Source organism: Candidimonas nitroreducens (assembly GCF_002209565.1).
Classification (GTDB): domain Bacteria; phylum Pseudomonadota; class Gammaproteobacteria; order Burkholderiales; family Burkholderiaceae_B; genus Candidimonas; species Candidimonas nitroreducens.
In genome coordinates this window covers 57,053-287,738 of the sequence record NZ_NJIH01000009.1, presented here as the reverse complement: position 1 = coordinate 287,738, position 230,686 = coordinate 57,053, and the positions used below count along the sequence as shown (strand labels likewise).

The following is a 230,686-nucleotide window of genomic DNA, read 5'->3' as shown; positions in this document are numbered from 1 at the left end:
GATGACAGGCTTCGCCCTGAGCGGCGCGCAAATGGCCGTGATCGCGCTGGGCGCCATGCTGGCGCTGCACGGTACGGTCTCCAGTGGCGTGGTGGTCGCCTACATAGGACTGCTGCTGGAACTGGGCTCCGCCGCCAACGGCATCGCCGAACAATTGTCCGGCCTGATCCACGCGCTGAGCTGCTGGCAGCGCATCGAATCGCTGCTGCAAGGCCCGATAGACTCGAGCACAGACGCGCCCGCGCTGCCCAAACCGGTGGGCGAGCCCATATCCCGGGTCAGCCTCAGCGACGTCTCGTTCAGCTATGCCGGCGACCGGCTCGACCTCGACGGGGTAAGCCTGGAAACTCCCCTGCCCCGGCGGATCGCGCTGGTGGGGCCCTCGGGCTCGGGCAAGAGCACCGTCCTGAACCTGATGTCGCGCACCTACGACGCCATCTCGGGCGGCATCGCATTCGACGGCATCGACATCCGCGACCTCGACTCCCGTGCCCTGAAATCGGCCATCGCCATGGTGAACCAGGACAACACATTGTTCGACGGATCGATCCGCTACAACATCCGCCTGGGCAGGCTCAGCGCCGGCGATACCGAGGTCGAACAGGCGGCGCGCACCGCCGAAATCCACGACTTCATCCTATCCTTGCCGCAGGGCTACGACACCGAAGTGGGAGAAGGCGGCAGGCTGCTTTCAGGCGGACAGCGCCAGCGCATCGTCATTGCCAGGGCGATCCTGCGCGATCCCCAGATTCTGCTGCTCGACGAAGCCACAGCCTCGCTGGATGCCGAGGCCGAAGTCGCCATCAGCCGGACGCTGGCGCACATCGGCGCCCGGCGCACCGTCCTGTCGGTCACACATCGGCTGGCCTCCTGCCCCGCCATGGATCTGATATGCGTATTCCGCAACGGCCGGCTGGCCGAGACCGGCACGCACGATGAATTGCTGCAGCGCCGCGGCACCTATCACGACCTGTGGGAGAAGCAATCACAGATCGAAATCGCCGAATCCGGCAAAGGCGCCGACATCACGCTGCAGGGCCTGCGCCGCATACCGCTATTCGCCGCGACGCCGGCCGAGGATCTGGAACGCATACAGGGCAGGCTGCGGGTCGTGGAGGTGCAGGCCGGCAGCGTGCTGATCGAGGAAGGCTCCCGCGCCGGCAACTTCTACATCATTGCCCGCGGCGAAGTGGAAAGCAGCGTACGCACCTCCACGGGCGCGGCCGGCGTCATGGAGATACTGGAAATCGGCGACTTCTTCGGCGAATTCGCGCTGCTCGAAGATGTTCCACACCCCACGACCTGCCGGGCGCGGCTGCCGTGCCTGCTGCTGTCCATCAGCCGCGAGGATCTGCAGGACGTCGCCAGCCTGGATCACAGTAGCGCCGAGCAGTCGGCCATGGAGCGCGCGATTGCCGCCACCCTGGATCGCCGCCTCGACGCCAAGCTGGCGCGCACCCTGGAAGAACGTGGACGCGGCTCGGCGCGCATGCCTAGGGGCCCGGCCGGATAACATTCGGCCAGGACGCATGAGGCCCCATCGAAGAGGCTGTAATGGACGCACTCGCCCGCCAGGCGCCAGATGTGCCGCTACTTGCCGCTGCGCTGCAGGTCTTGCGAATAGGGGTTTTTCCTTGGCCTCGAGTTCGGCGGCCTGTGCCGCGTGCATATCACGGGGGAATGCTCACAGCCTCGCGTATATGGAACAACATGTCTATTTCCTGTTGAACTACTTGGGCACACTGATCATTCTGTGCAGGCCGTCGCGCCGGAAGAAGCACACGCGGTCTTCATCCAGGGAAACTCCCAGGCCGGCCCGTCGGGCACGGTCAAGAGGAAGTTGCTGTCATCCAACGGCCGGGCCACCGACAAGTGCTCGCGGCGCCACCAGGAGTGCAAGGCACCACCCAATGGACGGGGTCGCTGGGGTAGCTGGCGGCAACGCGCGGATATGGCGATTCATCTGATGTCTCCTGGCTAAGGCCTGCGCATTACGAGGTGCCACCTTGTCCCGTTTCCAAGACTTTATAGGTCAGGCTTTAATACCGTACGGGTATAGTCGGCATCGATCCGCCTGCCGCGGAATCCTTGACTCATGCGCATGCGGCCGCGGCTCCCACGCGGCCCTGCTCAACTCAGCGCCCGCACTGCACGTGCACTACAATTCCCACGCACGCACAGCCTCGAACCACGGGTGCACAGCCCGAACCGCCTCCATCACCGATCGGCGCCATGTCCACCTCTTCCATTGAACTCCCCAGCTCCGGCCCGCGCAACGAAGCCCTAACTCCCATGCCCGCGCAGGACCGCGCATTCGGCTGGAGCGCCCATGCCTCACTGTGGTTCAGCCTGGGCGTGGGACTGCTGGTGATGCAGGTGGGCGCCTATCTGGCGCCCTCGGTGGGCACGCCGCAGGCGCTGCTGGCGGTAGTGGCGGGCTCCGTGATCGGCTCGGGGCTGCTCGCCTGGGTCGCCAGGCTGGGCTGCGCCAGCGGCCTGTCCAGCGCCGGCCTCATGCACCTGACCTACGGCCGGCATTTCGCGCGGCTGCCGGTGTTCATGAACATCGTGCAGTTGCTGGGCTGGACCACCTTCGAGATCGTCATCATGCGCGAAGGCACGCTGGCCATAGCGCGGCAGGCCTTCGGCGCGGTGCTCGACGGCCCGTGGGCGGCCGTGCTCTACACGGTGTTCTGGGGGGCAGTGCTCACCGCTCTGCTGGCCGGTTCGATGATCACGCTGGTGCGGCGCTATGTCAGCCGGCTCGGCCTGCCATTGGTGATCCTGTCGCTGCTATGGCTGAGCTGGCAGTTCGCCGGCCGGCTGCAGGCCACGGGCCTGCAGGCACTGTGGCAGCGCGGCGGCGACGGCAGCATGGGCCTGTTCGCGGCCCTGGATCTGGTGATCGCCATGCCGGTGTCCTGGCTGCCGCTGGTGGCCGACTATGCGCGCTACGGCCGCGGGCCAGGCGCGGCGCTGGGCGGCACCTGGATCGGCTACACCGTGGCCAATGTCTGGTGCTACGGTCTGGGCGTGCTGGTGGCCAGTGTCTCGGCGCCCGGTGCGGATCTGGTCGGCGCGCTGCTGCTGGCTCAGGGCGGGCTGGTGGCGCTGGGCCTGATACTCATAGACGAACTCGACAATGCCTATGGCGACCTGTATTCGGGCGCGGTGTCGGCGCACAGCCTGAAGCCGGCGTGGCCGGTGCGGCGCTGGGCCATGCTGCTGTCGGTCGGCGGCACCCTGCTGGCGCTGGTGCTGCCCATGCACAGCCTCGAACCCTTTCTATTGACGCTGAGTTCGGTATTCGTACCGCTGTACGGCGTGATCCTGGGGCGCCTGGGCTGGGGCCGGCAATCCTGGGCCGCCCCACGGCGCAATATCGACGCCGGCGCGGCGGCGCTGTGGGTGGCGGGCATCATCTGCTACCAGGTGCTGGCCCTGCGCGCGCCGCAACTGGGCTCGGCCCTGCCCACCCTGGTTCTGACCTTCGTGCTGGCGGCGCTGACGCGCACACGGCCAGACCACAGCGCAACCACGGCGGCCCAGGCCGGGGAATAAGCGCGGGCCCTAACGAGAATGGCAGTTGCGGCCACCCCCGAGGACGAAAGAGGCTTCTTTCACATTAATCTATGTCTCGATCAGCCCATCGGGTCTATTGGTTCTGCACGCCCGCAGCACGCAACATCCGCTCCAGGTCTTCAGGCCGATCCACGTCCCAGACGCAGCCGGGGTCGTCCACGGGCAGCAAGAAAGGCTCGCCGGCCTCCAGTATGGCGCGCGCGCCGCGGTCGCCGCTCAGTGCGAGCAGCTGCGGCAGATAGCGCCGCGCGAACCAGACCGGATGGCCGCGCCGACCCTGGTAGGCCGGGGCCGCCAGCTCATGTTCGGCGGCAGCGCGGGCCAGCGCGTCCAGCGTTGCAGGCCGTATGAAAGGCATGTCCGCCGGCATCACGAACCAGCCCGCGGCCTCGCGGCGCTGTGCCACCCCGCAGGCCAGGCTGTGCCCCATGCCCTGCGCGGCCTGCGGGCAATGAACGGAATCCACGCCATGCTCGGCCAGCAGCCGCGCCTGCGACTCGTCTTCAGGGCCCAGCACCACCAGTGTGTCGGCAACATGCTGCAGCAGCAATGCCGCATGCAGGAACATGGGCATGGCGCCGACCGGCTCGAGCCGCTTGTCGCGCCCATAGCGCCGCGCGCGGCCGGCCGCCAGCACGATCGCCGCGGCACCTGCCGGTGCGGTAGCGGATTGCCGCTCGGCCTGCGGCCGGCCGGGTGCTTGGCGTTCGGCGGTGCTCATGGCCGCAGCCGCCCTTTGTTGCCGGCGCGGCTCATGGCTGCACCGACCCCTTGCCGCGCAGCGCCCGCACGTCGGCGGCCTGGATATCGGCCTTCTGGCCGCCCCAGGTCAGGCGCAGGTAATTGGCCAGATCGGCCAGGCCGGCGTCGTCCAGCCTGCTGGCGAAGCCCGGCATGGACTGCATCGCGTCATGGCCCGTGAAGGACTGCGCGTCCAGGCCGTCCAGCATCACCACCAGCAGGTTGTGCGGGTCGGCGTTGCGCACGGTGGTGTTGCCCTGCATGGCTACCGCCACGTCGGGCTTGCCGGCGCCATCGACCGCGTGGCAGCCGGCGCACAGCGCCAGATAATGCTGCCTGCCCGCCATGACGCTCTGGCCCTGCTCGCCGCCGGCCGCGGGGGGCGGCGCCAGGGGCTGGGGCGCCGGCGGCGCGTCGCCCAGCAGGTACGCCACCATGGCCTGGTTGTCGGCCGAATTCAGGAAGCGCAGGCTGTGGTGGAAGGCTTCGTACATCTCGCCGTACACCGAACCCTGCGGCGCATAGCCGCGGGCCAGGAAGGTCTGCAGGTCTTGCGGCGTCCAGCCGCGCGCGGCCAGGCCGGCGGGCGTGATGTCGGGCGCGTGCAGGCGCCCCAGCGCGCCGCCGCCCAGCGTGCTGCCCAGTTGCAGCTGGCCCAGCGCGCCGCGCGGCGTGTGGCATTCGGTGCAATGCCCGAGCGCGTTGCTCAGGTAGCGTCCGCGCGTCCACTGCTGCGAGCTGCCGGCCGAGACATCGGGCAGCGTATTCTTCAGGAACAGCAGATTCCAGCCGCGCATCAGCAGGCGCAGGTTGAAGGGAAAGGCGAAGTCATTGCCCTTGTCGGGCTGCGCCACGGGCTTGAGGCTATGCAGATAGGCATAGATGGCGTCGCTGTCGGCGCGGGTTATGCCCCGGTACGAGGTATAGGGCATGGCCGGATACAGCGGATGATCGGGCCCCAGGCCATCGTGCAGCGCCCGATAGAAATCGGCGGAACTCCACTTGCCTATGCCGTAGCGCTTGTCGGGCGTAATGTTCGATCCGTGGATGGTACCGAAGGGCGTGGCCAGCGCATCGCCGCCCGCGTAGGGCGCCCCGCCCCGAGCGGTATGGCAGGCGGCGCAGTCGGCCGCGGCCGCCAGGTACTTGCCGCGAGCTACAAGCTGCGCGTCCGCCGGGTTGCGATCCACGTCCGAGGCCGGGTACGAAGGATCGAAGGCCCCCGCCAGCAGCGCCGCGGCGCCGATCAGCAGCACCACGATCACCACCCCTGCGATGCGCACCGTGCGGCGTGTCTTGCCGCGGCTGCCGCGGCGCGCGGCCTTGTTGCCGCCCGTGCCCGCGTTATTTGCCATGGCCGCTCTCCTTGGACTCTACCGCAACGTCTTGCTTGAGCTTGTCTTGGCCACCGTCCTTGGTCAGGCCGGGAGTCGACAGCACCAGGTCGCGCACCGCCCGGTGATAGCGCACATAGCCGGTGCAGCGGCAGATGTGGCTGTCCAGCGCCTGGGTCACGACGCTTTCCACCTGGTCTTTTGCGATCGGCTGGCGCGCTAGGCGCTCCAGCAGCACCGTGGCCGCGTTCACGAAGCCCGGCGTACAGTAGCCGCACTGGAAGCTGTAGAACTCGAGGAATTTCTGCTGCACCGGCGATAGCGCAGTGACTTCGCCCGCGGCATTGCGCTGCGCATGGCCTTCTATGGTGCGGATCTTCTTGCCCTGGAAATACGCCGCGCCGGTGATGCAGCTGCGCATCTCTACGCTGGTGCCGTCGGGCTGATCCAGGATCACCACACAGGCATGGCAGATGCCCTGTCCGCAGCCCAGGCGCGAACCGGTCAGGCCCGCGTACTCGTGCAGGTAGTCGATCAGCATCAGGGTTTCGGGAACCTGGAACGGGCCCACCGCCTGGCCATTGATCGTCATGGAAACGGCGCGGCTCGGAGCCGCGGCGACGGCGGGCGCGGCGCCCTGCGTTGCGGTAGCCGTCGCGGGAGCGGTTGCAGAAGCCGTTGTGGAAGCTGCTGCAGAAGCGGTTGTGGAAGCCGCGGCGGCCGCCGATGTCACGGACGTGCTCATCTCGGACGTACTCATGCCAGCGCCTCCATAATTTGATCGGCCGTGACCGGCAGGCTGGTGTAGCGGCGGCCGACGGCGTGCGCCAGGCCGTTGACGATGGCGCCGACGATCGGGATCATGGCCACTTCGGCCATACCCTTGGGCGGATCGGTATCCGATAGCGGCGGCAGGATCTCGTGGGTTTGCGACCACAGCGCGACCTCGGAGGCTCGCGGCACGTGATAGCGATTGAAATTCCAGGTGCCGTTGCCCGGCCCGTCTTCATACAGCGGCAGGTACTCATACAGCGCGTGGCCTATGCCCATGGCGATGCCGCCCTCGATCTGGCCGGCCACCAGGTCGCGCGACAGCAAGTTGCCGCACTCGATGACCGAATGGTGGGTCAGCAGCTCGACCTTGCCGCTGGCAGTATCCACCGCCAGCTCGGCCAGCGAACCCATGGCGCTGTAATACGTGACCCCGGCGTTATTGCGCTGCACTGGCGGATAATGCGCGGCATCGCGGCCGATGCAGCGATAGCCGCCCGGCCCGGAGGCCTGCGGCGGCCCAGCGTTCGCGGCGGGCTGCCCCATCTGGCCGTCTGCTACACCGGCTGCTATACCGGCTGCTATACCGGCTGTCGCCTCGGCGGTTGCGGGCGCGGCGGGCGTCACCGTGGCGCCCTTCGACCGTCCCTGATGCGCCGCCGCCCCGCCCGACCCATGGCGCAGCGCGATGCCGTCGGCCGGCAGGCGCTCGGCCCGCCCGTCTATCGTGAAATCCGCCTGCGCCCATTCCCAGCGATTGAAGACATGCACCACCGCGCCGGTCACAGCGCCCATCTCGTGGGCCTTGCGCGCCAGCTGCTGCAGACTCAGGCCAGGCATGCCGTTGGCCGTAAGCAGGCCCTGCTCCCAGCGCGCGTCTTCTTCGCGCACCGCGTACGGGGCAGCGGCGCCGCCCCCCACGCCGCGGCTCCAGAGCGCCATGGCGGCCGGCCACAGGCCGTGGCGGAAGATCAGCCTACAGGCCTCGCGCGTGCTGTGCGTGTAATAGAACGCCGAATTGGAGGCGCTGGCCGGCGAGGCGATGGCCGGCGTCCAGAGCGGGTCGGCCTGCGCCTTGTCCTGCTCGGCCTGGCTCATTAGATACGGGTCGCCGCTGGTCTTCATGGGCAGCTCGGGCCACTGCGTAATGGCATAGCCCAGGTCGGTGGCGGGTGAGCCCAGCCAGCGCACACAGGCAATGGCCTGCGAGGTGCTCATGCCGGTGCCGATCTCGGTGCCGCTATGGCGCAGCAGCACCTTGCCGTCGGGCGCAATCTCTACCTTGGCGAAAGACGACTCGGCGCCGGTGCCGAAGTCCTTCTGCACACAGGCAAAACCCACGCCGTACAAGCGCCCGGGGTGGGCGGCCTCGTACTCTTGCTTGCGCTGCTCGCGCCCCGTCCATAGCGGATGCGCACGCGCCTGGCGCAACACCTCGTCGGCGCGCACCGCGCCGGCGGGGATGGCCCCCTGGGTGTTCTTCATGCCGGTCTTGAGCACATTCTTCAGACGCAGCTCGATCGCATCCATGCCCAGCTGCTGCGCCAGCTCATCGACCATCAACTCGGTGGCGACCATGGACTGCAGCGTGCCGTAGCCGCGCGCCGAGCCCGCGTCCACGGCCCGGCTGGCGTCGGCGCGCGCGGTCAGATCCGACTTGGGCAGATAGTAGATGGACTGGGCCGCGGTCGCGCCGACCATCGCCACCGAGGGCGAGAAATTGCAGCGGCCGCCGCCATTGGCCACCAGGTCGGCCGCGAAAGACTGGAACAGGCCGGTCTTGCGATCCACCGCCAGCCGATAGCGCATGTCGAAGGCGTGGCGCTTGAGCGCCGTCTGGAACTGCTCGTAGCGGTCGTTGGCCAGCCGCACCGGCCGACCGTCGCCGTACAGCGCACAGGCCAGGCCATAGAACGGCATATTGCAATGATCCTTCGAGCCATAGCCCACGGTATAGCAAGGATGAAGGAAGATGCTGCGCACCGGAAAGCGGGTCTTGGCCATCATGGCCGCCGCGGTCTCGGCCACCTCGGTGGGCGACTGCGTGGGCACCACCATGTGCAGCGCCTGGCCCTGGGCGTCGTACCAGCAATTGGCATTGTCGGGTTCCAGCGCCGCCGTATCGACCGACTGGGTCTGGTAGCGGCGCGCCATCACCAGCCAGTCCGCGGGCGGGCGATCGAGCTCGTCGCGGATGCGCTGCGCGTAGTACATGCCCTGCTCATCGAGCTTGCCGTGGTTCTTGCCGTCGGGCCATACCGGTAGGTGCTTGCGCATCTGGCTGGGAAACACCGGCGCGTCCCGCAAGCTGGAATACACATCGTCGGCATCGGGCGTGGCGCCGCCCACGCGCACGAAGCGGAACACGCCCCACGGGTCGCGCTGCAGCGGGCCGGTGTGCGCGCCGTAGCGCAGCACGTCATTCTGGAACTGCAAGGCGCTGCGCGCCTGGCTGTAGCGCCCGAAGTCGTGGTAGATCAGTATGGCCACCGCATGCCCCAGGTACGCCGGCGTCTTGCCGGGCGGCAGCAGCATGTCCTCGCCATAGAAGTCGGTGAAGGCCACGCCATCGCGTTTCAGGTCGTCGGCGGTAACGACACGATCCGGTTTCAAGGCGCCGTCCAGGCGGCCCAGGTCGAAACCCTGGTAAAGCGCGTCGGCATGCGTGGCGCGCAGAAAAAACGCATGGCTCTGCTGTTGCGGCCAGTGCGGCATGTCGCGCGCGCGGATGTCGCGCGCGAAGATCTTGGAGCCGGTTACCTTGGCCATGCCGTCGACACGGAAGCGCGCACGCTGGGCGGCCGGATCCCATGCGACGGGCGTCAGCAGCTTTTCCTCGAACAAGGCGGCATAGGCCTGCGAACCGAACGGCGCGATGTAGGCGGTGACCCCGGCGATGACGGTAGTCTTCAAGAACCTGCGGCGCGAAGCATCGAGATGATCCATGTGCATTTCTTCCGTGTGTGTTGCGGCGGCGGGGGCTCGGGAACACGGGGCCGCAAGGTCGGTGATGGCGGTTCACCCCGGTTTGCGATCAAAACGGCAACCGCACTGAGAGAACAAGGCGCGAAGCCGGGGAACAGTGCAAGCCGTAAGGCAAGGCGCAGCAGCACCGTTATCTCGTTGATCGCAAACCCGTATCAGCCGGCGAAACCTCCAGACTCCAAATAGCGCTGCTCGGCCGGTGTGGTGCTGCGGCCCAGTTCGCGGTTGCGGTGCGGGAAACGCCCGAACTTGTCGATGATGTCGCAGTGTTCCAGCGCAAAATCCAGGTTTTGCGGGCAATGCGCGCGATACAGCTCCAGGCTGTAGTGCTGGTCGTGCAGCAGCTCGGAATGCATGAAGGGCAGGAACAGGAAAGGCCGCAGGTCTGCGTCGACCGCCGGCACGGCGCCGGCCACGATCGCCGCTCGCGCGTAGCGGCGCGCCAGCGGATCGGTGGCATACATATGGCCGGTGCCGCGAAAGGCATTGCGTGGAAACTGATCCAGCAGCAAGACCAGCGCCAGGCCGCCATAGGCGCTGTCCAGCCACTGCTCGCGCTCGCAGCGCGCAACCGACCAATGCAGATCAAGAAAGCGTTCACGCAGCGTGGCGTCGAAATCGGAATTCTTGGTGAACCAGGCCGCCGGGCCCGCATAGCGCCAGAATTCGATGAAACCGTCGGCCTCGGGGTGGCCCGAGCCAGACAGGCCAGCCTGGCTTGAGGCTGGCGGATTCTTGGCGGATACCGCTGGCTTGCTGCGCGTCATTCCGAGCTCCGGCGTAGGACACAGGGATGGCGGCGCAGGCGCCGCGACACAGCGTAGCCACGCACCGTCCTGGCTATTCTACTGTATGGTTTCAAGCCGTATGGCCCGCAGCCATGGGTTCGCAGCCGCAAGCCCATGGCAAGCCTGCAGCGGCGCTGCGAGATGCCCAGCAACGGCGCACCTCCGATGTCCCCCCAAACGCAGCGGGGCGCATCTTGCGATGCGCCCCGCTGCAGGCACGACTACTGCGAAGACGCTTAGAAATGCATCTTCAGGTACAAGCTGCCGGCACTGTCGGCATTGCCCGCACCGTACTGGCCGCTATAGGACAAGCCCATGGCGGCGCGCTTGCCGACCGCCATTTCGGCACCCAGGTCGACCACGGCGGCGTCCTTGGCTATGGGCGCACCGGCCACGCTGAAGCTGGTGCCCGAGCCCTGGATGAACGACAGGCTGGTCTTGGGGTTCACATCGCCGCCGGCATGGCGCCAGCCCAGGCCGCCCGTCAGGCGGGCGGCATGCGCGCCCACGGCAAGCTCGGTCGCACCGCGCAGGCCCAAGGTCAGCGTGGTCAGGTTGTCGGTGCTGCTGTCGCCATGCAGCGCGGCAGGGCCGCCCGACTCGTCGAAGCTTTGGGTACGCTGGTTGATCCAGGCCAGGCGCGCATAGGGTTCTATGCTAGCGCTGCGGCTCATTGGCATCGCATAACCCAATTCAGTGAACAACTGCGCGGAATCGGCGTGGTAAGAAGCCTTCAGCGCCTGATTGCCTCCCACGTTGACGTTGCGGCGGCTGTCGACGTTATTGCGGGTGTAAGCGGCACCGGCCAGGAAATTGACGTGCCCCTTGCCTGCTTCCCAGCTCTTGCCGCCATAGATCGACGCGGTGTAGCTGTCGAGGTCGCTGCGCGAATCGCGATCGTCCACGTTCAGGCGGCCATTGGTGTACCCCAGGGCCGCGCCGACACGCCAGCCACTGGTGCCGACCTGCGTATCACCGCCCAGGTACAGGCCAGCCAGCGAGAGCTTGCTGTTCGCCGCACCGTCGCTGCCGCCCTTTAAGCTCTGCCAATCGCCCACTACCTGGGCCCACAACGGCAGCGCCGAAGAACGCGGCATTGCGCCGGACGGCAGTTCGCCCGCGGCGGCCACCGGCGCCCCCGCAACCATGGGAGCCCCGAGGTTGGCCCGCATGCGGTCGGTCAGCGTGCGCACCAGCAGATCGCCCGTGCTCAACAGTGCCGCCTGCGTACTGGCATGCACTTCGCCGGACAGCTGGTTCAGCACCCCGCCCGTATCCGTGGACTGCAGCGCCGCATCGGCCGCCGCGTTTTGCCCGGCTACCGACAGTACGCCATCGAGCGTGGCGTTCTGATTCTTGCTCAGGCCCGCGCGCTTGTTGTCGACGGCCGAATTGTCCACCGACAGCGTCACCTGCACGTCCTGCGGGTCGTAGATGATCGGATCCAGTTTGACCAGCGTGCCGTCGAAGCTGGAATCCAGGCCGGTGCTGGCGAACTTGTTCACCACCGACCCGCCCGGGGTCTGGATGATGGTGTAGCGATGGTTCAGCACGTAGCCGCCGTTGCGGTTTTCCTGGCCGACGGTCAGACCGATGCCCGACAGGTCGAAGTTGCCCGAGCGGATGATCAGCAAGTCGGACTTGCCCGCCGCGTTCACTTCGGCAAAGTAATTGCCCGTAAAGCCCGCGCTGCTCGCATAGCTTTGCACGCCCACCGAATTGCCCGGCCCAACCGTGCCGCCGGAGCCGCCCAAGGAGCCGTTGGACATGATGTTGCCGCCCAGCAGGGCTCCGTTGCCCACATTCACGTCACCCTGCACGATGATGGGGTTGTCGGTCGTGCCGCCGTGCGTGCTGGTGCCATTGCCGCTGAGGCTGATCGAGCCGCCGATGTTGGTGCTGCCGCCCTTGCTGAAGTTGATCTGCGTACCCTGGTTGCCCGACACATCGCCCTGGATGTTGGTCGACGAGCCCGTGAAGCTGATGCTAGAGCCCGAACCGCCCGTGACCGAACCGATATTGGCCGAGTCGGTGAAGTTTGTCGTCGAGCCTGGCGCACCGATCAGGTTGCCGGCAATGTCGGTGGGGCCCGAGAACGTCGTGCTGCCGCCCGTCGCGCCCGAGAAATCGCCGCCCACGCTGGTCGTGCCGGTAAAGTCCACCGGCGTAGTACTGCCGATGATGACATTGCCGTCGCTGCTGAAGCCGGTCTGCGTGGGGTTGCTGTCAGGGTCGACCGTCTGCGTGCTGGAATCCACCACCAGGCCAGCCCAGTGCGCATCGGCCCCCTTGGTGACCGTGACCTTACCTGCAGCGGTCGGGTCGTACACATTGCCCTGGGCAAACGAGCCGTCTTGCAGAGCCAGGGTAATCGTGCCGTCCGCGCCGTCGCCGGTGCGCGTCACGCCGAGCAGCGTGCCGTTGTTGTTGACCGCGCTGGTACCATTACCCAGCGTAATACTCTGCGCCTGGCCCGCTTGGGCAAACGTTGAAGTGAACGTTGCACCGGCAGAATTCAGGGTGGTGCCCGAGAAGCTCGCCGTGGCGCTATCCAGAAGGGTCACCGCCGCCGTGTCGGCACCAGTTGTGTTGATGCTGCCGCCCGACATGGAGAACGTTGCGGCAACACTGGAAGCCCTTGTCGGATGATACCGGGATCCCAAGGTATTGAGCGCGACCCCACTTGCGCCTACGCCCGAAGTATTGATGGTGACATCCGTCAACGAGGCATCCGCGCCGCCATATACCGCTACGCCGTATGCATCCTTCCCGCTGGTCGTGATGGTGAGAGGCGTGACAGAGGAGTTCGTCGGATCGGTATACGAGCCAGCCACGATGTGGGAGCCCATATCCTGGGCCCAAAGCCCGTAGCTCTCGACACCGCTGGTGGTAATGGAACCACCATTGATGTACGCGGTCTGAGACGCGGTCGTTCCAATTGGAATTTCGGATGCCTTTTCATACGCACTGTAGGCACGTACTCCTACACCGGTATCCCCAGTTGTAGAAATAGCGACATTGTTGGCGGTCGCCGTACTGTTGGTGGCGACAAAAATGCCTGTGGTGAAATTGGCTCCGGTCGTCTTGATGCTGCCATCTGTGACTGTGGCCGTGGCGCCATTGGTGAGGTCGATCGCATGAGTGACGTCGCCTCGATTATCAATTGAGCCTGCGGCACTTATGGCTACATTGCTTGCACTGAACGACGAACTGCTTCCATCAACCATGACAGCATGCTGTTCATCCCCAGTCGACGCAATCGAGCCGCCAGCCATTGCGACGCTAGCGCCGTCCTTAACAACTACCCCGTGCCTTGCCGCAAGAATATTCGTGTTGTTGATAAGGGCGTTTGAACCCGAACCCACGTAAATGCCATTGGCCTTCTCCGACGTCACACTGCTATCGCTCAAGGTGAGCGTGCTCCCGTAGTTGGGAGTGGGCACGTGTCCCGGTGATTGGGCTCCAAGTAATTCGTTAATGGCTATGCCATCGGCACCCGAGCCACTAGTCGTCACAGAAACCCCGGCCAAATTCAACGCCCCGCCGTTATAAGCAACAGCGCCGAACGAGTTGGCGCCTGTGGTTGTAACGATGGTGTTGCCAGTCGCGGAAATAGTCGAACCCTTATTCTGAGCGAACAGGCCATAGCTATTGGCGCCAGTCGTACTTACCGTAGCACCGTTCAACGTAATGGATGGCGTGTCGGGGGTAGTGTCAGCAAGATCCTGTCGCCCACTATATGCATGCACGGCATTGGACAACGTGCCGATCGTGGAAATATCTACATCGTTGGCGGTGACGCTTGCGCCAGCGCTGGCGAGAATGCCGCGGCCAAAGGTGGAACCCTCGGACACCACGCTGCCGCCATTCAACGTGACTGTGGCCTGGGAAGCAGCAGACACGACATTAGAAAGGTCACCGGTACCGCCGCCGGCTGCCGCATTTGTCAAGGCAACGTCCTGCGTGGTTACTGAAGTCCCCGCGCCATTCGCATAGATGGTCATCTTGTCACCGAGCGTGCCGGCATTGGTTACCGAGCCGCCACTTAAACTAACCTGCCCACCGTTTTCCGCTAGAACCCCATATGACCCGTTCGCCGTTTCAACTGTGGTGTTGTTCGCGGTAATGCTGGAGCCAGCCCCACTAGCATAAAGTCCATAGCCGAGACCAGCACTTAGCGTATCTCCGTCTAGAGTAATGGAAGATCCGTTCAAAGCCTCTGCTGCATGAGCGCCACTGCCGGACGTCGTAATCGTGGAGCCTGTGCTGTGCACCTCGCCATAATTGGCTTGGATGCCAGTTGAATTTTTCCCCGTGGTATTAATTGTGACGTTAGTTGCATTAATAATACCGGCGGTAGGTTCGTCTGAATCACCGGCAAGCAGGCCAGAGGCGCTTTCGCCACTGGTATTAATTGTTGTACCGTCAAGCGTTACAACCCCGGCCCCTAGCGTGGCACCGGAGCCTGTATAGGTTCGCACGCCCGACGCCAACTTACCTGATGTCGTTATGGTTCCGCCAGTAAGACTGATAGTCCCGCCGTCGAAAGCCTCGATGCCATAGCTGCCAGAACCCGACGTCGAAATTGTATTGCCTGCACCCGTTACCGCACCACCTTCACTAGCTTGAATACCCTCGCTGTATACCGCAACAGCCCTAGTTCCTGGGCCATTAGTCGTAATGCTGCTGTCGTTGATAGTAACAACACTGCCAGCCCCCACAGCCTGGACACCATGAGCCCCCCAACCCGCGCTAGCGTCGTAAGCAGTAGGGTTGGTTTCTACCTCTACCCCGTTCATAAGTATCTGGGAAGCTCCTGTCGCGAGTACACCGCGCAGTCTTGCGCCCGTCGCAGTCACAGTTCCGCCGTCAAGCGTGAAATTTGCTCCCGAACTTCCGTATACCACCCAATCGTTACTACTGTCAGCGGCATTACTGGTTGACGTCTTGCTGTAGTCTGCCCCCGAAGTCGGATCAGCTGGCACACACACTGGTGTGCAACGCAGCGTTACATCGGCGGCCCCAGCCGTACCATACGCCCCCATCAGCGCCGTTGCCAGCAGGGTCGCCTGCAGGGCGCGCGCGCCGTTGCCTTGTGGCTTAAAAGTTGCGGCCCTGGCCCCATTCGTTGCATGGCGTGTCGCCGTATTCCGCCTTGCTGTCCCGCGATTCGATACCGTGTGCATTGCTGCTCCTTGCGTCAAGATCGGTGCGCTACGACGACTTGCCCTGCGCACCACTGCTGCCGTGATCCGCGGCGGAACTTTATGTGAAACAGACGTGCGTATGCGCGCTGCCCTTCCGCCGCGGTAAAAACAAGATGCTCTGGAGGTAGGGGGTTCGGATTTACTACTTTTATGCGTGTACCGCCCCACTCGGCCCGCGCCGCCAAAACCCCTATATACGCGCCGTTACCAGCGTATTCGTAATCAGAACTTTGGAAACGCTCTCTTTTCGTTTGGAATCATATCTATTGATTAAATTTTTGTAAATTTCATTACCAAACACGTAGCATATTTAGGGGTAAACCCTAATAATTTTGACTAATTTAGGCAACATTCAGCTATTTCTATTGTAACAATAGAAACATAACATTTCTTCAATCATCATCCAATATGAGCATTCGATCCTATTTGTAGCTCTTCCTGTGCAAAAAACTTTCCACCAGATACTTTGTAGGTGTCTTCACTGGCAAAATCAGCCTGCCATCGAGGCCTATGTAACTTCTTGATTTATGTACTTAAAGGTTTAAGTAGCCTCAAGACCCTTCGATGCTCGTAGGCTTTGGATTCGTGCGTGCTGAAGATCGATCGGCCTCTTGAATTCTTCTTGTGTAGTCGAGGCGTACGCTGGAAGCGCGATGAAGGCAGGTGCGGCAGGCACGAGCAGCAGCCAGGCGCGACTTCCTGGCTACCACGGGCCTACCGGTGCAAGCCGCAGCGACGCGGCGATCCGGCTTAGCGGCCAGCTTGTTTGGCGGTGATGCCGCCCGCCATGCCCATATTGGTCTTGGGAAAATCGCTTAGCCGTACGCGAATGTCCTGTTCGGACAGGCCCGTGACTTCATGGGCCGTCTTGCTCAGGGCGGAGATCAAGGCCGACTTGAGCTCTTCGGTGCGGCCCTCGATGAAGTCGACCTCGTACATCACGGTCTTGTGGCCGTACTGGCCGCCATCCAGGTAATTCTCTTTCGGCATTTCATGCAGCATGGCGCGCACGCTTTTCAGCGGCGCGCCGATGCTGCTTACCACGGCATTGCTGGAACGCTCGAGCAGTTGCTTTTTCTGGTCGGCGGACAGGCCTTCGGTGGCATTGATAATAAGGTAAGGCATATAGAAGTCTCGTAGATTAAGGTAGGGGAACGATCGAGCCGAAGATCGGACGCCAATACACGACCAACCTCGAAATGTGTCGGGCCGTCTTCTGCCCCGACTCGCTCCATCATAATCCCCCGACTCTGGCGCAGGCACTGCGACCCCGCATTTCGGCGCTTGCTCACATAAGCAATCGGCAGCGGACGTCCCTCCAAAATTTACATAGCCCTCCACATGGCGCAAATCAAGGGTAAATACCTATTATGGAATTAATTTCCATATTGGAAAATACTTCCAATTCAAAGGCGACACAGGGGTTAAACGTGTCGCTAGCCCATTTCTAGCACCGGAAACCTTGACCGATGAGCAACATCATTGAGCGCAGCTTCAGCATATTGGAAGAACTGTCCTACCACGCGGGCTACAGGACTTTGTCCGAGATCGTGGAAAAAGTGGATATTCCACTTAGCACAGCACATCGGCTGTTGAACGATCTGGTAGCAGCGGGATATGTCCGCAAAGGCGAGCGTGACGGCGAATTCATGCTGACGATGCGAATTGCCTCGCTCGCCCTGCGACACCTGAGTGCGGGGGGCATCGTCGACGTAGCTCAGCCCATTCTGGAACGCCTGGCCGCCAGAAGCAAAGAACTGGTTCGGCTGGCAGTCGTGGACGGCGACCAGCTCATATACGTAGCCAAAGCGCAAGGTGCTACACACGGGCTTCGCTACGACCCTGAAATGGGACAGGCTGTCACGCTTTCATGCAGCGCTGCAGGGCTGGCCTGGCTTGCCACTAAAAGTGAAGAGGAAGCGTTGCGTCTGGTTGCGCAGCAGGGGCTGGGCGACCCTAAGGACTACGGGCCCGATGCGCCAGCGACACTCAAAGAATTCATGGCGCGGGTGCAAGCCACACAACAGCAAGAGTATGCATTTACGGTCAACGTCTTCCTGCCGGGGATGAACTCCATGGCAACACCGGTATTCAATGCTGGAAGAGAGGTCGTCGCCATTCTGATTGTTGCCGGGCCAATGAATCGGCTGACGGTGGATTACATGGAATCACTCAGCGGCATCGTGCTCGATACGGCGGGAGAACTATCGACCGCCAGCGCCGTGTCGCCTATTTTTCAGCGCCGCCCCAACCAGGCCCTCCCCTCCTGAAAAGCCGCCTCGGCTTCCCACAAGTTTCTTCCCCCCAATCAATACTCATATCAGAGAGACAAGTCATGACCACAACAACCAGCCGCCGAGCCTTTCTAACCTCAGTCGCCGCCGCCCCGCTCGCAAGCATTCCTTTCATCTCGCACGCCAAGCCGGCCGAACGCATCTTTAAGCTCGCGCACCCTCTTGCGGCTGATCACCCCACGAATATCCGCCTGCAACAAGCGGCTGACAGAATCGCCAAGCAAAGCGATGGTCGTTTACAGCTGCGTCTGTTTCCCAATAACCAGCTGGGCGGCGAGGTTGACCTACTGAACCAAGTCCGATCAGGCGCCGTCGAGATGTTCGTCGTCGGAGGATTGATCGCTTCCAGCGTGGTGCCCATGGCCGCGCTGGACGGCGTCGGCTTCGCCTTCAAAGACTCGGCCTCGGTCATGAAAGGCATGGACGGTGCGCTCGGAACCCTTATCCGTAGCGCGCTAACCCGAGCAAATCTCTATGCCCCATCCGTCATTTGGGATTATGGATTCCGAGAAATCACCTCGTCCTCGCGGGTCATCAAAACGGTCGCCGACATCTCGGGAATGAAAATACGCGTGCCCGGAGCGGCGGCATATGTCGACCTGTTCAAGGCACTTGGAGCCGCACCTACCAGCATTCAATTCAACGAGGTCTATCCTGCACTGCAGACCAAGATCGTCGACGGCCAGGAAAACCCGCTCGGGGTGATCGTGACCTCTAAGTTCTATGAAGTGCAAAGCTTCTGCGCATTAAGCAACCACATCTGGCAGGGGAATTGGGTGCTTATAAACGGCCGCGCCTGGCGCGGCCTTTCCGCCGATCTGCAAGAGATCATGGAAAAAAACCTCAACGAATCGGGGTTGGCGCAGCGTCAAGATCTGTCCAAGCTGGAGCAATCGTACAAAGACACGATCGTCAAAGGCGGGGTGAAGATCAATGACATCGATACCGACTCTTTCCGCAAGAAGTTGAGCTCATCAGGCTACTACAAGAATGCGCGAGCCAAGTTTGGCGACGCCGCCTGGAAGGTGCTTGAGCAGGCCGCGGGCCGAGAACTTGCATGAGCTCCTTGCCAGGTCGACCGGCCGAACCCGCCAGGGCCACCGCTTCGTGGCCGGACAAAGCCGATGCCTGGCTGGGGCGCGCAGTAGAGTTGATCGCTGCCGTGTTGATCGTGGCCGAAGTATGTCTGCTGTTCGCCGGTGTGGTCGCGCGCTATGCCCTGCATAGCCCTATCGTGTGGTCCGATGAGCTGGCTGGCGGCATGTTTCTTTGGCTTGGAATGCTCGGCGCCGTAATCGCATTACGTAGAAACGAACATTTGGCGTTCAGTGCTTTATCGCGCAATGCCGCCCCGGAAACCCGGGCCTGGCTTCAAGCGGCAATCACAGCGGTGGTACTGGTCACTTTATGCCTGATGCTGCGGCCCGCGATCGACTATGTGGAAGATGAGTCCTTTGCGACGCTGCCAAACCTGGGCGTGCCATCGAGCTGGCGAGCGTTCGGTGTGGAACTCTGCGTCGTTCTAATGCTGCTGACGATCCTATTGCAGACGGCTCGATCGGGCCGCCTGCTAGCCACCCTGATAGCCATTGTCGCACTGACCATTCTCGGTGCTGGCCTCTGGGCGCTTACGCCGTGGCTCGTACATATCGGCAACTTTAATTTGCTCATCTTCTTCGTACTGATCGTAGGAGTTGCGATTCTCATCGGGGTTCCTATCGGCTTTGCATTCGGCTTTGCGACATTGGGCTACCTTGCGCTGACCACAACAACGCCGCTGAGCGTAGTCATCAACCGCCTGGATCAGGGAATGTCGCAGCCATTGCTGCTGGCGATACCTTTGTTCGTCTTTCTGGGCTTGTTGATCGATTTCACCGGCTTTGCCAAGATGATCATCGCATTCCTGGCGGCCCTGCTCGGATTCGTTCGTGGAGGTTTGTACTACGTGCTGCTGGTGGCCATGCTCCTGGTGTCGGGGATCTCCGGCTCAAAGGTGGCAGATATGGCGGCAATCGCCCCCGGGCTTTTCCCCGAAATGCGCAAGCATGGCGCAAACGACGGCGATCTCGTCGCCTTGCTGGCCGGCTCGGCCGCCATGGCCGACACCATTCCTCCGAGTATCGTGCTTATCACCCTGGGCTCGGTGACAGGGATCTCGATCGCCAGCTTGTTCGCAGCCGGCTTGCTGCCGGCCTTGATACTCGCGTTGTTCCTGGCCATTACCATATTCGTTCGCTCACGCTCGGAACCGCCCCCACCAGAGACACGCCCGGACTGGGCACGCGTTCGCAAAACATTCATTACCGCATTGCCCGCGATGGCGCTGCCATTCGTGATCCGCTGGGCCGTCGTGGAAGGCGTGGCCACTGCTACGGAAGTCTCCACCATAGGCATTGTCTACGCGATGCTGGTCAGCGTCTTGATCTACCGACCGGTGCAATGGTCGCGCTTCTACCCCGTGCTGGTCGAGACTGCCGCGTTGTCGGGTGCAATTCTGTTCGTCATTGGCACTGCGACGGGCATGGCCTGGGCGCTTACCCAATCGGGGTTTTCTAACGACCTGGCCCATACGATGACGGCGGTTTCGGGCGGCCCGTATGGGTTTCTCGCCATTACGATCATCGTCTTTCTGCTGCTGGGCAATATCTTGGAGGGTATTCCCGCGATCCTGCTCTTCGCACCATTATTGCTTCCGGTATCTCATGCCTTTGGAATCAACGATGTGCATTACGCGCTGGTTGTCGTGATCGCGATGAGCATCGGCCTGTTTGCACCGCCTTTTGGTATCGGATTTTTTGCGGCTTGTGCAATCGGCAAGGTTGCTCCTGATGCAGCGATCAAACATGTTTGGAGATATCTGGCGATCCTGATACTTGGCCTGGTTTTCATTGCGGCTGTGGAGCCGATCTCCACGATCTTTATCAGGTGAACCTTTCGTATGGCTCTTTTAGGACAAGCGGCGCTCGCCATGTGGTGGGATATGGGCGCAGGAATGAAGCCCGAATTTGAGGACTGGCACTCGCACGAGCATTTTCCAGAGCGCCTGGGAATACCCGGCTTTCTGCGCAGTTCGCGCTGGTGCGACGCAAGCGGCGGCACTGGAGTGTTTGTTCTGTATGAACTCGAAAACCACGCCGTTTTGTCATCACCTGCATATCTCCAGCGGCTGAACAACCCCACCCCCTGGTCGCGCAAACTGATGCCACATCACAAAAACATGATGCGCAGCCAGTCGCACGTGCTGGCATCATGGGGCGGCCTGACGGCAAAGTACGCAACAACGCTCAGATTCGTGCCCGGGGCGATAGGAGACGTAACCCGTTTCTGTTCCGCGGCTCGGGCCGTACTGGAAGGGCTCGCAGCCCGTCCAGGCGTGGCCGGGGCGCACTTTCTCAAGCATGAAGCACCACCTATTGAACAAACGATCGAGCAAAAAATCCGGGGCGTTCCCGATCAGTGCGCCGAGTTCGTGCTGCTGGTAACCGCCTATGATGAGACGGCTCTGAGCGACATAACCGCCACGGATCTGAGCAGTGCCGCCCTCCGCGCACTCGGTGCCAGGGAATTACCCGCCAATGGCTATTTCGCGCTTTCGCATAGCGCACTACCCGCGGACGTCCGGTAATAACGCAAGCCCGTATGCCGACAGAAGCGGCTGACGGCAGTTCTCTCTCCCTCTTTACCGGGCGCTTGAAAATCACCACATAACGTATACTTTGGGCGCCCGCCAACCACGAAGAGGCATGGGGAACCTATGGCGCCCGGGCCGGTCAACAAAACATCGGCCGCGGACGACCGAAAAGGGGCTCCGCATGCCCTGTGGCCAGCGTTGGCAAAGCATGTAATTCGAAATGGAATAAACCTCACACCCGATACCTCCCACGGGATGGATCGCATTGCCCAACGCCGTCCCATTACGGAGCTTGAATGGACTGGAATCACGAACTGCTGCTCAGCGCCCTGTGGATACTGAAGGCCTACGCGATTACCGTGGTGCTGGCGATTGCGGCGATCTGGGGCCTGGCCCGCTACACGGTGTGGGGGCGGCAGTTCTGGAACTTGTCCGGCGCCTATTTCTCGACGCGGCGCGCCTGGCGGCCGCTGGTGGTGCTGGCGTTCATTTTGCTGCTGACCCTGGGCGCCGTACGCCTGGATGTGCTGTTCTCGTCCTGGTACAACAGCATGTACACATCGCTGCAGAAGCTCGACGAGGCCGGTTTCTGGTTCGCCATGGTGCTGTTCGCCATACTGGCCACGGTGCACGTGGTGCGCTCGCTGATCGAGTTCTATGTGCAGCAGGCCTTCACCATCCACTGGCGGGTATGGCTCAACGAGCGCATGCTGTCGCGCTGGATCGACGGCCAGACATACTACAAGACGCAGTACCTGGATCGCCCCGTCGACAACCCGGACCAGCGTATCCAGCAAGACGTGAATGTCTTCGTCACCAGCTCGCTGACCCTGTCCATGGGCGTGATCAACGCCCTGGTCTCGACTTTCGCCTTCACACTGATACTGTGGAATTTGTCCGGCCCGCTGGCAGTGCTGGGCGTGGAGGTGCCGCGCGCCATGGTGTTCCTGGTGTTCGTGTACGTGATCGTGGCCACGGTGCTGGCCATACGCATCGGCCGCCCGCTGATCAGCTTGAACTTCCTGACCGAACGCTTCAACGCCGACTATCGTTATGCATTGGTGCGGCTGCGCGAATACGCCGAGAGCGTGGCCTTCTACGCCGGCGAGAAGGTCGAGGGCGCGCTGCTGCGCAGCCGCTTCGCGCAAGTCATCGCCAACTCGTGGGCGATCGTGTACCGATCCCTGAAGTTCCTGGGCTTCAACTTCACCGTGACCCAGGCCGCGGTGGTGTTTCCCTTCATCATCCAGGCGCAGCGCTTCTTCACCAAGCAGATCAGCCTGGGCGACCTGATCCAGACCGCGCAGGCTTTCGGCCGCCTGCAGGACAATCTGTCGTTCTTCCGCAATGCGTACGACAGCTTCGCCGCGTACCGGGCCACGCTCGATCGTCTGACGGGCTTCACCACCGCCATCAGCCTTGCGCACCAACTGCCCACCCCCGACGTGCGCACCGACGGCGGGCGCGTGGCGCTGGATCTGCTGACAGTGCGCCGCCCCGACCGCCAGCCGCTGCTCGAGCGCGTCTCGCTGGAAGTCGAGCCCCACGCGCCGCTGTTGATCCGCGGCCCTTCCGGCTCGGGCAAGACCACGCTGCTGCGCGCCATCGCCGGCCTCTGGCCGTATTGCGAAGGCGGCATCATCCGGCCTGCGGACAATGTGCTGTTCCTGTCGCAGAAGCCCTACCTGCCGCTGGGTAGCCTGCGCGAGGCGCTTTACTACCCGGGGCATCCGCCCTATCTGGCCGGCCCGACCGTGCTGGACGTGGACAGCTCGAAACGCCTGCAGGAAGCCACGGTGACGCGCACACGCAACGCCGGACAGGATCTGGACGCACTGCTGGCGGCCGCCGGCCGCAGCGATGCGATCGCCCCAAGCAGCCCCTCGGGCGACGACGCGGCGCGCCAGGTGCTGCGCCAGGTGCACCTGGGCCATCTGGTCGACCAGCTCGACCAGTCGGCCGACTGGGGCCGCATCCTGTCGCTGGGCGAGCAGCAGCGCCTGGCCTTCGGCCGGCTGCTGCTGGCCCGCCCGGTGGCCGCGTTCCTGGACGAGGCCACCTCGGCCCTGGACGAAGGGCTGGAAGAATCCATGTACCATCTGGCGCGCGAACAGCTGCCCGACACCATACTGGTCAGCGTCGGCCACCGCAGCACGCTGCTGGCCTTCCACCCGCGCTGCCTCAGCATCAAGGGCGGCGGCGCCTGGGAACTGACTTAGGCCGTAGCTGACGCAGCCGGAAAACGCACGGCTGCGATATTGCCATAATGTAGCTTCGGCCCGCTGCGACAATGCGCGCCAGCGGCAAGAAGCGACTGGCTGCGGCAATGCGCTGCCGCATCAGGAAATGAACCACAGCAATAAGCGACAAGCCATTGCACCAGGAAACAAACGACTGAAATGACTTATCTGGCGATCAAACACCTGCACATCACCGCAGCCACCCTGAGCATCCTGTTCTTCGCGCTGCGCGCCTATTGGTCGGTGACCGGTTCGGCCCGGCTGCGGCTGCCCGTGGTGAAGATACTGCCGCACATCATCGATACCGTGCTGCTGGTCTGCGGCATCGCGCTGACGGTAATGCTGGGCGGCCTGCAATCGTGGATCGTCGCCAAGCTGGTGGCGCTGGTGCTGTACATAGGCATAGGCACCGTCGCGATCAAGCGCGGCAAGACCGCCGGCACGCGCGGCCTGGCGGCGCTGCTGGCGATCGCGGTGTTCTTCTATATAGTAGGCGTGGCGCTGCGCCACAACCCCATGTCGTGGCTGAGCTGAGCCTAGCCTCACTTACCACTGCCCGTAGAACACGCCTGCTTTCTTGTAGGCGTCAGTGCCCTTTTCCACTGCCGCATCGGTCACGGTGGTGCGCCGCTTCAGGCGCGTGAACCAATCGAACAGCCGCGCCCGCAGCTCGGCGCGCACGGCGGCATGCGTGGCCTCGCGGCCCAGATCCTGGAACTGGTCGGGGTCGGCCTGCAGGTCGTAGAGCTGCTCGGGCTCGTCCATCCAGTACACATAGCGCCAGCGTTCGGTGCGCACCGACCAGGCGCGCGCCGTCTGCGGCGTCTTGTGCACCAGCAGGCGCGCGCGCCGGTAGCTGTAGTCCAGCTCGGAAAACACACAGTCGCGCCAGGTGCCGGTTGCGCCGCGCAATAGCGGCAGCAGGCTGCGCCCCTCCAGCCGATGGCTGGCCTGCGGCAGGCCCAGCGCGTCCAGGAAGGTGGGCAGCACGTCGACCGATTCCATCATGCGGGCCTCGGCACTGCCGCGCGTGGCGTCGGCCTCGGTCGAGGGGTCGACCATGATGAAGGGCACGCGCTGGATGGTTTCGTAGAACAGCTCTTTCTCGCCCAGCCAGTGGTCGCCCAGGAAATCGCCGTGGTCGGCCGTCAGCACGATCAGCGTGTCGCGCATCAGGCCCGCGCCTTCCATGTATTCGAACAGCCGGCCCAGATGGTCGTCCAGCTGCGTGATCAGGCCCTGGTAGGCGGGGCGCACGGTGCGCACGCACTCGTCCGTGGCGAAACTCTGGCTTTCTTCCTGCTGGCGATAAGCTGCCACCACCGGATGCGCATCGCGCTTCTCGGCCTCGTTGCGCACCACCGGCAGGCACTGGTCGATGCCGTACATATTGTGATAGGGGGCCGGCGCAATATACGGCCAGTGTGGCTTGACGTAGCTAAGATGCAGCACCCAGGGCTCGTCGCCCATCTTGCGCATGAAGCCCAGGGCCTGATCGGTCATGTAGGCCGTTTCGGAATGCGGCTCGGCGACCAGCGCCGGATAGCGCGCATTGCGCATGTGCCAGCCGCTGACCGCCTGCCCGTGCTCGTCGCGCGCCGAGATCACGAAGTCGGTCCAAGGGTCGTTGGACACGTAGCCGTGGCGCCGCAGGTAGGCGGGGTAGCCGCTTTCCTCGCCCGGCTCGTGGTGGCCGTCGTAGCGGTCGATTTCTTCAAAGCCGCCGCTGTACAACAGGCACCCCAGTTCGGTGCCGCCGTCGATCGCCAGGCGCCGCAGCCCATCATGGTCGGGCATGACATGCGTCTTGCCCGCCAGCACCAGCTTGCGGCCCTGCTCGCGCAGGTACTCGCCCATGGTTACTTCGCCGATGGACAACGGCACGCGGTTCCAGGTGGCGCCGTGCGTGGACGGGTAACGCCCGGTGTAATAGCTCATGCGCGACGGGCCGCACACGCCCGAATTCACGAAGGCACGCGTAAAGCGTACGCCGCGTGCCGCCAGCGCGTCGATATTGGGCGTGCGGATGTACGGATGCCCGTAGCAGCCCAGATGATCGGCCCGCAGCTGATCGGCCATGATGAACAGGATGTTGCGTATGCGGCCCATCTACGATCCTTGCATATATACAGTGGGCCTCTATTTTTCCACAACGTAGCCCGAATTCTTGACTACCGGCACCCACTGGGCGCGGAAGGCCTGCAGCAACTGGGCGGTTTTGGCCGCATCGGCCACCACCGGGATCAAATTGCTTTGCTCGATCTGCTTGCTGACCGCGGGCGTGGCGACGGATGCCGCAATGGCCTTGCCCAGCATCTGCACCGTGGCGTCGGGCATGCTGGCCGGTGCGAAGAAGCCGCCCCAGCCGTAGGCTTGCAGCTTGACGCCGGCCTCGGTGAAGGTGGGCACGTTCGGGGTCAGGGTTTCGCGCTTGGGGCCCGAGGTTGCCAGGATGCGGATCTTGCCGCCCAGATGCTGCGGCGCCTGCACATCGTACGTATCGATGGCCACCGGCACGGAATTGCCGATCAGGTCGGTCAACAGCGGTGTCGAGCCGCGATAGCCGATCACCTGGCCCTTGATGCCGATCTTGCTGGCCAGCATCAGGGCGAAGAAATGCGGCAGGCTGCCGGTGGCCGGCACGCCCACATTGAATTGCTCGGGATGCGCCTTGCCCCAGGCGATGAGCCCGGCCAGATCCTTGATCGGGCTGCTGGCCGAGACCGCCACGCCGAAACGGTATTCGGTCACCATGGACACGGGCTTGAAGTCTTTCTGCGGGTCGTAGCCGATGTTCTTGTAGATTAGCGGCGCGCTCATCATCAGCGTGGGGTTGCCCAGCAGCAGCACGTTCTTGCCCTTGGGGGTGGACTTGACATAGTTGGCCGCGATGCGCCCGCCCGCCCCCGTCTTGTTCTCGACGATGATGTTGACGCCCAGCCGGTGCTGCAGCTCGTGGGCGACGATGCGGGCGGCGCGATCCGAGGCGCCACCCGGGGCGTAGCCGACGACCACGGTCAGCGGCCCGTCGAGCTTGGCCGTGGCGGCCTGCGCGGTGCCCACCGCAGCGCCCAATGCCAGCGCAGCCGCCAATGTTTTACAGAGTGTTCTTATAGCCTGCATGATTGTCTCCGGTACGGATAAAAGTCCCGCAGAGCTTAACAAGCGTCTTTTTAATTGATCTAATCAAGTATCGGATAAGCAAGGGAAATCACCAATATGAGCGAGGCCAGGCCAGACCGAACCGCACAGCGCTGCGCCCAGGGCAAGCCGCGGCGCGACGGCTCGCAGCCCGATACGCCGACTTCCTTGCGCGATATGGTGGTGTTCCGCATCTACCGTGCCTGGTCGGCCGCCAATCCGATTTTTACGCGCCTGTGCGAAGGCCGCTACCACATCACCCGCAGGGAATGGCGCATACTGGCCACCTCGGTGGTGCACGGCCGGCTCGGCTCGGCCGCCCTGGCCGAAGCCGCCATGCTCGATTCGGTGCGCACCTCGCGCACCATCACGGCTCTGTGCGAAAAAGGCTGGCTGCAGCGCCAGCGCGACACGCGCGATGCGCGCAATATTTATATAGAGGCCAGCCCGGCGGGGCTGGAGCTGTACCAGCGCATCATGCCAATCGTCGTCGAATTGAACGAGCAGATTGCCCAGGATCTGAGCGCCGAAGAGCGGCGGGTGCTGGATGTTGCGCTGGACAAGATCATGCGCCGCTCGCAATGCCTGCTGGAAGCAGAGGTCATCAAAGACCGCACGCATCGGAGCCAGGGCGGCACACGCCGTCCATAGGGTCGCCGCTGATCTGCCGGCCCGCCGATCCCTGATCTCCGATCCCAGAGCACCTGTCCCAGGGCACCTATCCCAGAGTACCTACCCCAGTGCACCGATCGCCGGCCGCGAATCTCTCACCACGTCCCCATCAGATGCTGCACCAGCAGGCTGCTGAGCGCCACCGCCATCCATACCCCGAAGCCCAGCATTACTGGCCGCAGGCCCGCCTTGGCCATGCGCCGCAGATCCGAAGACAGGCCTATGGCGGTAAGCGCGACGATGATGAGGAATTCGGCCATGAAGTGGACGATCCCGTTCAGGGATTCCGGCACCAGGCCCAGCGAACGCACGCCCGAGGCCACCAGGAACCACAGGATGAACCAGGGGAAGATGCGCGCCAGGCTGAAGTCGCCCGCGCCCTGCTTCTTGTGGCGCCAGGCCTGATACAGCGCCAGCACCAGGCACACCGGAATGATCAGCGTGGCCCGCGTCAGCTTGACGATGGTGGCGTAATCGCCCGCGGCGTGGCTGTAGCTGTAGCCGGCGGCCACCACCGAAGAGGTATCGTTGATGGCCGTACCCGCCCACAGGCCGAAGCCGGCATCGCTCATGTGCAGCCAGTGGCCCAACAGCGGGAAGCTGAGCACGGCGATGATATTGAAGATGAATATCGTGGAGATAGCGAAGGCCGTTTCGTGATCGTCGGGCTTGATGATGGGCGTGACCGCGGCAATGGCCGAGCCGCCGCAGATGGCCGTGCCCACACCGATCAGCGTCTTGAGCCGGGACGCAATGCCCAGCCAGCGGCCCAGCAGCCACGCCGACACGAAGGCAGTGGTCATGGTTACGGCCGTGACCACCAGCGACTGCGCGCCGGTGTGCGCCACTTGGCCTATGCTCAGGCCGAAGCCCAGGGCAATAATCGACCACTGCAGTATCTGCTTCGAGGCAAAGGCCAGCCCCGGCTTGAACAGCGGCGCCACCCCGAGGGCATTGCGGATGACGATGCCCAGCACGATGCCGAACACAGGCCCGCCGATAATGGGCATCTTGCGCCCCAGGAACAGGGCCGCCAGCCCCACCAGTACTGCCAGCAGCAGTCCGTAGACGCGAGGCGGATCCAGCGGCGCGCCCGAACTGCTGTGCGCGCGCCGCCGCGGCGCACGCGAGGCGCCCGACGCGATGACATGGCCGGCCGAGGCCATGACACCGGCGCCCTGCCCGCCGGCGGCGGCGCTCGCAGGCACCTCGCGCGAGGCGGCAGCCTCTATGAAAGAACAGCGGCTAGCGCCCCTTAAACAGCGTGCAAAATCCAGAAACCCTAATGACAACATAATTATTACTACTCATTTGTATATGACTCATAGTGATTTTAGGGTTCTCATCAGTATAAAAAAATTCATAAATATTTATTTGTGGAATAAAATAAATTGATGATTGCGATCACCCTCAAGCAGCTCGAAACCTTCATCGCCATCGAAGCCAACGGCAGCGTGCGGGCCGCCGCACAGCAGTTGTTTCTGACCCAGCCGGCGGTCAGCATGGCGCTGGCGGAACTCGAGCGCCATATCGACGCGCCGCTGTTCGACCGCGAACGCGGGCGGCTGCGCCTGAGCGCCCGCGGCAAAGAGCTGCTGCCCGTGGCGCGGGAAATCATCGAGCGCGTGCACGAAATGCTGCGCCCGCCAGGCAGCGAGCCCGCCGCCCTGAGCGGCCAGCTGCGGGTGGGCGCCAGCAATACCGTGGGCAATTACCTGGTGGGCGAACTGCTCGGCCCATACATGGCCGCCCACCCCGCGGTCGCGCTGACGCTCAGCGTCGAAAACACCGACACCATTGTTTCGGGGCTGCTGGAGCACCGGCTGGACGTGGGCTGCGTCGAAGGCCCGGTGCATCACCCGCAGCTGGATGTGCTGCCCTGGCGCGAAGACAATATGGTGGTCTGCGCCGCGCACAATCACCCTCTTAGCAGCCTGCCGCGGCTTGCACCGCGCCACTTCAAGGGCGCCAACTGGATACTGCGCGAGCCGGGATCGGCGATGCGGGCGCTGGCCGAACAGGCCATGAATTCGCTGCCGCCGGGCCGCATCGTGCTGGAACTGGGCCAGGTCGAGGCCATCAAACAAGCGGTGATCGCCGGCATGGGCATCGCCTGCCTGCCCTCGGAAGCCACCGTCGACGCGGCGGCGGCGGGGCGCCTGAAGATTCTGGAAACTCCGTTTCTGGATCTGCGCCGGCGCCTGTCGCTGCTGCTGCACAAGTCCCGCTACCGCGGCATGCTGATCGAAGCCTTCGCCACCAGCCTGGGCATAGGCGCGGCGGCACCCGACGAACATACCCCACCCGAAGCCGGCTAAGACAAATTGAGGCAGGCCAAGGCCCAGGCATAGTTTCCGGCCGAGTGCCGCGGCGCGGTTGATGCAGGCATCGTGGGCTACACTGACAGGCTCTCGGGCGCCACCGTGCAGGCGGCGCCCGCAACCGTCTGCATCCGCACCATGAACCAGCTCGAACTTTTCCCGGCCCCGGACGCCACCCTGGCAAACAAGCGCAGCGCAGCCCGCAAGACAGCCGCCGCCGCGCGCCGCAAGACCGCCGCGCAGGCTCGCCCGCGTACCGGGCAGGCCGAGGCCGAGGCTGCGACAGTGGCAGCCGCAGCCGGTTCAAAACGGCCGGCGCGCAAGCGCCCGGCAGGCCAGGTTCAAGACGCAGTCAAGGCCGCGGCACTGGCCATGGCCAAGGCCGAAGCGCTTGCGCAAGAGCAGGCCGCGGCGTCGGCATCGGCCCCGCCCGTCTACGAAACCGTAGCGCTGGTGCTGCAGGGCGGCGGCGCGCTGGGCGCCTACCAGGCGGGCGTCTTCCAGGGGATGGCCGAGGCGGGCATCATGCCCAACCGGCTGTCCGGCATTTCCATCGGCGCGCTCAACACCGCCATCATCGCCGGCAACCCGCCCGGACAGCGCGTCGAAAGGCTGCATGAGTTCTGGGAAACCATCTGCCGCCCGAATCTGGGTACGGCCTACCCCTTCATCGAACAAAGCCTGTTCAACCTGAACGACACCGTGCGCCAGGGCATGAGCGCCCTGCACGCACTGAGCGCCGTGGTCGACGGCCAGAGCGGATTCTTCCGGCCGCGCTTTCCGCCGCCCGCGTTCGCGCTGGCCAGCGATCCCACCCAGGCCAGCTATTACGACACCACGCCGCTGCGCGACACACTGTTGCGCCTGTGCGACTTCGACCGCATCAATTCCGGCGAAATACACGTGTCGGTGGGTGCGGTCAATATACGTACCGGCAACTTCAAATATTTCGACAATACCCGCGAAAAGCTGCGGCCCGAGCACTTCATGGCCTCGGGCGCCCTGCCGCCCGCCTTCCCGGCAGTGGAAATCGACGGCGAATTCTATTGGGACGGCGGCATGGTGTCGAACACCCCGCTGGCCGACATCCTGAACACGCGACCGCGCACCGACACGCTGGTATTCCAGGTCGACCTCTGGAGCGCCCGCGGCCGGCTGCCCGCCAATATGGGCGAGGTGACCGACCGCATGAAGGACATCCAGTATTCCAGCCGCACCCGGCTGATCACCGAACACATGCGCTGGACCCAGCACCTGCGCCACATGCTGCGCAACGTACTGGAACACGTGCCGCCCGAGGCCCGGCAAAACGACCCCTACTGCAGGCTTGCCGAACAATTCTCGTCCAGCAAGCGCTACAACGTGCTGCACCTGATCTACCGCGACCAGCCCTACGACCAGCATTACAAAGACTATCAATTCGGCCTGCCGACGATGCGCCAGCGCTGGGACGCCGGACTGCAGGACATCCGCCAGACGCTGGCCCGGCCCGGCTTCCTGGACATGCCCGACAACGACTCCGGGTTCATCACCCACGACGTGCATCGCGAAGAGATCGAGCAATCGATGCTCGACAACAGCGTCGGCTGATGCTCCCGGCCATCTGCGCCCCTGCATTGAGATAAGGCATCGGAGTACCACGGCCCTTGCGTTGCCGCAGCGCAACATCAAAGCTGCCTGGTCTCTATCTGCATGGCTAGATAATGCCTCCGCAGTAGTTGCCTAGTCAATTAGTTCGCGCTAGAATTCAGTTCATGGCACAGAACACCCTTCCCCCCTTTCCCGCGCAGCCGCCGGGCGACGGCGCCGTCGCGGCCGACAAGGCCGCGGCGTCCGCCGGCTGCCGTTTCTATCATCCCGACGGCTACACCCTGTGCCAGCAGGACAACATCGGCTACATCCTCAAAACGGTCTACGCATCCATCAACCGCATGATCGACCAGGGCGTGGCGCCGCTGGGCCTGACCGCCATGCAATGGAAGCCCATGGTGCTGATCAGCAGCCGCAAGATCGACACGCCCGCCGAACTGGCGCGCGCCGTCAATGTCGACACGGGCGCCATGACGCGCACGCTAGACCGTCTGGAAGCCAAGGGCTTTCTTACGCGCCATCGCAGCCAGACCGACCGGCGCGTGGTCAAGCTGGAACTCACCCGCAGCGGCCACGACGTGGTGGCGGGCATACTTCCGGCGGTCGCGCATACCCTGAACACCCATCTTTGCGACTTTTCCCGACTAGAGGTCGATACCCTCATCAGCCTGCTGCGGCGCATGGAAGCCAACGGCGCCTGTGGCAACCCGCAGCCGGAACCGGAACGCGACGCGCCCCACTGACACAGAGCCGCCCTTTCCAAGCCAGGCCGCATACGACAAGACAAGCGTGGCAGGCACAAGCTCCCGCCAATCATTGCCTAGTCAGATACGAACTTAACAATTACTTTCAGCTAAATGTCAGCATGAAACCCCTGCTATCAATATCCGCCATAGTGCTGCTTACCGCGCTTACCGGTTGTGCGACCATCAATCCGGGCAATCCGGCGCTCAATGAAATCCAGGGCGCCAAGATCGGGTTGCAAGACACGGCCATCGCCTGGCCCACCGAGCAATGGTGGCACCGCTACCAGGATCCGCAGCTGAACCAGCTGATCGACGAAAGCCTGCGCAACAGCCCCACGCTGGCCGCGGCCACGGCCCGGCTGGCCGTCGCCAATGCCGCGGTCAGCAGCGCGCGCGCAGTGCGCCTGCCGCAGCTGGACGCCACCTACAACAACACGCGCGAGCGCTTCTCGGAAAACTACATCTACCCGCCCCCCTACGGCGGCGCCATGTACACCGACAACAGCCTGGAGCTGAAGCTCGGCTTCGACCTGGATTTATGGGGCAAGAACCGGGCGCGCTATGCCGCCGCCCTGTCGCGCGCCCAGGCCAGCCAGGCCGATGCGCAGATGGCCCGCAATACGCTGATCAGCGCGATCACGCAAAGCTATTTCAACCTGCAGGACGCGCTGGCGCAGCATGAAGTGATCGCGCGCATGGTCAAGCAACTGCAGGACGTGGCCAAGATCACGCAGCAGCGCGTGCAGGCCGGCCTGGACACCGAGGTCGAACTGAAGCAGGCCGAATCGGCGGTATCGGCGGCCAAGGTGCAACTGAGCCAAGCCGACACCAACGCCGATCTGCTGCGCCACCAGTTGGCCGCGCTGGCCGGCCAGGGGCCCGAACGCGGCACGAGCATTCATCGCGCCAAGCTGGCCGCCGTGCCCCAGGGCGTTCCGGCCGAGCTGCCGCTCAGCCTGTTGGGCCGCCGGCCCGATGTGGTCGCCGCAAAACTGCTGGCTCAGGCCAGCGGCAGCGAAGTCTCGGCAGCCAAGGCCGAGTTCTACCCCGACGTGAACCTGTCGGCCTTTGCCGGCTTCTGGTCGCTGGGCATGGGCTCGCTGCTGAAGGATGGCAGCAAGGTCTATGGCGCCGGCCCGGCCATCACGCTGCCCATTTTCCACGGCGGTGCGCTGAACGCTCAACTGAACGCCAAGCGCTCGGAGCGCGACGTGGCCGTCGCCAATTACAACCAGACCGTGCTGACCGCGGTGCGCGAAGTGGCCGATGCCAGCACGTCCATACGCGCTTTGCAGCAACAGATCGCCGACCAGCATGCCAGCTACCAGTCGATCTCGGCCGCCTACGATATCGCCGTGCAGCGCTACCGCTCGGGCCTGGGCAACTACGTGCAGGTACTGCTGGCACAGAACGAAGTGCTCAAGCAGGCCATACTCGATACCGACCTGAAAGCGCGCGCCTACAACCTGGACGCCCAGCTCGCCACCGCGCTGGGCGGCGGCTACGCGGCTGCCGGCAATGACGCCGCCGCGGGCCACGCGGCCGCCAAGGGCGCCGCGCCTGCCCCCGCGCCCGCCGGCATACCTGCCGGCACAAGCGCTGCGACCGTCGGCAAGGCCGACGCCGCCGCCCGCGCCCACGCCACCAAAGACTGAAGCAACACGACTCACGGAAACACGAGATAGTCATGACTACCGAAAGCAAACCAGCTCCCAAACGCAAACGGCTGCTGCTCACCGCGGCCCTGATCTTCATCGCCATCGGCATCTGCTACGCCATCTATTGGTTCGTGGTGGCCTCGCACTACGAATCCACCGACGATGCCTACGTGCACGGCAACCTGGTTCAAGTCACCTCGCAGATCGCCGGCACCGTGGTGGCCATCGACGCCGACAACACCCAGACCGTCAAGCGCGGCCAAACGCTGGTCAAGCTCGACCCGATCGACTCCCGCGTCGCGCTCAAGCAGGCCGAGGCCGCGCTGGCGCAGACGGTGCGGCGCACGCGTACCCTGTTCGTGCAGAACGACGCGCTGAAAGCCGACATCGCCATGCGCCAGGCCGACGTAGAGCGCGCCCAGGTCGACCTGAGCAAAGCCCAGAGCGACTTGAAGCGGCGCCAGATGCTGGCCAAGTCGGGCGGCGTCAGTGGCGAAGAAATCCTGCACGCAGCCACCGCCGTCAAGACCGCCGAATCGGCCCTGGCGCAGACCAAGGCCGCCCTGGCCGCCTCGAAAGCCAAGCTGGAAACCAATCTGGCGCTGACCGCCGGCACCACCATCGCCCAGCACCCGGACGTGCGCCAGGCCGCTGACCGCGTGCGCGACGCCTGGCTGGACAATGCCCGCACGGTACTGCCCGCCCCCACCGATGGCTCCGTGGCGCAGCGCTCGGTGCAGGTCGGCCAGCACGTCGCCCCCGGCACGCCGCTGATGACCGTCATCCCCTTGCAGCAAGTATGGGTCGAGGCCAACTTCAAGGAAGGGCAGATCACCAAGATGAAGCCGGGCCAGGAAGTCAAGCTGACCGCCGATGTCTACGGCAGCGACGTCACCTACCATGGCCATATCGAGGGCATCGCCGCCGGCACCGGCAGCGCTTTCGCGCTGCTGCCCGCCCAGAACGCCAGCGGCAACTGGATCAAGGTGGTACAGCGGGTGCCGGTGCGCATTGCGCTCGATCCCAAGGAGCTGGCCGCGCACCCGCTGCGCGTAGGCCTGTCCATGGTGGCCGAAGTGCATCTGGTCGAGCCCGACCAAAAGCCCGCCGCCCAGAACGCCGACACATCGAAGTTTGAAACCGACGTCTTCGCCAAGAACACGCAAGGCGTCGACGCCCTGATCGACAAGATCATCAAAGAAAACCTGGGATCATGAGCGCTGACGACTCCCGAGCCGCCAAACCCGCGGCGCGCCCGCCCGCCGCGGGCCATGCGCCCCTGACCGGCAATGCGCGGGTGTTCGGCACCATCGCCCTGTCGGCCGCGGTGTTCATGAACGTACTGGACTCTTCGATCGCCAATGTGTCGATACCGACCATCGCCGGCGACCTGGGCGTCAGCGCCACCCAGGGCACCTGGGTGATCACCTCGTTCGCCGTGGCCAACGCGATCACCGTGCCCCTGACCGGCTGGCTGACCCAACGCTTCGGCCAGGTGCGCCTGTTCGTGCTGTCGACCCTGCTGTTCGTGCTGGCCTCCTGGCTGTGCGGCTTTTCGTGGTCGCTGGAATCGCTGGTGGCCTTCCGCGTCATCCAGGGCGCGGTGGCCGGCCCGATGATTCCGCTGTCGCAGACGCTGATGCTGGGCAGCTACCCCAAAGAAAAAGCCGGCATGGCGCTCGCCCTATGGTCCATGACCGTGCTGGTCGGGCCGGTGGCCGGGCCGCTGCTGGGAGGCATGATCTCCGACAACTACAGCTGGCCCTGGATCTTCTACATCAACGTGCCGGTAGGCCTGATCGCCGGCTGGGCCTCGTGGCAGATCTACAAGTCGCGCGACTCGGTGCGCGTCAAGCGCCCCATAGACAGCATCGGCCTGACCCTGCTGGTCGTGTGGGTCGCCGCGCTGCAGCTGATGCTCGACAAGGGCAAGGAACTGGACTGGTTCGCCAGCAACACCATCGTCATCCTCGCCGTCGTTGCCGTGATTGCATTCGTGTTCTTCGTGATATGGGAACTGACCGCCGTACACCCCGTGGTGGATCTGACACTGTTCACGAACCGCAACTTCACCTCCGGCACGGTGACCATCTCGGTGGCCTATGGCGTGTTCTTCGGCACCGTGGTGCTGCTGCCCTTGTGGCTGCAGGCCACGCTGGGCTATACCGCCACCGATGCCGGCATCGCCTCGGCGCCGGTGGGCATATTGGCCATCGTCTTCTCGCCCATCGTCGGCAAGATGCTCGCCAAGCACGACCCGCGCTATATCGTCACCACGTCGTTCCTGATCTTCGCGCTGGTCAGCTACATGCGCGCCGACTTCAACACCGAAGTCGACATCTACACGGTGATGGTGCCCACCTTCATCCAGGGTGCGGCCATGGCCATGTTCTTCATCCCGCTGACCACCATCACGCTCTCGGGCCTGGATCCGCACCGCGTGCCGGCGGCCGCGGGCCTGACGAACTTCGTGCGGCTCATCTTCGGCGCCTTCGGCACGTCGATTACCACCACCCTGTGGGAAAACCGCGCCGCCCTGCACCACGCGCAGCTGACGGAAATCGCCCGTCCCGGCAAACCCGCCTTCGACGCGGCCATGTCGGGCCTGGGCGGCAAAGGCCTGGATCAGGCACAGTCGGCCTCGCTGATCAACGGCCTGATCGACCAACAGGCCTTCACCATCTCTGCCACTGACATCTTCTACGCATCGGCCATCATCTTCCTGGCTCTGATCGTCCTGGTCTGGTTCGCCCGCCCGAAGAGAATGAGCGGCGGCGGGGAAACAGCGGCGGCGGCGCACTGAGGGCCGAAGCCCCGGCGGGAGCACGGCGGCTTGCGCAGCGCAGCCCGCCTGGGGTAGTTCGCGCAGGATGGTTTGCGCCTAGCGTGACCCGCGCGTGGCGGCCTGCATGAAGGGCGTGCATGAAGGGCCTGCATGAAGGGCCTGCGGTATGGGGCGCCCCGATGGGCGCCCCGCTTCATTATCGGCCCTGCGCCTTCAGCTTCGCGTCCAGGCGCGGATAGACCCGCCGGGCGTTGCCTTCGAAGATCTGGAAACACGCTTCGGGCGACAGGCCCGAGGCCTCGACGTAATGCCTGGTGTCGTCGAAGTTGCGCCCCGTGTCCGGATCGATGCCGCGCACGGCGCCGATCATTTCACTGGCGAACAAGATGTTGTCGATGGGGATGACATGCGTCAGCAAATCGATGCCCGGCTGGTGATACACGCAGGTATCGAAAAACACGTTCTTCAGCAAATGCTCTTGCAGCCGCGGCTTGCGCAATGCCTGCGCCAGGCCTCTGAAGCGCCCCCAATGATAGGGCACGGCACCGCCGCCGTGAGGAATCACGAAGCGCAGCGTCGGAAAATCGCGGAACAGTTCCGAATCCAGGCACTGCATGAAGGCAGTCGTATCGCCGTTCAGATAATGCGCGCCGGTGGTGTGGAAGCAGGCATTGCAGCTCTGGCTAACGTGTATCATGGCCGGCACGTCGTACTCCACCAAGGCCTCGTACAAGGGATACCAATAGCGATCGCTCAAGGGCGGGCTGGCCCAATGGCCGCCCGAAGGATCCGGATTCAGATTCACCGCGACATTGCCGTATTCCTCGACGCAGCGCCGCAGCTCGGCGATGCAGCTAGAAGTCTCGACCCCCGGGCTCTGCGGCAACATGGCCGCGGGCGCAAAATGCTGCGGGAACAACGACGACACCCGAAAGCACATCTCGTTGCAGATAGCCGCCCAGGTGGACGACACCGCATAGTCGCCGATGTGATGCGCCATGAAAATGGCGCGCGGGCTGAAGATCGTCAGATCGTGCCCGCGCTCGCGCATAACGCGCAATTGATTGCTTTCGATCGCCTCGCGGATCTCGTCGTCGCTGATGCGCAATTCCGAGGCCCTGGGCATGGGCGCCGCGCCGCGCACCGCGTCTATCTGGCGCATGCGCCATTGTTCCAGCGCCGCAGGGGCGGTGGTGAAATGTCCGTGACAATCAATAATCATGCTCAAGATCCTTACGTCCTGTTTCTACAAAGCCGAGGCGCTGAAGCGTACGCGGGCGCATGCGCCCCCCGGGCGGCCCCCTTGCGGGAAGCCGCCCCCATGCGCAGCTCCGTGCGCAATGCGTGGTGTCAGTTTGCCGTGATGCCGGCGCTGTGTATGACGTCGCCCCAGCGACGCGTTTCCTCTTGCAGGAACTTCTTGAACTGTTCGGGGCTTTGCGGCTCGACAACCGCACCCAGCCTGGCCAGACGCTGCCGTACCGTAGCGTCGTCAAGCACCTTCAGAATGTCGCGGCTAAGCAGCGAAACCACCGGTGCGGGGGTTTTGGCCGGCACCAGGAATCCCCACCACACCGTTACCTCGAAGCCCTTCAGGCCCGCCTGTGTAAACGTGGGCACCTCGGGCAGCGAGGCAATGCGCGCCGGCGCGGCAACCGCCAATGCCCGCAGCTTGCCGGCCTTCACATGCGGGGCCGCCTCCAGAGGATTGATCATCATGAAATCCAGGCGGCCGCCGATCAGATCCGTAAGCGCCGGGGCGCCGCCCTTATAAGGAACGTGCTGCGCCTGGAAGCCCGCGTCGCGCTTGAGCAGCTCGCCCGCCAGGTGGCCCGAACCGCCCACCGCCGCCGAGCCGTAATTCATGGCCCCCTTCTTGCTCTTGGCCCCTTGTATGAACTGGCTCAAAGTCTTATACGGAGACGCGGCGGGCACCACCAGCACCAGCGGCGCATAGCCCACCTTCGCCACCGGGGCCAGATCCCGCAAGGGCGCGAACGGCAGCTTCTTGTTCAGCCACGGGTTGGTCGTCAAGCCGTTCGCCCCCAGCAGCAAGGTGTAGCCGTCGGCCGGCGCGCGCACCACCTCGTACGTGCCGATGTTCGCCTGATCGCCCGGCTTGTTGCTGACCAGCACCGGCTGCCCAAGCAGCTTCGACAGCGGATCCGCCACGACACGGGCCACGCTGTCCACCGCGCCGCCCGCCGTGAACGGCACCACAATCGTAAGCGGCCGCGATGGAAAAGTATCCGCCTGCGCCTGAGCGCCCACCATGAACATCGCGCATGCCGACGCGGCAAGCCGCGGGATCACGGCTCGCCAGATAGCGCCGCGCCGAATAGGTTCAAGTACCGTTCCATTAGTCATCGCTGTCTCCTTTCCTGTCGTATGTCCCGTGTCGATGAGGGCGGTACCTTGCGCAACCCCCATTCCCGACGGTTATACTGAGCCGCGAAGCCGCTGGTCAAATATATATTTCCGGAGGGTTTTCATATAAAAATCGAATACATAGGCCTGCGCCAGCTGCGCTACTTCGTGGCCGTCGCCGAAGAACGGAACTTCACGGCAGCCGCGCAACGCCTGAACATCAGCCAGCCACCGCTGAGCATGCAGATCAAGGCCCTGGAAGAAGCGCTGGGCGTGCACCTGTTCGATCGCACGCACCGCCGCGTCCGGCTCACCGAGGCCGGAGCAGTATTCCTGGAACAGGCACGCCTGACCCTGGGCCAGTTGGACAGCGCCGTACAGCTCACCAAACTGGCCGTCCAAGGAGGAACCGGGCTGCTGCGCGTCGCCTTCACCGGATCCGTCCCGCTGGTTCCCGGCTTCGCGACACTGGTTCGAACTTTCCGCGAAGGATTCCCGCACGCGCGCCTGCACATCGAGCACATGCCCACCGGGCCGCAGCTGCAGGCCCTGGAAGAACGCCACATCGACGTCGGGCTGCTGCGCCCCGCGCCGCAGTTCCAGCCTCCGCCCCACCTGCAACTCACCCCATTCTGGCGGGACGAATTGCGCGTCGTCGTCCCCACCGACCACTTCCTGGCGAAACGCAAAGGCAGAATCGCGATCGAAGATCTTGCCGCAGAGCCCCTGATCCTGTTTCCGCGCGACATCAGCTGCGGGCTCCATGACCAGACCATGCAATTGTTCAACAAGGCCGGACTGGTGCCGAGAATTGGCCAGGTGGCGCGCGAAGGCACCGCCATCGTAGGCCTGGTGGCAGCCGGAGTGGGCATCTCGCTGCTGCCCGACGCCTACGCACGGCTACGCACCGAGGGGGTGCTCTACAAGCGGCTGCAGGCCGATGCGACCAACTGCCCCCTGTTCCTCGCCCACCGCCGCGACCAGCCCGGCAGCCTGACCCAACGTTTCATAAAATTGGCGCAATCCCTGATCGCGGGCAAAGCCGCGCGGCGCTGAGATGGCGATGCATGTGGCCGCCTTGCCGAAGGGAAACGGCGCTCTGAAACGGCAGTGAGTTGTGCGGCTGCCCGAGAGCCCGTCGAGCTACGCCTGTAGCGGCGCGCAGCACAGTCCCGCCACCCAGGGGCTGCGTTTGCACGGCCCCTGAATTCTTGCTATAGTTTCGCTTCTTTAATTCCCCGATAGCTCAGTCGGTAGAGCGACGGACTGTTAATCCGCAGGTCACTGGTTCGAACCCAGTTCGGGGAGCCAAATAAATCAAACACTTAAGCCAATTCTTCGGAGTTGGCTTTTTGTTTCTTGGCGCTGTGTACCCTCTGTGTACCCCTGAAAGTTCAATTTCGGTTGGCTAGAAAACCACACCCGCGAACATTTTTCGGGCTCTACCCCATTAACAATGGGATGGACGCCCCTACCTGAAGCCGCACGGCATCGAGCTGCCCTAAAGTGAGGGTGTCAACACTCACTGCATCTCAGGGGGGCGTCCACCATGAAGATTACGACGGTCGGCATCGACACCTTGCAAAGAACGTATTCCAGGTTCACGGCGCGGATGCGCGGGGCAAGGTGGTTCTACGCAAGCAACTGCGACGTGATCAGATAACGGCGTTCTTTGCCAATCTGGAGCCGTGTCTCATTGGCATGGAAGCTTGCGGCAGCGCCCACCACTGGGCCCGTCAGTTGCAGGCTTTGGGACATACGGTCAAGCTGATCGCACCACAATTCGTCAAACCCTACGTCAAGAGCGATAAAAATGACGTCGCCGATGCCCAGGCGATCTGTGAAGCGGTCGGTCGGCCCACGATGCGGTTTGTACCTATCAAGAGCATTGATCAGCAGGCCGTGTTGTCGCTACACCGGGCACGTCAGGGATTCATCAAGGCGCGAACCGCCCAGGCCAACCAAATCCGGGGCCTACTGGCAGAGTATGATCTGGTTGTGCCTCAAGGCATTAGCTACATCCGGCAACGAGTGCCCGCGCTGATTGAGGATGCAGCCAGTGAGGTGCCAGGTATGTTTCGGGCGCTCGTGGAACGGCTGCTGGAGCACTTGAGGCTGCTGGATCGGCAGGTCGACAAGATTGAGATTCAGATCAAGGCCTGGCACCGAAGTGACCAGGCGAGCCAGCGGCTTGAGCAGATTCCGGGCATTGGGCCATTGACCGCCACAGCAATGGTGGCCACAGTGGGAGATGCTCGCAACTTCAAGAGCGGACGGGAGCTTGCCGCATGGCTTGGGCTGGTGCCCAGGCAACACTCCAGCGGCGGCAAGCCTACGTTACTTAGTATCAACAAGCGGGGCGACGTCTACCTGCGAACGTTGCTGATTCACGGGGCCCGATCACTTGCCTATAGCATTGGCAGAAAGGCGCCTCCCGAACACTGGCTCTGTAAGCTGATCCATCGACGGGGCACGAACATCGCCGTGGTAGCCCAAGCGAACAAGACGGCCAGGATAGTCTGAGCGGTGCTGTTTTATAACCGCCGCTTCCAGCCCGACCATGTGGTCGGTGCAGCGAACGTGTAGCCTGACCCGCTCACCCTATATACATCATCAACACGCAGCAGATTTCACCTCACCGATTGCTCAGGCGATCACGACATTGATGGCAAGACAGGTTAGATCGTGGTTGGTAAAGCCCGTTTCCCCCGATGCGACAACGATTCGCGTGTTAACGATGGGGGCGCCAGCCAGCAGATTCCATCAGGGACAGTGGAGAAATACCACACCGAAAGTCCGAATGTACGGCTGCAATCTCTTCCTTCGACCCATCATCGAAATGAAAGCTTGGCAAACCGGGGGCGTCCATGTACGGCGACCGGGATTCCGCCCTCACCTTCTTTGAGCACCGCAACAATCTGGCTTTCGGTAAATCTGCTTTTCTTCAAGGGAGTCTCCGACTCTAGGAGGCTCCGAAATTCTACTGGCTATCGTCTACTACTCTCTGGGGGAGCTTACGGCACCCACTAAGCGCGTCAGTTCTTCGAACTCATGCGCCAGATCGACAAAGCGACCGACGCTGCGATGAATCTACATGTCATCCTCGACAATAGTTCCACGCACAAGACCGCCAAAGTGAAAGCCTGGCTTGCCAAGCACCAGCGCGTCAAGCTGCACTGCACGTCGACGAGCGCCTTGTGGCTGAATGCTGTCGAGCGATGGTTCGCAAGCCTCGAGCGCAGAGCGCTGTATCGGGGCGTCTTCGGCAGCGTGCAGGGATCGCGCGAGTCGATTCGACAGTTTATTGATGCTCATAATGCATATGGGGCAAAGCCATTCCGTTGGACAAAGCATGCCGAGGTCATTTTGGCCAAGTTTGAGCGGGTCAAACAGAGCATCGCTCGTAAGAATCTAAACTAATCAAACACGACACTAGCTGCGGCTTTTTTATGCATGGATCATGGCGATGGAACGCGCGCCGATAAAGATTATCGGCAGAAACTTCATTTCAGGCTATCGATCAGCAGTCTCGGTGAGCTTAGACTCGTAAACGCGCCAACCGGCATGTATGCCTGAAAACTGGGTTATTCAGCACCAACTACGTATTTCTACGCGTGCGCGTAGCTGCCAACCCCACACGTTCGCTATCCCACACCTCACCCTGCATAAGCTGTTCCGAAAGCCCAGCCTTGGCGATTTTCCCAGTCGTGGTCTCGGGCAGACTGTCGACAAAGGCGATGTATCTGGGCACCATGAAATGCGGCAGATTCTCATCTGCGTGCTTGAAAACTTCCTCTTCAGTAGCGGTCGACCCCGGAGCGCGAACCACTGCCGCCAAAATCTCGTCTTCCGACAATTCGGATAGTGCAGCGACTACTGCTGCAAGCAGCACACCTGGATGAGACATCAACGCGCGCTCAACCTCGAAAGCAGATACGTTCTCTCCCCGGCGCCGCAGTGCGTCTTTTTTGCGGCCGGCAAAATAGACGAAACCGTCGGTATCCTGCCAAGCGAGATCACCCGTGCACCACCATCCATTACGCACCATGGCAAGTGTTGCTTCCGGCTTATTCAGATAACCTAACGTTATAATGCCTGGCTCTTTAGGGCGATAAACCATCTCACCGATCACACCCGGCGACACACGCCATCCATTCTCATCGTGAATTTCGACAATGCTGGTCGGCGTGGGATAACCCGCCGAGGCAAGCTTCCGATGATAGTGACGATTGCTGAGGATTCGCTTCGTTTCGGTATTGCCGTAGGTCTCCAACAAATGCACGCCGAACCTGCGCTCGAAGGCAATCATCACATCAGGTGGGCAAGGTACCGAGTTCCCGATCCGGACGCGATGAGCACGATCGGCATCAGACGGTGGTTGCGCGACCAGCATATGCAGCATCGTTCCTAGTAAGGCGACCTGTGTCGCGCCCAACTCCGCCGCATCCTTCCAAAACCTACGGGCCGAAAAACGGCGAGACAGCGCAACCTTTGCTCCCGATTGCAACGCAGCCAGCACCGTCGACCATGCCGCGTTCGCGTGAAAGAGCGGCAAACACGTAAACATCACGTCATCGGATTGAATGCCGTAAGCTTCTGCTGCTTCCCTACCCTGCGTGATCGCGTGTTTATCGCACACCATTACGCCTTTTGAAACCCCCGTCGTCCCCGAGGTAAGCATCACCGCACCGAGCTCGTAGGCCGAGCGCTGGTACTCTGGCATTTGAACGCCTATGCCCCCCTCCAAAAAAATCTCCCAAGAAAGCGCACGCCAGCTTTCACTATTGGGCAGCGCCTGCGAGGGATCGTGATCCATAATCACTAGAAGTTCGATCTTGTGATCGGTGCCGTCCATTGCGGACAGGAGATTCGGCAACAGATGTGACTCGACGACAACATAACGCGCGGCGATGTCCACTAATACCTGACGCAGAATTTCCCCTCGGTACTCTGGATTCAACGGGACATGTACCCCTGCTGCCAACGCCGTTCCGAACCACGCCGCAAAGAACTCGAGCCGATTCTCGACCATCATTGCAACGCGATCGGCGATCTGGCCACCAACCACGGACAATGCACGGGCAAATGTGCGCGAATGCTCCAGCGTTTGCGAGTATGTCCATTCCTGGCCCTCAAAAGCGACAAATGGAAGCGACCCAAGGGCCTCGGCACGCGCTGTCAGGAGCCCTGCGATCGTGCAGTTCTCATCGAAGGGAGTCTGGGGGAGGTGTTGCATGAATATTTCTCGGGTACAAATATTTAGATATGCGATTCAATCGTGAAAAAAAATGGGGAGCTGGAGCCCTTCCGGCATCTTCTGAAAACGCAATGCTACCGTTTTCCCAATCAATGGCGGCGCCTTGGCGTCATCAAATAGGGACAGAATGCGAGTTCCTTCATCTAGCTCCACCATGCATAAGATGTACGGAATCCAGGACTGCACGGCGGCGTGCACTGCGTGCTGAACCTTCGTGTAGCTATAGAGAACTCCTTTTCCAGAGGCAGGAACCCAGTCAATATTCATAGACTGGCACTTGCCACACACATCGGAAGGCGGATGCCATATATGTCCGCAGTGTTGGCAACGCTGCACTAGCAGTTTCCCGCTGGCGGCTCCCTGCCAAAACATTTGAACGGCACCACTCGCCTCTGGCAGGATGACGCTTTTGGCGGATACGCTCTCATCAGCGGGCAGCATTTTAGATTCACGCATCGGCGTCTCCCAATAGCACGGAACCATTACCCACCGTGTAAAAGCCGACCTGGGCACCAGCGACCTGGTTGACAGATTCGCCTCTCATTTGACGCACCACCTCAAGCAGATTGTTGATGCCGTGCAAATAGCCCTCCGATAGCAGGCCGCCGTGAGGATTGGTGGGCAGTTTCCCCTGGATCCCCAGTTGTCCCGTCCTTGCGAACTCAATGGCTTCTCCTCGACCGCAAAAGCCATAATCCTCGAGTGCCATCAACACCATGACACTGGTCGCATCATAAATAGCAGCGACATCTACGTCCTCTGGACTGACATCGGCCAATGAAAAAATTCGGCGGGCACGTTCCGAAACCAGGCGATCCATCCGTTCGTGGTAAAGCGTAGGGGTATCGCCGCCTCGCTCAAGATTGCGATCTACGGCGAGGACGGGGACAAGCTTACGTACCCTGCCCCTAGCCCAATCTGGATCCGCAACGAGAATCGCCGCGCCGCCATCCACTTCAAGACAAAAATCAGGCAGACGCAGCGGCTCGGCAATCATGCGGCTCGACTGATAATCCTCAAGCGACAATGGCCGATCGCGAAGCATCGCATGAGGATTGTTTGCCGCGTAGGCGCGCTGAGTCATCGCGACAGCAGCCAACCCACCCGACAAGGTCTCGTCATCAAAACCGAATTCGTAAGCGTAGCGTCGTGCCCACAGTCCCATAAGTTGGCTAGGCGACAACAACCCAAATGGGCCAGTCAAGGCACTGCCAAACGTACGGCTGCCATCCGCGATTGCGATATCGTCACTCTTAGATTTCAGCATACGCTCGCCTCGACCGTATCGCATGCCGGATCGACCGTTCATTGCCCGATAGCACACTACGCATCGTGCTTGGCCCGAGGCAATCGCAGCTTGGGCCAGCGCAATCACGCCAACAGTTGCCGTACCCCCATAGCCTACCTCGGCAAAAAAACGGGCATTGGACAATCCGAGCATATCAACCAAGGTACTTTCCTTGGTCGAATCCGCCGAATACTTCACAATGCCATCGATAGACTGCAGATCCAGCCCACTATCTTCAACTGCCGTGAGAATAGCCTCGACAGCCAACTGCTGCTCTGTCTTGCCGGATTCCTTCGATAGTTTCGTCATCCCGATACCTGCAATCGCCACACGTTGCGCGGCGAATCGGCTACGAAATTTGTTCGTTTCTTTCTCGCCCATGTCCGTGCTGGATATCATTCCGCCGGTTGCTGGCCCAGTGGGCCCCGCGGTCGATCGCCCAAGATCGTCATCCGATACATCTCACGCTCAGCCATGCCGTAATCATGGATCGCATAATGCATAGTGCACCGGTTGTCCCACAGGACGACATCGCCCAGTCTCCACTGATGACGATAAACATTGTCCGGCTCATGCGTCTGCGCATGCAGATGCCGAATGAGTGGCTGGCTTTCTTCCTCAGTCATCCCGACAAACTGTACGCAGGTTTCCGGATGCCCAATATTGAGCGATAGGCGGCCTGTTTCCGGATGCTTGCGAATGGCAGGCTGCGTGGCTGACATCAGCTCGTTGTTGTATTTCCGACTGGAACGATGCGAGACACATTCCGTCCAGAGGCCGGAAAGCAGTTTCTTCATACCATCTGACAGCCGTTCATACGTGACATACTGGTTGGACCACATAGTATCGCCGCCGATGGCAGGAATTTTTTGTGGCGCCAGAATGCCCGCGGCGGGCGGCATGTCATAGTACGTACCATCAAAGTGCCAATGTTCCGTGATGGTCTTTTCTTTCCCGTCGTTTGCAAAACGGAACATGCCGGTAGGCAGATCATCAAATGGCTTATAGCCCCCATACACCATCACGTCACCCATGCTTTTCGCAAAATTCACATGTTGCTCGGGACTCAGAAATTGATCGCGAAAAACGATAACACCATGCTCTAAAAAGGCCTTCCTTATTTGATCTATTTGAAATTTTTCAAAAACCCTCAAATCGATCCCCTTAATTTCAGCCGCTATATTGGGAGTGAGTTGAATAACCTCGATACTCATAAAACCACCTTCACATAATGCAAATTCGATTAATTAAGAACAATACCGAGCGACCGAATCACAGGAGACCAGCGGTCGGTTTCCTCTTTCAGAAACTCGGCGAACGCTTCCGGGCTAGCATCACTTTCTGGCTGTGCTCCAGAGGTTTCATAGTTTTTGACGAGAGAAGGATTTTTCACGGCTTCAACGATAACCCGATTCAATTTCTTAATAATTTCTGGCGGCGTCCCCGCAGGAGCGACTAGGCCACTCCATACATTCATTTCAGCCTCTGGATAACCCACCTCTTTAAACGTCGGTGTATCCGGTAATAACGGGTGTCGCCTAGCTGAAGAAATAGCGAGCGGGCGCAATTTTCCACTCTGGATGAACGGCATGGTAATATTCAAATTCCCCCACACCATATCGACACGACCAGCGACCACTTCTCTAACCGCTGAGATTGTTCCTTGATAGGGAACATTTAATAGATCAGCCCCGATCATCTTCTGAAACTGTGCGCCAGCGATATGCGATGTCGTTCCATTCCCACCGGTTCCGAATGACAGGGACTTATTTCCGGTTCGGGACTTCGCGAGAGCAACTAAATCAGCAAGATTCTTGATAGGTTGATTTGCGTTCACCACCAGCACGTTTGGGTAAGAAACGTATCTGGAAATTGGAGTAAAATCTTTAAATGGGTCATAATTGACCTTTTTATAAATAATAGGATTGATATACTGGGTACCGTTAGCAGCAGCAAATAGCGTGTATCCGTCGGGTTTGGCCCGTGCTGCATCTACTGTTGCAATGAGTCCTCCTGCGCCTGGCTTATTGATTACCACGACAGACTGCTTTAGAATCGCCGCCATATGAGTGGCCAACTCTCTTGTCGTCACATCACTGGATGTTCCCGCCGGGTACGGGCAGATAATTTCAATTGGACGTTCTGGATATGTGCCAGCAAAAACGGAGCTGGAGAGTGCCACAACACAGAATAAGCCAACTCTTAACGCCGCAATGCTAATAATTTTTTGAACCATTATAACTATCTCCATTAATCTAAATGAAACGATCCATTTTCACCAAATCGCATTGATATCCTCTTACGTATCAGTATGCGTTAAGCGAGCAGGCGGCGTCCATACGTATTTTCAGCACATTTATTTTTGATTTTCAGAAATATATTTTCCAGAAAAATCAATCCGACACATCTTTCGGAAGCCCACACGTATGCATCCTGTCGATCTCGTTCAATTAAGAACCTTCATCGCCACAGCGGAGGAACAGAATTTGACAAAGGCAGCTGAAAGGCTGCACTTGAGCCTTTCAGCTGCCAGTGCCCATATCAAAGCGGTAGAGCAGAATCTAGGGGTTCAATTATTCAACCGCATAAACCGAAGCTTGGAACTTAGCCCACATGGTGAGGTGCTGCTTAGCAGGGCCAAAGCTCTACTCAACGATGCATCGACCTTTTCATCTTATGCAAGATCGCTGAGTGATCGGGTCTGTGGTCGCGTGGCAGTATCGTCTATCGCTGACCCAGCGGACAGCCGTATTGGGGCTATTGCGGCAACTGTTTTGAAACAGCACCCTCTTGTTAAAATGACTGTGCATATCCGCCACGCCATGGGCACAACGGAAGGGCTGAAGACTGGTGAACTAGATCTTGGCATGACGCTCGGCGAAGCAATTGATCCAGCGTTGTCCTACATTCACCTCACTACTTTTCGATATCGTGTCGTCGGCCCGATTACATGGAGAGACCGGGTCGAGGACGCCGAATTGGCGTCGCTCGCCATGGCCCCATGGATCGCCTTTACCGATAAACATCTCGCATATCCGAAAATTCTTGAGCGCTTGTTTTCCGGCCATGAATTCGAAAATAATGTGGTCGCTAGAACAGACAATCATATGCTAGCACGTGCCATGGCAGAGTCTGGCATTGGCTTAACGTTGCTGCCTGAGCCGCGAGCATTCGATAGCGAGCGCGCAGGCTTGTTATGCATATCTAGAAAAGCCATTGCTGAATATGATTTCTTTGTAGCTTACCTTCGGAACCGTGAAAACGACCCGCTGATCGGAGCAGTGATCGGTGCGATCAAGAAAATCTGGCCTACTGCTAGGCCAACCCGCCGGCTTGATACTGAGTAACTGCTATAGCTCGAACGCACACAGCGCCATCTATGCTGAAAGTCACTATTTCCCCAAGAAGTTTGGCGCGCGTTTTTCCAGGAAATGAGCAACACCTTCTCGGAAATCGTCACTCTGTAGGCTCGTAAACATTTCGGTATTTGCCAACGTGATTGCTTCCCCTAGAGATTGATAAGGAGATTCCCATAACTGCCGCTTCATCACTTTGACGGAGCGCGGCGATACTATTGCGGAGAGCTCAGTCGCGAGCGTCATCGCAGCAGATAGCAGTTGCTCTGGAGGCAAAACCCTGCTGACCAACCCCATTGCTTTCGCTTCTTCAGCAGTCACCTTTCGAGAGGTCAGCAAAAGATCCATGGCGTTCGCATGGCCGACTATTCTCGGGAGAATCCAAGCGATACCATGTTCGGCGATCAGCCCCCGTTTCGCGAAAGCGGTAGAGAAAACGGCTTTTTCTGACGCCAAGCGGAAGTCACTGTACAAGGCTAATACCATTCCCAGCCCTGCCGCCGCACCGTTAACGGCACTAATAACCGGCTTTGGGACAGCCGGGAAATACGAATAACGGGTCTGATAATCCGCCCGTCGATTCATGTCATACGGACGCATCCAATTTTCGGCCCGAATATCGTCGGGAGGCAGCACCTCCAATTCCTCCATATCCATACCGGCACAAAAGGCCCTGCCCTCGCCCGTTAAAACAATCGCCCTCACGTTGTCATCGCGCGCGGCCCGTTCTGTTGCGTCCCTCAACTCACTTTCCAGCACCTTGGTCAGAGCATTCATTCTATTCGGGCGTGACAGCGTAATCACAGCAACATACCCCTCAACTGCGTAGGAAATCTGTTCAAAACTCATAACGTCTCAACATATGAAGGAGGAAGTTGAATGGAAACTGGTTCGAGAAACTCTTCTAGACCGTACTGACCGTTTTCACGACCAATCCCCGACTGTTTAAAGCCACCAAATGGCGCCGCTGGATTAAATGGTGCGCCGTTGACATCGACTTGGCCTGCGCGCAGGCGGCGAGCCAGTGCTAACCCCTCTTCGGGCGTCCGTGCCCAAACCGTCGCGGCTAGGCCATATTTTGTCCCGTTGGCGACGCGCACGGCGTCTTCGACATCCCTGTATGTCATGACTGTCAATACCGGGCCAAAGACCTCTTCGTTCGCGATTGGCATATCCCGCTCCACGTTACCGAGCACAATGGGCGGAACGAAAAATCCTTGTTCCGGCGTCGCTGCAGGAGAAACCAGATACTCCGCGCCACTGGCCCGAGCGGCATCCACCATCTGAAGGGCCTTTTGCTTCTGAGCTTCACTTACCAGCGGCCCTAGGCGCGTAGCCGGATCAGCAGGATCCCCCATACGCCAACCAGGCATCATTTCAGTGACGAGTGACGCCACCTTATGATACGAATCTTCGTGCACTAGCAAGCGCGTTGTCGCGGAGCAGGTTTGCCCAGAATTCAAGAGACAACTACCCAGAGTCGCCTTCACAGCCGCCGCAGTATCAGCACCCGGGAGCATGACAGCTGCAGATTTTCCGCCCATTTCAAGCGCAACACGCTTCGTCGTTGCCGCACAAATTTGCGCAATATGCTGCCCGGCTCGCGTTGAGCCCGTGAACGAAACCATATCAATATCTGGATGGGCAACGAGAGCTGAGCCGGCGACCGAACCAGTCCCATGAACCAGATTAAATACCCCTTTCGGCAGTTGCACCTCTTCAATAACCTCGGCAAGAATCGCCGCTGATGGGCGCAAGCTCGGAGGGTTTGAGTACCACAGTGCACCCAGCCAATAGCGCCGGCGCGATCTTTCCCGTTATTTGATGTAATGGATAATTCCAGGGTGTGATGCAACCAACAACCCCCACAGGGACTTGAACAACCACGGAGTGCCCCAGTCGCTGCTCCCACTCGAAGCTTTCCGCGATATCCGCATACGTACTCCATGCGGCGACTGGTGCATCAGCCTGAATACGTTTCGACAACTTGGCGGGCATCCCGACTTCTATCGAAATGATGGCAGCGATTTCAGCGGATCTGTTTCGCAGCCCATCAGCGATCTTGCGTACGCACGAAACCCGGTCTGTCAGAGGCGAGGTCGACCACTGTGGGAAAGCCACAACCGCCGCGCCCACAGCCCTGTCGACATCCGCCGCAGAGGCGCTTTTGAATTTCGCAAACGGCTCGCCCGTATAGCTATCAACAATTTCGGGTAACAGTGGGCCAGAGGCTGCTTGCCATTGGCCATCAATGAAAAGATCGCAATTTATACTCGACGCCATAAAACTCCGCGGGACGAGAGACATCCAAAGCACATCGCGCACGCGCAGCACAATCCTCTCCCTGGAAGCTCTTAAAAGATACCAATGAATGAAAAGCGAAATTCGGTAATCGATGCCTCATGTATTCTGACAACGTCATTCAGAGTTTGTCCATGCGGTTTTTCAAAAGAATCTCTTTCAAAACTCCGTACGGGTGATCTCATATCACAAAACCATCTCACACGGATTTTTCTTTGTCGGGATGCGCGGCCGCCCGAATAGCAGCCATCACCGATGCGCCATTTTCCTTTTCAATATTGCGTACGATACGCACAATATCGTCCCGTTGCACTTGAGGAACAGCAGGCTCAAGCAAGCGGTGGAACTTATGGGTCGTAGCGTCCCAATCCATCGGGTTCGCGGGATCTCCCTTGGGGTGCGATACCTCGCAGGTTTCAATACGCCCATCGTTGAATCGGATTGTCACCCCGCTCGCCCAATGTGAAAGGGAATCATCTCGCTGAAACGTGATGGCCGGCAATAATCGTCGAATCAACGGGTTCCAAAGATCCTTTTCAGTGACGTCCCCGACGACCACGTCACCACGAACCAAAACAAGCCCGACATTGAATTGCATGCTTAAGCGCGCGGCCAAAAGCGTCTGTGGATCCGGATCATTGACTTCTTCCATCACGACATGATGGCAACGAATCGCCACCCCGGTAATACCATCTACTCGGTAACGGGGCACCCGATCAACGATCGCTTTGGTAGCACTAGAGGCTGCGACCGTGTATGTACAGCCGTAGAACGGCCGGAATGACGTATCGTCAATCTCGTAGAACTCACCGAGGCGGCCAGTCAATGCGCTTGGATCGGAGTCATCGGACGTGGCAGACAAGAATCCGCCATGAGGATCCTCAAATACGGTTTTCGGACCATCCAGCCCTTCTCGTGCAAGCAGGCATGCCTCGACACCATTCTGCGCCGAGCGCCCCGCATGAAAAATCATCGTGAGTGCCCCATCCGTCTGAAAGCTCAAGAGCCCCGCAGCCTGGCTTCCCGCAATACCGAACGCGGACGCCATGGTTTCCACGTCTAGCCCCAGCAGTCGGCCAGTTGCCGCGGTCGCTCCAAATGTTCCGTAAGTGCCTGTAGCGTGAAAACCTCTGGCGCGATGACTAGGCATCGTCGCACGACCCAAGCGGCCGATCACATCATATGACGCAATCATTGCCGAAATCATGTCGGCACCTGAAGACTGGAGCCACTCTCCGACAGCAAGCACCGTAGGGATAGTACATCCCCCTGGATGAGAGCAAGAAGCTTTGTGTATGTCGTTGACACCGACACTGTATAACGTTACACCGTTAACAAATGCTGCATCACGAGCGGACGCACGTTCATTCGATATCACTATCGTGCTCTGCGTCCCGCGATTCCCCTCCAGCGCAACAACCATATTGGCTACCATTCGCGCCGGGGTTCCTTGTATCCCCGCGATCAAACAACCCACACCATCAAGAAACAGACGTTTAGCCGCCTCTCGTGTAGCGACTGGAATCATCTCTAAATTGAGCGTGGTGACGTATTTAGAAAGGGCTCTAGTAGTCATAGTCTCTTCTCTTTGTGTCCTACCCGCTAGCGGCGGGCCGACGCGTCAAACGATTTCGGGATAAACGCCACCAGAATGCCGGCCAAGAATAAGCAAGCGCCTAGTACATAAGTTCCATTATTGATGTTTCCCATGAGTTCCTTCGTGAAGGCGGTGATCATCGGCCCAATGGTACCTGCCAAATTTCCTACAGAGTTGATAATACCTAGCCCAGTGGCGACGGCGGCCCCCTTGAGAATTTGGCCTGGCCAAGTCCAGAATAATGCAATTAGCCCCAAAATCCCCGAAACAGAAACGGTAAAAAATATAGAGAGTGGAACATTGGTATAGAACATCGCACTTAGTATGAGCCCTCAGCCAGCCGCACAGGCAGCTGAAATACCACAGCGACGACGCCTTCCCGTCCTGTTTGTATAGCCCCAATCGACACCATCGTAATCACGGCAACCAGATAAGGAATCGCTGCCAAAAAACCTATATCCAGTGGATTCTGGACGCCCGATGCCTTGATGATCGACGGAAGCCAAAACACAAGCCCATAGAATCCCGTACTAAAAGCCAGCTCGATACCTGATAGAAGCCATACATAGGGATTTCGTATAGCGTCGCGTATACGGCCCTTCTTCTTGTGATTTTCGCTATCCAGGTTGTCCCTCAACAGCACACGCTCATCGGGTGACAGCCATTTTGCGGAATCAATACCGTCATTCAGCCATAGATACACGACCAATCCGAGTACAACAGCAGGCAACCCCTCAATTAGCAGCATCCACTGCCAGCCATTGAAGCCCATGGCGCCATGAGTAATTTCCATGAGCCAGCCGGAAAGGATGCTGCCAAATGATAAGCTCAATGGAATGCCAATTACAAACAAAGACATGGGTAAGCTTTGCCGGTGGGATGGGAGCCAAAAATTAAAGTATAGAATCACTCCCGGAAAGAATCCTGCCTCACAAATTCCCAGCAAGAACCGGAGAATGTAAAACATCGTTGAAGTCTCTACATGCGCAAAAGCTGCAAGGGGAGCCACAAATGCAATTGCGCACGACACGATTCCCCAGGTTGCCATAATTCTGGCAACCCAAAAACGGGCACCGAATCGAATCAGTAAAAGGTTACTCGGAATTTCGAATAGAAAGTACCCCCCAATCAAACATTACTGCGCCTAGCGCGTAAACTGTATCGCTTAATGCTAGATCGCAAGCATCTCCAGCTTCGCAAAGCCCACATTCACACCATCGAGCTGTGCGACAACATAGGCCAACAAAAGTAGCGGCACGATACGCACCAGTACTTTCCTATACAAACGATTCCCCCACCTCTTGACCTACGGCCTTAGACGTCGGGTCATTAATTAAAATGAGTTCCAATATGTTCTCCTGAGTATTCGTTCTTATCTTTCGGAGCCATCAAGGCTACCTGCATAAGGAAAGTGTGATCGAGCGCCGCAATGCTATGCGCACCCAACCGGCAACAACCGATATCCATCTCCCCACCGTTTTATTCTTCCAACCGAAGGAGACGGGAGATGGGCTGTACAGCACAATGTGGGCGTGTCGCAAAAATGCTCAAGGAACGACCGTCGAGTGAGCGCAGATTGAACTGAATCTTTATCTCGTGAGAAAGAGAGCTCCGGATAACGGATCTGGAGTGGCACATGCAGAAGATCGCCGGTCATTACCGCGGCATCGACACTCTTTCCAAAGCAGAACGCAACATGCCCGTCTGTGTGACCTGGCGTGGGCAGCAATCGGACATAATCTCCGATCTGATAATCGTCTTCTACAATGTCGGCACGCCCAGCCTCCAAGATAGGCAAGACACCATTGGCATAAGACGGGTAGCCGCCTTTCGCATACCTCGTTTTAGCTGACTCAAGCTCACGTCGACCGAAAATGTATCTCGCGTTTGGGAAAGTGGGTACCCATCTTCCATCAACCAAACGGGTATTCCAGCCGGCGTGATCTACATGCAGATGGGTACACATCACATAATCAATGTCTTCCAGCGTAACATCCACAGCAGCCAAGCCTCGAACGAAGTTGTCGTCCGTTTTCATATTCCACTCTGGCTCTAGCCTTGGTTTGTCATTTCCGAGGCAACTGTCAACCAAAATAGTGTGATGCGGAGTACGAACGATGTATGACTGATAGGTCAAGGAGAAGATGTCATTAGGCCCTAACGAGTGAGGCTGTAACCAATGTCGATTCTCCTCTAAGCACTCCCTCGTCAACGACGGCAACATCTCAAATGCCGACCGCAGGGGAGCTACAAGCTCAACGACGCGATAAACCGTAAAACCCCCAATTCTGTAGACAGCATCCATTAACATCTCTCCATCCGTGCGAAAGAACAGCTCCGACAAACTTTGGAAGATTCGCAGCGCCATCAATAGGGGATGGAGTGTACATAGGAAGCATACGCGCGGATAGAGTACATTCACACAAAGGGCTTTCACGAAATGTGAAACCGGTGAGCATTATCGAAGAATGTTCTTAATGCAGTCGCCCATTTTCAAACGTGAACTGTACTGCCCACCGCGTGCTGGGCCGGCCTGATCACGTCACAGCCGGGGCCGGCCCCCTTGCGTGCTTCTCGCGCGCAGCGCTATTTCGTCGAGTCATGAGTTACCGCAACAGGCCGGCCGTAAAACGGATGATTGGGATCGTTATAACCCTGTGTCGAAGCATGGCCTGGCGCTACCCATGCATCGACCATGGTTTCTTCTTCTGGTGTGATCCGCACGTCCAGCGCCGGGTAATAATCCTGCATTTGCGCCAACGTGCGCGGCCCGGCGATCACGGAGGAAACCAAGGGATTGGCCAACACCCATGCCGTAGCAAAATGGCCGGGCTTGATGCCACGCCCGTCGCTATAAGCAGTCAACTTGGCGGCGATTTTCAGCGATTCCTCACGGAACTCCGGCGTCATAATGCGCTTGTCGCCACGGCCCGCGCGCGTATCCGATGCAGGCTGCTGGCCTAGCGTGTACTTGCCGGTTAGCACGCCGCGGGCAATCGGGCTATAAGGTACCACCCCCAGGCCATAGTGGCTGCAGGCCGACAGGATCTCGACCTCGGGGCCGCGATTGAGCATGTTGTAATAGGGCTGACAGACAACCGGCTGCGGCACGTTCAGTTCACGGCACAAACGGATCACCTCAGCAATTCGCCAGCCTCGGAAATTCGACAATCCGAAACTACGCAGTTTCCCCGCGCAGATCAGATCGCCCAACGCACGAATCGCCTTTTCGAGGTTTTCATTTTCGAAATCGCGATGCATATACACAATATCGATATAGTCCGTCGCTAGACGCGCAAGGCTTAGGTCTACCCCATGCACGATCCATTGGCGGGAGTAATGTGACCAGTTTGGCTTTTTGAAGACAGCATTTCCGAGCTTAGTCGCCAACACCCAATCGTACCGCTGCCCGTTCAGTAGCTTACCTACGGCTTCTTCTGAGTGCCTCCCCGTTATACACGTCAGCGGTATCAATGAAATTGATGCCAACCTCGCGAGCTGACGCAACGATACGTTCGGCCTCGTCAAACGTGGTCTGCTCACCGAACATCATCGTCCCCAAACATAAAGAAGAAACACGCAAATTGCTGGCACCTAGGCGGCGATATTCCATTGAAAGGCCTTTTCCTTGTATAAGCGCAAGAGAATAAAAAATGATCTGCATGAACCTCGTGACAGCGTACCCATGCTACCGACATTCTCCCAGTCAGTTGCAATGACGCATACTTCACGATAAATGAAACCCTTATGAGTCTCCTTTTTTCCCGTGCACCTAATGCAAAGAAATTCAAGATCAGAGAGCATTTTTGTGACCTGCATCAAATGAGGTTTCACAAACCGTGAAACGTCCTTCACTAAACACCATCTAGTCCTCTTCGGCCCGCGCACTCACAATTTGCACAAGAATTTGAAAGGCGTCTCAAAAAAGCGCCACCGACATACCGAAACAACATAAGGTACAGAAATGGATACTGCGGCAGGAAAGCCGATAAAGGCGGGGTTTATCGGTCTAGGAAACATGGGAGCTGCCATGTCGCAGAACCTTATTCGGGCCGGATTCGCATTATGGATACACGACATCAAGCGTAGCTCCGCACAAAGTCTCGAAAAGCAAGGTGCAGTGTGGGTTGCCTCACCTCGCGAATTGGCTGGACGCGTCGATGTGGTCTTCACCTGCCTACCGGATTTCGACGCCATCCGTTCGGTCGCCATCGGCGGCGAAGGAATATTGGCCGGAATACAGCCGGGAACCGCCTATTTCGACCTGTCCACGAGCATGCCAGAGCTTGTCCAAGAGTTGAACACCCGATTCCTGCAAAAAGGCATTCACATGCTGGACGCTCCCGTCAGCGGAGGTGCCATTGGAGCACGGCGCGGACGATTGTCGGTCTGGGTGGGCGGAGATAAACCCACCTATGACAAATATGTGAAGGTTTTGCGGGCAATGGCGGATAAACCCGTCTATGTGGGCTCTGTCGGGGCCGGGACAGTGACAAAGCTAGTCAACAACTGTGCCGCTCAATCGACTCAAGCAGCCATTGCTGAAATTTTCGTACTGGGCGTGAAAGCAGGCGTGGAGCCTGTGGCACTATGGGAAGCGCTTCGTCAAGGCGCCGCCGGGCGCAGGCGCACCTTTGATGGTTTGATCGATGAATTCCTTCCCGGCAACTTCGACCCACCAAAATCAACGCTACGTATTGTCCATAAAGACTTGCTCAGCGCGACCAATCTCGCCCGGCAACTCAATGTACCAACCCGATTTGCAAGCTTGGCTTTGGCGGACATCCAGGAAGCAATGCTGCGCGGATGGGCGGATAGGGACAGCCGATCAGTCATGCTGCTGCCGCAAGAGCGCGTAGGCGTGTCCATACGAGAAAGCAAAGATGCCTTGGAAGATGTACTCCAGCGCGACCCTGCCGCCCCCTCAGATAGCAAACGGGGCACTCAATAACGGCTGCATTTTGAGCCAAACAATTAGTGGCATCACATATCGAGGCAAAAATTCTCCATGAACATTCTCAAATTTTCATCCAAACTCCTGGCAATCGCCCTCTTCACTTCATTTTCCACTGCATACGCAGGCCCAATCGGTGGCAATGCTAGTACGCCAATCTCTTTTGTTGTACCTAGCTCGCCCGGTGCATCATCCGATGTCATTGCTCGTATCCTTGGAAAGGCGGTGACCAAAACCGCAGGGAATCCGGTCATAGTAGAAAATCATCCGGGCGCCAACGGTATTGTCGGCACACAGTATGTTCTGAACCGAAAAGCGGATGGGCTAACGTTGCTCACTACCACAAGCTCTGTCATTGTTTTCAACAAATTCGTATTCAAAAAGCTTCCGTATGACCCACAGATGGACTTCGAACCATTGATGGTTTTCGCACGGGGAACCATGATGTTGGGTATCAGCCCCAAGCTCCCCTATTCGACTCTGCCCAAGCTTATCGAAGACGCCAAAAAGCATCCTACCAAGCTGAACTTCGGGTACGCCACAGCAACGCAACAGCTAGTAGGGGAAATCTTCCAGACCATCAGTAACACGAAGTTCACGTTCATTGCATACAAAACCAACGCAGCAATGCTGCAAGCCGTCATTACGGGAGAGATTGACGCCGCGGTCAGCGACCCCGCAGGATTCGCCTCATTTATCAAAAGCAAAAAGGTTAACGCCGTCGCTGTCACAGCTCCAAAACGTTTGACTGGCTACCCTGACACGCCGACGATGACCGAACAAGGTATTGATTTCAGTATGCAAACTATTAATGGCGTGTTTGCGAAAAAGGGGACTCCCAGAACAACCCGCGGAGCTCTGATCAATGTGCTGAAAAAATCAGTCACCGCGCCTGAATTACGCGCCTACGATGAGAGCAATGCGATGGATGACTTCGCCATATTCGGTGATGAGGCCCAACACTATGTAGAAAAAATGGTAAATACTACAGCACATCTCGTCAAAAAATCAGGGTTCCAACCCACCATGTAGAAAAATAGCAAACACCGCAGCACAGCTCGTCGAAAAATCGAGATTCCAACCTAAATAGATAATCTTTATTATTGAAGTAGAAACAAGTATGAACAATCAATCTTCCCCCTCTGCGGCGCAGACAATTGACCGCGCTTCGACGGTCATTGATCCGCACATCAAAGTGGTGGACAGTCACCATCATCTGTGGCTTAAAGCGCATCAGCGCTATCTGATCGAAGATTTCGAGGCGGATTTGAGCCAAAATGGCCACGTGATTTCCGGAACGGTCTACGTTGAGTGTCACTCCGGATATCGTCAAGGTGGCGATCCAGCTAAACGTTCCGTTGGAGAGGCACAGTTTTATGCATGGGAGAAAGCACGAGGACAGATACTAAAAGACCGCAAAACCGATGGTTTCGTTGGCGCAGTCGACCTGACCATTGAAGAGCGCGTTGAAGAAGTGTTGGACGAGATGAATGAAGAATGCGGCGGCAAACTCAAGGGTATCCGCGGCGCTGTTTATTGGAATCCGGATCCGAGCCTGAATCTTGGCCTGCGCCCCTACTCGCCTAAGGGGCTTCTACTAGACGCGGCGTTTCGGCGCGGCTTCTCATACTTGGCAAAAACGGGGCTGGTTTATGACGCGTGGCAATATGAGCCGCAGCTCCCCGAGCTTTGTGATCTTGCGGATCATTTTGGCGAAGCCGTCATTGTCGTCAACCACTGCGGTGGCCCTCTAGGCATCAATGCCTATGCCACGTCGGATCGCTTCTCGCGCTGGCGTTCGGCCATTGAACAGGTCGCCGCCCGCCCCAATACATTCATGAAACTCAGCGGCCTCACAGCACCCCGAATCGGTATTGATCTCCCCTCTGGCCGTCCTGACGCGGAAACACTTGCCACACGCTGGAAGCCCTACATTGACGCATGCATTGAGGCGTTCAGCCCCTCGCGATGCTTGTTCGGCAGCAATTTCCCTGTCGACCTGGCCGTGTGCAGTTACCGGGATTTAATCAATGTCTATAAGCTGGCAACCGCGTCATACTCCAATGAAGAACGGAATGCGATTTTTTCCGGCACAGCCAATCGCGTTTACAACCTTGGGGCCTGATGCCCCACTTTGCGGCGATGACAATCAGGAGAATTGAATGGAGCAGACTCTGCCTATCGACGGCATTTGGCGATTGGTGTCCTCGCAAGCTCGAGATGAACATGGAAACGCGATTCAGGCGCCCTATGGCACGAACCCAATTGGCATAATTACGTTCTCTCAGGGCCGCATGCTAGCGGCGATCTCGGGTCGTGAAAAACCGTCGGGCGACGCCATTGGGCCGGAATACTCTTCATATGGAGGGGTATTCGAGTTCGATGGCGCGGTGCTACGCGTCCACGTGGATGCTGCTTCAGACAAAAGCAGATTGGGCGGCGAACAGGTACGTGACGTCACGTTCGAAACGGGGCACATGGTGCTGACACCCCCGCTGAGAAAATATGGTAATCGACTGGAGCAGCGAACGCTGATCTGGGCAAAAATTTCTTAATTTCCCGTGCATCAGCACACCACTCGGCAATCTCAAATATCGAAAGTAAAAGATCATGTTAGAAAATCTAAAGCCCTACACCGGCCCGAAATCACAGCATAGTCTTCCTGAGTTGTTCGTCCCCAACGTGCTGTCTCAAGATGATGATCGTCTGTGGGTACCTAACGGCCCCAACCGGTGGTCCCGGCCTCTCTGTTTGAATGTCTCGCAAGGCTACTGGGTACATCTGACGAAGTTCAAAGGCAAAGGTTTTTTGTCTCGGCACAAACACCCTGCTCCCGTCCACGCCTATGTGCTTAAGGGCACTTGGCGATATCTGGAACGAGAATGGGTTGCGACGCCAGGCTCATACTTGTACGAAACGCCGGGAGATATCCATACGCTGGTTGTCGACCAAGAACAAGACGAAATGATCACCATGTTCCAGAATCATGGCGCTATCACCTATTTCGACGAAAACAACCAAATTGAAAAGATCATTGATGTCTTTCACTACGTGAAGTTGGCATCCGAACATTTCGAGAAAATCGGCCTCGGCACCGACTACGTCAAGAAATTCTTGCGTTAGCGATACGCTCCTGCACTTATGCAAACGCCCCCGTCACACCACATGAATCGCCAGCTACGGGGACGGTGTGTCATCCTGGTGAGTGAAGTTAGGGCCATCTAGTTCGCGAAAACACTCGATAAGGGATAGGCGCGCACCCAGCGCCGCCATCGACAGTTCTTCTTGGCTCAAACAGCACAACGAGTTGCTACGAGTCACGCCTTCCACTTCAACCATTCGATAGAGTTCGATATTATTTGGAACGCTGGCGATTGCCGACCATGCATGCAGCGTCGGCCCAATACCTTCCAGAATAGCATTGCGCAACACTCCCAGCGCATCAATTTCAATCACCGTATTCGGTTGCATGCTGAGGTACGAAAAAGAGGCATTGAGCATCCTGCGTAAACCGTTGTTCGCACTGGGCAATATCAACGGGATGCCCTCCAGTTGCTCTAGTGAGATCCGATTTTTGTCTCCAAATGTCGGCGTACTACGGAGACTTTCGATAAAGTAGATTTTCTCACTGCCCAATAGCTTGGAGTCCCAACGCTGTCCTTCTTCAACGTCGAACAAAATTGCAAGATCAAGCTTCCTGCTATTGAGCATCTGAGATAGCTGGCCGGTGGGACACTCCATCAGATTGATATGCAGCAAAGGATAACGCTCCCGCAACCGCCTCAATAATGACATCCCAACCATGTCTGCCGTCGTGGGCGCAAGGCCGATGCTCACGCGGCCGCCCGCCCTTGCTCCTTGCGCCACCGTAGCGGCGTGGTCGACATGACGCAGCGCCAATTGCACCTCTCGATAGAACTCCACCCCAGCCGCGGTGGGAGTAACCCCTCGAGCGCTACGAGCTAACAGCCTAGTAGAAACCGAATTTTCCATGCGGCTGATCTGCTGGCTAAGTGTGGAGGGCACGGTTCCGAGTTCGGCTGCGGCACGGCTCAAACTACCAAGCTCAACAGCCCTGACAAAATAACGAAGCTGCCGAAGTTCTAATTTATTCCTTATCATCCGCCACTCCGTCACACAAATGCATCTTATTTTAATGCTGATATCAAGCGAACCCGTAACTTACCTCATTACAGTGTTAGGAGTTCATGAAATGTCCGGATCTGTAGCACGTAAATTGTCCAGTTTTGGGGTGAGGTATGAGCGCAGCTCGCCAAGGCCGGGCGAAGTGGTTACAGGAGACCCGGATGTTGAGATTCGAAGAAGCGTTGGAAGGCTGGCGCAGTGGCCGGCTGAGCCAGAACGAGGCGGCGTTGCTACTGGGTGTGTGCGATCGCACTTTCCGTCGCCAGATGGCGCGGTATGAGTCCGAGGGGCTCGATGAGCTGATCGACAAGCGGATCAGCCAGGTGTCGCACCGCCGGGCGCCGGTCGACGAAGTGGTGCGGATTGTGGAGTTGTACCAGCGCGACTACAAGGGGTGGAACGTCAAGCACTTCCACGGCTGGTATGCACGGGAGCACGGCGGCGAGCGCAGCTACACATGGGTGAAGAAGACGCTGCAGGAGCGAGGCGTGGTGGCCCGAGCCAACCAGTACTTGCAGCAACAGCACATGCCTCGGCATAACCAGGAGTTCACCGTCGCCTCGGCGCAGCCCGGCAGCGCCTTCGTGCCGTACATCGGTACGCAGTTGCCCGAGATTCTGTGCGAGCAGTTCGAGCGCACCGTGGGCAATGACAACTGCGTCAGCTTCGAGGGGTTGACGTTGCAGATACCGCCCGACGACTTGTTACCACTACGTCAAACGCCGGGTGCGCGTGCATCGCTACGTGGACGGCACGCTGGCGGTCTTTTATGACCCGTGCTGTCTGGCTCGCTATGATGAGCACGGCGCCTGGTTCGAGCCCTTACGTCAATGGGCTGCCTGACCCGTCCAACAGGCGGCGCGCGCGGTGGCCAGGCCGTTTCGGGTTACGCCCTACACGGCCTGGCCACCCCGCAGGCAAGCGGACATTTCACGAGCTATAAAACCGGACATCTCTATTTGCTCCCGACACTCAGAATAGATGTTGACGTGCAGGACGATGTGGATGCGCTGTCCGAGGAGGCCGAATGGTTACGCACATCTGCCTAACCATCCGCCTTTCGAAATTAGTTCACAAGTCCCTGAAACGGTGAGCTTAATGGATTTTGCGGCAAGAAATAGCCCAAAATGCAATTGGTGTTTCGCACCGCGATTTGAACGTGCGAGTATTCATGGAAAAACGACGTGTCAGCCAAAGGCTTGCCTTGAGAGAACGGGCACCTGACAGAATCGTACGGAGATAGCGCCGCCCCTTTTCGCAGAACGTGGAGATAGTTCACAATGGCTCGGTCGAGATTGCGAACGATGATGTCATCGTCCTCGTCATTGGCGCGCTTGTTGACAGGCAGGGGCTTGTCTCCACGAGAAATTTTTAATGCTTCGAGCGCATCGGCAGCTTCGCGGATACCCTGTTGGTGAGATAAGTCCAAGCAGTTGCGTAGGTCTATGACCGCGCCTATGACAAAGGGCGCCTCTATTCGCCCTTTGGTAAGTTGCCGCTCCGGATGCTCGGCCGCGGTGACAGCAAAGTGCAGAGCACGCTCCGGATCGTTCTCAAAAAAATAGATGCCATCCCCAAGCCAGTCATACGGATTCTTACTGGGTTTCAGGTGAGTAACTTCACCGGCAATCAGTTGCCGACCGATCGACTCATCACATCCGTGGAATCCTAGCACCAGAGAACGCGAATAGCGGTGGTCTGCGCTCATGGGCAGCTATCGCTTATAGGCTTTGGCGAGCTGGCCAGTTTTTGTCGTGATGCCTGCTTTTGTCGCCGCCTTTCGGCCGAGGGAGGGATTTTCCTTGATCTGACGCACGACTTCGGTAAGCGGACTCCAATTGCTCGCCCGCCCCGATTTAGGTTGACTGGGCTTGGAGGAAATCCGCATGGCACCGCCCGCCACCGAAACCGCAATGCCATCTTTGACACCCCAACGAGCCGTGCTTGTCTCCTTGGCGGGCGCTGCTTTGGATTGTTTGATAGCCATGATGATTTCCTATAACAAAAAGCGAACAGCCGCTGAAACTGGATATGCCTCAGTTTAGGGGCTGGGCACCTGCCGCGCGGCTATTTCAGCGATTCGAGCATTTCCCGCCGCAGAATCGCATTGATGCGGGATTGATAGCCTTTGCCCTGCGACCGCAGCCATGCCAGGACGTCCGAGTCGATGCGCACGGTGGTTGAGGTCTTGGTCGGTTTATAGAACTTACCACGTTCGGCGTTCTTCCAGAACTCCGCCGTCAGCGCAGGGATATCGCTGTAATCGATATCCTCATCGGCACGCGCCGCCAGCGCGGCCAACTCGGTTTTTTGCTTGTCACTCAGGGGAGGTAGATTCGCCAAATCCACCTCATGCTTAACGGATTTCTTGCTCATAACGTCGCCTTTCCTTCCGTCGCCTTTCCTTCCGTCGCCTTTCCTTCCCGTCGGCCCGCCTGGCTGAGATGACACGGAGACCTCAACGATTCGATTGTCCGCCTTCAGTTCCAGAACGGTATGAGCCACTAGAAGCAAGAGATACCCATCTACCATGCCAAGCGTCTGCCAGCGTTGTTCGCCACGCTCCACACGTTCCGGCCCGGTCAGCGCGAAGGGGTCGGCAAATGCCCGCACCGCGACCTCGAAGCTCACACCATGTTTACGCAGGTTCGTCGCCGCCTTTGCGGCGTCCCATTCAAACCTCGTCAACATACAAAAACGTTACTACAAAATCGCATTTCATGCAATAGCCCCTTCCAGCTCATCGAGTTGAAGCACCTCATTCCGCGCAGCATCGCTTCTCGGGTCTTCATGGTTCTGGATTTGCCCCCGCATTTCTGGACACCAGATCACCCTTGGGTTAATAATTCCTGGTGCTGTCTGAAATCCCTGAGGGATCGGTATTTCAGCGCGCTATGGGGATGCTGCTCGTTGTAATGCTCGAAGGCAATGGCCAGATTCTGCAGTGCTGCAGGCACGTCAGGCTTGGGCATGAAGGCGACGTAATCACGCTTGATCGTCTTCACGAAGCTCTCAGCCATGCCATTGCTCTGGGGACTGCGTATTGGCGTGGTGACCGGTTTCAGGCCGATCTGCTGGGCAAACGCCCGCGTTTTGCCAGCGATGTAGGCCGACCCGTTATCGGTCAGCCACTCGACCTCCGCAGGTGCATGGTCGGCGCCGCCGAACCGGTGTTCTAGCGCGGCCAGCATTACATCGCGCGCCACATCGCCACTGTGACCGGCAGTGATTGCCGCCCAGCTTATCGCCTCGCGGTCGCAGCAATCCAGGGCAAAGGTCACCCTCAAGGGGCTGCCATCATCACAGCGGAACTCAAACCCGTCAGCACACCAGCGCTGGTTGCTGCGCCGGACAGCCACTTGACCATCGTGGCGGCGTGCCGGCATTTGCGGCTGCCTGCGGCGCGATAACAGCAAGCCGTGGTCTCGCATCACTCGGTAGACCCGCTTGACGTTGAAGGGCGGCTCATCGTGCCACATCCAGTCTCGACTCACCAACGCCCAGACTCGACGATAGCCGTAGCTGGGAAGCTGACCGATATGCCGTTGGATTTCCTCAACCAGTCCACTGTCCTGGGGCGTGTAGGCCTTGCGGCCATCACGCCAATCCTGCGACCTAGCCAAACGTACTGCCATATTTGAGCGCGCCACGCCGAGGACTTCACAGACCCGTTTCACTGGTCTTCCCCTGGCAACGAGGGCGAGCGCGCAACCCATTTTTTTGAGCGGCCATACTCCACCGCTTCGCGCAGAATCTCGTTCTCCATGGTCTTCTTGCCCAGCATCCGTTGCCGCTCCCGGATCTGCTTGAGCGCGTCGGCCAGTTCCGAGGCTGCTACCACCTGCTCACCGGCACCGACGGCCGACAAACCGCCGTCCTGGTACAGTTTGCGCCAGTGGAACAGTTGATTCGGATTGACGCCATGCTGGCGTGCCACCATCGACACCGTCTTGCCAGGTTCGTTGCTCTCTCGAACCATGGTCAGCTTCTCTTGCACCGACCAGCGGCGCCGACGCTCCGGCTGGGTCAGTAATTCCATCACTTCCTGCTTGCTGTTGGTCATAAACACAGTCGTATGCCTACCTGCTATTTTTAGCGGGTGACTGTGTCCGGTGTTTCAAGGGGCTGATCCAATCAACACGTCGACCAGGCCGGCCTGGTCGTTGCGCTGGCTTTCGATAGATTAGCCTTATCACCCTTGGATTCGGTAATGCCATGCACAGCGTGGAGCATGATCCATTGGATTAGTTTTGACGACGCGTATCCCTACAAACATAAAAAGAACCGCCGGCCCTTCGTGAAAAACTGGTGATTTAGCCATGAGTCGTAGACCATTTGGCTGATGCCGGTAGACGACACGACTTACTAGGATATGGGGGACAAATCACTCACCCAAGCAAAAAGGAGCCGGCGATGGGTCAATCATCCCTTTTTTCTAGTACCGCTGGATCCGATCTATTGGCCACGGTCGCGCGCAAGCTCCATGAGCTAGGGCTAAAAGTGCCTCAACGACTATTCGACGAAACTGACGAAGGCATGGCACGAAGAATCGTGGCAATCTACCCGGAGGTCGCAGACGACTGCGTACAGCAATTATCAATGCAAGCACTCGAACAGCCGAATCATGCGGCCTATCCGCCGCACACAGCCTGGTAATCGCTTGCGCATGCCAGGCCATCGCGGTGTCAACCCGGACTCCGTCGACACCGGCCGCCGGCTCGGGAAAATCGAGCTGGCAATGGCCGGCGGTCATAAACCGCCGTCAAGTTGCCGCAGAAATTGATAGGACGCCTGAATATCCGGAGTAAGCGGGCGATCGCGGTCGAGGAAGGGAACCCGCTGTCGAAAGCCCTGCAACAGCGCGCCGGTTCCCTTGCCGAGTGCAAGGCCGGGGCTGGCTCGAAGGCGCAGGGAGACGGCCTGCGCGGCATGCATCAGCTCCAGCCCGGTCACATAGTACAAATTGTCGACGAGCCGAAGGACGCGCTCAGCGGCAAACGCGGAACCCGTCCCCATGTCCTCGATATCGCCGGCTATGGGTATCGGATTGCGCAAAACCGGCTGGCTCAGCTCTTGATTCTCCAGGTCGAGTTCGTCGCTGACCTTCTGGACGGCCGAGTAGGCCAAAGTGGTGTCGTCAGGAGAGAGAAAGCGGGAGAGGTGTGTGAATTCCGGCGTTCCGAGGCGCACGGTTCGCGCCACGGAAGCCGCGGACACGCGGCCAAGCGCGATGCCCAAGGACGCCAGCGGCATGACCCACGGCAGCGGCTCGAAATTGGCGGTGGGGATGACTGCCCCGCGCACCGGGCCGCTGGTCACATAATAAAAGCGCACCTGATCCGGCGCACCGGGCAAAGGCGCGATGCCTGGGATGGATGCGGGGTTGTCGTCCGAGGAGTTGATCTGGATCTCGAGCAGCTTCTTCAGCCGGCCGACTTCTTTCTCGGCTGTGCCCAGGACGTAGCTTGCGGTGCGAAAGCTTAGGGGATCCTGCAGCGCCCGCTGCTCGGAGGGCTGCCACAGATAGCTGCCCTTGAGCTCGGCCAGCATGCCGGCCGCCGCTCGCCCCGTGGCGGCATATGGCCGAATCTGATTGACGGCCGGCAGATAGGGGGCAATATTGCCATTGAGGCCTTCCAGGCTCAGCGCCACGACCTTGCGGCTTACTGCCAGCAAATGCTCCGCGTCATGAACCGCGAAGGCGGCAAGGGCCGCCGCGTAGGCGTTCGAGCTCATGATGACGAGCGAGTCTTTGGCGAACGGCACCAGCGGTTTGAGGCCCGCGTCCTTCAGCGCTGCACTGGCGGGCATGCGCCGTCCGTTGTAGATCACGTTCCCCTCGCCCATCATGGCCAGCCCGATATGCGCGAGTAGCGTGATGTCCGCCTCGCCCACGGACGCTCTGGTGGGCATTACCGGGTAGATGCGCAGATTGAGGAAGTCGCGGTAGCGTTCGGCAACCTCCGGCCGCGCGCCGCTGTCGCCCACCAGAATCGTGTTCAGGCGTATGACCATGAGGGCACGAACGAGATCTTGTGGGGCCTCGGGCCCGGCGCCCGCGCTCGTGGCGCGGAGATTGTTGGCGTTGAATTTCTCGGACAATTGGCGGGCCTCGGGAGTAATCGCCCCGCTAAAGATCGTCTTGTCTTTGTTTTCCCCGACGCCGCGATTGAGCCCATAGACGGGTATGCCTTGCTGGGCCGCAGCCAGGAGCAGATCGAACGACTGCTGAACGCGCTTCATCGCTGCCGGGTCGAGGGTCACCGGAATGTTCCCGCGCGCGACCGCTATGATTTCTGGGACGGTCAGGCCGCTTCCATCGAGGGTGAGCGTATCGGCAGTCTCGGATCGCTGGCCCGTTTGCGGCGAAACGCCGACGGCTTCCCCTACTCCGCCAGAGCGCGTGGACGCACGGGCCGTGCTTTCGCTGGCATTGCCGCTGGCCATGGTGTTGGCAGCGCCCATTGCAGCCGTGTGGTCGTCGAGCGCGATGGAATAACCGAACCCGCGGTTCGCCGCCCCGTCAGCCAAGACAGCCGCTGGCCTTTGCGCCGGCGGCAGGTCTTCGCTTCGAGCGTTACTCGCACACGCGGCGAAAAATAATACAGCCCAGAGTGCCGCGTATTTCATGAAAATCTCCGCTATCAGTTAACGCTTGAGCTCAGCCGCGCCGCAACGGCCACCGCGTTCGTTACGCTTCAAGCCAGTACAAGCTGCGCCTGGCTCGTGGCTTCGCCGTATACCATCAGGTAATAGCGATTTGCCGCGGAAAACGTGGCGCTGCCCGGCCCTTCGACGAACTGGACGACCTTCCATTGGTCGTCGTACAGCCGCCAGGCGCGGGCACCGGAAACCGTGACTGCGCTGCAATGCTCCAGCAGCAGGCATTCGGAATTTCCCTCTGCGTCGAACTGCACGGCCCGCGTGCCCGCCGATACCGAAGGAATGGAAGAAAGCGGCCGGTACAGATATCCGCCAAACCACAGCCATTCTGCCGCGCCATCCGGCTGTCGCACGACCAGCTCGTACAAGTCGCGCCCCATAATCACAGGAATCTTCAGGAACTGGCGCGTACGCAGGTCGGTATCCGGCAGCAAGGGCTGGCGGCCATCGATCTGCACGTAACCGGGCAGATCCGGGATTTCGGAAAGCGTCACACGCGGGGAATCGGAGACAAGCGAGGTAGAAGACTCATGCTCGTTGACCAATACCCAGCTTTGCCCGATGCGCGCCCGCCACGCTGGCGAAATGGGGGATTCGGCCTGGATGCGCTCGCCGTACGGCAGGCCGCCCAAATAATGGCCATAGCCGGTGACGAAACGCGAGCTCAGGTAGCGATAAGAACCTATGTCTTCGATACGGAAGGATCGAGGCGATTGATCCGACGCGAACCAGCCGTCGGTGCGCAGCTGCAGGCCGCTGGCGACCATCGTCCAGGCGCCATTGACATACCGCAGCAGATCGACCGCATCGCTACCGTTGGGCACGACCTTGCTGACGCCCTCGAAGCTGCCGTAATAGCCTTGTATCCCGCTTAAATCGGCGCTGCCGTCCGGCGCAACCGGCGGCGGCGTGGCGGACAATTTCTGCGGCATGCCAGCCAACCGGTGCTTGTCGACCAGCGCGTGCAGCAGTATGCGCTCTGCCAATACGGCCGAACCGTAGCTTAGAGACGTGCCCGTGATCATCAGGGCAAGCCCCACTTCGGGCAAAACAAAAAAATCGCTGCCGAAATAGGCGGTGCCCCCATTCTTCTGCCAGCAGGTAAAGCCCACACTGCGCAGGCCCGGATGATCGACCTGATCCCATCCCAGCCCCCACTTCCAGACCGGCGTGGGGTTCAGGGCGAGCCCCGTCGTTTGATCGGTGCCCATTTGCTGAACCGCGGCGCGCGAAAGAATGCGACGCCCCTTGTACTCGCCCTGATTCATGAACATCATGGCCAGGTTCATCATCTCGGTGGGCGTGCTGCTCAATCCTCCCGAGCCATATACATTGACGAACTCCTGGCCCAGTTCCTTGCCGTCGGCATACGGATGGGCAAAGCTGCCCGCGGGGTAATGGCTCAAGGGGTAGCGGGTCAAGGTCATGGACAGGGGCCCGAGGATTTCCTGCTGCACGAATGCGGCGTAGGACTTGCCGCTGACTTCCTCGACCACGCGCTCGGCCATGGTGAAGCCGTCGTTGCAATACACAGCCAGCTCGCCCGGTTCGTGCTTGAGATGCTCGTCCGCAAGCACGGACTGGGTGCGCCGCGCATAGCCGGGCACGGGCTGAAAGGTGAAACTGTTGTTGTAGTTGGAGCCCGGGAAGCCCGAGCTATGGCTGAGCAGCATGCGCACGGTTATGCGCGCATAGCCGGGCGACAGCATGTGGAAATCGTGCACATAGCTGGCAGCCGGGGCGTCGAGATCGACCTGCCCGCGATCGACCAGCAGCATGATGGCGGCGGTCGCGAACACTTTGCTGACCGACCCGATGTTGTACAGCGTATTGACGTCGGCGGGCTTCCCACCGGCCTGGTCGGCCATGCCGAATGCCTGCTGCCAGACCATGCGATCGCCGTCGACCAGCGCCACCGATACGGAAGAGGTCTTTGATTCATCCATGGCCCGCTGGATGGCGGCCCGGCCATCCTGGATGGTGGCGGAATAATCGACCGAGCCCGAGTCATCGTCTCCGCCGCAGGCGGCGAGCGACATGCCGAGGGTTCCCGCCAGGGCCGACTGCAGCAGCCTGCGGCGCCCCGGCGATGCCGGCATGTGAGTATGGTTTTTGGCACCCATGGCAATCTCCCTGTTGTATTTTGAAACACAATTTACAGCAAGAAGATGGTGTTCAACAAGCCGCGGCCCGTTCGGCAAGCGCCCTTTACGCTATAGCGGCCATGAAAGGAATGTCCTCGCCAGGAAAGCCTGCAATGAAGACATTGCGTTTCACTGACCGCCGAAGTGTGGTCAGTCGAGTTGAATATTGGAGTCGGCAGCCACTCTCTTCCACTTGGCAATATCGTCAACAATCACTTTACGGAACTGTTCAGGAGTGCTGGCAACCACCGTACCGCCGAGTTGCGCCAGCTTGCGAGCCATGTCGGGATCTTTTAGCGCTTGGACGGATGCTTCATGCAGTTTTTTCACGACGCCAGCCGGCATGTTCTTGGGCCCGAGCAGGCCATTCCACGCTTGAGCGTTGTAGTTGGCGATGCCCGCCTCTTCAAAGGTCGGCACATCCGGCAGTTCGCCGGAACGCTCCCGGGCTGCGATGGCAATAGGCTTGAGCTGGCCATTTCGAATGAACGGCAGTTCCGCGGTAATCGGCTCCCATATCATCTGCACCTGTCCGCTGATCACATCGGTAAAAGCCGGGCCAGCCCCTTTATACGGGACGTGCATGATATTCACACCTGCGATCGACTTGAATAACTCCATGGCAAGATTGCCCAATCCCCCCTTCCCCGAGGACGCATAGCTATACGCATCCGGTTTGGCCTTGAGCTCTTTGATCAAGCCTGCCATATCGCCAGCCGGAAAGGACTTCGTCACGCTCAACACGCCCGGTACGGTTTCAATCAAGGTGATGGGAGTGAAGTCGTCAACCGGATCGTAGGTAAGTTTTTTGTAGACCGCCGCGTTCGACCCCTGGGTGCTGGACGATGAGAGCAGCAGCGTATATCCGTCAGGCGCAGAGTCGGCAACGAAGCGCGCACCGATGGAGCCGCCCGCGCCTGGCTTGTTTTCGACGACGATGCTCTGCCCCAGCTCTTTGCCGAGCTGGCTGGCAAACAGGCGGCCGATGATGTCAGCGGTGCCGCCGGGAGCAAAAGGCACGATCATGTGGATCGGCTTGTCGGGATAAGCCGCCGCTGATGCGCCCGGCACGGAGAGAGCCAGCGCGCCAATGCAGCCGAACACAAGAGTGGAAATGGATTTTGACAACATACTGAGCTCCTTTAGTTGGTATGGGCTTTGATACTGCATTGCAACCACTTGGCCACGAGCACGGCAATGTCTCGGCTATTGCGGTCAAGCATCATAAAGTGAGAGTTCCCGCTGATTCCCAAGCCGGGCAGATCGATTTGTGACGCTTGCAGATGCGTCGCCAACTCGGAATAAAAGGCCTGGGCGGTACTACGGTATGCGCGCCACAGGTCGCTATAGGAGAAATGATCGGCCCACAGAAACAGGTGCGGCGCCGCTGAGCGGCGTGCATCATCGGGCATGCCTGTGGGCTCCAGAGCCACCACGGCTTGAACCTGGCTCGTGCATTTCTGGGCCACGCGCAATGCGTAGCCTCCGCCCTGGCTGTGTCCGACGAGAATGCAGGGGCCCAGTTGCTGTACCAAAGCCGTGTAGCCATCCAACTCCAGATCCGTATGGCCCACCCAGCGCGGCACGAACTGCTTGGCGAATGCATCGAACGCGCCAATCGGAAACCGCTGGCCGCTATAGGGTTTGCGTGCAGAAGGATCGTCTGTGTAGCCTTCGGGCGCGCCTATCCTGAATACCGACCATGCTTCTTTACGGCTGCGGTAAACAGGAAAGTCGCTCTCGCTGTGGGCATTCATCATCAGCCACGGCGAGCGTCCCCGTTCGGGGGCGTCGGACACCAGAACGTCAAAGCCCATGCTTAAAAATTCCCAAAGCCAGCCAGCACGCCCATCCGGCGTTGATTCCCACTGGCTTCCACACATTCCACCGCCATGCCACAGCAATACAGGAAAGGGAAAACGCGGCTGCGCAAGCCGATACTCCTGCACGTACAGTTGTCCGACCGCATAGCTTCCATTCATATCCACATCACGTGTTGCGGACGCCGGCACGATTTGCCGATTCAGCACAGGTAGTCCGCTAATAGTGATGTCGGTGCCGCCCACGTAATAACTCCGAACCGAACGTAGAGTCACTGTTTCTGTATACGCTATTTCCACGGATTCCTGCATCAATACCGATCGTATTGAGCGAGATGTTATGGCGCCGCAAGAGTCTGAATGTGCATTCTTCTACCAGGCTGTGCCAAAATGGCACATCACGAGTGCGCAAGGCAGTTCACCATGCAAATCAAATGGCTGGAAGATTTCGTCGCTTTGGCCAAGTCCCCCTCGCTCGTCCACGCAGCGCATGAACGCAACGTGACTCATCCCGCTTTCGGGAGGCGAATTCGTGCGCTTGAAAGCTGGGCGGGCGTGCCGCTGATTGAACGCGGGCCCAACGGCATAGCGCTGACTGCGGCCGGCCGCACCCTTCTGGCGTCTGCGTCGGAAGTGCTGGACATATTGCGCGAAACCCACAAAACGCTTCAGTTGCCCGGATACGAGCGCCTGCACAAGGTACGTTTCGCGGCGGGCCGTACCTTATCCCACTCGGTATTGCCGCGCCTTCTAACACGTTTGCGCGGCGTGGCGCCGGCCTTTCAGTCACAGGTCACAACGACTAGCCTGCAATACGGTATTGAAATGCTCATGGACGAAGAGGTGGATTTCCTTCTTTGCCATACACATGAATCCCTGCCTGGAAAGGCCGACAGCAAAGACTATATGCACTTGGTGGTCGGGCGCGACAAGTTGGTAGCCGTCAGTGCGCCTTTGTCTACACGGCATCCACGCTATCGAGTTCCACGGACTGCAGCTGACACCGCAGTGCCTTTTCTGGACTTTGCGTCCTCGATGTCATTGGGACTCATCCTGCGAAGCAGGCTATACACAATTTGTACCGCCGACAAACTGAATGTGGTGTATGAATCCGATTTGTCCGAGGCCATCCGCGCAATGGTGCTCGAAGGCGCCGGACTGGCGTGGCTGCCGCTGTCGCTTGTGCGCGGAGACCTGGAACAAGGCAATATGGCGCGCGCCGACTCGACGGCCACTGATATTGATATGGATATCTGCCTGTACCGTTCCAGGCACAATCCAAAACCTATCGTGCGTAGTATTTGGACGGGGCTGCAATGACCTGTTGTTCTCGGCCTTGCGCCAGTTCATTGATAAAACGCACAGCGCCCAATCGCATCTTGCCGGCACCCGTAAACCAGAGGCCATAGTATCCGCCCCACTGTCACGGCAAATGCGACTATTCTGATTGTTCTAAACTGGGTAGCGCATGGGCTTTCCGCAAGCCCGCAGGGTTTCTGCTAGGCCGTGAACGGAAGACTGCCCATATTGGCCGAAGATGGCCGCGTGGTTACAGGATGCTGCGCAAAAAAATGGCGGCGTCAGCCCAGCAGTGCAGACACGATACAGCCAGGAGCAAAAACATGAGTGATCAAGCAGAAACCGGCGGCCCGGATCTGGCCTCAGGCATAGCACAAAGCGACTTGCAGGAAGGCGGCATGATCGCCGGCCATGTCGGCGACCAAAGCGTGCTGCTGGCGCGCCATGAGGGAAAACTTTACGCGCTGGATGCGAAATGCACCCACTACGGTGCCCCGCTCGCCGACGGCGCGATCATCGACTGCACCCTGCGCTGCCCCTGGCATCACGCCCGCTTCGACCTGAGCACGGGCGCTGCGGTGGGCGCGCCGGCGCTGCAGGCGCTGTCCTGTTGGAAGGTCGAAATCAGCGGCGACAAAATGTTCGTGCGCGAACGTGTGCAGCCGCCCGAGGCGCCGCGGCGCACGGAAAATGTACCCACGTCTGTGGTCATCGTGGGCGGCGGCGCCGCGGGCGAGGCGGCGGCGGAAATGCTGCGCCACGAAGGCTATGGCGGCCCGGTCACCATCCTGAGCGACGACAGCGCGCCGCCCTGTGACCGGCCCAATCTTTCCAAGGATTATCTTGCCGGCACCGCGCAAGCCGACTGGATCCCGCTGCGCGACGCAGACTTCTACCGCGAGCACGAGATCGAATTGCGGCTCAAGACCCAGGTGACGGCAATCGAGCCGGCGGCATCGCAACTGCGGCTGGCCGACGGCAGCACCCTGGGGTATGGCGCCCTGCTGCTGGCCACCGGTGCGGAGCCGGTGCGCCTGAAACTGCCCGGCGCCGACCTGCCGCACATCCATTACCTGCGCACCCAGGCCGATTGCGAGGCCATCATCGCCGGCATCGAGGCCGGAGCCAAGCGCGCCGTGGTCGTCGGCGCCAGCTTCATCGGCCTGGAAGTTGCGGCGGCGCTGCGCCAGCGCGACATCGAAACCCACGTCGTCGCGCCCGATGCGCGCCCGCTGGAACGGGTCATGGGCCCGGAGCTGGGCGACTTCATCCGCGCGCTGCACGAATCCAAGGGCGTCGTGTTCCACCTGCAGCAAAGCGTCACCGGCTTCGAAGCCGACGCGGTCGTCCTGCAGAGCGGCGAGCGGCTGGCCTGCGACATAGTCGTCGTCGGCGTCGGGGTTCGTGCACGCACGGCGCTGGCCGAGGCGGCCGGCCTGGATGTCGACCATGGCGTCATGGTGAATGAATACCTGCAGACCAGTGTCGCCAATATCTATGCGGCCGGCGACATCGCGCGCTGGCCGGATCCCTACAGCGGCGAACGCATGCGCGTGGAGCACTGGGCCGTGGCGCAGCGCCAGGGCCAGGCCGCCGCCCGCAACATGCTGGGTGCAAAACAGGCGTTCACGCAAGCGCCCTTCTTCTGGAGCCAGCACTACGACGCGGCAATCAATTATGTGGGCCATGCCGCCCATTGGGATCGCATCGAGACCGACGGCGACGCATCGAAATACGATTTCTCGGCCCGCTACATCGATGCCGGCCGCACGGCCGCGCTGGCGACAATCTATCGGGACATCGAAAGCCTGAAAGAGGAAGCCGCCATGGAGGCGCAGGCGGGCCGTTGAGCCTGGGCCGGCCACCGGCTCAGACCATTAGGGCCTGTTCACCCTGAGAGGGAAGTCCTTTCTCAGCGTGAACCGGCTCCTAGAACAAGTTTGGCTCAAGTGTTTACCGGGCTTTCGTGGCGCTTGCCTAACGAGGATGGCAGTTGCGGCCACCCCCGAAGATGAAAGAGGCTTCTTTCACATTAATGCAATGCTTCGAAGCATGTAAATACCTGAACTGAAAATGCCCTAGTCGGCAAGCAGGCGCGTGACGTCTTTTTCCGACCACTCCAGGCCCAGGCCGGGACGCTCGGCGGGTGCGATGGCTCCGTCGCGCACGGCCAGGGGCTCCTGCAGTATGGCATCGGCCCAGCTGACGTACTCCAGCCAATGGGCATTGGGGGTGGCGGCCAGCAAATGGACGCTGATTTCGGGAAAGAGATGCGACGAGACCGGAATATTGCGCGCCGCTGCGATGGCTGCGCCGCGCAGCCAGCCGCTGACACCCCCGATGCGGGCGGCGTCCAGCATCAGATAGTCGGCCGCATTCCCGGCCAGCGCCCGGTGCACGGACTCCGGGCCGTCCAGGTTCTCGCCAATCTGGACAGGGGTGTCCAGGCTTTGTGCAATCTGTGCGTAGCCGGCAAGGTCGCTGTGGTGGATCTGTTCTTCCAGCCAATAAATATTCAGTTCCTGCAGATCGTGCGCGCGCCGGACCGCCTCGGGAACCGTAAGCGCCTGATTGTAGTCGACCATTAGCACGACGTCGTCTCCGATGGCGCGCCGCACCGCGCGTGCCACCTCCAGGTCGGTGCGCGCCTCGGGATGGCCCAGGCGCAGCTTCACGGCACGAAAGCCGGGTTCGAGCAGCTTCACGGCCTCATCGGCGGCCGCCCGCGCCGGCATCAGGCCCAGTCCATCGCTGTTATAGGCCGGCACAGGGTGTGCCGACGCCCCCAGCAGTCTTGCCAGCGGCATGCCGGCGGCAACGGCCAAGGCATCCCATAAAGCGATGTCGAGCGCGGCCAGCGCCATACGGACGAGACCTGCCACGCCCAGCAAGGCATAGCGCCTGGCAAGCAGCTCGGCCACTTGCAGGGGTGCCACGGCGTGGCCCTGGATCAGCCCGATGGCTTCGTGCAGTACAGCCGCGATGGCCTTGGCCCCGCTGTCGCGGTAGCAGAACAAGTAGCTGCGGCCAATGACGCCTTCCTGCGTCTGCAGGTCGACGAGCAATAAGGGCGCCGAGGTGACGGTGGCCGCGCTCGTGCCCAGGGGAAAGCGCATGGGCACCTTTACGAAGCGCGTCCGCACGCCGGCAATATGCAGGCTGGAAACGGCGCCAGTGGTGGAAGGCTCTTGCATGTATGGCCTCGCGATGAAATGACGCTGACATAGTAGGCCAATTCAGCCTGATTCCTCAAAAATATCTTACAATGGTTAACCAATTATGAACTGCTCGGGTAGCTTCCGGGCAAACATGCCCAACAACACTAGCCTGGCTGCGGAGGCGGCATGATCAACGAAGCAAACTTGCGGGCCGTGCGGCGTTTCCTGCTGGGCTCGGGCGCCAGGGAAGGCGCCAAGCTGCCTACGGAACGGGCCATGGCCGAGGCGCTGGGGCTTAGCCGCGGCGTCATACGGGGCGCCCTCGCCGTCATGGAGTCCGAAGGCCGGCTCGTGCGCAAAGTAGGCAGCGGCACCTACCTGGCCTCCAAGCGGGCGGACAGCACATCGGCGGCACCCGGCTTGCTCGACGCCACCCCGCGGCAGATCGTCGAGGCGCGTTTTGCCTTCGAGCCCCAGATCGCCGGGATGGCGGCGATGAACGCCGGCAAGCAAGACATGGAATACCTCGCGCAGTGCGCAGACGCGTACCACCACGCCGACGATTTCGACGCTTACGAAATTGCGGACGAAAATTTCCACGCCGCAATCGCCGCGGCGACCCACAACCCGGTGGTGATCCGCGCCTACCAGACATTCAATGCGGCGCACGCCGCGGTCGAATGGGGCGGACTGCGGCTACGCTTCCTGACCGCCGAGCGCCGCGCCGCATCGCGCCGCGAACACGACCGCATCCTGGGCGCCATCCGCAGCCGCGACGCCGACGCGGCTGCCGGCGCCGCGCGGCAGCATCTGCAATACATCGCTGCCGCACTTCTGCGCCAATAAGTACCCCGAAAAACCCCGAAAGGTCGAATGGCTGGGCATACCCGCAGGCGCCCTATTCCGGCCCGCACCCGCCGGGCGGGCCAAGCGCAGCGCTTGACAGCCACATTTGGTTTTCCAATAATAATAAAATTAAATTATTGGTTCACCAATTGAGGCACACATGAAAATTGCTGTCATCGGCTCGGGTGGCGTCGGCGGCTTCTACGGGCTGAAGCTGGCGCGGGCGGGCCACGACGTCACGTTCGTCGCGCGTGGCGCGCATTTGAAGGCCATGCGCGAATCAGGGCTGCACATCGAAAACGAGTCGGGCATTGTCGAATCCCTGTCCAACGTAAAGGCCACGGACGACATCCTCGGCCTGGCCCAGCCCGAACTCATCATCATCGCCGTGAAGATGTGGGATCTGGAAGAAATCACCGCCAAATTGAAGCAGATCGCCGGCCCGCATACGGCGGTGCTGTCCCTGCAAAATGGCGTCATCAAAGACATTATGCTCAAGCGCGCCTTCGGCGAAGCCGCCGTGATGGGCGGCGTGGCCTATGTGGCGACATCCATAGGCCGCCCGGGCGTGATCAAGCAAGTCGGCCCCATGCAGCGCATCAAGCTGGGGGAATACGACGGGCGCCAGACCGAACGCTGCAAGGAACTGGTACAGGCCTTCGCCGCCATGGGCGTGGACGCCACCCTGGCCGACGACATCGAGCGCGTGCTCTGGGAAAAATATTCATTCCTGGTCGGCCTGTCTTCGATGACCTGCCTTACGCACCTGACCATCGGGCCGGTGCGCGAGCACGAAGGCAGCCGCGCGCTCTTGCAAAGCATCTTCGACGAGGTGGTTGCGCTTGCACAGGCACGCAATGTGGGCTTGCCGCCAGACTACGCAAGCCAATGCATGCAGCTGGCGGACGACGTGGCGTATTCGATGACCTCGTCCATGTTCCACGACCTGGAAAAAGGCAACCGCCTCGAACTGCCCTGGCTCAGCGGCGGTGTCGTATCGCTGGCCCGGGAAGCCGGCGTGCCAGTGCCCGCCAACACCTTTGCCACGCAGGCCCTGGCTCCGTATGTGAACGGCCGGGCGCAGGCCTGAGCCACTCTGCAGCCAGGCCGCTTGCGCGCCGCGCCGCGAGGAGTGGCCGGCGCGCAAGTGGTGATGCCGTTATCGCTGCACGGCATCCAGTTGCAATTGACGAGGCTTGCGGCGCGTTTCCTCCAGGAAGCAGACGACCACCAGCCCGATCACCAGCGCGGCAATCGCCACATACATCGAATACTGGATGCCGAAATGCTTCGCGACGTAGCCCGCGATCGCCGGCGCAACGCCGCCGCCGAAGAATTCGCCCAATCCGATCACCAGCCCCGAAGCCGTCGACATCAATGTGGCGGGCACGGATTCGGCGCTGATCGGCCCCACCGTGAGGGCAATCATTCCGAAGATGCAGAACAGCGTCAGGAACAGGAAGGCAAAAATATTGAACGGAACCGGCCCGCAGTTCTTCAGCGCCCAGATGAACACAATGGCTCCGAGCACCGACAGCAGCATGGTGGGTTTGCGGCCTATCCAGTCTGAAATCGCCGGGATGACGATGGTGCCGGCCGTGCTGCCGAACCCGATCGCCGACATGACGAAGCCCATGGATTGCAGGGAAAGGTGCTTGTAGTCCACCAGGTAGCTCGGGAAAAACGCGCTCAGCACCACGAGCACCGTCAGCCAGCAAAACATTCCGCAGATATTGAGCGGAATATTCCGGTAGCGGAATACGTCGCTCCATTTATGCCGGGCAACATCATGAACCGCCGTATGGGCTTCCGCCGCCGTGGCTTTCGTGTCGCGTACGACCTTGTAGACCAGGAACGCAACGATAAGGCCCGGGATCGACACCAGCGCAAAGATCCAATGCCAGGGCACGACCTTGAGCAGCTGGGTGACGACGATGGGTGCGACGGCCAGGCCCAGCAAGGGGTTCAGGCACTGCTGCAAGCCGACATTGCGGCCATGCCTGGTGGGCTTGGAGGCATCGATCGTGGCAATGATGCTCGCCGGGGTAAACGCGCCTTCCGACAAGCCCATGACCAGGCGTATCAGGCACAAAGAGGCCACCCCTACCGCCAGGCCGCTGAGCCCCGCCAACAGCGAAAATATCAAGATGGCCGGAATCAGCACTTTCCGGTGGCCGATGCGGTCGGACAGATTCCCCATGAATATCGCCGCCGCGCCCCAGCCCAGCGACAGCGCGCCCGTGATGTATCCGAGATCCTGGTAGTCGAGCCCGAGATCCTTCATGATTACCGGGAACAAGGGCATGATCATGAATCGGTCGATACCGACCAGGCCGAATCCCAACGCCATGATGGTGACCACTTTCCATTCGTAAGCGGTATTCCATTCCGTTTTGTTTTCCATGGAAGAACGTCTCCTGAAAGCCTTTGAAAAAATCAGTCGATTATTTTTATTGTCGAAAAAAGCCAAAAATCAATTGGCCGCCGCGTCCGCCGAACTATGTGCCGAGGCCTGAACGCCCGCGCCCTTCCTGGATCGGAGTGCAAAGCGGCGGCAGGCCGGCGGCACAAATAGTCTCTCCGAACTCGGGGGCAAGACAAGACTTGTGGCCCGCTAAATCCAAAGCGTCCGACAGGCGGACAGCCGCATCGGACTTGCATGAACTACGCGTTGTCCGCCTGTCGGACACCTTGGGAATTATTGATTCAACGCCCGGCAAGTTGATCCAAAATCCCATCGTGACGAAGAAAGGCTCGCGAGGCCGGGCAGGCATCGCGGCATGGCGGCAGACCACCTGGTGAAGGAGAAAATCTTGGCTGTTATTGCGTTGGGCTATCTGGGCGTGCGCTCCCCCCGTCTCGACGAATGGGCGGAGTTTGCGCAACGCCTGCTGGGCATGCAGAGAATCGATCGGGCAGGCAAGTCGCTCGCCTTCCGCATGGACGACAAGCAGCAGCGGCTGCTGGTTACGGATGAGCCGGGCGATACCCTGGCTTGCATCGGCTTCGAGGTCTCGGGCCACGACGATCTGGCGCGCTACGCGGCCCGGCTGGATCAGGCGGGCGTAGCCGTTCACATGGGCACGCGGGAACTGGCCGACCGGCGCCTGGTGGGCGACCTCATCTGGTTCGAGGATCCCAATGGCAATCGGGTGGAACTGTTTCACGCCCCCATGACGGCCACCGACCCCTTCGTGCCGGGGCGCCCCATCGACGGCTTCGTAACCGGCCCGCTGGGCATGGGACATGCCGTCCTGCATGTCAAGGACATCGAAACGATGATGCCCTTCTACCGCGACTTGCTCGACTTCCACGTGTCCGATTTCGGCCTGGAACCCTATGGCCTGTATTTCTTCCACCTGAACGAGCGACACCATTCTTTCGCCATGGTCGGATCGGGCCAGGCGGGGTTCCATCACTTCATGGTCGAGTATCAAAACATCGACGACGTCGGCCAGGGCTTCGATCTCGCGCAGCGGCGCGAAAACGGCGTCGCCTACACGCTGGGGCGCCATACGAATGACTACATGCTGAGCTACTACGCCAATTCTCCCTCGGGCTTCTTCGTCGAGAACGGCTGGGGCGGGCGCCTGATCGATCCCGCCACCTGGCAGCCGCACCAGACGCACGACGGCCCGAGCTTCTGGGGACACGAGCGGCTTTATCTAAGCGAAGAAGGCGGCCGCAAGCGGCTGCGCGACATGCGCATGGACGCCGCGGCGCGCGGGCGCCGCGCACCGCCGCTGCAGGACTGCCCATGGCTCTACAGTCAATTGAACACACGCAATCAAGGACAGTGAAAATGGAGGAACTCGACGTAGCCGTCATAGGGTACGGCCCCACGGGCGCGGTGCTGGCTCATCTGCTCGGGCAGTGCGGGCTGGATGTGCTGGTGCTGGAGCGCGAAAGCAGCGCCTATCATCTGCCGCGCGCCGTCCACTTCGACGCCGAAATCATGCGGATTCTGCAATGGGTCGGCGTGGCGCACGAAATGGAGCCTCTGACCGCCAAGCACCCCGGCATGCGCTTCGTCGATGCCGCCGGAAAAACACTGCTCGAATGGCCCCGCCCGCAAGGCACAGGCCCGCAGGGCTGGCGCGCAAACTACCGCTTCCATCAGCCCGATCTGGAACGCGTGCTGCGGGCAAAGATCGCCGACCGGCCGAATGTCGCGGTGCGCACCCGTTCGGAACTGTTCTTCGTCGAAGACCGCGGCTCGCATGTCGATTTGCGCTACGAAGACATGTCCTGCGGCAAGGTTCGGCACGTCCGGGCCAAGTATGTCGTAGGCTGCGACGGCGCCCGCTCGCTCATCCGCCGTTTCATCGAAAGCGGCATGGAAGACATGGGCTTCCATGAACGCTGGCTGGTCGTCGACCTTATCCTGCACCGCGAAAAACCCGAACTCGGCGAATGGTCCGTCCAGTATTGCGTGCCCGAACGGCCCGCGACCTATGTGCGCGGGCCGGGCATGCGGCGCCGCTGGGAGATCACGGTTCGCGACGATGACGACGCGCTCTCGATGACCCACCCGGAGAAGGTCTGGGGCCTGCTTGCGCCATGGATCAAGCCGGAAGAAGCGGAACTCGAGCGCGCGGCCGTCTATGTCTTCCATTCACTGGTGGCCGAACAATGGCGCAAAGGCCGGCTGCTGCTGGCCGGGGACGCCTGCCATCAAACGCCGCCCTTCATGGGGCAAGGCATGTGCGCCGGCATCCGCGACGCGGCGAACCTTTACTGGAAGCTTGCGCTCGTCTGCCAGGGCCGGGCGGGCGAAGAGCTGCTCGACAGCTACGCAAGCGAGCGGCGCCCCAATGCCCACGAATACATAGCCACCGCGGTACGCCTGGGCGGGCTGATCAACGCCAGCAATACCGAGACCGCGCTGCGCGCGGCGCTACCCGGTGCCGAGGGGTCGGCACGCATGGAGTCCATCGCCCCTGCCCTCGGGCCCGGGCTCGGTACCGAAGGCAAGGCGGGCCGGCTTTTCGGGCAGCCGCGTCTGGCCGACGGCCGGCTGCTGGACGATGCCTTCCCGCATCGCTTCGTGGTGGTGGCCGAGACGGCACTGGCGCGCGGCCTGGCCTTGCCGGACTCGGTCGAACTCGTCACCCCCGAAACTTCGCCGGACGCCGCAACGCATCTCGCGCAGTTCGGCGCCCGCGCGGTCGTCCTGCGGCCCGACCGCTACACACTGGGCACCGCCGAAACCCCCCAGGCACTGGGGGCGATCGTCGCCCGCATCCTGCCGTGCCCGCTTCAACTTCAAAAAACCGAGATGGTCTGACTATGAAACTTATTTCCTTTGCCTCAAACGGACACGCCAGCTACGGCCTGGTCACTGCAGCCGGGGTCGTCGACCTGGGCCGGCGCCTGCCCGAAAAAACGCTGCGCGAATTGCTTGCTGCGCAAGGCCTGCCGCGCGCGGCAGAGTTTGCCACGGCGCCGGCGGACTACGCCCTGGACGAGGTCGAACACCTGCCCGTGATTCCCAACCCCGACAAGATCATCTGTGTCGGCCTGAACTACCATGCCCACGTCCAGGAAACTGGCCGTGAAGAAACGCCGAACCCGGTGCTGTTCGCGCGCTATGCCGGCAGCCAGATCGGCCAGGGCGCCGCACTGATCAAGCCGCGGGAATCCGACATGTTCGACTACGAGGGCGAGCTGGCCGTCGTCATCGGCAAGGAAGGACGCCGGATTCCCGAAGACCGGGCCTTGGGCCATGTGGCGGGTTATGCCTGCTACAACGACGGCTCGGTGCGCGACTGGCAAAAGCACACGCACCAGTTCATGCCCGGCAAGACCTTCGCGGGCACGGGCGGCTTCGGGCCGTGGCTCGTCACCGCGGACGAAATCCCCGATCCGTCCAGGCTGCATCTGCAGACCAGGCTGAACGGCCAGGTCGTGCAGGACACCGACGTGTCCCTGCTGATCACCTCGATTCCGCGGCTGATCAACTATTGCTCGACGATCCTGCCCTTGCTGCCCGGAGACGTGATCGTCTCGGGCACGCCGGGAGGCGTGGGCGCCCGGCGCAATCCGCCCTTGTGGATGCGCGACGGCGACGTCTGCGAAGTGGAGATCAGCGGTATCGGCATCCTCAGGAACCCGGTACGCAACGAGGCTTGACGCGCGCGGGTGCTGGCACGGCCCGGTATGTAGTGCTACGCTGGCGCGATGACCGAGCAGCCACGTAAACAGGAAGGCGTGCGGGCCCTTACCCGAGGGCTCGCCATCTTGCGCCACGTCAATGCGGCAGGGGGGTCGGCTCGGGCCTCCGAGATCGCCAAGGCGCTGGCCATCCCGCGGCCGACGGTCTACCGGCTGCTGGAAACGCTGGAAGAAGCCGGGTATGTCGCTTTTTCCGCCAGCGCCAATCTGGTGCGGGTCACGCGTCTGGCCGCCTCGCTGGGCGACGGCTATGCCGTCACGTCGACCCTGTGCCAGGTGGCGGCGCCGCTGATGGCCGAAGTGGGCGCGCGGATCGTCTGGCCCCTGGACTTGACCATCTACGACAACGCCGCAATGGTCATCCAGGAAACCACCCACGGCCGCTCGCCGCTGTCGATAGACCGGGCCATGATCGGCTATCGCCTTCCGGTGTTGCGTTCGTCGGCCGGCCGCGCCTACCTGGCCTTCTGTCCCGAGCAGGAGCGGCTGCTGATCCTCGACCACCTGCGGCGCCTGGGCGAGCCCGCGGATCTTCCCTTTCTAAACGCCGATGCGCTGCAGTGCATACTCGACGATACGCGTGTCCGGGGCCTGGCCATACGCGACGGCGGCGAGTTCCGCGAGCGGACGTCTTCGATCGCGGTGCCGATCCTGGCCGACGCGGGCGTCATCGGCTGCGTGTCGCTGATCTGGATCCGTTCCGCCATGGAGACACCGGCCGCCCTGGCGCAGTACGATGCCGAACTGCTGGGAATGGCCAGGCGCATCGCCCAGAAGGTTCTGGGGTAGCGCAGCCTTACGCTCTGCGCCAGCGGAAATCGTCCTGGCCGGGCACGTAGTGGCGGCCGGTCTGGGAGACGTCCCGGTTTACCAGCTGCCGGCCGTAATAGGGGTGCTTCAGGCTGCGCATTTCATGCTCGAGCACCGTCAAGACGGCGCCGCTTTCGACGTCTACGATGTCCTGATAGCGATACTGGTGCCGGTTGGATTCTTCGGTAATAAGGCCGCGCTGCAGCAGCCAGCGATAGGGCCGGGAAAAATCCGCCAGATAAATCGCCACGTGCGCGCCCTCGTATGCCGGCAGCGGGCCGGCTTTTTCATGAAACCGCAAGGTTTGCCCCGAGCCGCTCGCCACATGCGCCGTGACGCCCTCTGCGTCGTCGACGACATCCGCGCGGGCGCCCAATACCTCTCGATAGAAGCGCGCAATGGCGGCGGCCGAGCCGACGGCGACGTCCTGCTGCACATACAACACGCCCAGCATGACGCTGCCGGGCTCTGGCGATGCCTCGAAGCAGCGATAGACATTGCCCCACGGGCTGGTAAGTTCCAGGTACTGGCTGGTTTCATGTGCCATGTACCGGGTTCCCGCCAGCAAGGGCCGCACGGCCTCCATGCGCTCGCGCAGCGCCTGGCGCGACGGGACGACGACGCCGACGTGGCCGCCCAGAACCTGGGGGCTGCCCGTAGGAAGATGGAACTGGCTGCTGCCGATGTTGACCCACATATTGGCCACGTGCGGCATGACGTACGGGTCGCGCGTCAGGCCCAAGCCGGTCAGATAGAAGACGGTCGCAAGCAGCTGGTCGGGCACACGCGTATTCAGATGCTCATACGCAATGATGTTGCCCGTATCTTCTGCAGATCTATCATAAGGGTGTTCCATGGCGCCCCCGATGCGCAGGCAGTTCGGCCGCACGCCTCGCCACTTCCGAAAAAGCGCGGGCGCCAGGCAATTGAAGACTATACAGCGGCGCCCCGTTCGGCGAAGAAGCATATGCCGGCGTCAGCGCCATCCGGTGCACGTTTGTTATGTTATACAGCTAGTGCCATGTGCACGAAAACTCGATTTCATGGGTGCGAACTTCCGAGACACGGCACCGGGTTCCGCCAAGAATACAGCCATATAAGCCCTATGGAACAGACCCGGGTTCAATAAGCCGGCCGGCAGGCTCCGGAGCCCGCCGGGCCGGCCCTGCACGCCGGACGGGCCTTGCATGGAAGAACCCGGGGCCTGGAACATATTTTCTCGATCGGATTGAACATGTCTTACACCAACCATTTCAAACAAGCCCTGCGCGCGGGCCGCGCGCAGATCGGCCTTTGGTCCACCATCCCCTCGCCTTTCGTCTGCGAACTGATAGGCGGCGCGGGCTACGATTGGGTGCTGCTGGACACCGAGCACACGCCCACCGACGTACCGCTGATGCTGCACCAGCTGCAGGCCGTGGCCGCCGCGCACCCCGCGGCGGGCGTGCAGCCCACGCACGCGGTGGTGCGCCCGGCGTGGAACGACCCGGTGCTCATCAAGCGCTACCTGGACATCGGCGCCCAAACGCTGCTGCTGCCTTTCGTGCAGAACGCCCAGGAAGCCCAGGCCGCCGTGCGCGCCATACGCTACGCGCCCGAAGGCATACGGGGCATGGGCGGCTCGACCCGCGCATCCAACTTCGGCCGCAGCACCGACTACGTGGCCCGCGCCGCCGAGGAACTGTGCCTGCTGGTGCAGGTGGAAACAGGCGAAGCGCTGGAACAAATCGAGGCGATCGCGGCCATCGACGGCATCGACGGCATTTTCATCGGCCCCGCAGACCTGTCGGCCAGCCTCGGCTTTCCCGGCCAGGCGCGCCACCCGGAAGTGAAGCGCCGCATCGACGACGCCATCGGCCGCATCCGCGCCTGCGGCAAGGCTCCGGGCATCTTGATGGTGGACGAGCCGCGGGCGCGCGAATGCCTGGATCTGGGCGCGCAGTTCGTCGCCGTGGCGCTGGATACCATCCTGCTGCGCGATGGGCTGGACGCCGCGGCCGCACGCTTCCGCGGCCATTCAACTGCCGGGAAACCCGCGTCCGGCGATTATTGATCTGACGATTATCAATTGAGCAGCACGCACGGCTTGTGATGCCCAAGCCTGGCATTAGCGCTATGGATCCACGCGGCCGCTCGGCGGCGTTAAATCTATGCCCCAACAGGCCGCACCAATAATAAGTCTGACCGCTACGCGGCCTCGTGATCCCGCAACCACTCGCGCAAAGCCGCATTCATTCGGGTCTGCCAACCATCGCCAGTCGCCCGGAACGCATCGATCACATCTTGGTCGTAGCGGATAGTGACCGGCACCTTCGGTGCGTCCAGCCGCGGGCGGCCCATGCGTTTTGCGCGCTTGGCATCAGCTTCGCCAAATTCCATAGCATCGGGATCTGCAGCAATGCCCCGCTGGATGGAGGCATCCTCTTCCAGCGTGGGATGAATAGTCCCCGGCTTAAGTTTCGGCATAGCGCTTTACCTCTCTTGAATTCGCTTTGCGCAGGCTGATAATGCGTCGCCTGCCGCCACGATCGACAAAGACCACGCTGTATAAGCGCAAGCCGATGTAGCCCAGAGCCACCATACGCGGCTCACCGTAGCGGTAGCGTGTATCTTCCCAACACAGCGCATCTTCCCACTCGAACTCAGCCGCCAAAGACAGCGGGACACCATGCTTGTGCTCATTGCTGTCGTTCTTGGCCGGATCGAATGTAACTTGCGTCTATTTATTGTAGTTACAATAATAGAGTAAAGCCAGTGTTTTTTGTAGTTACGATAAATTCGATTGACTCAAGCGCCGCAATATTGCCGCGGCAGCGCCGCAGATCCGGAACAGGCCTGCGGCCACACAGGCGAACTTGCGATATGCTTGCCGGCATCGGCCCGGTTGTCCGGGAAACGTAAAGGCAGCGGGAATGACTACGCAAGCATTGTTTACATCGCTCGACCTGATAGGTACGTTCGTCTTCGCCATCAGCGGCGCGCTTGCGGCGCACCAGAAAAAGTTGGATCTGTTCGGCATCATCACGCTGGCCTACACCACCGCCTGCGGCGGCGGCATCATCAGGGATGTCTGCATCGGGGCGCTGCCGCCCGCGGGCCTGGCCGACTGGCGTTACCTGGCGCTGGCCTTGATCGCCTCCGGCCTGGTTCTCAGCGCCGAAGACCTGGTGCAAAAGCTCTCGCACCCGGTGCTGATGTTCGATGCGGCGGGCTTGGGGTTTTTCGCGGTTTTCGGCGCCCACAAGGCCCTGGGCCACAGCCACAGCATAGAAGCGGCCATCATTCTGGGCATGATTTCGGCGGTGGGTGGCGGGGTGCTGCGCGACCTGCTGCTGAATCGCACCCCGGTCATCCTGCAAAAGGAAATCTACGCTTCGGCGGCGCTGCTCGCGGCGGCATTGCAAACGGGCGGAGAAATCGCCGGCTGGTCGGCACACTGGCTCTCGTGGGCGGCCATTGCCCTGTGCTTTGCGATACGCTGCCTGTCGCTGGTGTTCCACTGGAACCTGCCGCGATTCACCAAAGGCGACTGAGGAGCAGATACCCGCTGGCGGGGAATGCCCGCCGGCGAAGCGGAGCGACTTTTGGCTACGCCCTGGCTCATGTCGCCGCCTGCTTACGCAGGCCAGACTATTCAGGTATAGGTATCCGATGCGCGCTCGGAGGCGGTATAAGCTTTTGTTGCCGATGCAAAGCCCACATGCACCACCTAGCCCGTAGGTTGTCGTAAACTCGAGCGATTGCTTTCTTCATTTGGCACCCGGATCAGGAAATTCTGCGGGCCGGGTTTCTTCGTGAAAGCATCCGACATGTCAAGCCCATCAAATGACTGAAACTGCATTGCGTCGTGAGATCTGCCGCGTAGGGGCATCGCTGTATGCGCGCGGCTATGTGCACTCGACGGCTGGAAACATCAGCGCAAAGCTGGATGATGGCGGCTTTCTGATTACACCGACAGACGCATGCATGGGAAGCCTGGATCCCTCTAACCTGGCCAGGCTCGACGCCAACGGCCAGCAGATCGACGGCGACCGTGCCTCGAAAACCATCGTCTTGCACCGGAAGATCTACGAATCGGCGCCTCAAGCGCGCAGCATCATTCATACCCATTCGACCCATGCCGTTGCCCTGACCTTGGCCAACCCGGACGCTCGTGAGGATCTGCTACCGCCGATCACGCCTTACTTCGTCATGAAGGTCGGGCATGTGCCGGTGATAGGCTACCATCACCCTGGCTCGCCGCACACTGCTAACGCCGTAAGCCAGAAAATCCGCGATATGGAAGCTGCCGGCAGACCGATCCGGGCTGTCATGCTTGCGCGCTTAGGCCCTACGGTGTGGGCCGAAACCCCCGGGCAAGCGTCGGCGGTGCTGGAAGAACTCGAGGAAACCGCCCGGTTGTACCTGCTAACACGCCCGGCGGCCCTTACCAAAATGCAAATCGACGAATTACACAGCACCTTTAAGGCAAGCTGGTAACCCAAGAATAAGCCCCTCGAATGCTCAAATTTGCTGCGAACCTCTCCTTTCTCTATAACGATGCCGACTTTCTCGACAGGTTTTCGGCCGCATCCAGGGACGAGTTCCATGCCGTTGAATATCTGTTTCCGTATCCCTGGGATGCCCGAGACATCGCTGCACGCCTCAACGATAATGGCCTGGAGCAAGTATTATTCAACGCCCCCGCCGGGGATTGGGATCAGGGTGACAGAGGGATAGCTTGTATCCCTGGCCGGGAATTGGAGTTTCGAGCCGGCTTCAACAAAGCACTGGAATATGCACAGGCCTTGGACTGCAGACGGGTGCATGTCATGGCGGGCATATGCCCGCCTGGCATCGATGCGGCGCAAATGCGTGCCACCTACGAAGCAAACGTCGCATGGGCCGCCGAACTGGCTGCCCCGATTGGCCGGGAAGTACTGATCGAGCCGATCAATCACCGAGACATGCCTGGCTATTTCCTAAACACCCAAACACAAGCGCACGATATCGTCCAAACCGTTGGCGCCATGAACCTAAAGGTGCAGATGGATCTTTACCACTGCCAGATAACAGAGGGCGACCTGAGCACTGCGATTAGCCGTTGGATTGCAACAGGTAGGGTTGGGCACTTCCAAATTGCCAGCGTACCGTCGCGCAACGAACCGACCACCGGGGAAATCAACGACAATTATATTTTCGATCTGATCGCATCAGAGTCGCAGCAACACGGCTGGGAGGGCTGGATAGGCTGCGAATACCGTCCCAAGCTCGGGGCCGAAGCGGGGGCAACCTCTCGCGGCCTGACTTGGCTGCGTACCTTACGCAGCCATTCCACATACCCGGTTATCTGACCAAGCCAGGCCAGTAGTCACATCGGTCTCGGAATGAAGGCGTCGCCCGCCAAACAGCATGCAATTTATCTGGCTGCCATGACAGGCTTCCAGAGCATTTGACCGTAGGCGGCCGAAACGGAAGCCGGGTCGACCCGGCGCGCCGGCATCCGCAGAACGATGGCGCATTACCCCAGTGGCTGACAACAGAACTCGGGCAGGCGGCTTGGGTAGATCAGGAAATACGGCAATCTACCTGGCAATCACCATCGCCATCGGCCACCTGGCCCTCATCGACACGTTGGCCCTTCGCCATCGCTGCGATGGCGCGCTGCTTGCCATTCAATACATGCTTTTTGAAAGCGCTCTGGGCACGCTTCACGTCATGGGCCGCTACTGCCTGGACGATATCGTAGTGCTCTTGGTTCGAGATTATCAGCCCTTGAGGCTGTACCAGGCTGCGGTGCCGGTACAAGTGCAATTCCTTGTCAGTGCCTTGCAGCATTTCGAGCAAACGCTCGTTGCGGGAACATTCCACCAAACGGGTATGGAACGCAATATTCAAATGGTAGTATTCCTCTATGTTGCCGGCGGCGGCAAGGCCTTGCATGCGCTCTACCATGGCGCGCAACGCCGCAATATCTTCTTCTGTGGCGCGTTTGGCAATAAGCCCTCCCGCCAATTGAGCCAGCGCCCCTCTTATTTCGTAGATGTCCAGGGCCTGGTCTACATCGACGCTGCGTACGAACACACCTCGATTCTTTATGACCTCGACAAGACCCGCCTGCTCTAGTTGGCGGCACGCTTCGCGGATGGGGCTCCTGCTGGTGCCAAACCGATGCGCAAGCGCAAGCTCGTTGATGCGCTGCCCGGCGCTCAGTTCGCCATTCAGGATCATCTGCTCGATTTGTTCCTTCAGGAGCGTAGGCAAAGATGCGGACTGCAGGAAAGCGAGCGACGTAGTGTTATCGGCCATGGAACGCATATTAACTGCGCGCAGAATAAAACGATTCAAATGACGATGTCGTACGCGGCGCAAGCAATCGAAACAGCGTTCTACGACTCGGGAAAGCCATAAAGCCGAGCCGGATTCTGGACGAATACCGCAGACCGTTCCGACGGCGAACGAAGCACGCTCAAGAACGATTGCAACGCCCTGGCATCATCGGGTTTTTGGGCAGGAAGAAAATTCGGATGCGGCCAGTTCATGCCCCAGATGATGCGCTCGGGGCCTTCGTCCAACAAGGCATGCACCCGGGATTCTACCATTCTGAAGTCGGCCTCCCCGTGAGGAGTGCTGTAGTATGGCGCGGCTAGCTTGAGCCAGCCCCCCCGGCGCACGAATTTCAAGAGCGCCTGAAATGCGTGCGACTCAGTCGAGTAGTGGCCAGGCAGGCGCCCCAAATGGTCGATAACGACCGGGCACGGCATTTCCAGCAAGGCGTCGACACTCGATGCGAGAGCCAGGCCGCCGCCCTGCACGAGCAGGCTCCATCCTTGTGCAGCAATTTGTACCGCTGTGCGCCGGATAGCAGAGGTGTCGATAGGCGCATCGTCCGGAAACAAAAACCGAATTCCCCGAACGCCGGCCAGATCAAGCCGTTCCAAATCGCTTTTCGTCAACGTCTCATCGGGCATGATGACACCTCTTGCCCGGGCGACACCGAGCCGGGCAATGGTGTCGAGCATGCAAGCGAAGTTGCCGCCGTATGCCTTGGGTTGCACGAGCACCAGCCGTTCCAGCCCCAACGGCTCTGCCACGCGGAGGTAATCGGCGATCTCTGACTGGGGGTCGAGGCGATGCCCCCGAAGGATCTGATAGCGAGACGGATCGCCATAAATATGTGAGTGCGTGTCACAGGCGCCTGCCGGCAAGGAAAAGGGGCTCGGGGCATTCATGAGGCTGTAGGGGAATCAGGGTTCGAGAGGCCTATTGCGCGGCAAGACCAAGCCGTAATCGGCCCGCTTGCCCCCCTGGAACGCATAGCGGGGAGGGCATTTCCCGCTGGCAACCAGGTCTTGGATTTCATCGCGGTAGCGCTCCGCCTTGTCTTTTGGGGCGTAGTTCAAGCGCGCGGCGTGCGTGTTATTCCACCAAGAATCGGCGTTGTCCGATACGCCGTACACAATGCTGAACTCTACGGACGGCGCATCGAGGCAGGCCTGTACGAGCAAACTGAAGTCGGGCTCGCTCAGCCAGGTCGAAAGCTCTCGCGGTTCACTGGGCTTCGGCCGGGTCGACCCTATACGCAGGCACACGGACTCGAGGCCGAACTTGTCCCAGAAATAACGGGCCGTGTTCTCGCCGAAGCACTTGCTGAGTCCATAAAGGCTGTCGGGACGCAGCGGCGCCCGGTCATCCAAGTGCTCTTGGATGGGATACATGCCGATGGCGTGGTGCGAACTTGCATAAATGACACGTTTGACGCCAGCACGCCGCGCAGCGTCGAAGACGTTGTAGGTACCTGCGATATTGACTTGCAAGGTTTGATCCCAGTCATCCACATTCAGGCTTGCCCCCAAGTGGATCACTTGATCGACGCCCTGCATTAACTCGTGTACGGCATGAGCATCAACCAGATCGCAAGGGCAGAGTTCTTCCCCATCACGGCGCGGGCCCAGCGCAGCAATGTCGGAAAGCCGCAGAATTTCGGCCTTTCCCCGCAAAGACGCACGCAGCAGCGTGCCCAGTTGCCCGGCCGCCCCGGTAATCAAAATTCGTCGATGGCTAATCATTTTTCCTTCCTGAGTTCAGACAGCATCGAATGACAATACCGGAAAACCGTGTGCACATCCGCGTTACTGAACCTGCAGATGATTGGTTTTGATTACGCTGCCCCAGCGATCGTACTCGGATTTCAGGAACGTCTTGAATTCTGCAGGGGTATTTAACACCGGGTCATTTCCCGAATTGATCAAGCGCGTCCGGATATCTTTCTCGTTGACTACCTTGGCGATATCTTGGTTGATTTTTTTTACTATTGCCGGCGGCATCCCTGCAGGGCCATAAATGGCGTTCCACGTAGCTGTCACAATATGGCTTCCGGTGGATTCCAGGATAGTGGGAACCTTGGTCGCCAGAGGCGAGCGCTTAGCTCCGGTCGTGACCAGCGCTTTGAGGCGGCCATCGAGCACAAAAGGCATGCCGGAAGGAATATTGGCAAACAGCACATCAACCTGACCGGCCGCTACCGCAGTAAGAGCCGGCTGCTCTCCACGGTAAGGCACGTGCACGCCTTGCATATGAAGCTGCGCCTTGAGCAATTCGTAAATCATGTGGGGCGACGAGCCCACGCCGCCCGACGCAAACGTGACTTTACCCGGGTTCTTCCTGACGTAATCGACAAATTCCTTGAAATTATTGGCAGGAAAAGAAGGCCGGGTGACAAGCACCAGCGGCGAGGACGCAATGACCGTGATAGGTGTCAAGTCTTTCAGCGGGTCATAAGGCGGCTTTGCGAACAACTGTGGCGCAACGGCAATGGACGTCTGCGGCGATATCAGCAAGGTGTATCCATCGGGATGCGAATTGACCACGCTCAGCCCAGCGATGGTGCCGCTGGCTCCGGTGCGGTTCTCGACAACGACCGATTGCCCCCATAGGTCGGAAAGCCCTTTCGCCACAATCCGAGCCAGAGTGTCGGTGCCCCCGCCGGGCGCCAGCCCGACAATGATCTTGACCGGACGGTCGGGATATGAAGCGGCTACAGAGGGCGTTGCGGCAAGCACGCCGATGAGGCCGCTGATGCCCGCGGCGATTAGCGTGCGACGCGTTGTGTTCATGCTGTGTCTCCTGTTTTTTAAGGCTTGATTTTGTTTCTTTATTGCCGACTGTCGACAATACGCATAAAATTACCATTATTTCGCCGGGATTGAAAGCCCGAATTTTCACGGAGCAGGTAAATGCATAAGCCCACGATTGCGCTATTCACAGGTGACCCCGCCGGCATAGGCCCGGAGATTGTCGCGAAGATTCTTGACGACGCTGATGTACGCAACGCGGCGAACTTGCTGATAGTCGGCAGCAGGCCCGTTCTGGAAGCAGGCATGCGAACTGCAGGAATAAGGACTGAAGTGCCCGACGCCCCCGACAACATCCCTGCGGGGGATCACGCGCCGCTGCTGATGAATTGGCAACACGTCGGCGCGAGCGAATTCACGCTGGGCCAAGTAACGCCAAAAAGCGGCCGCTTCATGCTCGACGGCCTGGCATTCTGCCTGAAAATGTGCATGGATCATATCGCCGACGCAATGTGCGTGGCCCCGCTCAATAAGGCGGCCTTGCGCGCGGGGGGCATGAAACATCCGGACGAAATGCACTATTTCCGCGAAGTCCTGGACTTCAAGGGCAAGTGCGTGGAATTCAACGTAAACGACAAATTGTGGACGTCTCGCGTTACCTCGCATGTCCCTCATAAAGACGTCAGCGGCCTTTTGACGGCTGAACTCGTCGCCGACGGCGTGGGCATGCTATGGCAAGGCCTCAAGGCATCGGGTTTCGAAAATCCCAGGATCGCCGTTTGCGGCCTCAATCCTCACAACGGCGACGGAGGAGCATTCGGCCGCGACGAAATCGATGTCATCGAACCCGGCGTCAGGCTGGCCGCGCACAGAGGCTTTGCGGCCGACGGCCCATTCCCGGCCGACACCACGTTCGTGCGGGCGATCAACAAGGCCAATGGTGGCGGATACGACGGCGTACTGACCATGTACCATGATCAAGGCCAAATTGCCATGAAGCTCATGAGTTTCGGCGAAGGCATCACTGTGCACTACGGGCTGCCCATGCCGATCACCACTCCGGCACATGGAACAGCTTATGATATTGTCCAGAAAGGCATTGCCATGCCGGGCGCCATGAAGAACGCATTGCTTGTTGCCGCCAAAATGGGCAGTTCCGCAAAAACAGCGAGAGGTTGAACTGTGGCTATTCTGCTTGGATGCATTGCCGATGACTTTACAGGCGCGACAGACCTGGCGGGGATGCTCCAACAGGCGGGCATGCGCACAATTCAGATTATCGGCGTACCCTCGACGCCTTTGCCCGCCGATACCGCCGCCGATGCTGTCGTCATCGCACTCAAGTCACGTACGACACCGGCACGCCAGGCAGTAGAAGACTCGCTAGCTGCCCTGCAGTGGCTAAAAAGCGCAGGCTGCCGCCAGTTCTACTTCAAGTACTGCTCGACATTCGACTCAACGGATCGTGGCAATATCGGCCCGGTCATCGACGCGCTCATGGAGGCTACTGGCAGCGAAATTACGATCGCATGCCCGGCGTTTCCGGAAAACGAGCGCACCGTGTACAAAGGACACCTGTTCGTTGGCGATACCCTGCTGGCCGAAAGCGGCATGCGGAATCATCCACTGACGCCGATGACCGATTCGAATCTGCCGCGCGTTCTTCAACGTCAAACAAGACATACCGTAGGGCTCATAGAACATCGCATCGTGGCGGCCGGGTCAAATGCCATCCATGAATCATTGCTGCAGCTCCAGACGCAAGGCGTCAAGATCGCGATCGTCGACGCGACGTCCAACGCAGACCTGGTTCAAATAGGCGCCGCATGCGCGCCTTTTCCGTTGGTTACCGGAGGGTCGGGACTGGCGCTTGGCCTTCCTCAAAATTTTCGCGCTCAAGGCTTGCTGCACCCAGTCGAGCCGGCACAACAAGCGCCCTCGACAGATGGCTTACGCGCCATTCTGTCCGGCAGCTGCTCACAGACTTCCCAGGCCCAGCTGCGGCATATACTTGACTACGGCGTTCCTGGTTTTGCTTTGGATCCACTGCAACTGGCCGCCACCAGCGATGCCCTGCCCCGCTTGGTGGACGACGTCATGGCTTGGGCAACACCACGTGTCGAAAATGGGCCCGTCATTGTCTACGCCACCGCCGCCGCCGATAAGGTCAAGCGAGTTCAGTCGGCACTAGGCGCCGAACGCGCCGGAGCCATCATCGAAGAAGCGCTGGCCGCTATCGCAAAACGCCTGGTTGAAGCCGGCGTGCGCCAATTAATTGTCGCTGGCGGGGAAACGTCCGGGGCAGTGGTGACTGCTCTCGGCATCAATCGCCTGCGCATCGGGCGACAAATCGACCCCGGCGTACCCTGGACCGTCAGCCTGGGCGACCGCCCCATCGCACTGGCCCTCAAGTCGGGTAACTTCGGCAGTACCGACTTCTTCGAGAAGGCCTGGGATAAGGTGCCATGACGCCATTTATTTTGTATCAGCGGCCCTTATAACGTCCGAAATTCGGGAGTAGCGCGCTGTCGAGCCGATCTTGAGCGCACACTGTTCTTGAGCGCACACCGTGTTCGGAGCCGCCGACATAAATAATAAAAGGATTGAAATCGGGAACGGCACGATCGGGGTGTGGCATGGCGGCTCTTGGGTAGAAGAAGCATTCGTAGAAGAATGCCGCGAACCCGGCGGGCCCGCCTGTCAGGCCGACCTTGCTCGCAGTACCGTCTCATATACGCCCCTTGCACCGGCAGGCTGGCGATGGCGCGGTACAACGTACGCAGGCCGGCGATGCCGCGGTACAGCGTACGCAGGCTGACGCCCTGTTCGTCGCCCCGCTGAAGGGGTGGCGGCGGCAACGCAGGCGCTGCATCAGTTCCAGCAGTCTTTCGGCGCGAGACATTCAGGCTCCATGAAGCACGGCGGCCGACGTTGCAGTGCAGCTAAGGGTTTTACCTAGGTAGCGCCCCGCCTCGCAGAGTTTTAAGAATGGGAGGCAGGATTCGAAGGACAACGAACTGGAGACATCTGCGATGAAAGTCGAGCTGAAAGTCAACGGACAAGCCGTCAGTGCCGAGGTCGAACCCAATGTGCTGCTGGCGCAGTTCATCCGCGGCCAATTGCGGCTGACCGGCACCCATGTGGGCTGCGATACCGCCCAGTGCGGCGCCTGTACCGTGATCGCCAACGGGCGATCCATCAAATCCTGCAACGTCCTGGTGGCGCAGATGCAGGGTGCCGAAATCACCACCATCGAGGGCCTGGCCAATGGCGACGGCGGCCTGCACCCGGTGCAGGCCGCCTTCAAGGAATGCCATGGCCTGCAATGCGGCTACTGTACGCCGGGCATGGTAATGAGCGCGGTCGATCTGCTGGCCCGCCATCCGCAGGCCAGCGAGGCCGAGATCTGCGAGCAGCTGGGCGGCAATCTGTGCCGCTGCACGGGCTACCACAATATCGTCCGGGCAGTGCAAACCGCCCAGAAAACCCTGGCCGCCTAAGGGCGCTCGGCAAAGGAGACCATCATGGGTGCAAACGAGTTTGCCAGCATGCCGCACATAGGCGAAGCGCTGCGGCGCGTCGAAGACACGCGCTTTCTGACGGGCGCCGGCAAGTATGTGGACGACATCCACCAGGAAGGCCAGAAATACGCCTGTTTCGTGCGCTCGCCGCACGCCCATGCCCTCATCAAGAGCATGGACACCGCCGCAGCCGCGGCAATGCCGGGGGTGCGGCGCATCTATACCGGCCAGGACATCGAGGGCAAGGTCGGCGGGCTGCCCACCGGCTGGCTGATCAGCAACCCCGACGGCAGCCCGATGAAAGAGCCGCCCCACCCCTTCCTGGCGATCCACAAGGTACGCTACGTGGGCGAACCGGTGGCCATGGTGGTGGCCGATACGCTGGAGCAAGCCCGCAACGCTGCCGAGGCCGTGTCCGCCGACTACGAAGAGCTACAGCCGGTGGTCGACATGGCCAAGGCCGCGCAAGGCCCGGCGCTGCACGACGAGGCCCCCGACAATCGCTGCTACAAATGGGTGCTGGGCGACAAGGCGGCCGTCGACGCCACGTTTGCCGGCGCCGCGCACGTCACGCGCCTCGACCTGGTCAACAACCGCCTGGTTCCCAACGCCATGGAGCCGCGCGCCGACAACGCGCGCCACGACCGCGCCTCGGGCGAAACGCTGCTGTACACCACCAGCCAGAATCCGCACCTGGTGCGCCTGCTGCTGTCGGCCTTCGTGCTGAACGTGCCCGAGCACAAGCTGCGCGTGATCGCCCCGGACGTCGGCGGCGGCTTTGGTTCGAAGATCAATCTGTATCCCGAAGACGTGGCGATAACCTGGGCCGCGCGCGAACTGGGCTGCGCAGTCAAGTGGACGGCCGAGCGCAGTGAAAGCTTCATCGCCGACACGCACGGGCGCGACCACATCTCGCACGCCGAGATGGCGCTGGACAAAGACGGCAAGTTCCTTGCCCTGCGGGTGCATTCCGACGCCAACCTGGGCGCCTATCTGGCGACTTTCGGCCCGGTCGTGCCCACCATTCTGTACGGCACGCTGCTGGCCGGCCAGTACACCACGCCGCAGATCTACGTCGAGGTCGACGGCTGGTTCACCAACACGGTGCCGGTCGACGCCTACCGCGGCGCCGGGCGGCCCGAGGCCGCCTATCTGGTCGAACGCCTGGTTACCCGCTGCGCTTGGGAACTGGGCATTGGCCAGGACGAGATCCGCCGCCGCAATTTCATCACCGAATTCCCTTATCAGACGCCGGTGGCGCTGCAATACGATACGGGCGACTTCCCGAAGTGCCTCGAAGAAGCCAGGAAACTCGCCGACGTGGCCGGTTTTGACGAACGGCGCCGCGCCAGCGAGGCCAAGGGCCTGAAGCGCGGCATCGGCTATTCCAGCTACATCGAGGCCTGCGGCCTGGCGCCTTCACACATCGTCGGGCAGTTGGGCGGACGCGCCGGCCTGTATGAATGCGGCGAGGTGCGCATCAACCCCACCGGCTCGGTCACCGTGTTCACCGGCACCCACAGCCACGGCCAGGGCCACGAAACCGCGTTTGCGCAGCTGGTCGCCGCGCGGCTCGGCATTGCCGTCGACGCCGTGGAAGTCGTGCACGGCGACACCGGCCGCATACCCTTCGGCATGGGCACCTATGGCTCGCGCTCGCTGGCCGTGGGCGGGGCGGCGGTCATGAAGGCGCTGGACAAGATCGAAGAAAAGGCCAAGAAGATCGCAGCCCACCTGATGGAGGCCAGCGACGCCGACATCGAATTCACCGCCGGCGAATTCCGCGTCAAGGGCACCGACAAGAAAAAGGCTTTCGGCGAGGTAGCCCTGGCCGCCTACGTGCCGCACAACTACCCGCTCGACAAGCTGGAACCCGGGCTGGACGAAACCGCGTTCTACGACCCCAGCAACTTCACCTATCCGGCCGGCACCCATATCTGCGAGGTCGAGGTCGACCCGGCCACCGGCGCGGTGCACGTCGACCGCTTCACGGCGGTGGACGACTTCGGCGTCATCGTCAACCCCATGATCGTCGAAGGCCAGGTGCAAGGCGGGGTGATGCAGGGCATAGGCCAGGCACTGCTCGAGGAATGCGCCTACGATTCCAGCGGCCAGCTGCTTAGCGGCAGCTACATGGACTACACCATGCCGCGCGCCAAGGACTTCCCCGAATTCAGGCTGGGCACCGTGTGCACGCCGTGCACCCACAACCCGCTGGGCAGCAAGGGCTGCGGCGAAGCCGGCACCATAGGCTCGCCGCCGGCGGTCATCAATGCCCTGCTCGACGCGCTCGAGCCGCTGGGGGTGCACGATATCGACATGCCCGCCACGCCGCACCGCGTCTGGCAGGCGATCCAGGCCGCACGCTGATCCAGGAGACGAACATGTACGCATTTACCTATGAACGGCCGGCCACCCAGGCCGATGCGCTCAAGCTGGTTCAAGGCGGCGGCCAGCCGCTGGCGGGCGGGCAAACCCTGCTGGGCTCGATGAAACTGCGCCTGGCCGCGCCCGAACAATTGGTCGATCTGGGCGCCATCAAAGAGCTGTCGGGCATCCGCCGCGAGGCGGGGGACATCGTCATCGGCGCCATGACCCGGCACGCCGACGTCGCCGAAAGCGCCGAGGTGCAGGCTGCGATTCCGGCCCTGGCGCGGCTCGCGGGCGGCATCGGCGACAAGCAGGTGCGCGCCATGGGCACCCTGGGCGGCTCGGTAGTGAACAACGACCCGGCGGCCGATTATCCGGCCGCCTTGCTGGCGCTGGGCGCCACCGTGCACACCACCGGGCGCAAGATCAAGGCGGACGATTTCTTTCTCGGACTGTTCAGCACCGCGCTGGAACCGGGCGAACTCGTCACGGCGATAAGCTTCCCGGTACCCAAGCGCGCCGCCTACGTGAAGTTCCCGCAGCCTGCTTCGCTGTTCGCCCTGATCGGCGTCTTCGTCGCGCAGTTCGACGACGCTGTGCGGGTCGCGGTAACGGGCGCAGGCAACGGCGTGTTCCGCCACCCGGCCATGGAGGCGGCCCTGGGGCAAAACTTCAGCCCCGATGCGCTGGCCGGCGTGACGACCGACGAAGCGCTGGCATCCAGCGACCTGCACGGCAGCAGCGCCTACCGCGCCCACCTGGTGGGGATGATGGCGCAGCGCGCCGTGGCCCAGGCGCTGTCTTAGGGCCGCTGCATGAACACAGCGCCGCCATCTGCCGCACCGCAAGGCCCTGCTTCCATCGACGCGCTGCTTGCGGCGCTCGAGGCCAGGGCCTATTTCGCCGACCGGCGCCTGGCCACGGCGGTGTTCCTGGCGCTCAAATTGCAGCGGCCGCTGCTGCTCGAGGGCGAGCCGGGCGTAGGCAAGACGGAACTCGCCAAGGCCCTGGCCGCCGTGCTGGGGCGCGAACTGCTGCGCCTGCAATGTTTCGATGGGCTGGAGCAGCGCGAGGCCCTGTACGAATGGAACTACGCGGCGCAGTTGCTGCACCTGCGGGCCGCCGAAGGCCGGGCGCCGGCCAGCGAACTCGAACAAGAAGTCTACCAAGCACGCTACCTGGTGCGCCGCCCGCTGCTGCAGGCACTGCAGGCGCCTGCGCCCGGGGCGCTGCTGCTGATCGACGAAGTCGACCGCGCCGACGAGCCGTTCGAGGCCTTCCTGCTGGAATACCTGGGCGAATACCAGGTCAGCATCCCGGAACTGGGCACGGTGCGCGCCACCATCGCGCCGGTGACACTGCTTACCAGCAACCGCACGCGCGAACTCAACGATGCCGTCAAGCGGCGCTGCCTGTATCACTGGCTGGACTACCCCGACCGCGAACGCGAGCTGGCCATCGTGCAGGCGCTGGTGCCCGAGGCGCCGCGCGCCCTGGCCCGCCAGGTAGCCGCCTTCGTGCAGCAGCTGCGCAAGGCCTCGGGCGAAGGCCATTTCCAGCGCGCCCCGGGCATTGCCGAAACCGTGGAATGGGCGCGGGCGCTGGTGGCCCTGGACACCATTACCCTCGACCCCGAGGTCGTGGTGGACACCGCCGGCATTCTGTTCAAGCAGCGCGACGACGTCGCCGCACTGGATCACGCGCTGGCATCCGAGACCCTGCGATCGGCACGACAGGCCGCGGCATAGCACGGCGCAAGGCGGCACATGCATACCCGGCCCACGCCCCCCGCCGATCACGGCAGTCTCGCGCCGCACACGCCGCGCGTGGCGCTGCTGGGCGACGCGCGCAGCGGCAAGCTGGGCAGCAATCTTGGCGCCTTCGGCCGCGCCCTGCGCCGCGCGGGGGTGCCGGTGGACGCGGCGCGCATCGCCCTGGCCCAGCAGGCGCTGCAATGCGTCGGCGTGGCGCGCCGGCAGGATGTGGCCGCGGCGCTCGAGGCAGTGCTGGTCGGCCGCGAACAGGATCGCGCGGTGTTCCGCGAAATGTTCGAGGCCTTTTTCCGCGACCCGGAGCTGGCCCACCAGCTGCTGGCCCGCATGATGCCGCGGGCCGTGCGCGAGGCCGGGCCGCCGCGCGCGCGCCCGCGCGTGCAGGCGGCGCTGGCCCCGGCAGCCGCGGCGCACGGCGCGCAGCAGCCGGATCTGGAATTCGACGCTGCCATGACGGCAAGCGACGTGGTTCGCTTAAAGACCGCGGACTTCAACCAGATGTCGGCCAGCGAATACACGCTGGTGCAGCGCCTGGTGCGCGACATCGCCCTGCCACTGCCCACGGTGGCCGGGCGCCGCACCCGCGCCGGCCCGCGCGGCACGCGCATACACTGGGGGCGCACCTTGCGCGAGGCCGCGCGCAGCGGCGGCGACGTGATGGCGCTGCAGCGGCTGCAGCGCCGCCGCCAGCCCCTGCCGCTGCTGGCGCTGGTAGATGTATCCGGCTCCATGGAACGCTATGCCCGCACCCTGCTGGCCTTTCTGCACGCGGCGACCCGCCATGTGCAAGTGGGCGGCCGCATCCTGCCCGTGCGCCGCAACGTGTTCGCCTTCGGCACCGAGCTTACCGATCTGGGGCCGGCCTTTCGCCTGGCCGACACCGACGCCATGCTGCTGGCCGCCGGCAGGCTCATCCACGATTACGCGGGCGGCACCCGCCTGGGCGACTGCCTGGCCAGCCTGTGGCGCGGCCACGCGCGCTGCCTGGTGGGGCGGCGCACCGTGGTGCTGATCGTCACCGACGGCCTGGACACCGGCGAACCCGACGACCTGGCGCGCGAACTGGCCCGGCTCAAGCGCCGCACGCGCCGCATCCTGTGGCTCAATCCGCTGCTGCGCTTCGACGGCTACGCGCCCAGCGCCCGCGGCGCCGCGGTGCTGCATGGCGCGGCCGATGCCATGCTGGCGGTACATAATGTCAGCCGGCTGCAGGATCTGGCCGGCGCCATCGCCGCATTGGTAAAGCCATAATTTCACAAGGAGTCAACCATGGACATGCAGGGCTCGCGCACACTGTCGGTCGATCGGCAACAAGCCTGGGACGCGCTCAACGACCCCGAGGTTCTGAAGGCTTGCGTGCCCGGCTGCGAAAGCATCGAGGCCACTGGCGAAAATAGCTACGCCCTGGTCAGCACCGTAAAGGTCGGCCCGGTGGCGGCCAAGTTCAAGAGCACGATACAGCTGGCCGACATCCAGGCCCCCGAGAGCTATACACTGAACTTCAACGGCAATGGCGGCGCGGCGGGTTTCGGCAAGGGCAGCGCCAAGGTTGCCCTGACGCCCCAGGGCGAGGGCTGCGAGCTGGCGTACACGGTCAATGCGATGGTCGGCGGCAAAATCGCGCAAGTCGGCCAGCGGCTCATCGACGGCGTGGCCAAGTCCATGGCGGAAAGCTTTTTCAAGCGCTTCGACGAAGCGATGCAGCGCCGCCACCCGGCGCCGGCCGAGGCGTCCGACGCGAGCGCCTCCGCTACGGCCTCTGCGACTTCCATGACCGCTGCGAGCGCAGCGGCTGGCCCGGCGGCAGCCGGCCCGGCTGGCCGCCGCGTTTCCAATTGGGTCTGGGTCGTGGTGGTATTGCTGGTAATACTGGGTATCGCCTGGGCCAGGCAATGATGCCGGCTCGCGTTCGACACAAGCGCCGCGGCACGCTTTGCCATGATGCCGCCTGTGCCGCCCGCGGCCGCGTCTTATTGCCTTGTTGTTGCAATGCGCCCGGCGCGGGGGCCTTAGACTATAGACTTAGACTATAGGTATGGATAACCACGGATCTTGATAAGCACAAATCTTGACAACTATAGATCCTGATAAGCACGACTTTTAGCGGGAGAGATTTTCAGGAGTCGCTACATGGAAAATCTGGACTTCATTATTTTGCGCACGCTGCGCGACTGGCGCCGCAATGGCAGCCATGCCGTGCTGGCAACGGTAGTGCACACGTGGGGATCTTCACCGCGGCCCATAGGCTCGATCATGGCGCTGCGCGAAGACGGTATCGTCGTGGGCTCGGTTTCGGGCGGCTGCATCGAAGACGATCTGATCGCCCGCTACACCCAGGCGGGCGTGGCCGACGCCCTGCCCCGCAGCGGGCCGCCGCAGTTTCTGAAATACGGCGTCACAGCTGACGAGGCGCACCGCTTCGGCCTGCCCTGCGGCGGTACGCTGGAGGTCGTGCTGGAATTCGATCCCGACACACAGTCGCTGGTGGATCTGCTGCAGATGCTGGACACCGGCCAGCTCATGCACCGGCGCGTCCGCCTGGCCGATGGCCAGGTGCGGCTCGAACCCACCGACGTGCCGGCAGACCTGAGCCTGGACGAGCAGGAACTGGTCAATACCTTCGGCCCCGGCTACCGCATGCTGATCATCGGCGCCGGACAGATGAGCGAATACCTGGCCACCATGGCGCAGTTCTGCGGCTTCGCGGTCACGGTATGCGATCCGCGCAAGGAATACAGCAGCGTCTGGAGCGTTCCCGGGGTGCGCGTCGTGGACACCATGCCGGACGACACCGTGGCCGAGTTCCAGCCCGACGCGCGCAGCTGCGTCATTGCACTGACGCACGACCCCAAGCTGGACGACCTGGCGCTGCTGCAAGCCCTGGAAACGCCGGCGTTCTATATAGGTGCCATCGGCAGCCGGCGCAACAACCGGGCGCGGCGCGAGCGCATGATCGAATACCTGGATCAGACCGAGCAATCACTGGCCCATCTGCGCGGCCCCATAGGCATTTATATAGGCAGCAAGACCCCGCCCGAAATCGCCGTCAGTGTCATGGCCGAGGTGCTGGCCGTCAAGAACGGGGTGGCCCTGCCGCACGACATCGACGTGGCATACGTCAAAGATCAGCAGGGCATGGCCGGATCCGGCTCCGTCTGCTTTACCGGCTGACGACGGCGGCGCGGCGCCGACGGAAAGCCCGGAAATACCGGCCGGAAGCCGGCGCCGCAAAACGCAGCAAAACATATGGCCCGCCTTGCGGCGGGCCATATTTGCGGTACATACGTACGGTACGACAGTGCGACAGCTTGCTAGCTGACGGTAATGTGAGCCGCGTCGATGACCTTTTTATAGCGAGCCATTTCGGACTCGATATAAGCGGTGAAGTCCGCCGAGTTCTTGTACGAGGACTCGAACCCGAGGGCCTTGAGGCGCTCCTTCATTTCGGGCGAATCCATGATCTTGGAAGATGCGGCCTCGAGCTTGCTGAGAATTTCGGGGGGCAGCTTGGCGGGCGACCACAGGCCATACCAGGAATAGAACTCGAAATCCTTCATGCCGGCTTCGCGCATGGTGGGCACGTTCGGCAGCAGCGGACTGCGCGCTTTGCCGGTTACCGCCAGCGCGCGCAGCTTGCCGGACTGCACCAGCGGCAGCGAAGACAGCATGGGATCCATGATGGCCGAAACCTGCCCGCCGACCAGATCCGACAAGGCGGGCGCCGAGCCCCTGTAGAGCACGATGGGTACCTTGGAAATATGGGCGTCATACAGGAACTGCGCCGCGGCCAGATGGCCGGCGGAGCCGAAGCCGCTGGTGGCGAAGGTATATTTGTTCGGATCGGCCTTTACGTCGGTGATGAATTGCTCGACGGTATGCGCGGGGACTTTCGGATTCACGCTGAAGATCAGAGCGCCCTGAGCCAGCAGGCTGACGGCGGTGAAGTCCTTCACGGCGTCGAAGGTGATCTTCTTCTTGTACAGCAGCGGATTGATGGAATGTATGGACGCGTTGATATACAGCGTATAGCCGTCGGGCTTGGCCCGTGCCACATAAGCCGCGCCGATCATGCCGGAGGCACCGGGGCGGTTTTCAACGATCACGGACTCGTGCAGCTGGGCCTTCAGCTTGTCGGCGAACAAACGCGCCACGCCGTCGACCGCGCCGCCAGGGGGGTGGGGAACGACGATCGTGATGGTGCGGGACGGATAGGCATCTTCCGCCTGGGCGCCGCCGGCGGCCATCATGCCGGCGATACCCAGCGCCATGACTGTGGCGCGCAGAAAGCCGCCGCATATGCTTTGCTTCATAGACTTCTCCCTATGCGTATAACGGATCAGGCGGCTTTCAGTTCGCGCGAGCTCCAGCCGTACTTCTTGTCCAGCCCCAGTTCGCGCACCGCGCGCAGGCCCTGCTGCAGCGCTTCTTCGGGCAGCGCCTTCAGGGGCTTGCGCAGCTCGCCCGCGGGCAGCCCCACCGCCTTGAGCAGCGACTTGATCGCCACCGGATTGATGGCCGAGTACGAGAAATGCAGCATCGGCAGCATCTGCAGATAGGTTTCGCGGAAACTGACCGACACCTCCGGCGTGGCCCAGGGCCGCGAGATCGTGGCCATCTCGGCCGGCGCGATGTTGCCGGTCATGTTGGCCGTACCGTGCCCGCCCAGGCTCATCGTCGGCACCACCAGCCCCAGGTTGGGCGAATCGCAGCACATCACCGCCACGTCGGGGCGCGCGTGCAGCACCTGCGCCACCTGCCCCACGCGCGTGGTGGATTCCTTGTGCACCACGTAGTTCGGGTGCTTGAAGATGCGCAGCAGATTGCTCCAGTGCAGGTCGGTCTTGACCCGCGGCGGATTGTTGTAGATGCCCAGCGGCAGGTCGGTCGCATCGGCCACTTCCAGGAAGTAGTCTTCGATGTCGGCTTCCGAGCCGCAGATATACGCCGGCGCGGCCAGAATCGCCCCGTCGGCGCCGTTGGCGCGCGCAAAGCGCAGGTAATCTATGGTGGTCTCGGTATTGTTGCCGGTGCAGCCATAGAAGAACTTCATCTTGCCGCTTTTCATCTTGGCCGTCTCGGCGATGATCTGCTGGCGCTCTTGCTGCGACAGCATCGACACTTCGCCGGTCGAACCCATGATGAGCACGGCCGCGGTGCCGTGATCTTCCTGGAATTTCAGCAGGGTGCGGAAACCTTCGAAATCCACCGTCCCGTTGCGGTTGAAAGGAGTAATGAGAGCCACGAAGGACCCTTCGATCTTCATCTTAGCCATTGCGATTCCACCAATCGATATTGAATTTGGACGACTACGGCGCCCGCCACGCGGGCGGCAAGGAAAACGCGGCGCGATGCCGCGCACACCGACAAGCCCCAACGCCCGCCGGCCTTGTCTGGTGCGGCATGCGCCGACAGCGCGGCCACACCTGCGGAAGCCAGTATATGCCCGGCCAATATTAATATTTTTTTGTTATCTGCACACTTTTTCCCATTAAATAGGAAAATTTTTTATTAGCTAATGACTAAAATGACAGTTTGCTGGAAGCGAGTCCCGCCGTATGGGCTGCGGCACCGCGGCCTGCCCGCCGCAAGCAGGACAAAATGCCTTTCCGATGCCGTGGGCGGCACGCTGCGGGTGTCGCTCCACTCCAGACCAATCGTGAAAGCGCAGCGTCAGCCATATATCCGGTACAGCGCTACGCATAGTGGCAAAGAGGCCATAGCTCTACACAAAGCGCACGATTGATCTAGAAATGGAATCACTTGGAATTGGCAAGATGCCTGTAAATACCCAACGTTTTCCGAGCCTGTCCCATTGGGGCGCTTTCACTGCGGTGGTCGAGAACGACCGCCTGGTCGCCTGCGAACCGTTCCGCTACGACCCGGCCCCCTCGCCCATTCTGGAATCCATGCCCGGCATGGTGCATTCCGATTTGCGCATCGCGCGGCCGGCGGTACGCAAAAGCTGGCTGCGCGACCGCCACCAGGCCAGCGGCGCCGCGCGCGGCACCGAACCCTTCGTGGAAGTCGGCTGGGACGTCGCGCTGAAGCTGGTCGCGGACGAACTGGCCCGGGTACGGGCCGAGCACGGCGCCACGTCGATCTTCGGCGGCTCGTATGGCTGGTCCTCGGCCGGCCGGCTGCATCACGCGCGCACGCTTACGCACCGCTTCCTTTACACCGGCGGCGGCTGCGTGGATCAGGCCGGCAACTACAGCTGGGGCGCGGCGCAATTCCTGCTGCCGCATATACTCGGCACCTACGCCCCCGTCACCGGCCGCGTCACCGACTGGAAAAGCGTTGCGGCCCATACCCGGCTGCTCGTCGCCTTTGGCGGCCTGCCCTTGCGCAACACGCAGATCACATCGGGCGGCGCGGGCGAACATTCCGCCCCGCGCTGGCTCGAGCGGGCGCGCCAGGCCGGCCTGGAATTCGTGGTGATCAGCCCGACCCGCGCCGACGCCCCGGACGGCATGCCGGTACGCTGGATCCCGATCCGGCCCAACACCGACACGGCAATGATGCTCGCGCTGGTGCACACCCTGCTGGTGGAAAACCTGCACGACGCCGATTTCATCGGCACTTATTGCACGGGCTTCGACAAGTTCGCCGACTACGTGCTGGGCAAGTCCGACGGCACGGCCAAAAGCGCCGCGTGGGCCGAAGGCATATGCGGCGTGCCCGCCGCGGACATCCGGGCGCTCGCCCGCCAGGCCGCCGCCACCCGCAGCCTGCTGACCTGCGCCTGGTCCCTGCAGCGCGCCCACCATGGCGAGCAGCCCTACTGGGCCGCCATCGCCCTGGCGGCGGCCCTGGGCCAGATCGGCCTGCCCGGCGGCGGCTTCGCCTTCGGCCACGCCTCTATGAACGGCGTGGGCAATCCGCGCCCAGGGGTGGCGGCGCCGGAGATGTCCGCCGGCAGGAACCCCACCGGCTGCTCGATTCCCGTGGCGCGCACCGCCGACATGCTGCTGAATCCGGGCGCACAGTATGAATTCAACGGCGGCACCGGCACCTATCCCGACATCAAACTGATCTACTGGGCCGGCGGCAACCCGTTCCATCACCACCAGGATCTGAACCGCATGGTGCGCGCCTGGAGCCGGCCCGAAACCATCATCGTGCACGAAAGCTGGTGGACGCCCACCGCGCGCCGGGCGGACATCGTACTGCCCGCCACCACCACGCTCGAACGCAACGACATCGGCGGGTCTTCGCGCGACCGCTACGTACTGGCCATGCACCAGGCCCTGCCTCCCTACGCCCAAAGCCGCAACGACTTCGACATCTACCGGGAACTGGCGGCGCTGGCCGGCCACGAAACCCCGTACACCGAAGGGCGCGACGAGGCCCAATGGCTGCGGCACATCTACGGCAAGCTTGCGCAAAACTGGCGGGCCGCCGGCATGCCAGTTCCTGAATTCGAAGAATTCTGGCGCGCCGGCTACCTGGAGCTGCCCGAGCCCGAGCGGGAATACGTGCTGTTCGACAGCTTCCGGCAAGATCCCGAGGCGCATCCGCTGCAAACCCCATCGGGCAAGATCGAGATCTATTCCGAGCGCATCGCCGCCTTCGGCTACGACGACTGCCCCGCGCACCCCACATGGCTGGAGCCGGCCGAATGGCTGGGCGCCAAGGCCGCCGAACGCTACCCGCTGCACCTGATGACCCCCCAGCCGGCCGACAAACTGCATTCGCAACTGGACGCGGGCAAGACCTCGGCCTCGCTCAAGCTTCATGGACGGCAACGGGTTTATATTTCGCCGCCCGATGCGGCCCGGCGCGGCATCGCCGAAGGCGATCTGGTCAAGATATACAACGACAGGGGAGCATGCATGGCCGCCGCCGTCGTCGACCCGAACCTCATGCCCGGGGTCGTGGCGCTGCCCACCGGCGCCTGGTTCGACGCCGACGACGCCACGCTGGAACGTCACGGCAACCCCAATGTGCTGACCCTGGACATCGGCAGCTCGCGGCTGACGCAAGGCCCCAGCCCGCAATCCGCCCTGGTGGAAATCTGCAAATGGGACGGGCCTGTGCCCGCCGTGCATGCCTTCGACGCGCCGGCGATCGAGCCCGGCTTCGAAGACGGGCAGGCTATGTCACGACAGGCTATTTCACATTAGGGCCTGCTCACACTAAAAGGGAAATCGCACTGGTGGGCCTGTTGCGCATTGGCCCGGCTATTTCACATTAGTTTGATCCGCATCAAAGTCTTGTTCAATTCTCCCCGGTAAGCTGACACTCGTCCGTTCAGGGAGTAGTCATGCAGGACGAGTATTACAACGACAAGGTGGTGCGGCAATTCCTACTGGCCGCCGCCGTCTGGGGAATCATAGGCATGTCGGTAGGGGTGCTGGCCGCGGCCCAGCTGATGTGGCCGGCACTGAATTTCAATGTTCCGTGGCTGACCTTCAGCCGCATACGGCCCGACCATACCTTCGGCGTCATTTTCGCCTTCGGCGGTTCGGCGCTGATGGGCACCTGCTATTACGTCGTGCAGCGCACCGGCCACGCCCGGCTCGCCTGGGGACGCCTGGCCGGCTTCACGTTCTGGGGCTGGCAGCTGGTCTGCGTGCTGGCCATGACGACCATGCCGCTGGGCCTGACGCAGGGCAAGGAGTACGCCGAGCCGGAATGGTTCATCGACATACTCATCGCCGTGGTCTGGGTATCGTTTGGCGCCGTGTTCTTCGCCAGTCTGGCGCGCCGGCGCATCCGCCACATCTATGTAGCCTGCTGGTACTACGGCGCCTTCATCATCGCGGTCGGGCTGCTGCACATCGTCAACAATCTGGCGATCCCGGTGTCGCTGGCCAAGTCTTACCCGATTTATTCGGGCGTGGTCGATGCCATGGTGCAGTGGTGGTACGGGCACAATGCGGTGGCCTTCTTCCTGACCGCCGGGTTCCTGGGCATGATGTACTACTTCGTGCCGCGCCAGGCGCAGCAGCCGCTCTGGAGCTACCGCTTTTCCATCGTAAACTTCTGGGCGCTGATCTCGGTTTACATGTGGGCCGGCTCGCACCACCTGATGTATACCGCCCTGCCCGACTGGGTGCAGTCGGTGGGCATGGCCTTCTCGCTGGTGCTGCTGATGCCCAGCTGGGGCTCGGCAGCCAACGGCCTGCTGACCTTCAATGGCTCCTGGCAGCGCCTGCGCAGCGACCCGGCGGCGAAGTTCATGGTGCTGTCGCTGGTGTTCTATGCCGCCTCGACTTTCGAAGGCTCGATGATGGCGATCAAGTCGGTGAATTCGCTGTCGCACTATACCGACTGGACGATCGCGCACGTGCATTCCGGCTCGCTGGGCTGGGTGGCAATGATCACCATCGGTTCGCTGTACGCCATGGCGCCGCGCGCCCTGGGACGCCCGGCGATGCACTCGCACCAGGCCATGGAACTGCACTTCTGGCTGCACCTGGGGGGCACGCTGCTGTATGTGGCCTCGATGTGGACGGCCGGCGTCACCGAAGGCGTAATGTGGCGCGCCACACTGCCCGACGGGTCTCTGGCCTATACCTTCCTGGACAGCCTGCTGGCGATCAAGCCGCTGTATCTGCTGCGCTGGCTGGGCGGCGTGCTGATTCTTTCGGGCATGTGGGTCATGGCCTGGAATCTCTGGTACACCGCGGCGGCGGCCCGGGCACGGCTGATCACGCCGATACCGGTGCCCATCCCCGAGCCGGAGCCGCGCCAGGAGCCCGCCCCCATTGCCGTTCCCGCTTGAGGCGCCGCGGCGCTACGCGCAGCGATGGCAAACGGGCACGGCTGGCGGGCGCTACGCAAACGGACTCGAGGAAAAGAAAACCCGGGCAGGCAGCGTCAAGGGAAACAGTACAGCGACACCATTCAATATCAGCGATAGGAAGCGGAGCGGCGCGCATGGGCGCAAGCCGCGGGCAACCGCGGATGCGCCGCTGCCGAGGACAAGCAAATGGCTTACAGGCATTTTGAATTCATAGAAAAGCACGCCGGGATGCTCGGCATTCTCACCGCCGTTATGGTGTCTTTCGGCGGGCTGGCGGAAATCACACCCATATTCATGCAGGCCCACGAGATCAAGGCTCCGGCCGGGGTCGAGCCCTACGACCTGCTGCGCCTGGCGGGGCGCGACGTCTACGTGCGCGAGGGCTGCTATCTGTGCCACTCGCAGATGATCCGCGCGCAGCGCTTCGAAACGCAGCGCTACGGCCACTATTCCACCGCCGAAGAGTCGGTCTACGACCGACCGTTCCAGTGGGGATCCAAGCGCACCGGGCCCGACCTGGCGCGGGTCGGCGGCAAATATTCGGATCAGTGGCAGCGCATGCACCTGATGGATCCGCGCCAGGTGGTGCCGCAATCCAATATGCCGGGCTATCCCTGGCTGGCGCACGCGGTCGTGGATCCCGCCGACATGCAGGCGCGGGCGCGCGCCCTGCGCCGCCTCGGCGACCCGTACAGCGATGCCGATATCGCGGCGGCGCCCAAGCTGCTGGCGGGCAAGACCGAAATGGATGCGCTCATTGCCTATTTGCAGGGCCTGGGCATCAAGAACGAGCCGGCCGCCGCGGCCAAGGGGAAAGTGCAATGAATCCGCTCTGGGGGCATTTCGTGGGGATCTTCATACTGTTGATGATGGCGCTGTTCATCGGTATCTGGATCTGGGCCTGGCACAGCGGCCACCGGCCGGTGTTCAATCGCATGGCGCAACTGCCGATGCAGGATCGGGCAAGCGATGAAGCGGAGGGCCGGCCATGAGCATGGGATGGTCGTTGTGGGTCATGTTCCTGGTGGTGTTGAACCTGGGCATTTCCCTGTTCCTGTTTCTATGGGGGCCGCGTGCCAAGATTCCGACCCTGGACGACGGCACCACCGGCCACGTCTGGGCGCACGGCGTGCTGCGCGAGGGTGTGCGGCCGCTGCCGCGCTGGTGGCTGGCGCTGTCGGGCGCGATGTTCGTGGCGGCCTTCGCCTATCTGGTGCTGTATCCGGGCTTTGGCGGCTACAGCGGCATGCTGGGCTGGACGTCTCATGGCGAGCTGGCACAGGACGTGGCCGCCAACCAGGCCCGCGCGGAAAGCCTGGCGCGGCGCCTGGATACCGAGCCGGTGGAACAGCTGGCCGCCGACACACAGGCGCTGCAGCTGGGCGAGCGGCTGTTCGGCGACAACTGCGCCGCCTGCCATGGCGTGCAGGCCCGCGGCAACCAGAAGCTGGGCGCGCCCGACCTGGCCGACCAGGACTGGCTGTATGGCGGCAGCGCCAAAGACATCGTCGCATCCATCCACAACGGCCGCGGCGGCGTCATGCCCGCCTGGGCCGCCATGGGCGAACAGACCGTCAAAAACCTGGCCCAATACGTATTGGGGCTGTCGGGCGCGGCGCACGATGCCGCCATGGCCAAGGCGGCCGAGCCGCTGTTCAAGGCCACCTGCGCCGCCTGCCATGGCGCGCAGGGCCAGGGCAACCCCATAATGGGCGCGCCGCGCCTGAACGACAGCATCTGGCTGCACGGCGGCACGCTGGCCGACATAGAAAAGAGCATCCACGACGGCCGCCAGGGGCATATGCCGGCATGGGCTTCGCGGCTCGACAAGCAGCAAATACAGGCCGTGGCCGCCTATGTCTATCATCTTTCGCACAGCGATGCGGCGGCCGGCAGCGACGCTCGCCCCTGAGCCGCGGCGCCACGGCTGGCAGCGCCAGCCCGTGCTGTGGCTGGCGCTGCTGGTATTCGCCGCGGCGCTGGCCGGCTGTGCCTGGATCATCGTCGCCGGCCAGCGCCATGCCGATACGCCGCTGCCCACCGCGCGCACCGTCTTCGGCGTGCCCGTATCCGCGGCGCCCGAGCCCACCGCCGTCGACAAAGACGTAGAGGCGGGGCGATGAGCCGAGACGCGCACGACCGCGCTGCCCCCCATGCGGCCGCCGCGAGGCCGGTGGACACCTGCGGGGAAAAGCCCGAAGGCCAGAGCCAGGCCCGGGCAACGACCGGCACCAACGACGCGGCTTTATTCCGTTCCCAAATCGATCGTGAACGCGAAAGCGAAGTGCAGACAGCACATATGGCACGGCACGCGAAGCCGCCAAAGTGCGCGATTGATTCAGAAATGGAACTATGGGGCGACCCTCGGCTGGCCGCCCAAGTGCTGCGCAGCCGCCGCGACGGCTGCAGCGAGGCCGCACTGCGGGTAGAGCCGCTGGACGATGCCCGGCAGGTGCTGCGCCTGGAACAGCACATCCGGGCCTTGCCCGGTGTGCGGCGCCTTACCATCGATGCGCCGGCGCGGCGCGTACGCGTCGTCTGGGACGCGGCCAGGCTGACGCTGCCGGCCCTGCTGCAGGCCTGCGCCGCCGCCGGATGCGGCGCGCAGCCCCTGCGCCGCGACAGCATCGACGACCGCCGCGTCGAGGCGCGGCACGATCTGCTCAAGCGCCTGCTGGTGGCGGGCATGTGTTCGATGCAAGTCATGACCTTCGCCTTCGTGATCTACATAGGCGCCGTCGACATGGTGGACTTCAGCACGCGCGCGCTGTTCCGCTGGCTCTGTCTGCTGGTGACGATACCCTGCGTGGGCTATTGCGCCATGCCCTTCTACCGCAACGCGCTACGCGATCTGCGCCGGGGCCGCCTGGGCATAGACCTGCCGGTGACGCTGGCCATCGTGCCGGTGTTCGCGGCCAGCGCCTTCAACACGCTGCGCGGCCAGGGCGAAATCTATTTCGATTCGATCGGCATGTTCATCTTCCTGCTGCTGGGCGCGCGCTATCTCGAGCTGCGCGCGCGGCACCATAGCGCGGCGCAAAGCGATGCGGCGCTAGATGCCGCGCCGCTGCTGGCCCAGCGCTATGGCGCGGACGGCGCGCTCGAGACCGTGCCCGCCATGCAGCTGCTGCCGGGCGACCGGGTGCGGATAGCGCCGGGAGACATTGTTCCGGCCGACGGCTTGCTGGAAAGCGCCGAGGCGCGCCTGGACGAGGCCTTGCTGTCGGGCGAATCGGGCCCGGTGCTGCACAGGCGCGGCGCGCGCCTGGCGGCCGGCAGCCTGCTGCTGGGCGCTGCGATCGAGATGCGGGTGGAACGCAGCGCCGGACTCGGCGCCGCGGCACGCATAGAAGCGCTCAGCGGCCGCGCGCTGCGGCGCCGCCGGCGCATGCCCGCAAGAGACGGCAAGGCCGATCGCTACGTGCTGGCCATCCTGCTGCTGGCACTGCTGACCGCCCTGGGCTGGCTGCTGGTGGATCCGGGCCGCGCCTTCGAGGCCACCGTGGCGGTACTGGTGGCCGCCTGTCCCTGCGCCTATGCCCTGGCCGCCCCCACGACCTTGACGAGCGCCACAGGCGCGCTGGCGGCGCAGGGCGTGCTGGTCACCGACGCGGCGGCGCTGCACAAGCTGGCACGGGTCGACGCTGCGCTATTCGACAAGACCGGCACCTTGACGCTGCCGCGGGCCGGCGGTAACCATGCCGCACAACGGCCCTGCCCCACAAGCCTCGGTAACCAGTTCGAAGAACAGCCGTGCCCCGAAACTTCTGGCGGAGCAGAAAACCAGCCACGCCCCGAAACTGACGGTGGCGCTGTCGAAGAACAGCCGCGCCCCGAAGCCCGCGCCGCGCTCGACGCCTTGCGCGCCGACGGCATCGCGGTGTGCATCGCCAGCGGCGATGCGCCCGAGCGCGTGGCGGCGCTGGCCAGCCGCCTGGGCGTGCCCGAATGGCATGCGCGCCAGCGCCCCGAAGACAAGCTGGCGCTGCTGGCCGCCCTGCGCGCCGTCGGGCGCGTCACACTGGCCGTGGGCGATGGCAGCAATGACGCTCCCATACTGGCCGCCGCCGACGTCTCGGCGGCGCCGGCCGGAGGCACGGATCTGGCGCAATCGCGCGCCGGCATGCTGCTCTTGGACGGGCGCCTCGACGGCCTGGTTCGGGCGCGTGCCGCGGCCCGCAAGGCCACTCACCTGGTGGCCCAGAGCCAGCGCTGGTCGCTGCTGTACAACCTCTGCGCGGTCGCGCCGGCCGCCCTGGGCTGGGTACCGCCCTGGCTGGCGGCGCTGGGCATGTCGGCAAGTTCGCTGCTGGTGGTGATGAACGCGTTGCGGGCGGGCCGTGCCGCGTCCGCAGTCCGTCGAAACACCCAAGACATAGGCACAGGCCGGGCCGCCCACGATCCGCTGGCCAGCCCGACCCCCGGCAGGCGGCCCGGGCCTGCAGCATCCGGCCTCGGGCGCCGCCAGGCCGCCTCCCCGAACCCATGAACAGCCTCCTGATCCTGATCCCCATCACGCTGCTGATCGTGCTGCTGGCCGCGGCAATCTTCTTCTGGGCGGTGAACCACCAGCAATTCGAAGACCTCGACAGCCCCGGCTTCGTGCCGCTGCTGGACGAGCCGCTGCGGGACGAGCCCTTGCCGGATGCTGCCGGTAGTCGGGCATCTGATGGATTTTGCTTCGTACCGCCGGATGGATCTCTACCGGATGAAACGCAGCTCAATGAGCCGCTGCGGGATGAGCTGCCGCAAGGCGGCGCCGCAAGCCGCATCCGCCAGTAAGCCCCGCCCCTGATTTCCCATTCCGAACCCCAAACCACAAGGAGTACACCATGAAGTCATCCCGCCGCAGTTTCCTGATCGCCGGCGCCGGCCTCGCCTCGTCCGTGGCCCTGGCCGGCCGCGTCCTGGCCGAGCCGGCCAAGGTCGAGGAAAGCGATCCCGTGGCGATCGGCCTGGGCTACAAGCACGATGCCGCGCTGATCGACAAGGCCGCGCAGCCCAAATACGTTCCGGGCGAACACTGCGGCAATTGCCAGCTTTTCCAGGGCAAGGCCGGCGACCAGTGGGCTCCCTGTGCGATCTTCGCCGGCAAGCTGGTTGCCGGCGCCGGGTGGTGCAGCGCCTACTCGAAAAAGGCCTGATCCCGAAAAGGGCCTAGCCCCAAAAAAAGCCTGATCCGGGCCCGCGAGCCCCTCTCCTGGCCTCGCCCACCCTCGCTTAATGTGAAAGAAGCCCTTTCATTCTCGGGGGGAAGCGGCGCCCGCCATGACCGTTAGGCCCGCTCAGGCCCGCCGGCCGCGTATCAGCCAGCTGGCGGGCTCCTCCTTCTGAGCCTGCCGGCGCCCAGCCGGAAACTACACAATTGGTAGCCCGGAATACAAGGCCACACAATAAATGAGCGCCAGCCCGCCCTGTTTCCATCCCACGCGCGGCCGATCCGTTGCAAAATAGGCGTCTGTGCAGGCGGTTCCCGGGGCCCGTCCGCACAGATACCGCGAACGCGGCCTGGCGGCGGCGCTCGCGGCATGCGCATCAGCGGCGCACCCGAGCAGGCGGCGACGCCGGCCACGGCCCGAACGCCCCAAGCCCAGATCGACTGGACGCCGGATGGAAAACTCCACTCTTTATTTCCGCACTTTCCTGGTATTGCTGACGGCGGTCAGCATCGCCTTCATCTGCGTGCTGCTGCCCTACTACAGCGCGATATTCTGGGGCGCGATCCTGGCCATCGTGTTCGGGCCGATGCACAGGCGCCTGCTGACCAGGTTCCACGGCCACCGCAATCTGGCGGCACTGACCTCGGTCTTCATCATCATCCTGATCGTGATCCTGCCGCTGATCTTCGTCAGCGGCGCGCTGATCCAGGAAGGGGCCTCGATCTACAAGCGCATCAGCTCCGGCCAATTCAACCTGGGCGCCTATTTCGAACAAATCGTCAACGCCCTGCCGGCGTCGGTGCACAGCATGCTCGACCGCCTGGGCGTCGGCGACGTCTTCAGCCTGCAGGACAAGCTATCGGCGGCGGCGCTGCAAGGCAGCAAGTTCCTGGCTTCGCAGGCGGTCAACGTGGGCCAGCACACTTTCGAGTTCATCATCAGCATGGGCGTCATGCTCTACCTGCTGTATTTCCTGCTGCGCGACGGGCCGCAGCTGGCGCGCCACAGCAAACAGCTGATCCCGCTCAGCGACGAGCACCAGGTTCACCTGTACCGCAAGTTCGCCACGGTGGTGCGGGCCACGGTCAAGGGCAATATCGCGGTGGCTTGCACGCAAGGCCTGCTGGGCGGACTGATATTCTGGTTCCTGGACATCCAGGGCGCGCTGCTGTGGGGCGTGCTGATGGGCTTCCTGTCGCTGCTGCCGGCGGTGGGCGCGGCGCTGATCTGGATGCCGGTGGCGGTCTACTTCCTGGTCACCGGCGCGATCTGGCAGGGGGTGGTGCTGATCCTGTTCTGCGTACTGGTGATCGGTCTGGTGGACAATGTGCTGCGGCCCATACTGGTGGGCAAGGACACCAAAATACCCGACTACGTCATTCTGATTTCCACCCTGGGCGGCCTGACCGTATTCGGCCTGAACGGTTTCGTGATCGGCCCGTTGTGCGCGGCGCTGTTCATTGCCTGCTGGGATCTGTTCCCTTCGGCCATCCGCAAGCACCAGGAACCTTGAGCCCGCGCGATGGCCGCGCCGCGGCGGGCAAGCCGCCGGCGGCGCCGCCGGCCGGTGCCCGAATTGCACTATCGCCATCCGGTGCCATAATTCCAGACACGGACACAGGCGCGCCGCAAGGGCGCGCCGGGCGGCAGACAAGGCAAAGGACACCATGCTGGGCAATACCGAACTCATAGGCAGGCTGCTGCTCGCAGCCCTGCTGGGCAGCCTCATCGGCTTCGAACGCGAGCGGCTGTCGTGGGCCGCGGGCCTGCGCACGCACATGCTGGTGTGCGTGGGCTCGACGCTGATCATGATCGTGTCGGCCTTCGGCTTCCACGACATCCTGGGCGCGGAACACGTAGTGCTCGACCCTTCCCGCATCGCCGCCCAGGTAGTCTCGGGCATAGGCTTCCTGGGCGCCGGCTCGATCCTGCTGCGCGGCGAAGTGATACGCGGGCTGACCACGGCGGCCAGCCTTTGGTCGGTGGCCGCGATAGGGCTGGCGGTGGGCGGCGGCATGTACACCGCCTCGATCGCGGCCACCATCATCATCCTCATCATCCTGGCCGGCATCAAACCGCTGGAACAACGCTACATCGTCGCCCGCCAGGAACGCCGCATCCGCCTGCTGGTCAAGCACGGAGCCCTGAATCTACGGGCGCTGCACGACGCGCTCGGCTCGACCGGCAGCCGCGTCAAGGAATTCGTGGTACAGCAAAGCGACGAATCGGAAGACCTGGACGAAGTGCGCATCACCCTGTCGCGCGTCTCGCCCACGCAGTACGGCGTCATCCGCGAGCGCCTGAAGGCCGTGCCCGGCGCGCGCGAGATGCAGGACGACACACAATAAGGACGATACATTCATGAGCTCAGTTCCTCCCACCCCGCCGCAGGCCTCCGCCCCCGCCGCGGGCCAGGGCGGCCGGGCGCCGGACGGCGCCTGCGACGCCCACATCCATATCTACGACCGGCGCTTCCCGGCGCAGGCACAGGGCCTGCCGCCGCCACGCTTTCTGGGCGTGCCCGAATACCTGGAGCTGCGGCGCCGGCTGAACCTGCAAAGAACCGTGGTGGTGACCCCCGGCATCTACGGCACCGACAACCGGGTCACGCTGCAGGCCATACGCGACCTGGGCGCCGAGTCGGCCCGCGGCGTGGCCGTGCTGCACCCCGACGTGGCCGAGGAAGAACTCGACGCGCTGCACGCCGGCGGTGTCCGCGGCGTACGCTTCACCCTGTTCAATCCGGCCACCGCCGTCACGCGCTTCGACATGATCGAACCGCTGGCGCAGCGCATACAGCGCCTGGGCTGGCACGTGCAGCTGCACCTGATGGCGCAGCAGATCGTCGAGCACGCCGCGCTGCTCGAACGGCTGCCCGGCACGCTGGTCTTCGACCACATGCTGCGCCTGCCCAAGGGGTCGGGGCCCGGCCATGCGGCGCTGGACATCGTCGCCGGCCTGCTCGCCCGCGGCAAGACCTGGGTCAAGCTGTCGGGCGCCTACCTGAATTCGCAGCGGGAAGACTACGCCGACACTGTCGTCACCGCGCGGGCGCTGATCGGCCTGGCGCCGCGGCGCATGGTCTGGGGCTCGGACTGGCCGCACCCCACCGAGGCCGGCGCCGGGCCCGATGATGCGGCGCTGTATGCGCTGCTTGCGCAATGGGCGCCCGACGCACAAGCCAGGCGCCGCATATTGGTGGACAACCCGGCGGAACTCTATGGGTTCTGAACACGCATAACGCGGTGCAGCGCGGCGCCCCGCTTTGCAGCCCCCCGGCGCAGGCCCCTGGCATAGGCCCGAGGGATTAAACCCATTGCAAGCCGGGCCAGCCTATGTATTATTGACGACTGTCGGCGCCGGCATCCACAAAAACACATACGTGGCCGGCGCCGGTGCAATAATCGGGCCGGCCCGGCATCCGCACGGATCCGGGCCGAGCCATGCGGGCCTCATGCAGTAATCATTCAAAAAAACGGGAATAGAAAGGGAGTAGACCTATGAAACACGTGCTTTCCGGCGCTGCCGTCGCAACTGCGCTCGTACTGGGTACGGGCGGCAACGCCACAGCCGCCATCAAAATCGGCTTCATGCTGCCCTACAGCGGCACTTATGCGGCCCTGGGGCAGGCCATCGAAAACGGCTTCAAGCTATATGTCCAGGAACAAGGCGGCAAGCTGGCGGGCCAGGAACTCGAATATTTCAAGGTCGACGACGAATCCAACCCCGCCAAAGGCCCCGACAACGCCAACCGCCTGATCAAGCGCGACCACGTCGACATTCTGGTGGGCACGGTGCACTCGGGCGTTGCCGTGGCCCTGGCCAAGGCCGCCAAAGATTCCGACACCACACTCATCATCCCCAACGCGGGCGCCGACGTCATCACCGGCCCGCTGTGCAGCAAGAACATCTTCCGCAGCTCGTTCTCGAACTGGCAGCCGGGCTACGCCATGGGCGGCGTGGCGGCCAAGAAGGGCTATAAGCACGCCGTCACCATCACCTGGAACTACGCCGCGGGCAAAGAATCGACCGACGGCTTCAAAGAGTCTTTCGAAAAAGGCGGCGGCAAGGTCGTCAAGCAGCTGGCCCTGCCCTTTCCGAAGGTGGAATTCCAGCCCCTGCTGACGGAAATCGCGGCGCTCAAGCCCGACGTGGTCTATACCTTCTTCGCCGGCGGCGGCGCGGTCAAGTTCGTCAAAGACTACGACGCATCGGGCCTGCGCAAGACCGTGCCCCTGCTGGCCAGCGGCTTCCTCACCGACGGCACGCTGGACGCGCAGGGCAAGGCCGCCGAAGGCCTGCTTACCACGCTGCATTACGCCGACGGGCTGAATACGCCGCGCGACAATGCATTCCGCGCCGACTACGCCAAGGCCTATCCCAAGACGGCGCCCGACGTCTATGCCGTGCAAGGCTACGACGCGGCCCAGATCCTGGCCGCCGGCCTGAACGCCGTCAAAGGCGATGTCAGCAAGAAGGCCGCCATGCGCGCGGCCATGAGCGGCGCCACCATCGACAGCCCGCGCGGCACCTTCAAGCTGTCCAAGGCCGGCAACCCCGTCCAGGATTTCTATCTGCGCGAAGTCAAGGACGGCAAGAACCTGTCCATCGGCATCGCCGCCAAGGGCCTGGCGGATCCCGCCCGCGGCTGCAAGCTGTAGCGCGCCGCAGGGTGTACCGTGGACCCGGTCATTTTCTTGATCCAGTGCCTCAATGCCGTGCAGTACGGGCTGCTGCTGTTTCTGGTTGCCAGCGGCCTGACCCTGATCTTCGGCATCATGGGCATCATCAATCTGGCTCATGGCAGCTTCTACATGATCGGGGCCTATATGGCCTTCGCGCTGCAGCCGCTGGTCGCCCAATACCTGGGCGGCGGCTTCGTCATCACGATACTGGCCTGCATCGTGGTGGCGACGCTGCTGGGCTATTTCCTGGAATGGGCCTTCTATAGCTTTCTTTATCACCGCGACCACCTGCAGCAGGTGCTCATGACCTACGGGCTCATCCTGGTGTTCGAGGAACTGCGCAGCATCCTCATCGACAACGACGTGCACGGCGTCGCGCCGCCGGCCTGGCTGGCCGGCTCCATACCGCTGGGCGGGGTCATGACCTACCCGGTCTACCGCCTGTTCATCTCGGCGGTATGCATACTGGTGGCGGGGCTGCTGTACTGGGTGCTGAGCCGCACGCGGCTGGGCATGATGATCCGCGCAGGGGCCAGCAACCGCGAAATGATCAGCTCCCTGGGCATCGACATCAACCGGCTGTTCCGCATCGTCTTCGCCATCGGCGTAGCGCTGGCGGCGCTGGCCGGCTCCATCGCCGCCCCGGTGTCTTCGGTGTACCCGGGCATGGGCAATGCCATACTGATCATCTGCTTCGTGGTCGTGGTCATCGGCGGCATCGGCTCCATCAAGGGCGCCTTTCTGGCCGCCATGCTGGTCGGCTTCGTCGATACCTTCGGCCAGATCTTCTTCCCCGCCGCGGCGGGCGTCATGGTCTACCTGCTCATGGCGGTCATACTATTGTTCAAGCCCGAAGGGCTGTTCAGGCAAGGCTGATTATGCGAATTCCCTTGCGCGCAGCATTGCTGCTGGCACTGGTGTGCCTGCTGGCGCTGCTGCCCATGGTGGCCAGCGACTATTACACCGGGCTGGCCGTCAAAATCATGATTTACGCGCTGTTTGCCCTGAGCCTGCAGCTGCTGGTGGGCGGCACGGGCCTGGTAAGCCTGGGGCACGCGGCGTTCTTCGGCATATCGGCCTACACGGTTACCCTGCTGTCGCCCGAATCGGGGGCCGGCAACTTCTTCGTCCTGCTGCCCTGCGCCATCGCCTGCGCCATGATCTACGCGGCGGTCACGGGCATACTGTGCCTGCGCACCAAGGGCGTGTATTTCATCATGGTCACCCTGGCTTTCGCGCAGATGGCCTACTATATTTTCCATGACACCAAGCTCGGCGGCGGCACCGACGGCATCTACATGTACTTCCGCCCCGAATGGCGCATCGGCGACACGGTGCTGCTCGACGTCAGCAAGCCCTACGCGTTCTATCTGTTCACCCTGGCCTGCCTGCTGCTGGTCTGGGGCTTCCTGGCCATGCTGATGCGCTCGCGCTTCGGCGCCGCCCTCACGGGCATCCGCGCCAACGAGCAGCGCATGCGCGCCGCGGGCTATTCCACGCTGGGCTACAAGCTGGTGGCCTATATTCTGGCCGGCGGCCTGGGCGGTATCGCCGGCGTGCTCTATGCCGCGAAAGACGGCTTCGTCAACCCCGAACTGCTGGCCTGGGAACAGTCCGGCCTGGTGCTGCTCATGGTGATTCTGGGCGGCTCCGGCCGGCTCTGGGGCGCCATCGTCGGCGCCGTGGCGCTGACGCTGCTGCAAGAGGCCTTCCAGTCGCAGGCCCTGATGGGCGATCTGGCCACGCACTGGCATCTTCCCTTCGGCCTGGCCATTATTGCGCTGGTCGCGCTGTTGCCCAAGGGCCTGGCCGGCCTGCCCGAAACCTGGCGGGCGCTGCGCAACAGGCGCTCGGCCGACCCGCGGGCCGCGGCCCGCTCATAGGAGGCAGACATGGGCACCGTACTGCTGTCTGCAAAAAATATCGTGCGCCGCTTCGGCGGCCTTACCGCCATCGACAAGGTGTCCATCGACCTGCACCAGGGGGCCGTGCATGCCGTCATCGGCACCAACGGCGCGGGCAAGTCGACCCTGGTCAGCATCCTGTCGGGCGAGCTACCTCCCAACGAGGGCTCGATCTTCATGAACCAGGCCGATATCACCGCCTGGCCGCAGCCGCGCCGCGCCCGGGCCGGCCTGGGCCGCAGCTATCAGCGCACCACCATATTCCCCAACCTGAGCGTGCACGAGAACTGCCGCCTGGCCGCGCAAGCCAACAAGCAGAAATTCTGGAGCTGGGCCAGCGCCGCCAAGCATTGCGCCTACAGCAACGAAGCAGCCGATCGGGCACTGGAACTGGCCGGGCTGGCGCGCGACGCCGCCCGCATCGCCGGCCTGCTGTCGCACGGCGGCAAGCGCCAGCTGGAAATCGCCATGGGCCTGGCCACGCATCCGCAGATCCTGCTGCTGGACGAACCCCTGGCCGGCATGGGGCCCGAAGAAACCGAACGCATGCTCGGCCTGCTGGAATCGCTGAAATCCGACCTGGCCATCCTGCTGGTCGAACACGACATGGACGCGGTCTTCAAGATATCCGACGTCATCACCGTCATGGTCAACGGCAGCGTCATCGCCCACGGCGAACCCGGTGCCATCCGCAACGACCCGCAGGTGCAGACGGCTTATCTCGGGGAAGAACAATGAGCGCATTCGCGTGGCCGCCCGAAGGGCATGCTTCCCTCCACGAGCCGGGCGGCGCGCAGCGACAGGAGGCCAAACGATGACGGCGCTGGTGCAGGCCGAGGGGCTGCATACCTATTACGGCGAAAGCCATATCCTGCACGGGGTCGACCTGCGCATCGACGCCGGCACGTCCATCGGCCTGCTGGGGCGCAACGGCATGGGCAAGAGCACCCTGATCCGCAGCATCATGGGCCACGTCAGGCCGGCCCGCGGCAGCATCACCGTGCGCGGCAAAAACTGCACGCGCGCCGCGCCGCACCAGGTGTCGCGCCTGGGGGTCGCCTATGTGCCCGAGGGGCGCGGCATATTCCCCAACCTGAATGTACGCGAGAACCTGCGGGTCGCGGCCAGGCCGGGCTTCGACGGCCGCAGCGACTGGACCTACGAGCGAGTGCTGGAAACCTTCCCGCGCTTGACCGAAAGGCTGGGCCACGGCGGCCAGCAGCTGTCGGGCGGCGAGCAGCAGATGCTGGCCATAGGCCGGGCGCTCATGACCAACCCCGATCTTCTGATTCTGGACGAAGCCACCGAAGGCCTGGCCCCGCTGGTCATTGCCGAAATCTGGCGCATCATCGGCACCATACGCGATAGCGGCGTCTCGACGCTTATCGTCGACCGCAACTACCGCAAGGTGCTGGCGCATACCGACCGCTGCGTGGTGCTGGAAAAAGGCAAGGTGGTCGAAGAAAAAGACAGTGCCACGCTGGCCGGGCAAACCGAGGTGCTGGCCCGCTACCTGGGGGTCTAGTGTCGGGTCATGGCACCAGGGGCGTCCATACAAGCATTTTCAGTTCAAGTATTTACACGCTGCGAAGCATTGCATCAGGCAAGCGCCGCGAAAACCCGGTAAACACTTGGGCCGAGCTTGCTCCAGGGCCCGCCCATATTAAATAAAAGAGGCGCCCCTTTTAGTACGGGCAGACAAGCCCTGGCATTACTTGACCCGCCGCTTGGCATTATTTGACCCGCTGCTTTTCCAGCTTGCGCGCCAGGGTGCGGCGGTGCATGCCCAGGCGCCGCGCGGTTTCGGAAATATTGAAGCCGGTCTGCGCCAGGGTTTCGTGGATGCGTTCCCATTCCAGGGTCTTGATGGAAGTCGGGCGTTCGGTGAGGCCGACGGCGGCGTCGCCATCGGTGCGCTCGAAGGCCTGCTCGATGTCATCCGTATTCGACGGCTTGACCAGATAATGGCAGGCGCCCAGCTTGATCGCCTCCACCGCGGTGGCGATGCTGGCAAAGCCGGTCAGCACGACGATGGTCATGGCCGCGTCGTGCGCATGCAGCGCCTGCACGCAGGCCAGGCCGCTGGCCTCGCCGCGCAGCTTCAAGTCCACCACGGCATAGGCCGGCGCGTGATCGGCCAGCAGGCCCTGCACGCCTTCCAGGCTGGCAGCGTGCACTACCGTGTAGCCGCGCCGCTCGAAAGAACGGCCCAGGGTACGGGCGAACGCCGCATCGTCCTCGACGATCAGCAGCAGGCGGCCCGCGCCTTGCGGGTTGATGGGCTCAGCTTGCATCGAGCGCTTCCTCGTTCTCGTCGTCCGGCGTCAAAGAGGCCAGCGGCAGGGCCAGGCTTACCTTCGCCCCGCCTTCGGGCAGGTTGGCGGCTCGCACCCGCCCGCCCAGGGTGCGGGCCACGTTGACCACCAGGAACAGGCCCAGGCCGCCGCCCGGCCTGCCCTTGCTGGACTGATAGGGCTTGCCCACCTGCTCGAGCATGGCGGGAGCGAAGCCCAGCCCCCGGTCGGTGATGTCCAGGCACAGTTCGGCGCCGTCGCGGCTGGCGCGCAGGCCGACATATTCCGGCGAGGCCTCGAGGGCGTTATCCAGCACATTGCAGATCATCTGCTTGAGCGCCGAGTCGGAAATAATGCGCAGATCCTGGCCGAAATCGTTGCGATAGTCGAGTATGGGCATGGCGCCGGGCCGGGTGGCGCGCCATTCGGCCACGAGATCATCCAGAAACACGCATACCGTGGTTTCCACCGGCGCCTCGCCGCGCGCCTCGCCGGCCGCCAGCAGGATGCTGCCGACTATGGATTTGCAGCGCAGCACCTGGCTTTGCATCTCGCCGATTTCCAGCACCAGCTCGGGATCGCCGGCAAAGGCCGGCATGCGGCGCCAGTCGCCCAGGATCACCGCCAAGGTAGCCAGCGGCGTGCCCAGCTCATGCGCCGCGCCCGAGGCCAGCAGACCCATGCGTACGATATGCTCTTCTTCGGCGGCGCGCTGGCGCAAATCGGCCAGGTGGGCGTCGCGCGCGCGCAGATTGCGGCTGATGCGGCTGACGAAAACTACCAGCAGCACCGCGTTGATGGCGAAACACACCAGCATGCCCTGTATATAGACGCTGGCCATGGCGCTGTCGTGATCCAGCCGCAGCGACAGCGGCGGCGCCTTCAAGGCCAGGCCGCCGATGCAGCCGGCGGCCGCCGCCACCAGGATCCAGATGCTCCAGGACTCGAGCAGCATCGCCCCCAGCGTTACCTGCAGCAGGTACAGGAATACGAAGGGGTTGGTGATGCCGCCGCTGAGATAAAGCTGCGCGGTCAGCATCCCCACATCGACCAGCAAGGCGGCGAACAGCTCGCCGTTGGCCACTTCCTGGCGCAGCCGCAGACGCAGCGTGCTGGCGGCATTGAAGAGCACCAGGCAACCCAGCACCGCGAGCATGCGAACCAGCGGCAGATGAATATGGAAGCCCTGGTAAACCACCGAGATGGTAACCAACTGCCCCAGCACCGCAATCCAGCGCAACTGGATCAATTGCTGCATATTCTTGTGGCCGGTATTGTCGATGCCGCGGCGATCCGAGCCGCGGTCGGCCAGCAGCCGCCCGCCGGACGGCCAGGCAGGAGCCGGCGCGACCGCGCCATGCGGCGCGGCTGGGGTATCGGTCTTCGCAATGCTCATAGGCGCAAAGTTTATTCCTTGCGCGGATCGCCTTCCAAGCGGCGCCCGGGCCCGGGCAGCCGGCCCGCTGCGGAATCGCCCGGCAAGCCCCGCTCTTCCCCGCCCTCAAAATCGCCCTGCGGATGGCGCCGGCGGCGGCGCTCGTCGCGGACGACGTAGCAGCCGGCGGCCACGACCATCAGCGCCAGGGTGTACCAGGTAATGGCGTAGACCAGGTGGTTGTTGTAGAAGTGGATCACCGTCAGGCCGCCGACCGGCGCGCCGGCGACGGCGGACGGGGCCGCCTCGGCATCGACGAAGTACGGCGCCACCCGGGCGGCGGGCAAGCCGCGCGCGGCGGCGATGGCCGCCACGTCGCGCGAATACCAGCGGCCGGCCGCCGGATCATTCTTGTGCAGGAATGCGCCGCCGGGCTCGGTGATGCGCAGCAAGCCACTTACCGCGCCGGCTGCGGGCGGCGGCAGCGCCGCCTTGCGCCGGCCTTCCGGCACGAAGCCGCGATTGACCAGCACGATGCTGCCGTCGGCGCGCCGCAGCGGCGTCAGCACCCAGAAGCCGCCGCCGAACTTCGTGACGGCCTTCACCAGGGTGTTCTTGCCAGCGATCCAGCTGCCCTGCAGCGTGACGCGGCGGTATTCGTCGGCACCGGCGCTTACCCGCGCCCAGTCGGCCGGCCCCGGAGCAGGCACGGGCGCGGCGTGCACGCGACGGTCGACGCGCGCGATCAGATCCAGCTTCCAGGCGCGGCGCTGCACCTGCCAGGTGCCCAGGCCGAAAAACAGGCTGAACAGCAGCAGGCCGAGCAGCGCCAGGCCGATCAGGCCGGCGGCACCGCGCCGCGGGCAAACGGCGCGCTCGGGCACCGCCGGATATAAAGCCGGAGCCTGGCCCGGCACACCGGCAGGGCCGGTCGGCGCCATGGCCGCCATTACATCTTCATGCCGTGCATGGCCGGCATCGCCGCCGGCGGCATCGTCATGGACGGCATCATATTGGCGTTCATGTGGTACATGACCCACAGCGAGCCGCTCAGCGTGATGACCACCAGCACGATGGTGAAGATCAGCGCCAGCATGTTCCAGCCGCCCTCGGATTTGGCGTTCATGTGCAGGAAGTAGATCATGTGCACGATGATCTGGATGGCGCCCAGGCCCAGCAGCAGCATGGCGGTGGTGCCCGCGCTGGCAAAGACCTTGTCCATCACCAGCCAGAACGGCACCGCGGTCAGGATCACGGCCAGCACGAAGCCGACCAGGTAGCTGCGGAAAGTGCCGTGGCCGGCGCCGTCGTCGTGATCGTGGTGATGGGCGTGGCCACCTTCATGGCCATGCGCGCTTGCAAAATGACTGCTCATTGGTGTGCCCTCCTGTCGCTGCGCGACATCCTCCCCATGGGAGGGCGCGCTCATGGCAGTACTCCCATCAGGTAGACAAAGGTGAAGACGCCGATCCAGACCACGTCCAGGAAGTGCCAGAACATCGACAGGCACATCAGGCGGCGGCGGTTTTCCGGGATCAGGCCATGCTTGCCCACCTGCACCATCAGCGTGATCAGCCAGATGATGCCGCAAGTGACGTGCAGGCCGTGGGTACCGACCAGCGTGAAGAAGGCCGACAGGAAGGCGCTGCGCTGCGGGCCCGCGCCTATGTGGATCAGGTGCAGGAATTCGCTGATTTCCAGGCCGATGAAGATCGCACCCAGCACGCCGGTAATGGCTAGCCAGCCCAGCACCGCGGCGCGGCGGTTCTCGCGCATCACCACCATGGCGAAGCCATAGGTGATCGACGACAGCAGCAGCATCGAGGTATTCAGCGCCACCATGGGCAGCTCGAACAGATCGGCCCCGGTCGGGCCGGCGGCGTAGCTGCGGCCCAGCACGCCGTAGGTGGCGAACAGGCAGGCGAAGATGAGGCAATCGCTCATCAGGTACACCCAGAAGCCCAGCATGGTGCCGTTCTGCGGGTGGGTTTCTTCTTTCACATAGAAGTCCAGCGCGCCGGGTGCGGCGGCGGGCTTGGGGATGGCGTAGGTATCAGACATGTTGGGCAAGCAGGCTGGTGCGTTCGGCTTCGGTGCGGGCCACGTCCTCGGCGGGGATGTAGTAATCGCGCTTGTAGTTGAAGGTATGGCCTATGGCCACGACGAGCACGGCGGCCGCCAGGACGATCACCGGGATCCACATGTGCCAGATCAGTGCGAAACCCAGCGCCGTGCACAGGCCGGCCAGGATCACGCCGGCGCCGGTGTTGGCGGGCATGTGGATGGGCACGAAGCCGTCCAGCGGGCGCGCGGCGCCGCGCTGCTTCATCTGCCACCAGGCATCGCCGTCGTGCACCTGTGGCGTGAAAGCATAGTTGTAGGCCGGCGGCGGCGAAGAGGTCGACCATTCCAGCGTGCGGCCGTTCCAGGGGTCGCCGCTGGTGTCGCGCAGCTGCTCGCGGCGGCGGAAGCTGACGTAGAGCTGGATCAGGAAGCTGGCGATGCCCAGCGCGATCAGCAAGGCGCCGAAGGCGGCGACCTGGAACCAGATCTGCAGGGACGGATCGTCGAAGTGGTTCAGGCGCCGGGTCACGCCCATCAGGCCCAGCACGTACAGCGGCATGAAGGCGAAGTAGAAGCCGATGAACCAGAACCAGAACGAGCATTTGCCCCAGAACGGATCGAGCTTGAAGCCGAAGGCCTTGGGGAACCAGTAGGTGATGCCGGCCATCATGCCGAACAGCACGCCGCCGATGATCACGTTGTGAAAGTGCGCCACCAGGAACAGGCTGTTGTGCAGCAGGAAGTCGTTGGGCGGCACTGCCAGCATCACGCCCGTCATGCCGCCGATCACGAAAGTGATCATGAAGCCCACCGTCCACAGCATCGGCACGTCGTAGCGGATGCGGCCGCGGTACATGGTGAACATCCAGTTGAAGATCTTCGCCCCGGTGGGAATCGAGATGATCATCGTGGTGATGCCGAAGAAGGAATTGACGCTGGCGCCCGAACCCATGGTGAAGAAGTGATGCAGCCACACCAGGTACGACAGCACCGTGATCACCACCGTGGCGTACACCATGGAGGTATAGCCGAACAGGCGCTTGCCGCTGTAGGTGGAGACGACCTCCGAATACACGCCGAAGGCGGGCAGGATCAGGATATACACCTCGGGGTGGCCCCAGATCCAGATCAGGTTCACGTACATCATCGGGTTGCCGCCCAGGCCATTCGTGAAGAAGTTGGTGCCCAGGTAGCGATCCAGCATCAGCAGTGCCAGCACGGCGGTCAGCACCGGGAAGGCGGCCACGATCAGCACATTGGTGCACAGCGAAGTCCAGGTGAAGACCGGCATCTTCATCAGCGACATGCCGGGTGCGCGCATCTTGATGATGGTGACCATCAGGTTGATGCCCGACAGCAGCGTCCCGATACCCGCCACCTGCAAGGCCCATATGTAATAGTCCACCCCCACGTCCGGGCTCTGCGGCAGGCCCGACAGCGGCGGCATGGCCAGCCAGCCGGTGCGGGCGAATTCGCCGACAAACAGCGAGCACATCACCAGCACCGAGCCGCCGGTGGTCATCCAGAAACTGAAGTTGTTCAGGAACGGAAAGGCCACGTCGCGCGCGCCGATCTGCAGCGGCACGATGTAGTTCATTAGGCCCGTGACCAGCGGCATGGCCACGAAAAAGATCATGATCACGCCGTGGGCGGTGAAGATCTGGTCGTAGTGGTGCGGCGGCAGGTAGCCCGCGTCGCCGCCGAAGGCGACCGCCTGCTGCAGGCGCATCATGACGGCGTCCGAAAAGCCGCGCAGCAGCATCACCACGGCCAGCACGATATACATGATGCCGATCTTCTTGTGGTCGATGCTGGTGAACCATTCGCGCCACAAGTAGCCCCACTTCTTGTAGTAGGTGATGGCGCCCAGCAGCGCCGCAGCGCCCAGCGCGACGAAGCAGAAAGTCCACACCAGGATGGGTTCGTGGTAGGGAATCGCGTCCAGCGTAAGTCGGCCGAATATCAGTTTGGTGATTTGTTCAGGCATTTTGGTTCAGCATTCTTGTTCAGGCACTTCGGGTGTCCATGGCGGCAGCGCCAGGCGATCGGTCGTCGATCAGCGGATCAGCGGAGGCGGCGGGTCACGACGCCTTGCCGCCATGCGCGTCGATGGCCGACATGCGATCCAGGCACATGTGCCGGGGATCGACGCAGCGGTTCAGAATCGCGCCGTACAGGCCGTCTTCCACATGGCCGTAGCGGCGCACGGGGTCGCGGCGGCTGGGCTTGTCCAGCGCCAGGTAGGCCTTGCGGTCGAGCGTGGCGCCGTTGCCACGCAGCTGCGCCACCCATTTGGCGAAATCGCCCGTACTCATGCCGTAGAACTTGAAGTTCATGTCGGAAAAGCCGGCGCCGCTGTAATTGGCCGACATGCCCTGGTAGGTACCGGCCTTGTTGATCACCGCGTTGAGCTGGGTTTCCATGCCGGGCATGGTGTAGATCATGCCGGCCAGCGCGGGCACGAAGAAGGCATTCATGACCGTCGAGGAAGTCAGCTTGAATTGCAGCGGACGATCGACCGGCGCGGCCAGCTCGTTGACCGTGGCCACGCCCAGCTCGGGGTAGATGAACAGCCATTTCCAGTCCATCGAGACCACGTCGACCTCGAGCGGCTCGAGATTGGCAGGCAAGGCGTGGCCGGCGGCCAGGCGATCCAGCGGACGATAGGGATCCAGTTTATGGGTGCCCACCCAGGTGATCGCGCCCAATGCAATAATGATCACCAGCGGTGCCGCCCAGATCATCAATTCGATGCGGGTCGAGTGGCTCCATTCGGGGTCGTAGTCGTCGCGCGGGTTCGAGGCCCGATAGCGCCAGGCAAACAGCAGCGTGAAGAAAATCACCGGGACGATGATCAGCAGCATCAGCCCCGTCGAGATCAGGATCAAGTCGCGCTGCTGGATCGCCACGTCCCCCGACGGAGACAGCAAGACGGCATTGCAGCCGCCCAGCAACAGCGTGGCGGCCAGCAAAGGAAGCAGAAGCATTCTGCGTGTGGGTTTGGGTAGAGGCATTGCGTGACACCGGGCCTGAACGCGAAAGAGTGAGACCTTACCGCCGTTGTTGCACTGCGACAATTGGACATTTTGTCCAATGGCGGGATCCCGCGCCGCTGATGTAGCCTTGCGAAACTGGCCCCCACGCTAGTTTCATCTTGGGGCTGCCCGGCGCAGAAAAATGCCGGAATTTGGCTCCACAGGAGGCGGCAGAATGCCGAGCAATACGCTGAACTACAACCCATCTTCTTCCGCGGCCGCACAGCAGGCGGCTCGCTACGACACCGGCGGCCACGCCGGCCACTCCAAGGTCGCGCCGGGCGAAATCGCCGTCGGCGTGATCATCGGCCGGGCATCGGAATACTTCGATTTCTTCGTCTACGGGATCGCCTCGGTGCTGGTCTTTCCCCAGGTGTTCTTCCCCTACCTGCCGTCGCTGTACGGCACGCTGATGTCCTTCGCGCTGTTCTCGCTGGCGTTCATCGCCCGCCCCTTCGGCACCACGCTGTTCATGACCATCCAGCGCCACTGGGGCCGCGGCGTCAAGCTGACGGCCGCCCTGTTCCTGCTGGGCACGGCGACGGCCGGCATCGCCTTCGTGCCCGGCTATGCCGAACTGCAAGTCACGGCCATCGTCCTGCTGGCCATATTCCGCGTGCTGCAGGGGGTCGCCAATGGCGGCGCCTGGGACGGCCTGCCCTCGCTGCTGGCGCTGAACGCGCCGCCGCGCAGGCGCGGCTGGTACGCCATGGTGGGCCAGCTGGGGGCGCCCATCGGCTTCCTGCTGGCCGGCGGCCTTTTCCTGTACCTGCGCAGCACGCTGAACACCGACGACTTCCTCGACTGGGGCTGGCGCTATCCGTTCTACGTGGCCTTCGCCATCAACGTGGTGGCCCTGTTCGCGCGCCTGCGCCTGGTGGTCACCGACGAATACACCCGCCTGCTCGAAGAAAAAGACCTGGAGCCCATCGGCACCCTGCACATGTTCAAGGCGCAGGGCTACAACATCTTCATCGGCGCCTTCGCCGGCCTGGCCAGCTACGCGCTGTTCCACCTGGTAACGATCTTTCCCCTGTCGTGGCTGTCGCTGCAGGCGACGCAATCGGTCGATGCCATACTTGCAGTGGAAATCATCGGCGCGGCCCTGGCCATTCTGGGCATGATCGTCTCGGGCTGGCTCGCCGACCGCATCGGGCGCCGCACCACGCTGGGCCTGCTGGCCTGCCTGATCGGCGTGTTCAGCCTGTGCGTGCCCTGGCTGCTGGGCGGCGACACCAGGCACCAGGATGCCTTCATACTGATAGGCTTCACCCTGCTGGGCCTGTCTTACGGCCAGGCCGCCGGCACCGTCACCGCCAATTTCAGGCGGCAGTTCCGCTACACCGGCGCGGCCTTGTCTTCGGACTTCGCCTGGCTGGTGGGCGCCGCCTTCGCGCCGCTGGTGGCGCTGGCGCTGTCGTCGCGCTACGGCCTGGTCTCGGTCACCGCCTATCTGCTGTCGGGCGTGGCCTGCACCGTGCTGGCGCTGTACATCAACCGCACGCTGGAAACCCAGGACTGAAGACGCCGCGGCGCGGGCCGGCGTACTCGCGCAATGCCCGGCATGCCTGGCGCGGCGATGTCCTGGCGCTGTCCACGCAGTATCTATCGATAGCCTTACGGGCTCTGAGCTGAATCCGCTGCCCGGCGCGCTCAGGCGAACAGGATGGCGATATTCACCAGCAGGCTCAGTGTCCAGGCCAGCGAACGCAGGCTGCCGCGCCCGCCTATGTACAGTGCCAGGTGCGCCACCCGCAGCACCAGCCAGGCCAGCATCAGCAGGCCCAGGTGCGTCGTGTCGGCGCGGCCGTGCAGCGCATACAGCACGGCCGCATAGAAGAACGGCAGGCCCTCGAACAGATTGGCCTGCGCGGCATTGGCACGCGCCCTCCAGCCCTGCTGGCGCGCCAGCCACGGCCTGGGATCCTCGTTGTCGTATTCCTTGCCGCCCGCCTTGGCAAGCACCGCCGCCACCAGCGGCAGCAATGCGGCCACCAGCATCATCCAGGTGATGGCATTCATGAAGCTTCTCCTTTGCGCAGCGGCAAACCCCGCGGGTCGGCCATGCTGGGCATTATAGGGCGCCCCATGCGCCGCACGCGGCCTCACCTGCGCCTAGCCTGGCGCCCATTTGCCCACCAGTGCGGTTCCCCCTTTAGTGTGAACAGGCCCTAGGCCACGGGGTTCGCGGACTATACTCATCGCTAACCCGTTTCCAAATCGATCGTGCACGCGCAAGCGAAGCGCAGACCCCACCATGACACGCGCACAAGCCATATCCACTGTCCACCGGTTTTTCGACACAGGCGGCTTCCAGCAGACGTTGGCGCGCCGCGTCGCCATCCCCACCGAGAGCCAGAACCCCGAGCGCGGCCCTGTGCTGATGCAATACCTGGAGACCGAAATGCGGCCTGCATTCGAGGCCATGGGCTTCGAATGCCGCATGCTCAGGCATGCCAAGGCGCGCGCGCCATTCCTGTATGCCCAGCGCATCGAAGATCCCGCCCTGCCCACCGTGCTGGGCTATGGCCACGGCGACGTGATCCGCGGCCTGGAAAAAGAATGGCAGGACGGGCTCTCGCCCTGGAAGCTCACGCCCCGGCAAAGCCGCTGGTACGGCCGCGGCATCGCCGACAACAAAGGCCAGCACTCGGTGAATCTGCAAGCCCTGCAGACCGTGCTGGGCCAGCGCGGGCGGCTCGGCTTCAACGCCAAATACCTGATAGAAATGGGCGAGGAAACCGGCTCGCCCGGCCTGCGCGAGCTCTGCCAGGAAAACCGCGAGCTCTTCGCCGCCGACCTGCTGCTAGCCTCGGACGGCCCGCGCCTAAGCCCAGAACGCCCCACGATCTTCCTGGGTTCGCGCGGCAGCATGAACTTCGATCTCGCCATCGAGGCGCGCGCCGGCGGCCACCATTCGGGCAATTGGGGCGGCCTGATCTCCAACCCCGGCATCCAGCTGGCGCACGCCATCGCCAGCATCGTTTCGCCCACCGGGCAGATCCGCATCCCCGAATGGGTGCCGCCCGAGCTGCCCGCTTCGGTGCGCAGGGCCCTGGCCGACTGCGAGGTCGACGGCGGGCCCGACGGCCCGCAGATCGAGCCCTGGTGGGGCGAACCCGGCCTGTCGCCGGCCGAGCGCGTATTCGGCTGGTGTTCCTTCGAGGTGCTGGCCTTCAAGACCGGCAACCCTGAAACCCCCGTCAACGCCATCCCGCCGCGCGCCTGGGCGCGCTGCCAGCTGCGCTTCGTAGTGGGAATAAACGCGCAGGACATCCTGCCGGCGCTGCGCCGCCACCTGGACAGCCACGGCTTCTCTATGGTGCAGATCACGCCAGCGCGCGATGTGCTGTTCCAGGCCACGCGCATAGATCCCGACGATCCTTGGGTGCAATGGGCCGCCGACTCCATCGCCCTCAGCAGCGGCAAGAAGCCGGCCATCCTGCCCAATCTGGGCGGCTCGCTGCCGAACGACATATTCACCGACGTGCTGGGGCTGCGCACCGTCTGGGTGCCGCATTCGTACCCTGGATGCTCGCAGCACGCGCCCAACGAACACCTGCCGCCGGAACTGCTGCGCGAAGCCCTGGGCATCATGACCGGGCTGTACTGGGATCTGGGCGAAGGCGGCACGCCCGCGCGGGCACAGGTTCCGTGAGTTGATCTGCGGCGGCTCGGAGCCGCGCGGCCCGCTTAGACCCGCGAGCGTGTAGGCCTAGACACGCACCCACGGCATAGCCCATCTGAGCCCATTGCGTCGCGGCCGAAAATTCACTTGCCTCTTCTAAGCTCGGACGCCAGCCGTGTACGCGCCAACCTGCCTGCGGCGGCCCGGCTAGCACCCTGCCAATACTCTAGATCGACATTCCGAATCCGGCTTGCTGTGCTCAGCATGTGGTGAAATGCTGCAGCCCTTGCCGTGTCGATGTCCTGCTTCTCGATCGCAGCACGTATCGCTTCATGTTCGTTGCGCACATCGTTGGCAAGCTCGGCTTGGCGCGCCTCATTGCCGCGCGTTACGCGTATGGCGTCTTTCAGTGCCCGCGTCAGCATGCCGAGCAGTTCCGGGTAATGTGGGTTTCCTGTGGCTTGAGCAATAGCAATGTGAAAAGCCAGGTCTTCCTCCACACCATCGCCACCGAGTGCAACGGCTCTGTCAATCTCATGGAGCGCCCGATTGATGCGCAGCATATTCTGCGCACTGCGCCGCTCTGCCGCCAACGCGGCCATCTCTGCCTCCAGGCCGCGGCGCAACTCAATGATGCGCAAGACGCCACGGGCAGGATCTTCGTCCGGCCGCCCTAACCGAAATGCGTCGCTGGATGACGGATCCAGCACCACTGTACCGCTGCCCTGACGAGTATCCACCAGGCCTGCAGACTTCAGGCGCGAAATAACTTCCCGAACCACAGTACGACTGACACCGTACTCCTCCGTCATAAATTTTTCGGTGGGCAGCCGCGAATTCACGGGATACGCGCCGCTGCGTATCTCCTTGGCCAGCACGTTCGTAAGCTGGTCGGAGAGTGTTCTTTCACTGTCTGGCTTGTGTTCTTGCATGACCTAGCGGACGCCTCTTGATCTTTCTATTTATGGGCCAGAAGCCACAAATGCCCGCAGCCTGCCGCTTCTGCGATGCAGCCACGCCGGAGTTGGCCTGAATACTATCAGCCCGAAAATTTATTGACAAATTTGTATTACAAATTAATATTACTAAAAACCAAGAAGGAATGTGGAAGATGGCACGCAGCGAGAGGAAACCGAGGGCGTACCTATGCCGGCGTTTCACCGAAAATGTGGAAGCCGCCTTGAAGCAGCGCTATGACCTGAGCGTCAACGAGAACGACCGCATCTTGTCGCCCGACGAAGTCGAAAGCCGCGCACAGGGGGCGCAGGTATTGTTCGCCAGTGCCACGGAACAAATCACCGAAAGCGTTCTGCGCAGACTTTCTCCCACTTTGCGCTATGTCGCAACCCTCTCCGTAGGGTACGACCATATCGACATGCATGCGGCAAGAACGCTCGGTATCGGCGTATTGCACACGCCCGATGTATTAAGCGATGCCTGCGCAGAAGTGGCCATGATGCTGATGCTCAATGCCTGCCGCCGCGCCTATGAGGCGGATCGTATGGTGCGAAGCGGCAACTGGACGGGGTGGGGCCCCACGCAATTGCTCGGGATCGGCTTGAAAGGAAAACGTCTGGTGGTGTTCGGCATGGGCCGCATCGGCCGGCAAATCGCTGTCCGGGCGCAGGCATTCGGCATGGAAATCCACTACCACAACCGGCGTCCGCTGCCAGCCGGCCAGGCTTCCGGCGCGATCTATCACGCAGACCTCGACGAAGCTTTGCTGGCCGCAGACGTATTGGTCATTGCCGCGCCGGGCTCACCACAATTGAAAGGCGTCATCAATGCACGCCGCATAGCATTGCTGCCGCCACGAGCCATACTGGTGAACATCTCGCGCGGAGACCTGGTGGAAGACGCGGCATTGATCAACGCGCTGACTGCGGGCCGGTTGTTCGCGGCGGGCCTGGATGTATTCGCCAACGAACCCGACATCGACGCCCGTTACCGTGGACTGGACAATGTATTTCTCTCTCCGCACATCGGCAGCGCCACTGAGGAAACCCGCGATGCCATGGGCTGGCTGTTGATAGACGGCCTGGATGCTCTCTATCAGGGGCGCACACCCGACAACTTGCTCACCCCCTTTCACTCGCGAGCATACGAGACTACCCAATGAGCCTGAAACGATCCTCTTTATTCCGCCAACAGTGCCATATAGACGGCACCTGGGTCGATGCTTCCGATGTCCTAACCATTGAAGTCACCAATCCCGCCGACCGTTCCCGGCTCGGCACGGTTCCATCGCTGACCCGCGGCGATGTGCGCCAGGCCATCTAATTCATAGCCCTTGAGGGCTGATTTTTCCAGGGAATATCTTCATGAATGAACAAAAGCCGCATATCGGCCTAATAGGCGCAGGCATGATGGGGTTTGGTATCGGCACCAGCCTGTTGCGCAATGGTTTCCCGTTGACCATACTGGAACACCCGGGAAACCAGCCTCTGGGCCCGCTGCTCGAGGCCGGAGCAAAGGCCAGCCAAACAGCCGCCGGCCTGGCCGCGGGGGCCGACATAGTTATCCTCTGCGTTACTGGTTCACCCCAAGTCGAGGCTGTCCTCTTTCAACCAGGGGGAGTCCTGGAAGGGCTGAAGCCGGGCAGCACAGTCATCGACTGCTCCACCGCCATACCCTCCTCTACCCTCAAGGTCGCCACAGCAGTTCAGAAGGCGGGCGCGCACTTCCTGGACGCCCCCATGACGCGCACACCGAAGGAAGCCGCACAAGGACGGCTGAATCTGATCGTAGGCGGCGATGAAAAGACATATACAAAATGCCTCCCGGTGATGCAGAGCTATGCCGAGAACATAGCTTACGCAGGAAGTGTCGGCGCAGGTCATCGTATGAAATTGCTGCACAACTTCGTATCGCTAGGCTTCTCGGCCGTGCTGGCCGAAGCGGCGGCTTGCGCACGCCAGGCCGGCACCGATCCGCAGGTGTTCTGCGACATCCTGGCCGCGGGCGGCGGCGGCGGCGTTGTACTGAACCGGTTGCGCCCTTATATCGAATCCGAGGATCCGTCTGGCTTTCGCTTTTCGATGGCCAATGCGTTGAAGGACATGGGCTATTACTGCACCATGGCTGAAGAACAGGGCATCCACGACACACTTGCCCAGGCGGTCAGGGCACTGTATTCGGAAGCCGTACAGGCTGGGCTCGAACAGTCGCCCGTACCAACCTTGATCGACCATCTTTATTCCGCGCCTATCGACAAGATCGCAGCCGATAAATAATTGCGGATGCACCCCATACCCAATAACGCTTATACCATCGCAGGCCGACCCGATCAGGAGCCATTTCCATATGCTTCCCAAAGTAGTGCTCACCGACCCCATCCACGCCAAAGCACAGGCAATACTCGCCGAAGCCGCCCAAGTGGTCATTCTGAGCCCGAAGCTCGACGCGGCGAAAGCGATGAGCGAATTGCGCAACGAATTGCGCGATGCACAGGGACTCATCGTGCGGCGGCTACTGCCCCGCGATCTGCTGGATGGCCCGAATGCATTGCTCGGCATCGTGCGCCACGGGGTGGGCTTGGATTTCATTCCAGTCGATAGCGCGACGCGGCAAGGCGTGCCGGTCGCGAATACCCCCGCCGTCAATGCCAACGCGGTTGCCGAATATGCCATCACCGCCATGCTGGAAAGCGCGCGCCGCTTCAGGTTCTTTGACACGCAGGTGCGCCAGGACAATTGGGACGCGCGTAAAAACGCAGCCGCCGAGACATTTGAATTACGGGGAAGAACTTTGGGTATCGTGGGCTTCGGTGCCATCGGTGCGCGTATCGCACAGATTGCCGCTGCAGGCTTCGGCATGCACATCGCGGCCTGCACCCGCAGCCCGTCGCGCCTGCCGCAGGGAGTTTGCGCCATGGCACTGAAGCAACTATTTGCCCACTGCGACTTTATTGTGCTTGCTTGCCCGCTGACCGAACAGACCCGCGGCATGATAAACCGCAACGTTTTCACGCAGGCGAAACCCGGCTTGGTACTCGTCAATGTCTCAAGAGGTGCAGTAATTGACGAAGTGGATCTTGTCGAGGCTTTGGAAACAGGGCTGATCGGCGGGGCCGCGCTCGATGTATTTGCGACCCAGCCCTTGCCCATGAACAGCGAGCTTCGCAAGCATCCACGGGTGGCACTCACGCCTCATCTCGCCGGCATCACCCAAGATGCCGAACTCGCCATGGGCGTCATGGCCGTCGAGACCCAAATGGCGCTCATCCGCGGCGAGCGCCCCGGCAATATCGTCAATCCCGAATGCTACACAGACAAGGAGATCCAATGAGCATTACGCGCATTACCGCCATTCCGATTTCTTACCGCCTGCCGGAAGGCAAGACGGTGACCATGGGCATAGGCAGCACCCTGAAACGCGACGCCATCATCGTCCGCGTCGAGACATCGGAAGGCGTCACAGGCTATGGAGAATCGCACCCGGGCCGCAGCCCCGGCGCCATCGTAAGCCACATCAACAATACCCTGGCGCCTCTACTGGTGGGCATGCCGGCCACCGACGTAGTAGGCGCCTGGCAGCGGGTTCATCGCATGCAGTTCTCGAGCCACGGCCTGGGAGCCGGTGCAGCGATGGCATTGTCGGGCATCGACATGGCCCTCTGGGACATTCGCGGAAAAATCGCCAATATGCCGCTGTATGAATTGCTGGGCGGCTCGCGCAGGCGCCTGCCGGCCTATGCGGGCGGTATATCCATGGGCTATCAGCCGGCACAAGCTCTGGCGGAGGAAGCGCAGTCATATATCCGCCAAGGCTACAAGGCCGTCAAACTGCGCATCGGCGATACGGTCAAAAATGATATCGAACGCTGCCTGCGTGTGCGCAAAGAAATCGGGGACGATATAGAAATCTTGACGGATGCGAATACCGCCTACACCATTGCGCAGGCGCGCAGGGTACTGCCGGCGCTGGCGGATATCAAAGCGGGCTGGCTGGAAGAACCGTTTGCCTGCAATGACTTCGCCTCGTATCGCGAAGCGGCCAAGATCACGCCATTGGTTCCTTTAGCCGCTGGCGAGAACCACTTCATGCGATTCGAGTTCGCACAGATGCTGGAAGCCAGGGCAGTGCAAGTCTGGCAGCCCGATCTATCGAAAACGGGCGGCATCACCGAAGCCATACGCATAGCCGCCATGGCGTCCGCGTTCGGCATACCCATCAACGCGCACAGTTCGGCCACAGGCCTGAATCATGCCGCCACTCTGCATTTCATGGCAGCGACCGAAAATTCCGGATATTTCGAGGCCTGCGTCTCGCAGTTCAATCCGTTCCGGGACATGTTCGGCACGATATTTTCCATCGGTGAAGACGGATGCGTCGAGCCGCCTTCCGGGCCCGGGCTCGGGGTGGAGGTAGACGAATCCATATTCAACGATTTTCCCGTGATCGACGGGCCAGGGTATGTCGTGAAATTCTAGTCCAATAACACATGACCTCAGGGTCGAGGAGCAAAACATGATAATCAGTAAATTGGCCTTAATGCTGGGCGGGTTGGGCCTGGCAATTGCGTCGATAAGCCCCTCTGCGGCAAAAGCAGCGGAATCTTATCCCGACAAACCGGTTCGAATCGTCGTACCTTACACACCGGGCGGCTTCAATGACACGCTTGCCAGGACGGCCAGCGAATATCTCACCAAAGCATGGAACCAATCGGTCATCGTTGAAAACAAGCCCGGCGGCAATACCTTGATCGGCAACACGTTCGTGGCCAAGTCCAAGCCGGATGGCTATACCCTGCTGATCACTCCGCTGCCTTTTTCAGCGCTGCCCGGCCTCTACCGGGACAAGATGCCCTATGACGCGCTGAAGGATTTCGAGCCGGTGATCTGGGCAGGAAGCACGCAAAATGTCCTGACCGTACGGGCCGACTCCCCGTTCAAGAGCGTCAAGGATCTCATCGCTTACGCCAAAGCCAACCCGGGCAAACTCAACTACGGATCGACCGGATCAGGCTCGTCCAATCATCTATCCATGGAACTCTTCATGGAGATGACAGGGACGAAAATGACCCATATTCCCTACAAAGGCAGTGCCCCCGCAGTCACTGCCCTTCTGGCAGGAAATATAGATGTACTGTTCGACAATCTGCCGAATGTCTATCCCAATATCATGGCGGGAAAGCTCAAAGCATTGGCCACCACAGGTACCAAGCGGGCCCCATTGTTGTCCAGCATTCCAACTGTTGCCGAAGCGGGCGTACCAGGCTATGAAGTATCTGTCTGGTTCGGTATGCAGGCCCCCGCAGGAACGCCACCTGCCGTCATCCAAAAGATAAACGCGGGCATGGTACAGATGTTGCGGCAAAAGAAGGTAGTCGACCTGTTCGGCAAGCTGGGCGTAGAAATCGTGGCCAGCACTCCGGCACAGTTCAAGACATTCCTCAATGCCGAAGTTAAAAAGTGGACGGGGTTGATTGATCGGGCGGGAATCAAGCTCCAATAATCGGCTGGTGCACATCCTCCAATAGGGCAGACCATCGCAACATAATGGTCTGCCCTGCTACTATTCCCGCATCGCCCCGACTTCGGGAAACACAAGCAGGCAGCCATGCGCAACTCCTCTTTCGGTCATACCGGGCGGTCGGTCTCGATCATCGGCCAGGGTACCTGGTACATCGACGCCGGCCATCGCACGCAGGCCGTGGACGCGCTGCGCCGCGGGCTGGATCTGGGCATGAACCATATCGATACGGCCGAAATGTACGGCGATGGCGCGGCCGAGCGCGTCGTGGGCGAGGCCATGCGCGGGCGCCGCGACGAAGTGTTCCTGGTGTCCAAGGTATTGCCGCAGCATGCGTCCCGCCGCGGCACGCTTGCCGCCTGCGAACGGTCGCTGAAGGCGCTGGGCACCGACCGCCTGGACTGCTACCTGCTGCATTGGCGCGGCGGCCACCCGCTGGAAGAAACCTTCGCCGCCTTCGAAGAGCTGCTGCGCGCAGGCAAGATTCTTTCCTACGGCGTCAGCAACTTCGACGTGCCCGACCTGGAAGAAGCTCTGGCAATCACCGGCCCCGGCCGCCTGGCCTGCAACCAGGTGCTATACCACTTGAAAGAACGCGCCATCGAACACGCCGTCATGCCCTGGTGCGCGCGCCACGGCGTGGCCGTGGTGGCCTATAGCCCCTTCGGGCACGACGATTTTCCCGAACCCGGCAGCGCCGGCGGCCGGATCCTGGCCGAGATCGCCGCGGTTCGCGGCGCCACACCGCGCCAGATCGCACTGGCGTTCCTGACGCGCCAGCCCAGCCTGTACGCCATACCCAAGGCTTCCAGCGCCGCGCATGCGCAAGACAACGCCGGCGCCGGCGGCCTGCTGCTGTCCGAAGCCGAGCTCGCGCGCATGGACGCCGCCTTCCCGCGCGGCCCCAAGCGGGATCATCTGCCGATGATCTGAGCCGCCGCGGCCGATTTCAATATGCGCCGACGTGATGGCGCGCCACGAAATGGCCCGGCGCTATCTGCACCAGGGGATCGATCTTCGGCTCGTCGCCTACGCCGCGCACCGGGCTGGGGATTTCATCCACCAGCAAGGAGTGCACGCGCTGGCGGCGTGCCGGATCGGCGATGGGCACGGCGGCCATCAGTTTCTTCGTGTACGGGTGCTGCGGGTTTTCAAAGACGGCGCGGCGCGGGCCGATTTCGACTACCTGCCCCAGGTACATGACGACGACGCGGTGGCTGATGCGCTCGACCACCGCCATGTCGTGCGAAATGAAGAGTATCGACAGTCCCAGCTCGCGCTGCAGATCCAGCAGCAGATTGACGATCTGCGCCTGTATGGAAACGTCCAGGGCCGAGACCGATTCGTCGGCGATGATGATGCGCGGGTTCAGCGCCAGCGCGCGGGCGATGCAGACGCGCTGGCGCTGCCCACCGGAAAATTCGTGCGGATAGCGCTCGGCCATGTCGGGCGACAGGCCGCACTTCTGCATCAGCCACGCGACGCGTTCCTGTGCCTTGCGGCCGCGGGCCACGCCGTGGATCAACAAGGGCTCCATGATGGAATAGCCTATGGTGGCGCGCGGATCGAGCGAGGCGAAGGGATCCTGGAATATGAACTGGATGTTGCGGCGCAGGGCCTGCATGCGGGCGCCGTGCAACAACCCTATGTCCTGGCCCTCGAACAGGATCTTGCCGGCGCGCGGGGCTTCCAGCCGCGCCAGCGAGCGGCCGGTGGTGGTCTTGCCGCAGCCCGACTCGCCCACCAGAGCCAGGGTCTCGCCGGCATACAAGTCGAAGCTGACCTGCTCGACCGCGTGCACGCGCCGCGTCACGCGGCCGAACAGCCCGCCGGCGATGTCGAAGCGCGTCGTCAGGCCCTGCACCTGCAGCACCGGCGGCTGCGCGTAGCGCGCCGTGGATGCCGGCGCGCCGCGGTCAGGCAAGGCTTGCGCGGCCGCCTCTTGCCCGCCTTCAGCGGCCTGCTTGTCCAGCAGTTGAAAAGGCGCCGGCTGATCCAGGCCCCGCATGGAGCCCAGCCTCGGCACGGCCGACAGCAGCGCGCGTGTGTACCAGTGCCGCGGCCGCTCGAACAGAGGTGCGCAAGCGCCCTCTTCCACCTTCTCGCCGCGGTACATCACCATGACGCGGTCGGCCACTTCGGCCACCACGCCCATGTCGTGGGTGATGAAGACCACCCCCATGTCCATGTCGCGCTGCAGCTCGCGGATCAATTGCAGGATCTGCGCCTGGATGGTCACGTCCAGCGCCGTGGTGGGTTCGTCGGCGATCAGCACCTGCGGCCGGCACGACAGCGCCATGGCGATCATGATGCGCTGGCGCATGCCGCCCGAAAGCTGGTGCGGGTAGCGGTCGCGCAGCGCGCGCGCATCAGGGATGCGCACGGTTTCCAGCAGGCGCAGCGTCTCGGCGCGCGCCGCCTGCGCGTCCATGCCCTGGTGCAGGCGCAGGGCCTCGGCGATCTGGCTGCCCGCCGTGAAGCTGGGGTTGAGCGAGGTCATGGGCTCCTGGAAGATCATGGCGATGTCGGCGCCGCGCACCGTGTGCATGATCGACTCTTCGGCCCGTGCGACGTCGACCACATCGCCGTTGCGCCGGCGCAGCAGCAGCCGGCCGCCGGTGATGCGGCCGCGGCCGAACTCCACCAGGCGCATCATCGCCAGCGAAGTCACCGACTTGCCGGATCCGGATTCGCCGACGATGGCCAGCGTCTCGCTCCGATCGAGATGAAAGGACACGTCGCGCACCGCGTGTACTTCCCGGTCGGGCGTCTTGAACGAAACCGACAGCCCGTCGACCTGGATCACGCGCCCGGCATCCATGCTGGCCATCGTCAGTCCTCCTGGCGCGGATCCAGCGCGTCGCGCAGCCCGTCGCCCAGCAGGTTGAAGCCGAACACGACCAGGAATATGGCGCAGCCCGGGAACACCGACATCCAGGGCGCCTGGGTCATGAAATTCTTGGCCGTATTGAGCATCGACCCCCAGGACGGGTCGGGCGGCTGCAGGCCCAGGCCGAGGAAGGACAGGCTGGCCTCGGCGATGATGGCCTTGGCGATCTGTATGGTCGCCTGCACGATGAGCGCCGGCATGATGTTGGGCAGCACATGGCGCAGGATGATGCGGCGGTCGGACGCGCCCAGCGAACGCGTGCTCTGGACATAGTCTTCATTTTTTACCGCCAGCACCTGGCCGCGCGCCAGCCGGATGAACAGCGGCGCGGCCGAAATCCCGATGGCGATCATGGCATTGATGAGACTAGGCCCCAGGAATGCCGCCAGTGCAATGGCAAGGATCAGGAACGGAATCGAGAACAGGGCCTCGGTCACACGCGAAATGCAGCCGTCGAGCAGCCCTCCGTAGTAGCCCGCCAACAGCCCCAGGGGCACGCCCACCAGCAGCGCGATCAACACCGAGCACATGCCTGCCAGCAGCGAGGCGCGGGCGCCGTAGACCATGCGGCTGAAGAGATCGCGGCCCAGCTCGTCGGTGCCGAACCAGTGCGCCGCCGAGGGCGCCTTGCGGATGGCGGTAAAACTGACATGCAGCGGATCCTGGCCCGCCACCAGCGGCGCGCACACGGCCACCACGACGAAGAACAGGATGATGGCGGCGCCCAGCATGGCGGAGCGGTTGCGGCGGAACTTGGCCCAGGCGCGGCTGCGGCGGCGCGGCGCCGCGGCCGTGGCAATAGCGGTGGCGGTCGAGGCGGTCATGCGTTCCTCAGGCGTGGGTTGACCAGAATGTAGAGCACGTCGGCCAGCAGGGTCAGCGCGATGAAGCCGGTGGCAATGCACAGCACCACGCCCTGCACCACGGCGTAGTCGCGGTTGAACACGGCATCCACCAGCAGCTTGCCGAAGCCCGGTATGCCGAAGATCTGTTCGGTCAGCACCGCGCCCGCCAGCAGCTCGCCGAACAAGATGGTGACCAGCGTGACGATGGGCATCAGCGCGTTGCGCAAGGCATGACGCAACACCACCGACCATTCCGGCGCGCCCTTGGCGCGCGCGGTGCGCACGTAATCGGCGCTGAGCGCCTCGAGCATGGACGAGCGTGTGTGCCGCATCAGGTAGGCGCTGATGACGGCGGCCAGCACCAGCGCCGGCATCAGCGAGGTCTTGAGGGAAAGCCAGAAATCCTGCGACAGCGGCACGAACCCCGAAGCGGGCAAGAGCCGCCAGTGCACGGACACCAGCATGATGAGCAGGATGCCCAGCCAGAAATTCGGTATGGACATCCCCGACAAGGCCAGCAGATTGGCGCCGAACTCGGTACGCGTGCCCTTCTTGACGGCAGCCAGTATGCCCAGCGGTATGCCGGTCAGGATGGCGAACAGCATGGCCATGACCGACAGCTGTATGGTCACCGGCAGCTTCTGCGCCACCAGCGTGGTGACGGGGATGTCGGTGCGCAGCGATACGCCCAGGTCGCCGTGGGCCACCCGCCGCACCCAGGCCAGGTACTGTTGCGGCAGCGGATCGTTGAGATGGTATTTTTCCCGGAGGTAATTCAGGACGGCGGGGTCGCGCTCTTCGCCCGCCATGGCCAGCACCGGGTCGCCAGGCAGGATCTTCTGCAGGCTGAAGATCATCATGGAAACCAGGATCAGCGTCGGGATCGCCACGATTACGCGGCGCACTATCAGTTTGAGCATCCGGGGGCTCCAGCTACGAAATACCGCCGCCGCGCGGGCCGGTGCCGCAACCGGCCCGCGCGGCGCAAGCCATGGCTTCAGGGCCCGCTGGCCCTGAAGCGCTTCCAGGCAGAGCCGTCAACTCTTGGACAGCGTCACGCCGCCCAGCCGGATCATGCCGTCGGGATACGGCGTGAACCCCTGCACCTGCTTGCGCGTGGCGAACGGCCAGGGCACATAATAAATGTACAGGCTGGGCAGCTCGTCCTGCAAGATGGCCTGGGCCTTGTCGTAGATGGCCTTGCGGCTGGCGACATCGGGCACGGTGCGGGCCTGGCGCAAAAGCTTGTCGACCTCGGGATTGCAATATCTGCCGTCGTTCAAGGGCCCCTTGCAAGTGACGAAATTGAAGATATTGCCGTCGGGATCCACCCGCCCCGACCAGCCGCGCAAGTCGATCTGGAAATTGCCCTTGGAGTCTTCGGCCAGCATGGCCGCATATTCAGTGGGACGCAGGGTGAGCTGGAAGCCCGCCTGCGCGGCCATGGCCTGCACCATTTCCGCGGTCGAGGACGTGATCGTGTTGTTGCCGAAATCGAGTTCGGCCTTGACCACTGGCATGCCGGCCTGCTTCAGCAAGGCCTTGGCCTTGGCGATGTCGGGCTTGACGACCGGGAACTTGTCGCTGTGGTAGGGGCTGGCCAGCGGGAACGGCTGCTGGGCCGGCGGGTAAGTCCCGTTGCCGATGACCTGGTTGATGGCTTCGCGGTCTATGGTCAGCTGGAAGGCCTGGCGCACCAGCTTGTTGGCAAATGGGTTGGTCTTGGCCTTGGGGCCATTGCCGACGTTGAACATGAACTGCTGGAACCCCAGGCCGGTGACCGGCTTGAACGACAGGCTGGGATCGCTCTTGACCGTCTTGATGTCGGACGGGTTGAGCCGCTCGAGGATGTCGATGCCGCCCGAGCGCAGGTTCTGCAAGCGCACCGTGGTGTCGGGAATGGCCAGGAACACCACTTGGTCGAAATGATAGTCTTTGGCGTCGTAGTATTTGTCGAATTTCTTGAGCACGATGCGGTCGTTCTGCACGCGCTTGACGAATTCATACGGGCCCGAGCATATGGGGTGGCGGGCCACCGCGCCCACGTCGTCGGCCTTGCCGAAGCTCTTGGGCGAAATCATCATGCCGGCGCGATCCGACAACTGCGCCAGCAGGGTCGCATCGGGCTGCTTGACCTTGATGACGAGCGTGGTGGGGTCGGGCGCGTCGACCTCGGCCACGGAGGCCAGTTCCGAGCGGCGCTGGCTGCCCTTGAGCGTCATGTCGCGATCGAGGTTGGCCTTGGCGGCCGCTGCGTCGAAGTGCGTACCGTCATGGAACAGCACATCGTCGCGCAGCTTCATGGTCAGGGTCTTGTTGTCGGCGCTCCATGACCAGGACTTCGCCAGTTTCGGCACGAACTGCAGCTTGGCGTCGATGTCGACCAGCTTGTCGCACAGCGAGGTGAACACGATGCGCGAAACGTAGGTGCGCGCGCGGGCCGGATCGAGCGTGTCCGGGTCGTCTTGTAGGCCGATGCGCAGGGTCTGCGCAACACTGCAGACACTTGCGGCGCCCAGCAGCGCGCCGCCTGCAAGCAAAACGATCTTCTTCATAAGGCTAATCTCCTCGGTATTGTTTTAATGAGTTTTAATGAAGCATGGCCGCCGGGCACTGCCGGCGGCCGGGGCCCAGCCTTAGAACCCGGCGGCCAGCCCGTCGCGCCGGCTGTCGCTGGCGGCCACGTAGCCGTGATCGGGATCATTGTCCGACAGGCGCCAGATGAACTGGCCGGAGCCGAAATCCATATACGGATCGTAGATCGATTTCATCTTGTGGCCCAGGTCTTTCAGGCCCTGCACCGTATCGGCATTCATGTTGCGCTCCATGTCGAGCGTGAAGTCGCGGTTGACCTTCCAGCGCGGCGCGTCGCAGGCCGCCTGCGGCTGCTGGTGGTAGTCGAGCATGCGCACTATGGTCTGCAAGTGGCCCTGCGGCTGGATGTCGCCGCCCATGACGCCGAAGCTCATGACCGGCCGGCCCTCGCGCGTGAGGAAGCCCGGAATAATGGTGTGGAAGGGCCGCTTGCCCGCTCCGACCACGTTGGGCGAAGCCGGATCCATGGAAAAGCCCACGCCGCGGTTCTGCAGGCTGATGCCGGTGTCGGGCACCACCACGCCGGAGCCGAAGCCCATGTAGTTGGACTGGATGAACGAAATCATCATGCCGTGCTCGTCGGCGGCGCTCAGGTAGATCGTGCCGCCGGAATGCGGCCGGCCGGCCTGGAAGTCGCCGGCGCGATCCAGGCGGATCAGCTTGGCGCGGCTTTGCAGATAGTTGTCGTCCAGCATCTGCGCCGGGGTCACGTCCATGCTGCGCGGATCGGACACATAGCGGTACAAATCGGCGAAGGCCAGTTTCATGGCCTCTATCTGCACGTGCTGCGAAGCCACGGAATCGACCGGCATGTTGCGCAGGTCGAAGTGCTCGACCATGCCCAGGGCCATCAGAGCGGCAATGCCCTGCCCGTTGGGCGGGATTTCATGCACTGTGTAGCCGCGATAGTTCTTGGAGAGGGGTTCGACCCACTCGGGGCGATAACCGCGCAGGTCGTCCAGCGTGAACGAGCCGCCGGTTTCACGGCTGAAGGCCACGATCTTCTCGGCCAGTTCGCCTTCGTAGAAATCGCGGCCGCGGCTCTGGGCGATGCGCCGCAGGGTATAGGCCGCACCGGGATTGCGGAACAGCTCGCCGATACGCGGCGCGCGGCCCTTGGGCATGAAGGTCTGGGCGTAGCCCGGCTGGCTGTGCAGCTCTTCCGCCGCCGCGGCCCATTTGCCCGCCACGATGGGCGGCACGGCAAAGCCGCGCTCGGCGATTTCTATGGCCGGCTCGAACAGGTCTTCGAAAGGCAGCTTGCCGAACTTGTCGTGCAGCGCCGCCCAGCCCGCCACCACGCCGGGCACGGTGGCCGAATCCCAGCCGCGCTTGGGCTGGATCGCCAGGCCGTTGCCGTCGACGCCGTACTTGCGCTTGAAGTATTGGACATTCCAGGCCGCCGGCGCCGTACCCGAGGAGTTCAGGCCGTGCAGCTTCTTGCCGTCCCACAATATGGCAAAGCAGTCGCCGCCGATGCCGCAGGACACCGGCTCGACCAGCACGATAGTGGCCGCCGCTGCCAGCGCCGCGTCTACGGCGTTGCCGCCGCGCAGCAGCATGCGCAGGCCCGCCTGGGCCGCCAGCGGGTGGGAAGTCGACACCACGTTGCGGGCGAAAACCGGCGTACGCGTCGTCGGATAAGGATTGATCCAGTCGAAGAGTTCCATGTGTCAGTCTGCTTTCCGGCCACTGCCGGCATCGTGTTGCGGGATGGGGCCGATACGCGCCGAAAAAGGGGCGCACGTCCAGCGTATATAGGCCCCAATACGCTACTATCACTGACTCATTAAATCAATTTAATTTTAATATTTTTGATTTAAACTTTTCTTATGAGTTCGATCCGCTTTTTGCGCACCTTCGTCGCCGTGGCCCGGCGCGGCTCTTTTTCGGACGCCGCCGAGCAGGTGGCGCTGACCCAGGCGGCGGTAAGCCTGCAGATGCGCGCCCTGGAGACCGAACTGGGCCGGCCGCTGTTCGATCGCAGCGGGCGCCTGGCCACGCTCAATGCCGCCGGCCGCGAGCTGCTGCCCGAAATCGAGCAGTTGCTGGAGCTCTACGACCGCATCCGCACCCCGCGCCCGCCGCCGGGCACCTACGCCGGCACACTGAGCATCGGCGCCATCGTCTCGTGCATGAGCACCCTGGCCCGCATCGTCTCGCAACTGAAAAGCGAGCACCATGACCTGACGATACGCCTGTCTTCGGGCAAGTCGCGCGAACTATGCCACAAAGTGGAAAGCGGGGAAATCGACGCGGCGCTGGTGGTGGGTACCGGCAAGACGCCGCCCGGCACACGCTGGAAGCGCCTGTACCAGGAGCCGGTGTGCCTGATCACGTCGACCCGCGTGGCCGGTGACGACCCCAGAGAACTGCTGCGCACCCGGCCCTTTCTGCGCTTCGACCGCGGCCAGCATACCGGTGCCCAGATCGACCGCCTGCTCAGGAAGCTGGGCGTGACGCCCGACGATTTCCTGGAGCTCAACGCCATCGAGCAGGTGCTGGATCTGGTACGGCACGACGTGGGCATCACCGTGCTGCCGCTGCTGCACACCATGCGCTGGAAGGACGCTGCGGGGCTGCGCACCCTGCCCCTGCCTTCCGAGCTGGGCCCGGCCAGCCGCGACATCGGCATGGTGGAGCGTCGCGATCATCGCCTGCAGGACGTCACGGCAATGATCTTCGAGCGCTATTCGACCCTGGCGGCGCGAGCCTGAAGAGCGCTGCGCGACGCCTGCGGCCCCTGCCGGCCAGCCCGGATCGCGCATCGGCGCAGCGGGGCCTGCGCCCCTTGCAGTGCGAGCAGGCCCGGGGGCAAGGTATATCAAGGTATATGATTGATGGCATGCGGCCGCGGCGCACCATGCCGTGCGTCGATGCACGCTGCGAGGCTCGACCCCATGAATATCTCCATCCCAGGCTTTTCCTCTCCGGCCGCCAGCACCGAGGCGCCGCTGGAGATGCTGGCCGCGTGCCATATCCGGATCACGCGCCAGTGCGCCACCTTGCGGCGCCTGGCCGCGCACCTGGCCGGACACGGCGCCGACGAGCAGGCCCGCAGTGCGGCGGCTGGGGTATTGCGCTACTTCGACACTGCCGCACCGCTGCATCATGCCGACGAAGAGCAGAACCTGTTTCCGGCCCTGCTCGAATCCATGGCCGGCTCCGATCCGGTATGCCTGAAGGGCATGACACAAGGGCTGAGCGACGAGCACCGCGAACTGGAAACGGCCTGGGCCCGCCTGCGCCCGCGGCTGCAGGCCATCGCCGCCGCGGCGCAGCCCGGCGATGAGGACAGCGCCACGCCCAGCCCGGGCAACGGCACGGCATCCCCGGCCCCCGATGGCGGCCAGGCCGGCGCCAAGCCGCCCGGCGGCACGGCGCTGCCCGGCGCGGCCTGTCTGCCCGCGGCGGAGGTCGAGGCCTTCGCCGCACTCTACGAGCGCCACATACGCGTCGAGGAAGACGAGCTGCTGCCCATGGCGGCGCGGCTGCTCAGCGACGACGAACTGGCGCGCATCGGCCGCGCCATGCGCGAACGCCGCGGCATCCCGCCCGTTTAGAGCCTGCCCACACGTCTAGAGCCAGCCCACATCAAGGCCCCGCCGCCACAAAACATGCCGCCATCCGCCACGCGCAACGCTACTTCTCCACGTTGGCTCGGGGCCGCCCCGGCAATCTTCCTGCTGCTCTGGTGCACCGGCTTCATCGTGCTGAAGATAGGCCTGGCGCATGCCGACCCCTTCAGCTTCCTGGCCCTGCGCTACGCGGTGGTGCTGGCGGTGCTCGCGCCGCTGGCCCTGGCACTGCGCCCGCGCTGGCCGCGCACGCTGCGCGCCTGGGGCAATCTGGCCATGGTGGGCCTGCTGCTGCAGGCCGGCTATTTTTCTTTCACTTATCTGGCGTTCAAGCACGGGATTTCCGCCGGCGCGGTAGCGCTGATCACCTCGCTGCAGCCATTACTCATCGGGCTGCTGGCTCCGGCCGTTGCCGGCGAGCGCATCACCTGGCGCCGCTGGACGGGGCTGCTGCTGGGCGTGGCGGGCGCCGCGCTGGTCATCGTTTCCAAATCGGCCGTGGCCGTGGCCTCCACGGCCGGGCTGCTGTATGCCTGCGCGGCACTGCTGGCGATTACCGCCGCCACGCTATGGGAACGCCGCTACGGCACCGAGGTGCATCCGATCGCGGCGAACCTGATCCAGTATGCCGTGGGCCTGGCGGTGGCGCTGCCCTTGGCGGCACTGCTGGAGCCCCTGCATATCACCTGGACTACTCCGCTGCTGCTGGCGCTCGCGTACCTGGCGCTGGCCAACTCCATCATCGCGATCACCCTGCTGCTGGCCATGTACCGCCACGGCGAGGCCTCGAAGGTGTCGGCGCTGTTCTTCCTGGTGCCGCCCGTCACGGCCTTGGTCGCCTACATCGCTTTGGGCGAGACCATACCGCTGCCGGCCTGGCCCGGCATGTTGCTGGCCGCCGGCGGGATCTTCCTGGTCACGCACGATGCCGGCAAACCGCGCAGCGCTTCAGCGTGAGCCCGATGGCTTCGGGCCGCAGCGCCGCCTAATAGCGCCGGTCACTTCGCCCTGGGGCACCGCGAGCCTGTGCGCATCCCAAAGACGCACGCGGGCAGCACGCACGCATCATAGCAGCACCAATACTAGTATCTGCAATGGGCTTGCGACGCCTGTGGATACTGCATAGGCTACAGGCCTGAGCTTGCCGTGCCGCGCGCGCACTGGCCCAGCAAGCCCGCATACACCGTATCCCCGGACAAGAAGGAGCTTACGCAGCATGGATCAACACAATCTGGTGAACCAGCAATTCGGCACCATGGCCGCAAACTACCTGACCAGCGCCGTACACGCGCAAGGCAACGATCTCGAACGCCTGGGCGTGCTGGCCGCCGGCCTGCGCCCGCAGCGCGTGCTCGACCTGGGCTGTGGCGGCGGCCACGCCAGCTACGCCGTGGCCGCCGCCGTCCCCGTCGAGGTGGTGGCCTACGACCTGTCGGAAGAAATGCTGGACGTGGTGCGCACCGAGGCCGCCAGGCGCGGGCTGGGCAAGCTCGTCACGCGGCAGGGCTCGGTTCACCAACTGCCCTTCGAAGACGCGGCCTTCGACCTGGTGGTAAGCCGCTATTCCGCCCACCACTGGATGGACATGCAGGCCTCGGTAGCGGAAATGGCCCGCGTGCTGGCGCCCGCAGGCACCCTGGTGGTCATCGACGTGGTCGCACCGGAAACGCCGCTGTACGACACCGCGCTGCAGACCATCGAGCTGCTGCGCGACGCCTCGCACGTGCGCGACTATCGGCTCTCGGAATGGCGCGCCATGCTGGCCGCGGCCGGACTGGAAGTCACGGGCAGCGATTCCTGGAAACTGGCATTGGAATTCGAAAGCTGGGTGCGCCGCATCGGCACGCCGCCGGCACGCGTAGCCGCGCTGCACGCCACCATGGATGCCCTGCCCCGCGAAGCCCGCGAATACTTCGCCATTCAACCCGACCGTACATTCTCCAGCGATACGGCCTGGATCCAGGCGCGGCACGCCTGAAGCGGGACGGCCGGCGCTCAATCCGGGATCAGGCGCCGGCCCAGCGGCACAGCGTCGTCGCGGGTGTAGCCCAGCGACTCGTAGAACTTCAGCACGCCGCTGTTGCTGCTGCGTACCATCAGGTTCAGCTTGGGGCAGCCGCGCTCGATCAGCAACTGCTCGGCGCGCCGCATCAGCGCCGTGCCTATCGCCCGGCCGCGCTGCGGCTCGGCTACCGCCAGGTAGTAGACCCAGCCCCGATGACCGTCGTAGCCCACCATCGCGGTGCCCGCCAGCGCGCCGTCATCTTCGCAGACCAGGAACAGCTCGGGCTGCTGCGCCAGCTTGCGCTGGATATCGCGCTGCGGATCGTTCCAGGGCCGCAACAGGCCGGCCTCGCGCCAGAGCGCGATCACCGCGTCTTCATCAGCGGTTCGATAGGAGCGTATTTCCATGGTGCAGACAGGCCTCGGATCCGATGTAAATCCGGATTTTAAGGCCTGCCGGCCTCATGCCCGTCCCCGGCCACGAGGCCATGCATAGACACTTACTTGAGCATTTTCTCGGCCTGCTCGCTGCTTTGCACAAGATAAGCGCCGAATTCCTGCGGCGTGCTGCCCACGGGCTGGCCGCCCCTGGACTGCAGCTTTTCGCGTATTTCGGGCATCTGCACGACTTGCCTGGCCACGCTGGCCAGCTTCTCTACGACGGCCTTCGGCGTTCCCGCCGGGACGAAAATCCCCATGATGGAATTCGCATCGAATTTCGGAAAACCCGATTCGGCCATGCTGGGAGTTTTCGGGAACAGGTGTGCCCGCACGGCGCCCCCCGACGCAAGCAGCTTTATCTTGCCGGACTGCACCAGCGGCTCTGCCGAACTGGCGGTGATCAAGCCCATGTCGAGGCGGCCTCCCATCATGTCGGTGAGCATGTTCGCCTCGCCTTTGTAGGGAATTTTGTTGAGCGCGATCCCACCCTGCTTCTCGAGCATCTGGGCCGCCAGGAGTTGCGCCGTGCCGTTGCCCGTGTGGCCCATCGTGATGTCTCCGGGGTGGCTCTTGGCCAGCGAAATCAGCTCGGGAACCGTGTCCGCCTTGAGGCCGGGCCTTGCCGCCAGGACTTGATCGGTGGTCTGCACCAGGCTCACGGGAATCAGATCTTTGGATACCTTGTATTGCAGGTTCTTTTCGGTTATGGGCGCCAATATGATGGGGCCGCCGGTAAACCAGCCTATTGAATACCCGTCGGGCTTGGAGCGCACCACATGCATCACGGAAATGGCGCCGCCCGCGCCCGGGCGATTCACGACGATTACCTGCTGGCCCAACAGCTTGCTCATGGCCTCCGCCACGATGCGGGCGATCACATCGGTGCCACCTCCGGCAGAATACGACACCGTCATTTCTATCGGCCGTTCCGGGTAGCCCTGTGCCGACACGGACGAACACAGCAGGCCCGTCAAGAACAGTAAAAAGACGGACAACACCCTGCTCACATCCGTCAATAAGGTAATGCCACTCTTTTTCATGATTTCTCCTCCTGTGCCTGCGCGGCAGATAGTGTCCGAACTGCAATATTTCTTGCGTGCTTTATATATGCGGCCTTGGGTTGTCGATAAATACCCGCATGGCTTGTTCTGAAGCCGGTCTTGCGGCCAAGATTGACGAGAGACTCCGCCATGAGCATGACCGCAGAAAAAGAATCCAGGATCGGCACCCCGTCAAGCTCGGCTACACCGTGATAAGCCAAAAGCGCATTCAGCACGCCCTCGGCGGGAATGATCACGTCCACTCCATCGGCGATCATCGATCTCATGGTGGCAATCGGGCCATCCAAAATCGCACGGCTCGCGCCGAACGCGCCATCCATCGTGTATTCGTCCAGCTCCGGATCGCAGGGCCGTACCAATGCAATCTGATCTCTGAATCCATAGGCAGACGCGCGCGCCCAATTGCTGCGCACAGCGGCCCGGGTGGGCACCAACAAGCCTATGGCTCGGCCCGCGCTCTTCGCCACCTGTACCGAAACTTCAAAAGCCCCCAATACGGGGATGTCGACGACGCTGCGGCATGCGTCAATCTGCGGATCGCCGAAACAGCTCATGGCGACCGCGTCATAGCCCTGTCGCTGGGCCGCAATCACGTTTTCCACCACCTGAAGGGAGTTCAGCTCGGAAAGCCAGCGATAAGATGCCGCCTGTATCGGCGCCAGATCGCGGTGGTGGGTGTCCGGATCGAGCCCATGCAGATCGACGCGGGTATCCGCGGCGAGGACATGGGATGCGCGCTGCCGCATGAAGCCCACGTATGCCGGCTGACTGGCAAGCGCCGTAACACTCTGGTGCCATATTCGGATCATGTTTCGCTAAGCCGCCCTGTCAAGTTGCGTACCGAGTTGCACATCGCCGAGCGCGGCGTGGCGCATGGCCCGGTATGCGAATACCAGCGCCGGCCCGATTGTGATGCCCGGCCCCGGATAACTGCCGCGCATCACCGAGCCCATGTCGTTGCCGCACGCGTACAGGCCTTCAATCACCGAGCCGTCCGGCTTCAGCACCCGCGCGTATTCGTCCGTGCGCAGGCCAACCGCCGTCCCCAGCGTGGCAGGGACTATCTCGATCGCGTGATAAGGAGGCTTATCCAACGCAATCAAGCACGGATTGGGCTGTCCCCGGTCATCTCCGTTATAGCGATTGAAAGCGGTCTCGCCCTTATGGAAATCGGGATCCTTGCCAGCCGCCGCATATTCGTTGTGCCTGCCGATCTCGGCTTCCAGCGCGGCGGGATCGATGCCGAGCTGCCGGGCCAGCCCGGAAATCGTGCGGTCGGATTTCAGATAGCCGCTCTTGATGTAGCGGCGCCTGGGGAATGGATACGGCTTGACCAGCCCCAGGCCATAACGGCGGATGAAGCGCTCATCGCAAACTATGTAGGCCCGGCCATGGGGAGCCACCGCGCCGTGGGCAAACATGGCCAGGACGACGTGGTGATACGAATCGGCCTCGTTGACGAAGCGCCGGCCATGCTGATCGACAACGATCGCCCCGGGCTTGCCCCGATCGAGATGGCCGTAGGGAAACACAATATCTGCGCCTCGCGGATCGGACGCGACAGACGCAGGCGTCCAGAAGCCCGGAGACACCATGTCCTTGTCCACTTCGGCTCCGATGTCCTCGCACGCCCGGATTGCATCGCCCTCATTGCCCGGGCTGGCAAGAGAGTGCCGATGCGAGTGGTGGGGGGCAAGCCTTTCCCTCAAGTCCGCCGAATGCGGAAAGCCGCCAGTCGCCATCACGACTGCCTTGCGTGCGCGCACATCGATCAGGCCACCCGCCGCGGCGACCTGCGCGCCGCACGCGCGTCCATTTTCCAGATACAGTTGCTTGAGGGCATGCCCGGTATGAATCGCCACACCCATTCTTATATTGCTGAGCAATAGCCTGCCGATCAAGGCGTTCCCCATCAACAAGCGGGTACCCCTCGAATAGCGCATGCGATCGACGGCATAGCGCCCCAGCAGCGACGCCACGTTCCGCGCAGCGGCAAAAGACGACCAGGGACGCAGCAGCATGGGAATTTCTTTGCGGCCCACCATCAAGCCGCCCAACACCATGAATGCGCGGCGCGGCGGCAAGACCTTTTCGAACTGATCGCCGAGCAGCGTCCCGTCGAAAGGGCGGGGGGACAATGATCTTCCCGTGGGGCTTGCGCCGGAAGCATCCGATACGTAATCGGGCACTCGCACATAGTCGAATTTCAATTCGGTGTGTTTTTCCAAATAGCCGATGGCCTCGTCGCAGGAACTCAGATAGGCATCGACCAGCTTGGTGCGTATGTTTGCCCCTATCTGGCTTTGCAGGAATGCCCGGGCCTGATCCCGCGAATCGGGCGCTTTGGCATTCCTGGCGTGCTTGCTGTCCGGAATCCAGGCCACGCCACCGGAGGTCGCCGTCGTCCCCCCCAGGCGTCCGGCCTTTTCGAATAGTGCAACCGACAAACCCTGGCTGGCCGCAACGGCCGCCGCAGCCATGCCCGCGGCGCCACTGCCGAAAACCACGACGTCGTACTCGGACATGGTCGAACCGGTCATATCAATGGGATCCGCAAAGAAAGCTCATGCGCGAGCTTGCGATCAGTGGCGGGAAGGCCGCCAGGCCATAGCGATTTCCGCGATCAATTCGCGCTATACCCGCCGTCGACAGGCAATATCAGGCCCGTTACATAGCGCGACAGATCCGATGCAAGAAACAGTAGGGGGCCGGCCAGATCTTCCGGCTCGGCCACTCTTTTGAGCATGGTGCGCGATGCGGATCGCTGCATCCGCGAATCCGCCCCGCTGCGTAGATCGGCCGTCAACGGCGTGACCACGAAGCCCGGCGCAAGCGCGTTGACCCTTATATCGAAAGGCGCCAAGTCTCTAGCGAGAAATTTCGTAGCTTGCGCCACCGCGCCTTTGGATGCCGCATAAGGGATGCTGGCGAACGACGCCAGAAGCGCCGCAATGGAAGCAACATTCACGATCGCCCCCTTCGTCTCTTTGAGATCTTCGAGGCAGGCGCGCGACATGTTGAGCACCCCTTTCAAATTCACTGACATGACCCTGTCGATTTCGTCGTTGAATCCCGGATCTTCCAACTGGGCGCGCGTCGTGACCCCGGCATTATTGACCAGTACGGCAACGGCTCCGAAATGCTCACGCACCGCGGACACGGCCTCGCTGCACGATTCCTCGCTGCGCACGTCCACCGCAAACCCCTTGCATACCGCGCCCTCTGCCTGCAGCTGTGCGGCAAGCGCGTCGGCCTTGTCCGCATTCACATCCAAGGCCGCCACAGCGCAGCCCGAAAGTGCCAGGGCCCGCGCGAACGAGGCCCCCAAGCCCTGGCCGGCTCCGGTTACGACGGCGACGCGGGATTCAAACAGTTTGGGGTAAGTCATGAACGAACTGCTCCTCTGAATTTGGAAACGGGCATGGATCCTGCGGCCGCACCCTGGCCGGCCGGCGGCTGGGGCCCGAGCCTCATATCTTTTGCGCGGAACGACGAGTGCTGGAAAGTTCCTTCTTCTGGGCGTTCCAGGCATCGAGATCCGCTTTCGCCCGCTCTTGCGCTTCGACTTCGTTCAGCACCAGAGGCACCGAAAGCTCCAGGCGATTTCCGCTCGGATCATAGAAATAGAGAGACCTGACGGTGTATCCGGTACGCGGGCCGTCCACCTCGATTCCCCTGGCCTGCAACCTGCGCTTCGCCTCTTGCAGAGCCTCTTCATTGTCGACTCTCAGCGAAAGATGCTGTACCCAACCAGGGGTATTGGGATCCCCGCCCATTTCCGGCTCGCACGGCAAATCGAAGAAGGCGATGTAGCTGCCGTCGGCCATGCGGAAGAACACATGAATATACGGGCAATACTCGCCTTTATATGTGTCCACCTTCACCGAATGCGCAAAAGTCAGACCGAGCACGTTCGTGTAGAACTCCACGGTCTGTGCCGCATCTTTGCAACGATAGGCGACATGGTGCAAACCTTGCAGTACCAGCGGCTGACCCGCAGTACGGGAATCAGGGGACATCAAAAATCTCCTTGTGCTAGCTCGGTGCGCTGATACAAATCGGGATCGCAGGCGCCCGGCTTCAAGCCACTGAGTCATCGCACGTTCTATTTATGTCAGTCGTGCCATTTTGACGTTAATGACATACACTGTCAAGAGGCCTGCTGCAGATAAGCGCAGCGACAGACAGGCGCAGCGGATTCGGCTCGGAGGCACGGAGCAAACGGCAGCCATGGCAGGCAACGATCGCGCGGACTTTCGGCGCCGCAGGCGGCCGATTCAGGGATCACGCGGCGCGGAGACGGTGCGCGCGCCAGCATGGAAACTTGACAGATGCCATTTCGGGCCGTCTACACTGTCTATGCCAAGCAGCACGACTCCGACATAGGATTTCATCTAGAAAAGCCCCATGCCACCATCAAGCAAACCGTCGAAAAATTCCGTCGCCGCCCCTCCCATGGGGACAGTTCAACGCAGACAAGAGCGCCTGCGCCGCCGTCTCTTCGACGAGGCGAACAAATTATTCGAAGAAAATGGCGGCGAAGAAGGCCGTGGATTCGAAGACACGACAGTCGAACAGATCGCCGAACGCGCGGACATATCCGCCCGGACATTCTTTCGTATATTCGAAAGCAAGATCGACGTGATCTATCTCGACATGCGCAAGTCGATGGCCGAATACTTCGAATGCCTGGACGCCCGCCTCGCGCAGGATCTGGATCCTTTGTCGGCGGCAGTCCTGGCGCGCCTCGATCAAATACATCAATTCGTCAGCGACGCAAGCAACCTGCAGCGCCTGCGCCGCGCCATACGATCGCCCCACTTCGTCGCGCGGCGCGCTGCATGGTATGCAGAATGGCAAATGCGCCTGCGCCAGGCGCTGCGTCCCTACATACGGCAAAACACGGATGCAGAGCTCAGAGCCTCGCTGATCGCGGCGACAGTCGTGAAGATCGGAGAGGTCGGGCTGCTCAGCTGGTCGGAATCGGGAGCCAAAGGCCGCCCTGAAATCTGGATAGCAAAGGCCTTTTTGTCGCTCAGTGAAATTCTGGAAATCGACCGGTCTCGCATAGAAGCCTACCTGCACCCGCCGTCGAAGTCCAAATAATCAATGTCAGCGGTGCCCGCGGCCGCCGTGACCATGCCAGCCGCCGTGCCACCCGCCGCGCCAGCCGTGATAATGGTGGTAGTACGGGCCGCCGCCCCAAATACCCAGGCCGAAGTAAACCGGCGGCCCGACATAGGCCGGAGCGGGCGCGGCATACCCATAGCCGTCGTAATAGGCGTATCCCGGGCTGGTCGGGTAGACCGCACAGCCGCCCAAGGCACCCAACACACAGAGCGAAAATATCAGGCGTTTCGCCACGCCGTTCGTAATTTTCCTCATGAAACTTCGACAAATGCGGGCCGAGAAGGTTCTGCGGCCGGGAAAATTGTTACATCACGGAACGATTACCCCAAGCCCGGCAACCTGAATGCCGGGGCTGGGCGCCGCGCCAAGGACGCCGGGCCGCGGATAAAGACCCGCCCGTCCGGGGCGAGCTGCGGCTGCCCACAGCGGAGCAAGCGCGTTCGCCCCGGCCCATAGCCTCATGCCCCGCCGCAGGCGGCCGCGGGCAGCCCCGCGCACCTCCCATTATTTCCCCGCGAATTCGTCCCTGAGCTGCTGCAGCGTCTTATCGGCCGCCAGCATGCCGGTGTCGCGCAGCGCGCCCTCGAGCCAGCCATAGACCAGCTTGCCCGCCGCAATGTCGCGCAAACGCGCCTGCTCGGCCTGCACCTTCTTCGCGCCGTCTTCCAGGGCTCGCGCCACTTCCGCACGCGGCACCACCATGACGCCGTCGCCATCGCCCACCACCAGGTCGCCGGGCTGCACCGCCACGTCGCCTATCGAGACGGGATGGCCGATGCGCCCGCCCAGGCCCTTGGTCGGGCCGTTGGGATTGGCCGCCGCCGCGAACACCGGAAAACTGCCCTGCCGCAGACTGGCCACGTCGCGCACCGCGCCGTCGATCACCACGCCGGCGATGCCGGCCGCCGCCGCGTGCGCGCACATCAGCTCGCCCATCAGGGCGCTGCTGGCGTCGGCCTTGCCGTCGACAACGATGACGTCGCCGGGCTGCGCCAGTACCAGCGCGGCATGCAGCATGAGGTTGTCGCCCGGGCGCAGCTCCACGGTAAAGGCCGGCCCGCAAACCTGCATTTGCGGCGCTACCGGCTGGATACGCCCGGCCAGCGCGCCGCGGCGTCCGCAGACGTCGGACAGGATGGAAGGAGCGAGTTCACGGGCGCGCGCCACCAGGTCGCTGGACACGCGTTCGAATGCACTATTGATGCTGGTCATGTAATTTTCCTGTCAACGGGGGCCTCATCTCAAATTGCACGCTGCCTGCGAACCACCCTGCAGGTCGATACAAGTGTACTATTCCCGCAGGCGTTCTTGCGCCACCATGGCCTGGAAACCACGGTATTTGAAGTCTTAGGCCTGGGAGAGATCCAGGAAGATCTGCGGAAGCCGTTCGCACTGCTCAGCCTGGCACCGCTAGAACAGGAACACCGGCAACTTTCCAAGCAAGGTTCTTACGGGTTGACGCCGGAGCCTGGGCGATCCGCCTGCGCCTCGATCACCATATGGAGGATCAGCAACGGGTCGAAGTTGTAGAGGTTCCGAGCACATGGGCCAGCACGAACTGCGGCTGCAGGGCGCGGTAACCCAGGGCGATGCCTCGGCGCGGCTGCTTATCGAGCACGCTCACGAATTCCAGTTGCGCACCGCGGCTTAGGATACGTGAAACAGAGCCGGCGCCGGCAGGGTTTGTCCAATTCTCGCGTGCGACTGTATCCAGCAAATGAAAGACAGAGCGCGCCAAGACCCGTGTGAAGGTCGCATCGAAGAAATTTAATCGCCGCAGACATGAGGCTTTGCTTCCAACGCATTCACCGGCTCTACCTGTCAGTATGCTCAAGCGACTATCACGCTACGGCAATGACTTCGATACTACAGTCAACTCGTCGGAACACTGCCGTATCAATCGGGAAACTTCCCGGCATGCTAGCGTAGTTGGCCTCACCGTCGAATTGCAAAGAGCAATCGTGTATGTCATGGTCGGCGAGACGATCTTCGAGGCAGTGAGCTGTCCAGTGCGCAGTTCTTCCTCTACGGCACGAAAGCCGATGATGGCTCTTAAGCGAGACTCCGCGATGATGCTCTTCTGAAGATTCAGCGAATCACATTCAAGAGCCACCGAAAGTTCTATCTGCTTTCTGCGCGCCAACTGGTCAAGTAAATGCCGAAAGTGATTCGGCGTGCCGGGTAAAACTAGCGGGACGCGGTGAATCTTCTTGAAAGGGATCGTCGGGTTGGCCGTCATCTCATCCCCCGGAGGCCCCACGAGCAAGAAATCAACTTTACCCAGCGGGGTCTCGCCCTCGTTAGGCCTGCCGTACCGGTAAAGAATGGCGATATCGATGTGGCCACCTTGCAGCCACTCGCTCAGGTTCTGGCTGGAGCCCGTGACAACGCGAATACGAATATCTGGAAATAGCGCCTGCGTTCGCTGGAATACCATTTTTATCAGCGGTCGCGCAGTGGACACCGCAACGCCGATACTCACCAGCCCCGACGGACGGCGTACGCTCGTCCTCGCATCCTTCGCCAACTGCGAAGCCTCATCAAGCCAAGCGAGAACGCGAGGGTACAGAGAAGTACCCGTCTCGGTAAGAGCCAGACCACGACCAGTACGGTGGAACAGGCGGCCATCGCACTTGCGCTCGAGCAACGACAACTGCCTGCTGACCGCCGACTGAGCAATGCCTTGCGCCGTTGCCGCGCGCGTCACGCTGCCGTGCTGGGCCAGCAATATGAAGAGCCTCCATTGGTTCACCGAAATATTCGTTTCCATAACATTTCCGTCATACCTGATTTAAGCATTATATGTATTGATGGAAAGCGGGGTGCTCCCTAAACTTATCCGAAAAATATTAGGAGACGACCTATGCGACGCAGAACAGCGATGATCGGAGCCGCGTTCATTCCTATCGCGATCAGTACCAGTCAGCTCGCGCTAAGCGCACCGGATAAATATCCGAAATACCCGATCCGATTGGTCACGGCCTACGCACCCGGTGGAACCACAGACATCTTGGCCCGCCTGCTCGCTCCAAAGATGACTAAAGAATTGGGCGTATCGGTAATTGTGGAAAACCGCGCCGGCGGAAACACAATCATAGGCACCGCCTACGTCGCACATGCCTCACCAGATGGCTACACCCTGCTACTGGCATCAAACTCTCACGTCATCCTGCCGGCCATGATGCGGCTACCGTATGATCCGCTTGCCGACTTCACCCCGATCGCGACGATCTCGAGCACAGAACAAGTTCTCGTTCTCAATCCTGCATTCCCTGCGCGCAATCTGTCTGAGTTCATCGCGTACGCCAAAGCGCACCCGGGGGAACTGAACTACGCCTCCTCGGGCACCGGCAACGTGACACAGTTAGCAAGCGAAATGTTCAACCTTGCTACCGGAGCGCATGCTCGGCAGGTGAACTATAAAGGCACAGGCCCCGCGATTATCGACGTGATCGCAGGCCGAGTGCAGATGAACTTCTCTCCAATCATCGCCGTCCTACCCTATATCAAACAGGGCCAGCTACGCGCAATCGGCGTCTCGGGCAAGAAACGCTTCCGCGAGTTGCCTAATGTGCCGACATTCACCGAATCGGGCTATCCGAGCTTCGACGTACGGGCATGGTACGGGCTGCTCGGCCCTGCCGGCATGCCGCAGCCTGTCGTCGGCAAACTTGCCGCCACCATCAACAAGATCTTGGCACAGCCTGACATCCGAGCGAAACTCGCACAGCAGGGATCGGATCCGTTCATCTCCACCCGAGCTGGATTCTCCAAGCAGATCGCCACCGAACTTGCGCTGTACAAAAGGGTCGTCAAGGACGCCCACATCAAGACGGGGGGCTAGGCAATGCTCGCAAACGATTTCGGCGGATTCATTGCGAGCACGACGTTCGACGATCTGCCAGTGGAAGTAATCGAAGCCGCGAAGCTGCGCGTTCTCGACCTGCTCGGCGCCGCGCTCGCAGGCTACCAACTGGGTTGCCACGCAAACCTGCTGCCGCTGGTTCAGAACCCAGGGCCGAGCACCGCATGGGGTGTGGGTACCCCACTGTCGGTGCGCGATGCGACTCTGCTCAACACATTCATGTCACATGCTCTCTACATCGAGGACGGTTCGAGGTATACAGGCGGTCATCCGGCGTGTGTGGTCATTCCGGCCGCTCTGGCGTTGGCCGAATCGAGACAAGCATCCGGCAGGGAGCTGATCGCAGCCGTCGCCGTCGGATATGAAATTTTCCTGCGCCTGGGTCGCGCGCTCTATCCCTCTCTGCTGGAGCGTGGCTTCCAGAGCACAGCCGTGATCGGGGCCGCTGCCGCGGCGAGCGCCTGCGCGCGCCTGATGGATCTTTCTCCAGCACAGTCCACGGACTCGTTGGCGATCGCGTGCACGCTCGGAGTCGGATTCAAGGAGTCGTCGAAAAGCCCCACAAGCCAACCGCTGCAGGTCGCACGCAGCGCCGAATCGGGCGTGCTGGCGACCCTGTTCGCGGCGCAGGGTGTGCCCGGTGCGGAATCGATTCTCGAGAACGGCTTCCTGCCCGGTTTCGCGGCCAAGCCAGACCCGGTCGCGTTGACCGATGAGCTCGGCAAGCGCTTCAGCATTGCCGAAGTCTATACCAAAATCCACGGCGGTTGCCGCGGAAATCACGCGCCAGTCGACTTGATCGCACGTCTCACGCAGGGTGAACGACTGGTCGCCGGGCGAATCGCAGCGATCAAGATTCGCGTCGACTCGGCCACGTTTGCAAACGAGATCGCACTGCCGGCAAACGGCAAACAGGCGCAATACAGTGTCGCGTTCGCGGTAGCGGCGCAACTCGTTTATGGCGAATCCTCAGTGTTTCGCTACACCGATGCCGCACTTGGCGATCCTGAAATCCAAACTTTGATGGCGTGCACCGAGGTCGAAGCCGACCCAAAGCTCGATTTAGCTTTTCCCGACAAGCGGGGTGCGTCCATCAAGATCGTTATGCACGATGGCAGCTGTCGCCAAGGCGAGATCGACAACGCGCTAGGCGAGCCTGAACATCCGTTTTCACACGAACAGATCGAGGCCAAGTTTCTAAGTCTGACAGAGCAACTACCAGACAGACGCGGCAAATCGATCCTGGCCTGCGTACAGCAACTCGACGTACTCGACGACATCTCAGCGCTGTGCTCGCAACTCGATCTTGGCCATGCATTTCCTCATTCCACCGTTACGTCCGATTCGATCAAGAGGGTATCATGAAGAAAATCACATCTCGCCGGGACGCGCTCGCCGTCCTGGGTGCTGCGGCGATCACCGGCCTGTCGACTCGAACGAGGGCAGCCCAGGATAAGTTCCCAAGCCACCCTATTCACATCGTGGTCACCTTTACGCCAGGCGGCACCAACGACACACTTGCGCGGCTACTCGGCCCCAAACTCACAAAAGCATGGGGCCAGCCGGTGATCGTCGACAACCGCCCAGGCGCCAACGGCATTATCGGCACCGAGTATGTGGCCAAAGCCGCACCCGATGGCTATACCATCCTGTCGGTGTCGGACACTCACATGATCACGCCACTGCTCTACCATGTACCCTACGATGCAGTGGCTGACTTCACGCCTGTGGCTACGATCGCCAAGAGCGAACTACTGTTAGTGGCCAACCCCTCGGTACCAGCCAATACCGTGTCGCAGTTGGTCGAGCTTGCCAAGGCGAAACCAGGCTCACTCACCTACGGCTCGCCCGGCATTGGCAATTCACTGCATCTCGCGGGGGCGCTCTTCGCTGCAATGACAAACATTCGGATGTCACACATCCCATACAAGGGTGCGGCGCCAGTCGTGGCGGATCTCATCGGCGGCCAGGTGAAGCTGTTTTTCAGCCCGCCCGTCAATGTCGTGCCCTACGTGAAGAGCAAGCGACTCAAGGCAATCGCCGTGTCCGGTTCAAAACGGCTGGCATCGCTACCGGAGATCCCTACCTTCGAGGAATCAGGCCTGCCGGGATTCGACGTTGGCATATGGCAAGGCATCCTCTCACCCGCAGCCACGCCCAAGCTAGTGGTACAGAAGTATGCGCAGGAAATCTCCAATATCGTGCAAACACCGGACTTCGCACGGAGCCTCGAGAAGATCGGCATGACGCCCTTGGTCTCCACCCCCGCCGAATTCAGACACCGCATGGCCGAGAGCAGCCGCAGATATCAGAAGGAGATCAAGACGGCAGGCCTGACGAAGATGGACTAAGAAACACCGATATCCGGACTCAACGCTACGACGCGCCCCTATGGCAGACCGAGAGCGGCAACGTTTTATCCTAAGGAACTACGACATGAACCATCTGCAATCCGCAGGCGCCAAACTGCGAGCCTTAATCGAAACCGGCGAGACCATTTTGTTGCCGGGCGCCCATGATCCGCTCACCGGCAGGGTGCTGCAACGCATGGGCTTCAAGGCGCTGCAGTGCGCGGGCTGGATGACCGCCGCACATTTGACGACGCCGGAGCCGGTGATGACTATGACTGAGCAGGTCGAAGCCGCACGCCGGGTTGCTCATGCCGTCGACGTGCCAATCTTCTCGGATGCCGGCACCGGGTATGGAGATCCGATTCACGCCATGCGAGCGGTGCGCGAATTTGAAGCCGCCGGCATTGCCATGGTGCACATCGAGGATCAGGTCTTCCCAAAGCGGGCTTCCTACCACCGCGGGCTCGAGCACGTAGTGAAGCTTGACGATTTTCTGCTACAGCTCGAATACGCGCTCGAGGCGCGGCGCGACAAGGACTTCATGATCTTCGCACGCACCGACGCAGGCAACGCAGAAGGAGGCTCATGGAAGGAAGCCGCAAAGCGGGCACGCGCCGCTAAGGCAATCGGGGTCGATGGTATCTTGCCGATGACGCGCAACCGCGAGTCGGTCGAACGCTTTCGCCAGGAATATCCGGACGACGACTTGGTCATGTTAACCACGACCTACTACAACGGCATGCATCCCGAGGAGCTACGCAAATTCGGCTTTCAGATGATCTGCTATCCACTGGCAACCATCGTGTCTTCAGTCGCCGCTGTGACGCAGCTCTACCGGGGCGTACAAGAGACCGGCATCGCCGCGATGGATCCGGAACTGGCTCGTATTACACGGGAGGAAGTCGAGGCTGCGATCGGGCTGCCTGAATTTTGGGAAATCGAGAAGGCCACCGTCGAGTCAGCAAGCCAGAGCTACGAGGGCAAGACCAATGCCGGCTATGAAGGCGCCGAGCAGAAAAAGGTGGCCGGAGGCCACGCATGACCACATCTTCATTTGACGATTCGGTTACTCCCGAACCGACCGACTTCGTAGGCATCGAGATCACCCGTGGCCGCTTGCAGTCGATCGTCGATGAGGCGGGAGGCGCGCTGATCCGCAGTGCCTTCTCCCATATCGTACGCGAAGCCAAGGACTTCGCTTGCGCGATCATGAGTCGTGACGGCGCGACGGTCGTGCAATCGGCACAGAGTGTACCCGTGTTTCTCGGCACAATGACCCACACCGTGGGCAATCTGCTTACCCGCTTTCCCGTCGACAGTCTGAAACCCGGCGAAGTGGTCGGTACCAACGACCCTTGGCTGTGCACAGGACACCTATTCGACTTGACGTTGCTCGCACCAATCCATGTCAATGGCCATGCAGTGGCACTCGCAGCCGTGGTCGCCCATCTGACCGACATCGGAGGCCGCGGCTTTGCAGTCGATTCGAAAAGCGTGTTCGAAGAGGGGCTGTGCCTTCCTCCACTGCGCATCGCCAACGCCGACGGCATCGACCCAACAATCCGTGCAATCCTCGAAGCCAATGTCCGCATGCCCGAGCAAGTGCTCGGCGATCTGGGAGCCATGCTGAACGCGGTCTCCGTGATCGGCACGCGCCTCAGTGCCCTATGCGTCGAAACTGGTGTCACCCGCTTTCATGCGGTCTGCGCCGAGCTTGAAGCCCGCACCGAGCGCTATATGCGCCAAGCCATTGCGCAGCTGCCAGACGGCGCCTATGCCACTGCGCTCAAATCCGACGGCGTGCTCGGCAAGGGCTTCGAACTTCGGCTCGAGGCTCGCGTGAAGGACGACGAGATCGTAATGGACTTCGCCGGCTCGACGCCACAGATCGAAGCCGCAATCAATTCCTGCTACTCCTACACGCGCGCCTACGTCGTCTATGCGCTCAAGTGCCTGCTCGCGCCACGCCTGCCATTCAACGAAGGCGTGCTGCGGCCGATCCGGCTCGAAGCGCCCAAAGGCAGCGTGGTCAACAGCACTTTTCCCGCCGCGGGTGCGGCACGCAACCTCGTCGGGCACTATATTCCGATGCTGGTCATCAATGCAATGAAGGAATTGATGCCAGAAAGAGCGATCGCGGAGTGTGGGTCACCGCGGCCGATCATCAATGTCTCCGGCACAGATCCAAGGAATGGCCGTATGTACTTTGCGCCGATCCTCGTAATGGGCGGATTTGGCGCTCGAGCGACCAAGGATGGGCCGTCGGCCCTGGTTTTCCCGACCAACACCGAGGCGGTTCCCGTTGAAATGATCGAAAGCACTTGCCCTCTGCTTGTCGAGACCAAAGAACTGGTACCTGACTCTGGCGGTGCAGGACGCTTTCGCGGCGGCCTCGGCCAGCGAATCTCGATCCGCTGCCTGCATGGCGAAGCCACAGTATCACTGATCGCACAACATCTCGACCGCGGCCCCCAAGGAGTCTACGGCGGAATGCCGGGCGCGCCAACGCGCATCATTATTGGCGACCGCCTCATCAAGCACCTGCCGGGGCCGCTTCCTCTGCCGGCTGGACAGAGCGTGACTTTAGATTCGCCCGGCGGCGGCGGCTATGGGCCTCCATCCAAGCGCGATCCCACCGCTGTCGAGCACGACCGCCGACAAGGCTATGTGAACACTGCCGCGCCAGCCGGCGCCTATTCATGAAGAAAGAAAGGAACAACGTGAACTGGATCATTGGCGTCGATATCGGCGGCACATTTACCGATCTCGTGGCAATCGACACCACAACCGGCACGCGCATCACCCGCAAGGTGCTGACCACGCCGCGTGCGCCGCTGGAGGGCGTTGCTGAAGCTCTGCGCCAGTTCGAGCAGGCGTCGGGTACGCCGGTGGCCAAACTCGATTCGCTGATCCACGCGACCACACTCGCGACCAACACGCTGCTCGAACGCAAGGGCGCCGTGACCGCGCTACTGACGACCCGCGGCTTCAGAGACATCCTGGAAACCGGACGCGAAGATCGCTATGACCTATACGATCTGCAAATCGACCTTCAGCCTGCTTTGGTCGATCGCGAACAACGCATCGGCATCGACGAGCGCGTCGGTGCTCGCGGTGAAGTAATTCATGCGTTGGACATCGCAGGCGCGGAGGCGGCGATTGCGGCACTTCCCCAGAACATTGATGCAGTTGCAGTCTGTTTTCTGCATTCGTATGCCAACCCAGAGCATGAGAGATCCGTCGGCGACATGCTGCGGCGGCTGAGGCCGGCCTTACATGTCAGCTTGTCCAGCGACGTCGCGCCTATTATCCGTGAATATGAACGTTTCACAGCAACGGCAATCAATGCCTATGTAGGCCCGAACGTCAGCGCCTACCTGGCCGATTTGAAGGGATTCCTCAACGACTCGGGCTTCAAGGGCTTCATTGGAATCATGAAATCCGACGGCGGCATGTGCACGCCCGCCGAAGCAAGCCAACTGCCTGCACGCATCCTGGAATCCGGGCCGGCGGCCGGCATTCTTTCGGCTGCGCACACGGCAAAGACGCGGGGCGAGCGCCTGGCCGTCGCCTTCGACATGGGCGGTACAACGGCCAAGGCCTGCCTCATCACGGATGGCGAGCCGGTGATCGCCGATGAGTTGGAAGTGGCGCGGCTCGCCCGCTTCACCAAACACAGCGGCCTGCCGCTCAGGCTGCCAAGCCTCGACTTGATCGAGATCGGTGCAGGGGGAGGATCCATCGCATCGATCGGCGACCTCGGCCTTCTGCAGGTAGGCCCGAACAGCGCTGCGTCCGAACCGGGGCCGGCGTGCTACGGACGGGGGGGCGACAAACCGACGGTCACCGACGTCGATCTTCTGCTCGGCTATCTGAATCCCCGCTATTTTGCCGGAGGTTCGCTAAGACTCGACCGGAAAGCAGCCGAGGCAGCGGTGAGCCATCACATACTCGAACATACCGGCACCAACGACATCGTCGCTGCAGCGTGGGGTATCAACGACATCGTGAATGAGAACATGGCACGCGAGATCCGGCTGCATTGCGTGGAACATGGCATTGATCCCGCATCGGTCACGCTGATCGCCACAGGCGGCGCAGGCCCGGCCCACGCTGGCCAGATTATGACCAAGCTCGGCGCGCGCCGAATGGTTCTACCCACCGACGCTGGCGTAGCCTCCGCGGTCGGACTGCTGCTCGCGCCCCGCTCTATCGAGAAGACAGTCACCGAAGTGGCACTCCTCGCAGATCTCGGCACCGAAGGTCTGAAACAGCGGCTCACCGCTCTGCGAAGATCAATTGCCCTTTCAGTGGCCGATTTTGGGGACGAGCTACAGACGCGCTACGTACTACACATGCGTCTGCGCGGGCAAGCCTATGAAGTACGTGTCGGCGCGCCAGATCCGCTTACCCAAGAATCGCTCGCTCAAGCATTCGTGGAGGAACACGTCCGCCGCTTTGGTCGGCCACCCGCCGACAGCCCAGTCGAGGTCGTTAATTGGAGCGTGACTCTGTATCAAATAAGCCGCTCGGGTGCCGGTGCGGCCTATTCGGATAAGGTTTCCGATCGCATCGGTGATGCTCGGCGGGACGCCTACTTCGGCCCCGAGCATAGCTGGCACTCGTCGCCGGTGCTGCACCGCTCCACACTGGCACCACGAACTCAGCATTGTGGGCCATTGCTTATCGAAGATGAGGGTTCAACCATCGTCGTTGCGCCTGGTCAGCGATTGGAAGTAGACATCTGGGGAAACATCTGCGTGGAAGCGGATCGTAGCGAAGCACAAGGCTCTACCGCGAATCCATGAGAGTTCCGCAACATACTGCCGGATGCCTGCGGCGCGGCAGTATGGCCTGCGGGCAGGCCTACTCGATGCAGTCCGAGGCCAAAGGCTTATTCAACGGCGCAGAATACGAGCCCGACTCGAGGCTCGGCTCGAACTGGTGCGCACCAGCGGCTGCTCCGCATATAACTGCGAGCTTGCCGCGACAGTCGAAGAGCACAGAACGGAATTGATGACGATGGACGCCAAGACCTTGAAGGCCTTCCCCAAGATCGCGCTGCCGATGGTCGCCGCATAATCGCGACCCACGAGAAGCACGCTGACCTCGGAGCCACCGGAGCGAAAGGAAAATTCCCGCGTGCGACACCGTGGTTTTTATGTACTATTTAAAGTTCGAGACTGTGGCTGACTTAAGCCTAGCTGCAGCCGCAATAACAGCCGCAACCGCGGCTCGATCAACACGCTGCGCGCAGGCGGCCCTTGGCGGCACGACCGGCGCCGGCACATCGGGAAATGACATGCAATACCGCCGTCTGGGTAACAGCAACCTGAAAGTCTCCGCCCTGTGCCTGGGAACCATGATGTTCGCCGGCCCGACCAACGAACAAGAAGCCGGCCGCATCGTCGCCTCGGCCGCCGAACACGGCATGAACTTCATCGACACCGCCGACGTCTACAGCAAAGGCGGCTCGGAGCAAATGGTCGGCAAACTGCTGGCCGGCCAGCGCCACGACTGGGTGCTCGCGACCAAGCTGGGCAACGCCATGAGCAAAAAACCCAATCAGGCCAACTACTCGCGCAGCTGGCTGATGCGCGAAGTCGACGACAGCCTGCGCCGCCTAAATACCGACTACATCGACATCCTCTACATGCACCGCGACTTCCACGACGGCAACCTCGAAGAGCCGCTGCGCGCCATGGCCGACCTGATCGCCGCCGGCAAGCTGCGCTACTACGGCATCTCCAACTTCCGCGGCTGGCGCATCGCCGAAGTCATACGCCTGTGCGAACGGCTCAACGTCCCCGCCCCCGTCGTCTGCCAGCCCTACTACAACCTGCTGAACCGCGGCCCCGAAGTCGAAATCCTGCCGGCCTGCGCCCACTACGGCCTGGGCGTCGTCCCCTACAGCCCCATCGCGCGCGGCGTGCTCACCGGCAAGTACCAGCCCGGCCAAGCGCCCGCCCCCGAAACCCGCGCCGCGCGCGGCGACAAACGCATCATGGAAACCGAGTTCAAAGAAGAATCGCTGCTCATTGCGCAAAAACTCGCCCAGCATTGCGAAACCCGCGGCATCAAGCCCGGACATTTCGCCACCGCCTGGGTACTCGCCAACCGCAACATCAGCGCAGTCATCGCCGGCCCCCGCACCCTGGCCCAGATGGAAGACTACTACCCCGCCATCGACGTGGCCATCTCCGCCGAGGAAGAGTCCCTGGTCGACAGCCTGGTCACCCCCGGCCACACGTCCGTCCCCCGCTACAACGACCCCAGCTACCCCTTCTACGGCCGCGTCACCGCCGCCGCATAGCCGCCGAGCGAGCGAACCCCGAAACCATCAACCCGTAACCGCCCCATTCCAGGCCGCGCCTTAAAAACCAGATCCCACGGCGAACCAAGGCCCAATACCTCTACCCGCCTACAAAACCAGCGGAGAGAACGGGGTGCCTCCTGGAGGTGAGTGGGGTATCGAACCGGAAGGAGGTACCCCGTTCTAGGCCGCGCCTGAAGAACCAGCCCGCCGACGAACAAAACCCCCACGGCCCCCTACCTGCCTACAAAACCAGCGGAGAGAACGGGGTACCTCCTGGAGGTGAGTGGGGTACCGAACCGCAAGGAGGTACCCCGTTCTAGGCCGCGCCTGAAGAACCAGCCCGCCGACGAACCAAAACCCCACAGCCCCCGCCTGCCTACAAAACCAGCGGAGAGAACGGGGTGCCTCCTGGAGGTGAGTGGGGTATCGAACCGGAAGGAGGTACCCCGTTCTAGGCCGCGCCTGAAGAACCAGCCCGCCGACGAACCAAAACCCACACGGCTCCCGCCCGCCTACAAAACCAGCGGAGAGAATGGAGTATCTCCCGGAGCCGCGCCTTAAAAACCCCGACCAACGACGCAAAAACAAACAAGCAGAAAACTGACAAAACTGTCATATTCGAGACAGCCTCAAGTCCTGCAACAAAGCGTAAAGTCTTGGGTTATTTAGCAGCAGCATGCCCCGCGCCCACCGCCGGCCCGCCGTCCAACCCTGACAACCTCCGCCCGCAACCCCTGCCATGCTCCTACCCCCGCAGCCGCAACACCCTAGGGCGCGACCTGGCCGCGCCCTGGCCTGCGCGGCCATCGCCCTCGCGCTGGCCGGCTGCGCCGCCGGCCCCGACTACGTGCGTCCCACCCTCGACATCCCCGCCGCCTACAAAGAGCCCGGCCCGTGGAAAAGCGCCAGCCCGGGCAGCATCGACCCGCACGGTGCATGGTGGAAAGCCTACCGCGACCCCACCCTGGATCGCCTCATCGAACAAGCCGACGCCGCCAACCAGAACATCCAGCAGGCCCAGGCACAATACCGCCAGGCGCAAGCCACCGCCGCCGCCGCGCGCGCCGGCTTCTGGCCCACCCTGGGCGCCGGCGCCGGCGCCCAGCGCGCCCAGACCAACACCAACGGCCCCAAGCTCGGCAACACCTACTCCGTAGGCCTGAGCGCCGCCTGGGAACCCGACCTCTGGGGTGCCATACGGCGCAGCGTGCAGGCCGGCGAAGCCGCCAGCCAGGCTAGCGCCGCCGACCTCGCCGCCGCGCGCTTGAGCATCCAGGCCGCCGTGGCGCAAGACTACATGCAGCTGCGCATCACCGACCTGCAGATCGACCTCTACACCCGCACCATCGCCGCCTACCAGCGCGCGCTGCAACTGACCCAGAGCCAATACGCCTCGGGCGTCGCGCTGCGCTCGGACGTCGCCCTGGCACAGAACCAGCTCAGCACCACACAGGCGCAGGCGCTGGATCTGCGCGCCCAGCGCAGCCAGCTCGAACACGCCCTGGCCATACTGGCCGGCAAGGCACCGGCAAACTTCTCCCTGGCGCCCGCGCCCAGCAACCCGGCCCAGACCCTGTCGCTGCCGCTGCGCCTGCCCGAGACGCCCACCGGCGTGCCCAGCCAGCTGCTCGAGCGACGCCCCGACATCGCCGCCGCCGAGCGCCGCGCCGCCGCCGCCAACGCCAACATCGGCGTGGCTCGCGCCGCCTACTTCCCCGCTCTTACGCTCAGCGCCTCGGGCGGCTACAGCTCGGACAGCTTCGTACAGTGGTTCGACGTGCCCGGGCGCGTCTGGGCCCTGGGCGCCGCCCTGGCCCAGACCCTGTTCGACGGCGGCCTGCGCCAGGCCCGCAGCGACGCGGCGGTCGCGGCCTATGACGCGGCCGTCGCCCAATACAAGCAGACGGTTCTAACCGGCTTCCAGGAAGTCGAAGACAATCTGGCGGTGCTGCGCATTCTGCACGACGAAACCGCGGCACAGGAACAGGCGGTGCAATCCGCGCAATTGGCCGAGCGCCTGGCGCTGGCCCAGTACCGCGCCGGCACCAGCATCTACCTGAACGTCGTCGCCGCCCAGGCCCTGGCTCTTAGTGCCGAGCGCAGCCTGGCGCAACTGCACGGCCGCCAGCTCATCGCCAGCGTGGCGCTGATCAAGGCCGTGGGCGGCGGCTGGAACGCCGCACAAATCGAACCACCGCGCCCCGCCCCGGGCTCCACAGGCGGCGCCCCGAACCCCGAGCATCCGAGTAAAGCCTCATGAGCAAGATTTCCTCCGCGCGACGTTCCATGCTGACCACCGGCCTGCCGGTGCTGATCCTGCTGGGCGGCTTGATCTGGTTCATGAGCCGCCACGACAGCGACGCCCGGCCGAGCAAGGTCGCCGCCAACGCCCCCGTACAAGCCACCGTCACCGAGGTCAAGCCGCAAGACGTGCCCATCTACCTCACCGGCGTGGGCACCGTCACCGCGCTGCACAGCGTCACCGTGCGCACCCGCATCGACGGCCAGCTCGACCGGGTCGGCTTCAAGGAAGGCCAGGACGTAAGCGCCGGCCAGCTCATCGCCCAGATCGATCCACGCAGCGCACAGGCGCAGCTGGATCAGGCCGTGGCGCAGAAGGCCAAGGATCAGGCCGAGCTCGCCAATGCCCGGCTCAATCTGCGGCGCTACGCCGAACTGGTCAAGCAGGACGCCGCCACACGCCAGACCCTGGACACGCAGCGCGCCCAGGTCGCCCAGCTGGAAGCCGCCGTGCAAGCCGACGAGGCGCAGATCAGCTACGCCCGCACCCAGCTCAGCTACACCCACATCACCGCGCCCATCAGCGGCCGGGTGGGCGAGCGCCTGGTGGATCCGGGCAATATCGTGCACGCCACCGACGCCGGCGGCCTGGTGGTGATCAAGCAGATCGACCCCATCGGCGTGGTCTTCACACTGCCGGAAGATTTCTTCGTCGACATCAACCATGCGATGCGCACCAGCAAAGAACCGCTGCAGGCGGTGGCCTATAGCCGCAACAGCCAGCAGCCCCTGGGACACGGCAGCCTGCTGCTGCTGAACAACCAGATGGACACCAGCACCGGCACCATACAGCTCAAGGCCAGCTTCCCCAACCCGGTGCATGACATGTGGCCCGGCCAGTATGTCAACGCGCGCCTGTACCTGGGCGTGCGCAAGCAGGCGCTGGTCATGCCGGCCGAAGTGATACAGCGCGGCCCCGACGGCACCTACGCCTACGTGCTGGACGACAAAGACATCGTGCACCTGCAGTACGTGCACGTGGTCGTGATGCAGGACGGCATCGCGGTCGTCGACAAGGGCCTGGCCGCCGGCCAGCGCGTCGTGGTCGAAGGGCAGTACAAGCTGCGCCCGGGTATCCACGTGACCAAGGTGCAGACCATGGCCGCCACAGCGGAGAAAGCGCAGTGAGCATCTCCGCCAACTTCATCAAACGCCCGATCGGCACCTCGCTGCTGGCGGTGGCGCTGTTCCTGCTGGGGGCGGCGGTGTTCCCGCTGCTGCCCGTGGCGCCCCTGCCGCAGGTGGATTTCCCCACCATCCAGGTGACCGCCAAGCTGCCGGGCGGCAATCCCGAGACCATGGCCTCCAGCGTGGCCCAGCCGCTGGAGCGGCAATTCTCGCTGATCGCCGGCCTGACGCAGATGACCTCGATCAGTTCGCTGGGCAAGACGCAGATCACCCTGCAATTCTCGCTGAACCGCGACATCGACGGCGCCGCACTGGACGTGCAATCGGCCATCAACGCCGCCACCGGCCAGTTGCCGCCCAATCTGCCGACCCCGCCCACCTTCCGCAAGATCAATCCGGCCGATGCCTCGATCATGATCCTGTCGGTGCAGTCCGACGCCCTGCCCATCACCGAGGTCAACGACTACGCCGACAACATCATCGCCCAGCAGATCTCGCAGCTCGAAGGCGTGGGGCTGGTGAACATTTTCGGCCAGCTCAAGCCCGCGGTACGCATCCAGGTCGATCCGGACAAGCTGGCCGCCCTGGGCCTGAGCCTGGAGGACATACGCGGCGTCATTGCCGAGAGCACCGTCAACGCGCCCAAGGGCACCGTAGACGGGCCCAAGCAAAGCTTCACCGTCTACACCAACGACCAGATCCTGAGCGCCGAGCCGTGGAACGATGTGGTGCTGGCGTACCGCAACGGCACGCCCATCCGCGTCAAGGACGTGGGCCGCGCCGTCGCCGGGCCCGAAGACGTCAAGCAGGCCGCCTGGGCCTTTGCCGGCCGCGCCGCGCCGCCCGGCGAAACGGCCCTCGACGGCCGTTCGCTGGTGGTGGGTATCACCAAGCAGTCGGGCGCCAATGTGATCGACACCGTCAATCGCATCAAGGCCGCCCTGCCGCGGCTCCGGGCCTCGATCCCTGCTTCCGTGCACGTCACCACGCTGATCGACCGCACGCAGAACATCCGCGCCTCGGTGCATGAAGTCGAAATGACGCTGCTGCTGTCCATCCTGCTGGTGGTGGGCGTGATCTTCGTCTTCCTGCGCAGCGTGCCGGCCACCCTGATCCCCAGCGCCACCGTGCCCCTGGCGCTGCTGGGCACCGTGGCCATCATGTATTTGCTGGGCTTCAGCCTGGACAATCTTTCGCTGATGGCCCTGACCATCGCCGTGGGCTTCGTGGTCGACGACGCCATCGTCATGCTCGAGAACATCTACCGGCACATCGAAGAAGGCATGTCGCCCATGGAGGCCGCCTACAAGGGCGCGGGGGAAATCGGCTTCACCATCGTCTCGATATCGGTGTCGCTGATCGCGGTGTTCATACCGCTGCTGCTAATGGGCGGCATCGTCGGCCGGCTGTTCCGCGAGTTCGCCATTACCGTGACCCTGACCATCGTGGTGTCAGTGCTGGTGTCGCTGACGCTCACGCCCATGCTGTGTTCGCGCTTCCTGAAAGACCAGCACAAGCAGGCCCACGGCCGCATCTACCAGATGTTCGAGCGCGGCTTCGACAAGCTGCTGGACGGCTACCGGCGCGGCCTGAACCTGGTGCTGCGCCACCAGTTCCTGACGCTGTGCAGCTTCCTGCTGACCCTGGCGGCCACGGTGCTGCTGTTCATCGTGATTCCCAAAGGCTTCTTCCCGCAGCAGGACACCGGCTACATCTTCGGCTTCGCCGAGTCCGCGGAGGACACCTCGTTCAACGCCATGAGCCAGCGCATGACGAAGCTGGCCGACGTGCTGCGGCAAGACCCGGACATCACCCAGATAGGCATGAGCAGCAACCAGCCCACCTTCAACACCGGGCGCTTCTTCATCAGCCTCAAGCCCAAGGACGAGGGGCGCACCGCCAGCGCCGACCAGATCATCAACCGCCTGCGTCCGCAACTGGCCAGGGTCGAAGGCGTCCGCCTGTTCCTGCAGGCCGGGCAGGACATCAATGTCGGCGGGCGCCTGTCGCGCACCCAGTACCAGTACACGCTGACCGACGCCAACCTGGACGAGCTCAACACCTGGGCGCCGCGGGTGCTCGAGCGCCTGAAGCAATTGCCGCAGCTTGCCGACGTGGCCAGCGACCAGCAGAATTCCGCAGCCACCGCCACGATCACCATAGACCGTGCGCGCGCATCCAGCTTCGGCATCACGCCGCAGCTCATCGATGCCACCATCTACGACGCCGTCGGGCAGCGCCAGGTCGCGCAGTTCTTCACGCAGATCAACAGCTACAACGTGATCCTGGAAGTCACGCCGCGCCTGCAGGAAGACCCGGATCTGTTCAGCAAGCTGTACATCACCTCGCCGCTGACCAAACAACAGGTGCCGCTGTCGACCTTCGTCAAAGTGGACACCACCAAGACCGGCTACCTGTCCATCAGCCACCAGAGCCAGTTCCCGGCGGTGACGATTTCCTTCAACCTGGCCCCCGGCGTGGCGCTGGGCCAGGCGGTCACGGCCATCCAGAATGCCACCACCGAGATGAACCTGCCGCAGTCGCTGGTCAGCTCGTTCCAGGGCACCGCCAAGGCCTTCGGCGAATCGCTCGCCACCCAGCCCTACCTGATCGCCGCGGCCCTGGTAGCGGTGTACATCGTGCTCGGCCTGCTGTACGAAAGCTACATCCATCCGCTGACGATCCTTTCCACCCTGCCCTCGGCCGGCGTGGGGGCGCTGCTGATACTCATGGCCAACGGCTACGACCTGTCGGTGATCGCGCTGATCGGCATCATCCTGCTGATAGGCATCGTCAAGAAGAACGGCATTATGATGATCGACTTCGCCCTGGCGGCCGAACGCCAGCAGGGGCTCGAGCCGCGCGAGGCGATCTACCAGGCCTGCCTGCTGCGCTTCCGGCCCATCATCATGACCACCATGTGCGCGCTGCTCAGCGGCCTGCCGCTGATGCTGGGCCACGGCGCCGGCTCGGAACTGCGCCGTCCGCTGGGCTATGCCATGGTCGGCGGCCTGATTCTGTCGCAGGCGCTGACGCTGTTCACCACGCCGGTGATCTATCTATATCTGGATCGGACGCACTACTGGTACATGCGGCGCAAGAAGGCGCGGCAGGTGCGCAAGCTGCGCCGCGCGCGCCTGGACGCCCGCGGCGCGCCGCAGCTGCAGGAGCGGCCGGGTGAATGAGCCGCGCACCAGCCTGGGGGCGCCGCGGCGCGCCGCCCCCGCACTGGGCCCGCCCCGGGCGCAGGGCCGGGCTGCAGCCTGGCGCAAGCAGGCTCTAGAATAGGGGGTCGCAACGGTGTTCCCCATGAAGATTCTGATCATCGAAGACGAGCTCAAGACCGCCGAATACCTGTACAAGGGCCTTACCGAACAAGGCTACGCGGTCGATCTGGCGCACGACGGCATCGACGGCCAGCACATGGCCACGCAGCACGACTACGACATCGTCGTGCTCGACGTCATGCTGCCGGGCCAGGACGGCTTCACCTTGCTGCGCGCCCTGCGCGCGGTCAAGCAGACGCCGGTCATCATGCTGACCGCGCGCGACCGCGTCGAAGACCGCGTAAAGGGCCTGCACGAGGGCGCCGACGACTATCTGGTCAAGCCCTTCTCTTTCATCGAGCTGCTGGCGCGCCTGCAGGCGCTGTCGCGCCGCGGCCGGGCGCAAGAACCGGCGCAGCTGCGCATCGGCGACCTGCACATCGACCTGATCAGCCGCAAGGCCTACCGCGGCGCCACGCGCATCGACCTGACCGCCAAGGAATTCTCGCTGCTGGCGGTGCTGGCGCGGCGCCAGGGCGAGATCCTCTCCAAGACCGCCATCGCCGAGCTGGTCTGGGACATGAACTTCGACAGCAACACCAATGTGGTGGAAGTGGCCATCAAGCGCCTGCGCGCCAAGATGGACACGCCCTTCAGCCCGCGCCTGCTGCACACCATCCGCGGCATGGGCTACGTGCTGGAACTGCGCGGCGAAGACGGGCAGCGATGAAGCGCTCCATCACGCTGCGGCTGGTCGCCATGTTCGCCCTGGCGACGCTGGCCATGTTCCTGCTGATCGGCGCCGCCCTGTACGGCGTGCTGCAGCGCGAACTGGCGCGCCACCAGCGCGACGAACTGCAGACCGCCTACCAGGACATGGAATACATGATCAAGCGCTCGGGCAACCTGCACCGCTGGAGCCACGTCGTCACCAAGATGGACACACTGACCGCCACCAACGGCAGCAAGCGCTTCTGGGTCGCCAGCTCCGACCCGAGCTACCGCTATGGCGCCGACCTGAACCAGATACTTGCCAGCCTGGGCGGGCAGGACGGCCCGGGCATGCTGCGCCTGCCCGGTCGAAGCTATCCATTGTATACACTGACCCGCACTATTCCGGGCTTCCAGAGCCAGCCCGACATCCACCTCACCATAGGCATAGACGCCAAACCCTACATCCACACGCTGCACACTTTTCTCATCGCCCTCATGTCCTTGTCGCTGGTCGCGGTCGTGCTGGTGATGCTGCTGGGCTACTGGATCGCCCGCGTGGGCCTGCGCCCGCTCAAGCTGCTGTCGCGCGAAGCCCAGCTGCTGAGCCCGCGCACGCTGTCGCAGCGCTTGCGCATCTCGCCCCTGCCGGCCGAGCTGTCCGACCTGGCGGGCGCGTTCAACGGCGCCCTGGGCCGCCTGGAAACCGCCTACACCCAGCTGGAGGCCTTCAATGCCGACGTGGCCCATGAACTGCGCACGCCGCTGACCAATCTCATCGGCGAAACCCAGGTGGCGCTGTCGCGCGAGCGCACCGCGCAGCAGTTCCAGGAAGTGCTGCAGTCCAATCTGGAAGAAATCGAGCGGCTGCGCTCCATTGTCAACGACATGCTGTTTCTGGCGCGGGCCGACCGGGGCGAGGCCGCCACCGGGCTGGTGCGCGCGCCGCTGGCCCGCGAGATCGGCAAGACCATCGAGTTTCTGGAATTCGTGCTCGACGAGACCCAGGAAACGGTACGGATAGACGGCGACGTACAGGCCGAGGCCATGATCGAGACGGCGCTGTTTCGCCGCGCCATGGCCAATCTGCTGCAGAACGCCATCGAGCACTCGCAGTCCGGCGCCGAGATCCGCGTGGACATCACGCGCCAGCAAAGCCAGATCCGCATCGGCGTGGCCAATCCGGGCGACCCCATAGCGCCCAAGCACCTGCCCATGCTGTTCGACCGCTTCTACCGCGTCGACGCCGCGCGCTACAACGGCAAGACGCACGGCCACGGCCTGGGCCTGGCCATCGTCAAGGCCATCGCCACCATGCACGGCGGCGATGTCTTCGCCAGCAGCGCCGACGGCATCACCACGATAGGTTTCAGCGTCCCGGCGGCGCAGGCGGCGGCGTAAGGCCGGCGACGGCCGCAGCCAACCTGGGCAGTATCAGGCGGCTGCGCCGGCCCTGGTGCTAAGCCGGGCCAGGCTTGGCCGGGCCACGCTTGTCTCCCGAGCCACGCCTGGCCGGGTCGCGCATGGCCGGGCCGCCGCGATCCTGGTCGCAGTCCTGCGCCATGCGTACGCCGAGAAAATCCAGCAGCAGGCGCACCGCCGGCACCAGGCCGCGGCGCGAAGGGAACACGGCGTGGACGATGCCCGGTTCCAGGCTCCAGCCGGGCAGGGCCACGGCCAGCCGGCCATCGGCCAGCTCCTCGCGGCACATATAGTCGGGCAGCATGCCCACGCCGATGCCGGCCAGCACCGCCAGCTTGACCGCCAGCAGGTCGCCGGCCACATAGCGCGGGTGATGCAGAGCCAGGAATTCCTTGCCTTGCGGGCCCAGCAGCTTCAAGACGTAACGCCCCTCGGTGGGCGACATCGCCACCGTATCCATGGCCGCAAGTTCCTCGGGGCCGCGCGGCGCGCCCTGGCGCCGCAACTGCTGCGGACTGGCCACCAGCAGCGTCTGCGACAGGCCCAGGTGCTTGACCACCAGGCTGCCGCTGGCCGACAACGTAGTGCGCACCCTCAGGGCGATGTCGATGCCCTCTTCGATCACGTCGACGACACGATTGCTGACTTCCATCTGGATCTGCACCAGCGGGTGCTGCGCCAGGAATTCGGGCAGCGCGGCGCCCACCACCGATTGGGCCAGCGTCACCGGGCAGCTCAGGCGCACCACGCCGCGCGGCTCGCTGCTGGCCTGCGCCACGGCATCGGCGGCGGCCTGGGCCTCGTCGCAGATGGCCACGCAGTGGCGCAGGTACATTTCACCCACCGTGGTCAGCGACAGCTTGCGCGTAGTACGTTGCAGCAGCCGCACCCCCAGCTGCGCCTCGAGGTGCGCGATGCGCCGCGACAGGCGCGACTTCGGCAGGCCCAGGGCGCGCGCGGCCGCGGCGAAGCTACCGCGTTGCGCCACCTCGGCGAAATAGCCCATGTCGTTCAGATCCTGCATGTCGCCCCTCGCTCGGCCATCAACGCCATAGACGCTGCCCGCAAGCAATTAGCATCAAAAATAGAACAATGAATTGCAGATCGACCGTCTTATCAAGCACTCATCACATATCCATAATATATCCATTGCCGCGCACCGTGGCGCACCACCCAGAAAAAACATCATGAAACTCCTGCACATCGATTCCAGCGTCTCCGGCTCCAATTCCATCTCGCGCCAGCTGACGGCGCGCATCGCCGACCAGTGGCGCAACGCCCATGCCGAACTGGAAGTCGAGTATCTCGACCTGGCGGCCGACGCCCCCAACCACCTGTCCCAGGAATCGCTGGGCTTTCGCCTGCCGCCCTCGGACGCCCTGAGCGAAGCGCAAAAACGCGAGAACGCACTGTCCGAAGCCCTGGTCAGCCAGTTCCTGGATGCGGACGTGGTCGTCATCGGCGCGCCACTGTACAACTTCTCGATCCCCAGCCAGCTCAAGGCCTGGATCGACCGCATCGCCCAGGCGGGCCGCACCTTCAAGTACACCGAGCAAGGCCCGGTGGGCCTGGCCGGCGGCAAGACCGTGATCGTCGCCTCCAGCCGCGGCGGCATCTATTCCACCAGCGAGGCCGGGCGCGCCATGGAACACCAGGAAAGCTACCTGCAGATCGTGTTCGGCTTTTTCGGCATCAACGACGTGCGCTTCGTGCGCGCCGAAGGGCTGAACATGGGCGAAGCCACCAAGGCCGAGGCCCTGGCCGGCGCCGAGCGCTCCATCCAGGCACTGCAACTCGAAGCCGCCAACGAAAACCAGGCCGCCGCCGCGGCCTGAGGCGGGCGGCACACCCGCTCTTTGCGGGCCGCGGCGGCCCGCAGCTCATCCGTACCGAGCTCCTTGTCCGGCACAGCTGCCCGCCCACGGCGTCCGCTCCTGTGCCCATCCGCCCTTATTTGCCCGCTTTCTGCTTGTTCCCGCAGCAACTGTGGCAGCGCTCTGTAACATCTTTTTAATTCTATTGCGCGCACGCAACACTTGCGGCGCGCCAGAACGGCAAGGGCGGATTAAAATTCCGCAACGCAAACCACAACGGGCGATTCGACGGTCTGATACAGGTTTGCAATCAAAACGGCAATTGCGTCGACAGAACGAGGCGCGAAGCCGCAGACAGTACGAACAGTACGGCAAGGCGAAGCAACGCCGTCATCTTTTTGATTGCGAATCCGTATGAGCCATGGGCAACAGCGCCGCGCCCATACCTACCCTCGCGTATCCCCGCAGCCCCTCATTCCTCTGCCGCGTCTTTCCCAAATGTCCGCATCTTATGTCTTGCATGGCGCACAGCAGCCGGAGCTGCTGCGCGCCGAATCTCTGGCCGACATTTTCGAAGACACGGCGCGGCGCCATCCCGGCAAGACCGCCCTCATCCAGGGTTCGGACAGCCTCAGCTACGCCGAACTGGACGCCCGCGCCGACCTCGCGTGCCACTGGCTGATCGAGGCCGGCGCCGGGCCGGGCAAGATCCTCGGCCTGTGGCTGCCGCGCGGCATCGACCTGCTGCTGATGCAGCTGGCCATCGCCAAGACGGGCGCCGCCTGGCTGCCCTTCGACGCCGACACCCCGGTCGAACGCATCGCCGTCTGCCTGGAAGACGCCCAGGCCCTCGGGCTGGTGACCTGCGCCGGACTGGAGCCGCGGCTGGCGGAACTAACTGTGCCAGTACATACTGCCGAGCGGCTGCTGCAGCCCTCGGCCCTTGCCGGCGCCTCTGTCGACCCCGATAAGACCGAAGTGACCGAAGTGTCGGACGTGGCTGGCGCGGCCGGCATATACAAAGTGAATGAGATGGCCGACTCGGTTGATGCGGCTGTAGCGGCCTATGCGTCTGCCGCGCCGCTGCGACGCCGCGGCGTGGTGCGCACCCATGACACGGCCTATGTCATCTACACCTCTGGCTCGACCGGCAAGCCCAAGGGCATCGCCATCACCCAGGGCGGCATCTGCCATTTCCTGCGCAGCGAGAACTCGGTGCTGGGCGTGCAGGAAAGCGACCGCGTATACCAGGGTTTCTCGGTGGCCTTCGACATGTCTTTCGAGGAAATCTGGATCAGCTATCTGGCCGGCGCCACGCTGTGGATAGCCCCCAAGGAACTGGCCACCGATCCGGAAGCCCTGCCGCAGGCGCTGGCGGCCGAGCAGATCACCGTGCTGCACGCCGTACCCACCCTGCTGGCGCTGTTCCACCAGGACGTACCGAGCCTGCGCCTCATCAACCTGGGCGGCGAAATGTGCCCCGACAGCCTGGTAGAGCGCTGGGCTTCCCCCGAACGCCAGCTGTTCAACACCTACGGCCCCACCGAGGCCACCGTGTCGGCCAGCCTGGCCCGGCTCAGGCCGGGCGAGCCGGTCACCATCGGCCAGCCGCTGCCCAATTACGGCCTGCTGGTCGTGGACGCCGAACTGGCCGCCGAGGGCACCTTGTCCATCCTGCCCTACGGGGAAACGGGCGAACTGTGCATTACCGGCCCCGGCGTGGCGGCCGGCTACCTGGGCCGGCCCGAGCTGACGCGCGAGAAATTCCTGGCCAACCCCTGGGCCATCGACGAGCACGACCGGCGCCTATACCGCACCGGCGACCTGGCCCGCATCGACGCAAGCCACCAGGTGCACTGCCTGGGCCGGGCCGACGACCAGGTCAAGATCCGCGGCTTCCGCGTGGAGCTGGGCGAGATCGAAGCGGTGCTGGCGCAGCAGCCGGGCATAGGCACGGCCGCGGTAGTGCTGCGCCAGGAAGCCGGCGTGGATCAACTGGCGGCATTCTGGGTGCCGGCCGCGGAGCATGACGGCGGTAGCGACCAGAACGGCCAAAACACCGCCACGGAGAACACCCCGGTCGACACCTCGCAGTCCGCGCTGCGCTCGGCCCTGGCCGCGCGCCTGCCGCCCTATATGGTGCCGGCCCGCTACGAGCGCCTGGAGCAAATGCCGCGCCTGCCCTCGGGCAAGATCGACCGCAAGGCGCTCAGGGCCATACAGCTGGCCGCCGGCAGCCAGGCCGAGGGCTCCGACACGCCACGCGACGCGGCCGAAGAAATCCTCTTTCCGGCGCTGGCGCATTTATTCCCCGGGCAGCCCATACGCCGCGACCAGGACTTCTACACCGACCTGGGCGGCCATTCGCTGCTCGCCGCCAGGCTGGCCTCGGCACTGCGCCAGGATCCGCGCCTGGCGCAAGTCACCGTGCGCGACCTGTACCAGAACCGGCGCATCGCTGACTTGGCGCAGATGCTGGCGGCCACGCTGCAGCGGCAAGCCCAGGCGGCACCCAGCGAACCTGCCAGCGCGCCGCGGCTGCAGCACTCGCGCTGGCGGCGCTGGCGCTGCGGCGTGGCCCAGGCCTGTACCGTGCCGTTCCTGGTCACCTTCAAGATGGCGCAATGGCTGCTGCCCTTCTTCACCTACCAGTACCTGACAGGCGGCCCCGACGACTCCATCCCGCGCGCGGTCGCCTGGTCTCTGCTCGTGTTCCTGCTGGTCACCCTGCTGGAATTCGTGCTGGCCTGCGGCGCCAAGTGGCTGATTCTGGGGCGGCCCGCGCCCGGCCGCTATCCGCTGTGGGGCACGACTTATTTCCGCTGGTGGCTTTGCGACCGCGTTCTCGAGGCTACGCCACTGTACATGCTGAACGGCTCGTCGCTATACGTGTACTGGCTGCGGGCCCTGGGCGCGCGCATCGGCCGCGATGTGCTGATCGGCTCCAGCACCCTGCGCGTGCCCGATCTGCTGGAGATCGGCAATGGCGTCAGCATAGGCAACGGCGTCAACCTGGAGAACGCCCGCGTCGAGAACGGCGAGCTGATCCTGGGCCGCATACAGATCGACGACCAGGCATCCATAGGCTCGTACGTCGTGCTGGAAGGCAACACCCGGGTCGAACAATGGGGACACGTGCAGGGCCAGTCGGCGCTGCGCGACGGCATGCGCGTACCCGAACTGCGCGTCTGGGGCGGCTCGCCGGCCCAGGATCAGGGCCCCTTCGACCCCACCGGCCTGCCGCCGCGCCCCAAGGAATCGCGCCGCCACGCGACGCTGAAGAATCTGTACTTCATCTTCGGCTCTCTGCTGGTGAGCGTGCTGTTTTTCATGCCGCTGTTTCCGACCTTCATGCTGGTCGACTACCTCGATATAGACGACCTGGCGGTCAGGCCGCTGGCCGTGGCGGGCTTTGCCAACAGCTACGACGTGTTCGCGCTGCGCCTGATCAAGTACTTCCTGCTGTCGCTGCCGGCCAGCGTGGTGATGATCGTGCTGACCGCCCTGATCGCCGCCGTCATACGCTGGGCGCTGCTGCCGCGCCTTACGCCCGGCCGCTATCCGGTCTACGGCCGCGTCTACCTGTGCAAGTGGCTGGTGAACCAGATCCAGGAATCCAGCCTGCAGGTGCTGCACGGCGTCTATGCCACGGTGTTTTCCTCGACCTGGTACCGCCTGCTGGGCGCGCGCGTGGGGCGCGACGCCGAGATCTCCACGGCGCTGGGAGTGGTGCCCGACATGCTGTCGCTGGGCGACGAGACCTTCATCGCCGACGCCGTGATGCTGGGCGACGAGCATATAGACGGCGGCTGGATGACGGTGCAGCCCACCCGGGTGGCGCGCCGCAGCTTCGTGGGCAACGGCGCCTACATTCCCGACGGCACCGAGCTGCCGGAAAACGTGCTGATCGGCGTGCTTTCCAGCCTGCCGCGCAACACGCCAGTGCGCAACGGCGACACCTGGCTGGGCTCGCCGCCGCTGAACCTGCCGGCGCGCGAGACCGTGCAGGGCTACCCGGAATCGCTGACCTACCGCCCCTCGCCACTGCGGCGCCTGCAGCGCGGCCTGGTGGAAACCTTCCGCATCGTCGCCCCGCATTCGCTGGTGATCGCCGCCGGCTACGCCATCGTGCTAGACGTAATGCCGATTGCCGGCGCCGGGCACTGGGTCAAGGCGATCCGCGAGCTGGCCATCTCGGGCCTGCTGTTCGGCCTGGCCACTTTCCTGTTCGTGGCCTTCTTCAAATGGGTGCTGCTGGGCCGCTACCGCAAGCGCGCGGTGCCCATGTGGACGCCTTTCGTGTGGCTGTCGGAGGCCACCACCAATATGTATGAAGGCATCGCGGTGCCCAATTTCCTGCGCTACCTGCGCGGCACGCCCTTTCTGCCCAAGGCGCTGAACCTGCTGGGCTGCCACATCGGGCGCGGCGTCTATCTGGACACTACGGACATGACGGAATTCGATTGCGTGCACATCGGCGACCACAGCGAGCTCAATGCGCTGTGCTGCCCGCAGACTCATTTGTTCGAAGACCGGGTCATGAAGATCGATGACGTACGGATAGGGAAACGGGTCTATATGGGGCCGCGCAGTACTGTGCTGTACAGCGCCGCGGTGGCCGACGACGCGCGGTTGGGGCCGCTGACGCTGGTGATGAAGGGGGAAAACATTCCGGCCGGGACGTCATGGCACGGCTGTCCTTCGGTGCCTTGCGAGAGGTAGCAGCAATGCGATTGGGTTCTTGAGGCGCAGGGGCTACCCTGCGGCTTAAGAGCTACACCCGGCAGCCCAAGAATTCACCCAGCGGTCAAAGGAGTCAATGTATCGCGGCGATGGTGGTATTGCGACGGCGGTTGGTTCTTTAGCCGCCGGGGCTGCCCTGCGGAGTTCCGATGCTCGGCAGACTCGCCTGCGCTTCGGACTCCTCCGGGGTCCCCGGCTCGCAGCCCAACATCCTGTACGGTTGTTATCCTGTTTCTAAACCAGCCTTGGTTTGGAAATGGATTAAACCCGTCGCGTGCCACGGTGCAAGCTGAGGATCCCCGGCTCGCAGCCAGGCATCCTGAACGGTCGTTATCCCGTTTCTAAACCAAGCTTGGTTTAGAAGCGGATTAAACCCGTCGCATGCCGCAATGCGAGCTGAGGACCCCGGAGGAGTCCGAAGCGCAGCCCGAGTTTGGGCGAGCATCGGAACTCCGCAGGGCAGCCTCAGCGGGTTAAGAACGACACCCAACAGCCCAAGAACTCACTCAGCAGCCCGAGGAATCAATGTATCGCAGCGATGGTGGTATTGCGGCGATAGTCGGTTCTTGAGCCACCAGGGCCGCCCCCGCGGGCAAAACCATATCGATCAGGCTTGCCCCCGAGCAAGCAAATCGTTCAGCGCCCGATCGAACATCTGCCGGCTGCGTACCCACACCACCTCGCGCCAGTCTGCGTCGGCGGGGAAGAAGAATTCCAGGATGTCGCGCTTGACCTGCTCGTACACGGGGCCTTGCAGCTCGCCGCGCAAATGCAGGAAGTGATCGTTCCACAAGGCGCTGCCGCGGATCTGCGGGTTGGTGTAGGTGCCGCACTCTATGACCAGTTGCGTAAAGCGCTTGCCCTGCATCGTATCCACCATTGCCTGCGAGGTGTAGCCGGTGGCCGCCGCCGAAATGCCGGTGTCGGTGGTGGAACTTGCGCCGGTCAGCACCGTGTACAGCCAGGGGCCATAGATGCGGCGCGCATCTTCCATGCCCGGGTATTCGCGTTCGGCGATCGCCATCAGCATCGGGTGGCCGTACTCGCCGGCGCCAGTGTGCAGGTCGAAGCTGACGGCGTCGCTGCAGTCGGCCAGGTACTTGGCGACGATGGCGCGCAAGGTCGTGTTCGACCAGGCCGGCTGCACGCCGCCGAAATACAGGCCGTCGGCGTGCAGGTACTGGCCCGCGCCCAGCACGTTCATCAGTTGGGTGCGGCCCAGCTCGCGTACCTTCGATTCCCATAGCGCATCGGCGCGGCTATCGTCTTCTTGCCCGGCGCGCAGCGTGAACAGCTCGTGGATGGCCTCGTAGCCGGGGTTCTGCGGCAAGGGCCGGCTGAAATCCAGGTAGTTGCGGTTCAAATCGATGTTGTCTTCATTGGTGCGCCGCTTCCACGCCGTGCCCCAGGGATTGATCAGATGCACCAGCAGCAGCCCGACTTCGCCATCCAGGCGGCCGGCTGCGGCCAGTGTATCCATGTATGCCGTCTGGCACATGGAGCCGTAATAACCCTCGACCCCGTGGGTGCCCGAAACCAATACCAGCCATTTGCGCGTGCCGGGACGCGCGAAGACGGCGACGTCGGTATACAGGTCTTCGCCCTGCGGCCCCTGCAGCGGATGCTTGTGATGCTCGAGCTGCGCGCCATGGCGCTGCGCGGCTTCCAGGAATCGGGATCTGAGCAGCGTATAGCTGGGCTGCGCATCCATCATGGTCAGGCTCATCGGTTCGTATCTTCCATCGAATTGCGCATCAGTGCGCGATATGTATTGAATATTTGCCGCAGGCACGGCGCCTGCACTTGCCGCACGCACAGCGTCCGGGGCCGCCGGCCTGGCCCTGTCCCGCGGCGCACGCCGGGCCAGGCCGGATCGGGCCAGGCAGGGCCGGGCAGGGCCGCTGCGATGATACCCGCAAGCGCGGCGCCGGCTTCGGGCCCACGGCGCAACTCGGCGTATACTCCAGCCGCGCCGCCCCGGCACGGCGGGCCTTGCCATGCGTCGCGCGATGCCGCCCCGCGCGCGCGCCACGGGCGCCTGCTGGGAACACCACTTATTGTATAGACAAGACTTTCAACTAATATTAGCTCTTTCGCCCTCATTCTCCCTGGAGCCGACATGTACAAGACACTGTACGCAGCACTGTTCTCTCTTTGTGCCTTTACGGCTCAGGCCGCAGACACCCTGCATATCCGCCTGGGCGTGGATCCCACCTTCGCCCCCTTCGAGTCGGTCGACGCCCACGGCAAGCTGCAGGGCTTCGACATCGACATGGGCAACGCCATCTGCGACTACCTGCACGCCAAGTGCCAGTGGGTGAAAATGAACTTCGACGGCATCATCGCGGCCCTGAACGCGAAGAAGATCGACGCCATTCTTTCCGGCCTGACCATCACCGACCAGCGCAAGAAACAAGTGCTGTTCACCACGCCGCTGTATGCCAGCCCCTCGCGCATGATGGTGCCCAAGGGCGTGGATCTGGACACCACCGTCGCCTCGCTCAAGGGCAAGACCGTGGGCATCGTGCAGGGCACGACCCAGGCCGCCTACGCCAACAAGCACTGGCGCGGCAAGGGCGTGAACCTGGTAACCTACCAGAACGACGACCTGGCCAAGCAGGATCTGGCCCTGGGCCGCGTCGACGCCACGCTGCAGAATGCCGCGGCGGCGCAGTTCTTCTTCGAAAGCCCGGCGGGCAAGAACTTCCACCTCAGCGGCACCCCGGTTCAAGACCCGCAGGTCTTCGGCTACGGCGCCAGCCTGGGGCTGCGCCTGGGCGACACCGCGCTGCAGAGCCAGATCGACGGCGCCATAGCCGGGCTCAAGGCCAACGGCACCTACCAGAAGATACTGGGCCGCTACACCAAGTACGGCCTGATCAACCCCGAGAAGCAGTAAAGCCATGAACCGCGCCGGGGCCGCAGCCACGACACGAGCCCGCCACATCGCTGGTGCCGGCGCCCGCGGGCCGGCCCGGGCAGCGGCTGCTCTTTTAGCGTGAACCAGCCCTGAGCCATGTTGTACGGATACGGCCCCCTGATCCTGCAGGGCACGCTCATGACGCTGGCGCTGACGGTGCTGTCGGCGTTCTTCGCCATGCTGCTGGGCATCGCCGGCGCGCTGTGCAAGACTTCGGGCAGCCGCGTGCTGTACGGCATCGCGGCCTGCTACACCACGGCCATACGCGCCGTACCCGACCTGGTCATCATGCTGCTGGTGTTCTACAACCTGCAGAGCCTGGTGAACTGGCTCTGCACCCTGGCCGGCATCGCCCAGATCGAAATCAATGCCTTCAGCGCCGGCGTGGTCACGCTGGCCTTCATCTACGGCGCCTACATGACCGAGACCTTCCGCGGCGCGCTGGAAGCAGTGCCGCGCGGCCAGATTGAGGCCGGCCTGTCGACCGGCATGAGCGCGGCCCTGGTGTTCCGCAAGATCACCCTGCCGCAGATGGTGCGCCATGCCCTGCCGGGCTTGAGCAACAACCTGCAGGTGGTCATCAAGTCCACCGCGCTGGTGTCCATCATCGGCTTGGTCGACATCATCAGCATCAGCCAGCAGGCGGGCCGCTCCACGCAGCACCTGTTCTTCTTCAATATCTTGGCGGCGCTGATCTACCTGGGCTTCACCTGCGCCACGCTGGTGGCGCTGGCCTGGGCCGGCCGGCGCTTCAGCGCCGGCGTCAAAGAGGCCGAACTCTGATGACGCTGCTGGAGATCTTCAGGCAATACTGGCCGCAATACCTGGGCCTGGACTCGGGCTGGGCCATTTCGGGCGCGGCCATGACGCTGTGGCTGCTGGTGCTGAACATGGCGATCGCATTCGCCGCGTCCATACCCCTGTCCATACTGCGGGCCTCTTCCAGCAAGTGGCTGAGCCGGCCGGTGCAGTTCTATACCTTCGTGATCCGCGGCACGCCGCTGTACGTGCAGCTGCTCATCGTCTACACGGGGCTGTTCAGCCTGGACGCGATCCGCCACACGCCCACCCTGGCGATGTTCTTCCGCAGCGGCTTCAACTGCGTGATACTGTCCTTCAGCTTCAACACCTGCGCCTACCTGACCGAAGTGCTGGCAGGCGCCATCCGCTCGATTCCCGCCGGCGAAATCGAGGCGGCGCGGGCCTTCGGCTTTTCGCGCGTGCGCATCTACACCCGCCTCATCCTGCCTTCGGCGCTGCGGCGCGCCCTGCCCTACTACAGCAACGAAGTCATCATCGTGCTGCACGCCACCTCCATCGCCTTCACGGCCACCGTGCCCGAGCTGCTGAAAGTCGCGCGCGACGTCAATAGCGCCACCTATGCGTCCTTTTCCGCCTTCGGCATCGCTGCGCTGTTCTATGCCATCATCGCCTTCGTGCTGGTGGCCCTGTTCAAGCTGATGGAAAAACGCTGGCTGGCCTTCCTCAAACCCACCGGCCACCACTGAACGGCCGCGCCGCCGCCAAGCCCGCATGTACACAAGAACACCGCCATGGAAAGCCTGAAAGTCGAGAACATACACAAGCGCTTCGGCGAGCACGAAGTGCTGCGCGGCGTCTCCCTGACGGCCGGGCGCGGCGACGTCATCAGCATCATCGGCTCGAGCGGCTCGGGCAAGAGCACCTTCCTGCGCTGCATCAACTTCCTGGATGCCCCCAGCGAGGGCCGCATCACCATCCTCAACGAAGAGCTGAAGACCACGCGCGATCGCCACAATCAACTGGCGCCCGCCGACAAGCACCAGCTGCAGCGCCTGCGCACCAAGCTGGCCATGGTGTTCCAGCACTTCAACCTGTGGTCGCACATGACCGCACTGGAAAACATCACTGCCGCGCCCATCCACGTGCTGGGCCTGAGCCGCAAGGCCGCCATCGAGCGCGCCCGGCACTACCTGCAGAAGGTCGGCCTGGCGCCCGAGGTCATGGACAAATATCCGATGCAGCTTTCCGGCGGCCAGCAGCAGCGCGTGGCCATCGCCCGCGCGCTGGCGCTGGAACCCGAGGTCATGCTGTTCGACGAACCCACCTCGGCGCTGGATCCCGAGCTGGTCGGCGAAGTGCTGCGAGTCATGCAGGCGCTGGCCGAGGAAGGCCGCACCATGATCATCGTCACCCACGAAATGGGCTTCGCGCGCAGCGTCTCGAACCACGTCATGTTCCTGCACCAGGGCGTGGTCGAGGAAGAAGGGCCGCCCGCGCAGGTACTGGGCACGCCGCGCAGCCCGCGCCTGGCGCAGTTCCTGTCCGGCAGCCTGAAGTAGACGGGGCCGCGGCGCGGCATTGCGGCGTCCGGGCTGGCGATGCCTTGCGCTACGGCACCCCTGCACATGCAGGTTCACGCACGCCTCGGCAATGCAAACTCTGCGCTATATTGCAGACATTGATCACATCCAGGAATTCCACGTGATACGCGACATACTCAAGATGGGCGATCCGCGCCTGCTGCGCGTGGCCCAGCCGGTCACCCACTTCGGCAGCCGCGAGCTGCAGGCCCTGGTGGCCGACATGCTCGACACCATGCACTATGCGGGCGGCGTCGGCCTGGCCGCGCCGCAGATAGGCGTCGACCTGCAGCTGGTCGTCTTCGGCTTCGACTCCAGCACGCGCTACCCCGACGCGCCTCCGATCGAGCAGACCATACTGTGCAATCCGGTCATCACCCCCCTGTCCGACGAGCTGGAAGAAGGCTGGGAAGGCTGCCTGTCGGTGCCGGGCCTGCGCGGCGCCGTGCCGCGCCACACGCAGATCCGCTATACCGGCCGCGACCCGCAAGGCCAGACCATAGACCGCCGCGCCGAAGGCTTCCACGCACGCGTCGTGCAGCACGAATGCGACCACCTCATCGGCCGGCTCTATCCCTCGCGCATCCGCGACTTCTCGCAATTCGGCTACACCGAGATCGTGCAGCCCCAGGTGCAAGCCTAGGGCCTGAACACGCCGCCGCGCCGCGCACACCGGCGGCTTCGGCCGGCCAGGCCATGGCTGCGTCGCGAAAGGCCCCGAAGCAGGCGCGGCCAGCCCGCCGTTCACGCGAACAAATGGCTGAAGTCCCTGATGCGCCCTACATGCTCCAGGCCTTCGACCATTGCCACGATACGCGCGGCCTGTTCGGCACCGATCGTGGGCGCGGCCAACCGCTCGAATTTTTCCTGCATTTCATTCATGGAAAAGGGATTGCCGGGGCTGCCCTTGGCATGATGGATTTCGTGTTCATGCACCTGGCCGCCCACCGTGGCAATTTCCACCCTGGCCGCAAGCGCACCGGGATAGAGCGCGTTCAAGCGCGGCTCGGCGACGATCTCCACCTTTTCCAGCATCGCTTGCACCGCGGCGCTGCGTATGACGTCCGGCCGAAAGGCCTCGAGACCGGCGCGGCGCAGCGCCGCGCATACGGCAACGCAGTATGGCACGCTCAAGCGGGCCGCCATGGGATTGTCGATGCGGCGCCCCGAGAAATGCGACACCACGGTGTCGTATGTATATACAACGATTCTACGGATATCGGCCGGCCGCAGGCCGTGGTCGGCGACCAGCCGCAAGGTGGCCTCCATGGCGGTATGGCTGGCGCTCAGAGACGGAAAGGGCTTGGGCATATTGTTCAATATTTCCCATGCCATCGGGCCGCCGTCCAGGCCGCGCAGCAATTCCTGCATGCGCGGCGCGGCCGAATAGGCACTGGCATAGCCCTTGGGATTCTCGAGCATGTCGGGGGGAGCCGTGGCGCCCGCCCGGGCCAGCAGCGCGGAGAGCACTCCGTTAAAGGCGGATTTGCCGGGGTTGAGGCTTTTCGTGTAGTCGCCGAACTCGAGATAGGCCAGCAGGCCGGCCGCCTGGGTTCCGCTGAAACCCAGCGCATTCACGTGCTGGCCGGCGTCCAGCCCGTAGTTCTTGCCTGCCGCCGCGGCCGCGCCAAACGTACCATTAGTCGCCGTGCTGTGCCAATGCTCATAATGCGAGGGCATGACGGCCATGCCCACTCTTACGGCGATCTCGAACCCAAGCACGAAACTGGTGATGAAGTCGCGGCCGCTGCCATCGGCCTCTTCCGCGCTGGCCAGCGCCGCGGGAAGAATCACGCAGCTTGTGTGGGTCAGGGCGCCGGCGTGCAGGTCATCGAAGTCTATGCCGTGGCAGGCAACGCCATTGGCCAGCGCCGCAACAGGAGCCGACGTGCGCAAGCCGGAATGTATGACACCGGCATCGCCCTGCGCGCCCAGGTGCCGCGCCACTTGCAGGATGATCCGCACCCGTTCCGGATCTTCGGCATGCGTGCCCAGGGCGCAGCCCAGGGTATCCAGAACGGCCATCTTGGCGTGGTCGACCACGCGATCCGGCAGATCGGCATAACAAAGATTGGCGCAAAACGACGCCAGAACCTGTGTAGGTTTCATCGTAGACACATCCGTGTACTCCATACCGCTGCCATAACCGTGCCTTTGGGCACAGTGTCTGGCCGATTCATCCCTTCCTCAGCAGCGCGGTCAGGACATTGATGTCTTCCACTGTCTCCAGGTGCAGGACGGTGTCGATAATGCCTTGCGCATTTTCCGGGGGCAAGACCCCACGGGCATTGTCCTGGAACTTGAGTGCGAGTTCCTGTGTCGTCATGGCGCTGCCCGGATCGGGAGAATTGCTGCCTTTCGGATAAAGGCGCTCGTTGACAAAAACCTTGCCACGCGCAGAGACGGCAATACGGGCCGGGCGGCTGGCCGGATACTTGGCCAGCAGCTCGACATAATCCGGATGAGGCCGATGCCTGACTTTGCCCATCAGGCCGAGCACCGAGGGGCTGAACACGACCTCGGGGTCTTGCCAGGCCTTGCCGGGCGGTATGCCATGCGCGCCCACGGCCAGCCCATGCGCCAGGCTGAACTGCGCGTCGGACGGATGTTCGATCCGGCGGTTCAGCCAGACCGGCCGATCCACGAAGCCCTCGACCCAGGCTTCGATGTCGTCTATTTCCTCGGGTTTCAAGGCGTTTTCCGCCACGATTTCCGCCAGGGTATCGAGCAGCGTATGGAAAATCCTGCAGTGGGGATAAGGCTTGAAAACCTGATCCGGCGGAAACCGCCACTCCTCGCCCAGATCGTTCGTAATCGCCGCCGGCTCCCAGCGCGACGTACCTATGTAGCGGGCATATCCGAATTCGCGATCGTCCAGGATCCTGGAGTCGCCGCGGTGGCCCAGCTCTCCCATGGAGGCCGCCGTCAGCGCCGATTGCGCCAGCGTGCCGGCTAGCGAATACTTGATGGTCGCACTCGGGGCATGCTGGAACCAGGCGGCCTGCGAATTGACCGGCGAGATGCAAGCCGCAATGCCCAGCGCATGCGCCACGACATCCGTGGGCAGGCGCTTGAGCTGCGTTATGGCCGCGGTGGCGCCAAAAATGGCGCTGCTGTAGCCGAACACGGACGGTGGCGACACCTTGCCGTCTTTGACTGCGCGCAGGTTGTCCATGGCCTTGCCGAAGCGGTACGACATTTCGTGCGCAACGGCCATCGAGGCGATGAACTCCCTGCCCGTAGCGCCCAGGCTTTCCGCCACCGCCAATGCTCCGGGTAATACGAAAGGCGTGACATGTCCCGGCGGCAGGACGCCGTCGAAGTCGAGCGCATTGATCAGCTCTGCATTGGCAAAGGACGCCCCCGCTATCGAAGTACGGTCGCCGGTGCCGATGACCGTGGCTGCCGGCGTTGCCCCACCCATCTGCAAGCCATGCGCGATGCCTATGCGTCCTTTGGGCGCATCCACGCCCGCCAGCGCGCAACCCAGGGAATCCAGAATGATGCGCTTGCACTCATCGATTACGGCGCCCGGCAGTGATTCGTAGCGGGTTTGCGTCGTGAACTCGGCGAGCCGATCCACAATCGTGCCCCGCCGCGGCTCGCCCTGCCCCTGCGGGCCGGCATCGAGGGTTCCGGCTTCATGTGTGCGGTTATCCAATGTCGGCCTCATCTTCTCGTCCTGCGTGGTAGGCTCAATTGGCGTGGGCACCCGAGAGCTTGACGATTTCCTTGTACTTGAGCTGCTCGCTCTTCATGAAGGCCGCGAACTCGGAAGGCGTGCTCGGGACGGTCTCCGCAAACAGCAGGGCGAACTTGGATTTGACCGTGGGCGAGCCTAAGGCATGCACCGCCGCCGCATTTATCTTCTTGACTTCATCGGGCGACAGGCCGGCGGGCCCGACCAGCCCCCACCACGTATAGATTTCAAAACCGGGCAGTGTGTCCGCCACAGGGGGCACATCCGGTAGAAAATGGCTGCGCTGCAAGGTCGTGACCGCGATCGGCTTGAGCAGGCCGGCCTGGATATTCGCGGCCGCGGTCGCCAGGTTGTCGAAACTGAAATCGGTCTGGCCGCCGAGCAGCGCCGTCTCGGCCGGGTGGCTGCCGTTGAACGGGATATGCTGGGCCTTGATGCCTGTACGCGCGTTGAACAATGCCCCCGCCAAGTGGCCGCCGGAGCCGTTTCCGCCACTGCCGAAGTTGAGCTTGCCCGGATGCGCCTTGCCGTAGGCGATCAAGTCGGCCACGGTATTGATATGCAGCTTGTCCGCGGTTTCCTTTTTCATGACCAGCACGTTGGGAACCCTGAGCATCTGGGAAATAGGCGTGAAATCCTTGTTCGGATCGAATGGCAGATGTGAATAGAGCCACATGTTCACGCCGTGAGTCGGCGTGGACGCCACCCCCAGCGTGCGGCCGTCCGGCTTGGCCTGGGCCACCGCGGTCATGCCGATATTCGCCGCGGCGCCCGGGCGGTCTTCGACAATGATCGGGCCGAGCTCGTCCTTCATGGCTTCGGCCAGAATCCGGGTCGTCAGATCGACCGGCCCCCCGGCCGCATAGGGCACGATGATGCGGGTGACGCCGCCGCGCGCGGCGGCGACGGGCGGCGCGAACACCATGCAACACAAAGCCAAGGCCGCCACCGAACGCAACGCATGCGCATAGATGAGATGTGCCTTGCTTTGCTGGACGAATTTCATATTCACCGCCAATCTCCTCGATAGTTTTGGAAGCCTTCATGGGCCCGGGCATTCCGGGCTCGGATGCGTCCAGGCCGCCCAGGACATCAGACGCGGCACGGAGGTATCCGGAGAGCCGGGACATGGCTATTCCGCCATCAAAACTGCCCCGGGGAAAATTACGTTGGCAGATTATGTTCGGTATGATTTGATAGGTAAATTCCTAAAAAAATAATGGCTCAATACGAAAATAGTATGGAGTTGGCATGGTCAATTTCCGCCTCATCCGGCACTTGTTCCTCTTTCTCGCCGTCGCCGAAGAGCTGCACTTCGGCCGTGCGGCAAAACGCCTCGGCATGTCGCAACCGCCCTTGTCCGAGCAGATCCGCGTGCTCGAGAACGCCCTACGGGTCAGGCTCTTCGTACGCACCCCGAAAGGAGTGCAGCTGACCCCAGTGGGTACGGCCATCCTGCCCGCGGTAAGCCGCTTCGCCGAACAATTGGAACGGCTGGAGTCCGCGGTGCGCGAAGCGGTAGCGGGGCGTACGGGCGTGCTCACCATCGGCGCCATTGCCTCATCGATGCTCGACTACCTGCCGCCGCTGGTCGAGCGCATCAAGGCCGCGCACCCGCAACTCACGATTTCCGTGAAAGAGATCGACAGCGCCGAAGCCGTGCCGGCGCTCGAGGCGGGAGACATCGATCTGGCCTTCGCTCGGCTGGAAGGAGATCCCAGCCCTACGATCCGATCCATTCCCATGGTGGAAGACCGATTGGCCGTAGCATTGCCGCGCGGGCACGGAATGGCGGCGTCCGAGAACGTGAAACTGGGTCAGCTCGCCGAGGAAGATTTCGTCATGTTCTCGCGCCGCCTGAGCCCCATCTATTTCGACAACGTCACGGCAGCCTGCCGCGCCAACGGCTTTTCCCCGCGGATATTGCACGAGGTTCGTTCCGTCGCGTCGCAAATCGCCTTCGTGAGCTGCGGCCAGGGGGTCGCGCTGGTTCCATACAGCCTGAGGAAGCTGGCTCCCCAAAACGTGGCCGTGCGGCCGCTGAAGGAAGAGATCCGCGTCGTCACGACGGCTATGGCCTGGAGCGCGGTAGGGGATAATGCTCTGGTTCAGACCATATTGTCCGATCTGGGTATTGAAACCTGAGCCTGGCTGGCGCCGAAGCCCGCCACGCAGTCCAGCCCGGGCGGATACGCCACCCATGAAACTGCCGTATACTGCCGCCGGCCGTATTGAGGAATCGAACGCATGAGCGACATCCCCCCCAGATACTTGAACATCCTGCTGATCGTGGTCGGCTGGGTGGTGGCGCGCACGGCCGCGCGGCTCAGCAAAGTCCCTCAGGAGTCCCGGCCCGCCCTGCTGCGCGGCCAAATCGGCACCATCCTGCAGATGGTCGCCATCCTGGCCGGCTTGACGCTGCTGATCCTGGGGGTCGTGCGCTCGTTCTAGGCGCCCGTCACCTCCAGGCCTGCGTTTCTTATCAGGCGTCCGGCGCTTCCGGGCGCCTGCACCTTTCCAGACGCCCATCCGAGCCGGGCCGCACGCCTGCTGCGCCGCCAATACACTTCTTCCGTCTTTTCTTCCGCCCTTGCGGCGTCCGCCGCCGCACCTCCTTGTTTCAACAGACGAAACAACTCGATTATATTTTCGCTCCGCAGCGCCCCAGGCTTTATCAATGGGAAATTCGGTGGCTAACTACGCGCGTCCTCAGTCTCATTTCGTTGAACGAAACATTCCGCTCGGAGCCGAACCGTGATCGCTGACGCCGCCACGCCCGCAAGACCGCAGAAAAAGATGCTGCACCCGGTCGCCATCATGCTGCTCATCATGCTGTTTGCCATGGCGCTGACCTACATGCTGGACTCAGGCATGTTCCAGCGCGCCGGCAAGCTGGTAGTCGCCGGCACCTACCACGTGCTGCCCAAGGAAAGGCACCTGAGCGACCTGCTGTACAGCCCGCCACATGGCAAGAGCGCCGCGCCGGCCAGCCTGGTCTCGACCCTGGCCGCAATACCCAAAGGCCTGAGCCAGTCCGCCGACCTGATCTTCATGGTGATGATCATCGGCGGCATGTTCGGCATCATCCGCAAGAGCCGCGCCATCGATGCCGGCATAGACCGGCTGCTGGAGGTGACCCGCGGCAACGTCTACTGGCTGACGCCGCTGCTGATGATCGCGCTGGCCTGCGGCAGCACCTTCCTGGGCCTGATCTCCGAATACCTGGTGCTGATCCCGGTGGTCGTGCTGCTGGCCGAGCGGCTGGAGCTGCCGCCGCTGTTCGGCGTCGGCCTGGTGCTGATCGCGGCCAAGATCGGCTATATCGCCTCCATCACCAATCCGCTGGCCCTGAACATCACCCAGCCGCTGCTGGCACTGCCCGCCCTGAACGGCGTCGGCCTGCGCGTCTTCGTCTTCTGCCTGTACCTCGCCCTGGGCATCGGCTACATGCTGTTCCAGGTACGGAAGATGAACGCGGCCAGGCGCTCGGCCGGGGGGCATGTTGCCGCCCCCGGGAGGGAGGCCGCCCAGCGGCGGGAAGGCCCGGCGCCTGCAAGGGCCGCCGCCGGCACGCGCCTGGCGGGGCGGCACCTGGCCCTGCTCTGCGTGCTGGGTGCCAGCATCGTCGCGCTGATCTACGGCGTGAACCGCTACAACTGGCACTCCAAGGATCTGAGCACCTTCTACCTGGCGGTGGCCATCGTGTCGGCGCTGATCGCCGGCCTGCCGCTGCGCGACTCCTGCGATGCCTTCCTGGAAGGCATGAAGGGCATGGTGCTGGCGGGCCTGCTGATCGGCCTGGCCGCCGCCATCAACATCGTGCTCAGGGACAGCATGGTGCTGGACACCGTGATCTACAAGCTGTCGTCCCTGGCCGACGGCCACTCCACCACCTTCGCCGCGCAGGGCATGATGTTCGTCGAGATGATACTGGACGTGCTGGTGCCCTCGACCTCGGGCAAGGCGGCCATGAGCATCCCCATCCTCGGCCCCATCGGCCAGCTCGCCGGCATAGGCAAGCAGTCCATCGTACAGGCCTTCCTGTTCGGCAACGGCCTGACCAATATGATCACGCCCACCTCGGGCATGCTGCTGGCATTCCTGGCCGCCGGCAAGGTGAACCTGCTGGAATGGCTGAAATTCATCCTGCCGCTGTTCGTGCTGCTGGCCGTCCTGTCGCTGGCGATCATGGCCTACGCCATTTCCGTGGGCTACTGAAATAAGCGGCAGCGCCGGCCCATGCCGGCCGCCGGCTGCACAACCCGCAAGCGCCTCTCGCGTGCAACCGCCCGGGCGTGCCGCGGCAGCGCCGCGCCGCTTCCCGCATCTATCCGGACATACTGCCATGACCGAAACCCAAGCCCCCTATACCCTGCAGGCTCCTGAAGGGCCGGCCATTCCGCTGATATTCGACTCGCCCCACAGCAGCCGGCATTTTCCCGCGACGGTGCCGGTACGCGCCAGCCGCGCGCAGCTGGACACCGGCTGGGACGCCTGGGTGGACGAACTCTGGAGCGGCGCGCTGGCCGAAGGCGCGCACATCCTGGCCGCGGGCTTTCATCGCGGCTACATCGACGCCAACCGCAACGTGCGCGACATCGACGTCGAGCTGCTGGCGCAGCCCTGGCCCGGGCCGATACAGGCCAGCGCCAAGACCCGGGCGGGCATGGGGCTGATCCGCCGCTACGCCCTGCCGGGCGTGCCGGTCTACGACGGGCCGCTGGACGTCGCCGAGGTGCGCCACCGCATCGACCACTACTACCAGCCCTACCATGCGTGCTTGAAAAACCTGCTGGACGAAGCCCATGCGCGCCACGGCGTGGTCTGGCACATCGACTGCCATTCCATGAAGTCGGTGGGCAACGCCATGAACACCGATGCCGGCGCGGCGCGCCCCGACGTGGTGATCGGCGACTACGACCACAGCACGGCGCCGCGCGAATTCATCGAATGGCTGGCCGGGCAGTTCCGCGACCTGGGCTACCAGGCGGCGATCAACCAGCCCTACAAGGGCGCCGAGCTGATCCGCGCCTACAGCGACCCGGCGGCACGCCGCTACAGCCTGCAGATCGAGCTGAACCGCCGCCTGTACATGGACGAACAGCGCTTCGAAAAACATACGGGCTTTGCCGCTTTGCAGGTTAACCTACACGAAATAGCACGCCGCATCGCGGCCCGTATAAAACAGGGCTGAAGACGGGACGGCGCGCCCGCCCCGCCTCTCGAGACGCCATGCACGCATCGTGACCGACTACACCGTTTCCGCCGTCGACGAAGCCCTGGCCCTGCTGCTGCGCATCGCGCAGTCGCCCGGGCTGGGCGTCACCGAACTGGCCCGCGACAGCCACAATACCAAGGCCCGCGCCTTCCGCCTGCTGTATACGCTCGAGCGCCGCGGCCTGGTGCGCAAGCAAGGCCCCCAGGGCCTGTACTTTCTGGGCAACAAGGCCTTGTACCTGGGGCTGTCGGCACAAGAGCAGACGCGCCTGGTGGGCCTGGTGCGCCCCCACCTGAGAGAACTCGGCCGCCTGTTCGGCGAGAACGTGCAGATGCGGGTGCGCGACGGCCTCGAAACCCTGTGCATCGCGCGCTGGGACACCGTCGACCCCGATCGCGTGCACAACGACGTTAGCGTGCGCCGCCCCCTGCACGTGGGCGCCTCGGGCAAGGTACTGCTGGCCCACAGCCCGCCGGACGTACTGGAAGCCCTGCTGAGCCAGCCGCTGGCGGCGCGCACGCCCGACACCCTGGTGCGGCGCAGCCAGATCACGCGCGAGCTGGCCCGCATACGCGCCAACGGCTACTCCATCTCGCGCGGGGAAAACACGCCCGGCGCAACCGCCGTGGCGGTGCCCATCTGGAATCGCGACAAAGAAGTGCTGGCCTCGCTCAGCGTGGCCGGCCCGGGCCGGCGCTTCTCGAACGAACGCACCCAGGCCATCAAGAACAAGCTGCTGGAAAGCGCGCAGGTGATTTCCGCGCTGTGCTGAGATGCGCGCGGCATCGCGCGCCGTTATGCCTGTTTATTGCAAAGGCCTGCCTGCTGCCAGGCTAGTTAGGCACTTGCCCGCCGCTGGCCAGCGTATTGGCCAGCTGTGTGTTCTTGATCCGGATCCACTTGGGGATCAGGAACGCATCCACGATCACCCAGATGCCCAGGATCATCAACAGCACGGCGCCTATTCCCACCGCGGCCAGCGCCGAGCCGACGATGAGCAAGGCGATCATGCCGACCGCGCTGCCGGTCTTGCCGACATAAAAGCGGTGGCCGCCCAGGCCGCCCAGAAAGAACCAGAGCAGGTAAGCCACCAACAGGCTCTTCTTGTTGGCGTCGTAGAGCATGGTCACGGCGGCGGGGTTGTTGTTGTCCACGGCAAACTCCCTTTCCTTGTCGATTTGATGACGATTCTATCCTTCCGGGCTCCCGCTTGCACGAAGCTCACGCCGTGCCTATTATTTGGTAAAACATGCGGGTCATTGCCATGACAGCTTCCAGCTCTATCGCCTATATCGCCAACCAAGAGGGCCTGGACTCCCAGGCGCTGCTGTCGGCCGCGGCCGCGCAATGGCGCGCGGCGGGCCTCAAGGCCGTCGGGGTGGTCGCGGAAAACAACGACGTCGAAGGGGCATGCAGCGCGGGCTTCCTGCGCGATCTCGCCTCGGGCGAAAGGTTCTCCATCCAGCTGGATGCGCCGCCAGCCGGCACCACGTGCCATCTCGACACGGCCGGCATGGAAGGCGCCGGCATGGGCCTGCTGGCCCAGATACCGGATGCCGACGTGATCATCTTCAGTAAGTTCGGCAAGATGGAAGCCGCGCGGCAAGGCCTCTGGGCCGCTTTTGCCGCGGCCGTCGCGGCCGGCAAGCCGCTGCTGACCACCGTGTCGCCGCGGCACATGCAGGCCTGGAACGCCTACGCCCCCGCAGCACTGCGGCTGGAAGGCGAGCCGGCGGCGATTGCGCAGTGGTGGCATGCCGTCCGGGCCGCAGCGGCATGAGGCGCTAGGCCGCTACTCGCGCCACGCGCATATCTATGTGGATATCAGCATAAGGGCAGCACAGGGCGCCGGACTCGGCACGGCTCGATCAGGCCCAGCTCTACCAGCGCCGCCGCATCCTCATGAACGCGCTTCACGTCGCGCGACTACAGGCGCCCCATAGCAAGAAGGGCCACCCCTAGGGGTGGCCCTTCTTGCTTCTTTGGTGCCGCTTGCCGGATTCGAACTGGCGACCTTTTCATTACGAATGAACTGCTCTACCAACTGAGCTAAAGCGGCGAAACCTGTAAGCCGTCCGAACCGTGTTTCGTACTGCCTCGGCCACGACCTGAAGAGTCGAGCATTCTAGCAGCTTTCGCGTCTGTTGGAAAATTGCGGCCGTATCCAATATCGGACGAGTCTGAACGTGGCTGCGTGATTCCAGCATCAGATGAGTCTGAGCGAGCCTGCGTGATTCCAACATCAGGCGATATCTGAGCGCGGGGGATCGACCTAAGGTCATCGGGGGACGATCTTGAGCCCACGCGACGACGGACTCACCAGCCTGCCAGCCTGCGCACCCCGGGCCACTACCGCGCGCGACCCAACAGTCGCCTGACCCTGTCCGGCGGTCAGTACACGCTTTCGTACACGGCCAGCGCGTCCTGCTCGGTGACTTCGCGCGGGTTATTGATGAGCAGGCGCGTTTGCTTCATGGCGTCTGCGGCGAGCATGGGCAGATCGCCCTTGGGAACGCCGTGATCGCGCAAACGCAAGGGCAGCCCGGTCTTGGCGACGAGCTCGCGCAACGTCCGCAACAACTCCGTGGCCTGGGCCTGATCATCGCCAGCGGCCGCCGGCAGCAGTTCGCGCGCCAGCTGCGCATATTGCGCTGCCGCCGCGGGCAGGTTGAACTCGAGCACCGGCAGCAGCACCAAGGCATTGGTCAGGCCGTGCGGCAGATGGTAATTGCCCCCCAGCGGATAGGCCAGCGCATGCACGGCGGCGACAGGGGCATTGGCGAAGGCCTGCCCGGCCAGCATCGAGCCCAGCAGCATGGCCTGGCGCGCGCCCGCGTCCTGGCCGTTGGTGCACACCCGCACCAGATTGCCCATCAGCAGGCGCAGGGCAAGAACGGCAAGATGATCCGACAAAGGATTCTTCAGGCGCTTGCTGGTGTAGGCTTCGATGGCGTGAACCATCGCGTCTATGCCTGTGGCGGCCGTGATGTGCGCCGGCAGGCCCAGAGTTAGCTCGGCATCGAGCACGGCCATGTCGGCATAAAGCTGCCGCGCCACGATACCGCTTTTCGTCGTGCTGCCCGTGGTAACAATAGAGATGGGAGTCACCTCCGATCCGGTACCCGCCGTGGTCGGAATCAGCACCAGCGGCAGGCGGGCGCCTTCGACCTTGTCCACCCCGTACATTTGCTCCAGGGGTTGCTTGCTGCCCAAGAGAATCGCCACCAGCTTCGCCACGTCCATGGACGAACCGCCGCCAAAGCCGACGACGACGTCGGCGCCTTGCGCCCTGGCCCGCGCACTGATGGCCAACACCACCTCTTGGGGAGGATCCGCCTGGACGTCGCTGATGACGTCGACCTGCCAGCCACTGCTATTCAGGCTGGACAGCGCCGCATCGAGCAGCCCCATACGCAGCAGCGGGGCATCGGTGATCACGCACACCCGGCCCCTGGCAAAGCGCTGCGACAGCAGTTCGCCCAGACGGCGGGCGGCCCCGGCTTCGACCACGATGTGGGGTACAGTCTGAAAATTGAATGCGTTCATGCCGCTGCTCCGTCTTACTGGCACTCGGGCCATTGCATATCAAAGCCACGCAGCGCCTCGTACTGTTCGGCTAGCTGCATTACACCACGGTCGTCGAAACGCTGGCCGATGATTTGCATACCTATCGGCAAGCCCCGCTCGTCGAAGCCCGCGCACACGCAGCCCACAGGCTGCCCCGTCTGATTGAACATCCCACAATAGGATGTCAAACGATAGATGTCATCATCGTCGGGCGCATTACTCTCGGCGGCCCAATTCACCTTGTTCACGACAGGCGCAAGGACATAATCATACGCGGCGGTAGCCCGCACAACCTCGGCCTTGGCCACGTCGACGGCTTGGATAGCAGCCTGATAGTCCAGCGCGGTGAGCCGGCGCGCCCGTTCCGCGAACTCCAACAGGGGCAGATAGCTCAGATCGCGCTGCTCCTGGCTCATCGCCTCGAAACGCGCCAGCATCGTGGTAGCCGACATCTGCGCCAGCGGAACCAGAACATCCACGTTCAACAGTGCAGACATCTCTTCGACCTGTGCACCCGCACGGGCAAGCGTCTCGGCAGCGTTGCGAACAGCCGCAACAACGGCCGGTTCCGCCTTGTTGCCATAGCCGACATCCAGTAGCAAGCCGACGCGCAGTCCCTTGGGTTCGCGCCATCCCGGCACACCCGCGGCCAGCGCAGGGAAGCTTCCATAATCGCGCTTGTCTGTGCCTGCAAGGACATGCAGCATCGCTGCTAGATCTCGCGCGCTACGAGCCATAGGCCCTGCTTCGCGCACGGCAACCACAGGTAGATGAGGCACAAGGCCGTGCGTCGGCTTCAGGGACGCCAAACCGCACAAACTGGCGGGGAAGCGCACGGAGCCCGCTATATCGGTACCCACACTCAGGGCCCCCAACCCAGCTGCCAGGGCAGCCCCGGCGCCGCTCGACGACCCGCCTGTGTTAAACGCGGGGTTCCAGGGGTTGCGAGTGACTCCGAACGCCGTGCTGACACCGGATCCGAACATACCATGATCAGGCATTGTGGTTTTGGCAAACAGCACAGCGCCCGCCTCGCGCAGCCGCGCCGCCGGGGGAGCATCCTGCGCGGAAACGATTTTACGCAGGGCCCTGGAACCGACCTGCATGGGCGCACCCTTCATGGCAATACTGTCTTTGATGGAAACCGGTACTCCGTCCAGCAGACCCAACGGTTGCCCCTCTTTCCATCGGCGCTCGGATACTAGGGCTTCCTGTCTGGCCGACTCCTGGGCGATATGGAAAAACATATTGAACCGGGGATTGAGGCGCTCTGTGCGGGACAGCACCGCGTCCAAAACCTCGACTGGACTGAAATCGCCCCGCCGGTAACCCGCCACCAGATCAGTCGCGTTCAAGTGACATAGGGATTCAGATGATTGTGCAGACATAGAATGCTCCATTACGAAATTCGTGTGCCCTGCCCAGCTCGACAACTGGCTTGGCTTCAGACGCGGATGATGTCACCCACCCCTGCCTCCATCAACTGCGCAGTGCAAGCCTGCGGGGCCTTCTTGTCAGTGATTAGTGTCGAAATACGGTCGCAGGCACAAACCTGTATACGGCTGAAGTTGCCAAGCTTGCTATGATCAGCCAGAACAACTACCCGCTCGGCGTTTTCACACATGGTGCTGGCCAGATCAGCCTCTTCCAGATCGAAGTTCATCGCCCCTTCGTTCGGATTGATGGCAACTGGGGAAAAAAATGCGATCTGCGGCCTGAACCGACGTAATTGGCTATTTGTGATCTCGCCATACGTGCCAGGAACATCCGAGCCCAGGCGTCCGCCCAATAAAATGACGTCGCTAGCACCGCCTTCATGCACCGTGGCGGCCAGGCCCAGGGAGTTTGTCAGGATTTTGACCCCGAGTACGCTCGCCAGGAACTGCGCGAAGGCCAGTGTGGTCGTGCCGGCATCGACCGATATCAACATGCCTGGCTCAACCAGTCGGGCGGCGGCAGCGCCGATGCGCCGTTTTGCTTCAGAGTTGGCGCTTACCCGATTTTTGAAGGCTGGCTCGGCATCTTCAGCGCGAGTGAAGCCGCCGTGCACTCGCCTGAGACGTCCCTGGGATTCAAGCTGGACAATGTCCCGGCGCAGTGTTTCGCGCGAAACACCGAACTCTTCGCACAAATTGGCCACACTGACCTGTTCTCGTGTAGCGAGGAGCGACAAGATGCGATGATGACGGTCTTTGGCCCACACGTCTATTCTCTCCGAAAACGTTGAATCAATTTCGAGCGATCAGATGCGACACTGCGTAGCCGCATCAAAAATATGCAGATCCCGCTCGCTCACACGAGCATGAATATCTGCCGCCCCGACCTCGACGTCAGGAGCGACCGCCACAGAAAACTGGCCACCACCACTGCTTGTTGCATGCAGCAGCCGGGTTCCACCCAAATCTTCCGACAGATCCAGTTTGGCCTGGAAGACGCCAACGCCGTGATGAGCATCGGAGACAAGCCGGAAGGCATCTGGGCGAACCCCCAGCACTATGGACGACTCGGCATAAGCCGCGAGGCGACGCGTAAGCGGAATCTCCACGCCGTTGTCCAGATGCAAGCGGCTCCCGCCTTCAACCACCTTACCGGCAAAGAAATTCATGGGTAAAGAACCCACGAAACCCGCCGTGAACAATGTTCGAGGCTGGTTATAGACTTCGGAGGGACTCCCAACCTGCTCCACCACGCCGGCATTCATCAAAACGAGCTGGGTCGCCAACGACATTGCTTCGATCTGATCGTGCGTCACCAGCACTGATGTGGCGTTCAAGCGCATATGCAGGCGCTTCAATTCCATGCGCATTTGATTTCTTAGTTTCGCATCAAGATTGGATAGAGGCTCGTCGAAGAGAAACACCTTCGGCTCGCGAATAATGGCACGGCCCATCGCAACGCGCTGGCGCTGCCCGCCGCTGAGTTGCCCGGGCCGCCTTTCGAGCAGGGTATCTAATCCGAGTATCGATGCCACTTCCTTGACTTTAGCTTCGATCTCGGTTTTTTTTGCCTTGGCCAACTTCAGGCCGTAGGAAAGATTCTCTCGAACCGACATGTGCGGATACAAAGCATAGTTCTGGAAAACCATGGCTATCCCACGGTTCCGCGGCTCAACGTCATTGATGACACGCCCGTCTATGGAAATTTCGCCACCGCTGATTTTCTCGAGACCCGCGATCATCCGCAGCAGTGTGGACTTTCCGCAGCCGCTCGGGCCAAGAATCACGACGAAGTCGCCTGGCGCGAAGCTCAGATTGACATCGTGGATGACCTTTACGTCGTCGTAGGACTTGTCGACGCCTCGAATATCTACCATTCCCATCTGAAAACCCCTTTATTTATTTTTCGGCGTCCACAAGCCCTTTGACGAACCAGCGCTGCAGAATAAGCACTATCGTCACCGGAGGGATACTTATCAGCAGGGCACGCGCCATGGCGGTATTCCAATGCGGCACGGAATCCGACACACCCGGCAGGCTCTTTGCCAAGCCAACCACCGCAGTAGTCATATTCGGTTCGGTAATAATCAACATGGGCCACAGGTACTGGTTCCAGCCGAACACGAATAGAATCACCGTCAAGGCAATAACATTGGTTCTCGACAAGGGCCACAATATGTCTCGTGCGAAGTGGATCGGGCCCGCCCCGTCGATCTTCGCTGCCTCGAGCAGTTCGTCCGGCACCGTCAAGAACAATTGGCGAAACAGAAACGTCCCAGTTGCGGAGGCGGCCAAAGGAAGAATCAAGCCAGTGTATGTGTCCAGCAGATTCCACTCGAGATGAACCTTGAGCACACCCCCCAGCAGCCAGTTGAGAGGGGCGAAAACATTGGCCGCCAACTCATAGGTCGGAACAATGCGCACCTCTACCGGCAGCATCAGGGTACTGAATATGAGCCAGAATGCGAGTACGCGGAAGCGGAACCGGAAGTATGTAACCGCAAATGCGGCTATAAACGATACCGCTATCTTGACTATTGTGATGCCAAGCGCCAGAACCAGCGAGTTGAACAACTGGCGCGCAAAATTCGGCGTACGTATGGCCTCTTGTAAATTATCGAATAATTCCTTGCCAGGCATTAACGGCATGGGAATTTTCAATACATCGTCAAGCGAATGCGTGGACGCCACGATCGCGTAATAAAGAGGCAGACACATTGCTATCGCCCCGAGCAAGAGCATCAGGTGACAGAAAGCGTCAAACCAGGGAGAGCGTTCGACCATTTACTTTCCTGAGTATTTTATTTTTTTCTCGATGTAGCGGAACTGCACGAATGTCAAGCCAACCACCAGCAGCATCAGAATGACCGACTGGGCTGACGAGCCACCGAGATCCTGAGCCACGAACCCATCGTGATACACCCTGTACACCATGATGTCGGTAGCGCCCGCCGGCCCACCTTGAGTAAGCGAGTCGATAATCGGAAAGGTATCGAAAAATGAATGTATGACATTTATGACCAAGAGAAAGAAAGTAATGGGCGCCATCAAGGGAAAGATAATGGTGAACAGCCTCTTGATCGGCCCGGCTCCATCAATTGCGGCGGCCTCTATCAGGGATTTTGGCACGGCCTGCAAAGAGGCCAGGAAGAATACAAAGTTGTAGGTCACTTGCTTCCAGGACGCGGCAACAATCACCAGGAACATTGCATCGTTGCCGTTGAGCAGAGGATCCCAGTTGAAGCCGAACTGGCGCATCATCAGTGCAATGGCGCCGTAGGTCGGGTGGAAAAGAAACAGCCAGAGCACGCCCGCCACAACAGGCGAAATAGCATAGGGCCAAAGCAGCAGCATCTTGTAACCGCGCTTGCCGCGGATGACATGATTGACGAACACAGCGAATGCCAGGCCTGCAATCATGGATAGGGACGTCGAGCCGGCGCTGAATATTATGGTTCGCCAGACCGAATTCATATATTCAGGGCGCGACAGCACGTCCTTGAAATTCTGCAACCCGACAAAAATCGAACTCTGACCGAACGGGTCGGTAAGCATGAACGCCTGGAAAAATGCCTCGATGGCCGGCAATATCGCAAATACCGAAAGCACCAGCAGCTGAGGCAGCAGGAATAAGGCTACCAACCAAGGGTAGCCCTCAAAGTGAGCTCGTTTAATCATGCGTATTTTTGTTTATATGGAAAATAAGCCTATTTCCCGGTAGCTTGATATTGCTGTTGAAACCTTTCAAGAAATTCGTTACCACGGCGTACGGCACTGTCCATAGCCTGCTTTGCGGTTTTCTTGCCAGCCCAAACGGACTCAAGCTCTTCATCCAATACAGCATTAATTTGAGCGGCGTTTCCGAGCCGGATTGTCATGGAGGCCCTGGTGGGAGTCGCGCGAGTCAATTCCTTTATGGCCACTTCTTGATCCGGATGTTCTTTGTAATATCCGTCGGCTTCCAGCGACTTGTAGGCGCTGTTGGTCAACGGAATATACCCAGTGTCCTTGTGCCATTTGATCTGTTGCTCGGGCTTGGCTAGAAACGCCAGAAATGCCGCTACGCCCTTGTAATCTTCGGCTTTATGCCCCTTCAGCACCCATATGGTGCCCCCACCGATCAGGTTGTTCTGCAGCTTGATATTGGGCTCATGCGGAACGGGTGCGGCCGCAAATTTGAAGTGCGCGCCTTTTTTCAAGAAGGCATATACCGCCGAGGATTGGATCATCATGCCGCAGCGCTTGGACAAGAATGCGGGAATTGCGCTGCCACCCGCACGCCCAGCATACATATAGCGCCCGTCTTTGATCCACTTGGCGATGCGTTCGATATGCTTGATGACGAATGGATTGTTGAACACCAAGCGCGTGTCGATCCCGTCGAGGCCGTTATTACGAGTTGCCTCCAGTACATTGTGCATGATCGAATAATTGTCTACATGCACCCAGGTTTGCCAGCCTACCGTAAGGCCGCAGACCATGCCGGAAGCACGCAGCTTGGCCGCATCTGCACCGACCTCGTCCCAGGTTTCGGGTGGGCTGGCGATGCCGGCCTTCTTAAAGGCTTCTTTGTTGTACCAAAGAACTAGCGTGGAAACGCTGAACGGCCACGACAGCAATTTGCCGTCGGCAGATCGATAATAGTTCAGAATGGGCTGAACGTAATCGTTCCAGTTAATGTGATAGCCAGCCTTGGCCATAAGACCTTGTACCGGCACGATGGCACCCGACGAAATCATGGTCTGCGTAGACGCGCCAATAGCAACCAGCATATGCGGCTGCTTTTTCGCCCGGAATGCCGCTATAGCGTTATTCAGAGTTTCCGCATACGAACCTCGGGCCGATCGCACGACTTTGTACTTGGTCTGGGATGCGTTGAATGCATCAACCTGGGCGGCCACCGCATCATCCAGGGCACCTAGTCCAGGATGCCAGAACTGGATTTCCAGCGGCGCCGCATGGATCTGCTGTGCCGCGAGCAGTACTGCGGCACCCGCCATCAGCGACAACTGTTTTATTTTTAACATGGGGCTATCCTCCATTAGTGGAAAGAAAAATCAGGCGGCGTCCAAAGCCGAGGCACATCAGGAGCCACTGACCGATGCATTGACCGGGTCACGCACAACCATGCCATTGGGGCTTGCACACATGCCGGTCAGCTCTCGTCGGGAACTGTCCATCTGCCAACTCAGTAACCGCTGTGCACAGTCAAGCATGACACGGGCATAACTGCTGTCGGCGGCTACGTTATCGAGGCATCCGGGGTCGGATCGCAGGTCGTAAAGCAGCGGTGGCAGTGCCGAAAAATGGATATAAAGAAAGTTTTGCAGGCGCAGCGCGACAACCCCGCAGCGGTCCATGGGCAAACCCAGCATCGTTTCAGCCCCGGGAACCCAGGTATCGCGGTAGTCGTACTCCCAATGAGCGGCATCACGCCAGTTCGAGTCCGTGCGTCCACGTAAAAAACCGAGTAGCGTATGGCCATCGCATTGGCGCGGCACGGCCGCCCCGACCCAATCGAGAATGGTCGGCATGATGTCGACCGCTTCGGTGAACTGCCGTATCTGTGTTCCGCGAGTGGCGTCGGCTGCGTTTGCGGGATCGCGTACGATTAATGGAATGTGGTACGACTGCTCGAAGGGGCACTCTTTACCCAGTAGCCAATGATCGCCAAGCTGCTCACCATGGTCGGAGGTCACCACAACAAGAGTATGGTCGTACAGCCCCCACTCTTTGAGCTTGGCGATAAGGCGCCCCAGTTGCGCATCCACCTCGGTCACCATGCCATAGTACGTGGCCCGCAACTGGGCGAGATCCGAGTCCGACATATCTTTGACCAGCCCTTCGCCATCGCGCCAATAGTGTGCCGCCCGAGTGCGCCGCAGGCATGTGTCAATCAAGGGATGGCTCGCCGCCTCTTGCTCTGCCGTTGCCTTGCGCAGGGGTTTGGCCATGTCGGCCGGGTTGTACATCTCGTTGTAGGGCGCGCTCGCAATGAACGGCGGGTGCGGCTTGATGTATGCTGCGTGCGCAAACCAGGACTGCTCGCGCCTTACCGAAATAAACCGCAGGAGCGCATCCGTCAAAAATGCCGAAATACTGTGCTCGGCCTTGAACTGCGCGGCAGCCCGCGTAGGGCCTTCACCTGGCATCCGGGTGGCGGGCCTGTAGGCTGCTTGCACATCCGTGCCAAAAGCGTAACCCTGCTCTTCCAGGTATGCCAGCCAAGGCGAGGGAACATCCGTCAAGAGGAGCTCGGGGAAAAACCCGGGCAGCACACTTTCATAAGAATGCATCGCCGGGTTATTAGCTCCCAGGCCGCGCGGATCAAGCGTCGTGTCGGTATAGCCGAAAAGCGCAGGCACATAGCCCGCGTTGGACATCTCCACGGCGATGTTGGTGAATTCTGCGGCTAGTGGTGTGCCGTTGCGCTTGACGCCATGATTATGCTGATACATGCCCGTCAGCAATGAGGCGCGCGCAGGAGCGCATGGCGCACATTGCCCGAAGTGCCGCTGAAACACCAACGCATCGGCAGCAAGCGCATCCAGATGTGGTGTCTTTGCCAGCGAGCCGGCCATTGCCCCGAGCGCATCAGCTCGCCAATGATCCAGCACAACAAAAAGCACATTTCTCGGAGCAGGCGATGATGGCATGTTCGAAGATCTATTATGGCATTACATACTACCCATAATAGCACATAAACACATTTAAACAATATATAGAAATCTCGCATTTGGCTTCTGGCATCAGCTGTGGCTGCGCTCAAAACTATGCTATTTCATGAAGATTGAGCCTTATGGCCCCATACAAATATCGGGTAAACCCTTATAAAATCACACTTATACCCTCTATATGTCAAATTGGCTCAGACCCTTCACGATGGCCGGCACAATCGAGAATGCTGGCTCACCTCATCGATGTGTATTTTTGTGCTTTTTTACTTTTAAAGCGAATTTTCCACACCACCAAGGAGCCGATTCCAGGCACGATCCACTGAGCGTCTGAATTTGCGGTAGATTCATAGGCCAGCAACGAACGTCAGTGCGATCGAGAGCGTGCCGTGTCCGTAAATGCCTTTGATAGAATCAATGCGAAGCCGCGCGGCGGCAAATCGCAAGGACAATGAAGGATCATGGTACGGCTGGTACTGCTGCTGCTGGGTGTCGATTATCTGCGCAAGCGCTGGCTGGGCCTGCTGGCCGTAGGAGCCGTATGGGCAGTGGCCGGTGCCGCCATCTTCGTGGACGCGCTTGACGGCGTCCTGTACTTTCCCTTGGGCGTATTCGCCTTCCTGCTGCTGCTGGAAGGGCTGGCCACGCTGGTGTCCGCGCACAGCGGCGTAGGCGGGCACCGGGTGCTGCGCTACGTCAAGGGCGCGGCCGTGGTGCTTACCTCGATAATCGTGATGGCGCGCCACCCGCAGGGCAATTTCGTGCTGTCGATGATCTTCGGCACCCTGTTCCTCATCGACGGAATACTGCAGGCGATCGCCGCGCACGTGGTGCGCTACCCGCGCTGGCGCCTGGGCATGGCCGAAGCAGTCTGCGAAATCCTGATCGCCATTTTCTTCTACCAGCCCTATCCGACCCATTACGCCGGCACGGTGCCGTACTTCGTCGGCCTGTTCCTGATATTCGGCGGCCTGCACATGGCCGTGCTGGCGGTGCGCGCCCACACCCTGCCGGCCAACCCGGCCCTGCCCAGGCAGATACCGGACGCCGGCACGGGCGCCGCGGCCGCGGCCATGGCGACAAGCGCAACGACGACTGCCGGTACAACTGCTGCTACAACTACCGCTACTACGTCAACGACTGCAGCCCCGGCTGCAGCCGCTGCGGCCGAGACTGCGCAACGGCCGGCCGGATCGCCGGCGGCACAAGCTCGAGCCGACCAAGAGCCCCCCGCCGCGGATGAAGACAAACACCCTGCCCTGATCGTGCACGTCTGGACGCCGACCGGCTCGTCCAAGGCGCCGACGCAGCGCCAGCCCATCGTCGACCGCTACATCGCCGCCGTCGACGTCAACGGCGTGATTTCCACCGGCCACGCGGCGCTGGAATCGCCCGAAGGCATCTATATCAGCCTGTATCCCGGCGTCGAGATAGACCGCTCTCCGGACGACATGCGCAAGGCGCTGCGGGCCACGGCCGAGAACGACGTGCCGGGCCGCTTCCTGGTCGACTATCCCGGCGAAGCCAGCGAATGGTGCCCTTCCACCGTGCGCGTGCAGATCCGCAATTACGACCCCGACAAGCTGCGCCAGCACTGGGAGCAAAGCCGGCGCAACAACATCTACAACCTCACCCACCGCAATTGCTCCAGCACCGTGGCGCAGGCCTTGGAAGCCTCCATCGACGGCGCGCTCGGCCGAGCGTACGGGCCGGAGTCGGGCTGGCGCGCCTTCCTGCGGGTGCTGGCCACACCGGAACTCTGGGTCGCGGCGCAGGTGCGCAGGCGGGCCACCACCATGGCCTGGACGCCGGGCCTGATCCTGGATTATTCCCGCGCCATGAGCCTGCTGACCTCGCCGCGCAGCGTATCGTGGTGGCGCACGGCCCGGATGTCGGCAATACGCATCCGCGCCCGGCGCCGCAAATGGCGCAGGCTGGATGAACGGAAAAACAGCGCCGGGCCAGGCGCCTGACGCGCTGCGCATCCCTGGCGATAGCCGGGCATCGCATATATTCCTTGTCCGGCCTTCATCACAATTACATGCTTTGGGTACATACTTGCGCAACGAGAAGCTACGCAGCTCGTTGAGCCGGGGCACCCCGGGCGCAGACAGGCTGCGCACAGGCCAACCGGGCCGATACGCCCGCAGCGGGCACAAGGAGGCTACCCCATGAATCACGATGAAGACGACTACGACCCCAGCCGACCCGACAGCCCCGGCCGGCGGCGCCTGCTGGGCGGCATGGCCGCTGCCGGCGCGGGCCTGGCGCTGGGCGGGCGCGACGCCCTGGCGCTGGCGGCCGACAACGATCCGCAGGCGCAGCTGACCCGCGCCCTGCGCTCGCAGGTGCGCAACATCGTGGTGATCTACGCCGAGAACCGCAGCTTCAACAACCTGTACGGCAACTTCCCCGGGGTGCTGCACCCATTGTCCGAGGCAATGCCCGAACACTATACGCAGCTGGATCGCGACGGCCGCACGCCGCTGCCGCAACTGCCCCGGATCTGGGGCGGCCTGGTGCCGCGTGTGCAGAACATCGGCGACAAGACCTATGAAATCACCCAGGCGCAGATCGACGGGCTGGCCAACCGGCCGTTCCCGATCAAGGACGCCCAGGGCACGCCCCTGCCGCTCGACGTCATCACCCGCGACCTGTGGCACCGCTACTACCAGAACCAGATGCAGATCAACGCCGGCCGCAACAACCAGTTCGTCGCCTGGGCCAACTCCGGCGCCCTGGTCATGGGCTACTATGCCGACACCGCGCAAGACCTGCGGCTCTGGAGCATCGCCCGCCAATACACGCTGTGCGACAACTTCTTCATGAGCGCCTTCGGCGGCTCGTGGCTCAACCACATTTTCCTGATTTCGGCCCAGGCGCCCTACTGGCCGCAGGCGCTGCACGGCCCGGCCTCGAAGCTGCTGTCGGTCGTGGAAGGCGACGACCCCGCCGGCACCCGCCTGAAGCTGGCGGCCAGCTCGCCCGCCTCGGCCCTGGACGGGCCGCCGCGCTTCTTCAAGGACGGCGCCCTGACCGCCGACGGCTATGCCGTGAACACCATGGCCGCGCCCTACCAGCCCAGCCACGTCCGGCCCGCCCCGGGCGGCGATCCGGCCCTGGCCGACCCGGACAGCATCAAGGTGCTGCCGCCGCAGCACTACGCCACCATAGGCGACCGCCTCAGCGCCAAGGGCGTGGACTGGGCCTGGTATAGCGGCGCCTGGCAGTATGCGCTGGATCACGAAGGCAGCGGGCCGGTGCCCGACTTCCAATACCACCACCAGCCCTTCAATTATTTCGCCAACTACGCACCCGGCACCGAGGCGCGCCGCCGCCACCTGCGCGACGGCGGCATGGGCGACGACCCGGGCACCAACCGCTTCCTGGCCGACGTGGACGCCGGCCGCCTGCCGGCCGTCGCCTTCTACAAGCCGCAAAGCAGCCTGAACATGCACGCCGGCTATGCCGACGTGGCTTCCGGCGACCGGCACATCTCGCACATCGTCGAGCACATCCGCAACGGCCCGCAATGGCGCCAGACGGTGATCATCGTCACCCACGACGAGAACGGCGGCTGGTGGGATCACGTCAGCCCGCCGATGGGCGATCGCTGGGGGCCGGGCTCGCGCATCCCGGCGCTGGTCATTTCCCCGCTGGCCAAAAAGGGCCACGTGGATCACAACCTGTACGACACCAACTCGATCCTGCGCTTGATCAGCCGGGTGCACGACCTGGAGCCGCTGGACGGCGTCGCCGCGCGCGACCGCGCCTTCGCGTCCCGCGGACAGGCCGGGCCGGGCGATCTGACCGGGGCGCTCGACCTGGGCCAAGCGTAGACCCCAGCCGGGCCGCGGCGGGCTCGTGGTATAAGAGCCCATCATGCCACTGCCCAAGCAAACCGCCGCCCCCCGGGAGCAAGTTTCCGCCGCGGGGCCGGCGCACATGCTTATAGCCGCCCGCCTGGCGCGCAGCATCGGACAGGGCGCGCTGGTGGTGGACTTCTCGCTATACCTGCACCGGCTGCAATGGACGGCCGTGCAGATCAGCCTCATTCTTGCCGTCACGCTGCTGGTGGGCGCCACGCTCACCATGCTGGTCGGGCCGCTTAGCGACCGGATCGGGCGGCGCCAGTTCCTGATGTGGTTCGAGGCGGCCCAGGCCCTGGCGGCCCTGGTGGGCTGCTGCAGCGCCAGCCCCTGGCTGCTGGCGCCCGCGGCGATAGTGGGCGGTTTCGGCCGCGGCGGCAATGGCTCGGCGGGGCCTTTCGCCCCGGTCGAACAGGCGTGGCTCGCGCAAGGTGTGCCGGCGGATCGCCGCGGCCGGGTCTACAGCCTGAACGCCGCCAGCGGCTTCGCCGGCATGGCCCTGGGCGCGCTGCTGGCCGCCCTGCCGGCCCATCTGGGCGGCTGGCTGCCGGGCGCGCTGGCCTTCCGCCCACTATTCGGCATTGCCCTGCTGGGCTCGCTCGTCTGCCTGGCGCTGCTGGCGCGCGCGCCGGACTCCGAGGCCGGGGCCGGGCGCCGCACTGGCGCGCCGGCGCAGCGAGCCGCCGCAAGCAGCCCCGCACAGGCCGCGCCGCCCGGGACGCAAGCAGCCGACGAGGCCGCGCTGCGGCGTCGCGAAAACGGGCTGCTGCTGCGCCTGGGCCTGGTCAACGCCGTCAACGGCATGGGCGTCGGGCTCACCGGCCCGCTGATGTCATACTGGTTCGCCATCCGCTACGACCAGGGGCCCGGACTGATAGGCCCGATGATGGCGCTGGGCTTCCTGCTGGCCGGGCTGTCTTCGCTGCTGGCCGGACGGCTGACCGCCAGGCTGGGCATCGTGCGCACCGTGGTGCTGATGCGCCTGGTCGGCCTGGTGTTGTTCGTGGCGCTGCCGTTTGCGCCGACCTTCGGCATCGCCGCCACGCTCTACACCCTGCGCAACTTGTGCAACCGCGGCACGGCGGGAGCGCGCAACGCCCTGAGCGCGGGCCTGGTGCGGCCGAGCCGGCGCGGGCTGGCGGCCAGCGTGGCCAATGTGTCGCTGCAGATTCCTCGTTCCATAGGCCCGGTATTCGCCGGCATGCTGTTCCAGGCGGGCTTCCTGGGACTGCCTTTCCTCATCGGCGCCGCGTTCCAGGCCGGCTTCGTCTACTTGTATCACCGGCATTTCGACAATGTAGAAATGCACCCATGAAGGTGCATTGCCGCACGGTGCGCTCGCCCGCAGGGCGCCGGCCCATATGCGGGGGCACATGCAGCTCACCCACCACGAGCCACGGGCTACAGGCCGCGCGCAGCAGCCCGCGCGGCCTTCGCACGGTGCCGGCGCGGGCCTTGCGTTACATGGCCGATGCCAATGCCTTTTGCACGAAATCGTCGACGCTCATGTCCTTGCCATTGACCTCGACGCGGCCCTTGCTGTAGCGGATGGCGGCCGTTACGGTATCGCCCTGCTTCTGCACCAGCCCCTGCGCCTCCAGCCTGCCGGCATACTGGTCGAACAGCATGGTGCCCAGCAGCGGCGTGGCGGGCTGCCCGGACGACTTGGCCAGCTGTGCCGCGGCTTCGATGAACATCGGGCGCGATATCGACAGATTGAAATCGATCTGCTGCAGCACCTGCGGCAGCAGGGACTGAAAGCCGGCCATGCCCGCTGCGGAGGCATCGCCTTGCGGCGCGGCAAGGTTCAGCTTCAGCGCAAATGAACTCTGGCCCTTGTCGTTCTTCCAGACCATGGGATCCAGCGCCAGCATCGGCTGGCTGTCGAGCAGCCCCAGCGCCTTCTGGCGCAAGGCGTCGGCCTCTGCGTCGCTCATGGACGAACCCAGGTCGTCGCCATGCTTGGCCCGCAGCGCATCGTATTCGCTGGCCAAGGCCGCCAAGGCCTTGGTATCGAGGTGCGTGGCGCCCGATCCGATCGTGACCGAACCCAGGTCGGCATCGCCCACGCCGATACGGCCCAGGTCATAGCGCAGCGTGGCATCCAGCAGGCTGCCCTTCTGGTTGCTGTCGAAATGGAAGCCCAGCTTCTGCACGTGTATGGCCGCGGCCCCTTGCTGCGGCGTCAGATCCAGGCTCTGCAGCTGCCCTTCGCTCTTGATCTGCGAGGCATCCGCCGCGGGCGAGCTGGTGGTGCTGTGCAGCTCGACCCCCTGTACGGCAATGCGTTCGCCAGTATCCGGATACACCAGGGTCAGCGACGGGAACTTGCCGCTGAACTTGCCGTTCTTGCCGTCGCCGTCGGCGTCCACGCTCATGAAGCCGCCGCCGAACTGCACATCGCCGTCGGCATTCTTGTACTGCAGCGGCTTGAAGTTCCAACGCGACTGGATCAAGCCCGAGAACTGCACGCGGGTCTGCGCCGTGACCGGCGACTCGCCCTTGAGCGCATCGAACCAGGGCTGCGTGGCGGCCGTCGGGATCAGTTGCGACTGGCTGTAAGCCAGCAATGGCGCGTAGCGTCCGGCGCGCAGGGCCGACCACGGGAAAGGCCCATGATCCAGGTGATCGTGCAAGGTGAAATCGGCCGCCTTGCCGTCGGGGCCCTTGAATTCGATGGACAGCAGCACGTCGGACGAGAACACATGGCGCTGGTAGTCGTTGACCACGACCTTGAGCGTGCCGTTCGCGGCGCCGGGCCCGAGCACGCCGGCGGCGCGTTCGTTGGCCTGCTGCACGGCCCGTTCCACGACCTGCTGCGCCCTTTTGCCCACATACCACGAACCCGCCGTATAGACCACGCCCACGGCAACCACTACTCCCAGGACTACTGCGCTTTTTTTCATCTGTGTTCCGCTTTTTTCCGGCCATGGCCCACGGCCGCGGGGCGCGGCCACGCACCGCGCTGGATATGGATATGCATCATACAAAGAAAGCGTCGCGAAAGGCCGCGGCAAATCAGGATAAACTGTTTACAGACTGTATCGATTGCCAGGCAGACCCGCGCAGGCCACCATGAACAGCCCCATAGACTTCTATTTCGACTTTTCCTCTCCGTATTCCTACTGCGCCAGCACCCGCGTCGACGCGCTGGGTGCCGAACTCGGCCGCGCGGTGCGCTGGCACCCCATCCTGCTGGGGCCGGTGTTCAAGCAGATAGGCGTGGTTCCGCTGGTCGACGTACCCATCAAGGGCCGCTACGCGCTGCACGACTTCGCCCGCACCGCGGCGCTGTTCGACATCCCCTACGTGCACCCGCAGAAGTTTCCCGTGGCCACGATAGGCGCCGCGCGCGCCATGCTCTGGATCGACGCGCAACACGGCGCGGCCAAGGCGCGCGACTTCGCGCACGCGGTATTCCACGCCTACTTCGCCGCGGGCCAGGACATCAGCCAGCCCGAAGTCGTGCTGGCGGCGGCTCAGCAAGCCGGGCTGGACGCCGGCGCGGTCGCACAGGGCATGCAGCAGGACGACATCAAGGCGGCGCTGAAGTCGGGCATCGAAGCCGCCACCGCGCGCGGGGTGTTCGGCGCGCCATTCATTTTCATCGACGACGAGCCCTTCTGGGGCTTCGACCGCTTCGACTACATCCGCAGATGGCTGCAGCGCCGCGGGCCCGGCGCAGCGGCCTGATACGCATCTGCAATCAAAAATATAAGGATTCATACCAGGGATTCTTATCTCTTTGAAAGCGGATTGGTATGAAGTCACAAAGGCAAAGTACGGCCAGATGCCGCAGCGCGTGCCACCTCGGCGGCGGCATGGGCGGCGGGTAGGCGGGGCAGGCGGCCCGCGCCGGGGCTGCACAACAGCCGGCGGCCTGCGGCCAAGTGACGGCAGCGCCCTGTTTATTCAGCGTCGGGCTGCTTGGCCGGGGCTGCCTGGCGGAAGGCGTCCAGCTCCTGGCAGCGGGCGTCGATGCGCACTATCGTCGGCATGGCGCCCAGGTCGCACTCGAAACGGCGCGCATTGGCCACCTGGGGCACCAGGCACAGGTCGGCAAAACTGGGCTGGCCGCCGTGGCAGAACTCGCCCGTGGCGGGGTGCTGCGCCAACATGCCTTCGACCGCCGCCAGGCCCACTTCCACCCAGTGCCTGTACCAGGCGTTCTTGCTTTCTTCCGATACCTTCATTTCGTGCTTCAGGTATTTCAGCACGCGCAGGTTGTCCAGGGGATGGATGTCGCAGGCGATGGTCTGGGCGATGGCCCGCACCCGCGCCCGCCCGGCGGCGTCCGCCGGCAGCAGCGCCGGCTGCGGATAGGTTTCTTCCAGGTATTCGAGTATGGCCATGGACTGGCCCAGGGCCAGGTCGCCGTCGACCAGGGTCGGCACCAGCGCGGTGGGGTTGAGGCGCCGGTACTCGGGCAGCAGCTGCTCGCCCCCTTGGCGCAGCAGATGCACCGGCACTGTTTCATAGGGCAGCCCCTTCAGGTTCAGGGCGATGCGCACGCGGTAGGCGGCCGAACTGCGGAAATAACTGTAGAGCTTCATGATCGGTATACCCCTCGTTCCTGATCGAATTCGATCATTTCAATTCTGGCCTCGTCCGAGCCGGCCGTGGCAGTGGCGGCTTGCTCGCTCCGGAGGTGTCGCGGCCCGACCTATGCGGCCCGACCTATGCGGCTCGACCTACGCGGCTCGACCCTCCTACAGCTTGCGCGACAGTTCCCGCGGCAGCGGGAACGCCACGTTCTCTTCGACGCCGGGCAGCGCGCGCACCGACACGGCGCCCAGTTCCTTGAGCCGGCCGATCACCTGCTGCACCAGCACCTCGGGCGCCGAAGCGCCGGCGGTCACGCCCACGCGCCGCGCCGATTCCAGCCAGGCCGGCTGGATCATGTCGGGGTCATCCACCAGATAGGCGGCCGCGCCCTTGCGTTCGGCCACCTCGCGCAAGCGGTTCGAATTCGAGCTGTTGGGGCTGCCCACCACCAGCACCAGGTCGCAATCGGGCGCCATGATCTTGACCGCGTCCTGGCGATTCTGCGTGGCATAGCAAATGTCGCTTTTCTTGGGCTCCATGATGCCGGGAAAGCGCGTGCGCAGCGCATCGGCCACCTTGGCGGCGTCGTCCACAGACAGCGTGGTCTGCGTGACGAAGGCCAGGTTGGCCGGGTCGCGTACCTGCAGATTGGCTACGTCCTGCACTGTTTCCACCAGGTACATGCCGCCGTCGGCCTGCCCCAGCGTACCCTCGACCTCCGGATGGCCGCGGTGGCCGATCATGATGATCTCGCGCCCGGCGGCGCGCATGCGGGCGACTTCCACGTGCACCTTGGTGACCAGCGGGCAGGTGGCGTCGAACACCCGCAGCCCGCGGCGCTCGGCGTCGGCGCGCAGCGCCCGCGACACGCCGTGGGCGGAAAACACCACAATGGCGCCGGCCGGCGCCTGGTCGAGCTCGTCGATGAACACTGCCCCCCGGGAGCGCAGGTCTTCCACTACGTAGCGGTTGTGCACGATTTCGTGGCGCACGTAGATCGGCGCGCCATGCAGTTCCAGCGCGCGCTCGACGATGTCGATGGCGCGATCCACCCCGGCGCAGAAGCCGCGAGGCTGGGCCAGCACCACTTCTATCTGGCGCGGCGCCTGCGGTGCCGACGGATTCGCAGCCTGGTTCTTGTCCGTCATCACAGCACTCCCAGCAGCGATACGTCGACCCGCAGGTCGGTGCCGGCCAGCGGGTGGTTGAAGTCGAACAGCGCCCAGGTGTCGCCCTGTTCTTTCATGACCCCCGAGTAGCGCCCGCCGTTGGGCGCCGAGAATTCCACCATGTCGCCGGGCTGGAATTGCACGCCGGGCTCAGTGTACTGCGCCAGCAGGTCGAGGCTGACCCGCTGCAGCAGATCGGGGTTGCGTTCGCCATAGGCTTGCGCCGCCGGCAGCTCGATGCTGAACTGCGTACCGTCTTCACGCCCCAGCAAGGCCTCTTCCATGCCCGGCGCCCACTGCCCTGCGCCCATTTGCAGGGTGGCGGGCCGGCCGTCGAAGGTGTCGGCAAACACCGAGCCCGCGGCCGGGCCGGAATTGAGCACGATGCGGTAGTGCAGGGTCAGGTAGGAATCGGGGCGGACAAAAGCGTTCACGGAATCGGCCAGGGAAGTCAAAATCTGTCACCGTAGAGGGTCATTGCAGCCTCTATTTTAGAGCACGGCATTTCATCGCATAGGGCTGGGCACATATCGCCAAGGGTCTTGCCGCAGAATGTTAGCGGCGGCAAGCCCCGGGCGCACAGGGCCGGCCTCCCGGAGCACGCACCCATGGCATCAAACTCCCGCCCTGCCGATCCCGAACGCCCGCGCGAGCGCCTGCTGGCCCACGGCGCCGGCGTCCTTACCTCGCCCGAACTGCTGGCCATCGTGCTGCGCACCGGCACGCGCGGCTGCGGCGCCGTGGCCCTGGGGCACCGCCTCATCGAACGCTTCGGCGGCCTGCGCGGCCTGCTCTCGGCCGAAGCCCGCGCCCTGCTTGCCATCGACGGCCTGGGCGCGGCCAAGACCTGCGAACTGCTGGCCATCAGCGAACTGAACCGGCGCGCCCTGGAAGAAGAACTGCGCAGCGGCCACGCACTCGACCAGCCGCAGCGGGTCAAGAGCTACTGCCTCAGCGTCCTGGCGCCGCGGCGGGTGGAACACTGCATGGCTTTGTACCTGGACACCCAGTACCGGCTCATCGCCGGCGAAGACATCGCGCGCGGCACGCTTAGCCAGGCCTCGGTATATCCGCGCGAAATCGTCAAGGCCGCCCTGCGGCATCACGCGGCCGCGCTGATCCTGGCGCACAACCACCCGTCCGGCGTGGCCGAGCCCAGCACCGCGGATCTTGCGCTTACCCGGCACCTGAAGCAGGCCCTGGCCCTGGTCGACATCCGCCTGCTCGACCACCTGATCGTGGCCGGCGACATGGCGATATCGCTGGCCGAGCGCGGCCAAGTATAAGGTGGCGCCCGCCGCGCAACGGTTCGCCGGAAAGCCACCCCGAAAACCACCGGCGGCCGCAACACCCACCGAGCCCCTCCATACGAAATGGTATAAGCTTTGACTGCCTACGCGGAACCAGCCATTTCGTACGCGCCGGGCGCGTTGCAGGCCCGTTGCAGGGGCGCATTGCGGGCAGGGCCGGCCAGGCCAGCGCGGCCGCAGCAGGCCCGCCCGGCTCGCGCCCCCCGAGCCTCGCACACCAATGCCTGCGCCCCCCCTGCATTTCACCTACATACCCATATGTGCGCCATGAAGAAGATCTGGGACATCTCCCCGCCGGTATCGGCCCGCTCTCCGGTATTCCCCGGCGACACCCCCTATCGCCAGCAGTGGCGCTGGGCCATAGGCCCGGGCTGCCCGGTCAACGTCAGCGAAATCACGCTTTCGCCGCATATCGGCGCACACGCCGACGCGCCGCTGCACTACGACCCCGACGGCGCCACCGCCGGCGCGCTCGGACTCGAGCCTTTCCTTGGGCCCTGCCGGGTGATCCACGTGCTGCACGGCGGCCCGCTGGTCGGCATCGAAGACTTGCGGCCCCACCTGCAGGACGCGCCGCCGCGCATTCTGCTGCGCACCTGCCAGCGCGCAGCGGTCGACGCCTGGACGGACGACTTCGCCGCCTACGACCCCGCTGCCGTGGAATACCTGGCCGCGGCCGGCGTCATGCTGATCGGCATCGACACCCCCAGCATAGACCCGGCTCCCAGCAAGTCGCTGGACAGCCACCAGGCCATAGCCCGGCACGGCCTGCGCGTGCTCGAGAACCTGGTGCTGGACGCCGTGCCGCAGGGCGACTACGAACTCATCGCCCTGCCCCTGGCGCTGGTCGAGGCCGATGCCAGCCCGGTACGCGCGATCTTGCGCGCCCTTTAGGCGACATGCTAGAATAGCGAGCTTAATTTTGGATACGTTGTCGGCGTAGGCTATAGAGGGAAGAGTCTTCAGAGGCCTTCAAAGAAGAGGCCTTCAAAGCGCCTTGCCGGCTGGCGACCCGTACGCAAAGACGCCGGGAGGGCTTAAGCCCCCAAACCCGGGAACACAGGAAATCGACATGAAAGAAGGCATCCACCCCGAATACCGCGATGTGGTGTTTCTGGATCAGCAGACCGGCAACAAGTTCATCTCGCGCTCGACGCTGAACAGCCGCGAAACCGTGGAAATCGACGGCAAGACCTATCCGCTGTTCAAGTGCGACGTCACGTCCGAATCGCACCCGTTCTACACCGGCGCGCAAACGCGCATCGTCGAGACCGGTCGCGTGGAAAAATTCCGTGCCCGTTTCGCCCGCACCGCCGGCACCACCAAGAAGGCCTGATGTCTGTTTGGTCTATGCCCATAACCAAATAGCACATCGGTAAGCGCGCAACACCCGCTTACGCCCTCTCTGGGAAAAAGGCAGCCTTGCGGCTGCCTTTTTAATTTAAGATAAGCCATTACCCGTAGCCCTGCGCCATCCTCTGTGCCGCCCAACGACTCCCGCTCCACCCCGGCCCGCCTGATGGCGACAGCCACCACCAAACTGCCGCGGATCCTGCTGCTGATCCTGGGGGTCGTGTATATATTTTCCGGGCTGTTCTTCCGCGACCCCTGGAAAACCGACGACGTGGTGGGGCTGGCCACCATGCTTACCGCGCTGCACGGGCCGGCCCACGCCTGGCTGCTGCCGCAGGTGGGCACTCTGGCGCACGCCCAGGACGGGCCGCTGATCACCTGGGTGGGCGGCTTCAGCATCTGGCTGTTCCAGCCTTTCTTCGAACATTTCACCTCGTCGCTGAACGCTGCCATGATCGCCTCGCGGCTGCCGAACCTGCTGTGGTTCGGCCTGGTCACGGGCTCGGTCTGGTACGGCACCTACCTGCTGGGCCGGCGCCCCGAACCGCAGCCGCTGGCGCTGCCCTTTGGCGGCGAACCCACCGTACGCGACTACGGCCGCATGATCGCCGATGCCGCCCTGCTGCTCATCGTCGCCACCGTCGGCATCCTGTGGCGCATGCACGAAACCTCCGAGGTGCCGGCGCTGATCGCCTTCCAGGCCCTGGCCTTCTACTCTGTTGCGCGCATGCTGGACCGGCCGCTGTCGGGCTCCATCATGCTGGGCGTGGCGCTGGCCGCGGTATTCCTGACCCGGGCCTGGATAGGCGGGCTGCCGGTAATGCTGGCCGTGCCCCTGGCCTTCCTGCCGCGCAGTCCGCTGTGGCACGTCAAGCACTGGCTCATCGTCAGCGTGGCCATATGCGTGGCGCTGGTGCTGCTGTGGTGGATCCCGGCCAACGAGATCGGCGACTACTGGATGCAGAACTGGTGGCTGTGGAACCTGCAATCCTTCGCCTGGCCGCACTACGAAACGGCGCTCAGCATCGTGCGCGACCTGCCCTGGTTCCTGTGGCCCACCTGGCCCTTCGCGCTGCTGGCCATCTGGCGCTGGCGTTCGTGGCTCACGGCGCCGCACATCTGGGTGCCGCTGGTGTTCGCCGCCTGCCCGCTGATCTTCATGTTTTTCCTGGCCGACGTCTTCGAGCCCGAGTACAGCCTGATGGCGGTACCGGTGGCCGTACTGGCGGCCTTTTCGCTGCCGACCCTGCGCCGCGGGGTCGTCAACTCGCTGGACTGGTTCGCGGTGATGTGCTTTTCGCTGACGGCCGCCACCGTGTGGCTGGGCTGGATCGCGCTGCAAACCGGATGGCCGCGCCAGATCGCGCACAATATCGCGCGCCAGACCACCGGCTACGAGGCCCACGTGTCCATCGCCGCCGTGCTCATCGCGCTGGCCGGCACGGCCACCTGGATCGGCCTGGTGCGCTGGCGGCTGCACAGCAAGCCCCGGGCGCTGTGGCGCGGCACGGTGCTGTCGGCCGGCGGCCTGATCACCACCTGGCTGCTGCTGGCGACCCTGTGGATGCCGGCCCTGGACTACGTGCGCAGCTATCGCGACGTGTCCGCGCAACTGGCGCAGGCGCTGCGCGACTACAAGCAGCCGCATGAATGCGTGCGCGCGCTCAGCCTCGGGCTGGGGCAGCGCGCCTCGTTCCTGGTGTTCAACGACATCAATTTCAGCTACGACCCGCACTGCCCTCTGATCCTGCAGCAGACCACGCCGCAGGCTCTGGCGGAAGGCGCCTCGGGCTTTTCCGGCGCCACCGAGACCGGGGCCGCCCAGGTACTGTGGCAGGGCAAGCGCGGCGCCGACCGCCACGAAGCCTTCCGCCTGTTGCGCCTGACGGACAAGAAATAGGCCCCCACCCCAAGAAGAAATAAGCCCCCACCCCAAGCCGCCCTACTCGCGACTCATGAAGCGCACGACCGCTACCCGCAAACCCACGGGCTTCGGCTCCCATGTGGCCGAAACACTGCGCCAGGCCTGGCCGGTGCTGGTCAGCTCGTGGGCCGGCATCGCCTTCGGCGTGCTGGACACCACCATGGCCGGCCATGCCAGCGCCGCCGACCTGCAGGCCATGTCGCTGTCGGCCTCCATCTACATCACGATCTTCGTGGGGCTGATGGGCGTAGTGCATGCGCTGATTCCCATACTCGCCCAGCAATACGGGGCCGGCCGCCTGTCCGAGGTGGGCCGCACCTGGGGCCAGGGCGTTTGGCTGGCGCTGGCGCTATCGGTACTGGGCGGGGCCTGCATGCTGTTTCCGGACTTGTGGCTGGCACTGTCCGGCCAGGTCGAGCCGGCGGTGCGCAACGGCGTGGCCTGGTATTTACGGGCACTGATCGTGGCACTGCCGGCGACCCTGGTATTCCGCACCATTTACGCGCTGGGCGCGGCCGTATCACGCCCCAAGACCGTGATGACGATCAATCTGGCAAGCATCGTCTTCAAGTTCGTTTTCAACTGGATATTCATCTTCGGCGGCCTGGGCGTGCCGGCCCTGGGCGCGGCCGGCGCCGGCCTGTCGACCGCGGTGGTCGGCTGGCTGTGCCTGGGCGCCGGCCTGTGGGTGCTGCGCCGCGATCCCTACTACACGCGCCTGCGGCCGCGCCTGGAAAGGCCCAACTGGAGCGTGCAGAAGGAACTGCTGCGCCTGGGCCTGCCCATGGGCGGCTCGTACCTGGTGGAAGTCTGCGCCTTCAGCTTCATGGCGCTGCTGGTGGCGCGCGAAGGCATGTACGTGTCCGGCGGCCACCAGATCGCCGCCAACCTGGCCGCGCTGTGCTACATGATGCCCATGGCCGTCGGCGTCGCCTCGGCCTCGCTCACCGCCCAGGCCATAGGCGCGCAAGATCTGCAGCGCGCCCGCGCCATGGGGCTGGCGGGCATGGCGGTGGTGGCGGTGGGCGCGCTGGCCACCGCGGCGATCCTGATCCTGGGCCGTCCCTGGATCCTGGAAGCCTATACCGACGACCTGCAGGTGGCCGCCGTCGCCGCCACGCTGCTGCGCATCATCCCCTTCTTCCATCTGTGCGACGCCGCGCAATGCATAGGCTCGTACCTGCTGCGCGCCTACAAAGTGGCGCTGGTGCCGATGCTGCTGCAAGCCGTGGCGCTGACCGGCATCGGCCTGCTGGGCGGCTGGTGGCTGGGCTATGGGCCGGGCGCCGGCACCCTGCAGCCCCTGTTGCGGGTGCTGGCGCCCGGCGCACCGCCGGGTGCCGCCACCTTGTGGCTGATGGCGCTGGCCGGCCTGGGCCTGTCGGCCGCGCTGCTGCACGGCTGGTACTGGCATGTGGTGCGGGTCTGGGCGCGGCGCGCCCGCCCCCGTGCCGGCGCGTCCGCTCGAGCCGCAGCGTCAGGGTAGCGCCGCATCAGCGGCCGCGGCCTGCTGCTCCGGCTGGCCGGCAGCGCCGGCTTGCGCAGGGCCCGCCTCGCCGTCGATGACGGGCGCCACCAGTTCCACCACCTTGCTGCGCGACATCAGGCCCAGGAACTCATCGTCTTCACCGGTGACCGCCAGCGGCTCGGTGCTGCGCAACAGGCGCGCCAGCACTTCGTCCAGCCCGGCGCTGGCCGGTACCGAGGCCATGTCGCCCAGATGGCGCGAGATGTCGCGCACGCCCTCGCGCAGCGCCCGCTCGGCCTGCGGCCTGTCGAGCACGCCGGCCAGGCGCTTGCCGTCGAGCACCGCGGCATAATCCAGGCCCGCCGCCGCCAGCCGTTCCACGGCATGCGCCGGACGCGTGCGCATGGTCAGCGTCAGGGCCGGCACCCGGCACGCATGCGCGGCGTTCAACACCTTGCTGCGATTCACGTCCTGCAGGAACGACTGCACATAATCATTGGCCGGACTGAGCAGGATGTCTTCGGGCGTGCCTTCCTGGATCAGTTCGCCGTCCTTCAGAATCGCGATGCGGTTGCCCAGCCGCAAGGCTTCGTCCAGGTCGTGGGTGATAAACACAATGGTCTTGTTCAACTGCGCCTGCAACTGCAGAAGCTGATCCTGCATCTCGCGCCGGATCAGGGGATCCAGGGCGGAGAAGGCCTCGTCCATCAGCAGGATCTCGGCATCGGTGGCCAGCGCCCGCGCCAGGCCCACGCGCTGCTGCATGCCGCCCGAAAGCTGGTGCGGGTACTGGTGTTCGAAACCGGCCAGCCCTACCTGGCGCAGCCAGTGCATGGCGCGCTCGCGGCGCTCGGCGCGGGCCACGCCGCGCACCTTCAGCCCGTAGCCGGCATTGTCCAGCACCGTGCGGTGCGGGAACAGGCCGAAGCGCTGGAACACCATGCTCATCTTGTTCTGGCGGAATCGTTCCAGCTCGCCGCGC

General features: G+C 62.8%; 191 protein-coding genes, 2 tRNA genes and 6 pseudogenes (2 of these 199 cut by a window edge). 112 read left to right on the top strand and 87 right to left on the bottom strand.

Features of this window, described 5'->3' with window-relative positions; all coding sequences use genetic code 11:
• Both CEY11_RS17025 and CEY11_RS17020 read left to right on the top strand, forming a co-directional pair.
• Nucleotides 1-1,513: the 3' portion of an ATP-binding cassette domain-containing protein gene (locus CEY11_RS17025; RefSeq protein WP_158215349.1), read on the top strand. It extends 1,313 nt beyond the left edge of the window; the window shows 1,513 of its 2,826 coding nt (coding positions 1,314-2,826); the start codon falls outside the window, past its left edge; it ends in the stop codon at nt 1,511-1,513.
• Between the two features lie 719 nt (nt 1,514-2,232).
• The gene (locus tag CEY11_RS17020) at nt 2,233-3,561 is read left to right on the top strand and encodes a purine-cytosine permease family protein (RefSeq protein ID WP_088604597.1); all 1,329 of its coding nucleotides are present in this window, start codon (nt 2,233-2,235) and stop codon (nt 3,559-3,561) included.
• Nucleotides 3,562-3,655: 94 nt separating this feature from the next.
• Here CEY11_RS17020 and CEY11_RS17015 read toward each other — a convergent pair whose 3' ends face one another.
• From CEY11_RS17015 to CEY11_RS16985, 7 genes are all read right to left on the bottom strand, one after another.
• Entirely contained in the window at nt 3,656-4,303 is a 648-nt protein-coding gene (locus CEY11_RS17015; protein ID WP_088604596.1) for a nucleotidyltransferase family protein, read from the bottom strand.
• Nucleotides 4,304-4,334: 31 nt separating this feature from the next.
• Nucleotides 4,335-5,678, bottom strand: coding sequence for a c-type cytochrome (locus CEY11_RS17010; protein ID WP_088604595.1), 1,344 nt, complete (start codon nt 5,676-5,678; stop codon nt 4,335-4,337).
• Nucleotides 5,668-6,417: a (2Fe-2S)-binding protein gene (locus CEY11_RS17005; protein ID WP_233154932.1), complete on the bottom strand. Its 750-nt coding sequence runs from the start codon at nt 6,415-6,417 to the stop codon at nt 5,668-5,670. The genes CEY11_RS17010 and CEY11_RS17005 overlap by 11 nt, the downstream gene beginning before the upstream one ends.
• Complete coding sequence (locus CEY11_RS17000; protein ID WP_088604594.1) at nt 6,414-9,374, bottom strand: xanthine dehydrogenase family protein molybdopterin-binding subunit; 2,961 nt, start codon at nt 9,372-9,374, stop codon at nt 6,414-6,416. Before CEY11_RS17000 ends, CEY11_RS17005 begins: the two co-directional genes overlap by 4 nt.
• Nucleotides 9,375-9,568: 194 nt before the next feature.
• The gene (locus CEY11_RS16995) at nt 9,569-10,180 is read right to left on the bottom strand and encodes a DUF924 family protein (protein ID WP_088604593.1); all 612 of its coding nucleotides are present in this window, start codon (nt 10,178-10,180) and stop codon (nt 9,569-9,571) included.
• 257 nt (nt 10,181-10,437) lie between these two features.
• A complete protein-coding gene (locus tag CEY11_RS16990) occupies nt 10,438-14,103 on the bottom strand; it encodes an autotransporter domain-containing protein (RefSeq protein WP_158215348.1) in 3,666 nt (1,221 codons plus the stop codon).
• A 2,055-nt stretch (nt 14,104-16,158) separates the two neighbouring features.
• A complete protein-coding gene (locus CEY11_RS16985; RefSeq protein WP_088604591.1) occupies nt 16,159-16,533 on the bottom strand; it encodes a tautomerase family protein in 375 nt (124 codons plus the stop codon).
• 344 nt (nt 16,534-16,877) lie between these two features.
• Between CEY11_RS16985 and CEY11_RS16980 the strand changes: the two genes are divergently transcribed.
• The 6 genes from CEY11_RS16980 to CEY11_RS16955 all read left to right on the top strand — a co-directional run bounded on the left by CEY11_RS16980 (nt 16,878) and on the right by CEY11_RS16955 (nt 24,107).
• The gene (locus CEY11_RS16980) at nt 16,878-17,678 is read left to right on the top strand and encodes an IclR family transcriptional regulator (protein WP_088604590.1); all 801 of its coding nucleotides are present in this window, start codon (nt 16,878-16,880) and stop codon (nt 17,676-17,678) included.
• A 65-nt stretch (nt 17,679-17,743) separates the two neighbouring features.
• Nucleotides 17,744-18,763, top strand: coding sequence for a TRAP transporter substrate-binding protein (locus CEY11_RS16975; RefSeq protein WP_088604589.1), 1,020 nt, complete (start codon nt 17,744-17,746; stop codon nt 18,761-18,763).
• Nucleotides 18,760-20,631 carry a TRAP transporter large permease gene (locus CEY11_RS16970; RefSeq protein WP_088604588.1) on the top strand — a complete coding sequence of 624 codons (1,872 nt, stop codon included), beginning with the start codon at nt 18,760-18,762 and terminating at the stop codon, nt 20,629-20,631. The genes CEY11_RS16975 and CEY11_RS16970 overlap by 4 nt, the downstream gene beginning before the upstream one ends.
• A 9-nt stretch (nt 20,632-20,640) precedes the next feature.
• Nucleotides 20,641-21,327 (top strand): hypothetical protein, encoded by a 687-nt coding sequence (locus tag CEY11_RS16965; RefSeq protein WP_088604587.1) that lies wholly within the window; start codon nt 20,641-20,643, stop codon nt 21,325-21,327.
• Between the two features lie 302 nt (nt 21,328-21,629).
• Complete coding sequence (locus CEY11_RS16960) at nt 21,630-23,552, top strand: ABC transporter ATP-binding protein/permease (RefSeq protein WP_088604586.1); 1,923 nt, start codon at nt 21,630-21,632, stop codon at nt 23,550-23,552.
• 180 nt (nt 23,553-23,732) lie between these two features.
• Nucleotides 23,733-24,107 (top strand): SirB2 family protein, encoded by a 375-nt coding sequence (locus CEY11_RS16955; protein ID WP_088604585.1) that lies wholly within the window; start codon nt 23,733-23,735, stop codon nt 24,105-24,107.
• A 12-nt stretch (nt 24,108-24,119) separates the two neighbouring features.
• On the opposite strand, the gene CEY11_RS16950 is transcribed toward CEY11_RS16955, so the two are convergent.
• Together CEY11_RS16950 and CEY11_RS16945 are read right to left on the bottom strand one after the other, a co-directional pair.
• Nucleotides 24,120-25,682, bottom strand: a complete 1,563-nt coding sequence (locus CEY11_RS16950; protein WP_088604584.1) for a sulfatase-like hydrolase/transferase — start codon at nt 25,680-25,682, stop codon at nt 24,120-24,122.
• A gap of 30 nt (nt 25,683-25,712) precedes the next feature.
• Nucleotides 25,713-26,696: a tripartite tricarboxylate transporter substrate-binding protein gene (locus CEY11_RS16945; protein WP_088604583.1), complete on the bottom strand. Its 984-nt coding sequence runs from the start codon at nt 26,694-26,696 to the stop codon at nt 25,713-25,715.
• A gap of 96 nt (nt 26,697-26,792) precedes the next feature.
• On the opposite strand from CEY11_RS16945, the gene CEY11_RS16940 reads away from it, so the two are divergent.
• A complete protein-coding gene (locus CEY11_RS16940; protein WP_088604582.1) occupies nt 26,793-27,365 on the top strand; it encodes a MarR family winged helix-turn-helix transcriptional regulator in 573 nt (190 codons plus the stop codon).
• A 116-nt stretch (nt 27,366-27,481) separates the two neighbouring features.
• Here the strand turns inward: CEY11_RS16940 and CEY11_RS16935 are convergent, their stop codons facing one another.
• Nucleotides 27,482-28,552: a YeiH family protein gene (locus tag CEY11_RS16935; protein ID WP_088604581.1), complete on the bottom strand. Its 1,071-nt coding sequence runs from the start codon at nt 28,550-28,552 to the stop codon at nt 27,482-27,484.
• A 228-nt stretch (nt 28,553-28,780) separates the two neighbouring features.
• Here CEY11_RS16935 and CEY11_RS16930 point away from each other — a divergent pair, with 228 nt between their 5' ends.
• From CEY11_RS16930 to CEY11_RS16905, 6 genes are all read left to right on the top strand, one after another.
• On the top strand, nt 28,781-29,704 hold the full coding sequence (locus CEY11_RS16930; RefSeq protein ID WP_088604580.1) for a LysR substrate-binding domain-containing protein: 924 nt from the start codon (nt 28,781-28,783) through the stop codon (nt 29,702-29,704).
• Nucleotides 29,705-30,079: 375 nt separating this feature from the next.
• Complete coding sequence (locus CEY11_RS16925; RefSeq protein WP_088604683.1) at nt 30,080-31,297, top strand: DUF3734 domain-containing protein; 1,218 nt, start codon at nt 30,080-30,082, stop codon at nt 31,295-31,297.
• A gap of 164 nt (nt 31,298-31,461) precedes the next feature.
• A complete protein-coding gene (locus CEY11_RS16920) occupies nt 31,462-32,040 on the top strand; it encodes a MarR family winged helix-turn-helix transcriptional regulator (RefSeq protein ID WP_088604579.1) in 579 nt (192 codons plus the stop codon).
• A 122-nt stretch (nt 32,041-32,162) separates the two neighbouring features.
• Nucleotides 32,163-33,698 (top strand): efflux transporter outer membrane subunit, encoded by a 1,536-nt coding sequence (locus tag CEY11_RS16915; protein ID WP_088604578.1) that lies wholly within the window; start codon nt 32,163-32,165, stop codon nt 33,696-33,698.
• Between the two features lie 32 nt (nt 33,699-33,730).
• The gene (locus CEY11_RS16910; protein ID WP_088604577.1) at nt 33,731-34,918 is read left to right on the top strand and encodes an HlyD family efflux transporter periplasmic adaptor subunit; all 1,188 of its coding nucleotides are present in this window, start codon (nt 33,731-33,733) and stop codon (nt 34,916-34,918) included.
• On the top strand, nt 34,915-36,504 hold the full coding sequence (locus CEY11_RS16905) for a DHA2 family efflux MFS transporter permease subunit (RefSeq protein WP_088604576.1): 1,590 nt from the start codon (nt 34,915-34,917) through the stop codon (nt 36,502-36,504). Before CEY11_RS16910 ends, CEY11_RS16905 begins: the two co-directional genes overlap by 4 nt.
• 178 nt (nt 36,505-36,682) lie before the next feature.
• Here CEY11_RS16905 and CEY11_RS16900 read toward each other — a convergent pair whose 3' ends face one another.
• Complete coding sequence (locus CEY11_RS16900) at nt 36,683-37,708, bottom strand: amidohydrolase family protein (protein WP_088604575.1); 1,026 nt, start codon at nt 37,706-37,708, stop codon at nt 36,683-36,685.
• Between the two features lie 128 nt (nt 37,709-37,836).
• Complete coding sequence (locus CEY11_RS16895; RefSeq protein ID WP_088604574.1) at nt 37,837-38,853, bottom strand: Bug family tripartite tricarboxylate transporter substrate binding protein; 1,017 nt, start codon at nt 38,851-38,853, stop codon at nt 37,837-37,839.
• Between the two features lie 93 nt (nt 38,854-38,946).
• On the opposite strand from CEY11_RS16895, the gene CEY11_RS16890 reads away from it, so the two are divergent.
• The 4 genes and pseudogenes from CEY11_RS16890 to CEY11_RS16875 all read left to right on the top strand — a co-directional run.
• Nucleotides 38,947-39,909: a LysR family transcriptional regulator gene (locus CEY11_RS16890; RefSeq protein ID WP_332888374.1), complete on the top strand. Its 963-nt coding sequence runs from the start codon at nt 38,947-38,949 to the stop codon at nt 39,907-39,909.
• Between the two features lie 179 nt (nt 39,910-40,088).
• A tRNA-Asn gene (locus CEY11_RS16885) sits at nt 40,089-40,164 on the top strand.
• A gap of 238 nt (nt 40,165-40,402) precedes the next feature.
• A pseudogene (locus tag CEY11_RS16880) lies at nt 40,403-41,376 on the top strand (IS110 family RNA-guided transposase).
• Nucleotides 41,377-41,898: 522 nt separating this feature from the next.
• A pseudogene (locus CEY11_RS16875) lies at nt 41,899-42,273 on the top strand (transposase); the annotation flags it as partial.
• A gap of 178 nt (nt 42,274-42,451) precedes the next feature.
• Here the strand turns inward: CEY11_RS16875 and CEY11_RS16870 are convergent.
• Genes CEY11_RS16870 through CEY11_RS16850 form a run of 5 tightly spaced genes read right to left on the bottom strand, consistent with a single transcriptional unit; the run spans nt 42,452 to nt 47,634 of the window.
• On the bottom strand, nt 42,452-44,089 hold the full coding sequence (locus CEY11_RS16870) for an AMP-binding protein (protein WP_088604571.1): 1,638 nt from the start codon (nt 44,087-44,089) through the stop codon (nt 42,452-42,454).
• A gap of 36 nt (nt 44,090-44,125) precedes the next feature.
• Complete coding sequence (locus CEY11_RS16865) at nt 44,126-44,566, bottom strand: Zn-ribbon domain-containing OB-fold protein (protein ID WP_158215347.1); 441 nt, start codon at nt 44,564-44,566, stop codon at nt 44,126-44,128.
• Nucleotides 44,559-45,797 (bottom strand): thiolase C-terminal domain-containing protein, encoded by a 1,239-nt coding sequence (locus CEY11_RS16860; RefSeq protein WP_088604569.1) that lies wholly within the window; start codon nt 45,795-45,797, stop codon nt 44,559-44,561. The genes CEY11_RS16865 and CEY11_RS16860 overlap by 8 nt, the downstream gene beginning before the upstream one ends.
• Entirely contained in the window at nt 45,794-46,612 is an 819-nt protein-coding gene (locus tag CEY11_RS16855) for a TauD/TfdA dioxygenase family protein (RefSeq protein WP_088604568.1), read from the bottom strand. The genes CEY11_RS16860 and CEY11_RS16855 overlap by 4 nt, the downstream gene beginning before the upstream one ends.
• A gap of 29 nt (nt 46,613-46,641) precedes the next feature.
• Nucleotides 46,642-47,634 carry a Bug family tripartite tricarboxylate transporter substrate binding protein gene (locus CEY11_RS16850; RefSeq protein WP_158215346.1) on the bottom strand — a complete coding sequence of 331 codons (993 nt, stop codon included), beginning with the start codon at nt 47,632-47,634 and terminating at the stop codon, nt 46,642-46,644.
• Between the two features lie 190 nt (nt 47,635-47,824).
• On the opposite strand from CEY11_RS16850, the gene CEY11_RS16845 reads away from it, so the two are divergent.
• A complete protein-coding gene (locus CEY11_RS16845) occupies nt 47,825-48,745 on the top strand; it encodes a LysR family transcriptional regulator (protein WP_088604566.1) in 921 nt (306 codons plus the stop codon).
• A 45-nt stretch (nt 48,746-48,790) separates the two neighbouring features.
• On the opposite strand, the gene CEY11_RS16840 is transcribed toward CEY11_RS16845, so the two are convergent.
• The 6 genes and pseudogenes from CEY11_RS16840 to CEY11_RS16815 form a co-directional block, all read right to left on the bottom strand.
• Nucleotides 48,791-49,603: an enoyl-CoA hydratase gene (locus CEY11_RS16840; protein WP_088604565.1), complete on the bottom strand. Its 813-nt coding sequence runs from the start codon at nt 49,601-49,603 to the stop codon at nt 48,791-48,793.
• A pseudogene (locus CEY11_RS16835) lies at nt 49,600-51,037 on the bottom strand (aldehyde dehydrogenase family protein). Before CEY11_RS16835 ends, CEY11_RS16840 begins: the two are co-directional and overlap by 4 nt.
• 217 nt (nt 51,038-51,254) lie before the next feature.
• Nucleotides 51,255-52,631 (bottom strand): MmgE/PrpD family protein, encoded by a 1,377-nt coding sequence (locus CEY11_RS16830; RefSeq protein WP_088604564.1) that lies wholly within the window; start codon nt 52,629-52,631, stop codon nt 51,255-51,257.
• Nucleotides 52,632-52,657: 26 nt separating this feature from the next.
• Nucleotides 52,658-53,937: pseudogene (locus CEY11_RS16825) on the bottom strand (MFS transporter).
• A gap of 147 nt (nt 53,938-54,084) precedes the next feature.
• Complete coding sequence (locus CEY11_RS16820; RefSeq protein ID WP_233154944.1) at nt 54,085-54,876, bottom strand: MBL fold metallo-hydrolase; 792 nt, start codon at nt 54,874-54,876, stop codon at nt 54,085-54,087.
• Between the two features lie 362 nt (nt 54,877-55,238).
• Nucleotides 55,239-56,265, bottom strand: a pseudogene (locus tag CEY11_RS16815) (aldo/keto reductase).
• A gap of 351 nt (nt 56,266-56,616) precedes the next feature.
• Here CEY11_RS16815 and CEY11_RS16810 point away from each other — a divergent pair.
• The 5 genes from CEY11_RS16810 (at nt 56,617) to CEY11_RS16790 (ending at nt 60,729) form a co-directional block, all read left to right on the top strand.
• The gene (locus CEY11_RS16810) at nt 56,617-57,603 is read left to right on the top strand and encodes an NAD(P)-dependent oxidoreductase (protein WP_088604563.1); all 987 of its coding nucleotides are present in this window, start codon (nt 56,617-56,619) and stop codon (nt 57,601-57,603) included.
• A gap of 57 nt (nt 57,604-57,660) precedes the next feature.
• Entirely contained in the window at nt 57,661-58,638 is a 978-nt protein-coding gene (locus CEY11_RS16805) for a Bug family tripartite tricarboxylate transporter substrate binding protein (RefSeq protein WP_088604562.1), read from the top strand.
• Nucleotides 58,639-58,726: 88 nt separating this feature from the next.
• Nucleotides 58,727-59,731, top strand: a complete 1,005-nt coding sequence (locus CEY11_RS16800; protein ID WP_088604561.1) for an amidohydrolase family protein — start codon at nt 58,727-58,729, stop codon at nt 59,729-59,731.
• A gap of 37 nt (nt 59,732-59,768) precedes the next feature.
• On the top strand, nt 59,769-60,161 hold the full coding sequence (locus CEY11_RS16795; RefSeq protein ID WP_088604560.1) for a lipocalin-like domain-containing protein: 393 nt from the start codon (nt 59,769-59,771) through the stop codon (nt 60,159-60,161).
• Between the two features lie 55 nt (nt 60,162-60,216).
• Entirely contained in the window at nt 60,217-60,729 is a 513-nt protein-coding gene (locus CEY11_RS16790) for a 2,4'-dihydroxyacetophenone dioxygenase family protein (RefSeq protein ID WP_088604559.1), read from the top strand.
• 54 nt (nt 60,730-60,783) lie between these two features.
• Here CEY11_RS16790 and CEY11_RS16785 read toward each other — a convergent pair whose 3' ends face one another.
• On the bottom strand, nt 60,784-61,728 hold the full coding sequence (locus CEY11_RS16785; RefSeq protein WP_088604558.1) for a LysR family transcriptional regulator: 945 nt from the start codon (nt 61,726-61,728) through the stop codon (nt 60,784-60,786).
• Nucleotides 61,729-61,913: 185 nt separating this feature from the next.
• Between CEY11_RS16785 and CEY11_RS25570 the strand changes: the two genes are divergently transcribed.
• Nucleotides 61,914-62,525: a helix-turn-helix domain-containing protein gene (locus CEY11_RS25570; protein WP_198958925.1), complete on the top strand. Its 612-nt coding sequence runs from the start codon at nt 61,914-61,916 to the stop codon at nt 62,523-62,525.
• 293 nt (nt 62,526-62,818) lie between these two features.
• On the opposite strand, the gene CEY11_RS16770 is transcribed toward CEY11_RS25570, so the two are convergent.
• The 8 genes from CEY11_RS16770 to CEY11_RS16735 all read right to left on the bottom strand — a co-directional run bounded on the left by CEY11_RS16770 (nt 62,819) and on the right by CEY11_RS16735 (nt 72,625).
• The gene (locus tag CEY11_RS16770) at nt 62,819-63,460 is read right to left on the bottom strand and encodes a hypothetical protein (protein WP_088604557.1); all 642 of its coding nucleotides are present in this window, start codon (nt 63,458-63,460) and stop codon (nt 62,819-62,821) included.
• Between the two features lie 6 nt (nt 63,461-63,466).
• A complete protein-coding gene (locus CEY11_RS25200) occupies nt 63,467-63,739 on the bottom strand; it encodes a hypothetical protein (RefSeq protein WP_143322903.1) in 273 nt (90 codons plus the stop codon).
• A gap of 80 nt (nt 63,740-63,819) precedes the next feature.
• On the bottom strand, nt 63,820-64,443 hold the full coding sequence (locus CEY11_RS25965) for a BrnA antitoxin family protein (RefSeq protein ID WP_269845290.1): 624 nt from the start codon (nt 64,441-64,443) through the stop codon (nt 63,820-63,822).
• A gap of 137 nt (nt 64,444-64,580) precedes the next feature.
• A protein-coding gene (locus tag CEY11_RS16755) for an IS3 family transposase (RefSeq protein ID WP_088604555.1) occupies nt 64,581-65,791 on the bottom strand; the annotation gives its coding sequence in 2 pieces (ribosomal slippage) (nt 64,581-65,476 and nt 65,476-65,791; 1,212 coding nt in all).
• 710 nt (nt 65,792-66,501) lie between these two features.
• On the bottom strand, nt 66,502-68,382 hold the full coding sequence (locus tag CEY11_RS16750) for an HAL/PAL/TAL family ammonia-lyase (RefSeq protein WP_233154930.1): 1,881 nt from the start codon (nt 68,380-68,382) through the stop codon (nt 66,502-66,504).
• Between the two features lie 68 nt (nt 68,383-68,450).
• Complete coding sequence (locus CEY11_RS16745) at nt 68,451-70,538, bottom strand: serine hydrolase domain-containing protein (RefSeq protein ID WP_088604554.1); 2,088 nt, start codon at nt 70,536-70,538, stop codon at nt 68,451-68,453.
• A gap of 171 nt (nt 70,539-70,709) precedes the next feature.
• Nucleotides 70,710-71,690 (bottom strand): Bug family tripartite tricarboxylate transporter substrate binding protein, encoded by a 981-nt coding sequence (locus tag CEY11_RS16740; RefSeq protein WP_233154929.1) that lies wholly within the window; start codon nt 71,688-71,690, stop codon nt 70,710-70,712.
• Between the two features lie 11 nt (nt 71,691-71,701).
• On the bottom strand, nt 71,702-72,625 hold the full coding sequence (locus tag CEY11_RS16735) for an alpha/beta fold hydrolase (RefSeq protein WP_233154928.1): 924 nt from the start codon (nt 72,623-72,625) through the stop codon (nt 71,702-71,704).
• Nucleotides 72,626-72,802: 177 nt separating this feature from the next.
• On the opposite strand from CEY11_RS16735, the gene CEY11_RS16730 reads away from it, so the two are divergent.
• Together CEY11_RS16730 and CEY11_RS16725 are read left to right on the top strand one after the other, a co-directional pair.
• Complete coding sequence (locus CEY11_RS16730; RefSeq protein ID WP_088604552.1) at nt 72,803-73,699, top strand: LysR family transcriptional regulator; 897 nt, start codon at nt 72,803-72,805, stop codon at nt 73,697-73,699.
• 302 nt (nt 73,700-74,001) lie between these two features.
• Complete coding sequence (locus tag CEY11_RS16725) at nt 74,002-75,528, top strand: FAD-dependent oxidoreductase (protein ID WP_088604551.1); 1,527 nt, start codon at nt 74,002-74,004, stop codon at nt 75,526-75,528.
• Nucleotides 75,529-75,756: 228 nt separating this feature from the next.
• Here the strand turns inward: CEY11_RS16725 and CEY11_RS16720 are convergent, their stop codons facing one another.
• Entirely contained in the window at nt 75,757-76,872 is a 1,116-nt protein-coding gene (locus CEY11_RS16720; RefSeq protein WP_088604550.1) for an enolase C-terminal domain-like protein, read from the bottom strand.
• Between the two features lie 150 nt (nt 76,873-77,022).
• On the opposite strand from CEY11_RS16720, the gene CEY11_RS16715 reads away from it, so the two are divergent.
• Both CEY11_RS16715 and CEY11_RS16710 read left to right on the top strand, forming a co-directional pair.
• Nucleotides 77,023-77,682, top strand: coding sequence for a FadR/GntR family transcriptional regulator (locus CEY11_RS16715; RefSeq protein ID WP_088604549.1), 660 nt, complete (start codon nt 77,023-77,025; stop codon nt 77,680-77,682).
• A gap of 160 nt (nt 77,683-77,842) precedes the next feature.
• A complete protein-coding gene (locus CEY11_RS16710) occupies nt 77,843-78,772 on the top strand; it encodes a ketopantoate reductase family protein (RefSeq protein WP_088604548.1) in 930 nt (309 codons plus the stop codon).
• Nucleotides 78,773-78,841: 69 nt separating this feature from the next.
• On the opposite strand, the gene CEY11_RS16705 is transcribed toward CEY11_RS16710, so the two are convergent.
• A complete protein-coding gene (locus tag CEY11_RS16705) occupies nt 78,842-80,086 on the bottom strand; it encodes an MFS transporter (protein WP_088604547.1) in 1,245 nt (414 codons plus the stop codon).
• 376 nt (nt 80,087-80,462) lie between these two features.
• On the opposite strand from CEY11_RS16705, the gene CEY11_RS16700 reads away from it, so the two are divergent.
• Genes CEY11_RS16700 through CEY11_RS16685 form a run of 4 tightly spaced genes read left to right on the top strand, consistent with a single transcriptional unit; the run spans nt 80,463 to nt 84,645 of the window.
• Nucleotides 80,463-81,482, top strand: a complete 1,020-nt coding sequence (locus CEY11_RS16700; protein ID WP_233154927.1) for a VOC family protein — start codon at nt 80,463-80,465, stop codon at nt 81,480-81,482.
• A 2-nt stretch (nt 81,483-81,484) separates the two neighbouring features.
• Nucleotides 81,485-82,969, top strand: coding sequence for a bifunctional 3-(3-hydroxy-phenyl)propionate/3-hydroxycinnamic acid hydroxylase MhpA (mhpA, locus tag CEY11_RS16695; protein ID WP_088604546.1), 1,485 nt, complete (start codon nt 81,485-81,487; stop codon nt 82,967-82,969).
• Between the two features lie 2 nt (nt 82,970-82,971).
• On the top strand, nt 82,972-83,814 hold the full coding sequence (locus CEY11_RS16690; RefSeq protein ID WP_088604545.1) for a fumarylacetoacetate hydrolase family protein: 843 nt from the start codon (nt 82,972-82,974) through the stop codon (nt 83,812-83,814).
• 48 nt (nt 83,815-83,862) lie between these two features.
• Nucleotides 83,863-84,645 carry a DNA-binding transcriptional regulator gene (locus tag CEY11_RS16685; protein WP_088604544.1) on the top strand — a complete coding sequence of 261 codons (783 nt, stop codon included), beginning with the start codon at nt 83,863-83,865 and terminating at the stop codon, nt 84,643-84,645.
• A 7-nt stretch (nt 84,646-84,652) separates the two neighbouring features.
• Here the strand turns inward: CEY11_RS16685 and CEY11_RS16680 are convergent, their stop codons facing one another.
• On the bottom strand, nt 84,653-85,522 hold the full coding sequence (locus CEY11_RS16680; RefSeq protein WP_088604678.1) for a VOC family protein: 870 nt from the start codon (nt 85,520-85,522) through the stop codon (nt 84,653-84,655).
• 378 nt (nt 85,523-85,900) lie between these two features.
• On the opposite strand from CEY11_RS16680, the gene CEY11_RS16675 reads away from it, so the two are divergent.
• The gene (locus tag CEY11_RS16675; RefSeq protein WP_198958924.1) at nt 85,901-86,719 is read left to right on the top strand and encodes an aldolase/citrate lyase family protein; all 819 of its coding nucleotides are present in this window, start codon (nt 85,901-85,903) and stop codon (nt 86,717-86,719) included.
• Nucleotides 86,720-86,853: 134 nt separating this feature from the next.
• On the opposite strand, the gene CEY11_RS16670 is transcribed toward CEY11_RS16675, so the two are convergent.
• The gene (locus CEY11_RS16670) at nt 86,854-87,132 is read right to left on the bottom strand and encodes a BrnA antitoxin family protein (protein WP_088604542.1); all 279 of its coding nucleotides are present in this window, start codon (nt 87,130-87,132) and stop codon (nt 86,854-86,856) included.
• Nucleotides 87,119-87,361, bottom strand: a pseudogene (locus CEY11_RS16665) (BrnT family toxin); the annotation flags it as partial. The pseudogene CEY11_RS16665 and the gene CEY11_RS16670, both read right to left, overlap by 14 nt.
• Before the next feature lie 217 nt (nt 87,362-87,578).
• On the opposite strand from CEY11_RS16665, the gene CEY11_RS16660 reads away from it, so the two are divergent.
• The 3 genes from CEY11_RS16660 to otnI all read left to right on the top strand — a co-directional run bounded on the left by CEY11_RS16660 (nt 87,579) and on the right by otnI (nt 89,999).
• Nucleotides 87,579-88,199, top strand: coding sequence for a trimeric intracellular cation channel family protein (locus tag CEY11_RS16660; protein ID WP_088604541.1), 621 nt, complete (start codon nt 87,579-87,581; stop codon nt 88,197-88,199).
• Nucleotides 88,200-88,491: 292 nt separating this feature from the next.
• A complete protein-coding gene (locus CEY11_RS16655) occupies nt 88,492-89,145 on the top strand; it encodes a class II aldolase/adducin family protein (protein WP_088604540.1) in 654 nt (217 codons plus the stop codon).
• 20 nt (nt 89,146-89,165) lie between these two features.
• Nucleotides 89,166-89,999, top strand: a complete 834-nt coding sequence (otnI, locus tag CEY11_RS16650; RefSeq protein ID WP_088604539.1) for a 2-oxo-tetronate isomerase — start codon at nt 89,166-89,168, stop codon at nt 89,997-89,999.
• A gap of 214 nt (nt 90,000-90,213) precedes the next feature.
• On the opposite strand, the gene CEY11_RS16645 is transcribed toward otnI, so the two are convergent.
• The 4 genes from CEY11_RS16645 to CEY11_RS16630 form a co-directional block, all read right to left on the bottom strand.
• Nucleotides 90,214-90,993 carry a GntR family transcriptional regulator gene (locus CEY11_RS16645; RefSeq protein ID WP_143322900.1) on the bottom strand — a complete coding sequence of 260 codons (780 nt, stop codon included), beginning with the start codon at nt 90,991-90,993 and terminating at the stop codon, nt 90,214-90,216.
• Nucleotides 90,994-91,034: 41 nt separating this feature from the next.
• Nucleotides 91,035-91,877 (bottom strand): amidohydrolase family protein, encoded by an 843-nt coding sequence (locus tag CEY11_RS16640; protein ID WP_088604537.1) that lies wholly within the window; start codon nt 91,875-91,877, stop codon nt 91,035-91,037.
• Nucleotides 91,878-91,892: 15 nt separating this feature from the next.
• Nucleotides 91,893-92,714 (bottom strand): NAD-dependent epimerase/dehydratase family protein, encoded by an 822-nt coding sequence (locus tag CEY11_RS16635; RefSeq protein WP_088604536.1) that lies wholly within the window; start codon nt 92,712-92,714, stop codon nt 91,893-91,895.
• A 63-nt stretch (nt 92,715-92,777) separates the two neighbouring features.
• Nucleotides 92,778-93,761 carry a Bug family tripartite tricarboxylate transporter substrate binding protein gene (locus CEY11_RS16630; protein ID WP_088604535.1) on the bottom strand — a complete coding sequence of 328 codons (984 nt, stop codon included), beginning with the start codon at nt 93,759-93,761 and terminating at the stop codon, nt 92,778-92,780.
• 120 nt (nt 93,762-93,881) lie between these two features.
• Here CEY11_RS16630 and CEY11_RS16625 point away from each other — a divergent pair, with 120 nt between their 5' ends.
• The 9 genes from CEY11_RS16625 (at nt 93,882) to CEY11_RS16585 (ending at nt 104,553) form a co-directional block, all read left to right on the top strand.
• The gene (locus CEY11_RS16625; protein ID WP_088604534.1) at nt 93,882-94,898 is read left to right on the top strand and encodes a 4-hydroxythreonine-4-phosphate dehydrogenase PdxA; all 1,017 of its coding nucleotides are present in this window, start codon (nt 93,882-93,884) and stop codon (nt 94,896-94,898) included.
• Nucleotides 94,899-94,901: 3 nt separating this feature from the next.
• Nucleotides 94,902-96,188 (top strand): 3-oxo-tetronate kinase, encoded by a 1,287-nt coding sequence (gene otnK, locus CEY11_RS16620; RefSeq protein ID WP_088604533.1) that lies wholly within the window; start codon nt 94,902-94,904, stop codon nt 96,186-96,188.
• Nucleotides 96,189-96,751: 563 nt separating this feature from the next.
• A complete protein-coding gene (locus tag CEY11_RS16615) occupies nt 96,752-97,219 on the top strand; it encodes a (2Fe-2S)-binding protein (RefSeq protein ID WP_088604532.1) in 468 nt (155 codons plus the stop codon).
• A 24-nt stretch (nt 97,220-97,243) separates the two neighbouring features.
• The gene (locus CEY11_RS16610; RefSeq protein WP_088604531.1) at nt 97,244-99,610 is read left to right on the top strand and encodes a xanthine dehydrogenase family protein molybdopterin-binding subunit; all 2,367 of its coding nucleotides are present in this window, start codon (nt 97,244-97,246) and stop codon (nt 99,608-99,610) included.
• A 14-nt stretch (nt 99,611-99,624) separates the two neighbouring features.
• The gene (locus tag CEY11_RS16605) at nt 99,625-100,416 is read left to right on the top strand and encodes an FAD binding domain-containing protein (protein WP_088604530.1); all 792 of its coding nucleotides are present in this window, start codon (nt 99,625-99,627) and stop codon (nt 100,414-100,416) included.
• A 9-nt stretch (nt 100,417-100,425) separates the two neighbouring features.
• On the top strand, nt 100,426-101,358 hold the full coding sequence (locus CEY11_RS16600) for an AAA family ATPase (protein WP_088604529.1): 933 nt from the start codon (nt 100,426-100,428) through the stop codon (nt 101,356-101,358).
• Nucleotides 101,359-101,376: 18 nt separating this feature from the next.
• Nucleotides 101,377-102,633, top strand: a complete 1,257-nt coding sequence (locus tag CEY11_RS16595) for a vWA domain-containing protein (RefSeq protein ID WP_088604528.1) — start codon at nt 101,377-101,379, stop codon at nt 102,631-102,633.
• An 18-nt stretch (nt 102,634-102,651) separates the two neighbouring features.
• A complete protein-coding gene (locus CEY11_RS16590; RefSeq protein WP_088604527.1) occupies nt 102,652-103,278 on the top strand; it encodes a CoxG family protein in 627 nt (208 codons plus the stop codon).
• 234 nt (nt 103,279-103,512) lie between these two features.
• Nucleotides 103,513-104,553: an XdhC family protein gene (locus CEY11_RS16585; RefSeq protein WP_088604526.1), complete on the top strand. Its 1,041-nt coding sequence runs from the start codon at nt 103,513-103,515 to the stop codon at nt 104,551-104,553.
• Nucleotides 104,554-104,693: 140 nt separating this feature from the next.
• Here CEY11_RS16585 and CEY11_RS16580 read toward each other — a convergent pair whose 3' ends face one another.
• Both CEY11_RS16580 and CEY11_RS16575 read right to left on the bottom strand, forming a co-directional pair.
• Nucleotides 104,694-105,692 (bottom strand): Bug family tripartite tricarboxylate transporter substrate binding protein, encoded by a 999-nt coding sequence (locus tag CEY11_RS16580; protein ID WP_088604525.1) that lies wholly within the window; start codon nt 105,690-105,692, stop codon nt 104,694-104,696.
• A gap of 26 nt (nt 105,693-105,718) precedes the next feature.
• Entirely contained in the window at nt 105,719-106,654 is a 936-nt protein-coding gene (locus tag CEY11_RS16575) for a 4-hydroxy-tetrahydrodipicolinate synthase family protein (protein ID WP_088604524.1), read from the bottom strand.
• 502 nt (nt 106,655-107,156) lie between these two features.
• Here CEY11_RS16575 and CEY11_RS16570 point away from each other — a divergent pair.
• From CEY11_RS16570 to CEY11_RS16490, 17 genes are all read left to right on the top strand, one after another.
• The gene (locus CEY11_RS16570) at nt 107,157-109,505 is read left to right on the top strand and encodes a molybdopterin-dependent oxidoreductase (protein ID WP_088604523.1); all 2,349 of its coding nucleotides are present in this window, start codon (nt 107,157-107,159) and stop codon (nt 109,503-109,505) included.
• A 140-nt stretch (nt 109,506-109,645) separates the two neighbouring features.
• Nucleotides 109,646-111,109, top strand: coding sequence for a cytochrome-c oxidase, cbb3-type subunit I (gene ccoN, locus CEY11_RS16565; RefSeq protein ID WP_088604522.1), 1,464 nt, complete (start codon nt 109,646-109,648; stop codon nt 111,107-111,109).
• A 207-nt stretch (nt 111,110-111,316) separates the two neighbouring features.
• Nucleotides 111,317-111,955, top strand: a complete 639-nt coding sequence (ccoO, locus tag CEY11_RS16560; RefSeq protein ID WP_088604521.1) for a cytochrome-c oxidase, cbb3-type subunit II — start codon at nt 111,317-111,319, stop codon at nt 111,953-111,955.
• Nucleotides 111,952-112,122 (top strand): cbb3-type cytochrome oxidase subunit 3, encoded by a 171-nt coding sequence (locus CEY11_RS16555; RefSeq protein WP_088604520.1) that lies wholly within the window; start codon nt 111,952-111,954, stop codon nt 112,120-112,122. Before ccoO ends, CEY11_RS16555 begins: the two co-directional genes overlap by 4 nt.
• Nucleotides 112,119-113,042 carry a cytochrome-c oxidase, cbb3-type subunit III gene (gene ccoP / locus CEY11_RS16550; protein WP_088604519.1) on the top strand — a complete coding sequence of 308 codons (924 nt, stop codon included), beginning with the start codon at nt 112,119-112,121 and terminating at the stop codon, nt 113,040-113,042. The genes CEY11_RS16555 and ccoP overlap by 4 nt, the downstream gene beginning before the upstream one ends.
• Complete coding sequence (locus tag CEY11_RS16545; RefSeq protein WP_088604518.1) at nt 113,011-113,253, top strand: hypothetical protein; 243 nt, start codon at nt 113,011-113,013, stop codon at nt 113,251-113,253. Before ccoP ends, CEY11_RS16545 begins: the two co-directional genes overlap by 32 nt.
• A gap of 221 nt (nt 113,254-113,474) precedes the next feature.
• Nucleotides 113,475-115,619 carry a heavy metal translocating P-type ATPase gene (locus CEY11_RS16540; protein WP_088604517.1) on the top strand — a complete coding sequence of 715 codons (2,145 nt, stop codon included), beginning with the start codon at nt 113,475-113,477 and terminating at the stop codon, nt 115,617-115,619.
• Nucleotides 115,616-115,912 carry a cbb3-type cytochrome oxidase assembly protein CcoS gene (ccoS, locus tag CEY11_RS16535; RefSeq protein ID WP_088604516.1) on the top strand — a complete coding sequence of 99 codons (297 nt, stop codon included), beginning with the start codon at nt 115,616-115,618 and terminating at the stop codon, nt 115,910-115,912. Before CEY11_RS16540 ends, ccoS begins: the two co-directional genes overlap by 4 nt.
• A 50-nt stretch (nt 115,913-115,962) precedes the next feature.
• Entirely contained in the window at nt 115,963-116,274 is a 312-nt protein-coding gene (locus CEY11_RS16530; protein WP_088604515.1) for a high-potential iron-sulfur protein, read from the top strand.
• A 466-nt stretch (nt 116,275-116,740) separates the two neighbouring features.
• Nucleotides 116,741-117,802, top strand: a complete 1,062-nt coding sequence (locus tag CEY11_RS16525) for an AI-2E family transporter (RefSeq protein WP_088604514.1) — start codon at nt 116,741-116,743, stop codon at nt 117,800-117,802.
• A gap of 154 nt (nt 117,803-117,956) precedes the next feature.
• Complete coding sequence (locus CEY11_RS16520; RefSeq protein ID WP_088604513.1) at nt 117,957-118,637, top strand: MgtC/SapB family protein; 681 nt, start codon at nt 117,957-117,959, stop codon at nt 118,635-118,637.
• Nucleotides 118,638-118,650: 13 nt separating this feature from the next.
• Nucleotides 118,651-119,520, top strand: a complete 870-nt coding sequence (locus CEY11_RS16515) for an amidohydrolase family protein (protein ID WP_088604512.1) — start codon at nt 118,651-118,653, stop codon at nt 119,518-119,520.
• 269 nt (nt 119,521-119,789) lie between these two features.
• Nucleotides 119,790-120,950, top strand: coding sequence for an ABC transporter substrate-binding protein (locus tag CEY11_RS16510; protein WP_088604511.1), 1,161 nt, complete (start codon nt 119,790-119,792; stop codon nt 120,948-120,950).
• Between the two features lie 18 nt (nt 120,951-120,968).
• Entirely contained in the window at nt 120,969-121,850 is an 882-nt protein-coding gene (locus CEY11_RS16505) for a branched-chain amino acid ABC transporter permease (RefSeq protein WP_088604510.1), read from the top strand.
• A gap of 2 nt (nt 121,851-121,852) precedes the next feature.
• Entirely contained in the window at nt 121,853-122,857 is a 1,005-nt protein-coding gene (locus CEY11_RS16500) for a branched-chain amino acid ABC transporter permease (RefSeq protein WP_198958923.1), read from the top strand.
• 9 nt (nt 122,858-122,866) lie between these two features.
• On the top strand, nt 122,867-123,616 hold the full coding sequence (locus tag CEY11_RS16495; protein WP_088604509.1) for an ABC transporter ATP-binding protein: 750 nt from the start codon (nt 122,867-122,869) through the stop codon (nt 123,614-123,616).
• 76 nt (nt 123,617-123,692) lie between these two features.
• Entirely contained in the window at nt 123,693-124,403 is a 711-nt protein-coding gene (locus CEY11_RS16490) for an ABC transporter ATP-binding protein (RefSeq protein WP_088604508.1), read from the top strand.
• A 208-nt stretch (nt 124,404-124,611) separates the two neighbouring features.
• On the opposite strand, the gene CEY11_RS16485 is transcribed toward CEY11_RS16490, so the two are convergent.
• The 7 genes from CEY11_RS16485 to cyoA all read right to left on the bottom strand — a co-directional run bounded on the left by CEY11_RS16485 (nt 124,612) and on the right by cyoA (nt 131,598).
• Nucleotides 124,612-125,172 (bottom strand): response regulator transcription factor, encoded by a 561-nt coding sequence (locus CEY11_RS16485; RefSeq protein ID WP_088604507.1) that lies wholly within the window; start codon nt 125,170-125,172, stop codon nt 124,612-124,614.
• Nucleotides 125,162-126,568, bottom strand: a complete 1,407-nt coding sequence (locus CEY11_RS16480) for an ATP-binding protein (RefSeq protein WP_088604506.1) — start codon at nt 126,566-126,568, stop codon at nt 125,162-125,164. Before CEY11_RS16480 ends, CEY11_RS16485 begins: the two co-directional genes overlap by 11 nt.
• Nucleotides 126,569-126,579: 11 nt before the next feature.
• A complete protein-coding gene (locus CEY11_RS16475) occupies nt 126,580-127,488 on the bottom strand; it encodes an SURF1 family protein (RefSeq protein WP_088604676.1) in 909 nt (302 codons plus the stop codon).
• A gap of 8 nt (nt 127,489-127,496) precedes the next feature.
• Nucleotides 127,497-127,922 carry a cytochrome o ubiquinol oxidase subunit IV gene (gene cyoD, locus CEY11_RS16470; RefSeq protein WP_088604505.1) on the bottom strand — a complete coding sequence of 142 codons (426 nt, stop codon included), beginning with the start codon at nt 127,920-127,922 and terminating at the stop codon, nt 127,497-127,499.
• Between the two features lie 50 nt (nt 127,923-127,972).
• Nucleotides 127,973-128,608, bottom strand: a complete 636-nt coding sequence (gene cyoC / locus CEY11_RS16465) for a cytochrome o ubiquinol oxidase subunit III (protein ID WP_088604504.1) — start codon at nt 128,606-128,608, stop codon at nt 127,973-127,975.
• Nucleotides 128,601-130,598, bottom strand: coding sequence for a cytochrome o ubiquinol oxidase subunit I (cyoB, locus tag CEY11_RS16460; protein WP_088604503.1), 1,998 nt, complete (start codon nt 130,596-130,598; stop codon nt 128,601-128,603). The genes cyoC and cyoB overlap by 8 nt, the downstream gene beginning before the upstream one ends.
• A 94-nt stretch (nt 130,599-130,692) precedes the next feature.
• Complete coding sequence (cyoA, locus tag CEY11_RS16455; RefSeq protein ID WP_233154925.1) at nt 130,693-131,598, bottom strand: ubiquinol oxidase subunit II; 906 nt, start codon at nt 131,596-131,598, stop codon at nt 130,693-130,695.
• A 223-nt stretch (nt 131,599-131,821) separates the two neighbouring features.
• Between cyoA and CEY11_RS16450 the strand changes: the two genes are divergently transcribed.
• Complete coding sequence (locus CEY11_RS16450; RefSeq protein ID WP_088604501.1) at nt 131,822-133,168, top strand: MFS transporter; 1,347 nt, start codon at nt 131,822-131,824, stop codon at nt 133,166-133,168.
• 131 nt (nt 133,169-133,299) lie between these two features.
• Here CEY11_RS16450 and CEY11_RS16445 read toward each other — a convergent pair whose 3' ends face one another.
• Nucleotides 133,300-133,668, bottom strand: coding sequence for an MAPEG family protein (locus CEY11_RS16445; RefSeq protein WP_088604500.1), 369 nt, complete (start codon nt 133,666-133,668; stop codon nt 133,300-133,302).
• 235 nt (nt 133,669-133,903) lie between these two features.
• On the opposite strand from CEY11_RS16445, the gene CEY11_RS16440 reads away from it, so the two are divergent.
• Nucleotides 133,904-135,304: a M20 family metallopeptidase gene (locus tag CEY11_RS16440; RefSeq protein ID WP_088604499.1), complete on the top strand. Its 1,401-nt coding sequence runs from the start codon at nt 133,904-133,906 to the stop codon at nt 135,302-135,304.
• Nucleotides 135,305-135,417: 113 nt separating this feature from the next.
• Here CEY11_RS16440 and CEY11_RS16435 read toward each other — a convergent pair whose 3' ends face one another.
• A complete protein-coding gene (locus CEY11_RS16435) occupies nt 135,418-136,206 on the bottom strand; it encodes a FadR/GntR family transcriptional regulator (RefSeq protein WP_088604498.1) in 789 nt (262 codons plus the stop codon).
• 170 nt (nt 136,207-136,376) lie between these two features.
• On the opposite strand from CEY11_RS16435, the gene CEY11_RS16430 reads away from it, so the two are divergent.
• The 7 genes from CEY11_RS16430 (at nt 136,377) to CEY11_RS16405 (ending at nt 142,681) form a co-directional block, all read left to right on the top strand.
• A complete protein-coding gene (locus CEY11_RS16430; RefSeq protein ID WP_332888372.1) occupies nt 136,377-137,393 on the top strand; it encodes a 2-hydroxyacid dehydrogenase in 1,017 nt (338 codons plus the stop codon).
• Entirely contained in the window at nt 137,390-137,554 is a 165-nt protein-coding gene (locus tag CEY11_RS25195) for a hypothetical protein (protein ID WP_198958922.1), read from the top strand. The genes CEY11_RS16430 and CEY11_RS25195 overlap by 4 nt, the downstream gene beginning before the upstream one ends.
• 41 nt (nt 137,555-137,595) lie before the next feature.
• A complete protein-coding gene (locus CEY11_RS16425; RefSeq protein WP_088604496.1) occupies nt 137,596-138,507 on the top strand; it encodes an NAD(P)-dependent oxidoreductase in 912 nt (303 codons plus the stop codon).
• A gap of 70 nt (nt 138,508-138,577) precedes the next feature.
• A complete protein-coding gene (locus CEY11_RS16420; protein WP_088604495.1) occupies nt 138,578-139,561 on the top strand; it encodes a hydroxyacid dehydrogenase in 984 nt (327 codons plus the stop codon).
• The gene (locus tag CEY11_RS16415) at nt 139,558-140,706 is read left to right on the top strand and encodes a mandelate racemase/muconate lactonizing enzyme family protein (RefSeq protein ID WP_088604494.1); all 1,149 of its coding nucleotides are present in this window, start codon (nt 139,558-139,560) and stop codon (nt 140,704-140,706) included. The genes CEY11_RS16420 and CEY11_RS16415 overlap by 4 nt, the downstream gene beginning before the upstream one ends.
• Before the next feature lie 37 nt (nt 140,707-140,743).
• Nucleotides 140,744-141,730 carry a Bug family tripartite tricarboxylate transporter substrate binding protein gene (locus tag CEY11_RS16410; protein ID WP_088604493.1) on the top strand — a complete coding sequence of 329 codons (987 nt, stop codon included), beginning with the start codon at nt 140,744-140,746 and terminating at the stop codon, nt 141,728-141,730.
• A 105-nt stretch (nt 141,731-141,835) separates the two neighbouring features.
• Nucleotides 141,836-142,681, top strand: a complete 846-nt coding sequence (locus tag CEY11_RS16405) for an aldo/keto reductase (RefSeq protein WP_088604492.1) — start codon at nt 141,836-141,838, stop codon at nt 142,679-142,681.
• Between the two features lie 16 nt (nt 142,682-142,697).
• Here the strand turns inward: CEY11_RS16405 and CEY11_RS16400 are convergent, their stop codons facing one another.
• The 5 genes from CEY11_RS16400 to CEY11_RS16380 form a co-directional block, all read right to left on the bottom strand.
• Nucleotides 142,698-144,569, bottom strand: a complete 1,872-nt coding sequence (locus tag CEY11_RS16400; protein WP_088604675.1) for a dipeptide ABC transporter ATP-binding protein — start codon at nt 144,567-144,569, stop codon at nt 142,698-142,700.
• Between the two features lie 11 nt (nt 144,570-144,580).
• Nucleotides 144,581-145,462 (bottom strand): ABC transporter permease, encoded by an 882-nt coding sequence (locus CEY11_RS16395; RefSeq protein WP_088604491.1) that lies wholly within the window; start codon nt 145,460-145,462, stop codon nt 144,581-144,583.
• Nucleotides 145,459-146,403 (bottom strand): ABC transporter permease, encoded by a 945-nt coding sequence (locus CEY11_RS16390; RefSeq protein ID WP_088604490.1) that lies wholly within the window; start codon nt 146,401-146,403, stop codon nt 145,459-145,461. The genes CEY11_RS16395 and CEY11_RS16390 overlap by 4 nt, the downstream gene beginning before the upstream one ends.
• 117 nt (nt 146,404-146,520) lie before the next feature.
• A complete protein-coding gene (locus CEY11_RS16385) occupies nt 146,521-148,038 on the bottom strand; it encodes an ABC transporter substrate-binding protein (RefSeq protein ID WP_088604489.1) in 1,518 nt (505 codons plus the stop codon).
• 81 nt (nt 148,039-148,119) lie between these two features.
• The gene (locus tag CEY11_RS16380; protein WP_088604488.1) at nt 148,120-149,748 is read right to left on the bottom strand and encodes a gamma-glutamyltransferase family protein; all 1,629 of its coding nucleotides are present in this window, start codon (nt 149,746-149,748) and stop codon (nt 148,120-148,122) included.
• A gap of 162 nt (nt 149,749-149,910) precedes the next feature.
• On the opposite strand from CEY11_RS16380, the gene CEY11_RS16375 reads away from it, so the two are divergent.
• The 4 genes from CEY11_RS16375 to CEY11_RS16360 all read left to right on the top strand — a co-directional run bounded on the left by CEY11_RS16375 (nt 149,911) and on the right by CEY11_RS16360 (nt 153,634).
• On the top strand, nt 149,911-150,795 hold the full coding sequence (locus CEY11_RS16375; protein ID WP_088604487.1) for a LysR family transcriptional regulator: 885 nt from the start codon (nt 149,911-149,913) through the stop codon (nt 150,793-150,795).
• 183 nt (nt 150,796-150,978) lie between these two features.
• The gene (locus CEY11_RS16370; RefSeq protein ID WP_088604486.1) at nt 150,979-151,641 is read left to right on the top strand and encodes a hemerythrin domain-containing protein; all 663 of its coding nucleotides are present in this window, start codon (nt 150,979-150,981) and stop codon (nt 151,639-151,641) included.
• 54 nt (nt 151,642-151,695) lie between these two features.
• Nucleotides 151,696-152,613, top strand: coding sequence for a DMT family transporter (locus CEY11_RS16365; RefSeq protein WP_088604485.1), 918 nt, complete (start codon nt 151,696-151,698; stop codon nt 152,611-152,613).
• 259 nt (nt 152,614-152,872) lie between these two features.
• Nucleotides 152,873-153,634 (top strand): class I SAM-dependent methyltransferase, encoded by a 762-nt coding sequence (locus CEY11_RS16360; protein WP_088604484.1) that lies wholly within the window; start codon nt 152,873-152,875, stop codon nt 153,632-153,634.
• 17 nt (nt 153,635-153,651) lie between these two features.
• Here CEY11_RS16360 and CEY11_RS16355 read toward each other — a convergent pair whose 3' ends face one another.
• The 6 genes from CEY11_RS16355 to CEY11_RS16330 form a co-directional block, all read right to left on the bottom strand.
• Nucleotides 153,652-154,068, bottom strand: coding sequence for a GNAT family acetyltransferase (locus tag CEY11_RS16355; RefSeq protein ID WP_088604483.1), 417 nt, complete (start codon nt 154,066-154,068; stop codon nt 153,652-153,654).
• Nucleotides 154,069-154,160: 92 nt separating this feature from the next.
• On the bottom strand, nt 154,161-155,141 hold the full coding sequence (locus CEY11_RS16350) for a Bug family tripartite tricarboxylate transporter substrate binding protein (RefSeq protein ID WP_088604482.1): 981 nt from the start codon (nt 155,139-155,141) through the stop codon (nt 154,161-154,163).
• Nucleotides 155,138-155,971, bottom strand: coding sequence for an aspartate/glutamate racemase family protein (locus CEY11_RS16345; RefSeq protein WP_088604481.1), 834 nt, complete (start codon nt 155,969-155,971; stop codon nt 155,138-155,140). Before CEY11_RS16345 ends, CEY11_RS16350 begins: the two co-directional genes overlap by 4 nt.
• A gap of 6 nt (nt 155,972-155,977) precedes the next feature.
• Nucleotides 155,978-157,702 (bottom strand): FAD-dependent oxidoreductase, encoded by a 1,725-nt coding sequence (locus CEY11_RS16340; protein WP_088604480.1) that lies wholly within the window; start codon nt 157,700-157,702, stop codon nt 155,978-155,980.
• A gap of 83 nt (nt 157,703-157,785) precedes the next feature.
• On the bottom strand, nt 157,786-158,550 hold the full coding sequence (locus CEY11_RS16335; RefSeq protein WP_158215345.1) for an SDR family NAD(P)-dependent oxidoreductase: 765 nt from the start codon (nt 158,548-158,550) through the stop codon (nt 157,786-157,788).
• Between the two features lie 82 nt (nt 158,551-158,632).
• Nucleotides 158,633-159,181 carry a VOC family protein gene (locus CEY11_RS16330; RefSeq protein ID WP_088604478.1) on the bottom strand — a complete coding sequence of 183 codons (549 nt, stop codon included), beginning with the start codon at nt 159,179-159,181 and terminating at the stop codon, nt 158,633-158,635.
• A gap of 436 nt (nt 159,182-159,617) precedes the next feature.
• On the opposite strand from CEY11_RS16330, the gene CEY11_RS16325 reads away from it, so the two are divergent.
• Entirely contained in the window at nt 159,618-160,268 is a 651-nt protein-coding gene (locus tag CEY11_RS16325) for a TetR/AcrR family transcriptional regulator (protein ID WP_158215344.1), read from the top strand.
• 6 nt (nt 160,269-160,274) lie between these two features.
• Here CEY11_RS16325 and CEY11_RS16320 read toward each other — a convergent pair whose 3' ends face one another.
• From CEY11_RS16320 to CEY11_RS16305, 3 genes are all read right to left on the bottom strand, one after another.
• The gene (locus tag CEY11_RS16320) at nt 160,275-160,547 is read right to left on the bottom strand and encodes a hypothetical protein (protein ID WP_088604476.1); all 273 of its coding nucleotides are present in this window, start codon (nt 160,545-160,547) and stop codon (nt 160,275-160,277) included.
• Nucleotides 160,548-160,796: 249 nt separating this feature from the next.
• Nucleotides 160,797-161,504, bottom strand: a complete 708-nt coding sequence (locus CEY11_RS16315; RefSeq protein ID WP_088604475.1) for an RraA family protein — start codon at nt 161,502-161,504, stop codon at nt 160,797-160,799.
• Nucleotides 161,505-162,138: 634 nt separating this feature from the next.
• Nucleotides 162,139-163,062 carry a LysR family transcriptional regulator gene (locus CEY11_RS16305; RefSeq protein ID WP_088604473.1) on the bottom strand — a complete coding sequence of 308 codons (924 nt, stop codon included), beginning with the start codon at nt 163,060-163,062 and terminating at the stop codon, nt 162,139-162,141.
• 93 nt (nt 163,063-163,155) lie between these two features.
• Between CEY11_RS16305 and CEY11_RS16300 the strand changes: the two genes are divergently transcribed.
• The 6 genes from CEY11_RS16300 (at nt 163,156) to CEY11_RS16275 (ending at nt 171,316) form a co-directional block, all read left to right on the top strand.
• A complete protein-coding gene (locus CEY11_RS16300) occupies nt 163,156-164,136 on the top strand; it encodes a tripartite tricarboxylate transporter substrate binding protein (RefSeq protein WP_088604472.1) in 981 nt (326 codons plus the stop codon).
• A 3-nt stretch (nt 164,137-164,139) separates the two neighbouring features.
• A complete protein-coding gene (locus CEY11_RS16295) occupies nt 164,140-165,522 on the top strand; it encodes an MmgE/PrpD family protein (RefSeq protein ID WP_088604471.1) in 1,383 nt (460 codons plus the stop codon).
• On the top strand, nt 165,519-166,508 hold the full coding sequence (locus tag CEY11_RS16290) for a Bug family tripartite tricarboxylate transporter substrate binding protein (protein WP_088604470.1): 990 nt from the start codon (nt 165,519-165,521) through the stop codon (nt 166,506-166,508). Before CEY11_RS16295 ends, CEY11_RS16290 begins: the two co-directional genes overlap by 4 nt.
• An 85-nt stretch (nt 166,509-166,593) precedes the next feature.
• Nucleotides 166,594-167,550, top strand: a complete 957-nt coding sequence (locus CEY11_RS16285) for an isocitrate lyase/PEP mutase family protein (RefSeq protein WP_158215343.1) — start codon at nt 166,594-166,596, stop codon at nt 167,548-167,550.
• Nucleotides 167,547-169,211 (top strand): hydantoinase B/oxoprolinase family protein, encoded by a 1,665-nt coding sequence (locus tag CEY11_RS16280; protein WP_088604468.1) that lies wholly within the window; start codon nt 167,547-167,549, stop codon nt 169,209-169,211. Before CEY11_RS16285 ends, CEY11_RS16280 begins: the two co-directional genes overlap by 4 nt.
• Entirely contained in the window at nt 169,208-171,316 is a 2,109-nt protein-coding gene (locus tag CEY11_RS16275) for a hydantoinase/oxoprolinase family protein (protein ID WP_088604467.1), read from the top strand. The genes CEY11_RS16280 and CEY11_RS16275 overlap by 4 nt, the downstream gene beginning before the upstream one ends.
• A gap of 90 nt (nt 171,317-171,406) precedes the next feature.
• Here the strand turns inward: CEY11_RS16275 and CEY11_RS25190 are convergent, their stop codons facing one another.
• Complete coding sequence (locus CEY11_RS25190; RefSeq protein WP_143322895.1) at nt 171,407-171,610, bottom strand: hypothetical protein; 204 nt, start codon at nt 171,608-171,610, stop codon at nt 171,407-171,409.
• 200 nt (nt 171,611-171,810) lie between these two features.
• Here CEY11_RS25190 and CEY11_RS16265 point away from each other — a divergent pair, with 200 nt between their 5' ends.
• The 6 genes from CEY11_RS16265 to CEY11_RS16240 all read left to right on the top strand — a co-directional run bounded on the left by CEY11_RS16265 (nt 171,811) and on the right by CEY11_RS16240 (nt 181,631).
• A complete protein-coding gene (locus CEY11_RS16265; RefSeq protein WP_088604465.1) occupies nt 171,811-172,821 on the top strand; it encodes an aldo/keto reductase in 1,011 nt (336 codons plus the stop codon).
• Nucleotides 172,822-173,563: 742 nt separating this feature from the next.
• Complete coding sequence (locus CEY11_RS16260; RefSeq protein ID WP_143322892.1) at nt 173,564-175,084, top strand: efflux transporter outer membrane subunit; 1,521 nt, start codon at nt 173,564-173,566, stop codon at nt 175,082-175,084.
• The gene (locus CEY11_RS16255) at nt 175,081-176,253 is read left to right on the top strand and encodes an efflux RND transporter periplasmic adaptor subunit (protein ID WP_233154923.1); all 1,173 of its coding nucleotides are present in this window, start codon (nt 175,081-175,083) and stop codon (nt 176,251-176,253) included. Before CEY11_RS16260 ends, CEY11_RS16255 begins: the two co-directional genes overlap by 4 nt.
• Complete coding sequence (locus CEY11_RS16250; RefSeq protein WP_088604464.1) at nt 176,250-179,438, top strand: efflux RND transporter permease subunit; 3,189 nt, start codon at nt 176,250-176,252, stop codon at nt 179,436-179,438. The genes CEY11_RS16255 and CEY11_RS16250 overlap by 4 nt, the downstream gene beginning before the upstream one ends.
• 124 nt (nt 179,439-179,562) lie before the next feature.
• On the top strand, nt 179,563-180,249 hold the full coding sequence (locus CEY11_RS16245) for a heavy metal response regulator transcription factor (RefSeq protein ID WP_088604463.1): 687 nt from the start codon (nt 179,563-179,565) through the stop codon (nt 180,247-180,249).
• Nucleotides 180,246-181,631, top strand: coding sequence for a heavy metal sensor histidine kinase (locus tag CEY11_RS16240; RefSeq protein ID WP_088604462.1), 1,386 nt, complete (start codon nt 180,246-180,248; stop codon nt 181,629-181,631). Before CEY11_RS16245 ends, CEY11_RS16240 begins: the two co-directional genes overlap by 4 nt.
• A 58-nt stretch (nt 181,632-181,689) precedes the next feature.
• Here the strand turns inward: CEY11_RS16240 and CEY11_RS16235 are convergent, their stop codons facing one another.
• Nucleotides 181,690-182,676, bottom strand: coding sequence for a LysR family transcriptional regulator (locus CEY11_RS16235; RefSeq protein ID WP_088604461.1), 987 nt, complete (start codon nt 182,674-182,676; stop codon nt 181,690-181,692).
• A gap of 163 nt (nt 182,677-182,839) precedes the next feature.
• Between CEY11_RS16235 and CEY11_RS16230 the strand changes: the two genes are divergently transcribed.
• Both CEY11_RS16230 and CEY11_RS16225 read left to right on the top strand, forming a co-directional pair.
• On the top strand, nt 182,840-183,487 hold the full coding sequence (locus CEY11_RS16230; protein ID WP_088604460.1) for an FMN-dependent NADH-azoreductase: 648 nt from the start codon (nt 182,840-182,842) through the stop codon (nt 183,485-183,487).
• Between the two features lie 477 nt (nt 183,488-183,964).
• The gene (locus tag CEY11_RS16225) at nt 183,965-188,188 is read left to right on the top strand and encodes a Pls/PosA family non-ribosomal peptide synthetase (RefSeq protein WP_088604459.1); all 4,224 of its coding nucleotides are present in this window, start codon (nt 183,965-183,967) and stop codon (nt 188,186-188,188) included.
• Between the two features lie 628 nt (nt 188,189-188,816).
• On the opposite strand, the gene CEY11_RS16220 is transcribed toward CEY11_RS16225, so the two are convergent.
• Nucleotides 188,817-189,935 carry a DUF2817 domain-containing protein gene (locus CEY11_RS16220; protein ID WP_233154922.1) on the bottom strand — a complete coding sequence of 373 codons (1,119 nt, stop codon included), beginning with the start codon at nt 189,933-189,935 and terminating at the stop codon, nt 188,817-188,819.
• 393 nt (nt 189,936-190,328) lie between these two features.
• Here CEY11_RS16220 and CEY11_RS16210 point away from each other — a divergent pair, with 393 nt between their 5' ends.
• The 5 genes from CEY11_RS16210 to def all read left to right on the top strand — a co-directional run bounded on the left by CEY11_RS16210 (nt 190,329) and on the right by def (nt 194,114).
• On the top strand, nt 190,329-191,108 hold the full coding sequence (locus CEY11_RS16210) for a transporter substrate-binding domain-containing protein (RefSeq protein ID WP_088604457.1): 780 nt from the start codon (nt 190,329-190,331) through the stop codon (nt 191,106-191,108).
• Between the two features lie 117 nt (nt 191,109-191,225).
• Complete coding sequence (locus CEY11_RS16205; RefSeq protein WP_088604456.1) at nt 191,226-191,912, top strand: ABC transporter permease; 687 nt, start codon at nt 191,226-191,228, stop codon at nt 191,910-191,912.
• A gap of 5 nt (nt 191,913-191,917) precedes the next feature.
• Nucleotides 191,918-192,637 carry a histidine ABC transporter permease HisM gene (gene hisM / locus CEY11_RS16200; RefSeq protein ID WP_088604671.1) on the top strand — a complete coding sequence of 240 codons (720 nt, stop codon included), beginning with the start codon at nt 191,918-191,920 and terminating at the stop codon, nt 192,635-192,637.
• Between the two features lie 45 nt (nt 192,638-192,682).
• Entirely contained in the window at nt 192,683-193,450 is a 768-nt protein-coding gene (locus tag CEY11_RS16195; RefSeq protein ID WP_088604455.1) for an ABC transporter ATP-binding protein, read from the top strand.
• 142 nt (nt 193,451-193,592) lie between these two features.
• Nucleotides 193,593-194,114 (top strand): peptide deformylase, encoded by a 522-nt coding sequence (gene def / locus CEY11_RS16190; protein ID WP_088604670.1) that lies wholly within the window; start codon nt 193,593-193,595, stop codon nt 194,112-194,114.
• Between the two features lie 101 nt (nt 194,115-194,215).
• On the opposite strand, the gene CEY11_RS16185 is transcribed toward def, so the two are convergent.
• From CEY11_RS16185 to CEY11_RS16175, 3 genes are all read right to left on the bottom strand, one after another.
• A complete protein-coding gene (locus CEY11_RS16185; protein ID WP_158215342.1) occupies nt 194,216-195,580 on the bottom strand; it encodes an MmgE/PrpD family protein in 1,365 nt (454 codons plus the stop codon).
• A gap of 67 nt (nt 195,581-195,647) precedes the next feature.
• On the bottom strand, nt 195,648-197,144 hold the full coding sequence (locus CEY11_RS16180) for an MmgE/PrpD family protein (RefSeq protein ID WP_088604453.1): 1,497 nt from the start codon (nt 197,142-197,144) through the stop codon (nt 195,648-195,650).
• 22 nt (nt 197,145-197,166) lie between these two features.
• A complete protein-coding gene (locus CEY11_RS16175; protein WP_332888373.1) occupies nt 197,167-198,177 on the bottom strand; it encodes a Bug family tripartite tricarboxylate transporter substrate binding protein in 1,011 nt (336 codons plus the stop codon).
• A gap of 245 nt (nt 198,178-198,422) precedes the next feature.
• On the opposite strand from CEY11_RS16175, the gene CEY11_RS16170 reads away from it, so the two are divergent.
• The 5 genes from CEY11_RS16170 to CEY11_RS16150 all read left to right on the top strand — a co-directional run bounded on the left by CEY11_RS16170 (nt 198,423) and on the right by CEY11_RS16150 (nt 203,161).
• On the top strand, nt 198,423-199,316 hold the full coding sequence (locus CEY11_RS16170) for a LysR substrate-binding domain-containing protein (protein ID WP_088604452.1): 894 nt from the start codon (nt 198,423-198,425) through the stop codon (nt 199,314-199,316).
• Nucleotides 199,317-199,418: 102 nt separating this feature from the next.
• The gene (locus CEY11_RS16165; RefSeq protein WP_088604451.1) at nt 199,419-199,622 is read left to right on the top strand and encodes a hypothetical protein; all 204 of its coding nucleotides are present in this window, start codon (nt 199,419-199,421) and stop codon (nt 199,620-199,622) included.
• 303 nt (nt 199,623-199,925) lie between these two features.
• Nucleotides 199,926-201,389, top strand: a complete 1,464-nt coding sequence (locus tag CEY11_RS16160; protein WP_143322889.1) for an SLC13 family permease — start codon at nt 199,926-199,928, stop codon at nt 201,387-201,389.
• A 127-nt stretch (nt 201,390-201,516) separates the two neighbouring features.
• A complete protein-coding gene (locus CEY11_RS16155) occupies nt 201,517-202,365 on the top strand; it encodes an N-formylglutamate amidohydrolase (RefSeq protein WP_088604449.1) in 849 nt (282 codons plus the stop codon).
• A 49-nt stretch (nt 202,366-202,414) separates the two neighbouring features.
• A complete protein-coding gene (locus CEY11_RS16150; RefSeq protein WP_088604448.1) occupies nt 202,415-203,161 on the top strand; it encodes an IclR family transcriptional regulator in 747 nt (248 codons plus the stop codon).
• 61 nt (nt 203,162-203,222) lie between these two features.
• On the opposite strand, the gene CEY11_RS16145 is transcribed toward CEY11_RS16150, so the two are convergent.
• Nucleotides 203,223-203,543 carry a TM2 domain-containing protein gene (locus CEY11_RS16145; protein ID WP_408608138.1) on the bottom strand — a complete coding sequence of 107 codons (321 nt, stop codon included), beginning with the start codon at nt 203,541-203,543 and terminating at the stop codon, nt 203,223-203,225.
• A 110-nt stretch (nt 203,544-203,653) separates the two neighbouring features.
• Between CEY11_RS16145 and CEY11_RS16140 the strand changes: the two genes are divergently transcribed.
• Nucleotides 203,654-204,169 (top strand): DUF2478 domain-containing protein, encoded by a 516-nt coding sequence (locus tag CEY11_RS16140; protein WP_088604667.1) that lies wholly within the window; start codon nt 203,654-203,656, stop codon nt 204,167-204,169.
• Nucleotides 204,170-204,372: 203 nt separating this feature from the next.
• Here CEY11_RS16140 and CEY11_RS16135 read toward each other — a convergent pair.
• The 9 genes from CEY11_RS16135 to CEY11_RS16095 form a co-directional block, all read right to left on the bottom strand.
• Nucleotides 204,373-204,448: transfer RNA gene (locus CEY11_RS16135), tRNA-Thr, on the bottom strand.
• A 332-nt stretch (nt 204,449-204,780) separates the two neighbouring features.
• A complete protein-coding gene (locus CEY11_RS16130; RefSeq protein ID WP_088604447.1) occupies nt 204,781-205,935 on the bottom strand; it encodes an iron-containing alcohol dehydrogenase in 1,155 nt (384 codons plus the stop codon).
• A 14-nt stretch (nt 205,936-205,949) separates the two neighbouring features.
• A complete protein-coding gene (locus tag CEY11_RS16125; protein ID WP_158215341.1) occupies nt 205,950-207,344 on the bottom strand; it encodes an amidase in 1,395 nt (464 codons plus the stop codon).
• Nucleotides 207,345-207,400: 56 nt separating this feature from the next.
• Nucleotides 207,401-208,159, bottom strand: a complete 759-nt coding sequence (locus tag CEY11_RS16120; RefSeq protein ID WP_088604445.1) for a DeoR/GlpR family DNA-binding transcription regulator — start codon at nt 208,157-208,159, stop codon at nt 207,401-207,403.
• A gap of 39 nt (nt 208,160-208,198) precedes the next feature.
• On the bottom strand, nt 208,199-209,275 hold the full coding sequence (locus CEY11_RS16115; protein ID WP_088604444.1) for an ABC transporter ATP-binding protein: 1,077 nt from the start codon (nt 209,273-209,275) through the stop codon (nt 208,199-208,201).
• 16 nt (nt 209,276-209,291) lie between these two features.
• Nucleotides 209,292-210,176: a sn-glycerol-3-phosphate ABC transporter permease UgpE gene (gene ugpE, locus CEY11_RS16110; RefSeq protein ID WP_088604443.1), complete on the bottom strand. Its 885-nt coding sequence runs from the start codon at nt 210,174-210,176 to the stop codon at nt 209,292-209,294.
• Complete coding sequence (ugpA, locus tag CEY11_RS16105) at nt 210,177-211,070, bottom strand: sn-glycerol-3-phosphate ABC transporter permease UgpA (protein WP_088604442.1); 894 nt, start codon at nt 211,068-211,070, stop codon at nt 210,177-210,179.
• Between the two features lie 29 nt (nt 211,071-211,099).
• Nucleotides 211,100-212,419, bottom strand: coding sequence for a sn-glycerol-3-phosphate ABC transporter substrate-binding protein UgpB (gene ugpB, locus CEY11_RS16100; RefSeq protein WP_158215340.1), 1,320 nt, complete (start codon nt 212,417-212,419; stop codon nt 211,100-211,102).
• 57 nt (nt 212,420-212,476) lie between these two features.
• Nucleotides 212,477-214,048, bottom strand: coding sequence for an alkaline phosphatase family protein (locus tag CEY11_RS16095; RefSeq protein WP_088604440.1), 1,572 nt, complete (start codon nt 214,046-214,048; stop codon nt 212,477-212,479).
• A gap of 479 nt (nt 214,049-214,527) precedes the next feature.
• Between CEY11_RS16095 and CEY11_RS25780 the strand changes: the two genes are divergently transcribed.
• The 3 genes from CEY11_RS25780 to CEY11_RS16080 all read left to right on the top strand — a co-directional run bounded on the left by CEY11_RS25780 (nt 214,528) and on the right by CEY11_RS16080 (nt 219,250).
• Nucleotides 214,528-216,039, top strand: a complete 1,512-nt coding sequence (locus CEY11_RS25780; RefSeq protein ID WP_233154921.1) for an HdeD family acid-resistance protein — start codon at nt 214,528-214,530, stop codon at nt 216,037-216,039.
• 198 nt (nt 216,040-216,237) lie between these two features.
• Nucleotides 216,238-217,905: an acid phosphatase gene (locus CEY11_RS16085; protein WP_088604439.1), complete on the top strand. Its 1,668-nt coding sequence runs from the start codon at nt 216,238-216,240 to the stop codon at nt 217,903-217,905.
• A 43-nt stretch (nt 217,906-217,948) separates the two neighbouring features.
• On the top strand, nt 217,949-219,250 hold the full coding sequence (locus CEY11_RS16080; RefSeq protein ID WP_198958921.1) for an MFS transporter: 1,302 nt from the start codon (nt 217,949-217,951) through the stop codon (nt 219,248-219,250).
• A 145-nt stretch (nt 219,251-219,395) separates the two neighbouring features.
• Here CEY11_RS16080 and CEY11_RS16075 read toward each other — a convergent pair whose 3' ends face one another.
• Nucleotides 219,396-220,841, bottom strand: coding sequence for a YdgA family protein (locus CEY11_RS16075; RefSeq protein WP_088604438.1), 1,446 nt, complete (start codon nt 220,839-220,841; stop codon nt 219,396-219,398).
• A 169-nt stretch (nt 220,842-221,010) separates the two neighbouring features.
• Here CEY11_RS16075 and CEY11_RS16070 point away from each other — a divergent pair, with 169 nt between their 5' ends.
• Nucleotides 221,011-221,628: a 2-hydroxychromene-2-carboxylate isomerase gene (locus tag CEY11_RS16070; protein WP_088604437.1), complete on the top strand. Its 618-nt coding sequence runs from the start codon at nt 221,011-221,013 to the stop codon at nt 221,626-221,628.
• Nucleotides 221,629-221,843: 215 nt separating this feature from the next.
• Here CEY11_RS16070 and maiA read toward each other — a convergent pair whose 3' ends face one another.
• The 3 genes from maiA to CEY11_RS16055 all read right to left on the bottom strand — a co-directional run bounded on the left by maiA (nt 221,844) and on the right by CEY11_RS16055 (nt 224,104).
• Nucleotides 221,844-222,488 carry a maleylacetoacetate isomerase gene (gene maiA, locus CEY11_RS16065; protein WP_088604436.1) on the bottom strand — a complete coding sequence of 215 codons (645 nt, stop codon included), beginning with the start codon at nt 222,486-222,488 and terminating at the stop codon, nt 221,844-221,846.
• A gap of 156 nt (nt 222,489-222,644) precedes the next feature.
• A complete protein-coding gene (gene ispH, locus CEY11_RS16060; RefSeq protein WP_088604435.1) occupies nt 222,645-223,628 on the bottom strand; it encodes a 4-hydroxy-3-methylbut-2-enyl diphosphate reductase in 984 nt (327 codons plus the stop codon).
• Nucleotides 223,628-224,104, bottom strand: coding sequence for an FKBP-type peptidyl-prolyl cis-trans isomerase (locus CEY11_RS16055; protein ID WP_088604434.1), 477 nt, complete (start codon nt 224,102-224,104; stop codon nt 223,628-223,630). The genes ispH and CEY11_RS16055 overlap by 1 nt, the downstream gene beginning before the upstream one ends.
• Nucleotides 224,105-224,257: 153 nt before the next feature.
• Here CEY11_RS16055 and radC point away from each other — a divergent pair, with 153 nt between their 5' ends.
• The 5 genes from radC to CEY11_RS16030 all read left to right on the top strand — a co-directional run bounded on the left by radC (nt 224,258) and on the right by CEY11_RS16030 (nt 229,722).
• Entirely contained in the window at nt 224,258-224,935 is a 678-nt protein-coding gene (gene radC / locus CEY11_RS16050) for a RadC family protein (RefSeq protein ID WP_088604433.1), read from the top strand.
• A gap of 291 nt (nt 224,936-225,226) precedes the next feature.
• The gene (gene kynB / locus CEY11_RS16045) at nt 225,227-225,853 is read left to right on the top strand and encodes an arylformamidase (protein WP_088604665.1); all 627 of its coding nucleotides are present in this window, start codon (nt 225,227-225,229) and stop codon (nt 225,851-225,853) included.
• Nucleotides 225,854-226,031: 178 nt separating this feature from the next.
• A complete protein-coding gene (locus CEY11_RS16040; protein ID WP_088604432.1) occupies nt 226,032-226,295 on the top strand; it encodes a type B 50S ribosomal protein L31 in 264 nt (87 codons plus the stop codon).
• A 183-nt stretch (nt 226,296-226,478) separates the two neighbouring features.
• The gene (locus CEY11_RS16035; RefSeq protein ID WP_088604664.1) at nt 226,479-228,212 is read left to right on the top strand and encodes an ArnT family glycosyltransferase; all 1,734 of its coding nucleotides are present in this window, start codon (nt 226,479-226,481) and stop codon (nt 228,210-228,212) included.
• A gap of 55 nt (nt 228,213-228,267) precedes the next feature.
• A complete protein-coding gene (locus CEY11_RS16030) occupies nt 228,268-229,722 on the top strand; it encodes an MATE family efflux transporter (RefSeq protein ID WP_088604431.1) in 1,455 nt (484 codons plus the stop codon).
• Here the strand turns inward: CEY11_RS16030 and CEY11_RS16025 are convergent.
• Nucleotides 229,714-230,686: the 3' portion of a quaternary amine ABC transporter ATP-binding protein gene (locus CEY11_RS16025; protein ID WP_088604430.1), read on the bottom strand. 326 nt of this gene lie beyond the right edge of the window; 973 of the gene's 1,299 nt are visible here — the last part of the coding sequence; the start codon falls outside the window, past its right edge; the stop codon is at nt 229,714-229,716. The genes CEY11_RS16030 and CEY11_RS16025 overlap by 9 nt on opposite strands.

Bases quoted from the DNA above. Each gene is read 5' to 3' on its own strand.
- CEY11_RS25200 (WP_143322903.1), bottom strand. From the start codon at position 63,739: ATGGCTATCAAACAATCCAAAGCAGCGCCCGCCAAGGAGACAAGCACG.
- CEY11_RS16680 (WP_088604678.1), bottom strand. From the start codon at position 85,522: ATGGAACACCCTTATGATAGATCTGCAGAAGATACGGGCAACATCATT.
- otnI (WP_088604539.1), top strand. From the start codon at position 89,166: ATGCTCAAATTTGCTGCGAACCTCTCCTTTCTCTATAACGATGCCGAC.
- CEY11_RS16810 (WP_088604563.1), top strand. From the start codon at position 56,617: ATGGATACTGCGGCAGGAAAGCCGATAAAGGCGGGGTTTATCGGTCTA.
- CEY11_RS16855 (WP_088604568.1), bottom strand. From the start codon at position 46,612: ATGAGTATCGAGGTTATTCAACTCACTCCCAATATAGCGGCTGAAATT.
- cyoD (WP_088604505.1), bottom strand. From the start codon at position 127,922: ATGAGCAGTCATTTTGCAAGCGCGCATGGCCATGAAGGTGGCCACGCC.
- CEY11_RS16255 (WP_233154923.1), top strand. From the start codon at position 175,081: ATGAGCAAGATTTCCTCCGCGCGACGTTCCATGCTGACCACCGGCCTG.
- CEY11_RS16240 (WP_088604462.1), top strand. From the start codon at position 180,246: ATGAAGCGCTCCATCACGCTGCGGCTGGTCGCCATGTTCGCCCTGGCG.
- CEY11_RS16415 (WP_088604494.1), top strand. From the start codon at position 139,558: ATGAGCATTACGCGCATTACCGCCATTCCGATTTCTTACCGCCTGCCG.
- maiA (WP_088604436.1), bottom strand. From the start codon at position 222,488: ATGAAGCTCTACAGTTATTTCCGCAGTTCGGCCGCCTACCGCGTGCGC.
- CEY11_RS16910 (WP_088604577.1), top strand. From the start codon at position 33,731: ATGACTACCGAAAGCAAACCAGCTCCCAAACGCAAACGGCTGCTGCTC.
- CEY11_RS16515 (WP_088604512.1), top strand. From the start codon at position 118,651: ATGAGCTCAGTTCCTCCCACCCCGCCGCAGGCCTCCGCCCCCGCCGCG.
- CEY11_RS17020 (WP_088604597.1), top strand. From the start codon at position 2,233: ATGTCCACCTCTTCCATTGAACTCCCCAGCTCCGGCCCGCGCAACGAA.
- CEY11_RS16495 (WP_088604509.1), top strand. From the start codon at position 122,867: ATGGGCACCGTACTGCTGTCTGCAAAAAATATCGTGCGCCGCTTCGGC.
- CEY11_RS16670 (WP_088604542.1), bottom strand. From the start codon at position 87,132: ATGCCGAAACTTAAGCCGGGGACTATTCATCCCACGCTGGAAGAGGAT.
- CEY11_RS16375 (WP_088604487.1), top strand. From the start codon at position 149,911: ATGAGTTCGATCCGCTTTTTGCGCACCTTCGTCGCCGTGGCCCGGCGC.
- CEY11_RS16350 (WP_088604482.1), bottom strand. From the start codon at position 155,141: ATGAAAAAGAGTGGCATTACCTTATTGACGGATGTGAGCAGGGTGTTG.
- CEY11_RS16510 (WP_088604511.1), top strand. From the start codon at position 119,790: ATGAAACACGTGCTTTCCGGCGCTGCCGTCGCAACTGCGCTCGTACTG.
- CEY11_RS16280 (WP_088604468.1), top strand. From the start codon at position 167,547: ATGACCACATCTTCATTTGACGATTCGGTTACTCCCGAACCGACCGAC.
- CEY11_RS16625 (WP_088604534.1), top strand. From the start codon at position 93,882: ATGCATAAGCCCACGATTGCGCTATTCACAGGTGACCCCGCCGGCATA.
- CEY11_RS16345 (WP_088604481.1), bottom strand. From the start codon at position 155,971: ATGATCCGAATATGGCACCAGAGTGTTACGGCGCTTGCCAGTCAGCCG.
- CEY11_RS16285 (WP_158215343.1), top strand. From the start codon at position 166,594: ATGAACCATCTGCAATCCGCAGGCGCCAAACTGCGAGCCTTAATCGAA.
- CEY11_RS17010 (WP_088604595.1), bottom strand. From the start codon at position 5,678: ATGGCAAATAACGCGGGCACGGGCGGCAACAAGGCCGCGCGCCGCGGC.
- CEY11_RS16405 (WP_088604492.1), top strand. From the start codon at position 141,836: ATGCGCAACTCCTCTTTCGGTCATACCGGGCGGTCGGTCTCGATCATC.
- CEY11_RS16295 (WP_088604471.1), top strand. From the start codon at position 164,140: ATGCTCGCAAACGATTTCGGCGGATTCATTGCGAGCACGACGTTCGAC.
- CEY11_RS16975 (WP_088604589.1), top strand. From the start codon at position 17,744: ATGACCACAACAACCAGCCGCCGAGCCTTTCTAACCTCAGTCGCCGCC.
- CEY11_RS16220 (WP_233154922.1), bottom strand. From the start codon at position 189,935: ATGAGCCTGACCATGATGGATGCGCAGCCCAGCTATACGCTGCTCAGA.
- CEY11_RS16655 (WP_088604540.1), top strand. From the start codon at position 88,492: ATGACTGAAACTGCATTGCGTCGTGAGATCTGCCGCGTAGGGGCATCG.
- CEY11_RS16635 (WP_088604536.1), bottom strand. From the start codon at position 92,714: ATGATTAGCCATCGACGAATTTTGATTACCGGGGCGGCCGGGCAACTG.
- CEY11_RS16315 (WP_088604475.1), bottom strand. From the start codon at position 161,504: ATGACCAGCATCAATAGTGCATTCGAACGCGTGTCCAGCGACCTGGTG.
- CEY11_RS16905 (WP_088604576.1), top strand. From the start codon at position 34,915: ATGAGCGCTGACGACTCCCGAGCCGCCAAACCCGCGGCGCGCCCGCCC.
- CEY11_RS16600 (WP_088604529.1), top strand. From the start codon at position 100,426: ATGAACACAGCGCCGCCATCTGCCGCACCGCAAGGCCCTGCTTCCATC.
- CEY11_RS16955 (WP_088604585.1), top strand. From the start codon at position 23,733: ATGACTTATCTGGCGATCAAACACCTGCACATCACCGCAGCCACCCTG.
- CEY11_RS16570 (WP_088604523.1), top strand. From the start codon at position 107,157: ATGCCTGTAAATACCCAACGTTTTCCGAGCCTGTCCCATTGGGGCGCT.
- CEY11_RS16750 (WP_233154930.1), bottom strand. From the start codon at position 68,382: ATGAAATACGCGGCACTCTGGGCTGTATTATTTTTCGCCGCGTGTGCG.
- CEY11_RS16395 (WP_088604491.1), bottom strand. From the start codon at position 145,462: ATGACCGCCTCGACCGCCACCGCTATTGCCACGGCCGCGGCGCCGCGC.
- CEY11_RS16260 (WP_143322892.1), top strand. From the start codon at position 173,564: ATGCTCCTACCCCCGCAGCCGCAACACCCTAGGGCGCGACCTGGCCGC.
- CEY11_RS16530 (WP_088604515.1), top strand. From the start codon at position 115,963: ATGAAGTCATCCCGCCGCAGTTTCCTGATCGCCGGCGCCGGCCTCGCC.
- CEY11_RS16740 (WP_233154929.1), bottom strand. From the start codon at position 71,690: ATGTTGTCAAAATCCATTTCCACTCTTGTGTTCGGCTGCATTGGCGCG.
- CEY11_RS16820 (WP_233154944.1), bottom strand. From the start codon at position 54,876: ATGTTGCCGTCGTTGACGAGGGAGTGCTTAGAGGAGAATCGACATTGG.
- CEY11_RS16305 (WP_088604473.1), bottom strand. From the start codon at position 163,062: ATGGAAACGAATATTTCGGTGAACCAATGGAGGCTCTTCATATTGCTG.
- CEY11_RS16125 (WP_158215341.1), bottom strand. From the start codon at position 207,344: ATGTCTGCACAATCATCTGAATCCCTATGTCACTTGAACGCGACTGAT.
- CEY11_RS16390 (WP_088604490.1), bottom strand. From the start codon at position 146,403: ATGCTCAAACTGATAGTGCGCCGCGTAATCGTGGCGATCCCGACGCTG.
- CEY11_RS16800 (WP_088604561.1), top strand. From the start codon at position 58,727: ATGAACAATCAATCTTCCCCCTCTGCGGCGCAGACAATTGACCGCGCT.
- CEY11_RS17000 (WP_088604594.1), bottom strand. From the start codon at position 9,374: ATGGATCATCTCGATGCTTCGCGCCGCAGGTTCTTGAAGACTACCGTC.
- CEY11_RS16980 (WP_088604590.1), top strand. From the start codon at position 16,878: ATGAGCAACATCATTGAGCGCAGCTTCAGCATATTGGAAGAACTGTCC.
- CEY11_RS16580 (WP_088604525.1), bottom strand. From the start codon at position 105,692: ATGAAGCAAAGCATATGCGGCGGCTTTCTGCGCGCCACAGTCATGGCG.
- CEY11_RS16290 (WP_088604470.1), top strand. From the start codon at position 165,519: ATGAAGAAAATCACATCTCGCCGGGACGCGCTCGCCGTCCTGGGTGCT.
- CEY11_RS16895 (WP_088604574.1), bottom strand. From the start codon at position 38,853: ATGACTAATGGAACGGTACTTGAACCTATTCGGCGCGGCGCTATCTGG.
- CEY11_RS16485 (WP_088604507.1), bottom strand. From the start codon at position 125,172: ATGCAAGCTGAGCCCATCAACCCGCAAGGCGCGGGCCGCCTGCTGCTG.
- CEY11_RS16435 (WP_088604498.1), bottom strand. From the start codon at position 136,206: ATGCAAGAACACAAGCCAGACAGTGAAAGAACACTCTCCGACCAGCTT.
- cyoA (WP_233154925.1), bottom strand. From the start codon at position 131,598: ATGCTTCTGCTTCCTTTGCTGGCCGCCACGCTGTTGCTGGGCGGCTGC.
- mhpA (WP_088604546.1), top strand. From the start codon at position 81,485: ATGGAGGAACTCGACGTAGCCGTCATAGGGTACGGCCCCACGGGCGCG.
- ugpA (WP_088604442.1), bottom strand. From the start codon at position 211,070: ATGATTAAACGAGCTCACTTTGAGGGCTACCCTTGGTTGGTAGCCTTA.
- CEY11_RS16575 (WP_088604524.1), bottom strand. From the start codon at position 106,654: ATGGCTAAGATGAAGATCGAAGGGTCCTTCGTGGCTCTCATTACTCCT.
- CEY11_RS16970 (WP_088604588.1), top strand. From the start codon at position 18,760: ATGAGCTCCTTGCCAGGTCGACCGGCCGAACCCGCCAGGGCCACCGCT.
- ccoP (WP_088604519.1), top strand. From the start codon at position 112,119: ATGAGCATGGGATGGTCGTTGTGGGTCATGTTCCTGGTGGTGTTGAAC.
- CEY11_RS16540 (WP_088604517.1), top strand. From the start codon at position 113,475: ATGGAACTATGGGGCGACCCTCGGCTGGCCGCCCAAGTGCTGCGCAGC.
- CEY11_RS16845 (WP_088604566.1), top strand. From the start codon at position 47,825: ATGCATCCTGTCGATCTCGTTCAATTAAGAACCTTCATCGCCACAGCG.
- CEY11_RS16660 (WP_088604541.1), top strand. From the start codon at position 87,579: ATGACTACGCAAGCATTGTTTACATCGCTCGACCTGATAGGTACGTTC.
- CEY11_RS16520 (WP_088604513.1), top strand. From the start codon at position 117,957: ATGCTGGGCAATACCGAACTCATAGGCAGGCTGCTGCTCGCAGCCCTG.
- CEY11_RS25570 (WP_198958925.1), top strand. From the start codon at position 61,914: ATGTTGAGATTCGAAGAAGCGTTGGAAGGCTGGCGCAGTGGCCGGCTG.
- CEY11_RS16790 (WP_088604559.1), top strand. From the start codon at position 60,217: ATGTTAGAAAATCTAAAGCCCTACACCGGCCCGAAATCACAGCATAGT.
- CEY11_RS16360 (WP_088604484.1), top strand. From the start codon at position 152,873: ATGGATCAACACAATCTGGTGAACCAGCAATTCGGCACCATGGCCGCA.
- CEY11_RS16685 (WP_088604544.1), top strand. From the start codon at position 83,863: ATGACCGAGCAGCCACGTAAACAGGAAGGCGTGCGGGCCCTTACCCGA.
- CEY11_RS16935 (WP_088604581.1), bottom strand. From the start codon at position 28,552: ATGGCCTCGGCCGGCCATGTCATCGCGTCGGGCGCCTCGCGTGCGCCG.
- CEY11_RS16610 (WP_088604531.1), top strand. From the start codon at position 97,244: ATGGGTGCAAACGAGTTTGCCAGCATGCCGCACATAGGCGAAGCGCTG.
- CEY11_RS16920 (WP_088604579.1), top strand. From the start codon at position 31,462: ATGGCACAGAACACCCTTCCCCCCTTTCCCGCGCAGCCGCCGGGCGAC.
- CEY11_RS16720 (WP_088604550.1), bottom strand. From the start codon at position 76,872: ATGCAAGAGCCTTCCACCACTGGCGCCGTTTCCAGCCTGCATATTGCC.
- CEY11_RS16340 (WP_088604480.1), bottom strand. From the start codon at position 157,702: ATGACCGGTTCGACCATGTCCGAGTACGACGTCGTGGTTTTCGGCAGT.
- ccoS (WP_088604516.1), top strand. From the start codon at position 115,616: ATGAACAGCCTCCTGATCCTGATCCCCATCACGCTGCTGATCGTGCTG.
- CEY11_RS16115 (WP_088604444.1), bottom strand. From the start codon at position 209,275: ATGGGAATGGTAGATATTCGAGGCGTCGACAAGTCCTACGACGACGTA.
- CEY11_RS16365 (WP_088604485.1), top strand. From the start codon at position 151,696: ATGCCGCCATCCGCCACGCGCAACGCTACTTCTCCACGTTGGCTCGGG.
- CEY11_RS16385 (WP_088604489.1), bottom strand. From the start codon at position 148,038: ATGAAGAAGATCGTTTTGCTTGCAGGCGGCGCGCTGCTGGGCGCCGCA.
- CEY11_RS16930 (WP_088604580.1), top strand. From the start codon at position 28,781: ATGATTGCGATCACCCTCAAGCAGCTCGAAACCTTCATCGCCATCGAA.
- CEY11_RS16940 (WP_088604582.1), top strand. From the start codon at position 26,793: ATGAGCGAGGCCAGGCCAGACCGAACCGCACAGCGCTGCGCCCAGGGC.
- CEY11_RS16230 (WP_088604460.1), top strand. From the start codon at position 182,840: ATGAAACTCCTGCACATCGATTCCAGCGTCTCCGGCTCCAATTCCATC.
- CEY11_RS16925 (WP_088604683.1), top strand. From the start codon at position 30,080: ATGGCCAAGGCCGAAGCGCTTGCGCAAGAGCAGGCCGCGGCGTCGGCA.
- CEY11_RS16585 (WP_088604526.1), top strand. From the start codon at position 103,513: ATGGAAAATCTGGACTTCATTATTTTGCGCACGCTGCGCGACTGGCGC.
- CEY11_RS16075 (WP_088604438.1), bottom strand. From the start codon at position 220,841: ATGAAAAAAAGCGCAGTAGTCCTGGGAGTAGTGGTTGCCGTGGGCGTG.
- CEY11_RS16210 (WP_088604457.1), top strand. From the start codon at position 190,329: ATGTACAAGACACTGTACGCAGCACTGTTCTCTCTTTGTGCCTTTACG.
- ugpB (WP_158215340.1), bottom strand. From the start codon at position 212,419: ATGTTAAAAATAAAACAGTTGTCGCTGATGGCGGGTGCCGCAGTACTG.
- CEY11_RS16945 (WP_088604583.1), bottom strand. From the start codon at position 26,696: ATGCAGGCTATAAGAACACTCTGTAAAACATTGGCGGCTGCGCTGGCA.
- CEY11_RS16180 (WP_088604453.1), bottom strand. From the start codon at position 197,144: ATGAGGCCGACATTGGATAACCGCACACATGAAGCCGGAACCCTCGAT.
- CEY11_RS16040 (WP_088604432.1), top strand. From the start codon at position 226,032: ATGAAAGAAGGCATCCACCCCGAATACCGCGATGTGGTGTTTCTGGAT.
- CEY11_RS16165 (WP_088604451.1), top strand. From the start codon at position 199,419: ATGAGCGACATCCCCCCCAGATACTTGAACATCCTGCTGATCGTGGTC.
- CEY11_RS16795 (WP_088604560.1), top strand. From the start codon at position 59,769: ATGGAGCAGACTCTGCCTATCGACGGCATTTGGCGATTGGTGTCCTCG.
- CEY11_RS16950 (WP_088604584.1), bottom strand. From the start codon at position 25,682: ATGGGCCGCATACGCAACATCCTGTTCATCATGGCCGATCAGCTGCGG.
- CEY11_RS16965 (WP_088604587.1), top strand. From the start codon at position 20,641: ATGGCTCTTTTAGGACAAGCGGCGCTCGCCATGTGGTGGGATATGGGC.
- CEY11_RS16870 (WP_088604571.1), bottom strand. From the start codon at position 44,089: ATGCAACACCTCCCCCAGACTCCCTTCGATGAGAACTGCACGATCGCA.
- ispH (WP_088604435.1), bottom strand. From the start codon at position 223,628: ATGACGGACAAGAACCAGGCTGCGAATCCGTCGGCACCGCAGGCGCCG.
- CEY11_RS16865 (WP_158215347.1), bottom strand. From the start codon at position 44,566: ATGCGTGAATCTAAAATGCTGCCCGCTGATGAGAGCGTATCCGCCAAA.
- CEY11_RS16590 (WP_088604527.1), top strand. From the start codon at position 102,652: ATGGACATGCAGGGCTCGCGCACACTGTCGGTCGATCGGCAACAAGCC.
- CEY11_RS16630 (WP_088604535.1), bottom strand. From the start codon at position 93,761: ATGAACACAACGCGTCGCACGCTAATCGCCGCGGGCATCAGCGGCCTC.
- CEY11_RS16085 (WP_088604439.1), top strand. From the start codon at position 216,238: ATGAATCACGATGAAGACGACTACGACCCCAGCCGACCCGACAGCCCC.
- CEY11_RS25780 (WP_233154921.1), top strand. From the start codon at position 214,528: ATGGTACGGCTGGTACTGCTGCTGCTGGGTGTCGATTATCTGCGCAAG.
- CEY11_RS16840 (WP_088604565.1), bottom strand. From the start codon at position 49,603: ATGAGTTTTGAACAGATTTCCTACGCAGTTGAGGGGTATGTTGCTGTG.
- CEY11_RS16300 (WP_088604472.1), top strand. From the start codon at position 163,156: ATGCGACGCAGAACAGCGATGATCGGAGCCGCGTTCATTCCTATCGCG.
- cyoC (WP_088604504.1), bottom strand. From the start codon at position 128,608: ATGTCTGATACCTACGCCATCCCCAAGCCCGCCGCCGCACCCGGCGCG.
- CEY11_RS16525 (WP_088604514.1), top strand. From the start codon at position 116,741: ATGGAAAACTCCACTCTTTATTTCCGCACTTTCCTGGTATTGCTGACG.
- CEY11_RS16235 (WP_088604461.1), bottom strand. From the start codon at position 182,676: ATGCAGGATCTGAACGACATGGGCTATTTCGCCGAGGTGGCGCAACGC.
- CEY11_RS16430 (WP_332888372.1), top strand. From the start codon at position 136,377: ATGTGGAAGATGGCACGCAGCGAGAGGAAACCGAGGGCGTACCTATGC.
- CEY11_RS16425 (WP_088604496.1), top strand. From the start codon at position 137,596: ATGAATGAACAAAAGCCGCATATCGGCCTAATAGGCGCAGGCATGATG.
- CEY11_RS16170 (WP_088604452.1), top strand. From the start codon at position 198,423: ATGGTCAATTTCCGCCTCATCCGGCACTTGTTCCTCTTTCTCGCCGTC.
- CEY11_RS16700 (WP_233154927.1), top strand. From the start codon at position 80,463: ATGGCGGCAGACCACCTGGTGAAGGAGAAAATCTTGGCTGTTATTGCG.
- CEY11_RS16860 (WP_088604569.1), bottom strand. From the start codon at position 45,797: ATGATATCCAGCACGGACATGGGCGAGAAAGAAACGAACAAATTTCGT.
- CEY11_RS16830 (WP_088604564.1), bottom strand. From the start codon at position 52,631: ATGACTACTAGAGCCCTTTCTAAATACGTCACCACGCTCAATTTAGAG.
- CEY11_RS16155 (WP_088604449.1), top strand. From the start codon at position 201,517: ATGACCGAAACCCAAGCCCCCTATACCCTGCAGGCTCCTGAAGGGCCG.
- CEY11_RS16245 (WP_088604463.1), top strand. From the start codon at position 179,563: ATGAAGATTCTGATCATCGAAGACGAGCTCAAGACCGCCGAATACCTG.
- CEY11_RS17015 (WP_088604596.1), bottom strand. From the start codon at position 4,303: ATGAGCACCGCCGAACGCCAAGCACCCGGCCGGCCGCAGGCCGAGCGG.
- CEY11_RS16915 (WP_088604578.1), top strand. From the start codon at position 32,163: ATGAAACCCCTGCTATCAATATCCGCCATAGTGCTGCTTACCGCGCTT.
- CEY11_RS16690 (WP_088604545.1), top strand. From the start codon at position 82,972: ATGAAACTTATTTCCTTTGCCTCAAACGGACACGCCAGCTACGGCCTG.
- CEY11_RS16070 (WP_088604437.1), top strand. From the start codon at position 221,011: ATGAACAGCCCCATAGACTTCTATTTCGACTTTTCCTCTCCGTATTCC.
- CEY11_RS16225 (WP_088604459.1), top strand. From the start codon at position 183,965: ATGTCCGCATCTTATGTCTTGCATGGCGCACAGCAGCCGGAGCTGCTG.
- CEY11_RS16960 (WP_088604586.1), top strand. From the start codon at position 21,630: ATGGACTGGAATCACGAACTGCTGCTCAGCGCCCTGTGGATACTGAAG.
- CEY11_RS16380 (WP_088604488.1), bottom strand. From the start codon at position 149,748: ATGGAACTCTTCGACTGGATCAATCCTTATCCGACGACGCGTACGCCG.
- CEY11_RS25965 (WP_269845290.1), bottom strand. From the start codon at position 64,443: ATGTTGACGAGGTTTGAATGGGACGCCGCAAAGGCGGCGACGAACCTG.
- CEY11_RS16175 (WP_332888373.1), bottom strand. From the start codon at position 198,177: ATGAAATTCGTCCAGCAAAGCAAGGCACATCTCATCTATGCGCATGCG.
- CEY11_RS16370 (WP_088604486.1), top strand. From the start codon at position 150,979: ATGAATATCTCCATCCCAGGCTTTTCCTCTCCGGCCGCCAGCACCGAG.
- CEY11_RS16985 (WP_088604591.1), bottom strand. From the start codon at position 16,533: ATGCCTTACCTTATTATCAATGCCACCGAAGGCCTGTCCGCCGACCAG.
- CEY11_RS16095 (WP_088604440.1), bottom strand. From the start codon at position 214,048: ATGCCATCATCGCCTGCTCCGAGAAATGTGCTTTTTGTTGTGCTGGAT.
- CEY11_RS16420 (WP_088604495.1), top strand. From the start codon at position 138,578: ATGCTTCCCAAAGTAGTGCTCACCGACCCCATCCACGCCAAAGCACAG.
- CEY11_RS16615 (WP_088604532.1), top strand. From the start codon at position 96,752: ATGAAAGTCGAGCTGAAAGTCAACGGACAAGCCGTCAGTGCCGAGGTC.
- CEY11_RS16325 (WP_158215344.1), top strand. From the start codon at position 159,618: ATGGGGACAGTTCAACGCAGACAAGAGCGCCTGCGCCGCCGTCTCTTC.
- radC (WP_088604433.1), top strand. From the start codon at position 224,258: ATGGCATCAAACTCCCGCCCTGCCGATCCCGAACGCCCGCGCGAGCGC.
- CEY11_RS16400 (WP_088604675.1), bottom strand. From the start codon at position 144,569: ATGGATGCCGGGCGCGTGATCCAGGTCGACGGGCTGTCGGTTTCGTTC.
- kynB (WP_088604665.1), top strand. From the start codon at position 225,227: ATGAAGAAGATCTGGGACATCTCCCCGCCGGTATCGGCCCGCTCTCCG.
- CEY11_RS16475 (WP_088604676.1), bottom strand. From the start codon at position 127,488: ATGGCGCCGACCGGCCCTGCCGGTGTGCCGGGCCAGGCTCCGGCTTTA.
- CEY11_RS16545 (WP_088604518.1), top strand. From the start codon at position 113,011: ATGCGGCGGCCGGCAGCGACGCTCGCCCCTGAGCCGCGGCGCCACGGC.
- CEY11_RS16745 (WP_088604554.1), bottom strand. From the start codon at position 70,538: ATGGGTGCCAAAAACCATACTCACATGCCGGCATCGCCGGGGCGCCGC.
- CEY11_RS16080 (WP_198958921.1), top strand. From the start codon at position 217,949: ATGCCACTGCCCAAGCAAACCGCCGCCCCCCGGGAGCAAGTTTCCGCC.
- CEY11_RS16410 (WP_088604493.1), top strand. From the start codon at position 140,744: ATGATAATCAGTAAATTGGCCTTAATGCTGGGCGGGTTGGGCCTGGCA.
- CEY11_RS16770 (WP_088604557.1), bottom strand. From the start codon at position 63,460: ATGAGCGCAGACCACCGCTATTCGCGTTCTCTGGTGCTAGGATTCCAC.
- CEY11_RS16595 (WP_088604528.1), top strand. From the start codon at position 101,377: ATGCATACCCGGCCCACGCCCCCCGCCGATCACGGCAGTCTCGCGCCG.
- CEY11_RS16275 (WP_088604467.1), top strand. From the start codon at position 169,208: ATGAAGAAAGAAAGGAACAACGTGAACTGGATCATTGGCGTCGATATC.
- CEY11_RS16195 (WP_088604455.1), top strand. From the start codon at position 192,683: ATGGAAAGCCTGAAAGTCGAGAACATACACAAGCGCTTCGGCGAGCAC.
- CEY11_RS16480 (WP_088604506.1), bottom strand. From the start codon at position 126,568: ATGAGCATTGCGAAGACCGATACCCCAGCCGCGCCGCATGGCGCGGTC.
- CEY11_RS16265 (WP_088604465.1), top strand. From the start codon at position 171,811: ATGCAATACCGCCGTCTGGGTAACAGCAACCTGAAAGTCTCCGCCCTG.
- cyoB (WP_088604503.1), bottom strand. From the start codon at position 130,598: ATGCCTGAACAAATCACCAAACTGATATTCGGCCGACTTACGCTGGAC.
- CEY11_RS16640 (WP_088604537.1), bottom strand. From the start codon at position 91,877: ATGAATGCCCCGAGCCCCTTTTCCTTGCCGGCAGGCGCCTGTGACACG.
- CEY11_RS25195 (WP_198958922.1), top strand. From the start codon at position 137,390: ATGAGCCTGAAACGATCCTCTTTATTCCGCCAACAGTGCCATATAGAC.
- CEY11_RS16705 (WP_088604547.1), bottom strand. From the start codon at position 80,086: ATGGAAAACAAAACGGAATGGAATACCGCTTACGAATGGAAAGTGGTC.
- CEY11_RS16805 (WP_088604562.1), top strand. From the start codon at position 57,661: ATGAACATTCTCAAATTTTCATCCAAACTCCTGGCAATCGCCCTCTTC.
- CEY11_RS16185 (WP_158215342.1), bottom strand. From the start codon at position 195,580: ATGAAACCTACACAGGTTCTGGCGTCGTTTTGCGCCAATCTTTGTTAT.
- CEY11_RS16605 (WP_088604530.1), top strand. From the start codon at position 99,625: ATGTACGCATTTACCTATGAACGGCCGGCCACCCAGGCCGATGCGCTC.
- CEY11_RS16320 (WP_088604476.1), bottom strand. From the start codon at position 160,547: ATGAGGAAAATTACGAACGGCGTGGCGAAACGCCTGATATTTTCGCTC.
- CEY11_RS16730 (WP_088604552.1), top strand. From the start codon at position 72,803: ATGCAAATCAAATGGCTGGAAGATTTCGTCGCTTTGGCCAAGTCCCCC.
- CEY11_RS16450 (WP_088604501.1), top strand. From the start codon at position 131,822: ATGCCGAGCAATACGCTGAACTACAACCCATCTTCTTCCGCGGCCGCA.
- CEY11_RS16140 (WP_088604667.1), top strand. From the start codon at position 203,654: ATGACAGCTTCCAGCTCTATCGCCTATATCGCCAACCAAGAGGGCCTG.
- CEY11_RS16555 (WP_088604520.1), top strand. From the start codon at position 111,952: ATGAATCCGCTCTGGGGGCATTTCGTGGGGATCTTCATACTGTTGATG.
- CEY11_RS16715 (WP_088604549.1), top strand. From the start codon at position 77,023: ATGATCAACGAAGCAAACTTGCGGGCCGTGCGGCGTTTCCTGCTGGGC.
- CEY11_RS16335 (WP_158215345.1), bottom strand. From the start codon at position 158,550: ATGACTTACCCCAAACTGTTTGAATCCCGCGTCGCCGTCGTAACCGGA.
- CEY11_RS16490 (WP_088604508.1), top strand. From the start codon at position 123,693: ATGACGGCGCTGGTGCAGGCCGAGGGGCTGCATACCTATTACGGCGAA.
- ccoN (WP_088604522.1), top strand. From the start codon at position 109,646: ATGCAGGACGAGTATTACAACGACAAGGTGGTGCGGCAATTCCTACTG.
- CEY11_RS16995 (WP_088604593.1), bottom strand. From the start codon at position 10,180: ATGACGCGCAGCAAGCCAGCGGTATCCGCCAAGAATCCGCCAGCCTCA.
- CEY11_RS16355 (WP_088604483.1), bottom strand. From the start codon at position 154,068: ATGGAAATACGCTCCTATCGAACCGCTGATGAAGACGCGGTGATCGCG.
- ccoO (WP_088604521.1), top strand. From the start codon at position 111,317: ATGGCTTACAGGCATTTTGAATTCATAGAAAAGCACGCCGGGATGCTC.
- CEY11_RS16030 (WP_088604431.1), top strand. From the start codon at position 228,268: ATGAAGCGCACGACCGCTACCCGCAAACCCACGGGCTTCGGCTCCCAT.
- CEY11_RS17005 (WP_233154932.1), bottom strand. From the start codon at position 6,417: ATGAGTACGTCCGAGATGAGCACGTCCGTGACATCGGCGGCCGCCGCG.
- CEY11_RS16725 (WP_088604551.1), top strand. From the start codon at position 74,002: ATGAGTGATCAAGCAGAAACCGGCGGCCCGGATCTGGCCTCAGGCATA.
- CEY11_RS16675 (WP_198958924.1), top strand. From the start codon at position 85,901: ATGTCTTACACCAACCATTTCAAACAAGCCCTGCGCGCGGGCCGCGCG.
- CEY11_RS16205 (WP_088604456.1), top strand. From the start codon at position 191,226: ATGTTGTACGGATACGGCCCCCTGATCCTGCAGGGCACGCTCATGACG.
- ugpE (WP_088604443.1), bottom strand. From the start codon at position 210,176: ATGGTCGAACGCTCTCCCTGGTTTGACGCTTTCTGTCACCTGATGCTC.
- CEY11_RS16850 (WP_158215346.1), bottom strand. From the start codon at position 47,634: ATGGTTCAAAAAATTATTAGCATTGCGGCGTTAAGAGTTGGCTTATTC.
- CEY11_RS16440 (WP_088604499.1), top strand. From the start codon at position 133,904: ATGACACGCGCACAAGCCATATCCACTGTCCACCGGTTTTTCGACACA.
- CEY11_RS16445 (WP_088604500.1), bottom strand. From the start codon at position 133,668: ATGAATGCCATCACCTGGATGATGCTGGTGGCCGCATTGCTGCCGCTG.
- CEY11_RS16035 (WP_088604664.1), top strand. From the start codon at position 226,479: ATGGCGACAGCCACCACCAAACTGCCGCGGATCCTGCTGCTGATCCTG.
- CEY11_RS16710 (WP_088604548.1), top strand. From the start codon at position 77,843: ATGAAAATTGCTGTCATCGGCTCGGGTGGCGTCGGCGGCTTCTACGGG.
- CEY11_RS16130 (WP_088604447.1), bottom strand. From the start codon at position 205,935: ATGAACGCATTCAATTTTCAGACTGTACCCCACATCGTGGTCGAAGCC.
- CEY11_RS16330 (WP_088604478.1), bottom strand. From the start codon at position 159,181: ATGTCCCCTGATTCCCGTACTGCGGGTCAGCCGCTGGTACTGCAAGGT.
- CEY11_RS16900 (WP_088604575.1), bottom strand. From the start codon at position 37,708: ATGATTATTGATTGTCACGGACATTTCACCACCGCCCCTGCGGCGCTG.
- CEY11_RS16500 (WP_198958923.1), top strand. From the start codon at position 121,853: ATGCGAATTCCCTTGCGCGCAGCATTGCTGCTGGCACTGGTGTGCCTG.
- CEY11_RS16785 (WP_088604558.1), bottom strand. From the start codon at position 61,728: ATGATAAGGAATAAATTAGAACTTCGGCAGCTTCGTTATTTTGTCAGG.